General features: G+C 69.7%; 208 protein-coding genes, 4 tRNA genes and 1 other RNA gene (2 of these 213 only partly in view). 80 read left to right on the forward strand and 133 right to left on the reverse strand.

Features of this window, described 5'->3' with window-relative positions:
* Positions 1-226: the final stretch of a DUF4032 domain-containing protein gene (locus DEU35_RS07205; RefSeq protein WP_103206181.1), read on the forward strand. 1097 nt of this gene lie to the left of the window's left edge; only the last 226 of its 1323 coding nucleotides appear in the window; its start codon lies off the left edge, out of view; the stop codon is at positions 224-226.
* Positions 227-305: 79 nt separating this feature from the next.
* Here DEU35_RS07205 and DEU35_RS07210 read toward each other — a convergent pair whose 3' ends face one another.
* Genes DEU35_RS07210 through cysS form a run of 3 tightly spaced genes read right to left on the reverse strand, consistent with a single transcriptional unit; the run spans position 306 to position 3358 of the window.
* A complete protein-coding gene (locus tag DEU35_RS07210) occupies positions 306-947 on the reverse strand; it encodes an NAD(P)-dependent oxidoreductase (RefSeq protein WP_103206180.1) in 642 nt (213 codons plus the stop codon).
* 19 nt (positions 948-966) lie between these two features.
* Positions 967-1965: a 23S rRNA (guanosine(2251)-2'-O)-methyltransferase RlmB gene (rlmB, locus tag DEU35_RS07215; protein WP_103206179.1), complete on the reverse strand. Its 999-nt coding sequence runs from the start codon at positions 1963-1965 to the stop codon at positions 967-969.
* A complete protein-coding gene (gene cysS / locus DEU35_RS07220) occupies positions 1958-3358 on the reverse strand; it encodes a cysteine--tRNA ligase (RefSeq protein WP_116239090.1) in 1401 nt (466 codons plus the stop codon). Before cysS ends, rlmB begins: the two co-directional genes overlap by 8 nt.
* Before the next feature lie 68 nt (positions 3359-3426).
* Here cysS and DEU35_RS07225 point away from each other — a divergent pair, with 68 nt between their 5' ends.
* A complete protein-coding gene (locus DEU35_RS07225; RefSeq protein ID WP_258027840.1) occupies positions 3427-3897 on the forward strand; it encodes a GNAT family N-acetyltransferase in 471 nt (156 codons plus the stop codon).
* Positions 3898-4278: 381 nt separating this feature from the next.
* Positions 4279-7629 (forward strand): thioester reductase domain-containing protein, encoded by a 3351-nt coding sequence (locus tag DEU35_RS07230; RefSeq protein ID WP_116239091.1) that lies wholly within the window; start codon positions 4279-4281, stop codon positions 7627-7629.
* A 144-nt stretch (positions 7630-7773) separates the two neighbouring features.
* Here the strand turns inward: DEU35_RS07230 and ispD are convergent, their stop codons facing one another.
* Positions 7774-8976 carry a 2-C-methyl-D-erythritol 4-phosphate cytidylyltransferase gene (ispD, locus tag DEU35_RS07235; protein ID WP_116239092.1) on the reverse strand — a complete coding sequence of 401 codons (1203 nt, stop codon included), beginning with the start codon at positions 8974-8976 and terminating at the stop codon, positions 7774-7776.
* Between the two features lie 48 nt (positions 8977-9024).
* Entirely contained in the window at positions 9025-9507 is a 483-nt protein-coding gene (locus tag DEU35_RS07240; protein WP_103206175.1) for a CarD family transcriptional regulator, read from the reverse strand.
* Between the two features lie 159 nt (positions 9508-9666).
* On the opposite strand from DEU35_RS07240, the gene DEU35_RS07245 reads away from it, so the two are divergent.
* Positions 9667-10230, forward strand: coding sequence for a DNA modification methylase (locus DEU35_RS07245; RefSeq protein WP_116239093.1), 564 nt, complete (start codon positions 9667-9669; stop codon positions 10228-10230).
* Positions 10231-10288: 58 nt separating this feature from the next.
* On the opposite strand, the gene DEU35_RS07250 is transcribed toward DEU35_RS07245, so the two are convergent.
* Complete coding sequence (locus DEU35_RS07250; protein WP_103206173.1) at positions 10289-10972, reverse strand: response regulator transcription factor; 684 nt, start codon at positions 10970-10972, stop codon at positions 10289-10291.
* Positions 10969-12183, reverse strand: a complete 1215-nt coding sequence (locus DEU35_RS07255) for a cell wall metabolism sensor histidine kinase WalK (protein ID WP_116239094.1) — start codon at positions 12181-12183, stop codon at positions 10969-10971. The genes DEU35_RS07250 and DEU35_RS07255 overlap by 4 nt, the downstream gene beginning before the upstream one ends.
* A 171-nt stretch (positions 12184-12354) precedes the next feature.
* On the opposite strand from DEU35_RS07255, the gene phoU reads away from it, so the two are divergent.
* Positions 12355-13038: a phosphate signaling complex protein PhoU gene (gene phoU / locus DEU35_RS07260; protein WP_103206171.1), complete on the forward strand. Its 684-nt coding sequence runs from the start codon at positions 12355-12357 to the stop codon at positions 13036-13038.
* A 62-nt stretch (positions 13039-13100) separates the two neighbouring features.
* Here the strand turns inward: phoU and DEU35_RS07265 are convergent, their stop codons facing one another.
* A complete protein-coding gene (locus tag DEU35_RS07265; protein WP_103206170.1) occupies positions 13101-13847 on the reverse strand; it encodes a phosphoglyceromutase in 747 nt (248 codons plus the stop codon).
* Between the two features lie 62 nt (positions 13848-13909).
* Between DEU35_RS07265 and DEU35_RS07270 the strand changes: the two genes are divergently transcribed.
* Positions 13910-14698, forward strand: coding sequence for a class I SAM-dependent methyltransferase (locus DEU35_RS07270; protein ID WP_103206169.1), 789 nt, complete (start codon positions 13910-13912; stop codon positions 14696-14698).
* Between the two features lie 3 nt (positions 14699-14701).
* Here the strand turns inward: DEU35_RS07270 and DEU35_RS07275 are convergent, their stop codons facing one another.
* The 4 genes from DEU35_RS07275 to DEU35_RS07290 form a co-directional block, all read right to left on the reverse strand.
* Entirely contained in the window at positions 14702-15811 is a 1110-nt protein-coding gene (locus DEU35_RS07275; protein WP_174799644.1) for an aromatic acid exporter family protein, read from the reverse strand.
* Entirely contained in the window at positions 15808-16896 is a 1089-nt protein-coding gene (locus tag DEU35_RS07280; RefSeq protein ID WP_116239095.1) for a folate-binding protein YgfZ, read from the reverse strand. The genes DEU35_RS07275 and DEU35_RS07280 overlap by 4 nt, the downstream gene beginning before the upstream one ends.
* A 2-nt stretch (positions 16897-16898) precedes the next feature.
* Entirely contained in the window at positions 16899-17498 is a 600-nt protein-coding gene (locus DEU35_RS07285; protein ID WP_103206167.1) for an FABP family protein, read from the reverse strand.
* A 130-nt stretch (positions 17499-17628) separates the two neighbouring features.
* Positions 17629-17919, reverse strand: coding sequence for a hypothetical protein (locus DEU35_RS07290; protein WP_103206166.1), 291 nt, complete (start codon positions 17917-17919; stop codon positions 17629-17631).
* A 116-nt stretch (positions 17920-18035) separates the two neighbouring features.
* Between DEU35_RS07290 and DEU35_RS07295 the strand changes: the two genes are divergently transcribed.
* From DEU35_RS07295 to DEU35_RS07310, 4 genes are read left to right on the forward strand one after another with little or no spacing between them, the layout of a single operon-like run.
* Positions 18036-18728 carry a response regulator transcription factor gene (locus DEU35_RS07295; protein ID WP_103206165.1) on the forward strand — a complete coding sequence of 231 codons (693 nt, stop codon included), beginning with the start codon at positions 18036-18038 and terminating at the stop codon, positions 18726-18728.
* A gap of 56 nt (positions 18729-18784) precedes the next feature.
* Positions 18785-20953, forward strand: coding sequence for an RNA degradosome polyphosphate kinase (locus tag DEU35_RS07300; protein WP_103206164.1), 2169 nt, complete (start codon positions 18785-18787; stop codon positions 20951-20953).
* On the forward strand, positions 20950-21900 hold the full coding sequence (locus tag DEU35_RS07305; protein ID WP_258873387.1) for an NUDIX domain-containing protein: 951 nt from the start codon (positions 20950-20952) through the stop codon (positions 21898-21900). Before DEU35_RS07300 ends, DEU35_RS07305 begins: the two co-directional genes overlap by 4 nt.
* On the forward strand, positions 21897-22502 hold the full coding sequence (locus DEU35_RS07310; RefSeq protein WP_116239097.1) for a 4'-phosphopantetheinyl transferase superfamily protein: 606 nt from the start codon (positions 21897-21899) through the stop codon (positions 22500-22502). Before DEU35_RS07305 ends, DEU35_RS07310 begins: the two co-directional genes overlap by 4 nt.
* Before the next feature lie 9 nt (positions 22503-22511).
* On the opposite strand, the gene DEU35_RS07315 is transcribed toward DEU35_RS07310, so the two are convergent.
* Both DEU35_RS07315 and DEU35_RS07320 read right to left on the reverse strand, forming a co-directional pair.
* Positions 22512-23810 (reverse strand): M1 family metallopeptidase, encoded by a 1299-nt coding sequence (locus DEU35_RS07315; RefSeq protein ID WP_116239098.1) that lies wholly within the window; start codon positions 23808-23810, stop codon positions 22512-22514.
* Positions 23807-27745 (reverse strand): Pls/PosA family non-ribosomal peptide synthetase, encoded by a 3939-nt coding sequence (locus tag DEU35_RS07320; RefSeq protein WP_116239099.1) that lies wholly within the window; start codon positions 27743-27745, stop codon positions 23807-23809. The genes DEU35_RS07315 and DEU35_RS07320 overlap by 4 nt, the downstream gene beginning before the upstream one ends.
* Before the next feature lie 159 nt (positions 27746-27904).
* Between DEU35_RS07320 and DEU35_RS07325 the strand changes: the two genes are divergently transcribed.
* From DEU35_RS07325 to pstB, 4 genes are all read left to right on the forward strand, one after another.
* Complete coding sequence (locus tag DEU35_RS07325) at positions 27905-29032, forward strand: phosphate ABC transporter substrate-binding protein PstS (RefSeq protein WP_116239100.1); 1128 nt, start codon at positions 27905-27907, stop codon at positions 29030-29032.
* A 154-nt stretch (positions 29033-29186) separates the two neighbouring features.
* On the forward strand, positions 29187-30203 hold the full coding sequence (gene pstC, locus DEU35_RS07330) for a phosphate ABC transporter permease subunit PstC (protein WP_103206158.1): 1017 nt from the start codon (positions 29187-29189) through the stop codon (positions 30201-30203).
* A complete protein-coding gene (gene pstA, locus DEU35_RS07335; RefSeq protein WP_103206157.1) occupies positions 30200-31288 on the forward strand; it encodes a phosphate ABC transporter permease PstA in 1089 nt (362 codons plus the stop codon). The genes pstC (DEU35_RS07330) and pstA (DEU35_RS07335) overlap by 4 nt, the downstream gene beginning before the upstream one ends.
* Before the next feature lie 18 nt (positions 31289-31306).
* Complete coding sequence (pstB, locus tag DEU35_RS07340; RefSeq protein WP_103206156.1) at positions 31307-32086, forward strand: phosphate ABC transporter ATP-binding protein PstB; 780 nt, start codon at positions 31307-31309, stop codon at positions 32084-32086.
* Positions 32087-32141: 55 nt separating this feature from the next.
* Here the strand turns inward: pstB and DEU35_RS07345 are convergent, their stop codons facing one another.
* The 4 genes from DEU35_RS07345 to sigK all read right to left on the reverse strand — a co-directional run bounded on the left by DEU35_RS07345 (position 32142) and on the right by sigK (position 35342).
* Positions 32142-33026, reverse strand: a complete 885-nt coding sequence (locus DEU35_RS07345; protein WP_116239101.1) for an aminodeoxychorismate lyase — start codon at positions 33024-33026, stop codon at positions 32142-32144.
* Between the two features lie 188 nt (positions 33027-33214).
* On the reverse strand, positions 33215-33853 hold the full coding sequence (locus tag DEU35_RS07350; protein ID WP_103206154.1) for a DNA-directed RNA polymerase subunit beta: 639 nt from the start codon (positions 33851-33853) through the stop codon (positions 33215-33217).
* Positions 33854-33927: 74 nt separating this feature from the next.
* The gene (locus tag DEU35_RS07355; RefSeq protein ID WP_116239102.1) at positions 33928-34743 is read right to left on the reverse strand and encodes an anti-sigma factor domain-containing protein; all 816 of its coding nucleotides are present in this window, start codon (positions 34741-34743) and stop codon (positions 33928-33930) included.
* On the reverse strand, positions 34740-35342 hold the full coding sequence (gene sigK, locus DEU35_RS07360) for an ECF RNA polymerase sigma factor SigK (RefSeq protein ID WP_174799645.1): 603 nt from the start codon (positions 35340-35342) through the stop codon (positions 34740-34742). Before sigK ends, DEU35_RS07355 begins: the two co-directional genes overlap by 4 nt.
* 318 nt (positions 35343-35660) lie before the next feature.
* Here sigK and DEU35_RS07365 point away from each other — a divergent pair, with 318 nt between their 5' ends.
* Complete coding sequence (locus tag DEU35_RS07365; protein WP_116239103.1) at positions 35661-36332, forward strand: fasciclin domain-containing protein; 672 nt, start codon at positions 35661-35663, stop codon at positions 36330-36332.
* A 147-nt stretch (positions 36333-36479) separates the two neighbouring features.
* Here DEU35_RS07365 and DEU35_RS07370 read toward each other — a convergent pair whose 3' ends face one another.
* Positions 36480-37529 carry an iron-siderophore ABC transporter substrate-binding protein gene (locus DEU35_RS07370; protein ID WP_258873390.1) on the reverse strand — a complete coding sequence of 350 codons (1050 nt, stop codon included), beginning with the start codon at positions 37527-37529 and terminating at the stop codon, positions 36480-36482.
* A 23-nt stretch (positions 37530-37552) separates the two neighbouring features.
* Here DEU35_RS07370 and DEU35_RS07375 point away from each other — a divergent pair, with 23 nt between their 5' ends.
* From DEU35_RS07375 to DEU35_RS07390, 4 genes are all read left to right on the forward strand, one after another.
* On the forward strand, positions 37553-38605 hold the full coding sequence (locus DEU35_RS07375) for an iron ABC transporter permease (protein ID WP_181904605.1): 1053 nt from the start codon (positions 37553-37555) through the stop codon (positions 38603-38605).
* On the forward strand, positions 38602-39618 hold the full coding sequence (locus DEU35_RS07380; protein WP_116239105.1) for an iron chelate uptake ABC transporter family permease subunit: 1017 nt from the start codon (positions 38602-38604) through the stop codon (positions 39616-39618). The genes DEU35_RS07375 and DEU35_RS07380 overlap by 4 nt, the downstream gene beginning before the upstream one ends.
* Before the next feature lie 39 nt (positions 39619-39657).
* A tRNA-Lys gene (locus tag DEU35_RS07385) sits at positions 39658-39733 on the forward strand.
* 108 nt (positions 39734-39841) lie between these two features.
* Complete coding sequence (locus tag DEU35_RS07390) at positions 39842-41242, forward strand: ATP-binding protein (RefSeq protein WP_116239106.1); 1401 nt, start codon at positions 39842-39844, stop codon at positions 41240-41242.
* A 220-nt stretch (positions 41243-41462) separates the two neighbouring features.
* Here the strand turns inward: DEU35_RS07390 and DEU35_RS07395 are convergent, their stop codons facing one another.
* The 3 genes from DEU35_RS07395 to DEU35_RS07405 all read right to left on the reverse strand — a co-directional run bounded on the left by DEU35_RS07395 (position 41463) and on the right by DEU35_RS07405 (position 47813).
* On the reverse strand, positions 41463-41771 hold the full coding sequence (locus DEU35_RS07395) for a hypothetical protein (RefSeq protein WP_116239107.1): 309 nt from the start codon (positions 41769-41771) through the stop codon (positions 41463-41465).
* 1454 nt (positions 41772-43225) lie between these two features.
* Complete coding sequence (locus DEU35_RS07400; protein WP_141376102.1) at positions 43226-43630, reverse strand: DUF5684 domain-containing protein; 405 nt, start codon at positions 43628-43630, stop codon at positions 43226-43228.
* A gap of 109 nt (positions 43631-43739) precedes the next feature.
* The gene (locus DEU35_RS07405; protein WP_116239109.1) at positions 43740-47813 is read right to left on the reverse strand and encodes a LamG-like jellyroll fold domain-containing protein; all 4074 of its coding nucleotides are present in this window, start codon (positions 47811-47813) and stop codon (positions 43740-43742) included.
* A 343-nt stretch (positions 47814-48156) separates the two neighbouring features.
* On the opposite strand from DEU35_RS07405, the gene DEU35_RS07410 reads away from it, so the two are divergent.
* A complete protein-coding gene (locus DEU35_RS07410) occupies positions 48157-51900 on the forward strand; it encodes a family 43 glycosylhydrolase (RefSeq protein WP_116239110.1) in 3744 nt (1247 codons plus the stop codon).
* Between the two features lie 55 nt (positions 51901-51955).
* Here DEU35_RS07410 and DEU35_RS07415 read toward each other — a convergent pair whose 3' ends face one another.
* Together DEU35_RS07415 and DEU35_RS07420 are read right to left on the reverse strand one after the other, a co-directional pair.
* Positions 51956-52555 (reverse strand): hypothetical protein, encoded by a 600-nt coding sequence (locus DEU35_RS07415; protein WP_103206443.1) that lies wholly within the window; start codon positions 52553-52555, stop codon positions 51956-51958.
* 216 nt (positions 52556-52771) lie between these two features.
* Positions 52772-53713, reverse strand: a complete 942-nt coding sequence (locus DEU35_RS07420; protein ID WP_103206142.1) for a LysR family transcriptional regulator — start codon at positions 53711-53713, stop codon at positions 52772-52774.
* A gap of 117 nt (positions 53714-53830) precedes the next feature.
* On the opposite strand from DEU35_RS07420, the gene DEU35_RS07425 reads away from it, so the two are divergent.
* The 4 genes from DEU35_RS07425 to DEU35_RS07440 all read left to right on the forward strand — a co-directional run bounded on the left by DEU35_RS07425 (position 53831) and on the right by DEU35_RS07440 (position 57256).
* A complete protein-coding gene (locus DEU35_RS07425; protein WP_116239111.1) occupies positions 53831-54823 on the forward strand; it encodes a putative oxygenase MesX in 993 nt (330 codons plus the stop codon).
* A gap of 20 nt (positions 54824-54843) precedes the next feature.
* Positions 54844-55881, forward strand: a complete 1038-nt coding sequence (locus tag DEU35_RS07430) for a methionine synthase (protein WP_103206441.1) — start codon at positions 54844-54846, stop codon at positions 55879-55881.
* A 57-nt stretch (positions 55882-55938) separates the two neighbouring features.
* Positions 55939-56979 (forward strand): aldo/keto reductase, encoded by a 1041-nt coding sequence (locus DEU35_RS07435; protein WP_116239112.1) that lies wholly within the window; start codon positions 55939-55941, stop codon positions 56977-56979.
* Between the two features lie 91 nt (positions 56980-57070).
* On the forward strand, positions 57071-57256 hold the full coding sequence (locus tag DEU35_RS07440; protein WP_116239113.1) for a hypothetical protein: 186 nt from the start codon (positions 57071-57073) through the stop codon (positions 57254-57256).
* Positions 57257-57294: 38 nt separating this feature from the next.
* Here DEU35_RS07440 and DEU35_RS07445 read toward each other — a convergent pair whose 3' ends face one another.
* Positions 57295-57777 carry an Lrp/AsnC family transcriptional regulator gene (locus DEU35_RS07445; RefSeq protein WP_116239114.1) on the reverse strand — a complete coding sequence of 161 codons (483 nt, stop codon included), beginning with the start codon at positions 57775-57777 and terminating at the stop codon, positions 57295-57297.
* A gap of 80 nt (positions 57778-57857) precedes the next feature.
* Here DEU35_RS07445 and DEU35_RS07450 point away from each other — a divergent pair, with 80 nt between their 5' ends.
* The 3 genes from DEU35_RS07450 (at position 57858) to DEU35_RS07460 (ending at position 61679) form a co-directional block, all read left to right on the forward strand.
* Positions 57858-58790, forward strand: a complete 933-nt coding sequence (locus DEU35_RS07450; RefSeq protein WP_116239115.1) for a DMT family transporter — start codon at positions 57858-57860, stop codon at positions 58788-58790.
* Positions 58791-58869: 79 nt separating this feature from the next.
* On the forward strand, positions 58870-60459 hold the full coding sequence (locus DEU35_RS07455; RefSeq protein WP_116239116.1) for a molybdopterin-dependent oxidoreductase: 1590 nt from the start codon (positions 58870-58872) through the stop codon (positions 60457-60459).
* Positions 60460-60566: 107 nt separating this feature from the next.
* Positions 60567-61679, forward strand: coding sequence for a PAS domain-containing sensor histidine kinase (locus tag DEU35_RS07460; RefSeq protein ID WP_116239117.1), 1113 nt, complete (start codon positions 60567-60569; stop codon positions 61677-61679).
* 8 nt (positions 61680-61687) lie between these two features.
* On the opposite strand, the gene DEU35_RS07465 is transcribed toward DEU35_RS07460, so the two are convergent.
* The 14 genes from DEU35_RS07465 to DEU35_RS07530 all read right to left on the reverse strand — a co-directional run bounded on the left by DEU35_RS07465 (position 61688) and on the right by DEU35_RS07530 (position 75291).
* A complete protein-coding gene (locus DEU35_RS07465; RefSeq protein ID WP_116239118.1) occupies positions 61688-62266 on the reverse strand; it encodes an isochorismatase family protein in 579 nt (192 codons plus the stop codon).
* A complete protein-coding gene (locus tag DEU35_RS07470) occupies positions 62263-64521 on the reverse strand; it encodes an efflux RND transporter permease subunit (RefSeq protein ID WP_116239119.1) in 2259 nt (752 codons plus the stop codon). The genes DEU35_RS07465 and DEU35_RS07470 overlap by 4 nt, the downstream gene beginning before the upstream one ends.
* Before the next feature lie 41 nt (positions 64522-64562).
* Positions 64563-64958 carry a hypothetical protein gene (locus tag DEU35_RS07475; RefSeq protein ID WP_103206133.1) on the reverse strand — a complete coding sequence of 132 codons (396 nt, stop codon included), beginning with the start codon at positions 64956-64958 and terminating at the stop codon, positions 64563-64565.
* A gap of 267 nt (positions 64959-65225) precedes the next feature.
* Positions 65226-65298, reverse strand: a tRNA-Thr gene (locus DEU35_RS07480).
* A gap of 65 nt (positions 65299-65363) precedes the next feature.
* A complete protein-coding gene (gene deoC / locus DEU35_RS07485; protein WP_116239120.1) occupies positions 65364-66062 on the reverse strand; it encodes a deoxyribose-phosphate aldolase in 699 nt (232 codons plus the stop codon).
* A 34-nt stretch (positions 66063-66096) separates the two neighbouring features.
* Complete coding sequence (locus tag DEU35_RS07490; RefSeq protein WP_258873393.1) at positions 66097-67638, reverse strand: alpha/beta hydrolase; 1542 nt, start codon at positions 67636-67638, stop codon at positions 66097-66099.
* Entirely contained in the window at positions 67635-68813 is a 1179-nt protein-coding gene (locus DEU35_RS07495; RefSeq protein WP_181904606.1) for a DNA polymerase III subunit delta', read from the reverse strand. The genes DEU35_RS07490 and DEU35_RS07495 overlap by 4 nt, the downstream gene beginning before the upstream one ends.
* A 68-nt stretch (positions 68814-68881) precedes the next feature.
* Positions 68882-69556 carry a dTMP kinase gene (gene tmk, locus DEU35_RS07500; RefSeq protein WP_116239122.1) on the reverse strand — a complete coding sequence of 225 codons (675 nt, stop codon included), beginning with the start codon at positions 69554-69556 and terminating at the stop codon, positions 68882-68884.
* Positions 69553-72417 (reverse strand): type I DNA topoisomerase, encoded by a 2865-nt coding sequence (gene topA / locus DEU35_RS07505; protein WP_116239123.1) that lies wholly within the window; start codon positions 72415-72417, stop codon positions 69553-69555. Before topA ends, tmk begins: the two co-directional genes overlap by 4 nt.
* A 60-nt stretch (positions 72418-72477) precedes the next feature.
* Positions 72478-72807: a helicase gene (locus DEU35_RS07510; protein WP_103206129.1), complete on the reverse strand. Its 330-nt coding sequence runs from the start codon at positions 72805-72807 to the stop codon at positions 72478-72480.
* Positions 72807-73130, reverse strand: coding sequence for a TadE family protein (locus DEU35_RS07515; protein WP_103206128.1), 324 nt, complete (start codon positions 73128-73130; stop codon positions 72807-72809). Before DEU35_RS07515 ends, DEU35_RS07510 begins: the two co-directional genes overlap by 1 nt.
* Before the next feature lie 2 nt (positions 73131-73132).
* The gene (locus DEU35_RS07520; RefSeq protein WP_116239124.1) at positions 73133-73369 is read right to left on the reverse strand and encodes a DUF4244 domain-containing protein; all 237 of its coding nucleotides are present in this window, start codon (positions 73367-73369) and stop codon (positions 73133-73135) included.
* Positions 73370-73405: 36 nt separating this feature from the next.
* Complete coding sequence (locus tag DEU35_RS07525; RefSeq protein ID WP_170210616.1) at positions 73406-74266, reverse strand: type II secretion system F family protein; 861 nt, start codon at positions 74264-74266, stop codon at positions 73406-73408.
* A gap of 44 nt (positions 74267-74310) precedes the next feature.
* The gene (locus DEU35_RS07530) at positions 74311-75291 is read right to left on the reverse strand and encodes a TadA family conjugal transfer-associated ATPase (RefSeq protein WP_174799646.1); all 981 of its coding nucleotides are present in this window, start codon (positions 75289-75291) and stop codon (positions 74311-74313) included.
* A 440-nt stretch (positions 75292-75731) separates the two neighbouring features.
* Between DEU35_RS07530 and acs the strand changes: the two genes are divergently transcribed.
* The gene (gene acs / locus DEU35_RS07535) at positions 75732-77708 is read left to right on the forward strand and encodes an acetate--CoA ligase (RefSeq protein WP_103206125.1); all 1977 of its coding nucleotides are present in this window, start codon (positions 75732-75734) and stop codon (positions 77706-77708) included.
* An 84-nt stretch (positions 77709-77792) separates the two neighbouring features.
* On the opposite strand, the gene DEU35_RS07540 is transcribed toward acs, so the two are convergent.
* Positions 77793-78665, reverse strand: a complete 873-nt coding sequence (locus tag DEU35_RS07540) for an oxidoreductase (protein ID WP_103206124.1) — start codon at positions 78663-78665, stop codon at positions 77793-77795.
* Between the two features lie 121 nt (positions 78666-78786).
* Here DEU35_RS07540 and DEU35_RS07545 point away from each other — a divergent pair, with 121 nt between their 5' ends.
* Positions 78787-79281, forward strand: a complete 495-nt coding sequence (locus tag DEU35_RS07545) for a helix-turn-helix domain-containing protein (protein ID WP_103206123.1) — start codon at positions 78787-78789, stop codon at positions 79279-79281.
* A 44-nt stretch (positions 79282-79325) separates the two neighbouring features.
* Here the strand turns inward: DEU35_RS07545 and DEU35_RS07550 are convergent, their stop codons facing one another.
* The 3 genes from DEU35_RS07550 to DEU35_RS07560 form a co-directional block, all read right to left on the reverse strand.
* The gene (locus tag DEU35_RS07550; protein WP_103206122.1) at positions 79326-80099 is read right to left on the reverse strand and encodes a phosphatase PAP2 family protein; all 774 of its coding nucleotides are present in this window, start codon (positions 80097-80099) and stop codon (positions 79326-79328) included.
* Positions 80100-80230: 131 nt separating this feature from the next.
* On the reverse strand, positions 80231-80698 hold the full coding sequence (locus DEU35_RS07555; protein ID WP_103206121.1) for a RidA family protein: 468 nt from the start codon (positions 80696-80698) through the stop codon (positions 80231-80233).
* Entirely contained in the window at positions 80695-80913 is a 219-nt protein-coding gene (locus tag DEU35_RS07560; protein WP_056229468.1) for a hypothetical protein, read from the reverse strand. Before DEU35_RS07560 ends, DEU35_RS07555 begins: the two co-directional genes overlap by 4 nt.
* A gap of 119 nt (positions 80914-81032) precedes the next feature.
* Between DEU35_RS07560 and DEU35_RS07565 the strand changes: the two genes are divergently transcribed.
* The 4 genes from DEU35_RS07565 to DEU35_RS07580 all read left to right on the forward strand — a co-directional run bounded on the left by DEU35_RS07565 (position 81033) and on the right by DEU35_RS07580 (position 86489).
* Positions 81033-83726, forward strand: coding sequence for a transglycosylase domain-containing protein (locus tag DEU35_RS07565; RefSeq protein ID WP_103206120.1), 2694 nt, complete (start codon positions 81033-81035; stop codon positions 83724-83726).
* Positions 83726-84649 carry a metallophosphoesterase gene (locus tag DEU35_RS07570; protein ID WP_116239125.1) on the forward strand — a complete coding sequence of 308 codons (924 nt, stop codon included), beginning with the start codon at positions 83726-83728 and terminating at the stop codon, positions 84647-84649. The genes DEU35_RS07565 and DEU35_RS07570 overlap by 1 nt, the downstream gene beginning before the upstream one ends.
* Positions 84650-84929: 280 nt before the next feature.
* Positions 84930-86282 (forward strand): hypothetical protein, encoded by a 1353-nt coding sequence (locus tag DEU35_RS07575; protein WP_220340842.1) that lies wholly within the window; start codon positions 84930-84932, stop codon positions 86280-86282.
* Positions 86283-86412: 130 nt separating this feature from the next.
* Positions 86413-86489 (forward strand) — tRNA-Pro (locus tag DEU35_RS07580).
* A 608-nt stretch (positions 86490-87097) separates the two neighbouring features.
* On the opposite strand, the gene DEU35_RS16830 is transcribed toward DEU35_RS07580, so the two are convergent.
* The 7 genes from DEU35_RS16830 to DEU35_RS07610 form a co-directional block, all read right to left on the reverse strand.
* Positions 87098-87493 carry a hypothetical protein gene (locus DEU35_RS16830; protein ID WP_146035485.1) on the reverse strand — a complete coding sequence of 132 codons (396 nt, stop codon included), beginning with the start codon at positions 87491-87493 and terminating at the stop codon, positions 87098-87100.
* A 517-nt stretch (positions 87494-88010) separates the two neighbouring features.
* Complete coding sequence (locus DEU35_RS16835) at positions 88011-88586, reverse strand: hypothetical protein (protein WP_146035484.1); 576 nt, start codon at positions 88584-88586, stop codon at positions 88011-88013.
* 503 nt (positions 88587-89089) lie between these two features.
* Positions 89090-89590 (reverse strand): hypothetical protein, encoded by a 501-nt coding sequence (locus DEU35_RS07585; RefSeq protein ID WP_146035483.1) that lies wholly within the window; start codon positions 89588-89590, stop codon positions 89090-89092.
* Positions 89591-89622: 32 nt separating this feature from the next.
* Positions 89623-90159 carry a hypothetical protein gene (locus tag DEU35_RS07590; protein ID WP_116239126.1) on the reverse strand — a complete coding sequence of 179 codons (537 nt, stop codon included), beginning with the start codon at positions 90157-90159 and terminating at the stop codon, positions 89623-89625.
* Complete coding sequence (locus tag DEU35_RS07595; protein WP_147301847.1) at positions 90156-94556, reverse strand: GDSL-type esterase/lipase family protein; 4401 nt, start codon at positions 94554-94556, stop codon at positions 90156-90158. The genes DEU35_RS07590 and DEU35_RS07595 overlap by 4 nt, the downstream gene beginning before the upstream one ends.
* Before the next feature lie 292 nt (positions 94557-94848).
* The gene (locus DEU35_RS07600) at positions 94849-95304 is read right to left on the reverse strand and encodes a peptidoglycan-binding protein (protein WP_103206114.1); all 456 of its coding nucleotides are present in this window, start codon (positions 95302-95304) and stop codon (positions 94849-94851) included.
* Between the two features lie 999 nt (positions 95305-96303).
* Complete coding sequence (locus DEU35_RS07610; RefSeq protein WP_147301848.1) at positions 96304-98328, reverse strand: hypothetical protein; 2025 nt, start codon at positions 98326-98328, stop codon at positions 96304-96306.
* A 169-nt stretch (positions 98329-98497) separates the two neighbouring features.
* Between DEU35_RS07610 and DEU35_RS07615 the strand changes: the two genes are divergently transcribed.
* Both DEU35_RS07615 and DEU35_RS07620 read left to right on the forward strand, forming a co-directional pair.
* Complete coding sequence (locus tag DEU35_RS07615; protein ID WP_181904608.1) at positions 98498-98863, forward strand: META domain-containing protein; 366 nt, start codon at positions 98498-98500, stop codon at positions 98861-98863.
* Between the two features lie 143 nt (positions 98864-99006).
* A complete protein-coding gene (locus DEU35_RS07620) occupies positions 99007-99786 on the forward strand; it encodes an HAD-IIB family hydrolase (protein WP_103206111.1) in 780 nt (259 codons plus the stop codon).
* Between the two features lie 19 nt (positions 99787-99805).
* Here DEU35_RS07620 and DEU35_RS07625 read toward each other — a convergent pair whose 3' ends face one another.
* The 6 genes from DEU35_RS07625 to DEU35_RS07650 form a co-directional block, all read right to left on the reverse strand.
* A complete protein-coding gene (locus DEU35_RS07625; protein WP_116239130.1) occupies positions 99806-100627 on the reverse strand; it encodes a siderophore-interacting protein in 822 nt (273 codons plus the stop codon).
* On the reverse strand, positions 100620-101411 hold the full coding sequence (locus tag DEU35_RS07630) for a FadR/GntR family transcriptional regulator (RefSeq protein WP_116239131.1): 792 nt from the start codon (positions 101409-101411) through the stop codon (positions 100620-100622). The genes DEU35_RS07625 and DEU35_RS07630 overlap by 8 nt, the downstream gene beginning before the upstream one ends.
* 63 nt (positions 101412-101474) lie before the next feature.
* Entirely contained in the window at positions 101475-102503 is a 1029-nt protein-coding gene (gene galE, locus DEU35_RS07635; protein ID WP_103206108.1) for a UDP-glucose 4-epimerase GalE, read from the reverse strand.
* A gap of 49 nt (positions 102504-102552) precedes the next feature.
* Positions 102553-103158, reverse strand: a complete 606-nt coding sequence (locus DEU35_RS07640; RefSeq protein ID WP_103206107.1) for a thymidine kinase — start codon at positions 103156-103158, stop codon at positions 102553-102555.
* A gap of 7 nt (positions 103159-103165) precedes the next feature.
* Positions 103166-104638: a malate:quinone oxidoreductase gene (locus DEU35_RS07645; protein WP_103206106.1), complete on the reverse strand. Its 1473-nt coding sequence runs from the start codon at positions 104636-104638 to the stop codon at positions 103166-103168.
* A 99-nt stretch (positions 104639-104737) separates the two neighbouring features.
* Entirely contained in the window at positions 104738-105808 is a 1071-nt protein-coding gene (locus tag DEU35_RS07650; RefSeq protein ID WP_116239132.1) for an aspartate-semialdehyde dehydrogenase, read from the reverse strand.
* Between the two features lie 233 nt (positions 105809-106041).
* On the opposite strand from DEU35_RS07650, the gene DEU35_RS07655 reads away from it, so the two are divergent.
* Together DEU35_RS07655 and DEU35_RS16840 are read left to right on the forward strand one after the other, a co-directional pair.
* On the forward strand, positions 106042-107292 hold the full coding sequence (locus DEU35_RS07655) for an AAA family ATPase (RefSeq protein WP_116239133.1): 1251 nt from the start codon (positions 106042-106044) through the stop codon (positions 107290-107292).
* The gene (locus tag DEU35_RS16840; RefSeq protein WP_181904609.1) at positions 107289-108563 is read left to right on the forward strand and encodes a tetratricopeptide repeat protein; all 1275 of its coding nucleotides are present in this window, start codon (positions 107289-107291) and stop codon (positions 108561-108563) included. Before DEU35_RS07655 ends, DEU35_RS16840 begins: the two co-directional genes overlap by 4 nt.
* 99 nt (positions 108564-108662) lie before the next feature.
* Here the strand turns inward: DEU35_RS16840 and DEU35_RS07670 are convergent, their stop codons facing one another.
* Positions 108663-109949, reverse strand: a complete 1287-nt coding sequence (locus DEU35_RS07670; RefSeq protein ID WP_116239134.1) for an aspartate kinase — start codon at positions 109947-109949, stop codon at positions 108663-108665.
* Between the two features lie 182 nt (positions 109950-110131).
* Here DEU35_RS07670 and DEU35_RS07675 point away from each other — a divergent pair, with 182 nt between their 5' ends.
* Positions 110132-111529, forward strand: coding sequence for a threonine/serine exporter ThrE family protein (locus DEU35_RS07675; protein WP_103206101.1), 1398 nt, complete (start codon positions 110132-110134; stop codon positions 111527-111529).
* Between the two features lie 69 nt (positions 111530-111598).
* Here DEU35_RS07675 and DEU35_RS07680 read toward each other — a convergent pair whose 3' ends face one another.
* The 21 genes from DEU35_RS07680 to DEU35_RS07780 all read right to left on the reverse strand — a co-directional run bounded on the left by DEU35_RS07680 (position 111599) and on the right by DEU35_RS07780 (position 139795).
* Complete coding sequence (locus DEU35_RS07680; RefSeq protein ID WP_141376166.1) at positions 111599-112420, reverse strand: hypothetical protein; 822 nt, start codon at positions 112418-112420, stop codon at positions 111599-111601.
* Between the two features lie 10 nt (positions 112421-112430).
* Entirely contained in the window at positions 112431-113222 is a 792-nt protein-coding gene (locus DEU35_RS07685; protein WP_220340848.1) for a phosphate ABC transporter ATP-binding protein, read from the reverse strand.
* Between the two features lie 235 nt (positions 113223-113457).
* Positions 113458-114306 carry a sortase domain-bontaining protein gene (locus tag DEU35_RS07690; protein ID WP_170210622.1) on the reverse strand — a complete coding sequence of 283 codons (849 nt, stop codon included), beginning with the start codon at positions 114304-114306 and terminating at the stop codon, positions 113458-113460.
* Between the two features lie 152 nt (positions 114307-114458).
* On the reverse strand, positions 114459-115010 hold the full coding sequence (locus DEU35_RS07695) for a hypothetical protein (protein ID WP_147301850.1): 552 nt from the start codon (positions 115008-115010) through the stop codon (positions 114459-114461).
* A gap of 299 nt (positions 115011-115309) precedes the next feature.
* Positions 115310-116425, reverse strand: a complete 1116-nt coding sequence (locus DEU35_RS07700) for a hypothetical protein (RefSeq protein ID WP_116239137.1) — start codon at positions 116423-116425, stop codon at positions 115310-115312.
* A gap of 120 nt (positions 116426-116545) precedes the next feature.
* Positions 116546-117607, reverse strand: a complete 1062-nt coding sequence (locus DEU35_RS17305; RefSeq protein WP_141376177.1) for a hypothetical protein — start codon at positions 117605-117607, stop codon at positions 116546-116548.
* Positions 117608-117633: 26 nt separating this feature from the next.
* Positions 117634-118755: a substrate-binding domain-containing protein gene (locus DEU35_RS07710; RefSeq protein WP_103206095.1), complete on the reverse strand. Its 1122-nt coding sequence runs from the start codon at positions 118753-118755 to the stop codon at positions 117634-117636.
* A gap of 69 nt (positions 118756-118824) precedes the next feature.
* Positions 118825-121374: a hypothetical protein gene (locus tag DEU35_RS07715; protein ID WP_147301851.1), complete on the reverse strand. Its 2550-nt coding sequence runs from the start codon at positions 121372-121374 to the stop codon at positions 118825-118827.
* 201 nt (positions 121375-121575) lie between these two features.
* Positions 121576-123186: a phosphate ABC transporter substrate-binding protein PstS gene (pstS, locus tag DEU35_RS07720; protein WP_258873408.1), complete on the reverse strand. Its 1611-nt coding sequence runs from the start codon at positions 123184-123186 to the stop codon at positions 121576-121578.
* Positions 123183-124541 (reverse strand): phosphate ABC transporter permease PstA, encoded by a 1359-nt coding sequence (gene pstA / locus DEU35_RS07725; RefSeq protein WP_116239139.1) that lies wholly within the window; start codon positions 124539-124541, stop codon positions 123183-123185. The genes pstS and pstA (DEU35_RS07725) overlap by 4 nt, the downstream gene beginning before the upstream one ends.
* 1 nt (position 124542) lies before the next feature.
* Positions 124543-125592, reverse strand: coding sequence for a phosphate ABC transporter permease subunit PstC (pstC, locus tag DEU35_RS07730; RefSeq protein WP_103206435.1), 1050 nt, complete (start codon positions 125590-125592; stop codon positions 124543-124545).
* Positions 125593-125773: 181 nt separating this feature from the next.
* Positions 125774-127450: a serine/threonine protein kinase gene (locus tag DEU35_RS07735; protein WP_181904610.1), complete on the reverse strand. Its 1677-nt coding sequence runs from the start codon at positions 127448-127450 to the stop codon at positions 125774-125776.
* 45 nt (positions 127451-127495) lie between these two features.
* The gene (locus DEU35_RS07740; RefSeq protein ID WP_116239141.1) at positions 127496-128038 is read right to left on the reverse strand and encodes a hypothetical protein; all 543 of its coding nucleotides are present in this window, start codon (positions 128036-128038) and stop codon (positions 127496-127498) included.
* Positions 128039-128383: 345 nt separating this feature from the next.
* Positions 128384-128977 carry a recombination mediator RecR gene (gene recR, locus DEU35_RS07745; RefSeq protein WP_103206090.1) on the reverse strand — a complete coding sequence of 198 codons (594 nt, stop codon included), beginning with the start codon at positions 128975-128977 and terminating at the stop codon, positions 128384-128386.
* Positions 128977-131886 carry a DNA polymerase III subunit gamma and tau gene (locus DEU35_RS07750; RefSeq protein ID WP_116239142.1) on the reverse strand — a complete coding sequence of 970 codons (2910 nt, stop codon included), beginning with the start codon at positions 131884-131886 and terminating at the stop codon, positions 128977-128979. The genes recR and DEU35_RS07750 overlap by 1 nt, the downstream gene beginning before the upstream one ends.
* Positions 131887-132281: 395 nt before the next feature.
* The gene (locus DEU35_RS07755) at positions 132282-134819 is read right to left on the reverse strand and encodes a glycoside hydrolase family 65 protein (RefSeq protein WP_103206088.1); all 2538 of its coding nucleotides are present in this window, start codon (positions 134817-134819) and stop codon (positions 132282-132284) included.
* A 121-nt stretch (positions 134820-134940) separates the two neighbouring features.
* A complete protein-coding gene (locus DEU35_RS07760) occupies positions 134941-135675 on the reverse strand; it encodes an HAD family phosphatase (RefSeq protein ID WP_116239143.1) in 735 nt (244 codons plus the stop codon).
* An 83-nt stretch (positions 135676-135758) separates the two neighbouring features.
* Complete coding sequence (locus tag DEU35_RS07765) at positions 135759-136916, reverse strand: N-acetylglucosamine-6-phosphate deacetylase (RefSeq protein WP_220340843.1); 1158 nt, start codon at positions 136914-136916, stop codon at positions 135759-135761.
* On the reverse strand, positions 136916-137701 hold the full coding sequence (gene nagB / locus DEU35_RS07770) for a glucosamine-6-phosphate deaminase (RefSeq protein WP_103206086.1): 786 nt from the start codon (positions 137699-137701) through the stop codon (positions 136916-136918). The genes DEU35_RS07765 and nagB overlap by 1 nt, the downstream gene beginning before the upstream one ends.
* 49 nt (positions 137702-137750) lie before the next feature.
* The gene (locus DEU35_RS07775; RefSeq protein ID WP_116239144.1) at positions 137751-139316 is read right to left on the reverse strand and encodes a PTS transporter subunit EIIC; all 1566 of its coding nucleotides are present in this window, start codon (positions 139314-139316) and stop codon (positions 137751-137753) included.
* Positions 139317-139345: 29 nt separating this feature from the next.
* The gene (locus DEU35_RS07780; protein ID WP_103206084.1) at positions 139346-139795 is read right to left on the reverse strand and encodes a PTS glucose transporter subunit IIA; all 450 of its coding nucleotides are present in this window, start codon (positions 139793-139795) and stop codon (positions 139346-139348) included.
* A 168-nt stretch (positions 139796-139963) separates the two neighbouring features.
* Between DEU35_RS07780 and DEU35_RS07785 the strand changes: the two genes are divergently transcribed.
* Positions 139964-140713, forward strand: coding sequence for a GntR family transcriptional regulator (locus DEU35_RS07785; protein WP_103206083.1), 750 nt, complete (start codon positions 139964-139966; stop codon positions 140711-140713).
* 11 nt (positions 140714-140724) lie between these two features.
* Here DEU35_RS07785 and DEU35_RS07790 read toward each other — a convergent pair whose 3' ends face one another.
* Genes DEU35_RS07790 through DEU35_RS07800 form a run of 3 tightly spaced genes read right to left on the reverse strand, consistent with a single transcriptional unit; the run spans position 140725 to position 144915 of the window.
* Complete coding sequence (locus DEU35_RS07790; protein WP_116239145.1) at positions 140725-141957, reverse strand: acetate/propionate family kinase; 1233 nt, start codon at positions 141955-141957, stop codon at positions 140725-140727.
* Positions 141954-144098 (reverse strand): phosphate acetyltransferase, encoded by a 2145-nt coding sequence (pta, locus tag DEU35_RS07795; RefSeq protein ID WP_103206081.1) that lies wholly within the window; start codon positions 144096-144098, stop codon positions 141954-141956. The genes DEU35_RS07790 and pta overlap by 4 nt, the downstream gene beginning before the upstream one ends.
* Before the next feature lie 58 nt (positions 144099-144156).
* Entirely contained in the window at positions 144157-144915 is a 759-nt protein-coding gene (locus DEU35_RS07800) for a DeoR/GlpR family DNA-binding transcription regulator (RefSeq protein ID WP_116239146.1), read from the reverse strand.
* A gap of 41 nt (positions 144916-144956) precedes the next feature.
* Between DEU35_RS07800 and DEU35_RS07805 the strand changes: the two genes are divergently transcribed.
* Positions 144957-145625 (forward strand): NUDIX domain-containing protein, encoded by a 669-nt coding sequence (locus DEU35_RS07805; RefSeq protein ID WP_103206079.1) that lies wholly within the window; start codon positions 144957-144959, stop codon positions 145623-145625.
* Between the two features lie 25 nt (positions 145626-145650).
* Here the strand turns inward: DEU35_RS07805 and ffs are convergent.
* The 3 genes from ffs to DEU35_RS07820 form a co-directional block, all read right to left on the reverse strand.
* An RNA gene (gene ffs, locus DEU35_RS07810) (signal recognition particle sRNA small type) lies at positions 145651-145747 on the reverse strand.
* Between the two features lie 20 nt (positions 145748-145767).
* Positions 145768-146424, reverse strand: coding sequence for a helix-turn-helix domain-containing protein (locus DEU35_RS07815; protein ID WP_218026331.1), 657 nt, complete (start codon positions 146422-146424; stop codon positions 145768-145770).
* Positions 146425-146458: 34 nt separating this feature from the next.
* On the reverse strand, positions 146459-147958 hold the full coding sequence (locus tag DEU35_RS07820) for an APC family permease (protein WP_116239148.1): 1500 nt from the start codon (positions 147956-147958) through the stop codon (positions 146459-146461).
* Between the two features lie 213 nt (positions 147959-148171).
* Here DEU35_RS07820 and DEU35_RS07825 point away from each other — a divergent pair, with 213 nt between their 5' ends.
* From DEU35_RS07825 to DEU35_RS07835, 3 genes are all read left to right on the forward strand, one after another.
* Positions 148172-149647, forward strand: coding sequence for an APC family permease (locus DEU35_RS07825; protein ID WP_103206076.1), 1476 nt, complete (start codon positions 148172-148174; stop codon positions 149645-149647).
* Between the two features lie 80 nt (positions 149648-149727).
* The gene (locus tag DEU35_RS07830; RefSeq protein ID WP_116239149.1) at positions 149728-151734 is read left to right on the forward strand and encodes a primary-amine oxidase; all 2007 of its coding nucleotides are present in this window, start codon (positions 149728-149730) and stop codon (positions 151732-151734) included.
* 4 nt (positions 151735-151738) lie between these two features.
* Positions 151739-152233: a hypothetical protein gene (locus tag DEU35_RS07835; RefSeq protein WP_116239150.1), complete on the forward strand. Its 495-nt coding sequence runs from the start codon at positions 151739-151741 to the stop codon at positions 152231-152233.
* Here the strand turns inward: DEU35_RS07835 and DEU35_RS07840 are convergent.
* From DEU35_RS07840 to DEU35_RS07865, 6 genes are all read right to left on the reverse strand, one after another.
* Positions 152211-152588, reverse strand: coding sequence for a hypothetical protein (locus tag DEU35_RS07840; RefSeq protein WP_116239151.1), 378 nt, complete (start codon positions 152586-152588; stop codon positions 152211-152213). The two genes, DEU35_RS07835 and DEU35_RS07840, sit on opposite strands and share 23 nt — an antisense overlap.
* A gap of 162 nt (positions 152589-152750) precedes the next feature.
* Positions 152751-153818, reverse strand: coding sequence for an ABC transporter ATP-binding protein (locus tag DEU35_RS07845; RefSeq protein ID WP_103206072.1), 1068 nt, complete (start codon positions 153816-153818; stop codon positions 152751-152753).
* Positions 153815-154627 carry an ABC transporter permease gene (locus tag DEU35_RS07850; protein ID WP_103206433.1) on the reverse strand — a complete coding sequence of 271 codons (813 nt, stop codon included), beginning with the start codon at positions 154625-154627 and terminating at the stop codon, positions 153815-153817. Before DEU35_RS07850 ends, DEU35_RS07845 begins: the two co-directional genes overlap by 4 nt.
* Positions 154624-155544, reverse strand: coding sequence for an ABC transporter permease subunit (locus DEU35_RS07855; RefSeq protein WP_116239152.1), 921 nt, complete (start codon positions 155542-155544; stop codon positions 154624-154626). Before DEU35_RS07855 ends, DEU35_RS07850 begins: the two co-directional genes overlap by 4 nt.
* Positions 155545-155551: 7 nt before the next feature.
* Positions 155552-156727, reverse strand: a complete 1176-nt coding sequence (locus DEU35_RS07860; RefSeq protein ID WP_116239358.1) for an ABC transporter substrate-binding protein — start codon at positions 156725-156727, stop codon at positions 155552-155554.
* 45 nt (positions 156728-156772) lie between these two features.
* The gene (locus DEU35_RS07865) at positions 156773-157912 is read right to left on the reverse strand and encodes a TIGR03364 family FAD-dependent oxidoreductase (protein ID WP_116239153.1); all 1140 of its coding nucleotides are present in this window, start codon (positions 157910-157912) and stop codon (positions 156773-156775) included.
* A 171-nt stretch (positions 157913-158083) separates the two neighbouring features.
* Here DEU35_RS07865 and DEU35_RS07870 point away from each other — a divergent pair, with 171 nt between their 5' ends.
* The 3 genes from DEU35_RS07870 to DEU35_RS07880 are packed head-to-tail and all read left to right on the forward strand — an operon-like array spanning position 158084 to position 160355.
* Positions 158084-158842 (forward strand): GntR family transcriptional regulator, encoded by a 759-nt coding sequence (locus DEU35_RS07870; RefSeq protein ID WP_116239154.1) that lies wholly within the window; start codon positions 158084-158086, stop codon positions 158840-158842.
* The gene (locus DEU35_RS07875; RefSeq protein WP_103206068.1) at positions 158839-159528 is read left to right on the forward strand and encodes a phosphonatase-like hydrolase; all 690 of its coding nucleotides are present in this window, start codon (positions 158839-158841) and stop codon (positions 159526-159528) included. Before DEU35_RS07870 ends, DEU35_RS07875 begins: the two co-directional genes overlap by 4 nt.
* Positions 159528-160355 (forward strand): alkaline phosphatase family protein, encoded by an 828-nt coding sequence (locus DEU35_RS07880; RefSeq protein ID WP_116239155.1) that lies wholly within the window; start codon positions 159528-159530, stop codon positions 160353-160355. The genes DEU35_RS07875 and DEU35_RS07880 overlap by 1 nt, the downstream gene beginning before the upstream one ends.
* Before the next feature lie 334 nt (positions 160356-160689).
* Here DEU35_RS07880 and DEU35_RS07885 read toward each other — a convergent pair whose 3' ends face one another.
* The 6 genes from DEU35_RS07885 to DEU35_RS07910 form a co-directional block, all read right to left on the reverse strand.
* The gene (locus DEU35_RS07885; protein WP_116239156.1) at positions 160690-163716 is read right to left on the reverse strand and encodes a glycoside hydrolase family 38 C-terminal domain-containing protein; all 3027 of its coding nucleotides are present in this window, start codon (positions 163714-163716) and stop codon (positions 160690-160692) included.
* 29 nt (positions 163717-163745) lie between these two features.
* Positions 163746-164657: a carbohydrate ABC transporter permease gene (locus DEU35_RS07890; protein ID WP_174799647.1), complete on the reverse strand. Its 912-nt coding sequence runs from the start codon at positions 164655-164657 to the stop codon at positions 163746-163748.
* Positions 164654-165586, reverse strand: coding sequence for a carbohydrate ABC transporter permease (locus DEU35_RS07895; RefSeq protein ID WP_103206065.1), 933 nt, complete (start codon positions 165584-165586; stop codon positions 164654-164656). The genes DEU35_RS07890 and DEU35_RS07895 overlap by 4 nt, the downstream gene beginning before the upstream one ends.
* Before the next feature lie 2 nt (positions 165587-165588).
* Positions 165589-166947, reverse strand: a complete 1359-nt coding sequence (locus DEU35_RS07900) for an extracellular solute-binding protein (RefSeq protein ID WP_116239157.1) — start codon at positions 166945-166947, stop codon at positions 165589-165591.
* A gap of 137 nt (positions 166948-167084) precedes the next feature.
* Positions 167085-168290, reverse strand: a complete 1206-nt coding sequence (locus DEU35_RS07905; RefSeq protein ID WP_116239158.1) for an ROK family transcriptional regulator — start codon at positions 168288-168290, stop codon at positions 167085-167087.
* 88 nt (positions 168291-168378) lie between these two features.
* A complete protein-coding gene (locus tag DEU35_RS07910) occupies positions 168379-169311 on the reverse strand; it encodes an ROK family protein (protein WP_116239159.1) in 933 nt (310 codons plus the stop codon).
* Between the two features lie 167 nt (positions 169312-169478).
* On the opposite strand from DEU35_RS07910, the gene DEU35_RS07915 reads away from it, so the two are divergent.
* From DEU35_RS07915 to DEU35_RS07925, 3 genes are read left to right on the forward strand one after another with little or no spacing between them, the layout of a single operon-like run.
* Positions 169479-170531 (forward strand): MoxR family ATPase, encoded by a 1053-nt coding sequence (locus tag DEU35_RS07915; protein WP_103206061.1) that lies wholly within the window; start codon positions 169479-169481, stop codon positions 170529-170531.
* The gene (locus tag DEU35_RS07920) at positions 170528-171784 is read left to right on the forward strand and encodes a DUF58 domain-containing protein (RefSeq protein WP_258873414.1); all 1257 of its coding nucleotides are present in this window, start codon (positions 170528-170530) and stop codon (positions 171782-171784) included. Before DEU35_RS07915 ends, DEU35_RS07920 begins: the two co-directional genes overlap by 4 nt.
* A complete protein-coding gene (locus tag DEU35_RS07925; protein WP_258027833.1) occupies positions 171771-174092 on the forward strand; it encodes a DUF3488 and transglutaminase-like domain-containing protein in 2322 nt (773 codons plus the stop codon). The genes DEU35_RS07920 and DEU35_RS07925 overlap by 14 nt, the downstream gene beginning before the upstream one ends.
* 51 nt (positions 174093-174143) lie before the next feature.
* Here DEU35_RS07925 and DEU35_RS07930 read toward each other — a convergent pair.
* The 5 genes from DEU35_RS07930 to DEU35_RS07950 all read right to left on the reverse strand — a co-directional run bounded on the left by DEU35_RS07930 (position 174144) and on the right by DEU35_RS07950 (position 178323).
* Positions 174144-174235, reverse strand: a tRNA-Ser gene (locus DEU35_RS07930).
* A 22-nt stretch (positions 174236-174257) separates the two neighbouring features.
* Positions 174258-174998 carry an MgtC/SapB family protein gene (locus tag DEU35_RS07935; RefSeq protein ID WP_116239359.1) on the reverse strand — a complete coding sequence of 247 codons (741 nt, stop codon included), beginning with the start codon at positions 174996-174998 and terminating at the stop codon, positions 174258-174260.
* A gap of 52 nt (positions 174999-175050) precedes the next feature.
* On the reverse strand, positions 175051-175977 hold the full coding sequence (locus tag DEU35_RS07940) for an acetamidase/formamidase family protein (protein WP_116239161.1): 927 nt from the start codon (positions 175975-175977) through the stop codon (positions 175051-175053).
* Positions 175974-177398, reverse strand: a complete 1425-nt coding sequence (locus DEU35_RS07945) for an APC family permease (RefSeq protein WP_103206059.1) — start codon at positions 177396-177398, stop codon at positions 175974-175976. The genes DEU35_RS07940 and DEU35_RS07945 overlap by 4 nt, the downstream gene beginning before the upstream one ends.
* Positions 177399-177432: 34 nt before the next feature.
* Positions 177433-178323, reverse strand: a complete 891-nt coding sequence (locus DEU35_RS07950; protein WP_103206058.1) for a proline iminopeptidase-family hydrolase — start codon at positions 178321-178323, stop codon at positions 177433-177435.
* A 78-nt stretch (positions 178324-178401) separates the two neighbouring features.
* Here DEU35_RS07950 and DEU35_RS07955 point away from each other — a divergent pair, with 78 nt between their 5' ends.
* On the forward strand, positions 178402-179145 hold the full coding sequence (locus DEU35_RS07955; protein ID WP_116239162.1) for a FadR/GntR family transcriptional regulator: 744 nt from the start codon (positions 178402-178404) through the stop codon (positions 179143-179145).
* A 99-nt stretch (positions 179146-179244) separates the two neighbouring features.
* Here the strand turns inward: DEU35_RS07955 and DEU35_RS07960 are convergent, their stop codons facing one another.
* Both DEU35_RS07960 and DEU35_RS07965 read right to left on the reverse strand, forming a co-directional pair.
* The gene (locus DEU35_RS07960; RefSeq protein ID WP_103206056.1) at positions 179245-179820 is read right to left on the reverse strand and encodes a GNAT family N-acetyltransferase; all 576 of its coding nucleotides are present in this window, start codon (positions 179818-179820) and stop codon (positions 179245-179247) included.
* Positions 179817-180188, reverse strand: a complete 372-nt coding sequence (locus DEU35_RS07965) for a MerR family transcriptional regulator (protein ID WP_116239163.1) — start codon at positions 180186-180188, stop codon at positions 179817-179819. The genes DEU35_RS07960 and DEU35_RS07965 overlap by 4 nt, the downstream gene beginning before the upstream one ends.
* Before the next feature lie 117 nt (positions 180189-180305).
* Between DEU35_RS07965 and DEU35_RS07970 the strand changes: the two genes are divergently transcribed.
* Entirely contained in the window at positions 180306-181799 is a 1494-nt protein-coding gene (locus tag DEU35_RS07970; protein WP_103206054.1) for a SulP family inorganic anion transporter, read from the forward strand.
* A gap of 11 nt (positions 181800-181810) precedes the next feature.
* On the opposite strand, the gene DEU35_RS07975 is transcribed toward DEU35_RS07970, so the two are convergent.
* Positions 181811-182746, reverse strand: a complete 936-nt coding sequence (locus tag DEU35_RS07975) for an AraC family transcriptional regulator (protein ID WP_218026325.1) — start codon at positions 182744-182746, stop codon at positions 181811-181813.
* A gap of 418 nt (positions 182747-183164) precedes the next feature.
* Between DEU35_RS07975 and DEU35_RS07980 the strand changes: the two genes are divergently transcribed.
* Positions 183165-183506 (forward strand): hypothetical protein, encoded by a 342-nt coding sequence (locus DEU35_RS07980; RefSeq protein ID WP_103206052.1) that lies wholly within the window; start codon positions 183165-183167, stop codon positions 183504-183506.
* A 33-nt stretch (positions 183507-183539) separates the two neighbouring features.
* Here the strand turns inward: DEU35_RS07980 and DEU35_RS07985 are convergent, their stop codons facing one another.
* Entirely contained in the window at positions 183540-183992 is a 453-nt protein-coding gene (locus DEU35_RS07985; protein ID WP_103206051.1) for a helix-turn-helix domain-containing protein, read from the reverse strand.
* Between the two features lie 215 nt (positions 183993-184207).
* Here DEU35_RS07985 and DEU35_RS07990 point away from each other — a divergent pair, with 215 nt between their 5' ends.
* The 5 genes from DEU35_RS07990 (at position 184208) to DEU35_RS08010 (ending at position 188751) form a co-directional block, all read left to right on the forward strand.
* Entirely contained in the window at positions 184208-184396 is a 189-nt protein-coding gene (locus DEU35_RS07990; RefSeq protein WP_116239164.1) for a hypothetical protein, read from the forward strand.
* 174 nt (positions 184397-184570) lie between these two features.
* A complete protein-coding gene (locus DEU35_RS07995) occupies positions 184571-185767 on the forward strand; it encodes a glycosyltransferase (protein ID WP_103206426.1) in 1197 nt (398 codons plus the stop codon).
* Positions 185768-185844: 77 nt separating this feature from the next.
* On the forward strand, positions 185845-186939 hold the full coding sequence (locus DEU35_RS08000) for a type III polyketide synthase (protein ID WP_103206049.1): 1095 nt from the start codon (positions 185845-185847) through the stop codon (positions 186937-186939).
* A 38-nt stretch (positions 186940-186977) separates the two neighbouring features.
* A complete protein-coding gene (locus tag DEU35_RS08005) occupies positions 186978-187640 on the forward strand; it encodes a methyltransferase domain-containing protein (RefSeq protein WP_116239360.1) in 663 nt (220 codons plus the stop codon).
* Complete coding sequence (locus DEU35_RS08010; RefSeq protein ID WP_116239361.1) at positions 187633-188751, forward strand: NAD(P)/FAD-dependent oxidoreductase; 1119 nt, start codon at positions 187633-187635, stop codon at positions 188749-188751. The genes DEU35_RS08005 and DEU35_RS08010 overlap by 8 nt, the downstream gene beginning before the upstream one ends.
* A gap of 3 nt (positions 188752-188754) precedes the next feature.
* On the opposite strand, the gene DEU35_RS08015 is transcribed toward DEU35_RS08010, so the two are convergent.
* The 3 genes from DEU35_RS08015 to DEU35_RS08025 form a co-directional block, all read right to left on the reverse strand.
* On the reverse strand, positions 188755-189078 hold the full coding sequence (locus tag DEU35_RS08015) for an L-rhamnose mutarotase (protein WP_116239165.1): 324 nt from the start codon (positions 189076-189078) through the stop codon (positions 188755-188757).
* Positions 189079-189178: 100 nt separating this feature from the next.
* Positions 189179-190051 (reverse strand): amidohydrolase, encoded by an 873-nt coding sequence (locus DEU35_RS08020; RefSeq protein ID WP_103206047.1) that lies wholly within the window; start codon positions 190049-190051, stop codon positions 189179-189181.
* 135 nt (positions 190052-190186) lie between these two features.
* Positions 190187-191164, reverse strand: coding sequence for an aldo/keto reductase (locus tag DEU35_RS08025; RefSeq protein ID WP_116239166.1), 978 nt, complete (start codon positions 191162-191164; stop codon positions 190187-190189).
* A 208-nt stretch (positions 191165-191372) separates the two neighbouring features.
* Between DEU35_RS08025 and DEU35_RS08030 the strand changes: the two genes are divergently transcribed.
* Genes DEU35_RS08030 through DEU35_RS08055 form a run of 6 tightly spaced genes read left to right on the forward strand, consistent with a single transcriptional unit; the run spans position 191373 to position 196361 of the window.
* Entirely contained in the window at positions 191373-192395 is a 1023-nt protein-coding gene (locus DEU35_RS08030) for a zinc-binding dehydrogenase (RefSeq protein ID WP_116239167.1), read from the forward strand.
* Complete coding sequence (locus DEU35_RS08035) at positions 192392-193150, forward strand: SDR family oxidoreductase (RefSeq protein ID WP_116239168.1); 759 nt, start codon at positions 192392-192394, stop codon at positions 193148-193150. The genes DEU35_RS08030 and DEU35_RS08035 overlap by 4 nt, the downstream gene beginning before the upstream one ends.
* Entirely contained in the window at positions 193147-193800 is a 654-nt protein-coding gene (locus tag DEU35_RS08040) for a bifunctional 4-hydroxy-2-oxoglutarate aldolase/2-dehydro-3-deoxy-phosphogluconate aldolase (protein WP_116239169.1), read from the forward strand. Before DEU35_RS08035 ends, DEU35_RS08040 begins: the two co-directional genes overlap by 4 nt.
* Positions 193797-194738, forward strand: coding sequence for a sugar kinase (locus DEU35_RS08045; protein ID WP_116239170.1), 942 nt, complete (start codon positions 193797-193799; stop codon positions 194736-194738). The genes DEU35_RS08040 and DEU35_RS08045 overlap by 4 nt, the downstream gene beginning before the upstream one ends.
* Before the next feature lie 19 nt (positions 194739-194757).
* Positions 194758-195609, forward strand: coding sequence for a fumarylacetoacetate hydrolase family protein (locus DEU35_RS08050; RefSeq protein ID WP_116239171.1), 852 nt, complete (start codon positions 194758-194760; stop codon positions 195607-195609).
* Entirely contained in the window at positions 195606-196361 is a 756-nt protein-coding gene (locus DEU35_RS08055) for an SDR family NAD(P)-dependent oxidoreductase (RefSeq protein WP_116239172.1), read from the forward strand. The genes DEU35_RS08050 and DEU35_RS08055 overlap by 4 nt, the downstream gene beginning before the upstream one ends.
* A gap of 6 nt (positions 196362-196367) precedes the next feature.
* Here the strand turns inward: DEU35_RS08055 and DEU35_RS08060 are convergent, their stop codons facing one another.
* Complete coding sequence (locus DEU35_RS08060) at positions 196368-197195, reverse strand: UbiA family prenyltransferase (protein ID WP_116239173.1); 828 nt, start codon at positions 197193-197195, stop codon at positions 196368-196370.
* A 195-nt stretch (positions 197196-197390) separates the two neighbouring features.
* On the opposite strand from DEU35_RS08060, the gene DEU35_RS08065 reads away from it, so the two are divergent.
* On the forward strand, positions 197391-197846 hold the full coding sequence (locus DEU35_RS08065) for an Hsp20/alpha crystallin family protein (RefSeq protein ID WP_103206039.1): 456 nt from the start codon (positions 197391-197393) through the stop codon (positions 197844-197846).
* 125 nt (positions 197847-197971) lie between these two features.
* Here the strand turns inward: DEU35_RS08065 and DEU35_RS08070 are convergent, their stop codons facing one another.
* The gene (locus DEU35_RS08070; RefSeq protein ID WP_103206422.1) at positions 197972-198331 is read right to left on the reverse strand and encodes a sugar ABC transporter ATPase; all 360 of its coding nucleotides are present in this window, start codon (positions 198329-198331) and stop codon (positions 197972-197974) included.
* Positions 198332-198593: 262 nt separating this feature from the next.
* On the opposite strand from DEU35_RS08070, the gene DEU35_RS08075 reads away from it, so the two are divergent.
* Both DEU35_RS08075 and DEU35_RS08080 read left to right on the forward strand, forming a co-directional pair.
* On the forward strand, positions 198594-199787 hold the full coding sequence (locus DEU35_RS08075; protein WP_103206038.1) for an NAD(P)/FAD-dependent oxidoreductase: 1194 nt from the start codon (positions 198594-198596) through the stop codon (positions 199785-199787).
* A gap of 154 nt (positions 199788-199941) precedes the next feature.
* Positions 199942-200394, forward strand: a complete 453-nt coding sequence (locus DEU35_RS08080) for an SRPBCC family protein (RefSeq protein ID WP_116239174.1) — start codon at positions 199942-199944, stop codon at positions 200392-200394.
* A gap of 65 nt (positions 200395-200459) precedes the next feature.
* On the opposite strand, the gene DEU35_RS08085 is transcribed toward DEU35_RS08080, so the two are convergent.
* Positions 200460-201452: an aldo/keto reductase gene (locus DEU35_RS08085; RefSeq protein WP_103206036.1), complete on the reverse strand. Its 993-nt coding sequence runs from the start codon at positions 201450-201452 to the stop codon at positions 200460-200462.
* A 125-nt stretch (positions 201453-201577) separates the two neighbouring features.
* Here DEU35_RS08085 and DEU35_RS08090 point away from each other — a divergent pair, with 125 nt between their 5' ends.
* Entirely contained in the window at positions 201578-202060 is a 483-nt protein-coding gene (locus tag DEU35_RS08090; protein WP_116239175.1) for a hypothetical protein, read from the forward strand.
* A 61-nt stretch (positions 202061-202121) separates the two neighbouring features.
* On the opposite strand, the gene DEU35_RS08095 is transcribed toward DEU35_RS08090, so the two are convergent.
* The 4 genes from DEU35_RS08095 to DEU35_RS17115 all read right to left on the reverse strand — a co-directional run bounded on the left by DEU35_RS08095 (position 202122) and on the right by DEU35_RS17115 (position 205975).
* Positions 202122-203450, reverse strand: coding sequence for a Cpe/LpqF family protein (locus tag DEU35_RS08095; RefSeq protein WP_116239176.1), 1329 nt, complete (start codon positions 203448-203450; stop codon positions 202122-202124).
* Positions 203451-203506: 56 nt separating this feature from the next.
* Positions 203507-204946 carry a PepSY domain-containing protein gene (locus DEU35_RS08100; protein WP_116239177.1) on the reverse strand — a complete coding sequence of 480 codons (1440 nt, stop codon included), beginning with the start codon at positions 204944-204946 and terminating at the stop codon, positions 203507-203509.
* A 271-nt stretch (positions 204947-205217) separates the two neighbouring features.
* Positions 205218-205817 (reverse strand): hypothetical protein, encoded by a 600-nt coding sequence (locus DEU35_RS08105; RefSeq protein ID WP_116239178.1) that lies wholly within the window; start codon positions 205815-205817, stop codon positions 205218-205220.
* A gap of 5 nt (positions 205818-205822) precedes the next feature.
* Entirely contained in the window at positions 205823-205975 is a 153-nt protein-coding gene (locus DEU35_RS17115) for a hypothetical protein (RefSeq protein ID WP_170210624.1), read from the reverse strand.
* 82 nt (positions 205976-206057) lie between these two features.
* On the opposite strand from DEU35_RS17115, the gene DEU35_RS08110 reads away from it, so the two are divergent.
* Positions 206058-207062 (forward strand): epimerase, encoded by a 1005-nt coding sequence (locus DEU35_RS08110; RefSeq protein ID WP_116239179.1) that lies wholly within the window; start codon positions 206058-206060, stop codon positions 207060-207062.
* Between the two features lie 83 nt (positions 207063-207145).
* Here the strand turns inward: DEU35_RS08110 and DEU35_RS17120 are convergent, their stop codons facing one another.
* Positions 207146-207304, reverse strand: coding sequence for a hypothetical protein (locus DEU35_RS17120; RefSeq protein ID WP_180993321.1), 159 nt, complete (start codon positions 207302-207304; stop codon positions 207146-207148).
* Between the two features lie 142 nt (positions 207305-207446).
* On the opposite strand from DEU35_RS17120, the gene DEU35_RS08115 reads away from it, so the two are divergent.
* Positions 207447-207719, forward strand: coding sequence for a hypothetical protein (locus DEU35_RS08115; RefSeq protein ID WP_103206030.1), 273 nt, complete (start codon positions 207447-207449; stop codon positions 207717-207719).
* A gap of 4 nt (positions 207720-207723) precedes the next feature.
* Here the strand turns inward: DEU35_RS08115 and DEU35_RS08120 are convergent, their stop codons facing one another.
* Positions 207724-208653, reverse strand: a complete 930-nt coding sequence (locus tag DEU35_RS08120; protein WP_170210625.1) for a helix-turn-helix domain-containing protein — start codon at positions 208651-208653, stop codon at positions 207724-207726.
* Between the two features lie 87 nt (positions 208654-208740).
* On the opposite strand from DEU35_RS08120, the gene DEU35_RS08125 reads away from it, so the two are divergent.
* Positions 208741-209202, forward strand: coding sequence for a GNAT family N-acetyltransferase (locus DEU35_RS08125; protein WP_116239180.1), 462 nt, complete (start codon positions 208741-208743; stop codon positions 209200-209202).
* 153 nt (positions 209203-209355) lie between these two features.
* On the opposite strand, the gene DEU35_RS08130 is transcribed toward DEU35_RS08125, so the two are convergent.
* Positions 209356-210249, reverse strand: coding sequence for an SDR family oxidoreductase (locus tag DEU35_RS08130; protein WP_116239181.1), 894 nt, complete (start codon positions 210247-210249; stop codon positions 209356-209358).
* 52 nt (positions 210250-210301) lie between these two features.
* Positions 210302-212107 carry a glycoside hydrolase family 15 protein gene (locus tag DEU35_RS08135; RefSeq protein WP_116239182.1) on the reverse strand — a complete coding sequence of 602 codons (1806 nt, stop codon included), beginning with the start codon at positions 212105-212107 and terminating at the stop codon, positions 210302-210304.
* 169 nt (positions 212108-212276) lie between these two features.
* On the opposite strand from DEU35_RS08135, the gene DEU35_RS08140 reads away from it, so the two are divergent.
* Positions 212277-212837, forward strand: coding sequence for a Dps family protein (locus DEU35_RS08140; RefSeq protein ID WP_103206025.1), 561 nt, complete (start codon positions 212277-212279; stop codon positions 212835-212837).
* Between the two features lie 99 nt (positions 212838-212936).
* Here DEU35_RS08140 and DEU35_RS08145 read toward each other — a convergent pair whose 3' ends face one another.
* From DEU35_RS08145 to DEU35_RS08155, 3 genes are all read right to left on the reverse strand, one after another.
* On the reverse strand, positions 212937-213221 hold the full coding sequence (locus DEU35_RS08145) for a hypothetical protein (RefSeq protein ID WP_116239183.1): 285 nt from the start codon (positions 213219-213221) through the stop codon (positions 212937-212939).
* A gap of 113 nt (positions 213222-213334) precedes the next feature.
* Complete coding sequence (locus tag DEU35_RS08150; RefSeq protein ID WP_116239184.1) at positions 213335-215866, reverse strand: RNA helicase; 2532 nt, start codon at positions 215864-215866, stop codon at positions 213335-213337.
* 29 nt (positions 215867-215895) lie between these two features.
* Positions 215896-216660: a hypothetical protein gene (locus tag DEU35_RS08155; RefSeq protein WP_116239185.1), complete on the reverse strand. Its 765-nt coding sequence runs from the start codon at positions 216658-216660 to the stop codon at positions 215896-215898.
* 90 nt (positions 216661-216750) lie between these two features.
* Here DEU35_RS08155 and DEU35_RS08160 point away from each other — a divergent pair, with 90 nt between their 5' ends.
* Both DEU35_RS08160 and DEU35_RS08165 read left to right on the forward strand, forming a co-directional pair.
* The gene (locus DEU35_RS08160; RefSeq protein ID WP_116239186.1) at positions 216751-217785 is read left to right on the forward strand and encodes an LLM class flavin-dependent oxidoreductase; all 1035 of its coding nucleotides are present in this window, start codon (positions 216751-216753) and stop codon (positions 217783-217785) included.
* Between the two features lie 84 nt (positions 217786-217869).
* On the forward strand, positions 217870-218334 hold the full coding sequence (locus DEU35_RS08165; protein WP_116239187.1) for a GNAT family N-acetyltransferase: 465 nt from the start codon (positions 217870-217872) through the stop codon (positions 218332-218334).
* Between the two features lie 15 nt (positions 218335-218349).
* On the opposite strand, the gene DEU35_RS08170 is transcribed toward DEU35_RS08165, so the two are convergent.
* Complete coding sequence (locus DEU35_RS08170) at positions 218350-218874, reverse strand: hypothetical protein (protein ID WP_116239188.1); 525 nt, start codon at positions 218872-218874, stop codon at positions 218350-218352.
* Positions 218871-219155: a hypothetical protein gene (locus DEU35_RS08175; RefSeq protein ID WP_103206019.1), complete on the reverse strand. Its 285-nt coding sequence runs from the start codon at positions 219153-219155 to the stop codon at positions 218871-218873. Before DEU35_RS08175 ends, DEU35_RS08170 begins: the two co-directional genes overlap by 4 nt.
* A 212-nt stretch (positions 219156-219367) precedes the next feature.
* Here DEU35_RS08175 and DEU35_RS17525 point away from each other — a divergent pair, with 212 nt between their 5' ends.
* A complete protein-coding gene (locus tag DEU35_RS17525) occupies positions 219368-220534 on the forward strand; it encodes a GNAT family N-acetyltransferase (RefSeq protein ID WP_181904612.1) in 1167 nt (388 codons plus the stop codon).
* Between the two features lie 4 nt (positions 220535-220538).
* On the opposite strand, the gene yiaA is transcribed toward DEU35_RS17525, so the two are convergent.
* Positions 220539-221006 (reverse strand): inner membrane protein YiaA, encoded by a 468-nt coding sequence (gene yiaA, locus DEU35_RS08190; RefSeq protein WP_116239189.1) that lies wholly within the window; start codon positions 221004-221006, stop codon positions 220539-220541.
* Positions 221007-221195: 189 nt separating this feature from the next.
* On the opposite strand from yiaA, the gene DEU35_RS08195 reads away from it, so the two are divergent.
* Positions 221196-222152, forward strand: a complete 957-nt coding sequence (locus DEU35_RS08195) for an NAD-dependent epimerase/dehydratase family protein (protein ID WP_116239190.1) — start codon at positions 221196-221198, stop codon at positions 222150-222152.
* Here the strand turns inward: DEU35_RS08195 and DEU35_RS08200 are convergent.
* The 5 genes from DEU35_RS08200 to DEU35_RS08220 form a co-directional block, all read right to left on the reverse strand.
* Entirely contained in the window at positions 222149-222715 is a 567-nt protein-coding gene (locus tag DEU35_RS08200; RefSeq protein WP_103206016.1) for a ribonuclease H, read from the reverse strand. The genes DEU35_RS08195 and DEU35_RS08200 overlap by 4 nt on opposite strands.
* An 89-nt stretch (positions 222716-222804) precedes the next feature.
* Positions 222805-223866, reverse strand: a complete 1062-nt coding sequence (gnd, locus tag DEU35_RS08205) for a phosphogluconate dehydrogenase (NAD(+)-dependent, decarboxylating) (protein ID WP_116239191.1) — start codon at positions 223864-223866, stop codon at positions 222805-222807.
* An 85-nt stretch (positions 223867-223951) separates the two neighbouring features.
* Positions 223952-224455, reverse strand: coding sequence for a bifunctional nuclease family protein (locus DEU35_RS08210; RefSeq protein WP_116239192.1), 504 nt, complete (start codon positions 224453-224455; stop codon positions 223952-223954).
* A 37-nt stretch (positions 224456-224492) separates the two neighbouring features.
* The gene (locus DEU35_RS08215; RefSeq protein WP_116239193.1) at positions 224493-225113 is read right to left on the reverse strand and encodes a response regulator transcription factor; all 621 of its coding nucleotides are present in this window, start codon (positions 225111-225113) and stop codon (positions 224493-224495) included.
* Entirely contained in the window at positions 225110-226273 is a 1164-nt protein-coding gene (locus DEU35_RS08220; RefSeq protein ID WP_116239194.1) for a sensor histidine kinase, read from the reverse strand. Before DEU35_RS08220 ends, DEU35_RS08215 begins: the two co-directional genes overlap by 4 nt.
* Positions 226274-226419: 146 nt before the next feature.
* Between DEU35_RS08220 and DEU35_RS08225 the strand changes: the two genes are divergently transcribed.
* Positions 226420-227481, forward strand: a complete 1062-nt coding sequence (locus DEU35_RS08225; protein WP_116239195.1) for an FtsX-like permease family protein — start codon at positions 226420-226422, stop codon at positions 227479-227481.
* On the forward strand, positions 227478-228173 hold the full coding sequence (locus DEU35_RS08230) for an ABC transporter ATP-binding protein (RefSeq protein WP_116239196.1): 696 nt from the start codon (positions 227478-227480) through the stop codon (positions 228171-228173). Before DEU35_RS08225 ends, DEU35_RS08230 begins: the two co-directional genes overlap by 4 nt.
* Here the strand turns inward: DEU35_RS08230 and DEU35_RS08235 are convergent.
* On the reverse strand, positions 228154-228516 hold the full coding sequence (locus DEU35_RS08235; RefSeq protein ID WP_246078013.1) for a hypothetical protein: 363 nt from the start codon (positions 228514-228516) through the stop codon (positions 228154-228156). The genes DEU35_RS08230 and DEU35_RS08235 overlap by 20 nt on opposite strands.
* Before the next feature lie 230 nt (positions 228517-228746).
* Here DEU35_RS08235 and DEU35_RS08240 point away from each other — a divergent pair, with 230 nt between their 5' ends.
* Positions 228747-229028 carry a metal-sensitive transcriptional regulator gene (locus DEU35_RS08240; protein ID WP_103206009.1) on the forward strand — a complete coding sequence of 94 codons (282 nt, stop codon included), beginning with the start codon at positions 228747-228749 and terminating at the stop codon, positions 229026-229028.
* Between the two features lie 10 nt (positions 229029-229038).
* Complete coding sequence (locus tag DEU35_RS08245; protein ID WP_116239197.1) at positions 229039-229371, forward strand: heavy-metal-associated domain-containing protein; 333 nt, start codon at positions 229039-229041, stop codon at positions 229369-229371.
* Positions 229372-229431: 60 nt separating this feature from the next.
* Here the strand turns inward: DEU35_RS08245 and DEU35_RS08250 are convergent, their stop codons facing one another.
* Together DEU35_RS08250 and DEU35_RS08255 are read right to left on the reverse strand one after the other, a co-directional pair.
* Complete coding sequence (locus tag DEU35_RS08250) at positions 229432-229722, reverse strand: hypothetical protein (protein WP_174799648.1); 291 nt, start codon at positions 229720-229722, stop codon at positions 229432-229434.
* 99 nt (positions 229723-229821) lie between these two features.
* Entirely contained in the window at positions 229822-230367 is a 546-nt protein-coding gene (locus DEU35_RS08255) for a PadR family transcriptional regulator (RefSeq protein ID WP_103206006.1), read from the reverse strand.
* Positions 230368-230499: 132 nt separating this feature from the next.
* On the opposite strand from DEU35_RS08255, the gene DEU35_RS08260 reads away from it, so the two are divergent.
* Positions 230500-230686, forward strand: the 5' portion of a protein-coding gene (locus DEU35_RS08260) for a cytochrome ubiquinol oxidase subunit I (protein ID WP_103206005.1). It continues 1253 nt past the right edge of the window; only the first 187 of its 1440 coding nucleotides appear in the window; its start codon is at positions 230500-230502; the stop codon falls past the right edge of the window.

Below are 230686 nucleotides of genomic sequence, written 5' to 3' on the forward strand. Positions count from 1 at the left end.
GCACCGCTGGTACATGTCGCAGGCGCGCGGCCGCTCGGTCCCCCTCGCCGAGGTCGTGAGCTCCTACATCGACGACGTTCTGCGCCACCGCCGCGATGAGGCAACCGTCATGGGCCCTCCCACCGACACCATGTCGCTGCCCACGGTGTCCGACGCCGATGCCCCGGCGACCGGCGAGGTTCCGACGACCGACACCGACTCGGTCGACTGGCGCGATCTGGTCTGAGCCACCGCGCCCCGCGAAACGCCGAGGCCGTGGCATCCGGAGTCGATCCAGGATGCCACGGCCTCGGTACGTCGCGGGCTCAGTACCCCACGGTGAAGCGCTCGCGCGTGTGCGCGGGGTTCTCGATCTCGTCGAGGACGGCGACCGCGAAGTCAGCGCCACCGATGAACGAGTTGCCCTCGCCGTCGACGACGAGCACGTCGCCGCCGTCGCGGTACGAACCGGTGCGCTCGCCCGGTGCCCACGAGCCGAAACCGCCGGCCGGGTGAACGTAGAACCAGTCGCGGCCGGTGTCGTCGGCCTGGAGGTCTTCGAGGATGCCGATCGCTTCGCGCGCCTCGGGCTTGTACTCCTCGGCGAAGCCCTCCGTGTCGATCAGGCGCGGCCCGCCCTCGGCCACGAGCGACCCGCCGGCGCCGCCGACGACGCCCACGCGGACGTTCTCGGGCAGAGCCGTGACGAGCTCGGCGATCGCGGGGCGGAGTTTGCCTTCCATGTCGCCGCGGGGAGCCACGGCCGAGACCACGACGTCGACCCCCTCGAGCTGGGCGACGAGACCGGGGACGTCGAGGACGGTGCCTTCGACGTAGGTCGCACCCTCGACACGCTCGGTGGGTACCGAGCGGGCGATCGAGACGACCGTGTGGCCGCGGCGGACGGCCTCGGTGACGATGTGGCTACCGGCGTAACCGGTGCCTCCGATGACGGCGATACGGGGCATGAGCGTTCCTCTCGGTGGGTCAGACGGTGCCGCGGAGCGTCGACACCTGGTACAGGGCGACGGATGCCGCGATGCCGGCGTTCAGCGACTCGGTCGCGGCGGAGATGGGAATCGAGACGACCTGGTCGCACGTCTCGGTGACCAGGCGGGACAGACCCTTGCCCTCGGAACCCACGACGATCACGACGGGGCGGTCGGCGAGCTCGAGGGCGGGCAGCGAGACATCGCCGTCGCCGTCGAGTCCGAGCACGAACACGCCCTGCTTCTTGAACTCCTTGAGCGTGGCCGTGAGGTTGGCCGCGAGAGCGACGGGGATGCGCGCAGCAGCCCCGGCGCTGGTCTTCCACGCGGCGGAGTTGACACTCGCCGAGCGGCGCTGCGGGATGATCAGCCCCTGACCGCCGAAAGCTCCGGTGGAGCGGATGATCGCCCCGAGGTTGCGGGGGTCGGTGACACCGTCGAGCGCGACGAGCAGGGGCACCTGGCCGCGATCGATGATCTGCTCGAGCAGGTCCTGCGGGTGGGCGTAGGCGTAGGGGGGAACCTTGAGCGCCACCCCCTGGTGCACGCCGTCGAAGCCGGCCATGCGGTCGAGCTCGGGGCGCGTGACCTCGAGCACCGGGATGCCGCGGTTGGTCGCCATCGACAGCATCTCTTTGACGCGGTCGTCCATCTCGATGCGCTGGGCGACGTACATCGCCGTGGCGGGGATCTTCGCCCGCAGCGCCTCGAGCACGGAGTTACGGCCCGTGACCGTCTCGGTGTCGTCGGCCGCCTTCGGGCTCTTGCGGTTCGGATTGCTGCCGACCGCGCGCACGCCGGGCTTCGCCTTGCCACCGGCGGCGGCGTAGCGCTCCTGGGCTGCCTTGCGCTTGCCGGCGGGGTGCCAGGCGCGGTCTTCGGCCTTCGGGGTGGGGCCCCGGCCCTCGAGAGCCTTGCGGACGTGGCCGCCCGTGCCCTTGAGGGGGCCCTTCTTCTTGCCGGGGTTGCGTGCTCCCGGGCGTCCAGGCTTAGCCATCGATACTCCAATGCGTTCCGGCCGGAGTGTCCTCCAGCGTGATTCCTGCGGCGGCGATCGCGTCTCGAATGCGATCCGCGGCCGCCCAATCCTTGTCCGCGCGCGCGTGCGCGCGCTGCGTGATCATCGTCTGGACGAGGGAGTCCAGAGCGGCGGTTTCCGCTCCCCCTCCGGTGCCACCCCACGGAGAAGAGTGAGGGTTGATCCCCAGGACGAGCGTCATCTGCATGACGTCCATGACATCGTGCTTCGCCTCATCGTACTTGCCGGCGTCGAGGAGCGCATTTCCCGACCGGATGCTCGTGTGGATGGCCGCCAGCGCCCGGGGCACCGAGAGGTCGTCGTCCATGGCCTCGACGAACTCCGCCGGAAGGCCTTCCTTCGCCTCGGGCCACCCCGGCTGCACGAGACGCCGGGCGCGGTCGAGGAACGTGCGGATCCGGCCGAGGGCCGTCTCGGCCTCGGCCCACGACGCCTCGCTCAGGTCGAGGTTCGACCGGTAGTGCGCCGCGGCGAGGGCGTAGCGCACCACGAGCGGATCGTGCGCGGCGAGCACGTCGGCCGCCAGGGTGAAGTTGCCGAGCGACTTCGACATCTTCTGCCCGTCGACGGTGACGAGGCCGTTGTGCACCCAGTAACGAGCGAAGGCATCCCCCGCCGCCGTCGACTGCGCGATCTCGTTCTCATGGTGCGGGAAACGCAGGTCGAGACCGCCGCCGTGGATGTCGAACTCGGGACCGAGGTAGCGACGCGACATCGCCGAGCACTCGATGTGCCAGCCGGGCCGTCCCGCACCCCAGGGCGAGCTCCAGGTGGCAGAAGCCGGCTCGCCGGGCTTCGCCCCCTTCCACAGGGCGAAGTCGCGGGGATCGCGCTTGCTCCGGGGATCGGCGTCGGCGGCCGGCTCCATGGCATCCGGGCTCTGACGGGTGAGCTCGCCGTACGCGGGCCACGATCGCACGTCGAAGTAGACGTCGCCGGCGGCCGCATAGGCGTGGCCGCGCTCGATGAGCTCGGTGATGAGCTCCTGCATCTGCGTCACCGACGCCGTCGCACGGGGTTCGTAGGTGGGGGGAAGGATGCCGATGGCCTCGTACGCCCGTGAGAACTCGAGCTCCATGCGGTAGGCGAGAGCCCACCACGGCTCGGCGTCGGTCGCGTTGGCGAGGACCTTGTCGTCGATGTCGGTGACGTTGCGCACGAAGGTGACCCGGCCGAAGCGGTGGGAGAGCCACCGGCGCAGCAGGTCGAAGACGAGCGCGGCGCGCACGTGACCGATGTGCGGGCCCGACTGCACGGTCGGGCCGCAGACGTAGACCGTGACGTTCGAGGGGTCGAGGGGGACGAAGTCGCGGAGTCCCTGCGCCTTCGTGTCGTACAGCCGAACAGTCACGTCTTCAGCCTACCGGCCGCCCCTCCGCGCGACCCGTGCACGAAACATGCGGTCGTTAGGGTTCAGGAGTGCCCCTCGTGATCCGCCCCGATGACCTGTCCGGAGACGCCACGCGTGCTCTCGTCGCCGCCCACCTCGCGGGCATGCTCGAGAACACACCCGTCGAGAGCGTGCACGCCCTCGACGTGGATCGCCTCACCGCTGACGGCGTCACGGTCTGGTCCGCGTGGGTCGACGACGAGCTCGCCGGCATCGGCGCGTGCAAAGACCTCGATCGCGACCGCGCCGAGCTGAAGTCGATGCGGGTCGCCGAGGGCTTCCTCGGCCAGGGCATCGGCCGCGCGATCCTGCGGCACATCATGGACGATGCGCGAGAGCGCGGCATCCGGAGTCTCTGGCTCGAGACGGGGAGCACCGACGACTTCGTGCCCGCTCGTCGTCTCTACGCGAGTGAAGGCTTCGTCGAATGCCCGGCGTTCCCGCCCTACGCGCCCGATCCGCTGTCGACGTTCATGACCCGCACGGTCGAGGCACCCTGATCACACGCGTCGTCCACCCGAGCGCCTGCTGTCGGCTCCACTCGGCCAACACCTAGGGAACAGGCGTCTTATTGACGTGTGCGATGTCGAGTGCGGTCCCCGTGGACAGCGCTCCTCCCTCCTCCGGCGATCCTGGCGACCCCGGATCGAGACCGTGACGGCGCCCTCACCGACGACGAGCGCATAGCTGTTCCCGCCACGCCGCCGCCACGCTGCACACCGTTCCGGACAGGGCGATCCCCGTGGCGCCCGTTCGCGCTGCACGCGGCGTCCACCGCAACGGGCCCGTGAGCGGAGGGCGGCGATGGCGACCGCCCGACTCGGACAGCGAGAGGCCAGGGCGCGGGGGCGCGCCCGGATGAAGGGAAGAGGACGAAGAAAATGGAGCAACAGCACGACGACATGTCGGTCGAGGCGGTGTTCGCACAGCACGCCGATCGTCCGGCACTGCGAGAGCGGTTCGGGGCCGACGTCGAGGACACCAGTTTTCACGAGCTGTGGGACCGAGCGAGTGCGGTTGCGGCCGCACTCGGTGAGACCGTTTCGCCCGGCGACCGGATCGCGATGCTCGGAGCCGCGACCGTCGACTTCGTGACGCTCGATCTCGCGTCGTGGATCCTCGGCGCGGTGAGCGTGCCCCTCCAGGCGAGCGCGTCGTTCGAGGCGCTGCGCGCGATCGTCGACGAGACGGAGCCGGTGTGGCTCGCGGCCTCTGCCGAGCAGTCGGCCATCGCTCAGGCCATCGCCGAGGCATCCGCCGGAGACGTGCGGACGATGCTGCTCGACACGGCGGTCGACACCGACACATCGGGTCCGACGCTCGCCGAGCTCGTCACCCGCGGCGAGCTCCTGCCGCGCCCGACCCCGTGGCATCCCGCGGCGGGCGAAGACCCCCTCGCACTCCTGATCTACACGTCCGGCAGCACCGGAACCCCGAAGGGCGCGATGTACTCGCGCTCCATGGTCGAGAGACTGTGGCACGCGCGCCGGCCCGGCGTCGACGACGGCACCACCGACGACATCGTCGGGTACGCCTACCTGCCGATGAGTCACCTCACCGGCCGCGCGGCGGTCTTCGCCACCCTCGGACGCGGCGGAACTCTCGCGCTCGCGACCTCGACGGATCTGTCGGCCCTGTTCGACGATCTGCGCACGTTCGCCCCGACCGAGTTCGTCTTCGTCCCTCGCGTGGCGGAGATGGTTCGGCAGGAGGGCGATCGCGACGAGCAGCGTCGCCTGGCCGCGGGCGATACGGATCAGGATGCCGTGCGCGCGGCGGTGCACGCCGATCTGCGCGTGCGGGCGTTCGGGGGACGGATCCGCCGGGCGATCTGCGCCAGTGCTCCGCTCACCCCCGAGCTCCGCAGCTACATCGAGGAGTGCCTCGGCACGGCGCTGCACGACGTGTACGGCTCCACCGAAGCGGGCAGCATCCTCCACGACGGAGTCGTGCAGCAACCGCCCGTCACCGCGCACAAGCTCATCGATGTGCCCGAGCTCGGCTACCGCGTCACCGACCGTCCGCACCCGCGGGGTGAGCTGCTGGTGAAGAGCACCTCCACGATCACGGGGTACTTCCGCCGGCCAGACGTCACCGCCGCGGTCTTCGACCAGGACGGCTTCTACCGGACCGGCGACATCATGGCCCAGACCGGACCGGGTTCCTACGAATACCTCGACCGCCGGAACAACGTCATCAAGCTGTCGCAGGGCGAGTTCGTCGCGGTGGCGGCTCTCGAGGCCACGTACGGCGGGACGCCCGAGGTGCGCCAGATCGCGCTGCACGGCGACAGCCGACACGCGTTCCTGGTCGCGGTCGTCGTGCCCGCTGATGCGGGATCGTCGGAGCGCGACGTGCTCGCCGCTCTTCAGCGCACCGCACGCGAGCATGGCCTCGCCCCCTACGAGGTGCCCCGCGGGGTCATCGTCGAACCGGAGCCGTTCACGGTCGAGAACGGCATGCTCTCGGACGCCCGCAAGCTCCTGCGACCGCGGATCACGGCACGGTACGGCGAACGGCTCGCGAGTCTCTATGCCGACCTCGCCGAAGAGCGTAGTGGTGCCCTGGTGGCAGCCCTCCGCGAGCGCGTCGGCCTCGAGCCGACGCTCGACACCGTGGTGCGCGCGGCCTGCGAGTTCCTCGGCGCCGAGGTGTCCTCGGCAACCGCTGCGGCAGCCCGGTACTCCGACCTGGGCGGCGACTCGCTGTCGGCGCTGACCTTCTCCGGGATGCTCGAGGACGTCTTCGGTACCGAGGTGCCCGTCGGGGTCATCACCGACCCGACGAACGATCTCACCGCCATCGCCGCGTTCATCGATCGCTCGGCCGCCGACGACCGGCCCACGGTGGCTCGCGTGCACGGTACCGACCCGTCGACGCTGCGTGCGAGCGACCTGCGCCTCGACCGGGTGCTCGGCGGCATCCCGGAGCCGGTCCTGCGTACCTCGCGCACCCCCGCCGCTTCGGAGCCCGCGGGCACTGCCCGAGGCCGCACGGTCCTGCTCACGGGCGCCAACGGGTACCTCGGACGGTTCCTGGCCCTCGACTGGCTCGAACGCCTCGCTCCGGTGGGCGGAACGCTCGTGTGCATCGTTCGCGGTTCCGACGACGCCGACGCCCGACGTCGCCTCGACACCGCGTTCGCCGCAGATCCTGCCTTCGCTGAGCGCTTCACAGACCTCGGGGCCTCGCTCGAGGTGAGGGCCGGCGATGTCAGCGAGCGCCTCTTCGGTCTCGACGAGCCGCGGTGGCGGGACCTCGCCGCCCGCGTCGACCTCATCGCGCACGCCGCCGCCCTTGTCAATCACGTGCTGCCATACACGGCATTGTTCGGTCCGAACGTCGTCGGCACCTCCGAGATCATCCGCCTCTCCATCGCCGCCGGCAGCGTGCCCGTCACCTTCGTCTCGAGCGTCGCGGTCGCCGGTGGCGCGCGGCCGACCGTCGAAGCCGCGGCCGACCCGGCCGCCCCCGCCGCCCTCGACGAGCGTGCCGACATCCGCGACACGATCCCCGCGTGGAGCATCGGAGACGAGTACGCCAACGGGTATGGGGCGAGCAAATGGGCGAGCGAGGTGCTGCTGCGCGAAGCGCACGAGCAGCACGGCGTACCGGTGGCGGTATTCCGCTCCGACATGGTTCTGGCGCACCCGCGCTGGCGCGGCCAGGTGAACCTGCCCGACGTCTTCACCCGGCTGGTCTGGAGCGTTCTCGCCACGGGGCTGGCACCGGAGTCCTTCGTTCGGCGTGGTGCCGACGGCGAGCGTCTGTCGTCGCACTACGACGGCTTGCCGGCCGACTTCACCTCCGCTGCCATGACCGCGATCGGCGCCTCCACCAACGCGGGATACCGCACCTACAACGTGGTGAACCCGAACGACGACGGCGTCTCCCTCGACACCGTCGTCGACTGGCTCCAGGACGACGGGTACGCCATCGAGCGCATCGCGGACCACGCCGAATGGGTGGACCGGTTCCGCACGGCGCTGGAGGCGCTGCCCGACGAGGATCGTGCGCGATCGGTTCTGCCGCTGATGCACGCGTTCGCGACCCCGGAAGAACCGCACGCCGGCTCGACCATCCCCGCGGACGCGTTCGTGGAAGCCATCCGGACGATCCACCCGCTCGGGTCACCGGACATCCCCTCCATCGACCACGCGCTCATCACGAAGGTGGCCGACGACCTCTCGTTCTTGAAGCTGCTCGAGCCGTCACGGCGCGCCGTGGCCTGACCTCGGACGCGACGGCACCCTGGAGGCCCGGCCCCGGGGCGCCGTCGCGACGGCCCGGCGTGCGGGCACAGCGGACGCCACCGAGGGGGCGAAGAAACGACCGACCCCGCGCCTCCCGGAAGGAAGAAGTCGCAACCAGAACGGCTAGACCGGCACGACGAGGGCGGTTGCGAACGCGGCGACCCCCTCGCCCCGGCCGGTGAACCCGAGGCCGTCGGTGGTGGTAGCGCTGACCGAGACCGGCGCTCCCCCGAGCGCGGCGGACAATGCCTGCTCCGCTTCGATGCGGCGGTCGGCAAAGCGCGGGCGACGGGCCTGCACCTGCACGGCGACGTTGCCGACGCGCCATCCCGCGTCGGACAAGAGCTGCACGGTATGCGAGAGGAAGGCGGCCGCGTGCGCGCCGGCGAACTCCGGTCGGTCGGTGCCGAAGTGCGTACCGATGTCTCCGAGCCCCGCCGCCGCCAGCAGCGCATCGACGATCGAGTGAGCCACGGCATCACCGTCGGAGTGCCCCGACAATGCCACCTCGCCCGGCCATTCCAGGCCCGCGAGCCACAGCGTTCCCTCTCCCCCGAACCCGTGCACGTCGGTGCCGATACCCACGCGAGGGGCCGAGTGCATCGGCGGGCGGGCGACGGATGCCGCGGGCTCGGTCGCGAGGAGGGCGCGGGCACGCTCGAGGTCGGGCCCCGTGGTGATCTTGAACGCCGCCGCGTCTCCCTCGACCGTGACGACCGCGTGCCCCGCTGCCGCGACGGCAGCCGCGTCGTCGGTGTGGTCGGCGTCGACCGCGGCAAGGGCCGCCTCGAGAACCGACCGAAGGAAGCCCTGGGGCGTCTGCGCGGCCGCGAGCTCGCTGCGATCGACGGGGCCGACCACTCGGCCGCTCTCGTCGACGCGTTTGATGGTGTCGACGACGGGAAGGGTGGGGATGACGGCGGCGGCTCCGGCGTCGACGGCGTGAACGACGCGGTCGAAGACAGCGGGGGGCGTCAGCGCACGCGCGGCGTCGTGGACGAGGACGATCTCGACGTCGGCCCACAACGCGGCGAGGCCCGCGGCGACCGACTCCTGCCGGGTCGCCCCGCCCACGACGACCGTGACGAGGTCGGCGCGATCGCCGGCGGCATTCCGAGCATCGGTCAGGGCCTCGCCCTCGTAACCTCGGGGTACGACGACGACGACCTGCGCGGACATCGCCGCGAAGACGCCCCGCAGAGCGTGATGCAGGATCGACCGGTCGTCGATGCCGACGAACGCCTTCGGCGCCCCACCCTGCAAACGGGTGCCGGAACCGGCGGCGACGACGATGACCGCGAGATGCGGGACGGGGGTGAGAGTCACCCGTTCACGCTAGCGCGCCGCCGCGGAAGGGCGACGCGCTGAGCAGGATCAGGAGGCGAGGACCTCGTCGAGCACGACGCTCGCGCGGTCTTCGTCGGTCTTCTCGGCCAGAGCGAGCTCCGACACCAGGATCTGGCGCGCCTTGGCCAGCATCCGCTTCTCACCGGCGGACAGGCCACGGTCCTGATCGCGGCGCCACAGGTCGCGGACGACCTCGCTGACCTTGATCACATCGCCCGAAGCGAGCTTCTCGAGGTTCGCCTTGTAGCGACGCGACCAGTTGGTCGGCTCCTCGGTGAAGGGCGCACGGAGCACCTCGAAGACACGGTCGAGACCGTCCTTGCCGATCACGTCACGAACGCCGACGAGGTCGACGTTGTCCGCCGGAACCTCGATGACGAGGTCTCCCTGGGTGACATTGAGCTTCAGGTATTTCTTCGTCTCGCCCTTGATAACGCGTTCCTTGACCTCGATGATCGTGGCCGCGCCATGGTGCGGGTAAACGACGGTCTCGCCAACCTCAAAAAGCATGGAGTTATGTCCTTTCGGCAACATCCAGGATACCACAGGCCCGCATGCGCTAAGGTTCCGCCCTCCCCACCCGCAGTCCCTCCCGCGCGCGTGCGAGCAGGCCCGGACCGCGGACCCCGTAGGATGATCTGGATGCCGTCTGTCGATCTTGGAGGATCCGTGAAAACGCGCCTGATCGCGTCCATCGCCCTGGGTGCCGCTGTCGTACTCGGTACGACGGGATGCAACATCCTCGCCCCGCAGGCGACCACCATCGATTACTCCGCCTCCGACGGGGTGAACGTCCCGGCCGATTCCGGTCCGCTGCACATCCGCAACGCGATGATCGTCGCCAACGACGACGGCACCACCGGCAACTTCGTCGCGGCCGTCGTCAACGACACCACCGAGCCGCTCACGCTGCGCCTCGAGGTCGGCGAGGGCTCGAGCGCTGTCCGCTCCTCGGTGAATGTGCTGGCCAACAGGACGCTCAGCCTCGGCGACCTGGCCGACGGTGTCCAGCCGCTGCGACTCGACGACATCGACGCCGTTCCCGGGTCGACGGTGCCCGTGTACTTCCAGTCCGGTGACGGACAGGGCGCGCTCATCCAGGTGCCCGTCCTCGACGGCGCCCTCGAGTACCTCGCGCCGCTCGCGCCGAGCCCCGAGCCGTCCTTCAGCGTCACCCCCCTTCCGGCCACGCCCTCCGCGACGCCGACGGCCAGCCCGACCCCCGCATCCTGACCTCACGACGAAGGCGCCGACGGTTCTCCGTCGGCGCCTTCGTCGTTCTCGCGAGCCGTCAGGCCTCGAAGCGGTAGCCCAGTCCCCGCACGGTGACGAGCATGCTCGGCTCGCTCGGGTTCTGCTCGATGCGCGAGCGGATGCGCTTGATGTGCACGTCGAGCGTCTTGGTGTCGCCGAAGTAGTCCGTCCCCCACACACGATCGATGAGCTGTCCCCGCGTGAGCACGCGACCGGCGTTGCGCATCAGCACCTCGAGGAGCTCGAACTCCTTGAGGGGGATGTTGATCTCCCCGCCGTCCACCGCGACGGTGTGGCGGTCGATGTCGAGCACGACGCGTCCCCCCGACAGGATGCGGTCGTCGAGGTCGGCCTCCTCCGGCGCGCGACGGCGCAGCACAGCGCGCATTCGCGCCAGCAGCTCGCGGGTCGAGTAGGGCTTGGTGACGTAATCGTCGGCGCCGAGCTCGAGGCCGACGACGATATCGACCTCGGAATCCTTGGCTGTGAGCATGATGATCGGCACCTGCGAGGCCAGTCGCACCTGACGACACACTTCTGTCCCCGGCATCCCGGGAAGCATGAGATCCAGCAGGATGATGTCGGCGCCGCGCTCTCGGAAGGCGGCCAGGGCGAGGGCACCGTCTTCGGCGATCTCGACCTCGTAGCCCTCTCGGCGCAGCAGGTAGGCCAGGGGGTCGGCCAGGTCGGGTTCGTCCTCGACGATCAGAACGCGGGTCATGCGGTGTCTCCCTTCGCGGGTACGGGGGTCGTCGCGGAGCTCTTGCGGCCCTTGCGACGGGGTTTGGGGCGGACGCCCTCGAGATCGGGAGCCTCCGAAATGGGGAGTCGGATGGTGAAGGTCGAGCCGCGGTCCGGACGCGACCAGAGCCGCACCTCTCCCCCGTGGCGTTGGACGGCGTGCTTCACGATCGACAGGCCGAGGCCGGTTCCGCCGGTCCGGCGGGAGCGAGCCTGATCGGCACGGTAGAACCGCTCGAAGACGCGGTGCTGGTCGCTTTCGGGAATGCCGATCCCGCGGTCGGTCACCGCGATCTCGACGACGGTGTCATCGAGCTTGACGCCGACGCCGACCTTCGACCCCTCCGGCGAGTACGCGATCGCATTCGCCACCAGGTTGCCCACGGCCTCGGTGAGGATCTGCGGCTCGCCGCGCACCCACAGCCCCTTGGTACCGCCGCGGACGACCGTGACCTGAGCGGCATCCGCCTGGATCGCGTAGCCCTCGACCGCGGCGGTGACGACCTCGTCGATCGAGACGTCGCGCACGTCGCGCAGTTCGTCGGAGGCCTGCAGGCGCGACAGGCTCAGGATGCGGTTCACGAGGGCCGCCAACCGCGTGACCTCCGCCTGCAGCCGCGAGGCGAAGTGGCGTACCTGAGCGGGATCGTCCGCGGCGAACTCGATCGCCTCGGAGAGCAGGCTCACGGCACCGACCGGTGTCTTCAACTCGTGGCTCGTGTTGGCGACGAAATCGCGACGCATCTCTTCCACCCGCTCGCGCTCGGTGATGTCACGCAGCACGACGAGGGTGAGACGGCCCGAGATGGGAGTCGCGCGGACAGCGACCAGACGCGGCTCGGCGGGCGCGGCACCGCGACGCAGACGGAGATTCTCGGCGATGCCCGATCCGGTGTCGCGCGCCACGCGGGCCACGCGCTTGAGCTCCTCGCTCGAGATCACCTCTCCGGCATGGGCGCCGAACACCTCGGCGGCAGGCGAGAGCGCGAGCACCGTCGATGAGGTGTCGCACACGAAGGCGGGGTCGTCCATCGCCCCCAGCATGGCCTCCACGCCCTCCGGCACCTCCGCGGAGGTCTGTGCCAGGGAGCGATCGCGGGCACGCAGTGCCGCGACCACCAGGCCGACCACCGCGGCTCCGATCAGGAGTCCTGCGAGGAGCGCGAGCAGCACGAGCTGCGGTTGTTCCATGCCCCCAGCGTAGGGGCGGCCCTCGACCGTCACCGGCCGTTCACCCCCGTGAGAGTCGCAGCAGAGGCTACTATTCACTGTCACAGCACCGCTCGTTAACCTTCGCTGGGAAGAATCCCGAGGGTTGCGGGACACTCCGTGCCGTGCCGCCGACGAGGAAGGTACCCGCCCATGCGCGAAGTATTCCACCAGTCCCTCGAGGACGTTCAGAGCCGACTGGTCGAGATCGCCGACCTCGTGACCATCGCGATCGACCGCGCCACCCGCGCGTTCGGCACGAGCGACGTCTCGCTCGCCGAAGAGGTCATCGAGGCCGACGCCGTCATCGACGAGAAGGCCTTCGAGCTCGACGAGCTCGCGATCGAGATCCTCGCCCGCCAGCAGCCCGTCGCCCGCGACCTGCGCATCGTGGTCACCGCCCTCCGAGTGAGCGCCTCGCTCGAGCGCATGGGCGACATGGCCGAGCACATCGCTCAGCTCGCGCGCTCGCGCTTCCCCGAGCGCGCGATCCCCAAGGGGCTCAAGAGCACCTTCACCCGCATGGGCGAGCTCGACGTCGAGGTCGCGCGCAAACTCGCCGAGCTCCTGCGCACGCAGGACCTTCGGCTCGCCGAGGCCATCCGCGACGCCGACGACGACATCGACGAACTGCATCTCAGTGTCTTCGAGAAGGTGCTCGGCGACTCGTGGAAGGGCGAGGCGACCGCAACGGTCGACGCCACCCTCGCGAGCCGCTACCACGAGCGCTTCGCCGACCACGCGGTGTCCGTCGCCAAGAAGGTCATCTACCTCGCGACCGGCGATTGGGCCGGCGCCGACGACGAGAGCGCGGCCGAGCCGAGCCCGGTCATCTGACCCCAGAGCGCGAGAAGAGGGGGTGGATGCCGATCGGCATCCACCCCCTCTTCTGTCGGACGTCAGTGCTTGTTGCCCTGAGCGGCGACGGCGGCAGCACCGGCGGCCGCGGCCTCGGGGTCGAGGTACTCGCCCGGACCGAGGGGCTTGAGGTCGTCGTCGAGGCGGTAGACCAGCGGAATGCCGGTCGGGATGTTCAGCTCGGCGATGTCGGCGTCGCTGATGCCCTCGAGATGCTTGACCAGTCCGCGCAGAGAGTTGCCGTGCGCCGTGACGAGCACGGTCTTGCCGGCCTGCAGATCGGGGACGATGTCGCTGTGCCAGTACGGCAGCATGCGGTCGATGACGATCTTCAGCGACTCGGTGTCGGGCACCTCGCCGTCGATGCCGACGTACCGGGGGTCACCCACCTGGCTGTACGGGTCGTCGGCCGACAGCGCCGGGGGCGGAACGTCGAAAGAGCGGCGCCAGAGCATGAACTGCTCGTTGCCGAACTCCTCGAGGGTCTGCGCCTTGTCCTTGCCCTGCAGGGCGCCGTAGTGACGCTCGTTGAGGCGCCATGAGCGCTTGACCGGGATCCACAGGCGGTCGGCGGCGTCGAGGGCGATGTTCGCCGTCTGGATCGCACGGCTGAGCACCGAGGTGTGCAGCACGTCGGGAAGGACGCCGGACTCGGCGAGCAGCTCGCCGCCGCGCTTCGCCTCGGCCTTGCCCTGGTCGGTGAGTCGCACGTCGACCCAGCCGGTGAACTGGTTGGTCTTGTTCCACTCGCTCTGCCCGTGGCGGAGGAGGATCAGCGTGTGAGGCATGACTCCATGCTACCGACGTGCGGACCGCGGGCCGGGGCGCGGAGTCCTGGCAAAATAGTGGAGTGACCCCCTCCCCCGTCGGCCGTCCCACCCGCGGCACGACCGGGGCGAACCGCCTGAGACGCATCGACCGGTGGATCGCTCGGCACCCGGTCCTCCGTCGCGCCGACGACCCCCTCGTGGTCGACCTGGGCTTCGGGGCGAGCGCCGTGACACCCCTCGAACTTCTTGCTCGGCTCCGCGGCCAGAGGCCGGATGCAGAGGTCCTCGGCCTCGAGATCGACCCCGAGCGCGTGGCACGCGCCCGTGAGCAGTCGACGGCGGTCGAGGGGGTGTCCTTCGCTCGCGGAGGCTTCGAAGTCCCGGTACCGGGCGGGCGCCGGCCCGCGGTCATCCGGGCCATGAACGTGCTGCGCCAATACGACGAGGCCGACGTCGCCGACGCGTGGGGCCGCATGTGCGCGCGGCTGCAGCCCGACGGCATCCTGGTCGAGGGCACCTGCGATGAGATCGGTCGTATCGCGACCTGGGCGGAGGTGGGGGCGGATGCCGTGCCCCGAAGCCTCACCGTCTCGCTCCGTCTCGCCGAGCTCGACTCCCCCGCGATCGCCGCCGAGCGCCTGCCGAAGGCCCTCATCCATCGCAACGTCGACGGGGAGCGCGTGCAGGAGTTCGTGGCATCCCTCGATCGCGAATGGGCGCGCGCCGCAGTGGTCGCCCCGTTCGGGCCGGTCCACCGGTGGCGCACGGCCATGCGCGCCCTGGCGGACGCCGGGTGGCCCCTGCTGCGCCGCGAGCGCTGGCGGCTCGGCGAGGTGGGCGTCGCATGGGAAGCCGTCGCTCCGCGCTGAGCGTCACACCCGCGGGAGAAGTGCCCGGGCGTCAGCCGAGGGCATTCCGGCCGCGACGAGGAGGTCGACGGCGAGCGGACGCAGGGCCGCGATGAGGTTGAGCTCGCCGACACGCCCCTCGGGCAGCAGGTTCGCGGGATCGAGCCGTCGAGCGACCGCGCCGACGGCTTCTCGGGCGACGGGTTCGAGCGAGATGTCGTCGAGACTGTCGCGGACGAGCCCCGCGCCCCGCGCCAGTTCGGCCAGCAGATCAGCGGGGACGGGGCGGCTCTCGCCGTCGGCGCAGAGATAGGCCGCGCGCCGGGCGACCACGCGGAGGTTTCGCGTGGTGAGGTCGAGTGCCCCGCGGACTCGCTCATGGCGATCGAGCTCGGTGCGCTGTCGGCGCAGGAACGGCGAGATGCGCGCGACCTCGCGTCCCGACTCGAGCGAACCGCTCCACGCGTCGACGTAGGTCTGCAGCGAACGGGCTCGCTCGAGACCGCGCTCGGCGCGAGCACGATCGCCCCTGCGCAGCGCGCGGACGATCGTGTCCATGGCGGCATCCAGCGCGTCGAAGAGCTCGTCGGCGTCGCGCAGCTCGGTGCGGCGGAGGGTGCGCGGGATCAGCGCGGTCACGATGAGCGCGGCGACGCCGCCGATCGCCCCGTCCACGAGGCGCAGGAACGGCACGCCCGACACCAGTACGAGGGCGATGAGCGACTGGACGACCGCCGCGAGCGCGAAGCCCGGCTGGGGCGACAGGAACCGGGCCACGACGAGGGTCACCGTCATCGCGAGGGCGATCTGCCACCATCCGGCCCCGGCGACGAGCAGGACGACCTCGGCGATGAGGATGCCGACGAGCATGCCCATGACCGTCTCGGCGACCCGCCACGGGCGCGCGTCGCGCACCAGCCCCAGGCTCGACACCGTGACCGTCGCCGCGAGCAGAGGGACCGAGTGCCCCAGCACGAAGTGCGCGAAAGCATACGCCGCGGTCGCGGCGACGACGATCTGCGCGATCGCCGGTAGCGACTCGCGCACGCGGTTGACCCGGCGCCCGACGGTGGAGCGCCAACGCGGACCGGCGACGACGACCCCGACGGTCGTCGAGGAGTCGTCGGGGGTCATTCCGCGGCGCGTCGCCGCCCGAGGCGCGGCAGGCGGGGAACGGCGGCGGTGGCGCCCGCGTCGGCGGGAACGACGGTCTCGGCCGCCGCGGCCAGCGGCCCGTCGGCGGTGTCGACGACGAGCGGCTCGCCCTCGGGAGCGGTGCGCTTGACGAGGGCCAGGGCGATCGGCCCCTCCTCGTGGTGGACGGCCACCGAGGTGATGGCGCCGATCACGGTGTCGCCCGCGCGCACGGCATCCCCGCGGGCGGGCAGGACGTTGTCGCTGCCATCGAGCTGGAGGGCGACGACGCGGCGCGGTGGATGCCCCAGGTTGTGGACCTTCGCCACCGTCTCCTGACCGCGGTAGCACCCCTTCGACAGGTGCACGGCGGTGCGGAGCCAGTCCATCTCGTGCGGGAGCAGTCGCTCGTCGGCGTCGATCGCCACGCGAGGACGCCACGCGGCGACGCGCAGGGCTTCGACGGCGTCGAGACCGGCCAACGCCGTCTCGCCGCTCGCGGCCGACGCGATCACTCGCTCGAACTCCGCGGCATCCACGATCGCTTCGGCCCAGTCGCGGTCGGCCCCCGGATGGGGCTCGACGCGGGCGTACGCCCACCCGCCCGGTGAGACATCGGGCCACGGATCGACCCACACCGGCGCGACGGTCGAAACAGACCCCACGGCCGCGCGCGTGCCACCGAACACGAACAGGTCGTCAGAGCGGTCGGTCACCACCACGCGGAGGCGGAAGCGCATCCGCATGAGCCACACGGCGAGGGCCGCGGCATCTGACGCGTCGACAAGAAGCCACGTGGTCTCGCCGTCATCGACCACCGAGGCGGCGTGCTCGACGCGGCCCTGGGGGTCGAGGATGAGGAACTCGGTCGAGACGCCGGGCGCGAGGTGAGTGAGGGCCTGCGACGACAGCGAGTCGAGCCAGCTGCGGCGGTCCTCGCCCGAGACCGTGATGACGCGGCGGTCACCGAGGGGCGCGAGAGCCGTTCCGGATGCCAGGCGGCGCTGCTCCGCGACGGGAGAGCCGACGTGGCGCAGCCCGCGGTCGTCGATCACCGCTCCCGGGACGGCGGAGAGAGAAGTCATGGTCACTCCGCTCGAGCCAGTCGCGCCGAGGCGTGCGAACCCAGCTCCCGACCGAGCGCGGCGATGTCCCACGCCCAGAGGAGGTGGTTGTCGACGAGACCATAGAGACGGGTCGCCGCCGTGTAGGTCTTCGCACCGGCGGTGCGGACGACCGCATCCGTCGCCAGGTCGATGCGCGGACCCTTCACCTGCCCGACATAGAGCTCCAGGATGCCGTCGGCGTGCGCCAGACTCACCTCGATATCGAAGCCGCCGTCGGCGTTTCGCAGGGCCTCGACGTCGTCGGCGGTGCGAGTGACGGGCTCGGCGGTCGCGGGGAGAAGGCCGGGGCCGGCATCGGCGTCGCCGACGGGTCGCGCGAGACGCCAGTAGCCGATCTCGGAGACCAGGGGACGTCGTTCTTCTCCCTGGAGCAGCCACGCGTCGGCGGAGTAGTTGAGGAACGCGCCGCCGTCGTGACTGAAGCTCACGCGGTGGGCGAACTCACCCGAGAAGGATCGTCCGTCGACCTCGTAGTCGATGACTCCGGTACCCTCCCAGACGCCCACCAGCCACGAGAGCGGGACGAGGTCGGCGGGGAGATCGGTCGGGATCTCGATCACGACGCGCTCAGCGCTGGCCGCGGTAGAGGTTCCAGATGACCGTTCCGGAGACGAAGGCGATCGCCAGCGAGGCGAGGCCGAGAAGTCCCACGAAGAACGCTTCGAGCGCGAAAAGGTCCATAGCGCAATCCTAGCCCGACACCAGCGCCGCGAGTCCGAACCCGGCCGTGATGATGCCGAGCACCACCATCGCCCCCAGACTGCTCGCCGCCATGCGCTGGATGAACGCCTGCGAGCGCCCAGACCAGAGCTGCACAGCGAAGGCCACGATGATGCAGCCGCCCAGAGCGACCGTGATCCACTGCGCACGCCAGTGCTCGGGTGCGAACAGGCCGATGAGCACTCCCGCCACCGCGGCCAGCACCCAGACGGCCACGATGCCGCCGAAGGTGCGACGCGGCGCGAGGTCGGGGGTCGACATGAGACCCATCTTCACTCACGACCCCGGTGATGCGCACGCGCAGCGCCGGTGTCGAGCCGCTCCCGCGCGTCACCCTAAGATGATCGGGTGCGCGACACGCCGCACGGGAGGTCCTCTTGGCTCAGCTTCTTGTCCTCAGCTCCGCCCCGGGCGGCGGGGCTGCCCTGCCTGCGCTCGAACTCCTCAGTCACCGGGTGCGACAGATCCCCGCCGAGGCTGCGCAACTGGTGAACGCCCCCAGTGCGGACGTCATCTTCGTCGATGCGCGATTCGACCTGGTCGGGGCGAAGTCGCTCAGCAAGATCCTCACGACCACGGGTGTCGAGGCGCCCCTCGTCCTCATCGTGACCGAGGGCGGCCTCACCGCCGTCTCCACGGATTGGGGGATCGACGATGTCGTGCTCGTCGGCGCCGGTCCCGCCGAGATCGACGCGCGTATCCGCCTCGCGATGGGGCGGCGCGCCGCAGACCAGGTGTCCACGCGCATCCAGACCTCCGGCATCACGATCGACGAGTCTTCCTACTCGGCGAAGGTGCACGGCAAGCCGCTCGACCTCACGTACAAGGAGTTCCAGCTCCTTCACTTCTTCGCCACGCACCCGTCGCGCGTCTTCACGCGCGAGCAGCTGCTCAGCGAGGTCTGGGGCTACGACTACTTCGGCGGTACCCGAACGGTCGACGTGCACGTGCGTCGCCTTCGCGCCAAGCTCGGCGACCTCGAGCAGCTCATCGGCACCGTCCGCAACGTCGGCTACCGCTTCAACGTCTACGAAGACGACGCCCCCGCCGCGGCATCCGCCCCCGCGTAGAGCTGCGCGCACCGCGTGTTCACTCCCGTGTCACCGTCCCCTGCAATGATGTGGGAATGATGGAACACGACTCGCTGGATGCCGGTCTCGGCGATGCCGACGACGACGACTTCGACGAGGCCGTCGAGGCCGAAGACGATCAGCTGCCCGACCACCGATACCTCGACCGCGAGATCAGCTGGTTGTCGTTCAACCAGCGTGTGCTCGAGCTGGCCGAGGACCCCACGGTCCCCGTGCTGGAGCGCGCGAACTTCCTCGCGATCTTCGCCAGCAACCTCGACGAGTTCTTCATGGTGCGTGTCGCCGGCCTCAAGCGCCGCATCGTCACGGGCCTGGCCGTCCCCACGAACGTCGGCCGCGCCCCGCTCGACGTGCTCTCCGACATCTCGGCCGAGGCCCACCGCCTGCAGCTGCGTCACGCCGCCGCGTGGACCGAGAAGGTGCGCCCCGCACTCGCCGACGCCGGCATCGAGGTGGTCTCGTGGGACTCACTCGACGAGGCCACCGCCGCACGGCTGACCGAGTACTTCCAGCGGAACGTCTTCCCGGTACTCATGCCGTTGGCTGTCGACCCGGCCCACCCGTTCCCCTACATCTCGGGGCTCTCGCTGAACCTCGCGATCCGCATCCGCAACGCGCGCACGGGTCGCCAGGAGTTCGCGCGCCTCAAGGTGCCCCCGATGCTCCCCCGATTCGTCGAGATCGACGGCGACCGCCCCGGGGTGCGCTACCTCCCCCTCGAAGAACTCATCTCGAACCACCTCGGCGACCTCTTCCCGGGGATGGAGGTCCTCGACCATCACGCGTTCCGTCTGACGCGCAACGAGGACATGACGATCGAGGAGGACGAGACCGAGAACCTCATCCAGGCGCTCGAGGCCGAGCTCCTGCGTCGTCGTTTCGGTCCCCCCATCCGCCTCGAGATCACCGAGGACATGGACGACGTCACGCGTTCGCTGCTGCTGAGCGAACTCGACATCACCGAGCAGGAGGTCTACCGCCTGCCCGGAGCTCTCGACCTGCGCGGCCTGTTCGACCTGTCACGCATCGACCGCCCCGACCTGCGCTACCCGCCGCACGTGCCCAAGACGGCGCTGGCCTTCCAGCCGCCCGAGCAGAACGGCCGTGCCGACCTGTTCGGCGCGATCCGCAAGGGCGACGTGCTCGTGCACCACCCCTACGAGTCGTTCGCGACGAGCGTGCAGGCCTTCCTCGAACAGGCCGCCCGCGATCCGCACGTGCTGGCCATCAAGCAGACGCTGTACCGCACCTCGGGCGACAGCCCCATCGTGCAGGCGCTCATCGACGCGGCGGAGGCCGGCAAGCAGGTGCTCGCGCTCGTCGAGGTCAAGGCACGTTTCGACGAGGCCAACAACATCGTGTGGGCGCGCAAGCTCGAGAAGGCCGGCGTGCACGTCGTCTACGGCCTCGTGGGACTCAAGACCCACTGCAAGCTCGCCCTCGTCATCCGCGAAGAAGAGGGACGCCTGCGCCACTACAGTCACGTCGGGACGGGTAACTACAACCCCAAGACCAGTCGTATCTACGAAGACTTCGGTCTGTTCACCGTCGACGACCAGGTGGGCCGCGACCTGACGCGCCTGTTCAACGAGCTCAGCGGATACGCGATCGAGAAGAAGTTCAAGCGTCTGCTCGTCGCTCCCCTGCACCTGCGCAAGGGACTCCTCCGCCACATCGACAAGGAGCGGCGCAACGCCCTCGAGGGCAAGCCCTCCGGCGTGCGGATCAAGGTCAACTCGATGGTCGACGAAGAGATCATCGACGCGCTGTATCGCGCGAGCCAGGCGGGCGTTCCCGTCGAGGTGTGGGTGCGCGGCATCTGCTCGATCAAGCCGGGCGTTCCCGGTATGAGCGAGAACATCACGGTGCGCTCGATCCTCGGACGCTACCTGGAGCACTCTCGCATCTTCACGTTCGAGAACGACGGCGATCCGCAGGTCTTCATCGGGAGCGCCGACATGATGCATCGCAACCTCGACCGCCGTGTCGAGGCCCTCGTGCGGGTGGTCGACCCCGCTCAGGTGCAGGAGCTCATCACTCTCTTCACCCTCGCGATGGACGACGGCACGAGTTCGTGGCACCTCGGTTCCGAGGGCGAATGGACGAGGCACAGCGTCGACGAGTCCGGCGCCCCTCTCATCGATCTGCAGGAGCACACCATGGCCCTCGTGCAGCGCAAGCGTCGGGCCCGGACGGCACGGTGACGAAGACCGAGACCGAAACGGCCGTCTACGCGGCCGGCGGAGTCGTCTGGCGACACGTGGAGGGGAAGCTCCGCGTGCTGCTGATCCACCGCACCAAGTACCGGGACCTCACCCTGCCCAAGGGCAAGGTGGACCCCGGCGAAACGCTCGCCGAGACCGCCGTGCGCGAAATCCGCGAGGAGACCGGCATCCGGGTCTCGCTCGGGGTGCCCGTCGGCGTCTCGAGATATCGGATGCCGAGCTCCCGCACCAAGATCGTGCACTACTGGGCGGCCGAGGCGACGGACGCCGCCGTGCGCAGCTCCACCTTCGTGCCGAACAAGGAGGTCGCGGCGATCGAGTGGGTGAGCCTCAAGAAAGCGCGCAAGAACCTCAGCTATCCCGTCGACATCGAGATCCTCGACGAGTTCACGCGGATCGTCGACGAGGGGGCGCTGCCGACCTTTCCGATCGTCGTGCTGCGCCACGGGAAGGCGCGTCCGCGCGAGGAATGGCAGGGATCCGACAGCGCTCGACCGTTGACCCCGCGTGGTCGTCGGCAGGCCGAGGCGATCGTCGGCCCCCTTCTCGCGTTCGGCGTCCGGCGGGTCTACTCCAGCCCGGCGGAGCGATGCGTTCGCACGGCGACCCCCCTCGCGCAGGCTCTCGGCCAGCGAATCAACCTGACAGAGGCCGTCAGTCAGGACGCGTGGGAGCAGGGACGCGCCGACGCTCGCTCACTGATCGGAGAACGCGTTCGCGCCCGAAAGCCGGTGGTCGTGTCGAGCCATCGGCCGGTGCTGCCCGACATCCTGCACGAGCTCGCGCTCGCGACCGGGACCATGGGCGGGTCGTATCTCGGAAGCGCCTCGGCGCTCGAGCCCGCGGCGTTCTCGGTCGTGCACATTCCGGTCGAGCACCCCGGCGCCGGCATCGTGGCCATCGAGACGCACGAACCGAAGGTGTGACGCTCCCCACCGGCATCCGCGTCGCCTGGCGCCAGGTCCCCGCCGGTTCTGCGCGTCGCGACGTCTCACGGGCGTTGTTGGCCGAACTCGTGCCGGGCGCTCGATTCCGCTCACGCTGCCCCGCGTGCGGCGCAGACCACGGCCGCATCCACGTGGACGGGGCGGATGCCGCTGTCTCGGTGTCGTACGTGGAGGGATGGGCCGTCGCGGTGGCGGCGTGGGGCCACGAGCGGGTCGGCGTGGACGCCGTGCCCGTCGACGCGGGCGGTCTGGAGCGAGTGCTGCCCGACGATGCGGGAGAGCGAGCTGTGATGTCGGCTCCGTCGAGCACCGCGCCGGCCCGCGCGTGGGCGCGCGTGGAGGCCGTGCTGAAAGCCGACGGGCGCGGCCTCGCCGTGGATCCTCGTCGCGTGGAGGTGACACCGGTCACCTCGGGATGGTCCGCTCGGGTGAAGTCGTCTCCTTTCGGTGAGTCGCCGACGAGGGGCGGCAGCGCGGCGAACGCGCGAGAACGCCGCTGGCGCGGATGGGATGTCGACGGTCCGAACGGCGTCGTGATCGCGGTGGCCGTGGTCGCTCGCGCCGAAACCGCCCCGGTGTGACGCCGGCCGTCAGGGTCGCGCAGGCAATGCCACGTCGTCGATCCACCGTGACAGCACCGCGGCGGCATCCGCTCCCCCGGCGATTTCGACCGCGGCACGGAAGTCGTCGGTGGTGACGAGAGCATGACGATGGTCCGCCGTCCACGACCGGAGAAGCTCGAAGAACGCGTCGTCGCCGAGAGTTCGCCGTACGGCGTGCAGCGTCAACGCACCGCGCTTGTAGACGCGATCGTCGAACATGTCGTCGGGGCCCGGATCGGTGAGAACGAGATCACGGGGCTTGGCGGCGAGGCGGGCGTGATGATCCGCGACGCACGACTCGACGGAAGCCCCGCCCGACGTTTCCGACCACAGCCATTCGGCGTAGCAGGCGAAACCCTCGTTCAGCCAGATGTCGCTCCACCGCGCGATACCGACGCTGTTGCCGAACCACTGATGAGCCAGCTCGTGCGCCACCAGCCGCTGCGCGGCGGGAACCAAATGGTTCATGCCGAAGACAGCCAGGCCCTGAGCTTCGAGCGGGATCTCCAGCTCGTCGGCGGTGACCACGAGCGTGCAGGCCTCCTGCGGATAGGGTCCGAAGAGGCGATCGAAGGCCCGGAGCATGTCGGGCACCGTCGCGAACGCCCGATCGGCGGCCGCGGTGAGCCCCGGCGGGGCGGTGACCGTGACCGCAGGAACCACGGAATCACCGGTACCTGCGAGCTGGCGCGTGCGGTACCGGCCGATGTGCACCGCCGCGAGATAGGTCGCCGTGGGGACGTCCGAGACGAAGCTCGTCGTCACCCGGCCACCCCGCCGCACGCTGGCGCCTGCGACCCCCGTGGCCGCTGCGACGTATCCCTCGTCGACCGTGACCTCGAGCCGCATACGTGCGCGGTTGTCGGGCCGGTCGTTGCAGGGGAACCAGGTGGGCGCACCGATGGGCTGGCCCGCGACGAGGGCGCCGTCGGCCAGTTCTTCCCATCCGACCGTGCCCCAGCGCGAACGGCGCGGAGCCGGAGCCCCGGCGTAGGTCACTTCGACATCGAACCGGTCGCCCGCGGCGAGCGTGCGGGGCAGCGTGACGCGGACGACCCGGGGACCGGCCGAGAACCGGGCGGTCGCGCCGTCGACACGCACCCGCGAGGTGCGGAGGCCGACGAGATCGAGCGCGATCGACGACACCGTCTCGCGCGCCACGGCGACGATCGTCGCCACACCTTCGAGGCGGTTCGTGCGTACCCGGTAGGCGATCGCGAGATCGTATGACTCGACGTCGTACGACAGGTCGCCGCTCTGCGGGGCGTAGGGGTCGGCCACGCTCACGTCGTCGACTGGTAGGCGCGCACCTTCACCGCACGCCACGGGCCGATGGGATTGCCGCTCCACCTCGAGCCGACCGGCACCGTCTCCCCGCGCATCACGAGCGACGCGGGCCCCACGGTCGCGTGTGCGCCGAGGGTCGAGGCGGGGAGGACGACGCTGTGCGGACCGAGGGTCGACCCCGGCTCCAACTCGACGGTATCCATGCTCATGATTCGATCATGGAACAGATGCGTCTGAACGACGCATCCGCGGTTGACCGTTGACGCATCCCCCAATGTGACCAGGTCGGGTTCCGGCAGCCAGTAGCTGTCGCACCACACCCCGCGCCCGATCGTGGCGCCGAGGCTGCGCAGCCACACGGCGAGCGCGGGCGTTCCGGCCGCCGCGCGAGCGAACCACGGGGCAGCGACCATCTCGGTGAACGTATCCGACACCTCGGTGCGCCACACGAAGCTCGACCACAGCGGCTGCTCCCCGGCGCGGATGACCCCGACGATGGCCCACTTCGCCGCGGTGGACACGCCTGCGGCCACGGCACCCGCCGCGAGCATCACGATGCCCGAGAGCAGCAGCGTCCACACGGGGCCGAGCCCTTCCCACAGGGCCGCGAGCGCGAAGATCACGCCGAGACCGATGGCGCACGTGACGACCACCGGCACGAAGCGACACAGCTCCCAGAGCGTTCGCGCGAAACGCAGCGCCGAGGTGGGCCGGTAGGTGCGCGACTCGTCACCCGCCGCCGAAAGCCTCCGCAGACGCACCGCGGGCGAGCCGAGCCACGAGGAGCCCGCCTTGGCCTTGAGCGGTGCCGCCGACAGCACCGCGACCAGCCCGTCGCGCGGAACGCGGTGCCCGGGAGCGGCCATGCCGGAGTTTCCGAGGAAGGCGCGCTTGCCGATGCGCACCGGACCGAGCCGCATCCATCCGGCACGCAGTTCATAGGAGGCGACCATGGTGTCGTCGGCGAGGAACGCCCCGTCCTCGATCCGCGCCATCGAGGGGATGAGCAGAACGGTGGACGCCTCGACGTCCCGCCCGACGCGCGCGCCCAGCAGACGCAGCCATACGGGCGTGAACAGCGACGAGTACAACGGGAAGAGCACCGTGCGGGCGGCATCCAGCAGTCTCTCGATCGTCCACGCCTGCCACGCGACGCGACTGCGCACGGGATGGGTGCCCTCGGTGAGACCGATCGACATCACGCGCACGAGAAGGACCACGGATGCCGCGAACACCAGGCCCGTGACGGCGACGCCGGGAACGAGCCAGACGAAGGCCCCCGCGGCGGCCCGGCCGAGGTCATTCGCATCGCGCATCCCCTGCGACACGACGAGCCCGCCGACGGTGAAGGCGGCGAGGGGCAGCAGGGCAAGGACGAGCGCCGACGCGGCATACGCCCAGAGCCACCGGGTCGGTGCCGCCGGACGCTCGCTCGGCCAGTCCTTCGCCGTGCCGCCCACCCGCACGGCGGGAGACCCCGCCCACGACTGGTCGGCCTTGACGCGGCCGAACACCGCGGACCCCGGCGCGATCTCGGCGCGACGACCGATGCGCGTTCCGGGAGCGAGGGTCGAGCGGGCTCCGACGGTGGCCTCCGCCCCGATGCGCACCTCGCCGATACGGACCAGGTCGCCGTCGATCCAGTACCCGGTGAGATCGACCTCGGGCTCGATCGAGGCGCCGTCGCCGACGACGAGCATGCCCGTGACCGGCGGCAGCGCGTGCAGGTCGACGTTGCGTCCGATACGCGCGCCGAGAGCACGGGCGTAGTACGACACCCAGGGGGCACCGGCGAGGCCCACGGCATCCACCTGATCGGCGATCTGCTCGGCGAGCCAGAGGCGGATGTGCACCCACCCTCCGCGCGGGTAGTCGCCGGGGCGCACCCCCGCGAGCAGCACGCGAGCGGACGCCACGGCGATCGCCATGCGACCGAACGGCGTCGCGAACACGACGAGGCCGACGACGAGAGCGGGCCACGGCACCGTCGGCAGCACGTCGAACCCGGGGACGAGCCGAAGGATCGCCGAGGCGGTGAGCAGATAGAGCACCCATCTCACGCCCGAGAGGATGAAGAGCGGGACCCCGAGCAGCGTCTGCGCCCACTGGGTCGTGCGCGGCGTGGGCTCGGGGCGGTGGAATTCGGCGGGGGCATCGTCGGCGAGTTGCGGTCCGAGCGCCTTGGCCATCGCGCCCAGACGCGGCACGTCGTAGATGTCGGCGACCGAGAACTCGGGGACGCGCGCTCGAATGCGCGAGACGAGCTGCGCGGCCGCGAGCGAGCCGCCGCCCAGATCGAAGAAATCCGCCTTGCGGTCGGTGACCGGCAGGCCCAGCACGGCCTGCCATTGCTCGGCCAGCCAGACCTCGTTGTCCGAGAAGTCGATGGGGACGGGTGCTTCGACACCGGGTAGCGGCCAAGGAAGGGCGGCGCGGTCGACTTTGCCCGAGGTGCGCACGGGCAGAGCGTCGACCACGCCCAGGAGCGGGATGGTCGCCGCCGGGAGGCGCTCCGCGAGAGCCGCGCGCGCCTCGGGGCGATCGAGCTCCGCCCCCTCCTCCATCACCAGGTAACCGACGAGAACCGGCACGCCGGCCTCGGTGGTGCGCACGGCGACCGTGGCCGCGCTGACGTGGCGCAGGTCCTGCAGTGCCGACTCCACCTCGCCGAGCTCGATGCGCCGACCGCCGACCTTCACCTGGTCGTCGGCCCTCCCCTGGAACACCAGCCCCTCGGGCTCGAAGCGCACGAGGTCGCCGGAGCGATACGCCCGCTCCCACCCGAGGGTCGGCATCGACGCGTACTTCTCGGCGTCCTTCGCCGGGTCGAGATAACGGGCGAGACCGACGCCACCGATGATCAGCTCGCCCGTCTCCCCCTCCGCCACGGGGAGGCCCTCGGCATCCACCACCGCGAGAGCCCACCCGTCGAGGGGCAGACCGATGCGCACGGGCAGCGAGCCGTCGAGCGGGGCGGCGCACGCCACGACCGTCGCCTCGGTCGGTCCGTACGTGTTCCAGACCTCTCGCCCCTCGGCCACGAGACGCGCGGCGAGCTCGGGCGGGCACGCCTCACCGCCGAAGATCAGCAGACGCACGTTCTCGATCGAGTCCGCCGGCCACATCGCCGCGAGCGTCGGAACGGTCGACACGACCGTGATCCCCTGGCGGAGCAGCCAGGGGGCGAGGTCCTCGCCGGATCGCACGAGAGAGCGGGGAGCCGGCACGAGACACGCGCCGTGACCCCAGGCGAGCCACATCTCCTCGCACGAGGCGTCGAAGGCCACCGAAAGCCCCGCGAGCACCCGGTCCCCCGGACCGAGCGGTTCCCCCTGCAGGAAAATACGTCCCTCCGCCTCGACGAACGCCGCCGCCGAGCGGTGCGACACCGCGACCCCCTTCGGAACACCGGTGGAGCCCGAGGTGAAGATGATCCACGCGTCGTCGTCGACGGTGGGCGGGGCGACGATCGGCACGGCACTCGTGCTCGGGTGCGGAGCGTCCCCCTCGTAAAGACGCACGAGATCACCCTCCGTCGCGACGAACTCCCCCACGCCCGCCACGATGCCGCGCACGCCAGCCTCGCCGAACACCAAGCGCGCACGCTCGTCGGGGTCGTCGGCATCCACCGGGACGTAGGCGGCGCCCGCCGCCATCACCGCGAGGATCGAGACGTACAGCTCCTTGGAGCCGGACGGCATGCGTACGCCCACCCGGTCGCCTCGCCGCACCCCGGCGTCGTGCAGGGCGGCGGCCGTGCGCCACACGCGCGCCAGGAGTTCGCGATAGCTGAGGGCACCCGACCCGTCGTCGATCGCAGAAGCCTCGGGATGCCGTGCGGCGACGTCGGTGAGGATGTCGATGAGCGTGCGCGGGGGCGGCGCGGCCCCTGTCCGGTCGAGCGGGGCCTGAGCTTCGGAAGCGAAGGTCGTCACGGAGGTGAACAGTACAACCCCCGGGAAAACGCCCCGGAACGGCCACCCCGGTTCACCTTCCGTTCACCCGTGCAACGCACTCTGTTCTCTGTCGCTGTTTACCGTTCACGACGAACCCTGCACCGGGTTCCTGTTCCCGACATGCGAAGGATTCACACCGTGAAGCTCTCCCGACTCGCCCAGCTGGGCACCGTGGCCGCCGTGGCCTCCCTGACCCTCGCCGGCTGCGCCGGCTCCTCGGGCTCCGGCGACGCCGCGGGCTCGACCCCCTCGTCGACCTCGTCCGACGTCGCCTTCACGATCGACCCGAACCTCTCGGGCACGATCACCGCGGGCGGTTCGAGTGCCCAGGCCAACGCGCAGGCCGCGTGGACCAGCGCATACAACGCTCAGGCCAAGGGCGTCACGATCAACTACGACAAGTCGCAGGGCTCCGGCGGTGGCGTGACCAACTTCCTGAGCGGCGCGTACGACTTCGCCGGCTCCGACTCGCCGCTGAACGCCGACCAGACGGCCCAGTCCAAGGCGCTCTGCACCGAGGGCGGCGTGAACATCCCCGTCTACCTCGACGGTGTCGCGATCATCTTCAACATCCCCGGCGTCACCAGCCTGAAGCTCTCGGGTGAGACGATCGCGAAGATCTTCGCCCTGCAGATCACCGACTGGTCCGACCCGGCCATCACGAAGGACAACGGGACGGCTCTCGCGGCCGGCGCCATCACCACCGTCGCCCGTTCGGACGGCTCCGGCACGACGCAGAACTTCACCAACTACCTCGCCGCGACGCAGTCGTCGGTCTGGACCAAGCCCGCGGGCAAGGACTGGCCGATCGAGGGCAACGTGTCGAAGCAGAAGGGTGGCTCGGGTGTCGTCGAGGCCGTCAAGGCCGGCTCCGGCACCATCGGCTACGCCGACCACTCCGCCATCGGCAGCCTGAACGCCGCGTCGATCATCCAGGACGGCACCGCGATCGCGTACAGCCCCGAGGCCGTCACGGCGACCTTCGCCGCTGCCGCTGTCGACGCCAGCAACGGCGTCGCGGGCGACCTGTCGAAGAAGTTCGACTACTCGAAGCTCACGGCCGAGACCTACCCGATCCCGCTCGTGTCGTACGCGATCACCTGCACCACGTTCAAGGACGCGAAGCAGTCGGAGCTCGTGAAGTCGTACCTCGGCTTCGTCACCAGCACCCTCGGCCAGCAGGTCGCGGCCAAGAACGCCGGCTCCGCGCCGCTGCCCGACTCGGTGCTCTCGGCTGCTGCCGAGACGCTCGCGTCGATCAAGTAAACATCTCTTCGGACTCGGCCCGGTCCGCACCTCGCGTGCGGATCGGGCCGGGCTGATCGGAGCGGTCGACTCGTCGAACGCTCCGCTGAGCCGACATCCTCAGAGATACCCGATCGAGGAGAACCCATGACCCGTGCCGAGCGTGAGATTCCCCGTGACTGACACCGTCGCAGACACCGAGACCGCCCCGTCTTCCCCTCCCCCGCGGACGTCCATCGTCGGCAAGCGCCGCGTGGGAGACTCCGTCTTCCTGGGGCTGTCGACGACGGCCGCCGTGTCGATCATGATCATCCTCGCCGGCGTGGCGATCTTCCTGATCATCCGCGGCATCCCCGCCATCACCGGCAACTGGACCGAGGGCGATCTCGCCGGGTACCAGAACGGGAGCTGGACGAATTTCTGGGAGTACGTCGGTCCGCTGCTCTTCGGCAGCATCTGGGCCGCGCTCATCGCCATGGTGATCGGAACTCCCGTCGCCATCGGCATCGCGCTGTTCATCTCGCACTACGCGCCCCGGCGCATCGCCGGCTTCCTCGGCTACATCGTCGACCTTCTGGCCGCGGTCCCCTCGATCGTGTTCGGCCTGTGGGGCATCATCGTCATGCGCCCGCTGCTCGTGCCGGTCGGCGAGTTCCTCAACCAGTACCTCGGCTGGATCCCGCTCTTCCAGGGTCCCGTCTCGACCACCGGCTCGACCATGTTCACCGGTGGCGTCGTGCTCGCCGTGATGATCCTCCCGATCGTCACCTCGATCACGCGCGAGATCTTCCTGCAGACCCCCCGTCTGCACGAAGAGGCCGCCCTCGCCCTCGGCGCCACGCGCTGGGAGATGATCCGCCTCGCGGTGTTCCCCTACGCCCGCAGCGGAATGGTCTCGGCCACGCTGCTGGGCCTCGGCCGCGCCCTCGGCGAGACGATGGCCATCGCGCTCATCGTGTCGCCCAGCCTCATCTACTCGGTGCTCCTGCTCACCGACGGCTACAACTCGCAGACCATCGCGGCCAACATCGCGCTGAACTTCCCGATCGCCACCGACCTGCAGCGATCCGCGCTCATCGGAACCGGTCTCATGCTGTTCGTGGTGTCGCTCGCGGTGAACATGCTCGCCCGCTACATCATCGGGGCGACCGGCCCCGGTGCGAAGGGTCGCAAGAAGGGCAAGCGCTCATGACCGTCACGGCCCCCTCGTCCTCCGCTCCCCTGGCGCTGACCAGCGGCCAGCTCCCCCGCTTCATCGAACCCGCCCTGCTGCTGGGTATCGCGGTCGTCGTGGCCGGAATCCAGTTCCTCCTCGGGGGCTTCAACCTCGCGGCGTGGCTCGTGCTCTCGGCGGTGCTCTACCTGATCGCCATCGGGGTCGGCTCCTCGATCGTCGAGAACCGCCGCAAGGCCGTGGATCGTGTCGTACGCGGTCTCGTGACGGTGGCGTTCCTGCTCGCTGTCGCCCCGCTCATCTCGACCCTGTGGACCGTGGTGTCGAAGGGCCTCGCGGTGGTCAACTGGAACTTCGTCACGCAGGTGGGCGGCACCGCGTTCAACCCCGACACGCTCGAGGTGGTCGCCACCGCGGGCGCCTGGCAGGCCATCACGGGCACGCTCATCATCACGGGGATCGCGGCTCTCATCTCGGTGCCGATCGGTGTGCTCGCCGCGGTCTACCTCGTCGAGTACGCGCAGCCGAACAACCCGCTGCGCCGCGCGATCACCTTCCTCGTCGACGTGATGACCGGCATCCCCTCGATCGTCGCGGGTCTGTTCGCCTTCTCGCTGTTCAGCCTGGTCGTCGGTCCGAAGGCGTTCAGCGGCTTCTCGGCATCCATCGCCCTGTGCGTGCTGATGATCCCCATCGTCATCCGCTCGACCGAGGAGATGCTGCGTCTGGTCCCGGCCGACCTGCGCGAGGCCTCCCTCGCCCTGGGCGTGCCGCGCTCGGCCACGATCATCAAGGTCGTGCTGCGGACGGCGGCCTCGGGCATCATCACCGGCGTCGTGCTGGCCGTCGCCCGCGTCGTGGGTGAGACCGCACCGATCTTCATCGCCGCGAGCTTCACCGACAACTTCAACGCCAACCCCTTCGAGGGTCCCATGCAGACCCTCCCGGTCATGGCGTACACCGCGTACAGCTTCCCCGGGCAGGACATCGATGCGTCGCAGGCGAACGCCTGGGGTGCCGCCTTCCTTCTCGTCGTCCTCGTCGTCATCTTCAACCTGATCGCCCGTATCGTGGCGGCGGTGTTCGCGCCCAAGGCGCGCTGAGCCCAGAAAGGCACACTCGTGTCCAAGAGCATCGAGGTCCAGGACCTCAACGTCTACTACAGCGACTTCCTCGCGGTCGAGGGCGTCTCGATCGACATCGAGCCGCGCTCGGTCACGGCGTTCATCGGCCCCTCGGGCTGCGGCAAGTCCACGTTCCTGCGCACCCTCAACCGCATGCACGAGGTCATTCCCGGCGGCCGTGTCGAGGGCCGCGTCCTCATCGACGGCGACGACCTCTACGGCCCCGGCGTCGACCCCGTGCTCGTCCGTCGACACGTGGGCATGGTGTTCCAGCGTCCGAACCCGTTCCCGACGATGTCGATCCGCGAGAACGTGCTGGCCGGCGCGAAGCTGAACGACAAGCGGATGGCCAAGAGCGACGCCGACGCCCTCGTCGAGAAGTCGCTGCGCGGCGCGAACCTCTGGAACGAGGTGAAGGACCGCCTCGACAAGCCCGGCGGCGGCCTCTCGGGCGGTCAGCAGCAGCGCCTGTGCATCGCGCGCGCGATCGCGGTCTCGCCGGACGTGCTGCTGATGGACGAGCCCTGCTCGGCCCTCGACCCGATCTCGACCTTCGCGATCGAGGAGCTCATCGGCGAATTGAAGAGCGAGTACACGATCGTGATCGTGACGCACAACATGCAGCAGGCCTCGCGCGTCAGCGACAAGACGGCCTTCTTCAACATCGCGGGCACCGGCAAGCCCGGCAAGCTCATCGAGTACAACGACACCGCTTCGATCTTCACGGCCCCCAGCGTCCAGGCCACCGAGGACTACGTCTCCGGTCGCTTCGGATAAGCAGCCACCGCGCGAAGGCCCCGCTCCGGCGGGGCCTTCGTCGTCTCTCCGAGCCTCAGTCGCGAGGGCTGAGCAGGTACGCGTTCAGCTCGTCGGTGAACGCGCGGTCCACCGGCACGTCGGCGCCGTCGACGGAGCGGATCGGGGCCGCGAGCCGGACGCTCGACAGGAGCCACGCGGCATCCGCTCTCGAAAGATCCCCGGCGGGAACGGTCTCGTACGACGTGGCGAAGCCGCGACCCTCGAGAAAGGCGAACAGGCTGAGCTGCGTCGTCCCGTGCAGGATGCCGGCCTGCGGCTCCGGCGTGACGAAGCGATCACCGAAACGCAGGACGACGGATGCCGTGGGCGCCTCGAGCAGATACCCGTCGCTCGTGACGAAAACGGCGTCGTCGGCCCCGCGGCTCTTGGCCTCGCGGATGGCGGCCATGTTGACCGCGTATGAGAGCGTCTTCGCGCCGAGCAGGAGCCAGGGAGAGCGAGCCGGCACGTCGAGGGCGTAGCCGCGGTCGAGGGTCGCGACGCCGACCCCCTCGGTGCGTCCGCGGCTGTTGTCGGGAGCGTCGGCGAGCGTGATCCACGCGGTCGGTGCGGGCCCGTGCTCGACGCCGCGGCTGAGGAGCAGTTTCATGACGTTCTCGCCCTCGCCCGCGGCACGAGCTGCGCGCTCGATCGCGACGCGCCACTGCCCGAGATTCGGCGCGGGCAGGTCGCAGAGCGCGGCCGAGTGGACCAGACGCGCAAGGTGGGGTTCGATCTCCTGAACGTGCCCGTCGACGACGCCGAGACTCTCGAAGATCCCGTCACCGCGCTGCGCGCTCAGCTCGCCCACCCCCAGGGCGGGGCCGTCGGGATCGATCTCTCGCAGGGTGTCGGCGTAGTCGCTGCGTTCCTCGTCGGATGCCACGGGGTCGATCACGAGAGCGAAGCGCCAAGCCATGAGGCGAGCCTACGCCGCCGGGCCGACACGCCCGGGCCTTGTCAACGGGGCCGCGGAAGGGAATGTCCGCGGGCGGGTCTTGTTACACTTCTTCAGCCGGGCCGCAGTAACCCCGGGCTCCATCTTCTGCCGCTATGAGCGGCCATGCGCCGAGAGGCGTTCTGCGGTCCGGCACTTTTCTTTCCCGCTCAGGTCAGCGCGTCGCGGCGCCAGAGAGCAGCGGATGCCGAGAGATCTTCCGCGTAGGTCGCCAGGCGCAGGGCCCGCGTCGTCAGCGCGGACGCCCGCTCCGATTCGGTGTTCTCGTAATCGTCGGCGAGGTGCGTCGACCCCGCCGCCTGCACACGGCAGAACGCCGCCGCGCGGTCGAGGGCCACGGCGAAGTCCCCCTCGAAGAGGCCGCGCAGAATGGTGTCGATCAACCGCACGAGTTCTTCGGGGCCTGCGGGGGCGGGAGCGCCGGCGACCACGGCATCCACCGTCGCGATCTCCACGCGCCCGCGTTCGTACAGCAGAGCGGCCGTCGCCGCGTCGTCGTGGATCATCAGCTGCAGCAGGTAGAGACGCCAGAGCGCCCCGGGCAGCGATCGGGCAGGCGAGCGCGACCACAGCTCGGCGATGTCGTCGATGCCGTGGTCGTCGGTGAAGGCGACGAGACGCTCGACCACGTCGACGCTCGGGTCGGCCCGCACTCGCGACAAGAGCGCCTGCGCCGTGCTGTGCGCGACCCGCGACACCTCAGCCGGGTCCTCCGCGGCGAAGAGGCGGTCGAACAGCTCGGCGGGACGCCGGACCGGCTTGTGGAACTCGCGGGGGGAATCGCTCATTCATCCAGGCTAGAGCGTCGGTCTGCTCGCTGCGGCCGCCCGCACCGACGCGCGCGGCCGCAGGAAGCGAACGATCACGCCGTGGCGACGGCGACGACGGGGGCGGTGCTCGGAGTACCGTCAGGCGATCCGCCGGCGGGTTCGATCGTCACGGCGATGACATCGCCCGCGTGCATCTCGCCCTTCAACACGGCGGTGGCCCTGCCCGCCTCATCGGGCTCGAACGTGCCGGCCGCGATCGGGGTGTCACCGCGGACGAACCACAGCTCGTACGTCTTGTCGGCGGCGAGGGCCGGCATCCCGTCGGTGACGAGGACGCTCTGCCCCGTCGAGGGCGACCAGTGCGCGGTCGCCACCGTGCCGTCGGGCAGAGTGGTCGACGCCGACTGCGCGTCGGGGGCGTCTTCGATCTGACGGAGCGCGACGACCGACGACGGCGGCGAGACGAGCTGGCTCACCGTGACGGCGCCGAAGCCCAGGATCAACACCGCCGCGAGCGATGCGGCCAGGGTGAACCACCGACGGGGGCCCCAGCCGGACGCCGAGGACGGACCGACGGAGACGGTCTCCCGCTCGGGCTCGACGGGCGCAGCACCCGCAGCGGCGAAGTCCTCGTCGTCGCCGGGCGGGAAGGACTCAGAAGTGGACGCGACGGCTGACTCCTGCGGCAGCTCGGAGATGCGCGCGAACAGCGAGGCCCGGACGGACGGCGGGGGCTCGACAGGCTCGACAGAAGCGCTGATCGCGGCGACAGCATCAGCGGCACCGCGTACATGGTGGCCCCAGTGCGGGTTGCCCGCCAAAGCCTCCTGGTACGCGCGTTCATCTGCCTCGGAGAGCGCATTGAGCGCGTGTCCGACGGCGAGGTCGGCGAAATCCCTCTCGTTCACTTGTCCACCCCCATCTCCGTTCTCAAGCGCGACAGTCCGTCGCGCATTCGTGTCTTGATCGTGCCGAGCGGTGCCCCGACCAGGGTCGCGATCTCACTTTGGCTGTATCCGCCGAAATAGGCGAGCGTGAGTGCTTCCTTCTGGGCGTCGGGGAGCGCCGCCAGTGCATCGACGACGCGCCGCCCTTCCATCTTCAGTTCGACTTTCTCGGACACGGCGTCGTAGGCGACATCCATATCCCGGAAGCCCGCACGCACGTCTCGATCGACACTCGACTGCGATGACCGCACGCGATCCACCGCTCGACGATGAGCGATCGTGAGAACCCACGATCTTCCCTGTCCTCTGTTCGGAGTGAAGCGCCCAGCGGATTGCCAGATCTCGAGAAAGACTTCCTGGAGCACTTCCTCGCTCTGCGAGCGGTCGACGAGCACACGCAGGATCAGGCCGAAGGCGCGAGCGGACAGCGCGTCGTACAGCTCTGCGAAAGCCGTCCGGTCGCCATCGGCCACGCGCAGCAGGAGTCCGCCCACATAGTCGGCGTTCTCCACCCCGTCGTCGGGAAGGTCGAAGCCGTCGATCACCATGGCATCCATCATTGCTTACCTCTCACGCGCCCCCACGCGTGTGCGCGCGCGTGGCGGCGTAGATAGGGCAAACCGTTATCTGGCAGACCCGAGCCCCGACCCCGACAGCGGTGCAGGTCGAAAAACATTCTGGAGAATATTTACACGCCTCTCATCTGGTATTTTTCGACTCATGGATGCCGCCAGACCCCCGGATCCGCAACATTTCGCAATCCGATCCCGAGGGGGTCTCGAAGACCCTGTGTAAGCCGCTCCACGGCGAACCGCCCCTCGCACCGGGGTGTCCCAAACGGGTCGCAGACGCGATCCGGATGATTTCGGAGGAATGTCATGCTCACCAACAAGAAGCCCGTTATCGCTGGTCTCGCCCTCGTTCTGGGCTCGGCTTTCGCCCTCACCGCATGTTCGGGTGGCACCACCTCGGGCGGCTCGACCACCGACGAGAGCTCGATGCCCTCGATGTCGGCATCGCCGTCGATGTCGTCCAGCGCGATGGACCCCGCCGCCAACCTCGTGGGCCCCGGCTGCGCCGACTACGCCGCCGCCGTTCCCTCGGGCTCGGGTTCGGTCGCCGGCATGGCCGCCGACCCGGTGGCCACCGCCGCCTCGAACAACCCGCTGCTGAAGACGCTCACCGCGGCCGTCAGCGGCCAGCTGAACCCCGACGTGAACCTCGTCGACACGCTGAACGGCTCCGAGTTCACCGTCTTCGCCCCGGTCGACGACGCGTTCGCCAAGATCCCGGCCGCGACCATCGACGGACTCAAGACCGACTCCGCCACGCTGACCAAGATCCTCACGTACCACGTGATCCCCGGCCAGCTCACCCCCAGCGAGATCGATGGCACGCACGCCACGGTCGAGGGCCAGGACGTCACCGTCGCCGGCTCGGGTGACGCGATCACCGTCAACGGCTCGACCAACGTCATCTGCGGTGGCGTCCAGACGGCCAACGCCACCGTGTACCTCATCGACTCGGTGCTGATGCCCCCCACCATGTAATTCCCGGACGCGCGGTCACCCGCGTTGTAATTCCCGGACGCGCGGTCACCCGCGTTTCTGAACGGTCGATGATCGACCGATCCTGACGGCGAGCGCCGGACCCCAGGCGAGGGGGTCCGGCGCTCGCTTTCGTGTCTGCGGGGTTCCTCAGTCCCCGACGGTCCGGATGATCTCCTCCTGGACGAGACGCGCCGCGATCGGCCCGGCGTTCATGAACCACGGGTCGAAGTCGACGGTGACCGTTCGCTTGTCCGCCACCGCGCCGAGGGTCGGCCACAGCGGGGCACTCTCGATGAAGCTCCGCCCCTGCCCGGTTCCGCCGTAGTAGACGCGGTCCGCGTCGGCCAGGTCGATCTGCTCGGCACTGATCTCTTGCGACGTCTCGTCGAACTGCTGCGACGCCGGGCACCCCAGGCCGAGATCCTCGGCGATACCTCCCGCGAACGACGGCAGTCCCATGATGCGGGTGCGGTCACCGGTCGATTGCAGGAACGAGACCGTAGGCTTCCCGGCCGGGTGCGTCTGGGCGAAGGCAGCGCTCTCATCCTGCAGGCCGTCCAGCACTCCGCGCGCGGCACCCTCCTCCCCGAGAGCGTCGGCGATGAGGAGGAAGTCGCTCTTCCAATTGACGCCGTTGCCTTTGGTCACCACGGTCGGTGCGATGGCGGAGAGAGCGTCGTAGAGCTGCGCGCCCCTGGTCGAATTGATCAGGATGAGGTCGGGGGCGGCCTGCGCGATCGCCTCGAGGTCGGGCTCGGTGCGTTCGCCGATATCGGCCATGGCATCGAGCGCCGCCGCCTTGTCGGGCAGCGCGTCGCGCAGATACTGCGGCACCAGACCGCTGTTCTCGGCGCGGGTTGCGGCGACGGGTACCTGGTCGAGCGAGAGAAGAGCGTCAAGCTGCCCCGTGGAGACGACGGCGATGCGCTGGGGCTTGGCCGCGATCTTCGTCGTTCCCGCGTAGTGGGCCACCTCTCGGGGGAAGACGCCGTCGGCCTCGGGCGAGCCCATCCCCGGGTCGAGGTCGCGCGAGACGATCCACTGACCGGTCGCGCCCGCCTCGGCGTCGACGGTCGAGGGCGCGGCCGCGTTACCGGAGCATCCGGTCAGGACCAGCGCGGTGACGACGAACCCGGCGGCGAGCAGGCGTCGAGGACGGAAAGGGGCACGGGAGGACGCGAAACGAAGAACAGTCACCAAGTGAGGTTATCCTTACCTTTGTGCTCGACGTCCACCCGCCCGCCACCCCGGGCGTGGCTCACCTCGCGCGGCGCCGACGTTCTTCGCCTGCGCGGGCCCTCGTGTTCACCCTGGCCGTGGGCGGCATCCTGGCCCTTCTGATCCTCGCGAGCCTCGCCGTGGGTTCTCGCGCTCTCGCGCCCGGTGACGTGTTGGCCGCCCTCTTCACAGATCGACGGGATGCCACGGGCGTCATCGTCCACGAACTTCGTCTGCCCCGAACGCTCACGGCGATCTTCACCGGCGCCTGTCTCGGCATCGCGGGCGTGCTCATGCGGGCCGCGACGCGAAACCCCCTGGCCGACCCGGGCCTGCTCGGCGTGAATGCGGGCGCGGCGCTGGGCGTGGTCGTCGCCATCGGATTCTTCGGCGTCGCCACCGCGAGCGGTTACGTCTGGTTCGCGTTCGTCGGGGCTGCCGGAGCGTCGCTGCTCGTCCACGCGGCCGCCCGCGGGGACCGCCGCGACGACGCAATCGGCCTCGTCCTGGCGGGCGTCGCACTGAGCGCCTGTCTCGGGGCGGTCGTCCGGGTCATCACTCTGGTCGACGACGACACCTTCGAGTCGTTCCGCTTCTGGGCGGTCGGGTCGTTCGAGCGTCGTGACCCCACGGTGGCCGTTCAGCTGCTGCCGTTCGCGGCGGTGGGGATCGTACTGGCCGTCGTCGTCTCGCGCGGCCTCGATCAGCTGCAGCTCGGAAGCGACCTGGCCCGCTCGCTCGGCGTCTCCCCGCCGCTCATCATGCTCGGCTCAGGCGCTGCGATCACCCTGCTCTGCGCCGCCGCGACCTCGGCCGCGGGTCCCCTCGCCTTCATCGGGCTGCTCGTGGCGCACGCGGTGCGCGGGGCGGTCGGTACTTCGGTGCGCGTCTCGCTGCCGCTCGCGGCCGTGACGGGTTCCGCCCTCACCCTCGCGAGCGACGTGCTCGGCCGTGTCATCGCTCTTCCCGGCGAGGTTGAGGCGGGAATCGTCGCCGCCTTCCTGGGCGCCCCGCTGCTGTTGTGGCTCATCCTGCGGAAGACGGAGACGTCATGAGCCCCGAGGCCCTCCTCCGCACGCCCGCTCGATCACGGAGGCGTCGCCGGTACGCCCTGGTCCTCGTCGCGACGCTGGTCGTGGCCGCGGTCGCCGCCGTCGTCGGACTGACGACGGGGTCCTTCCACGCAACGCTGGGGCAGGTGGCATCCGCTCTCACGGGAGACGGCGACGACCGCTCCACGGTCGTGGTGGTGGGGCTGCGGGTACCGCGGGTGCTCGCGGCGCTCGCGATCGGCGCGGCGCTGGGACTTGCGGGGGCGGTGTTCCAGACCCTCGCCCGAAACCCGCTCGCGAGCCCCGACATCATCGGATTCAGCGCCGGCTCCGCCACGGGAGCCCTCGTGGGCCTCACGCTCCTCGCCCCGGCAGCCTCTCCCGCGGCGGGTGCGTGGATGGGCGGGCTGCTCACCGTCGTGGTGGTCATGGCCATCGCCCGCAGCGTCGGCATCTCGCGAGAGCGGACCGTCCTCGCGGGAATCGCCCTGTCGACCCTGCTCTCGGCGGTCAACGACTATCTGCTCACCCGCGCTCCCCTCGAAATCGCGCGCAATGCGACGCAATGGCTGCACGGGAGCCTGGCCGCGACGTCGTTCGAAGACGTCGCGCTGTTGTTCGCGTCGATCGGCATCCTGTCGCTCGTTCTCGTGGCCGTGTACCGCGATTTTCGCGCTCTCGAGTTGGGCGACGATACCGCGGTGGCCCTCGGGGTGCGCACCGGCCGCATACGCGTGCTGCTGATCGTCGTCGCCGCCCTTCTGACGGGGGCGGCGACGGCCGTCGCCGGGCCCATCGGCTTCATCGCCCTCGCGGCACCCCAGCTCGCCCGACGGACCATGGGCGCGACGGGGATTCCCCTGGTCGGCTCGGCCATCACGGGTGCGGCGGTGCTGCTAGTCGCCGATGTGATCGCCCAGCGAGCCCTGGCTCCGCTGCAGATCCCCGTGGGCCTCGTGACCGCCGTCGTGGGTGGCGCGTATCTCTTCTGGATCGTGTCGCGCCGGCGGCGGTGAGCACGAACGCCCCCGCGAGGCCGGTAGGCTTGTCGGCGAGGGCCTCTAGCTCAGTCGGTAGAGCATCGGACTTTTAATCCGCGGGTCGTGGGTTCGAGCCCCACGGGGCCCACCACGTCAGGCGCTGGGATCGCGCAGTCGCGAGGCAGCGCCGAAATCAAAAATCCTGTCGGACACGCGTCCGCCGCCTCGAAACGTCGAAGCCCTCTGCCAGAATGAGCGCATGCCGATCGAGACAATCGCTATCGATGACGACCAGGTAGCCCGCATCTTGTCTGTGCGCGAAGGCCACTTCTCCGATATGAAAGCGAAGGCAGTGTCGCCTGCGAAGCTGACCAAGGCGTTAAGCGCATTCGCGAATGCGGATGGCGGAGAACTCTATGTCGGCATCGACGAGCACGACGGCACCTTCACCTGGAACGGATTCATCGACGAAGAGGCCGCGAACGGCCATCTTCAGATTTTTGAGCAGCTCTTCCCGCTCGGGGACGGGTTTCGGTATGAGTTTCTGCTTAACGAAACTCAGCCTGGGCTGGTGATGCACGTCATAGTTCTGCGGTCAGGTGCCATACGTAAGGCAAGCGATGGAATCGTCTACCTGCGCCGCGGAGCAGCATCGCAGCCTTTGACCACGGACGCTCGGCTCCGTCAGCTAGAGAGAGACAAGGGCTTAACATCTTTCGAGACTGAGACTGTCAACACACCGGTCGAGGCGATAACGAATTCGGAGCTCACCATCTCATTCATGTTGGGCGCCTTTCCTCTCGCGGAACCCGACCGTTGGCTGCGCATGCAGCGCGTGATTGTTGCGGACAAGCCAACTGTGGCTGGGCTGCTGCTGTACTCAGACCTGCCGCAGGCCGATCTGCCGAAGCGATCGTCGGTCAAGTTGTATAGATATAAGACGTCCGATACTGAGGGTAAGCGCGAGACGCTCGACGGTCAGCCTGTGACGATCGAGGGTCCGCTCTACAACCAGATCCGCGACGCGGTGCGGCTGACAACTGAACTTGTTGAGTCGATCAGCAAACTAGGCGATGCGGGCCTTGCCGCAGTGTCTTACCCACCTGAGACACTGCATGAGATCATCACCAACGCGCTGATTCACCGAGATTACGGTGTCGCAGACGACGTACATATTCGAGTGTTCGACAACCGCGTTGAAGTCGAGAGCCCTGGCAGACTGGCCGGACATGTATCTCCGGCCAACATTCTCGACGAACGTTTCGCTCGCAACGGAAACGTCGTACGACTCATCAATAAGTTCCCCGATGCACCGAATAAGGACGTCGGCGAGGGCCTCAACACCGCCTTCGACGCAATGAAGAAGCTCCAGCTGAAGGATCCGGTCATCACAGAACTCGACCACTCGGTGCTGGTGAATATACGGCATGAGAAGTTGGCGTCCCCTGAGCAAATGATCATGGAGCACCTTCAGTCCCATCCCGAGATCACCAACAGAATCGTGCGTGAGCTTTCCGGCATCGGGTCGGAGAACAAGGTGAAGACAATCTTCCAAGGGCTGATGAAGCGCGGCCAAATTGAACGGGTGCCGAACAAGAGGGGGAATCTGGCGGCCTACCGACTTGTCGCGACTCAGCCCGAGGATCCTTCGGCCACGTAGGCCTCGAACCGCTCCACTCGGAGCGTGTAGTCCGGTGGGTCGCTGCGCGCGGACCAGCGCGGGTTTGACGTAGTTGCGCGAGACCCTCGCGACGTCTCAGACGCGGCCGTAGCCCTCACGGTGAGGCCCTGGCGTCCATCCCGGCCCGCACAGCGAGTCGCCGTCGTCGGAGCGTGGGTGCTGCATCTTCAGCGCCTTCAGATCAGCCAGCAGCTTCCTGTCAGGGATTGGCAGGTCGAAAGACGAGCGGTTGGACCTGCGCGTTCGAAGACCCACTCCCCCACCTCCTGGTCGTGGCGCTCGTCCACTGCACCGTCTCGCGCATGGACACATGTCCCTCAGCCAGGTCCACGTCGCGGACGAGGAGGCCCAACACCTCTCCGGCGCGGAGACCGGTGTATCCCGTGAGCCGCACCATCACGTCACACGGCTTGAAGTTCGCGAGCTCAGCCGCAGCATATTCGACCTGCGCCACGGTCAGGATTGAGAGCCCGCCGTAGTCCAGGGCCTGCGACTTCGTCAGGTCCATCCCGTCGCACCGATCGGACGCAGTTCGTCGGTCCCACATCGTGTGCTTCATAGCCTTGCGGAGCGCGACGTAGCAGTCGTGAACGGTCGCCCGGGGCGAGAACCTCGCCCGCTAGCTCGTCAATTCGCGCCTGTATGTCTGCGCAGGTGACGGTGGAGATGCGGCGCGAACCGAACTTGGAGTGCACACGGCCCGCGTACAGCTGTTCATTGCCGTGGAAAATGCGCGACTCAGGCGCGAACGGATGCCTCCAAGGAGGCCGTCACCATTCCCACGACGGCCATGGTGTTCTTAGCCGGAGAGCGGGTCGTGTCGCCCGAGCCCCGGGCAGCCTCCACCTTCAAGGCGAACTGCCCAACCTCGGGCCAGGTGCATTGTCGGCAATGCAGTTCTCTTCGGACAGTTGATTATGGTCGTGGTCATGGTCGGGGTGAGTGCAGATTTATCCCGCCCTCGCTTCATCCAGGGCTAACGGCTTCACGCCTCATCCGTCGCGCTATCGCCGCCCCACGACATTCACCACCTAGAGCCTCCGGCTATGACAGACCATGTTGTCGTTGCTAACGCCCCCACCTCGAGGGGGTGACTGTCCAGATGGATCTCCTAGTCACCCCTCCTAAGATGGGGACTCCTAAATTCAGCATGCCGAGGGTCAGCCCGCACAGCACGATCCCGATCAACGAGGCCGCGCGAAACCGGAACTCGGGCGGCACCGTCGACAGGCGCACACGAGCAACGTCGGTGACGCCCCCTCCGTTTTCCGACGCGCTGACCATGAGTCCCCCCAGCCCCCACTCCTGTGTGGAGCGTAACCCAGCCCCCACTCCTGTGTGGAGCGTAACCCAGCCACCCGCGCGATCGTGGGCCCCGCCGGGATGACGGGGCCCACGATCAAGGAGTCAGGTCACCCGCGACCAACGCCGCAGCACCACCAGCCCCGCACCGACCGTTACGGCATGTGCAGCGTTCTTGTGCCTTGATCATCCGCCAACCCGGATCGGGCCTGCGTGACGTAAGCGTCTTGAACGGGTACGGCGATACCCCAGCGTGTCCATTCGCGAACGCTGGTCGTCGTGTCGTCGAAGGCGTTCCACGTGGCATCCCCCACTCGTCCGGGTAAGGGGTACGTGAATGCGGAAGACGCCCGGAACAGGCGTTGAGCTGGAGAACATGATCTCTACGCCGCGCTCGAGCGGGCGCGGGTATCGCAGGGTCAGCTCCTTCAGGTGCCTGCATTCGAACTCGTCGCGAAGCGGACCGAGGAAATCGAGTCGGCTCATCCGGCTACCCGGCGAACCAATGCGGGCGCGCGGGAGGGCCGACGCAGTATGCGGTGATGATGCCGCGGGGTGTCATGTGCGACCGTGTCCGGCCCTCGCCTCCCCTCGTCGACGTCGTCCAGGGGGCCGCCGTGCGGACGCGCCCGAGGGCGACGACGAGCTTGTGGGGCGATCTCAGATGCGGGCGGAGTTATGGGTGTCGCGAGAGTAGCTGAGGATGAAGTATCCGATCAGCGGGAACAGCCAGAGCAGAAAAATCGAGAAGAGAGCGCCGTGGCCGAATGCTCGCCCCAGTCGTAGGGCGACGATGACGGCGAAGACGATGTTGACGATGGGGATGAGGTAGAGCAGCGTCCACCACGCGGACAGACCTGCGGCGCGGACGATGAAGAACGCGGCGACGACGGGAATCAGCGCCACCCATGCGGGTTGCCCGGCTTTTCTCAAGAGTGGCCATACGGCAGCGACGAACAGGATGTACCCGATAACACCGCCGATTGCACCGCCGACGGTCGATCCGGAGTTATCCGTGGTTTGCATGTTCGCAAGAAGAGGCGCGGCCTCGAGAAAAGTAAGCATGGCGTGAGTCTAGGGACGAAGCTCCCCCCGCGGTGGCGGAGGCACACGCACCGATTCAGCCTCAGTGGTCGTGGGCCCCGCCCGAATGACGGGGCCCACGACCAAGCGATCAGCTCACCCGCGACCGACGCCGCAGCACCACCAGCCCCGCACCCGCCGCGATCAGCGCGAACGCGCCCAGGCCGAGGCCCCAGGGCAGCTCAGCGCCGGTACGGGCGAGGGTTCCCGCTGCGACCACCTGCACGCCTAGGCGCGAGAGAGTGGAGCCGTCGGCCCGCGAGATTACGAGCGTGTGCGCGCCCATCGCGAAGTCGGCCGGAACCGTGACGCGGAACGTGACCGCGCCGCGAGCGTCCGCGGCCCGGATGCCGGTGATCGTCAGCGGCTGGCTGTTGAGCACTGCGCTGATCTGCTCGCCCGCCGCGAGCCCCGTCACCGAGACCGTGAACGACCCACCCTGCTCGACGCGCGTCGAGCTCGCCGTTGCTGTCGGGCCCGCGGACGGACTCTGCGACGCCGAGGGCTGGCCGGTCGCGGAGGCGCTCGGCGAGGGAGAGACCGACGGGTCCGGCGAGGTCGACGGGTCGGGAGACGGCTCCGGCGAAGGAGTCACCTCGGTCACTAGGGTTCCCTTCGTGAACAGGGTGCCGACCTCGGTGGCATCCAGCGCCCGTCCGTAGACCCGCACCTCGTCGAGGTCGCCTCCGTACAGGCTGTCCTGCCCGTACTGCGACTTGGCCAGTAGGCCACCGATCCCGCCGGATGCCTCGAGGTCGGAGGCGTCGAAGATCGTGGCGATCTCGGCGACCTTCGCGCCGTTGACGTACGTGGCGAGGGTCTTCTTGCCCGTGAGCACCAAGGTCACCTGCGCCCACGTACCGGTGGGCAGGGCCGCCGCGCCCGACTTGTTCTCGGTGAAGCCCGACTTGATCGCGGCGGCCACGCCCCCGCAGTCCGCACTGGTGAAAAGGTAGTTGGTCGTGCTCGAGCCGAGCGACAATGGCCACTCGCAGGGGGCGCCGCCATCCCACTTCATCCACGTCGACACCGTGAGATCACGCGTGCCGTCGGGCACCACCCCTCCCGCGATCGTCGCGTAGGCCGCGCTCGAGCCCGATCGACCGCCCGGGAACGACAGGGCGGAATCCCCGGCCACATCCCGTGCGCCTGCCGCGGTCGTGGCACCCGCGCCGCGGATCGTCGCGTCGTGCCCGCGCCCCGAGACGTCGGTCACGCGGGAGCCGTCGGTCGTGGCATCCAGTCCGTCGAAGCTGTAGCGCAGCAGCAGGTCGGCCTCGGCCGTCACCACGGTCAGTGTCAGCGTCGCCGTGCGACCGTCGGTCGTCGTGGCCGTGATGGTCGAGATGCCGGCAGACACCGCGGTCACCCGACCTGATCCGTCGACCGTTGCGACCGCCGGGGCGCTCGAAGTCCAGATCACCCTCTGATCGGCGTTCGCGGGCGCGACCGCAGCGGTGAGCGAGGTGCTCGCTCCGACGGCGAGGGCGCGCGAGTCGTAGCCGATCGAGAGAGAGGTGGATGCCACCGAGCCACCCCCCGCGGTCACGGTGGCGATCGCGGGGGTCACGGAGCCGTCGTTCAGCGCTCCACGGATCTGCACGCTGTCACCGGGGGCTTTCAGGGCAGAGAGGTCCTGCTGCTCCCAGGTGACGCCGACGTCGATCGCACCGGCGGACCGGTCGGCCTTCACCGTCGCGGGCAACGCCACCGAGCTGGTGCCCGGGGCCACCTCGTACGACAGCGGTTCGACCGAGGTCACGAGCTGCTCGGGGTTGTACCTCGCGATGAGGCGGTCGCGCTCCTCGCGGGTGATGCCGAAAGCGACGCCGTGACGGGGGGAGGGCGGCAGCGAGTACTTCGCGGGAACCTTCCAATCGACCTTCCCCTCTTCGAGCGAGTCCGTGTAGAGCGGGATGTAACCGCCGCCGCCGTACCAGTCGACGAAGACGTAGTTGCGGTCGCCGTTGATGTCGCCGGGGTTGGATCGGAAGGCCGAGGGCCCTTCGGTCTCGGGAAGTCCCGCGTTGGCCGAGAGGCACGTGTCGAACTTGGTCCACTCCCCCGAGGTCGAGGGCGCCCGAAGGTCGGTGCCCTTCTCGGCCACGATGTCGGGGCGGCAGGCGGTCTGCTCGGTGCCCTTCGTGAAGCGGTAGTAGGTGCCGTCACGCTCCATGATCGTCGTGTCGATCAGGCCCGCGTTGGTCTTGCGCAGCCCCTCGATGTCACCCGACTTGATGTACGGGACGGCGGGAGTGAAGGTCACGAAGTCGCGCGTCGTGGCCATGAGAATTTGCGGACCGTTGCCGTCTTCCTGCGTGTGCGCGTCGTCGAGGAAGAGGCGCGACGACCAGTACACGACGTAGGCGTCGATGGTGGGGTCGTAGTGCGCTTCGGGCGCCCACGTCATGCCCGCGCTGGGAGGTGAGACCTCGATGTGACGCTGTTCGCCCCAATTGACGAGGTCGGTCGACTCCCAGATCTCGAGGTAGCGGCTGCCGTTGTCGGTCGGGAAGCCTTTGCGCGCGGCCGACAGGTCGGTGGCGATGAGGAAGAACCGGTCGCCCTCTTTCGAGCGCAGCACGAACGGATCGCGCAGGCCCATGTCGCCCTGGGTGGATTCGAGGACGGGATTGGCGTTGTTCAGCGTGCGCCAGTTGAGCGCGTCGTTTCCCTCGGAGACGGCGAAGCGGATCTTCTCACCGTCGATCGTGTTGTCGCGGAAGTACACGAACATGTACGCCTCGTCGTCTTCGCGTGTGTGCTCGGACGCGGCGAGAACGGTGACGGGGAGCTCGACGGTGCGGGTTGCCGCCCCGAGGCGGAGGCTCGCGGTGAGCGTCACCGCCGTGTCGGCGGCGCCGCGCGTGACGCGGCCCTTCGCCACGACGTCGGGCGAGACGCCCGAGTCGCTGTCGGTGATGACCGCGGTGTCGGACGACGACCACGAGATCTCGACGTCGCCGGCCTGCGACGACGAGAACGAGCGCTTCAGATCTGCGCCCGTGTCGGGAAGGGTGATCGAACCGCGCACGTCGCCGGAGAGCCCGGCCTGCGAGGGCAGGGCGTCGGCGACCTGGCGGACGGCCTCGTCCTGTTCCGTCGCGGAGAGAGCGCGCACCGTCACCGCGATGGCCGGGGCGACGCGCGTCTGGCCGCCGAGGGTGAAGGTCGGCGTCAGCTGGACCGTCGCGTCTCCAACGCTGGCGGAGGGACGCGTGACGGTGCCGTCGGCGGCCACCACGTCGGCGTCGCTCGTCGCCCACGAGATCGAGGAGCCGGCCGCCGTGGTGGCCGGAAGCTGCAGATCCCGGTCGACGCTCGAGGTGTCGCCGAGCGACACGGAGTCGGATGTCAGGACGGCGCGGTATCCGTCCGCTCCGACGCTGCGGATGTCGTCGGCCGACAGCGCGCTGTTCCAGATGCGGACGTCGTCGATCGCTCCGACGTAGAAGGGGTCGTCCCAGAAGGAGCGCCCGAGGTAGCCGCCGACGCCGTTCTGACCGAGTGCGGCGTCGATGGTCTGCGTGATGCCGGTGAGGTCGGCATCCGCCCCGTCGAGCTGACCGTTGACGTAGTAGCTCAGGCGCTGACCCGGCTGGAAGACGAGGGTGACGTTGGCCCACTGCCCCACCGGGAGGGCGGCTCCGCCGTTCCCGACGCGACGCTCCCCCGAGCCGTCCGACACCGCCCCGTAGGTGCCGTTGCAGCTCGTCGAAGCCAGGACGTTCCTCGTCGTCGAGCGGCCGAGCCCGAACGCGAGCTGACACGCGCCGTCGGCGGCACCCTCCCACTTCGTCCAGAGGCTGACGGTCAGCGCGGCGTCGGTGGAGGCGACGATGTCGTTCGGCAGCGACACGTACGACGCGACCGCGTCGGCGTCGTTGCGGCCGCCCGACAGGCGAATGGCCTTGTCGCTCGAGGCTCCCGTGACCCCGGGGACGATCGTGATGCCGCCGTTCACGACGGATCCGTCGGTCCGAGGCGAGCGGGTGCCGGTGTCGGGAATCGCGGCGCCGGCGCCGAGAGTTCCGCTGAGAGTGTCGAAGGTGTAGTGCAGGCCGGGTTCGGGCACGTTCGCGGCGAGAGCCGCGGGGGTCGTGACGAACGTCGACGCGGCGACCGCGGCGACGGCGCCGGCGGCGAGAAGACGATGGACGCGCATGGGGGCAGGACGCTCCGTTCGGTGCGGGGACGGGCAGGCGATGCGGCGCCCGTCGCCGAGAACGAAAGACCGGCAACCCTGCTGCTCTTCCGAGTCGGCGCGTGTTAGCGCTCACACTCACGAGCAAGCTACAAGTGCCACCTGAAGAGGTCAAGAAACAATGCGGTCACGAGTGAAGGTTCACATTCTGCTTGCGCCTTCCGCTCCGCATTGTTTAGTGTCGGTCGCGACCCAGGCCGGAAACCGCAACCCCGGCCAGGACCGCCACGACGACGTGCGGTCTCGGTCGCCGGACCGGCGACCCGGACGCGACGCCTCGCCGTTCGCCCGAAAGGCTCCCCGCATGCGTTCACGTCGCCCTGCCGCTCTCGCCGTCGCCGCTGCCCTGGTCGGCGCAGGGCTCGTCACCGGCATCGCTCCGGCCCAGGCCGCCGTTCCCGCGGCCGCCCTCCTCTACGACTTCGACGGCCTCGACACCGGCTCTCTCGCCGCCGGGGCTCAGATCCCGGATGCCGCCGGAGCCCATGCCGGAACTCTGCGCGGCGCCGGCGCGAGTATCGTCGAGGGCACCCGCGGCGGCTCCGACCGCGCACTCTCGCTGCCCGGCGGGGCGGCGACGTCGGGAGCGGCCTTCGTCGAGATCGCGCCCGGCCTGACCGACGCCTCGACGGGCGACGTCACGATCTCGGCGTGGGTCCGCTGGTCGGGCGGGCAGGAGTGCTCGTGGGCGTACAGCCTCGGCAGCTCGAACGACCGGTACCTCTTCGCCACACCGCGCTGCGGCGGCAACCTCATCGGCGCCGTCAAATCCGGCACCGAGCAGCGGGCGACCGGCAACGGGCCCGCGTCGTCGACTCGGTGGAGTCACCTCGCCGTCGCCCTCACGTCGGGGCAGCGTGTCACCACCTACGTCGACGGCGAGGCCGTGGCATCCACCGCGACGACCGCCACGGGTGCCGCCACCGTCGGGTCTTCGGTGTTCTCGGGACTCATCGGCAAGTCGCTTTACCCGGGCGACCCGTTCTTCGCGGGCGCTGTCGACGACGTCCGCGTGGACCGCGCGGCACTCGACGCGGAGCAGGTCCGTGCGATCGCCGCTCCCGCGGCAGACGCGATCGCGCGAGCCGACGCGGCCGCCGTCGACCTCGGCGACACCTCCGCCGTCACCACCGACCTGGCGCTCCCCCGCGCGGGGACCGGCGGCTCGTCGATCTCGTGGGCGTCGAGCGCGCCCGCCGTCGTCTCCACCGACGGTCGGGTGACCCGCCCCGCCCCCGGCTCGCCCGACGCCACCGTCACGCTGACATCGACCACGACCTTCGCCGGCGCCACCGCAACCGGAGCGCCCGTACAGGTCACCGTGAAGGCGGACTCCGCTGCCGACCTCTCGGCTCGGTTGAGCGCATCTCTCGTCGTGCCGCCGGTCGTGGCATCCGGAACCTCCCTCCCGACCGTCGCGGGCGTCGACCTGCGCTGGAGCGGCGACACCGTCGCGAACGGGGCGCTCGTGAACCCGGGCTCGGGTGACCGCACCTCTCAGGTCACCGCCTCCGCGACCTGGGGAGCCACCACGTTCTCGAAGACGTTCACCGTCACGGTGCTCGATCCCGCCACGGCGCAGAGCCTCGTCGCCTACACCCGCACGCCGACGAACGACCACGACGCGAACCAGGACACCGTCGCGCGGAGCATCCACCTCGCGGTGGGTTCGTCCGCCGACACCGCGCAGCCCCTTCAGGACAACTACGGCGTGGTCTTCGCACGCGGCGAGCACGTGGGCGTCGACAACGTGGAGCAGCGCGGGATCGGCTCGCCCTCACCGTTCTTCTTCGCCGACGGCCGGCTCGGCTTCGTCGCCACGCGCGTCGAAATGTCGGGAACACCGGATGCCACGGCCTCGAGCGGGGCGCTCGTGTTCCGCGCCGAAGATGACCGCGGTTCACAGTTCGCAGAGCTCGGGACGATCGACCTGGGGACCACCGACGGGGTCGTCTCTCCGCGCGCCGTGTGGGACTCGGGGCAACAGCGCTACCTCGTGTCGTGGGCTGACCGCTCCGGCCAGGCCCGCTACACGACCGTGACCGACCTCGCCCGCACGGAGCAGGTCGCCGACCCCTTCAATACCGAAAACGACGGCACCCGCAGCCGCGTCGTATCGACAGGCAACCGCGGAGACGTCATCGCCGGCTCCCCGCTCGGTGTCGCGGATCCGTCCTGGGGCTCGTTCGCGGGTCGCGTCGCAAATGCCGAACCCGGCGGCATACTGCCGGTCAGCGCCGCGATCGCTACGGCTCTGGCCGAGAGATACGACCGCGTCGTGAACACCGCCGTCTCGGTCGCACCCGTGACCGTCACGGCCGGCGCCGGCGACGCCCTCGACCGCACGCGCGCCGACCTCTCGTACAGCGACGGCTCGACCGCGACCCTCCCCGTGGACTGGAACGCCGACGACCTGGCGGCGGCGCGCGCCGCCACTCAGGGCATCGTCACGGTGACGGGCACCGTCCGCCAGAAGGACTACAGCGTCCCCTTCGCCGCCAACCGCGCCGACCCGACCATCTACCGCTACGAGCGCGAGGGCCGCACGCAGTACCTCTTCATCGCGACCGACGACACGAACAACAACAACATCGCCTCGCCCCACCTGCCCATCCGCGTCTCGGACACGTTCGACGGACTGTCGGATGCCGCGGGCGGAGCGCAACGCGAGGTCGACCTGCTGAACCGCAGTACGCGCCGCGACACCACCACCGACGGTCGGACCATCGCCGGCTGCTACTGGGCGCCCGAGATCCACGAGATCGGCGGCACGCTGTCGATCCTGTTCTCGCCGTGCTTCAACTCGGGCGACTCGCAGGCCAACGACGGCGCCGACTGGCGCACCGTGCAGTCGTACATCATGCAGCTCCGCGACGGCGGGGATCCCGCGAACCCGGCGGACTGGTCGAAGCCCGCGCCGGTCCTGCAGGCCGACGGGACAGCGCTCGGTCGCGAGGGCTACAGCAACATCAGCCTCGACATGACGTACTTCGAGGCGAACGGGCAGGCCTACTACACGTGGTCGCAGCGCTACACCTCCCCCGGGTTCGGCGACCCGCTCACGTGGATCGCGAAGGTCGACCCCGCCGACCCCACCCGGATCGTGGGCGAGGCGAAACCCGTGATCTCGCCGTCGCTCTCGTGGGAGCTGCGCCTGGCCGAGGGCTCGTTCGCGATGGAGCGCGACGGCAAGATCTTCCTGATCTACTCGAGCGACGGCGTGAGCCCGCGATACGTCGTCGGCGGCGTCTGGGCCGACCTCGACAGCGACCTCATGGACATCGACAGCTGGCACAAGTACAACACCCCGTTGATGAAGAGCGTGCCGATGCCGGCCGGGGTCTGGGACTATCTCACCTATCCGCAGGGCCCGGGTCACGGCGCGGTCACCACCGACGAGGACGGCAACGAGCTCTACGTGTTCCACACCTGGGGCGACGGCGTCGAAGGCAACGGCCGTGACACCCGCATCGGCCGCGTCCACTGGGCAGCCGGCGACCGACCCGTGCTCGACATGAGCAAGGACGAGCAGGTGCTCCCCGCCCTGCGCACCGTGACGATGACCGTCACGATCGTGCCCGCCGGGGGATCGTCACCCTCCCCCGAACCCACCACGCAGCCCTCTCCCGCCCCCGGCGACTCCGCGTCGGAGGCGACGGCCACGGCGAGCGCCACACGCGTCGCCCCGGGAGAGTCCTTCACGGTCACCGCGACCGGGCTGAACGCCGGCGAGCAGATCTCGGCCGTCCTGCACAGCACGCCGCTGCCGATCGCCGGCATTCCCGCCGCCGATGACTCGGGCCGCGTCGTCTTCCGTGTCACCGTCCCCGCCGGCTTCGACCAGGGCGCGCACACGCTCGAGGTCGCGCGGGGCGATGGCCGCGTCTTCGGCCGGCTCGCCATCGAGGTCGTGGCGCCGGGGTCGCTGGCGAAGACGGGCGTCGGTGCGACGTGGGTTGCAGCTCTCCTGGGCTCGGCAGCTCTCCTCGCTGGAGCGACGGCTCTGGCGCTGCGCCGCAGACGTGTCATCGTTTGTCTTCGCGGCTAAACGACCACAGAGCGCCGCGCGAGCCGTATCGGCCGCGCGGCGCCCGCGTGCGCTGTCACATACCGTCGGCGATCATCGCCCAGATGATCTGCACGTGACGGTCGGCGTTGAGGTCGGACATCTCGTTGTCGTAGTTGAGGCCGTAGGGCCAGATGTGCGACCCCCCGCAGTTGAGCACCGCACCGGCCCCGTCGAACTCGGCGAGCTTCGCGTTGGCGTTCGCGCCCGTCCACTGTCCGTTCTGGCACATCGCGTACCAGGCGTTGGCCGTGCCGTTGCCGACGGTGTGCGAGATCTCGTGCAGGGCCGTGCGCTCCTGCATGAAGCCGCGGTTCTCGCCGAAGCGGATGGTGCCGTCGATGCTCGCCTCGGCGGTGGGCACCCCGGGGACGTAGTAGACGTTCAGGTGGCGGTCGAAGTCGCTGAACTCGTTGTAGCGCGAGACCGCGGCATCCATCGCCGCTCGAATGCGGTCGTACGCGTCGGCTTGATCGGCCGTGGGGTTGGCCTCGGTGTACAGAGTGTAGGTCATTCGACCCGCGGCCTCTGCCGGGGTCGAGGTCACCGTCAGCGGGGCGACGACGGCGGCGAGCGCCGCGGCCGCGACGACGACGCGCTGGAAGAGGGGGCGGGATCGGGGGGATGCGTGCTGCATGGTCATTCTCCTTCGAATGGTCCGCGGCATCGGTGCCGCGTCTTGAGACAGTAAGCGCAACACGCCGCCGTAGAGAAGGAGCGCGTGAGGGTTCTCATCGAGTTCTCATCGTGCGGCGGCGTGACAGGCGGAGATCGCCGTCGTGGCGGGATGTTTCCGGCAGAGATTACGTCGGAGGCTACGCGTGTGAAGCTTCACATCATGCGTGAAACGCTCTCAGTCCAGCAGCTCCACGCCGAACCCCGCGACCACATCCCGCACCTCGGCGAGATACCGCTGCGCCTGCTCGGTCAGGGGGATGGACGTGCGACCGATCCAGCCGATCTCGATCCGCTCGTCGACGTCGAGGGGGACCGCGACGATCTCGGGGTCGAGGTCGTCGCTGATGATGCCGGTGGAGATCGTGTACCCGTCGAGACCGATCATGAGGTTGAAGATCGTCGCGCGATCGGAGACCCGGATCTCCTGCCTGCTCGAGAGGGTCGAGAGAATCTCTTCGGCGAAGTAGAAGGAGTTGTTCGCGCCCTGGTCGAAGGTGAGACGCGGGAGGTCCGCGAGGTCGTCCAGCGTCGCGCGCTCGCGACCGGCGAGCGGATTGCGTCGAGAGACGAAGATGTGCGGCTCGGCGCGGAAGAGCGGGTGGAAGGCGAGCCCCGAGTCCCGCAGCAGCTTGTCGAGGACGTTCCGATTGAAGTCGTTGCGGAACAGGATGCCGAGTTCGCTGCGCAGCGTCCGGACGTCTTCGATGATGTCCCACGTTCGCGTCTCGCGCAGCGAGAACTCGTACTCCGCGGCATCCGTCGCCTTCACCATCCGCACGAACGCGTCGACGACGAACGAGTAATGCTGGGCCGAGACGCCGAGCAGGCGTCGTGAGGGCGGTCGCCCCAGGTAGCGCTGCTCGAGCAGTTCGGCCTGCTCCACCACCTGCCGGGCGTAGCCCAGGAACTCGACCCCGTCGACGGTGAGGGTGACGCCACGCGCCGATCGGGTGAGCAGGTCTCGCCCCACCCGCGTCTCGAGATCGCGCATCGCCGCCGACATCGTGGGCTGCGCGACGTAGAGCAGGTCGGCGGCGGCGCTGATCGATCCTTCGGCCGCCACCTCGATGAAGTACTGCAACTGCTGCAGAGTGATGCCGCTCGCCCTCTTTGCCATAGCCCAAAGCTATACCTCTGCATAGCCGGACGGAATTACCCGATGACACCTCGCCGGCGGGACGATGAGGACACGCTCACCGCACGGCCGACCCCGGCCCCTCCCGATTGGCTCGACATGGCGAACGACATCACGTTCCGCATCTCCACCACACGCTTCGACGAGGACTACGCACCCTCGTCCAGCTCGCGGATCACCACGAACTTCGCCAACCTCGCCCGGGGCGAGCACCGCCGACAGAACCTGCGCAACGCGCTGGCCATGATCGACCGCCGCTTCAACGAGCTCGCCGACGCCGACAACCCTTCGGGCGACCGCTACCGCGTCGAGCTCGACATCGTCTCGGCCGAGCTGCAGTTCGACGACGCCGGCGACGACCGCGCGTTCCCCCTGCTCGAGGTCCTCGACATCCACGTCGTCGACACCGTCACGGGTGAGCGCCATCAGGGCATCGTCGGGAACAACTTCTCGTCGTACCTGCGCGACTACGACTTCAGCGTGCTGCTGCCCGCGGCCAACGGCGAGGGCAAGAGCTTCACGCTGCCCGAGGACTTCGGCATCCTGCACGGCAAGCTCTTCCAGCACTTCCTCGACTCCGAGGCCTACCGCGAGCGCTACACGCAGTCGCCCGTGGTGTGCATCAGCGTGTCGACGAGTCGCACCTATCACCGCACCGGCGTCGTACACCCCGTCCTGGGGCACGAGTACGAGCAGGACTCGTTCTCGCTGACCGACGAGTACTTCGCAAAAATGGGCCTGCAGGTGCGGTACTTCATGCCGCGCGGCAGCGTCGCCCCGCTGGCGTTCTACTTCCGCGGCGATCTGCTCGCCGACTACACCGACCTGCAGCTGGCGGGCACGGTGGCCACGATGGAGACGTTCCAGAAGATCTACCGCCCCGAGATCTACAACGCGCACGAGCCCGCGGGCGAGGTCTACCGCCCCACGCTGGCCCACGAGGACTTCACCCGCACGAACATCGCGTACGACCGCGAGGAGCGCAGCCGCCTGGGCATCACGCAGGGCCGCTATACCGAGGAGCACTTCGTGAAGCCCCACCGTGCCGTGCTCGACGCGTGGCTCGTCTCCGACGCCCTCCCGACCCGATGACGACCCCGAAGGCGACCACTGTGAACACCGTGCTGCCCACTTCCATCGTCGGAAGCCTCCCCAAACCCGCGTGGCTCGCCAAGCCCGAGGTGCTGTGGTCGCCATGGGAGCTCGACGGCGACACGCTGGTCGAGGGTAAGCACGATGCCCTGCGCAGCGCCGCCAAGGAGCAGGAGCGCCGGGGCCTCGACATCGTCAGCGACGGCGAGCAAACCCGTCAGCACTTCGTGACGACCTTCATCGAGCACCTCGAGGGCGTCGACTTCGAGAACCGCGAGACCGTGCGCATCCGGGACCGCTACGACGCGAGCGTGCCGACGGTGGTGGGCGCGGTGAGCCGCCGCCAGCCGGTCTTCGTCCAGGATGCCGCCTTCCTGCGCCAGCAGACGGACCGACCGATCAAGTGGGCCCTTCCCGGCCCCATGACGATGATCGACACCCTCGCCGACCATCACTACCGCAGCCGCGAGAGGCTCGCGTGGGAATTCGCGACCATCCTCAACCAGGAAGCGCGCGAGCTCGAGGCCGCGGGAGTCGACATCATCCAGTTCGACGAGCCCGCCTTCAACGTCTTCTTCGACGAGATGAAGGACTGGGGCGTGGCCACTCTCGAGCGGGCGGCCGAGGGACTGCGCGCCGAGACCGTGGTGCACATCTGCTACGGCTACGGCATCAAGGCCAACACGGACTGGAAGGCGACGCTCGGGGACGAGTGGCGCCAGTACGAGGAGTCGTTCCCACTGCTGCAGCGCTCGAGCATCGACACCGTCTCGCTCGAGAGCCACAACTCGCACGTGCCGATCGATCTCATCGAACTCATCCGTGGCAAGAAGGTCATGCTCGGTGCGATCGACGTCGCCAGTCACGAGGTGGAATCCCCCGAAGAGGTCGCCGATACCCTCCGGCGAGCCCTGCAGTTCGTGGATGCCGACAAGCTCGTCGCCAGTTCGAACTGCGGCATGGCGCCCCTCCCCCGGCAGGTGGCGTTCGAGAAGCTCAGCGCCCTGTCGGCGGGTGCCGGCATTCTCCGCGACGAGCTCGCGCGCGTTCCCGCCTGAGAGACGCGCGATCCGTGGCAGAGTCGACGGTGTCCCCCTTCACCGCCGAGGAGAACCATGCCCATCGCCGCCGATGATCCCCGCCTGACGTCCGCCTTCACCGCGTCCTCCACCCGCTACGACGACGTGCCGTTCCTGCGCGCCGGGGCGAGCGGCATCCCCCTCCCCCGCATCTCGCTCGGCCTGTGGCAGAACTTCGGCAGCGGACGCACGCTCGATTCGCAGCGCGAGATCCTTCGTCATGCCGTCGACCGGGGCGTCGTGCACATCGACCTCGCGAACAACTACGGTCCGCACTACGGTGCGGCCGAGGCGACCTTCGGGACGGTCCTCGACAGCGACTTGCGCCCCTACCGCGACGAGCTGTTCCTCTCGACCAAGGCCGGATACGACATGTGGCCCGGTCCATACGGCGACGGCGGCTCGCGCAAGTATCTCGTGCGCTCGCTCGAGCAGAGTCTCACGCGCATGCGCACCGACTACGTCGACGTGTTCTACTCGCATCGCGTCGACACCGAGACGCCGATCGAAGAGACGGTCACGGCCCTCGCCGACATCGTGCGCAGCGGCAAAGCCCTGTACGTGGGCATCTCGAACTACCCGGCCGAACTCACCCGTCGCGCGCACGAGCTGCTCGCGGCCGAGGGTGTACGCCTGTTCATCCACCAACCGCGGTACTCACTGTTCGACCGCACGCCCGAGGCGGAGCTGTTCCCGACACTGCGCGAGCTGTTCGTCGGCAGCGCGGTCTTCTCGCCCCTCGCGCAAGGTCTGCTGACCGCGAAGTACCTCGACGGCACCGTGCCCGCCGACTCGCGAGCGGCCGACAGCCGCTTCCTCGACGAGTCCGCCCTCACCGACGATTACCTCGAACGCATCCGCGGCATCGACGGGGTCGCCCGCGAGGCGGGGCTGTCCATCCCGCAGCTGGCCGTGGCGTGGGTGCTGCGCGACCCGGTGGTCACGACCGCGATCATCGGGGCTTCGCGCCCGGGCCAGATCGACGACGCCGTCGAGGCGAGCAAGGTCGCACTGAGCGACGACGTGATCGCCGCCCTCGAGCCCTTCGCCGCCCCCTCCGGCGGGTCGCTGCGCTGAGCGACGCACAACCACGGCGTCGGCGCAAGCGGCGCGGCATCCGGCGCTGGATCGTGTGAGGTGAGAACCCACACACAATCGAGGAGGCGTTATGGGTGTCGCACGTTGGATCGGAACCGGAGCGGTCGCTCTGGCGGGTGCCGTCCTCGCCAGGACGGCGATCGGCCGCGCTGCCGCCGCCGGCACCGTCGCCTACCGGGTCTGGAAAGACCCGAAGGTGCAGAAGATCCGCCGCAAGGTGCAGGCGAAGGTTCTCAGGCAGCGCTCGCAGCGCTGAACTGCCCCGGGCCCGGGTCGCGATCGTCGACCCGGGCCTTACGCGTGCCCGGGGGCCGGTTCCAGTGGCAAGGGCGAAACGGGCTTGGTGACCCCGAACGCGAAGGTCGTGTCGATCGACGACAGCGACGGGATTGCACGCAGGTGCTCTCGGAGGAGCCGCTCGTACTCCTCGAAGCTCGGCGTGACGATGCGCACGAGGTAGTCCCAGTCGCCGGCGAGCAGGTGCGCTTCGACGATGTGCGGGATCGCACGCAAGCGCTCCTCGACGGCATCCACCGTCGCCCCCTCGTGCGAGGCGAGACGCAGGCGCACGAAAGCCGTGATGGTGAGGTCGACCGCCTTCGGAGAGACGACCGCGCGGTAGCCCTCGATGACGCCCGCCTGTTCGAGCTGACGCACGCGTCGCAGACACGGCGACGGGGAGAGGCCGACGCGATCGGCGAGTTCTTGATTGGAGAGCCGTCCGTCGTTCTGCAACTCGCGCAGGATGAGTCGGTCGATGCGGTCGAGGGGGTTCATAAGGCAGATTCTGCCAATTTCGACCCCGCGAGAGCAAGAATCGCAATCGCCTGCGTCGGTGGTCTTTCTACGCTCGCAGGGTGACGACGTTCGCCCTTCCGCTCCCCCTCGCCCTGCCCCGCCGCACCGTCGTCGGCGTCACCGCTCTCGCCGCCGTCGTTGCTCTGTGGGCGTCGTTCGCGCTGTCCACTCGCGCTCTCGAGAGCGCCGGACTCACCATGGCGGATGCCGCGATCGTGCGCTTCGCCGTGCCCGCCGCCGTGCTCAGTCCTTGGATTCCTCGGACGCTCCGCGCTCTGCGCGCCGAGCGACCGTCGGTGCTGGCCCTCGTGCTGCTGGCCGGGCTTCCGCACTTCCTGCTGTTCGCGTGGGGTGCGCACCTCACCTCCGCGGCGCTCACCGGACTGCTCGTGCCGGGGACCGTCCCCCTTTTCGTCGCGCTGCTTCTCTTCCTCCGCTACCGCCGCCGGATGTCGGCACGACGCCTGCTCGCCCTCGCCGCGATCGTCGCCGGCGTGATGGCCAGTGCGCTGTTCACCGGCGGACCGGCCGGGCCCGGCGGGATCGCGGTTCTGCTCGCCGCCGGCCTCGTGTGGGCCGTCTACACGCTCGGGGTCGCCCGCACACGCCTCGATCCGGTCGCGGTGATCGTGGTCGTGTCCGTCGTCTCGGTGGCATCGGCTCTGCTGCTGGCCGCGACCGGAGTGCTCCCCTCGACGCTGTTCTCCGGCACCGCCGACCTGGGCAGCGTGGCGACCTACGCCCTCGTGCAGGGCGTCGGCACGGGGCTTCTCTCGACCGCCTGCTACGTCGTAGCGGTCAAGAACCTCGGCAGCAGTCTGCCCGCCGCCGCCGGCGCCCTCAGCCCCGTACTCACCGCCATCGTCGCCGTGCCGCTGCTCGGAGAGCATCTCGGACCGGGCCTCGGCCTCGCTCTGGCACTCATCGTGACCGGTGTCGCGGTCTTCGCCCTCACCCCCGCGACGACGAACGCGCCCGAACCCGCGCACTGACGGCATCCATTCCCCCGTCCGCTCCGAAGAAGGGTGGAGGCTCGTCGCGTCTGCGCGAAGGGCGGAGACGAGGAATGCCATGACGACCGACACCGCGGCCCGGACCGGGAACAACACCACGGTCCGCCGCCCGCACGCCTGGATCTGGGCAGCACTGGCCGGCATCGTGTCGGCGGCTGCCCTTCTCGCCGTCGCCGAAGCGCTCGCGGCTCTCGTCGCGCGGTCGGCGAGCCCGATCCTCGCGGTGGGCTCGTTCATCGTCGACATCGTCCCGCGCCCCCTCAAAGAGCTCGCCATCACGCTGTTCGGCGAGAGCGACAAGATCGCCCTGCTCGCGGGCGTGGGTCTCGGCGCCGCCGTGGCCGCCGCGGTCGCCGGTGCTCTCGAGTATCGCTTCCGCTTCGTGGGTGCGATCCTGCTGGGAATCGGCGGCATCCTCGCGACCGCAGCCATCGTCACCCGCACCGGAGCCGGCGCCCTGGCCTGGCTCCCTCCGGTCATCGGCACGGTCGCGGGCATCCTCGTGCTCCTTCTGGCCATCGTTCGCTTGCGGCGCTGGGTCTCCGCGGCCACGGCGGACAGGGCGGATGCCGTGGGCACCGACCGTCGCCAGTTCCTGCTGTTCACCGGCATCAGCGCGGTCGGCGCGGTGATCGTGGGCGTCGGCGCTCGCGTGCTCAACACCGCCACCTCGTCGGTCGCCGCGGCCCGCGACGCACTGCGGATCCCCGCAGCCCGCACGACCGTCACCGTGCCCGAGGGGGCGAACTGGGACATCGCCAACCTGAGCCCGATCATCACGCCGAACGGCGACTTCTACCGCGTCGATACGGCGCTGACGGTTCCGAACGTCGATCCCACGACCTGGCGCCTCTCGATCGAGGGCATGGTCGACAACCCGATCGAGCTGAGCTTCGACGACCTCGTCAACATGGGTCTCGACGAGTACGGCGTGACTCTGACGTGCGTCTCCAATGAAGTCGGCGGCGGTCTCGTCGGAAACGCCATCTGGACCGGCATCCCCATCCGCGATGTGCTGCGCATGGCGGGCGTCCAGGGAGATGCCGACATGGTGTTGTCCGAGAGCGTCGACGGGTACACGGCATCCACTCCGCTCTCCTCGCTCACCGACGACAACCTCGACGCGATCTTCGCCGTGAAGATGAACGGCGAACCCCTCCCGTTCGAGCACGGCTTCCCCGTGCGTATGGTCGTGCCGGGCCTGTACGGCTACGTGTCGGCGACGAAGTGGGTCACCAAGCTCACGGTGACACGGTTCGATAAGGACGAGGCGTACTGGACGCCGCGTGGTTACTCCGCCGAGGCGCCGATCAAGATGTCGTCGCGCGTCGACACCCCGAAGATCGGATCTCCCGTCCCGGCGGGCGCCGTCGTCGTCGCCGGCATGGCCTGGGCGCAGCCCGTGGGCGTGCAGAAGGTCGAGGTGAGCATCGACAACGGCGAATGGCAGGAGACGCAGCTGTCGACGCCGATCAACGACCAATCGTGGGTGCAGTGGAAGCTGGACTGGACCGCCGAGGCCGGCACGCACTACATCGCGGTTCGCGCCACCGACAAACAGGGCAACCTTCAGATCCAGGATCAGGCGCCGATCGCTCCCGACGGATCGAGCGGGTGGCAGCGGACGCTCGTCACCGTCTCGTCGTGAGGGGCCGCCCGGGAATGTCAATCTCTATTCCCGGGCGTGCACCCGGGGCATGATCGGCATATGCCTTCAGCAAGCACCCCGGCCCGCACGGGCGCTCTCCTATGACCATGGTTCCGGATGATCCGCCCCTGTCCTCCGCCCCTCCCGGTGTCGACCCCACCCACCCCCTGACGAGTATCCGACGCTCGATCCCCCAGGACTGGGACGAGCAGGTCGATCTCTTCGCGATCGTCAAGCTCGACAGCGGCGGTTTCGTGCGCGGCTGGAACCTCGGCGCCGAACGGATCAAGGGGTACCACGAGCACGAGATCCTCGGTTCTCATTTCTCGCGCTTCTATCGCGAAGAAGACCGGCACCGAGGCAGGCCCGACCAGCTGCTCGCCGCCGCCCAGCGCGACGGACACGTCGAAGACACCGGCTGGCGCGTGCGCAACGACGGCAGCGAGTTCTGGGCACGCGTGACGATCTCCGCGATCCGCAACGACCAAGGCCAGGTGCGGGGATTCGTCAAGATCGTGCGCGACCTGACGACCGAGAAGCAGGCGGCCGACGAGCGTCTGGCTCTGCAGCGAACCTTCGCGCACGACCTGCTCTCTCCCGTCACCGCGCTGCGCGGCTACCTCGACCTCATCGGCGAGGAGCTTCCCCCCGACCACCGCCTTCTGCATCTCGCCGCCCAGGCGAGCGACCACATCATCGCGATGGCCCAGGCGCTCATGGCCGACGTCACCACCGCGTCAGAGCGAGGACGCCGCCGCGCGAGCCTCGATCTGATCGCGCGCGGGGCGGTCTCGCTGGTGCTCCCCGGAGATGCGCCCGGACGAGTCGTCTTCGGACAGATGGATGCCGTCCCCGTCTGGGGCGACGTCCTGGGGCTGCGACGCGCCATCGCCAACGTGCTCGAGAACGCCGCGAAATACTCCGACGACCTCATCGAGATCGACGCCTTCGAAACCGACGAGGGCGCCGCGGTCCGCGTGCGCGACCGGGGGCGTGGCATTCATCCCGACGATCTCGCCTCGATCGCGCAGGAAGGCAACCGCGGTCGGCTCGCCGACGCCGGCGACGGCGGACGCGGCATCGGACTGGCGAGTGTCCAACGGATCATCAGCGAGCACGGCGGAACACTGCGCATCACCAGTGCTCCCGGCACGGGGACGAGCGTGACGATCACGATTCCGCGCGCCGACGACGAGACGGGCCCCGCACCGCGCGCGTGAGGGTCGGCTCAGGCCCGCGAGGTCGTCACGTCCGCACCCGCGGCCGCGATCTCCGTCAGGGCGGCGGCGCTCGAGTCGGGGTGCACCCCGGCGACCAGGTCGGTCAGCACGCGCACCCGTCGCCCCGCGCCGAGCGCATCGAGGGCCGAGGCCCGTACGCAGTAGTCCGTCGCGATCCCCACGACGTCGATGTCCCGGATGCCGTGAGACTCGAGCAGGTGCGCCGCGGTCTCGCCATCGTCGGTGATGCCCTCGAACAGCGAATAGGCGGGTTCGCCCTGCCCCTTCTTGAGGTGATGGGTGACGCGAGAGGTATCGAAGACCTCGTCGTAATCGGCGCCGAAGGTCCCGCCGACGCAGTGGACGGGCCACGTGTCGACGAAGTCGGGGGCGTCGGAGAAGTGTCCACCGTTGTCATCGTCGCCGTGGTGCCAGTCGCGCGAAGCCACGATCAGCGCGTAGTCGTCGGCGTGCTCTGCGAGGTAGTGCGAGATGCGCGCCGCCACCGCGTCGCCCCCTTCGACGCCCAGCGCCCCGCGCTCGGTGAAGTCGTTCTGGACGTCGACGATGAACAGGGCGCGCGTCATGCGTCGAGCCTACGCGTCTCGGCATCCGCGCGCCCCAGCTTCGACGGCCACCAGATACGGCGGCCGAGGTCGTAGGCGAGGGCGGGCACGAGGAGGGAGCGGACCACGAAGGTGTCGAGCAGGACTCCGAACGCCACGATGAAGGCGAGCTGGGCGAGGAAGAGGATCGGGATGACCCCGAGAGCGGCGAACGTCGCCGCCAGTACGAGACCGGCCGAGGTGATCACGCCACCCGTTGCGACGAGTCCGCGCAGGATCCCCGCACGCGTGCCGTGCGCGAGCGATTCCTCCCGCACCCTCGACATCAAGAAGATGTTGTAGTCCACGCCCAGCGCCACCAGGAAGACGAAGCCGTAGAGCGGCACGGCCGGGTCCGCTCCCGGGAAGCCCAGGATGCCGTCGAACACCAGAGCGCTGACGCCGAGAGCGGCCCCGAACGACACGATGACCGTACCGATGAGGATGACGGGCGCGACGATCGAGCGCAGCAGCGCCATGAGGATCAGCAGGATCACCGCGAGCACGATCGGAATGATCAGTGTGCGGTCACGGATCGACGTGTCGATCGAATCGATGTCGGTCGCGGTCACCCCGCCCACCAGCGCCGTCCCCTCCCCCAACTCGACGGCCACAGCGGTGCGGAGCTGACGGACGGTGTCGTCCGCCGCAGACGAATCGGCCGTGTCGGCGAGGGTGGCGGCCAGCAGCACATCGCCGTCGGAAACCGTCGGGGACGGGGCGGGTGCGCCGGGGGCACCGAGCGCCGTCGTCTGCAGGACGCCGTCGACCACGGTCACCGACGCCTGCCCGCCGGGGGCGTCGGCGCTGAACACCGAGACCGCCTCGATCCCCGAGGCGTTCTGCAGCACGGACACGGTCCGAGCGGCCTCCCTCTCGGGGACCAGCACGTAGGCAGGACTGCCGGAGCCGCCCGGAAAGTGCTCGGCGAGCGCGATCTGCCCATCGCGCGCCTCCGAGGCGCCGAGGACGAGGTCGCTCGCGGGCACGCCGTCGGCGCGCAGCTGCGTGATGCCGACGCACGCCGCGAGAAGCACGAGCGTGCAGATGACCCATATGGGACGAGCGCGACGGGCCACGAGACGCGCCTGCCGCGGCCACAGGCCCTTCACCGGCTGCGTGAGGTCGGCGGGGAGTGCCGACCGGCCCGGCTTGGGCAGGAACGGCCAGAAGGCGGCCCGACCGACCAACGCCAGCAGCGCGGGCAGGAACGTCAGCGCCGAGAGCACCGCGAAGGCGATGCCGATCGAGGCGATCGGCCCCAGAGCACGGTTGGTAGACAGATCGGACAGCAACAGGCAGAGAAGGCCCGCGATCACGGTGCCACCCGATGCCAGGATGGGCTCGAAGGCGCCCCTCCACGCTCGGGTCGTGGCATCCCATCTCCTCAGACCTTCGCCGACGGCCTCACGGAACCTCGCGACGTAGAGGAGGGCGTAATCGGTGGCCGCACCGATGACGAGGATGAAGAGGATCCCCTGCACCTGGCCGTTCAGCACGACGATCCCGGCATAGGCGAGCCACCACACGGTGAGAAGAGCGACGCAGAGCGCGAACACCGAGGTGAGCAGGACCAGGATCGGCAACAGAGGAGATCGGTACACGATCACGAGGATGACGAACACCGCCGCGAGCGCGACGACCAGCAACAGACCGTCGATGCCGAGGAAGCCCTTCACGAGGTCGGAGGTGAACCCGGCGGGACCGGTGACCCACGCCTCGACCCCGGCGGGAACCTGCGCCGACACCCTCTCGCGCACCTGTTCGACGACCTCCCGCACCTCGCCGGAGCTGTCGATCGGAACGAAGATCTGCGCCGCCTGACCGTCGTCCGAGACCACGGGGGGCGAGGCGTCGCCCGTCACTCCCTCGACGGCGGCGATGTCGGTGGCAAGGCTCTGCAGGGCGGCGACCTGCGCATCGCTCAGGGCGCTGCCGTCGGGCGTCGTGGCGACCACGATTGCGGGAATCGTGTCGCTGCCGGTGAAGTCCGTCAACCGTTCGCTGACGCGCGTCGCATCGGCCGACTGCGGCAGGAACGAGGACTGATCGTTCGTCGCGACCTGGTCGACTCTGCCGAAGAACGGCCCGCCGATCGATCCGCCGACCACCCACAGCAGCACGAGCAAACTCGGGATGCCGACACGCAGCCACCGCGAGACACGCGGGGGCCGCACGGAGCGCCGGGTTGTTCCCCCTCGGGGGGAGCGACGAGTGGGTGCAGAGGACGAAGCCATATAGCTAGCTTATCTAGCGATATGTCCTGTGCGCCAGTCGGTCACCCCCGAGCGAACAGCACCACGATCGAGACGACGAACGCCAGGACGCCCAGGCCGAGCACTCCCGCGGCGAGCAGAGAGACGAAACGGACGAGGGGCGAGGAGCGCGCGAGCCGCATGCGGTTCACCGCACCACGGCGATAGAAGATGTCGGCCATATCGGCGGCGCCGATCTTCGCCTCGTCATGTGCCGAGAGGGGCGCCTCGTTCACTCCCCCGTCGGCGTCGAACCAGCGGACCACGCGGCCGCCCTCGACATCCTCGACGACGGCGCGGGCGGGAAGCCAGGTGCCGTCGGCCAGCAAGAGGAACACTGCCGCGAAAGCCAACAGCAAGCCACCACCCAGACCCACCCACGTGAAGATCTCGATGACGGCATCGAGGGCGTTCGACACGGGAGCTCCAGCGAGGTCAGCGGGCGGAGGACGGCCGTCACGCGAGCGCGGAACGAGGCGGGATCAGCCTATCGGGCCGCCACCGGGCTCACCGGGGACGGACCGGCTGCAGCGCCTCGAGACGCCGCGTCGCGATCAGAGCGAGAGTGAGCGGCAGAGCCGCGACCCTCGGGGCCGACCATAGACGGAACAGTGCGGAAGAGGCGGTCGGGTATCTCGTCGATGAAGAAAGGCCCCCACCCGGTGGAAGCGGGTGAGGGCCTTCGGAGCCGCCTAAGGGAATCGAACCCTTGACCTATTCATTACGAGTGAATCGCTCTGCCGTCTGAGCTAAGGCGGCATGTGCGCGCTGTCGCGTGCACGATCATCGATCTTACATGCTCCAGCGGGTGTCGAGGTACGCGGTCAGTAGTCGCCGGCCGCGGTACGGTCGGCGAGGATGTCACGGCTCGACGACAGCCCCAGGCGTGTGGCGCCCGCGGCGATCATCTCTTCGGCGGCGGCGCGGGTGCGCACGCCCCCGGAGGCCTTGACCTCGGCGCGGTCACCGACGGTGCGCTTCATCAGCTCGACGGCGTGGGCGCTCGCGCCGCCGGCGGGATGGAAACCCGTCGACGTCTTCACGAAATCGGCACCCGCGTTCACCGCGGCCTCGCAGACGGCGATGATCGCCTCGTCGGAGAGCGCCGCCGACTCGATGATGACCTTCAGCACGGTGGGGGCGGGAGCCGCGGCGCGGACGGCGCGGATCTCGGACTCGACGATGTCGTAACGCCCCTCGACGGCCGCGCCCACGTCGATGACCATGTCGATCTCATCGGCGCCCTGGGCGACCGACAGGGCGGCTTCCGCCGCCTTGACCTCGGCGTGGTGCTTACCGCTCGGGAAGCCGCACACGACCGCGAGCTTGAGTCCCTCCGGCAGCTGCACCGGCAGGAAAGAGGGCGAGATGCACACGCTGTAGGTGCCGAGCTCGGCGCCCTCGGCGATGAGGCGCTCGACGTCGGCGCGGGTGGCCTCGGGCTTGAGCAGCGTGTGGTCGATGTAGGTCGCCAGGTCGGCGATGGGCGCGGTCATGGGGGTCTCCTCGGGGTGTGACGTCATCAGCCTAGGCGGGCAGGCGGCCGGGCGCGCGGCGTTACTCGCAGCGCAGCCCCTGGGCGGGCACGGTGCCGTCGACCAGATAATCGTCGACGGCCGAGTTCACGCAGTCGTTGCCCTTGTTGTAGGCGAGGTGTCCCTCACCCACGTAGGTCACGAGCACGCCCTGCGAGAGCTGACCGGCGAGCGCTTGCGCCTCCGTGTACGGCGTGGCGGGGTCGCCGGTCGTACCGAGGACGACGATCGGCGGGGAGCCCGGGGCGGTGATCGCCTCGCGCTTCCCGGTCGACGGTGCCGGCCACGCGGCGCACGCGTCGGGCCCGAGCCAGTACGGTGCGACGACCGGCGCCTTCTGCTGAAGCTCCTGCTCGATCTGCGGGTCGTTCTCGTCACCCTCGTCGGGATAATCGACGCAGTTGTAGGCGCGCAGCGCCTGCATCGTGTTGTCCTGGTACTTCCCATCGACGCGACCGTTGTAGAAATCTGCGAGCTGGAAGGCGACGGAGGCATCACCGTTCTGCACGCCGGTCAGAGCGATTCGGAGGTACGGCCAGTTCTGGTCGCTGTAGAGCGCCGCCACGATCGACGTCACGAGGGTGTCCGCGCCGAGCTGTCGGCCATCGGGGCCGGTCAGGGGACGAGCGTCGACCCGCTCGAGCAGCGAGGAGAGGTCGTTCATCGCGTCGTCGACGGAACCGGTGAACGGGCAGTCCGAGCTCTTCAGGCAGTCCGCCATGAAGGCGCGCAGGGCGTTCTCGAATCCGACCGCCTGGGCGATTCCGCTCGCGCTGCTGGGCAGGCTGGGGTCGATGCCGCCGTCGAGCACCATCCGGCCCACGCGATCGGGGAAGAGCCCGGCGTACGTGGTGCCGAGGAACGAGCCGTACGAGAAACCGAGGTAGTTGAGCTTCTTATCGCCCAGGACCGCCCGAAGCAGGTCCATATCGCGCGCCGCGTTCTCTGTGGAGACGTACGGCAGAATACCGTCGCTGTTCTGCTGGCACGCCTGCGCGAAGTCGGCCTGACGCTTTTCGAGGGCGGAGTTGCGCTCGTCGCTGCCGCGCGCTCCCGGCGGGATGTCGTAGAGGAACGCATCCATGCCCGCCGCGTCATAGCAGGTGACCGGGGCAGACTGGCCGACACCGCGCGGGTCGAAGCCGATGACGTCGTACTCCCTCGTGAGCGTCTCGTCCGCCACGAGCGAGAGGGAGTCGCGCACGGTGGAGACACCGCTCACGCCGGGCCCGCCAGGGTTGGTCAGGAGCGACCCCAGGGGCTGTCCCGATGTCGCTCGGTGGCGGATGACGGCCAACGACAGCTCGCCCTTCGACGGGTCGGAGTAGTCGCGCGGAGCCGTGACCGTCGTACAGTCGAAGCCCGCCGAACCGCAGTCGGTCCAGCTGAGCTCCTGCCCGTAGTACGGCAGGAGCGAGGCGTCGATGCCCTCGGTCTGCGGAGTCAACGACGGGCCTACGGCGGGAGCCATGGGCGGGATCTGCGCGTAGAGGCAGGCCGACAGAGCGAGAACCAGACCCGCGACGCCCGCGACGACGGCCGCGAGACGGCGGCGCACGCTCACGGGGCGGATCCGTTGGCGACGGTGATCATGAGACTCTCCAGCGCCAGCAGCGGGGCGGCGTTCTGTTCGAGGTTGCGGCGGGTGACCGATATGCGGTCGAGGACTCCGAGTGTGCGCGAGGGCGACCATTCCGAGGCCAAGGCGCGCAGGGCATCGAGGCGCTCGCTGTTCACGAGATCACCTTCGCGACCGTATTGGATCATCACGACGTCGCGGAACAGCGACTGCAGGTCGGTGAGCACGCGGTCGATACCGTCGCGCAGGCTGCGGGTCGCACGGCGCTTCTGATCGTCTTCGAGGGCGTTGACCTGACCGCGCACGGACGGGGGCACCGCGGCCCCCTCGGCCACGCCGAGCATGCGCAGGAGCGAGCGGCGCTCCTCTTCGTCACGGGCGGCCGTGAGCGCCTTGGCGTCGTCGGTCGCCAGGCGCACGATTCGCCCGGCGACCTCGACGGCGTCGCCGATGCCGCGCACGGCGAGAACGGCGGCGAGGGTCTCGGCTCGACGTCCGCGCGCGTCGTCGTCGGTGGCGAGGCGTTGCGCCATCCCGATGTGGCGCTGTGCGTGCCGGGCAGACTCTTCGGCGATGTCGGGGCTCACTCCCGTGCGCTCCACGATGAGAGCGGCGACGTCGGAGACGGACGGCTCGCGCAGGCGCAGCACGCGCACGCGCGAGCGGATGGTGGGCAGAAGGTCGGCGTCGCTGGGCGCGCAGAGGACCCACACCGTCTTCTCGGGTGGCTCCTCGAGGGCCTTCAACAACACGTTCGAGGTGCGCTCCGCCATGCGATCGGCGTCTTCGACCACGATCACGCGGTGACGACCGAGCGAGGGGGCGAAAGACGCGCGTTCGACCAGGCGGCGCGCCTCGTCGATGCGGATGACGACCTGCTCGGTGCGCAGCGCGGTGAGATCGGGGTGCGTGCGGGCGAGCACCTGACGCTGCGCCTGTTCGTCACCCGGATCGGCGATGAGTGCCGCGGCGAACGCGTACGCCAACGTGGAGCGACCGGAGCCCGGAGGTCCGGTGATGAGCCACGCGTGGGCGAGGGCGGAAGGGTCGGACGCCGCGTTCTGCAGCGTCTGCACCGCCTCGTCCTGCCCCCACACGGCATCCCAAGGAAATGCCGCCGCCCCCGCAGCGGGAACGGATGGATCGAGGGCGATGGACATGGGCTCCAGCCTAACCGCGGGGTCGGACACGGCCGCTGGCGTTCGGCTGTGGATCGCCCGGCGCTGCGTCAGCTGAGGCGTGCGAAGACCGCGGCGCGCACGTGGCGCGCGAGCTCGTCCGCCGGAAGTGTGGCGTCGAGCACGAGGAACCGCCGCGGTTCAGCGACGGCGAGGGCCAGGAAACCGGCCCGCACACGCGCGTGGAACTCGCTCTTCTCCGCCTCGAGCCGGTCGAACGGCTTGTCGTCGGCATCCAGTCGACGACGCGCTGCAGCAGGATCGAGGTCGAGCAGCACCGTGAGGTCGGGGAGGAGACCGCCCGTCGCCCAGAGCGACAGGGTGCGGACGTCGTCGGCATCCAGGACCCTGCCCGCGCCCTGATAGGCGACCGAGGAGTCGAGGTAGCGGTCCTGGATCACGACGTCGCCGCGGGCGATGGCCGGCTGAACGACGGTCTCGATGTGATGAGCCCGATCCGCCGCGTACAACAGGGCCTCGGCTCGCGCCGCGATATGACCGCGATGATGCAGGACGATGTCGCGGATGCGCACTCCCACCTCGGTACCACCGGGCTCGCGCGTGCGGACGACCGTATGGCCACGCGAGCCCAACCAGTCCTCGAGCATCGATGCCTGGGTCGTCTTGCCCGCGCCGTCGCCGCCCTCGAAGGTGACGAACAGGCCGGGACCCCCGGCCGAGGCCGCCCGGGGGACGGTCAGCGGCCGGGTGGGGTCCTCGGTCACGACTTCTTCGCCGGCGCCTTGCGCGTGGATGCCGCCTTGGGCGCCGCCGCTGTGGTGGCGGCGGTCTTGGCCGCCGCGCTCTTGGTCCCGGTCGTCTTCGCCACCGTGGTCTTTGCCGCGGCGGTTCTGGTCGCCGTGGTCTTCGCCGCGGTCGTCTTCGTCGTGGCCTTCGTCGCCGACTTCGCCGGGGCCTTGCGGGCGGCCGTCTTCTTGGGCGCCGGGCCCTTGGCGCGTTTGTCGGCGATCAGCTCGACCGCACGCTCGAAGGTGATGGCCATCGCGTCCTCGCCGCGCGGAACGGTCGCGTTGGTTTCACCGTCGGTGACGTAGGGGCCGAAGCGGCCGTCCTTGAGCTTGATGGGCTTGCCGCTCACGGGGTCGGCGTCGAATTCCTTCAGCGCGCTGGACGCGCGGCGGGCGCCGTACTTCGGCTCGGCGTACTTGGCGAGGGCCTGTTCCAGCGTCATGTCGAAGATCTGCTTCTCGTCGTCGAGCGACCGCGAGTCCGTGCCCTTCTTGAGGTAGGGACCGAAGCGACCGTTCTGCGCGGTGATCTCGTCGCCCGATTCGGGATCGGTTCCGACGACGCGCGGGAGCGAGAGGAGCTGCAATGCCGTGTCGAGGTCGACGGTGTCGACCGACATCGACCGGAACAGCGACGCCGTCCGGGGCTTGGGGGCCGCTTCTTTCTTCGCCCCTCGCTTTTTCGGAGCCTCCACGACCTCGCCCGTGGCCTGGTCGACCTCTTCGGGTTCCTCGGCGTCGACTTCTTGCACGTAGGGACCGAAGCGGCCGTCCTTGACGACGACGAGCTTGCCGTTGTCGGGATTCTCCCCCAGCACACGGTCGCCGGCGACGGGGGCGTCGATGAGCTCCTGGGCTTTCGCGGGCGTGAGCTCGTCGGGAGCCAGGTCTTCGGGGATGTTGACGATACGGGGCTTCGCGTCGGGGCCGGCTGAGGGGTCGGTGACCTCGAGGTAGGGGCCGTACTTGCCGAAGCGCAGCGTCGCCGTGTCGGTGATCCGCGTGGAGTTGAGTTCGCGAGCGTCGATTTCGCCGAGGTTGTCGACGATGTGACGCAGGCCCACCTGCTTCTCGGATCCGAAGTAGAACGACTTCAGCCACTCCGTACGACGCTGCTCACCGCGCGCGATCGCGTCGAGATCGTCCTCGAGGGCGGCGGTGAAGTCGTAGTCGACCAGATCGGCGAAGTGCTCCTCGAGCAGGCGCACGACGCTGAAGGCGAGCCAGCTCGGCACGAGGGCCTGGCCGCGCTTGCTGACGTAGCCGCGATCGAGGATCACGCCGATGATGCTGGCGAACGTCGACGGGCGACCGATCCCCTTCTCTTCCAGCGCCTTGACCAGGCTGGCCTCGGTGTAACGCGGCTTCGGAGAGGTGCTGTGACCCTTGGGCTCGACGTCGCTGACCGACAGCGTGTCGCCGACGACGACGGCGGGGAGGGACTGATCGGCGTCGTCATCGTTGCGCTTCTCGTCGGCTCCTTCCTCGTACGCCTCGAGGAAGCCCTTGAACGTGTAGACGGTCCCGGATGCCGTGAACTCGGCGACCTGTGCACCGGCTTTCACCGTGAGGGTGACGGTCGTCGTCTCGTACTTGGCGTCCGCCATCTGGCTGGCGACGGTGCGCTTCCAGATGAGGTCGTAGAGCTTCTGCTCGTCGCGATCGAGCGAGGAAGCGAGCGACGCGGGCGTGCGGAAGGTCTCGCCCGAGGGACGGATCGCCTCGTGCGCTTCCTGCGCGTTCTTCGACTTGCTCTTATAGACGCGCGGGTTCGCAGGGACCGCCTTGTCGCCGTAGAGAGCGACGGCCTGAGCACGCGCTGCCGAGATGGCCTGCCCCGAGAGGGCGACCGAGTCGGTACGCATATAGGTGATGAAGCCCTTTTCGTAGAGTCGCTGCGCGACGCCCATGGCGTGCTTGGCGCTCATGGAGAGCTTGCGACCCGCCTCCTGCTGGAGTGTGGAGGTGGTGAAAGGCGCGCGAGGACTACGCGTGCCGGGCTTGGCCTCGACCTTGGCGACGGTCGCGGTGCCGGCGGCGGTGATGGCGTCAGCGAGAGCGCGGGCCTGTTTCTCGTCGAGCACGACGACGGCCTTCTTGAGCTGACCGTTGTCGTCGTAGTCGCCGCCGCGGGCGATGGGCGCGCCGTCGAGACGGTTCAGGCGGGTGGTGAAGGAGGAGCCGGACTGAGACGCGAGAGCCTCGACGTCCCAGTACGAGGCGGAGACGAACGCCATGCGCTCGCGCTCACGCTCGACGACCATGCGGGTTGCGGCGGACTGCACACGACCGGCGCTGAGGGCGGTGCCCTCACGACCCGAGCCGACCTTGCGCCAGAGCACCGGCGACACATCCCAGCCGTAGAGGCGGTCGAGAACGCGACGCGTTTCTTGCGCGTCGACGAGGGAGACGTCGAGCTCACGGGTGTGCTCGGCCGCTTCCTTGATGGCGTCCTTGGTGATCTCGTGGAAGATCATGCGGCGGACGGGGACCTTGGGCTTGAGAACCTCGAGCAGGTGCCACGCGATGGCCTCGCCCTCGCGGTCACCATCAGTGGCGAGCAGGACTTCGTCGGCGCCCTTCAGCGCCCGCTTGAGCTCGGCGACCGTCTTGGTCTTGCGGTCGTTGACGACGTAGAAGGGATCGAAGTCGTTCTCGACGTCGATGGAGTACTTGCCGTACGCCGCCTTCTTGTCAGCCGGGATCTCTTTCTTCGACGCGAGGTCGCGAATGTGACCGACCGAGCTGAGCACCTCGTAGTCGTCGCCGAGGTATCCCTGGATCGACTTCATCTTCGTCGGGGACTCGACGATGACGAGCTTCTTTCCGTTTGCCACTGGGGTCCTTTCGTCGATGCACACCATACACACGCCTCCCTGTTCGGGTTCCGGGAGGTCTCACGGGATCGCGGCCTCAGGGGGTCCGGCCCGCGAGCGCGCATCGAATGAAATCCCACCGTACGCCCCGGCGACGGTGATGGTGGCGATCAGGCCCTCGACATCGCACTCCCGAAGGCTCGCGTTCCCGGCCTCAGCGATGCGCGCAGCCTCGTCGCAGGGCACACCCGTCACCGCTCCACTCGCGGCGTCCGCGGCCGCGAGGGCGGCGGCATCGGCTGTCCCCGCGAGGCGTTCGGCGGCGAGCGCCGCGCCGCCGACCACGCCCAGAGCGGCGATGAGGCCCGCGATCACCGCGGCCACGCCGACGCTGGACACGGCGCCCGCCATCAGCGACCCCCGTCGAGGGCGCAGGCCCGAGCGGATGCGGGCGGGAGCGGAAGCGCGAACGGCACCGGCAGCGATGCGCGGACGCACACCACTCCCCCGCCGCGGTTCACCGACGCGTCAGCACCGATCTCTGCGAGGCGCGCCAGCGCCCCGCCGTCACCGCGTCCGAGGAGACGCGCGGCCTCCGCCGTCATCTGCTGCGCACGGACAGTGGTTGCCACCGAACCGAGCACACCGGCGCCCAGCGCAAGGACGAGAAGGACAGCAGGCAGCGCCACGGCGAACTCGGCGGTGACCGCCCCACGCTCCCCGAGCTGCGGCATCCTCACTGGACCGTCAGTGCCCGACGCACGAGATCCGTCAGAATTCTGCGCACCTCGTCGCTGCGCATGATCATGACCAGCAACCCCGCGAACGCCACGGCCGCCATGGTCGCGATGGCGTACTCGGCGGTCGCCGCACCCCGTTCGTCGAGGAAGAGGGCTCCGGCACGTGCGCTCGTCAGTGGGGGCAGGTCTGCCCCCCGTCGAGGACGCGGGGCAGTGGGAACGAAACGGAACACGGGAACTCCTTCTTTTCAGGGGTGGATGGACGGAGATCACGGCAGCGCCGTGGATCGTAGGACGGCGAGCGCCGTGGGGACGACCGCGATCACAAGGAACGCCGGGAGGGTGCACAACCCGAGGGGCACGAGCAGGCGTGTCGAGAGCCGTGCCGCGGACACGCGGCCCGCGCTCCGAGCCCGGTAGCGCGCGATCCATGCGTCGCCGCGCAGCAACTCGGCAGCCGGAACTCCGGCGCGAGTGGCCAGCTCGAGGGTGTCGATGACATCGGTGCGCCCGGTGGGGTCGAAGCCGAGATGGCCGATCAGCCCCCGCGCCCGGTCGACGGAGACGCCCGCAGAGAGCGCCACCGCCCACAGCTCGGCCTCGAGCCCGGGGATCGCAGACGGCGGCTGGGCCCTGCGGGAGAGACGCCGCATCCACAGGTACGCCGTCGCCATGAGAGTGAGCCCGAGCGCCAGACAGCACTGCCCGAGGGGATCTCCGAGCAGCGTGCCGACCGGGTCGAAGCCCAGGAGACCGCCGAGCGGGACGCCGACAAGAGGTAGCCAGCCGAGAAGGCGTGCGGTCGCGGCCGGCTCGGCAAGAGCGACGCGCACGTCGGAGGACACCTCGGCCGTCTCGCGCAGCGCGCCCACGACCGAGCGGAGAGCATCGGACAACGGGGCCCCTGCGGCCACGGCCACGCTCCAGATCGCCGCGAGACCGCTCCACGAATCCCCGGCCTGCCGAAGGACCGTGCCGACGTCCGCTCCCCGCTCGGCGGCGTCCGCAGCGGCGGTGAGCGTCGGATCACCGCTCTCGGCGAGATATCTCCAGGCGAGAGTCGGGGCTGTTCCGCCGGACAGCAGGACGGCGAGACGCAGAACCGTCTCGATCGGATCGGCGGCCCTCACCTCGCGAAGTCGATGTCGCTCGGGTCGGAGCGCTGTCCGCGCCTTCACGTCCACTTCTCCGGCTCGATGAAGAGGCGCCCGTCCCTGACCACGGGCCGGCCCAGGCCGGTGATGCATCGACGCCCGTCGACCCGGTCCACGTGGATCACCGCGTCGATGGCCCCGGCGCTCTGACGCGCACACGTTCTGGCATCCATCCCCGCGAGCGCACACAGGGCTTCGAGACGCGTCGCGACCTCGGCCAGGCTGCTGGCATGAAGGGTCCCCGCTCCACCATCGTGGCCGGTGTTGAGCGCCATGAGGAGGTCTCGGATCTCTTCCCCTCGGCACTCGCCGAGGATCAACCGGTCGGGGCGCATGCGCAGCGCCTCCCGCACGAGGCGGGAGAGGGAGATGCCGCCGGCACCTTCGATGTTGGGTTGCCGAGCCTCGAGCGCGACGTGGTGGGGGTGGTCGGGGTGGAGCTCCGCGACCTCTTCGATCGTGATGATGCGTTCCGTCGCGGGGACCCGCGACAGCAGAGCTGCGAGGAGAGTCGTCTTTCCCGCCCCGGTCGGTCCGGCGATGAGGACGTTCTCGCAACCGTCGACCAGAGCCTGCAATCGCTCCTGTTGATACGCGGAGAACATGCCCGCGCGCTGCAGGTCGGACAGGTCGGGGCCGTCGAACGCGGGGACCCGGACGGAGATGCTCGTTCCGCTCGCGGCCACGGGAGCGAGAACGGCGTGCACCCGCACGCCCCTCTCGAGCCGGACGTCCACGCACGGCGATGCATCGTCGAGGTGTCGTCCTCCGAGTGCGATCAGATGCACCGCCAGACGGCGCACCTCTGCTTCGGTGGCCTGCCACGATGTCACGCGCTCGACCCCCTCCCCCCGGTCGACGAAGAGTCCTCGGTCGCCGTTGACGAAGAGGTCGGTCACGCCCGGGTCGTCGAGGAAGGGGCGGAGGAAGGCCACTGCCGGATCGAGCGTGTCGACGGCCGCGGCGTCGAAGCCGCTTCCGAGCGGGGCGAGGGAGGTCACGACGACGACGGTAGAGCTGCGATGCCCTGGGCTGCGGGCCGGCAGAGGCGAACGGTGGATGCGGCGCGAACACCCGTTCCTGGGGAGGAACAAGTTCGGGGAGGCGCGGCCACCTCTCGTCAGCGAGAGCCGCCGGCGCAAAAAAAAGGGGGCGGCATCCCTACAGTGGGGGGCGAGGGATGCCGCCACGCGCCGGGGAAAAATTGGGGGGCTCCCCCCGACGCGAGTGCCGGAAGCGATGTTCGGGCGCTAGCTAGCGTACGCGTGCAAATCAGTCAGGCCAACTCGACCGACCTATTCATGGCGATATATCACCTGTTTCCCATCCACCCCGATCCCATCTATCGGAGGTGGCCGGTGTCGGAGGCGGTCGATAGCGTGACCGAGGTGAGGACACCGCGCGCAGGTGCGCGGGTCCGTGAACGCGAAGGAGCGCCGCGATGAGCAGCCAGATCGATCACCTCCTCAACGAGACCCGCCGGTTCGCGCCGTCGGCCGACTTCGCCGCGCAGGCCGTCGCCGACCGCACCCTCTACGAGCGCGCCGCAGCGGACCGCGAGGGCTTCTGGGCCGATCAGGCGCGTGAACTGCACTGGCACACTCCCTTCACCCAGGTGCTCGACTGGTCGAACCCCCCGTTCGCGGAATGGTTCGCCGACGGAGAGCTGAACGTCGCATACAACTGCCTCGACCGGCACGTCGAAGCGGGCAACGGCGATCGCATCGCTCTGCGCTGGGAGGGCGAGCCCGGCGATCAGCGCAACGTCACCTATGCCCAACTGACCGACGAGGTGAAGCGCCTGGCGAACGTCCTCACCGAGCTCGGCGTCGAGCGCGGCGATCGCGTCGCGCTGTATCTGCCGATGATCCCCGAGGCCATCGCCTCGATGCTCGCCGTCGCGCGCATCGGCGCCGTGCACTCCGTCGTCTTCGGCGGATTCTCGGCCGACAGCCTGCGCGCGCGTATCGACGATGCCGGCGCCAAGCTCGTCATCACCGCCGACGGAGGATGGCGAAAGGGGAAGGTTTCCCCCCTCAAGCCCGCTGTCGACCTGGCGCTCGCCGACCGCAACGGCTCCGGTGAGCAAGAGACCGTCGAGCACGTGCTCGTGGTCAAGCGGGGCGGCAACGAGGTCGACTGGTCCGAGGGCCGCGACCTCTGGTGGCACGACGTGGTTCCGAAAGCCTCCGCCGACCACGAGGCCGAGGCGTTCCCCGCCGAGACCCCCCTCTTCATCCTCTACACCTCGGGAACCACCGGGAAGCCGAAGGGCATCCTTCACACGTCGGGCGGGTACCTCACCCAAGCCGCATTCACCAACCGCGTCGTCCACGACGTCCACCCCGAAACGGACGTGTACTGGTGCACCGCCGACATCGGATGGATCACAGGACACACCTACGTCACGTACGGTCCCCTAGCCAACGGCGCGACGCAGCTGCTCTACGAAGGCACCCCCGACACGCCGCACCCGGGACGCTGGTGGGAGCTCATCGAGAAGCACGGCGTGACGATCTTCTACACGGCGCCGACCGCGATCCGTTCGTTCATGAAGATCGGGCGCGACGTGCCGCAGAAGTTCGATCTGTCGTCGCTCCGTCTGCTCGGTTCGGTGGGTGAGCCCATCAACCCCGAAGCCTGGATCTGGTACCGCGAGATCATCGGCGCCGACAAGACCCCCATCGTCGACACGTGGTGGCAGACCGAGACCGGTGCCATCATGATCTCCGCGCTCCCCGGAGTGACCGAGACCAAGCCCGGCTCTGCCCAAGTGCCGATCCCCGGCGTCTCGATCGCCGTGGTCGACGAGCAGGGCGAGCCGGTCGGCAACGGCAGTGGGGGCCTCCTCGTCATCACCGAGCCCTGGCCGAGCATGCTCCGCGGCATCTGGGGAGACCCCGACCGGTACCGCGAGACCTACTGGGAGAAGTTCGCTGACAAGGGCTACTACTTCGCCGGTGACGGCGCCCGTCTCGACGACGACGGCGACGTGTGGCTGCTCGGCCGGGTCGACGACGTCATGAACGTGTCCGGCCACCGGCTCTCGACGGCCGAGATCGAGTCCGCCCTCGTCGGACACGAGGGCGTCGCCGAGGCCGCCGTGGTCGGCGCGAGCGACGAGACCACCGGTCAGGCGGTGGTCGCTTTCGTATGTATCAAGCAGAGTTACTCGACGAAGCACGAGGAGTTGACGGGTCTCGTCGACGAGTTGCGGGCGTGGGTGTCCCAGCAGATCGGTGCGATCGCTCGCCCTCGAGATGTGTACCTCGTCACGGAATTGCCGAAGACACGATCCGGCAAGATCATGCGTCGCCTCCTCCGAGACGTGGCGGAAGGTCGCGAGGTCGGTGACACCACGACGCTCGCCGACACGATGGTGATGTCCACGATCAGGGGGCAGGTCACAAGCAAATAGCCGTGGGGCGGTCGTTGGTGCTCGAAGACGCCTGTAGCGTCGGCGGCTCGGCAGTCGGAACTCGCCGCCGACGCCCTTCGGGTGTCAGCGGCCGAGGTTCTCGAGTTCAGCAACGTCGTCATCGGTGAGCTGCAGAGCAGCCCCCGTGATGTTCTCGCTGAGGTGCTCCTTGTTGGACGTGCCGGGGATGAGCATGATGTTCGCCGAACGCTGCAGCAGCCACGCAAGGGCGACGCTCATCGGGGCGCTTCTCAGGCGGTTCGCCACCGACGTGAGCGCACCGGACTGCAGCGGGCTGAAGCCGCCGAGGGGAAAGAACGGGATGTAAGCGATGCCATCCACGGCCAGGTCGTCGACGAGGTCGTCGTCCCCACGGTTGGCGAGGTTGTACATGTTCTGCACAGAGACGATCGGGGCGATCGAACGGGCCTGCGCGACCTGCTCCCCCGTGGCGTTGCTGACGCCGAGGTGACGGATGACCCCCTGCTCCTGCAGTTCAACAAGAGTGGTGAACGCCTCCTCGACGTCCCCGGGGACCGGCCCGTTCGCATCGCCGAGGCGGAGATGCACCAGGTCGAGAGCATCGAGACCGAGAGTCTCGAGGTTGTCCTCGATCTGCCGCCGGAGCTCGTCAGGCTGACGGGCCACCGGCCACCCGCCCTCGGCGTCCCGCCGCCCTCCCACCTTCGTGGCGATGAAGAGGTCTTTCGCGTCGGGCTGTAGAGCTTCCCGAATCACCTCGTTGACGGTGCGGGGGCCGTACGCCTCGGACGTATCGATGTGGACGATGCCCGCGTCTCTCGCGCTGCGGAGCACCTCGAGGGCAGCGTCGCGGTTCTTCGGAGGACCCATCACCCAAGGGCCGGCGAGTTGCATCGCGCCGTAACCGAATCGGGGAATGGTTCGCTCTCCGATCACGAAAGAACCGCCGGGGAGGGTGGGAGAAGAGTCGTTCATAGCCTCGTCTTTCGGAACTGTTGCGCACCGGTTGGCGCCTCGCTCTACATTGGGGTGATAACTCTCCAAGAGGAAGTAGGCACTTCAAGGTGCCTAACCCTCCCTGCGAACGGACACCGGCATGGCGACGACCACCTCCGCGGCGAAGCGGTCCGATCAGAAGAATGAGTACAACGCCTTCCTGTCCGAGTGCCCGAGTCGTCAACTCCTCGCGCGGATTTCTGACAAGTGGGTCGCGCTCGTACTGTGCAGCCTGGGTGGTGTTCCCGAGCCGACACAGTGCTCCCCCGCCGGGGTCGACCCGCAGGTCGGAAGAGAGGCGCGACCACTTCGCTACTCGAAGCTGTCTCGGCAACTCGCCGGTGTGAGCCAGAAGATGCTCACGCAGACGCTTCGCGCCCTTGAACGAGACGGACTCATCACCAGAACGGTGATCGCTACGGTCCCCGTGACGGTGAGCTACGAACTCACGCCGCTCGGGCATTCGCTGCACCTCATCGTGCGCGAGCTCAAGGGATGGGCGCAGGACAACATGGACGACGTAGCCGCCAATCGCGCGAACTACGACACGCCCGAGCGCCCAGCGGACGAAGTAAATCCCGCCGCGGGGCGCTAAACCTCCGCCGACTCCTGCGCGGTGCCGCGGACGTTCGCGAAGTCCTAGACACCACCCTTGCCGACACCGCCGCCATGAGCGTCATCAGCGCCCACGTCAGGAGAAATCGCGCCGACCGGCCGTCGGAATAGCAGAGCGCCAACGCGGGGAATGAGCAGCGCGCCGACGGCCCGCACCGCCGGATACACCCCCGCCACCCAGACGATGGATGCCAGGGCGTCCCCGGCGTAGTGCACGCCGATGATCACGACCGACACCGACATCCCCACGACCAGCACCACCCCGACGACGATCCCCAGGGCGCGCCATCGCGTCGCCCAGAGCGCGCAGATCAACACGGCGGCGAACGATGCCGTGAAAGCGACGTGACCGCTCGGGAACGACGGGTCGGCCGTCGCGCCGACGGCGTGCGTCATCGCCTCGGACATCCCCGGCCGCGGCCGGTCGACGACGAGCTTCGCCGCTTCCGCGAGACCCCACGTCACGGCCACTCCCCCGAAGAAGGCGAGGGCGACCTGCCATCGGCGGGAGAGGAGGCCGACGGCGACCGTGGCGACGACCATGATGCCCGCCGCCGGCAGGGGTTTCAGCGAGCGGTAGAACCCCTCCGCCACCTGGGTGAGGACGCTGACATGCAGATGATGCACCGCGTTCGAGAACGCCACGTCGATCGGCACGAAGCGGAGGACGAATCCGGCGGCGAGGAGCACGACGATGGTCGAGATCGCCACCACGATGTCGCGCCGGAGGTGAGCCGAAGGAATGAGAAGAGCGCTCTCGGCCGTCGACGGCCCACTCGGCGCGGAAGAAGAGGTCACGGGGGCATCCTGCCCCCGCACACTTCTGAATCAGCCGAGACACCGACGCGCCGACGACGAGAGGGACGCCCCGTGGCTACCAGGGCGTCCCTCTCGGACGGAGGCCGGGGTGCCGGCATCCGGGATCATCGTCAGGCGACGGTGAAGATCACCTCGACCTCGACGGGGCTGTCGAGGGGAAGGACGGGCACACCGACCGCGGAGCGCGCGTGGGCGCCGGTCTCGCCGAAGACCTCGCCGAGGAACTCGCTCGCGCCGTTGATGACGCCGGGCTGCCCCGTGAAATCGGGGACGGATGCCACGAAGCCGGTGAGCTTGAGCACGCCGGTGAGGTTGTCGACGCCGCCGACGACGGCCGCAGCAGCGGCGATCGCGTTGAGCGCGCACTGACGGGCGTAGGTCTTCGCGTCGGCGGGGGCGACAAGACCCTCGGACTCGCCGACCTTGCCGGTCGCGGGCAGGGCTCCCTGGACCATGGGGAGCTGACCCGAGGTGTAGACGAGATCGCCGTGGCGCTTGGCCGGGATGTAGGACGCGACCGGGGGAACGACCGCAGGCACGTCGACGCCGAGGGCGGCGAGGCGCTCCGAGACGCTCACTGCTGGCCCTCGAACTGCCGCGCGGCCGTCTCGGCGGCACCGAGGCCGGCGTTGGCCGCGCCGCCACCGGTGGGGCGCTTGAAGTAGGCGACGAGTCCACCCTCGGGACCGGTGACCACCTGCACGAGCTCCCACCCCTGCTTGCCCCAGTTGTTGAGGATCGCCGCGGTGTTGTGGATGAGCAGGGGGGTGGTGAGGTACTCCCACGTGGTCATGACGGGCTCCCGGAGGTGGCTCGGAGCGCGCAACGGTGATGCGCGCGAGGATGGACGCGTCCGCGCGCGAGCGCACGCCTTCAAGGCATCGCCCAGCAACGTCGCTTAGCATCAAGCCTATGCCCGAGAACAAACGAACGGCTAGCGGTGCCCTCGGCGGCATCGTCGGCCTGGTCGGCCTGAGCGCGGTCGCCGGACTCCTTGTCACCGCTGCCGTGACGCCGGCCATCGCCGTCTCCGGTGCCGCTGCCTCCAGCGCGATCACCGTCTTCGACAACATGCCCAGCTACCTGAAGCCCGACGAGCTCATGCAGCCGACGACGCTCATGGCCGGCGACCGGGTGCTGGCGAAGTTCTACGACCAGAACCGCTCCCCCGTCACCTTCGACCAGGTCAACCCGGTCATGTATGACGCGATCCTCTCGTCGGAAGACCCGCGCTACTACCAGCACGGCGGCGTCGACCTCATCGGAACGACCCGCGCCCTGCTCAGCAACGCCTCGGGCGGCGAGACGCAGGGTGGATCGTCGATCAGCCAGCAGTACGTCAAGAACGTGCTCGTGCAACGCTGCGAGCGCGACGCCAAGGCCGTCAAGGCGACCGACACCACTCCCGCGATGACGCGCGACGAAGCGCTGCAGAAGTGCGCCCTCGAGGCCGTGCAGTCAGACGGCGCCGCCGGCTACCAGCGCAAGCTGCAGGAGATGCGGTACGCGATCCAGCTCGAGAAGGAGTACACGAAGGACCAGATCCTTCTCGGCTACCTGAATATCGCCAACTTCGGTGGCACCACCTACGGCATTGACGCCGCGGCGCGCTACTACTTCAACACCCCCGCCGCCAACTTGAGCGTCGGCCAGGCGGCGGTTCTCGCGGGCATGGTGCAGAACCCCAACCGATTCCGGATCGACCGCCCCGAAGGCTCGATCAGCGACGGCGAGACCGCGTGGAACAAAGCACCCGACGGCTCGATCGACGATGTGGACCAGAGCACGATCCAGGCCCTCTATACGTTGCGCGACAACGGCGAGATCACACAGGAGCAACTCGTCAACGCCGCCGACGGCTACAGCGAGACCAAGGGTCGTCAGCTCTACGTGCTCAGCCGCATGGAGATCGACGGCAAGATCACGCACGAGCAGTACGTCGCCGCGGCGATCGAGCCGATCACCCCCAAGATCACGCCGACCGACCAGGGCTGCGCGTCGTCCGCAGCGCCGTACTTCTGCCAGTACGTCGTTTCGACCATCCTCAACGACCCCGCATTCGGCGCCGAAACCGACGACCGCGTGCGCGCGCTGCGTCAGGACGGTCTCACGATCCAGACGACACTCGACTGGCGGATGCAGGACGCCGCCCAGAACACGATGAACAAGAACGCGCCGCAGAGTTACGACGGCATGAAGTTCGGTTCCAGCGCGGTGAGCCTCGAAGCCAAGACCGGTCGCGTGCTCGCGATCGCTCAGAACACGAAGTTCACGCAGGACACCGAACTCTCGAAGTCAGACCCCTCTTACAACCAGATCGTCTTCGCCGGCGACTCCACCAACGGCGGCTCGATCGGCTTCAGCGTCGGGTCCACTTTCAAGCTCTTCACCCTCATCGACTGGCTCGAGAAGGGCCATTCGCTGAACGAAACACTCAACGGTCGACTGCAGCCCGTGCCGAACATGACCAATTCCTGCTACGGCAACTGGGTCAACCCCGGCGGCGTGCGCATCAACAACTTCGCCAACGACCCGGGCTATGTCGGCACACCGATGATGTTCACGAGAGATTCGCTCAACACCGGATACCTCGCCATGGCCGCCGAGCTCGATCTCTGCGACATCTCAAAGGTCGTCAAGAAGCTCGGCGTGCAAACGGGTGACGGCCGTGAGATCAAAATGGAGAACGCGAACGAGGTCATCGGTAGCGACAACATCTCGCCGCTCGCCATGGCGGGCGCGTTCGCGACCGTCGCCAACGGCGGCAGCCAGTGCGCACCAAAAGTCATCGATAAGGTGACCACCGCCAGCGGCGAAGAGCGTCCGATCCCCGAGCGAACCTGCACGACCGCCCTCACTCCCGAGGTCGCTGCGACGGCTGCCTACGCCCTCCAGGGAGTCATGCAGGGCCGCGGAACGGGCGCGTCCGCCAATCCTGGCGACGGCACACCCGTCATGGGCAAGACCGGCACCCACGAGGGTCACGAGACGTGGATGATCGAGTCATCCACGAACGCCACCACCGCCGTGTGGGTCGGCAACTGGGAGGGCGACGTAGACCTGTTCCGCAAGTACTACAACCGCACCGAGCTGAGCAGCATTCGCTATGTCCTCGCCCGCGACATCCAGAGCGCCGCGAACGAGTTCTACGGCGGCGACCGCTTCCCCGACCCGGTGGCTAACCTGCTCCGCACGCAGCAGCGCGATCTGCCGAACGTCGTGGGCCAGAGCCTCGACAACGCGACCTCCACGCTGCAGGCGGCGGGCTTCCGAGTGACAGTAGGCGACCCGGTCGACTCGCCGTCGGGTTCCGACACCGTCGCCGCCCAGAACCCCGGCGCGGGTTCGGCTCCCGCGGGCTCGCAGATCACGCTGAGCCCCGGCAACGGTCAGGGTGCCACGGTGCCGAACGTGGGCGGGCAGACCGTTCCCGCCGCCCAGGCGGCGTTGAACGCGGCCGGATTCACGAACGTGTCGATCGGCGGCTGTCAGGCCGATGGCAATGCCCCGAATGAAGGCCGGGTGACGGCGACCAACCCCGCCGCCGACACGGCAACGAACAAGAGCACCGCGATCGCCCTGTCCATCGTCGCGAAGAAGTGCTGATGACGCATCCTCTCAAGACGGCCGCCCTCGCACCCCTCGGGGTCGCGGGGGCGGCCGCTGTCGGGGCCGCCGTGTGGGGCGTGGGCATCGAGCGCTACCTGTTCACGGTGCGCTACCACGCGCTGCGTGTCCTCCCCAAAGGGGCCGAGCCGATCCGCGTCCTTCACGTCTCCGACGCGCACATGGCTCCCTGGCAGCACCGCAAGCAGGAATGGATGGCGCGTCTCTCCGAGCTATCGCCCGACCTCGTCGTCAATACGGGCGACAATCTCGGTCACCGCGATGGACTCACCGGCATCCGGACGGCCTTCGCACCCCTACGGGGTGTGCCCGGACTGGTCGTGCACGGGTCGAACGACTTCCAAGAGCCGGCACCCCGCAACCCCTTGCGGTACTTTCTGGGGCCGTCCGGTCATCAGCCCGCGCATAAGCACCTCGATGTCGACGCCCTCGACCGGTATTTCACCGATGACCTGGGGTGGAGCATCCTCGACGACACCGCTGTGTCGCTCGAGGTGAAGGGCCTACGCGTCACCGCCTTCGGCGTCAACGACGCCCACCGCAAGTGGGACCACCCCGAGCTCATCCCGCCGGTAGTGGAACGCCTGGATGCCGCCGACCTCACGCTCGGCGTGATGCACGCGCCCTATCGGCGCACTCTGGACACGTTCACCGCCTTCGGTGCCGACGTGCTGCTCGCCGGTCACACGCACGGTGGACAGGTGCGGGTGCCGTTCCGTCGAGACGCGTTGGTGGCCAATTGCGACATCCCGTTGGATCAGGCGCGCGGGCTAAGCGACTGGACCCACGAAGGCCGCACCGTGCCGTTGAACGTCAGCGCGGGGCTCGGTCATTCGATCTACGCGCCCGTGCGTTTCGCGTGCCGCCCGGAGGCATCGCTGCTCACGCTGCTTCCGCGCTGACGGATTCTCCACAGCCGTCTCGGGGGCCGATCCGTACACGGATCGGCCCCTTCGCGCGTCGAGAGGACGTGTCGTTCCCCGAAGATCGAGTTCCTCGACCGAAGGGACTCCCCCGATGCGCCACCGTCCACCCTCTCTCCGACGTCTCCCCGTCGTCCTGACTCTCGTCGCCGTCTTGTTGGGCGTCGCCGTGGCCCCGGCTGCGAACGCCGCTGACCAAGGCACGGGCTTCGGTACGTGGGCCCCGCTCTCCCGCACCGGTTGGCACGGCTCGATGCGGGTGGGGGATGTTCACACCTATTGCATACATCCCGGCCTTCCCGTCGCCACCGGAACCACGACGGACCACGGCATCACCACCGACATCAACGGACTGACCCCGCAGCAACTGATCTCCATCAACTACCTCGTCAGCACGTACGGGCAGACCGGCGACGCGGTGCAGGCGGCAAGCGTCGGGTGGGCGGTGAAAGCCATCGTCGACCGGGATACGACGCTGCACTCCTGGGGGTACGGCGGGAACGAGCTGACCGAGGCGATCGACTACATCATGCGGAGAGCTAGCCCCGAGAACAGCACCGCGATTCAGCAGCGCACCGTGCGGTATCTGGCCGAAGCCGAGGGCATGCCCGTTCCACGAGTGGGCGGCTCGCTGACGCTGTCGATGGACGAAGACGATCCCACGCGGGGAGCCGTGACAGTCGATGTCGACCCGACCGCCTCGGGAACACTCCGGCTCGAGAACGCGGTCTTCGCCGACACGGGAAGCTCCGAGCGCGTCGGAATCCAGTGGGCGGCCACGTACCCGATCATCGCCCCGGCGACCGCGTCCGACGACGGACGGCCGTACGTCGCCCGCGCGGCGGGGACATTCACCGTGCGTTCGGCGGCCATCCGGTACTACTCGACCCCGGGGCAGCAGGAGTCCGCCGGGCCGGCCGAACCGACCACCTTCACCCTGACGGCCCAAGACGCCTCACCGCGTCCCGTGCGCTTCTCCCCCCGAATCGAGACGGCGGCCACCATCGACTCCCGTGGCCGGTTCGTCGATGACGTCATGGTGTCTGCCGGTGACGGTGTCTGGCCGCGACAGAGCGACGGGTCTTTCGTCATCGTGAGCGCAACCGCCGACGTCTACCGGACGAATGCGTTCCCCGCCGAGGCCGCGGAAATTCCGGCGCACCTCAGCCCGGTAGCCCACCTCGAACTCCGCACCGACCCGAAGATCGGCCCCTCCGTCTATCGGACGGTGTCCGCCGGCCTGCCCGGTCCGGGCGTCTACACGGCGGTGTGGCGCATCGAACGCACCTCGCAGGACCCTGATTCGGTCGCCAACTTCCCTCCGCGCTACTTCTGGATGGAGCGATTCGCCACTCCCGCACAGACGGAGCAACTGGCCTTCTCTCCGCCGCCGGCTGACCGCGAGCCCTCCCCGACGGCGACCCCCGCGACCCTCGCTACGGTCATTCCACCGGCGGCGCCGACACCCCCACTGGTTCCCACCGCCCTCGCGCTCACAGGATTATCCGGGCCGTCGCTGGCGGTGACGGGCGGCGTCTCCGCCGTCACCGTTGCCGTAGGAATGTATGCCTGGCGGCTCGGTCGCCGACGCACACAGCCGCTGACCGGGTGATGTTCTGCCGGCGTGGCGTGCGTCGATTCGAGGCCCGCACGCCGCTCCGGCAGAACCTGACTGATCGAACGCAAACCCCCGGAGTGGTCCGAAGCACTCCTTGGTCCAGGGTAGACTTGTCTCGTTGCAACGGGGTGTGGCGCAGCTTGGTAGCGCGCGTCGTTCGGGACGACGAGGCCGCAGGTTCAAATCCTGTCACCCCGACCAATTGACTGTTACTCGAACCTTTGAAGTTAACTCCTTCGGTTGGTCAACGAGGAAGAGCCTCCCGCGGAAACGCGGGAGGCTCTTCTTTCTTGCGGTGTGGGCGTTCGCATGCCGCGCTTAGAGCGCCCCGTTGACGTCGGCGAGGACCGGGCAAATGCGTGTGCCGTCGTCTCGAACGAAGCTGCGACTCCAGTGGGATGCATCCAGATCTGAGGGCCGTGTCGGACGTGCCACGTACCGTCCGCCTTCGTCGTCACTGGGCTGTCGTTAACAAAGACCGTATAGAGGTGCCGAGATACTGCCTCAAACTCAGGGCCATTTGCCACGCACTCACCTTGCAGGGGCCGTGCGTTGGAGCTGCTCCTCGACGACCCCCGCAAGGTGCCCGAGCCGTACTCCGCCTCGGTCGTCCGGACCAACGCTCGTTCGCCACGGCTGATCCCGTGCTCGCGAGTTGAACGCATCTCTGTGACGATGGTTTCGAAAGATGCCGTGCCGATCTCGCCCCCAAAACCGTTCACGGGCGAACTCAACGAAAAGCAATCACGACACCGCTCAAGCGGGCCATCTCACCCCCCCCAACCGCCGTCCCGCTTGTACGGTCAATCTCACACCGCCTGCGAGTTGTTCCATCGCATCTCAGATGTCCAATCGACGGTTTCATACAAGGCCTGGGTGTAGTTGGTGCCCAGACCAATCGAAGTGCCGAGCTGCACCGACTGCGAACCAGACACAAAACCTATATTTACAAAGTTGGTGTCCGCACCATAGTTCTTGTATATGTAAGTCGATCCGAGAAGCTGACCCGCGCTATTACGAAGCATCACACGCATTCGGCACTGCCGCCAGTTCCAGTTGCCACTTGTCACGTCGGTGAGCCGCATCTGCACATCCCCGCGCATCGGGCGAAAATTGTTCCACCACGTGAAATGAGTGCTCGTCCCACCATTCCACCATCCTTCGGGGTACTGCCTTGCGCCGGGATAAGCTGGTGTCCATGCCATTTTCGGTCCTCCTGTGATCCCGTCCGCGTCGGACGAATTTGATCTTATAAATAACCTGCGACCTATTGCCCCGACAGTCAGGATAGGCAAAAAGTAATCGTGCTACGAATATATTCTAATTTCGGAGTGATGATTCATTTGAAGGCACGGCCTAGCCTGCTCCTCTAGGATGGGGTAGCTTGCGAACCAGAGCTCACTTCTCATCTATTCTGACCTCGCAGAACACTCCGGCCGGCTAAACCACATCGCGTTCACGCCACCCGAACAGAATCCGCTCAGCCCTCGCCGGGTCAAGCCGAGGCCACCGCCGTCCCTATATGGACCAGTCCGCCCTCTCGGCGACCACCTTGATCCGTGCTCGCAAATCAGAGCCATCGCTCTTTTCTACAACGGTGGACACAATTCCTTGATTCATTCTGACCAGGAACATGTCCCAGACTTACGGTGCCGGAAACAAAACTGGCCGAGGACGCTGTCGGCAGCCGGAGTGCACCACCAGCGATATGCCTGAGCGAGGTTAGGGCGCAACGGCGTTCATCAGCGGGCCGAAGTCGGCGCCGCTAGCCGCCCCACGGGCGGCCGCGCTGACACCGCGGGCTGGTCTGATCACTTCGGCGATAAAGACACCTTCCGGATCTTCTACAACGCTGCGGCGAAGAGGGGTCTCGTAACCAGATTCGAGAACGTCGAGGAAGCGAGTCGCTTCGACTTCCTCGCCGCGCAAATGGGCTTCGTGGGCTGCGCTGGCCACGGCGAACTGCCAGAAAAAGTAGGCCTCCGCCGCGCCATTCCCCTTCTCCCAAGTAACTCCGGATCCTTCATCTTGTTTTCGCGATTCCGGCGGAAACGACCATCCATCAGGAAGATTCAATGGGAAGGCTGCAATGGCCTGCCGGTACTCTGCACGCACACCATGGATGTCCAAAACAGCATCCGCTCCTGGAATCGTTCGACCACCTTGAGATACCGCCGAGGTGGAGGCCGCCGTGGCGCCACTGACCGATGCGAGACCTCCGAGAAGGGCGCCAGACCCCGCGGCCGCAGCGTAGAGGAGGGTACGACGCGAAACTGCTTTTCCGTTGAAGTTGTTCATCACGGTCCTCCATATGGGCCAATCGTTTAAACTCATCCGCATGGGCGGCGGTCGATCTCGATGTCAGTGGATATAGGGATTTTCTGTCCAGAAGTGCCCGACTCACATCAAACTATAAGAACCTTCACCAAACCGCTGTCCCCACTTTGGGGGACATTAGCGCCTGGCGTTTTCGCGTAGATGCGCGCGAATCACCGAGCGCACGTACGCACCGAGTCCCGGTGCGCGGCTCAGCTGCGGCCCTCTGGTGCCATGAGATAAGGCGGCGCAGGCGACGCTTGCGCTAGCTCGTTTCGACTTCGTTAGTCTCAATTGCGTCTGTTCTCAGGTAGCCGACTACCCATTTTCCTCCGCCGAGGCGTGGCAGGCATTTGTTTCCATCAGAAGGAGCACACTCCTGCATGACCCCTCAAAAGCGCGCAATCACGAGCCCGGTTCGCCCTACGGTCATGACTCTGGTCCCCTAGAAAGGGCGGCGCGGCGATGTGTTCTCGCACGCGCAATCACCCGCCTGAGCAGTCACTCTCAATGAGGCGGAGGCTCGAATCCTCGCCCGACTCTGCCGGGCCGACGACCCTCTCCATCCATTTCGTACGAGCATCCTCATCCGAGTGTGCAACGACATCGGGCATGGTCGCCCACGCGCCTAGCTTGTCCAGGGCGCGAGCCGCACCGACCGTATCACCCCCCTCGGTCGCGTCGACGTACGCGGTCGCCCACGCGCATCGCCAGAACAGCACGGCTGTCACCCGGCCCGTGCCGACCTCGTAACTTCCGGTCTCGTCCCAAGTGCCGGGCGGCTCTTCGGTAAAGACCCGCCCGGGGGGCAGAGTGTCGGAGAGCGTGTCGGCTGCCTGTAAGTACTCACTGCGGAAAGAGTCGAAACCGGAGAACGACTCCGTCGGCGAAGGCGTCGACAACTGGGCCGTCGGTAATGGCGGATCAATTGAGCGGTCGACACTGCATCCGGTCGCCACCGCAGCGCACACGAGTCCGACGGCCACCTTCGCCATTCGAGCAACAGGACGAGGGGTGGTCACTTTGGCGAACCCCCAACACCCGCGTCGGCCGCAACGGTTTCCAGCGGCACAAATACCGACTCGTGTGCCGCTGACGCCGCGATCTCAGGAGGGCACTCCCGGTTCGTCACGATCACATCCGGGCCGGCAGCGCCCGCGGTCAAGGTGCCGCAGGTGTGGGCGTATGCATTCGTGCTCGTGAGGCCCGCTGCCCTGAACGCGGTTGAAACAAAGAGCACGGAGAAGGCGACATCGCCGTTCGCGTGCGGTGTGATCTCGAAGACGCCGCGTCCGTCCACAGGTCCGCTCGACGCCGGCGACACCGAACGGAGGTCAGCTCCGAACACACGAGCGATCTCTGCTTCGCCAACCGCCCCCGGCGCCGTCTGTTCTCGCATCAGCGAAGTCACCAGAGCGATCGTGTTGCGCAGATGCACTGCCAGACCGGCCTCGGCGGCCGCCGCCGCTTCCCGGTAGAGACCCCCAGAGGGGGAGCAGCCAGCCATCAGTGCAAGCGACAAGATGCCGCTGACTACCGCTAACCGCGCGATCATCGATAGAGGTCTCCGGCCCACGTCTGAGTCCCACCCCCGGAGCAGCTCGTCGTCATCCGCGCGTTCAACGCATACGTGTTGCCGGGGACGTCCGGAGTGGCCAACGAATCGGGCGCGTGGAGGAAGTTCTGCATGTTGTGCGGCGTCCTCCACGACAGCGAGTTGCTCGACTGAGAGCCCTGTGCCCCCGACCGTAGCCCGAGACGCAACTCGCCGCCGCAACTCGAAAACGCACTCACGCTCATGGAAGTGGGCCCCTCCAACCACCGCATGGTCGCGTAGTAGGTGGTGGACGCACCCGCCACCAAGGAGCCCGAGAGAGCAAGGCGCTCAGCAGTGAGAGCGTTGTTCGCCGCCTTTGCGTACAAGTCGCTGCCGAATTTGTTCGGGTGAACGGATTGCGCCGAGATGCCGAAGCTCGGGCCGTTCGGCGGAGAGATTATTGTCTGCTTGTCTCCGGGGGTCGTCTGCAGCACTAGACGTTGCAGAGCGTTATCGTCTGCGCAGACATTGTGCCCCTTGAACCGATACTGCGGGCTCTCATAGGTGACATACGTCCCCGCGTCGAAAGCCGCCTTGGTCAGTACCGCGTTGAGCCGGCTGGTGACGTCATCCAGCCATGGCCTGTTGTGAGCGCTGAGGAACACGCAGTTCACGCCGTCGTCGAAGATGGACGGGTATCCCATCATCACTATCCGGGCGTACGGCGCCCGCTGCCGCACTTCCTGCAGCACGGCCGTGACCTTTGCCGCCAGACCCTCCAACCGCGAATCCACCATCTGCCCGAGGGTGCCGGAGAACTCGTTCGCAGGTGCAGGATCGTTCTTGCACTCCGTGGGCGGCGAAGCGAGAGCACCCAACGACTTGATACAGGTCTCGATGATCGGGCCGAAGCCAATGTCGTTTCCACCGATCGTCAGCGTCACGACAGTCGTGTTGGAGTCGAGGAAACCTCGATCGAGCTGTGTGCGTTCGCCATACTGCTGAGCTTCGGCGTAGTCGGTCGTATCATCGCGGGGTAGGAGGTTTTCGGTCTCTGCGCCGGCGCAGGCCAGCATTTGAAAGTCAAGTCGCGTATCGTCCGCGTTCACCAGGTCCCCCACCGTCGACGCTCCTGGAATGTTGGGCGGGTCGACCTTGAAGGGCCAGGCGTAGGGAGAGCGGTGGCACGCGTTCCCGAAGAACTCGGAAGACCCATTGTGGTCGCTCCCCCGGAAGAATTCCTCGCCGCTGTGAAGGCTCGTGCCTTCCCCCGAGGAGTAGGAATCACCCAAAGCAACGACAAAATCGGCGGGCTTCTGCTCCAAGGGCACGAAGGCTACTGCGTCCCACGCGATGTCATCTTCCCCGTGGAGCGCAGCAGCGCGCGCCTGGTCGGTGTAAACCCCGGAGTTGTTCTTCAGCGTCACGGACGGTGAACCGGTCATCAGGAAGGTCCCCAGCGAGATCCACTTGTCCGCGTAGTTGCGTTGGTTGACGGATCGTGTGACGACTGCCGAGCCCGTATTCACTTCGTAGAGGGCCTGCTGACTCCAGGCCCCATGGCTGGGCATATGCACCATCACCCTCGTCCATCGGCCGGCGAGGGACTGATTCAAGCTCCACTTCCCTGAGACGGCCAGATGTTGAGCTTCCTCCGCGCTGACCGAGGCGATGCGGGCCCGTGTAAAGGTGAAATGGCCGTTGAAGCCGGCCCCGAGTTGATGGGTGTCGATTTTGGACGGGAACCTGCCGTCAGGCCCCGGCGCGAACGTGAACTCGAACTTCCCGACCGTACTCGTTGGAGTACAACGCTGGCTCGAGACGCTTGAGGGCACGTCATCCACCACCAACGCCGACGACGGTAGACCATTCTTCGTGCAGTTGGGCATGTAGCTGCTGGACGAGATGGGTTTCGCGTCGGTCAGCTTGTATGTCATCGACTCGTAGCCGCACGCAGATGCACAGTCATTCTTCCAGGTGGCCGCTTTGTTGTACCAGCATCTGAGGTCATAGGGCCCGCCCGCGTACGCCTTGTGGTAGCACGGTGCCGTGTAGCCCTCACCGGGGATGGGGATGGACATGTTTTTGTCGCAGTAGTTGCTCTCGTCACAGAACAAGTCGACGGGAGGTTTTACCGTGCGTCGGAAGTGTTCGCCGTTCTCTTTGTCGGCGGAGGTCCACCATGCCGGCGCGAAAGCGGTGGCGTAATGGAAGTAGTCTCCCAGCGTCGCCTGCGTCACGGAGTTTAAGAAGTAAGCCGAGTGTGCCGCAAAACCGAGCACCTTCTCTGGATAGGGCCACCTTTGCGGGTTGGCAGCGTCACCCGGGGAACCGTCGAGGAACGGTCCACGGTTCGGTTCGTAGATCGGGTTGATGGGATTATTGAGCCACCCAACTCCCCAGGGTTCGCCGTCATTCTTGTTCGGGTAAAACCCCGTGTTATACGCCCAGAGAGCGTAGAACCAGTTCTCGAGATACTTCGGATGCCCGTTGTTGATTGTCAATCCGGCGGCCCGGGTCTCGTTCCACTTGCTGATCAGCAGCTGCAGCCCGCGAGAGATGTTGGCTCGGTAGTCGGTGGCAATCATCACCTGCTGGTTGTAGGGCATCTCACCAGCTCGCATACCCGTCGTCACCTGCGCGATTCCGTAGCCGCAGTCCGCGTGGTTGTAGTCGATCGTCCACCACGGCTCGTCCGATTCTGCCGAACGCACACCGTAGTAGTCCCCCATGAGGGGGTTTCCCGTCACGCCCGGGACGGTGAACTTAGACGCTTGCCAGAAGTTCGATTCCTGGGCAAGAATTCCGAGAACGATCTGCGGCGGGACGTGAGTACCTCCGGACGCCGACGAACCGTCGAGGGCGGGACGCCCGAAGGTGGTCGCCTGAACTGGCAGATTCCCCTGTACCGCCTGATCGACCGCCCACTCGACCTCCGCCAGATTGGGTTGAAAAGCCTGGATGGCCGGGTCGTTCCTCGGGATGGCGCACGGGCTTCCCGCACTTACGGGGCTGGTGGGGCTCTCGCCAGCGGCCGCGGTCGCGGAGGCGGCGCTGAGCGTGGATGTCTCCCGGAGCGCCCCACTGTTCGCCTCCAAGACGTCATCGTCGCCCCTCACCCTAAACTCGATGCGCTTGCCCGACGGAAGGCTCTGCGTTGTGAGGACGATGGGATCGGTCGCGTCGTCTGACCACTCCGGCTCATTCCCCTCCATCTCTCCGCGAACGGGCGCCTCCACCGCCAGGACACCGGCCGACGACAGGGTCGCGGTGGCACGGGTACCTGAGTGGACCGCGACGTCCTGCTGGTCGACCGTCGACAGCTCGGGCGTTCCAAGGAGATGCAGGCGATCCTCGGCCGTGCGAACCAGCCCGAGCTGCTCCAGGGGCGCAGATGCCAGTGGAACGGCCTCTTCACCGGGAACGCCCGTAACTCGGTACGCCGTAGCTGTGGTGCCGTCGTGGGTCAGGTACGCGATCTCGCCGTCGTCGCCGATCGAGAGGTCGTATGGCGTCCCCGTCGCGGGCAGCACCGTGTCGATCTCGCTTGCTTCGTCGATCCGCACGACAGCGCCGGGCGCCGCGGCGACGAGACCGTCGTAATCGGGCACAGCAGAGGTGAAATGGCCGTCTACTTCCACGGACGAGCTTTCTTGGGGCGCTTGCGCGTTCACGGTGACGACGCGAGTTCGAGAGTCGTCCAGCTGCGTCAGAGCGACTTTCGACTCCACACCGCATCCCGGGTTGAAATAAGCAAGTGTGTAGCCGGCTCCGAGCTGATGAACGTGCCCGGTGTCCAGCTCGATGAGGGCCGCGAAGGCACCATGGCTGAACAACTCACCGTTGTTGACGAAACCACGGGGCGCGTAAACGACGGCGAGCGTGTCACTGTCCCCCGTGAGGCAGGCGTTCCCGATCCACCGGTCCGTATCGAAGCCCGGTACGGACAGGGTGGCTACGCGCTGCCAGTCGTAACCGTCGGCCCCCTCGGCGACAAGGATGTCCAGTCCGTCCGCGTCCCCCGAGAGAGACCAAGCGACATCCGGCGAGGATGCCCACTCCTCGCCGATAACGGATGCCCTATCCTCCTCGGTGATCGCGGAAGTCCCGTCTGGCGCTGTGGCATCGATGACGAGATCCGGCGGCGGAGCAGTCGCCGGCCCCATCCGATTGGTCGAGTCGGCGGTGCCGCCGTCGTCCCCGGCGGGAGGGGCATCGGTTGCAGAGGGCCCGGGCGGCGTCGGAGGCAGCTCCTCCGGGGCAAGCGGGGGGTCGGCAAGCGCCTCATCCGTCAAGGGCTCGGTCGAGGGTGATGCCCCTAGCGAGGACGCGCTCGCACCGGGAGGAAGGGCGAACGTAAGGACGGTGACCAGCCCCAGAACGAATGCGAGCGCACCACGAAATCGCTTCTTCATCTGCACAAATTCCCCCACAAACGGCACGATGATGCGCCCCTCAGAACCAGCAAACAATGTCCGCCGGGTAATTTCACGCTCACGAGTACGGCGTCACCTGACGCACGGAGCAAAACTCTGTGAGATTAGTTCGACACGCAGCTTTGCGACGTAGGGGGCCACCACTTAGGCGGACCCCCTCACCACACAGATCGTTGGTCCCTTAGAAAATCCCATCCTTGGCGCCGAACGGCGTCTGGGCGGTTCCGACAAGCTCACCGAGACGGATGGGATAAGTATTTTCCGCAAGAAGCTATCCGTTGTGACCTGAATAAGAATAGCTCCCGGCAGAATAGCAGCCGTTGCCATTGAACCACCGCATGGCATTCATAGTCTGAGGTCCGTATACGCCGTCGACCGAGATGCCGGCGCGGGACTGCACGGCGCGCACCGCGTTCTGCGTCGCAGGGCCGTACGCCCCGTCTTCCGCGAGGCCGGCGTTATGGCACCGGTTCAGGTTGAACTGCAGGATGCGAGTTGCTCCGTCGGCGCCCCCAGGCCAGAGATTGCACGAACGCTGATATGGGTAGGTGTTCACGCTCGGAAATGGCGCTGATGGCCCGAGCGGACGCTCCAATGCATAAATTGCGCTCGTATTACACGTAGGTACCGCAGCTTGCGCGGCAGTGGGGACGGCGACTGCACCCGCACCCACCAGCAACGCAACCATCGCAAGCCGGATAATTCGCTTCCTCTTCGTCAAGGCCATTGCTCCTCAAATCGGTTTGTGCAATGAGCGTATCGGCACGCCTCGATATTATGTATAGGCCGTTTGGGGGACATGAGTGGAATAGTTGCCTTTGGTGTCGGCCTCCCGCGTATCGATGTCTGAGCGAGGGGGCTTCCGCGACGATGCCCCCCTGTTGCCGGGACGTCGCGAACGCGCCGTCGCCGGGAGGAGTCTCGTGGTCGTCAGGCACATCGCGGATGAACGCGACATCGGCGAGGCACATCCACGTCGACATGCGAAATCGCGGGAGCTGCAGCAAGGGCGGACATCATGGACGGCGGACCCCTGCCCCCCCTAGGTGGCCCCGAGGCGCTCCGGTGGCTCCGCCCGCGGCGCTTCCGAGGGTCCGTTTTCCGCCCGACAAGAGCACCGTGTCCGACGCCTCGCCCCGCCTCGTCGCCTCCGACCTCGACCTCGACCTCGACCTCGACCTCGACCTCGACGACACCCTCGCCCCCTCGAAGTCGGCGACCGACCCGCGCATCGGCGACCTGCTGCTCGCCCTCGCCGAGAAGGTCGAGGTCGCGATCATCTCCGGCGGCCAGCTCCAGCAGTTCCGCAGCCAGGTCGTCGAGCGCCGACCCGAGGCCTCTCCCGAACAGCTCTCGCACTTCCACCACATGCCCACCTGCCGCACCCAGTACCCCGCGGTCGTGCGCGAAGAGGCTGAGCGCCTCAGCCTCTGGGAGTCGGAACCGTGGGGAGACATCCTCCAAGACCGCGCTCCCAGATCACGTTCTCGACACCCGGGCAATCCGCCCCGCGTCGTTCGGGACGACGAGGCCGCAGGTTCAAATCCTGGCACCCCGACCACTGCACATGCAGACCGCTCCGACGGACCGCAAACGAGACGCTCCCCCACCCGCGCTCGAAGGCACGTGCTGCTGGCGATCATCTCCTGCGCGTTCCCGGGCATAACGAAGCGCCCCCGGCCCCTCCCGAAACGGGGAGACACCGGGGGCGCTTGCTCAGTCGTGCTTAGCTCTTCGCCCGACGCAGCGAGCGGAAGCCGAGGGCGCCGATCCCACCGAGCAGGAGCGCCAGGGCGCCCCATGTGAGCGGAGCGATGTCACCCATACCGGTCACGGCCAGGCCACCGCCGTTACCGCCCGGCGCGGGCGTGCCGCCCAGGCCCGGAGCCGCCACCGCGGCGACGGTGAAGTTCAGGTACGTGCCGTTCGACACGCCCTGGACCGTCTGGACAGCACCGAGCTCGTACGCGCCCTCACCGAGAACGGTGGGGAGCAGGACCGACCACGTGCCGTTCTGCACCGTGGTGCGAGCGACCTCGTTCTGGTTGACCACGACAACGATCTCCGCGCCGTTGACTCCCGTACCAGAGACAGACGTCGGGACAGCCGCACCGCTGTAGGTCGCACCGTCCTGGATGCCGTCGATCGTCGGTGCCGGCGGGGCGATCGTGAAGTAGATCACAGCCGCAGCAGAGACCTGACCGTCGCGAGCCTGGGTCGCCGAGACGTTGTACGCACCGATGCCGAGGTCGACCGGGATCGACCAGGTGCCGTCCGCACGGACGACGGCGCTGCCATCAGCCGCGACGGCGGCCGGTGCCAGCTTGGCCTGGGCGTCGTCACCGGCAGCGGTGTCGTCCGAGGTCTCGACGGTCAGGTTCACGGTCGCGCCGGGAAGACCGGTTCCCGTGAACTCGTTGAGCTGGTCGATGATGATCGAGCCGTTTCCGGGCGAGGTGATGACCGGCGGTGCCGCCTTGACCTCGACGGTCGCATTGACCGACGGCGACCGGCTGAAACCGCTCTTCGCCGTCACCGAGAACGCGTACGTACCGAGCTTGTCGGGGGCCGCGAAGCTCCAGTTGCCCGCGGCATCGGTCAGGGCGTCGAAAGCCGCGCCGGAGGCGGGCTTGATCTCCACGGTCGTGCCGGCCGGCGCGGTGCCGGAGATGGTTCCGCCGACACCGATCTCGCCGCCGTTCGCGGGAGTAACAAGAGCGGGGGCGGCGATCTCGACGGCGACGGTGTAGCCACCGGTCCGCTCGAGACCTGCCTGCAGGTCGGCCGCCCAGAGCAGCGTTCCTGCGTCGTCGCCGCCCGAGACGACACCGACAGCGGTGTTGCCCTGGAAGACGGCACCACCCGAGTCGCCCTCCAGGACCATGACCTCGGTGCTCTCGACGGGGAAGCCGTAGACCTCGCGGTCGCCGACCTTGGCCCAGCCTTCGAGCTCGAGCACGGTACCCGTGGTGTAACCGGTCGTGCGGCCCGACTTCGAGACCTGACCCGCCTGCACCTTGCCCACAGAGGTCACGGCAATGGTCGAGAGCGAAAGGTCACCCGACGCGGCGGTCGACCAATTCGTGATCTCCGGCTTGAGGTTCAGCGCGGTGTTGGTCACGTCGATGGCGGCGATGTCGACGGAGGCCTTGTCGCCCACGGTGCCGGCGGAGTTGCCGGGTCCGCCGTACTGCGAGAAGCCGAGCGTACCGAGAGGAGCGCGGAACGAGACGTCGTCGTTGTTGGCGGCGCCGCCACCCGCGGGATCCCCCGTGGGAACAGTCAGCACGCTTGCGGTGAACGCGCCGTCGTCGTTGCAGTGACCGGCCGTGATGACGGCGGGGTCACCGGTGGGCGTGAATCCCGTGAAACCGATCGAGCACAGACCACCGGCAGCCGTCGGCGCGGACGGGTCTGCGCTGAAGTACCCGGCACCCGCCACCACGTCGGTCTCGGCCTTCGGGCTGAACGGGCTGTCGATGTGCTTCACCACGACGTTTGACTTGGAGTCGGCGAAGGTCTTCGCCTCACCCTCGGCTTCGGTCGTGTAGACGACGACGCGGCCCTGGGTGTCCTTCGTCACAGCCTGAACGTCGTCGTTGGCCAGGAGCTGCTGTGCGGTCGCATCGAATGCCGGACCGGAGGTCGGCGCGAGCGACTGGTCTTCCCCGGCGAAGGCCGCGGGGGCCAGCAGACCGGAAGCGGTGAGCGCGACGGCGGTGGACGCTGCGGCCCACCCCATACGCTTCATGTTTCGTGTCATCGTCTCATCTCATGTGTTGGTGAAAACGCGCGATGAGGCAGGACGGGAATCTCGATAGGGCCCCCACCCATCTCTCAGCGTCGAGGATTACCTTAGGGGAACCTGAGCGTTGTATATGAAGTCGATTTCGTTTTTCGATGTGGATGAGGAGATTCTCATGTCCCGCCGTTTCGCTGCCCTCTCCGCGCTTGCCGTCGGCGGCATGATTGCCGCGGCGTGCGCCGCCCCCGCGAGCGGTGCCGCCCCGGCATCCGAGAACGGCCGTTGGGCCGGGCAGGGACCGGAGTTCCTCACACTGGAAGACGAGGTCCTCACCGGCAGCGACGGCTGCAATGGGCTCAACGGCTCGTACTCCCGGGAGGGCGACACGCTCACCGTCCGTCTCGGGCTGTCGACGCTGAAGGCCTGCATGGGCGTCGACACCTGGCTGCGCAGGGTGGCCAGCGCGACAATCGCCGGAGACACGCTCACGGTGTTCGACCGCGCTGGTTCTCGGATCGGCATCCTCACCCGAGCCGTCTGAACCCGCGCCCCCACCCACTGCACGACGCAAGGGGCGACGGGAGCCCGCCGGTAGAATCTCTTCGTACGCGGGCCCCTCGGCGGCCCGCCCGCCGCGCGCACGCGACACCTCCGTGCGACGACCTCTCACCTTTCAGGAGCACCGTGTCCGACGCCTCGCCCCGCCTCGTCGCCTTCGACCTCGACGACACCCTCGCCCCCTCGAAGTCGGCGATCGACCCGCGCATCGGTGACCTGCTGCTCGCTCTGGCCGAGAAGGTGGAGGTGGCCATCATCTCCGGCGGGCAGCTCCAGCAGTTCCGCAGCCAGGTCGTCGAGCGCCTCCCCGAGGCCTCTCCCGAGCTGCTCTCTCACTTTCACCTCATGCCCACGTGCGGCACCCAGTACTACCTCCTCACGCCCGCCGGCGTCGAGACCGTCTACGCCCACTCGCTCACCGACGACGAGAAGCAGCGCGCTCTCGCCGCCGTGCGCGAAGAGGCCGAACGCCTCGGCCTCTGGGAGTCGGAACCGTGGGGAGACATCCTCGAAGACCGCGGCTCGCAGATCACGTTCTCGGCACTCGGGCAGTCCGCCCCTCTCGAGGCGAAGATGGCCTGGGACCCCACCGGCGAGAAGAAGAACAGCCTGCGCGAGGCCGTGGCGAACCGCATCCCCGACCTCGAGGTCCGCTCCGGCGGATCGACCTCCGTCGACATCACCCACCGCGGCATCGACAAGGCCTACGGCATGAACAAACTCGTCGAGGCCACCGGCATCCCTCTCGACGACATGCTCTTCGTCGGTGACCGCCTCGACCCCGACGGAAACGACTACCCCGTGCTGGCGATGGGCGTCGAGTGCCAGGCCGTGCACGGGTGGGAAGACACCGCCGCGTTCCTCGAGCAGCTCATTCCGACGCTTCCCGCACGAACCGGGCACTGAGCCCGCGGGGCGCGAGCCGTCAGAGGATCTGCCCGATCGGCTCGCGCTTCTCGGCCTGGAATCGATCTTCGGTGCGCCCGTACGCCCAATAGCCCGACAGAGATACCTGCTCGCGACCCAAGCCCCACCGCGTGAAGACGAGGTCGCGGATCCGCTTCATCGCCTCGCGCTCTCCGTGCGCGAAGACATGTCCTCGCCCGTCGTGCGGATGCCAGGAGGTCACGGCATCCGCCAGGACGTTCGTCGCACCCGCCACGGCGGACCCGCGGTGAACCCAGACGATCTCGACTCCAGCCGGAGCGTCGAGCGAGAGCTGCTCGTCGGCGGCCTGGACTTCGAGGAACGCCGCGCCGACGGCATCCGGGGCCAGGGCCTCGAGAGCCGCGGAGATCGCGGGGATCGCGGACTCGTCGCCGATGAACAGGTGCCAGTCCGCCGTGGAGTCGGGCGCGTAGCCGCCGCCGGGCGACGACACCACGAGGCGCTCCCCCGGCTGCGCGCGCGCCGCCCACGGGCCCGCGAGCCCCTCGTCGCCGTGCACCACGAAATCGATGGTCACCTCGTCGCCGTCGACCGCGCGCACCGTGTACGTGCGGGTGACGGGGAGGTCCTCCGGCGCGAGCGTCTCGCGCAAGGCAGCCAGGTCGTACGGCGGCTCGAGGCCCAGCTCCGGCTTCGCGAAGGTGATCTTGACGTACTTGTCGGTGTGCGGGCTGTCTCGGAACGCCTCCAGGTTCTCACCCCGAGCGCGCACGCGGACGAGGTGCGGGGTCAGACGCTCGGTTTCGACGACGTGGAGCACGTGCTGCGGGCGCGGCGGGCGCGCGGGTCGATCACTCATGGAGATCCTCTCGAGCGGACGGTGAAGAGCGCACGGCGACCCGCGCCGCGTCACCGACGGCGGCCTCGGCCGCGTCGGACGGGCTCAGCGCCTGCGCCACCTCGGTGTAGTAGTCGGTGATGTGCGCGCGCACGGCCTCGCGCGCACCGTCGGCGTCGCCCACCGAGACCGCCGCGACGATGTGCCGATGCTCCGATCGCAGCCGCTCGGCTACGGTGGGCCACGCGTCGAGACGGGCCGCACCCGCGCGCGTGTACGCCTCGATGGAGCTGCGCAGTCCCGCCATCATCGCCGAGATGACCGCATTGCCCGACACCTCGGACAAGGCCTGGTGGAAGCGCGCGTCGAGGGCCAGGAACTCGTCGGGCGCGAGGCCCTCGGCATCCATCGCGTCCAAGATGGCCATCACCTCGGTGAGGTCGACGTCGTCGCGGGCCACGCGCTCGGCCACATCGCACTCGAGCACGATGCGCGTGCGCACCACGTCGGTCAGGGGGAAGCCGTTCGCGGCGACCTGCAGCCGCAGGAAGGCGGCCAGGCCGCCCCTCGGCGTCGTGACGATCATCGCCCCGGCGGTCGGCCCGGACCCGGTCGCCGTGCGGACGACCCCGAGCACCTCGAGCACACGCATCGCCTCGCGGACGCTCGAGCGACCGACGCCGAGCTGCGTCGCAAGCTCGCGTTCCGGGGTGAGCCGGTCGCCGGGAGCCAGACGCCCCTCGCGGAGGTCGCCTTCGATTCGCTCGAGGACCACCTGCCAGGCACGGGGTGCGGTGTTCGGCATGGCATCCCCCGTCCTCTCGGACACGGTGGTGTGACCCGACCACACCACCCTACGCGCGGATGGTCAGACGTCGGCGGTCGTGCGGTACCCGGCCGGGTTGGTGGTCTGCCAGTTCCAATAGTCACGGCAGGCGTCGTCGATGCCGAGACGCGTGCGCCAACCGAGCACCTCGCCGGCCTTGGACGGGTCGCAGTAGGTGGCGGCGACGTCTCCGGGACGACGGTCGAGGATCTTCTTGGGCAGTTCGCGCCCCACGGCCTTCTCGAACGAGGCGACGAGTTCGAGCACGCTCACCGGGCGACCGGTGCCCAGGTTGAACACCTGGTGTCCGGGCTGGGCCTGCTCGAGCGCGGCGACGTGGCCCTCGGCCAGGTCGACGACGTGGATGTAGTCACGCAGGCCGGTGCCGTCGGGGGTGTCGTAGTCGGCGCCGAAGACCCCGATCTCGTCCAGCGTGCCGATGGCCACGCGCGAGACGAAGGGCATGAGGTTGTTCGGGATGCCGGCGGGGTCTTCGCCGATCAGACCGGAGGGGTGCGCGCCCACCGGGTTGAAGTAGCGCAGCACGGTGACGTTCAGCTCGGGGTTCACCCGCGCCACATCGGCGAGCACGACCTCGTTCATGCGCTTGGACTTGCTGTACGCGTTCGACAGATCGATGCTCGTCGTCGATTCCTCGGTGAAGGGGAGATCGGCCGGGTCGGAGTACACCGTCCCGGTGCTCGAGAAGACGAAGCTCCGGATGCCGCGGGCGATGCCCACGCGCAGCAGGGCGAAGGTGGTGTCGAGGTTGTTGGAGTAGTACTCGAGCGGCTTCTGCGTCGACTCCCCCACCGCCTTGAACGCGGCGAGGTGGATGATCGCGTCGATCGGACCGTGCTCGTCGAACGCCTTCGCCACGACCGTCTCGTCGGCGGCGTCGCCCACGATCAGGGGCGCGGGCTTGCCGGTGATCGTCTCGACCCGCTCGGCGGCGACGGCGTGCGTGCCCGACAGATCGTCGAGGAGGACGACGTCGTGACCCGCTTCGAGGAGGGCGACGGCCGTGTGGGTTCCGATGTAACCGGCTCCGCCGGCCAGGAGTACGCGCATGCCTCCAGGCTATCGCTCGGCGACACCGCGCCGATCGCGCGAGAGGGGCTCAGCGCCCGTCGAGCCGCCCGCCGGACTCGCGCAGGTAGCACGCGGCGCACATCGACTCGTACGTCACTTCGCCCTCGATCTGCCCCTCGTCGATGGCGACCTGATCGCCGTCGAAGACGAACCGGCCACCCACGAGCCGTGCGTTGAAGATCGCCTTGCGCCCGCACCGGCAGATCGTCTTCAGCTCTTCGAGGCTGTGGGCGATCTCCATCAGACGCGCCGACCCCGGAAACGCCTCGGTACGGAAGTCCGTGCGGATCCCGTAGGCGAGGACCGGGATGCCGTCGAGGACGGCGATGCGCAAGAGGTCGTCGACCTGCGCGGCGGTGAAGAACTGCGCCTCGTCGACCAGAAGACAAGCGACGGGCGCGTGACCGGCCGCGGCGTGGAAGACCTCGCGCAGGTCGTCGTCGGGCGCCACCAGGAAGTCCACCGGGCGCTTCACACCCAGGCGGCTGTCGATCTGGTCAGCGCCCTTCGTGTCGATCTCCGGCTTGGCCAGCAGCACGCGCTGACCGCGCTCCTCGTAGTTGTACGCCGCCTGCAGCAGGGCCGTGGACTTGCCCGAGTTCATCGCCCCGTAGCGGAAGTACAGCTTCGCCACGCGCGACTCAGGGGTTGATCGCGAGAGCGTGGGCCGTGGCATCCAGCTCTTTTCGCGCCGCGGCCGGGTTGGTGTTCAGCGTCTCGCCGTAGCTGGGGATCAGGTCGCGCAGGCGCGGCTCCCAGTCGGCCATGCGCTCGGGGAAGCAGGTCTTGATGAGCCCCAGCATGATCGACACGGCGGTCGAGGCACCCGGCGAGGCACCGAGGAGCCCCGCGATCGAGTGGTCGGCCGAGGTGACGACCTCGGTGCCGAACTGCAGCACACCGCCCTTGTCTTTGTCGCGCTTCATGACCTGGGCGCGCTGGCCGGCGTCGAGCAGCTCCCAGTCCTCGTCCTTCGCGGTGGGCATGAAGTCGCGGAGGCTGTCGACCTTCTTCGAGTGGGTCTTGAGCAGCTCGCTGACGAGGTACTTGATGAGACTCGGGTTGTCGACGGCGACCTTCAGCATCGGGCCGATGTTGTGCGGGCGCACCTGCGTGACGATGTCGAGCATCGATCCGTTCTTGAGGAACTTCGGGCTGAAGGTCGCGAACGGACCGAACAGCAACGACGACTCCCCGTCGATCACGCGGGTGTCGAGATGCGGCACCGACATGGGAGGCGCACCCACGGAGGCCTGCGAGTAGACCTTCGCGCGGTGCTTCGCCACGATGTCGGGGTGGGAGGTCTTCAACCACTGCCCGCCGATCGGGAAGACACCGTAGCCCTTGATCTCGGGGATTCCCGAGCGCTGCAGGAGTTTGAGGGCCCAGCCGCCCGCGCCGACGAAGACGAACTTCGCGTTGATGGAGCCGGGGGTCCCGCCGATCACGTGGCGGTACGAGACCTCCCACGTGCCGTCCTTCTTCTTCTTCAGCTTCTTGACGTCGTGGTTGGTGGCGACCTCGACGCCCTTCTCGCGCAGGTTCGCGAACAGCTGGCGCGTGAGCGAGCCGAAGTCGACGTCGGTGCCGGCGGGCACGCGCGTGGCGGCGAAGGGTTCGCCCTTGCGACGCTTCTGCATGAGCAGCGGAGCCCACTGGTTGATGACGCGCGAGTCCTCGCTGTACTCGATGCCCGCGAACAGCGGCTGCTGCTTGAGAACCTCGTAGCGCTTGCGGAGGAAGGCGACGTCTTTCTCGCCGCGCACGAACGTCATGTGGGGCGTGGCGTTGATGAACGTCGACGGCTCGTCGAGAACACCCTCGGCGACGAGCGAGGCCCACAGCTGACGGCTCTGCTGGAACTGCTCGTTGATCGCGACCGCCTTGGCGGGATCGATCGTGCCGTCCTTGGACTCGGGCGTGTAGTTCAGCTCGCACAGCGCCGCGTGACCGGTACCCGCGTTGTTCCAGGCGTTCGAGCTCTCTTGAGCGACGTCGCTCAGACGCTCGAGCACCGCGATCTTGAGATCGGGCTGGAGGTCCTTCAGCAGCGTGCCGAGAGTGGCGGACATGATGCCGCCACCGATGAGAAGAACATCGACGTTTTCAGTCACCCGTCGATTCTAGGCGCGAGCCGAGAGGTGTCTCGACATCGAGAGAACCGTCGGTTCGATGTCGAGACACCTCGCACCCGGCATCCGGATGCCGTGTCCTCAGGCGGTCGTGAGACGCTTCTGCGCGACGAGCTCGGCGATCTGGACGGCGTTGAGCGCCGCACCCTTGCGGAGGTTGTCGTTGCTGATGAAGAGCACGAGGCCCTTGCCCTCGGGGGCGGACTGGTCGGCACGGATGCGCCCGACGTAGCTCGGATCGGTGCCCGCGGCCTGAAGCGGAGTCGGAACCTCTTCGAGCGCCACGCCGGGAGCCTCGGAGAGGAGCTCGCGCGCACGCTCGGGCGAGAGGTCGCGGGCGAACTCGGCGTTGATGCTGAGCGAGTGGCCGGTGAACACGGGGACGCGGACGCACGTCCCCGCGACGCGCAGGTCGGGGAGCTCCAGGATCTTGCGGCTCTCGTTGCGGAGCTTCTTCTCTTCGTCGGTCTCGTTCTGGCCGTCGTCGACGAGGTTGCCGGCGAAGGGGATGACGTCGAAGGCGATCGGGGCGACGTACTTCTCGGGCTCGGGGAAGTCGAGGGCCGAGCCGTCGCGCACGAGACGCTCCACCTCGCCCTGGGCGAGGACGCCCTCGACCTGGCCGAGGAGCTCCCGGGCGCCCGCGAGGCCGGAGCCGGAGACGGCCTGGTAGGTGCTGACGATGAGGCGTTCGAGGCCGGCCTCGGTGTCGAGGACCTTCAGGACCGGCATGGCGGCCATGGTGGTGCAGTTGGGGTTGGCGACGATGCCTTTGACGGCCTGATCGATGGCGTGGGGATTGACCTCGCTGACGACCAGCGGCACCTCGGGGTCCATGCGCCAGGCGCTGGAGTTGTCGATGACCAGGGCACCGGCCTCGGCGAAGCGGGGGGCGTGGGCGCGGCTCCCCGTGGCGCCGGCGGAGAACAGAGCGACCTCGACGCCGGCGGGGTCGGCGGTGGCGACGTCTTCGACGACGACGGAGTGACCGGCGAATTCGATCGACGAGCCGGCGGAACGCGCCGTCGCGAACAGACGCAGCTCGCGGATCGGGAACGCGCGTTCGGCGAGGATCTCGAGCATGACGGTGCCGACCTGGCCGGTGGCGCCGACGACTGCGAGGGAGATTCCGGAATCGGAGATGCGGGTCATGACTGTTCCTCGGGTACGCGGAGGCGCGCGCGAACGGATGCGCGCGACATTCGTGCCAGAGTAGCGTGCGCCCGCGAGCTCTCCGATCGGTGCCGATCTCTCTGGCGGTCGAGAGCGCGAGGATGGCAGGACCGCTGCCCCGCCGGCCGGTGCATCCACAGGTGGCATGACCACCTGGCACGTGTCGGTGGTCTCGCCCACAATGGCAGGGCACCCCCGCTGCGAGGAGACCGATGAACGACCCGCTGATCGAAGCCCTGCGTCGCGCCGTCGAGGCCGCACCGCTCGACGACGAGTTGCGCCTGCATCTCGCGACGCAGCTGTGGGAACGCGGTCTCTCCGAACAGGCGGTCGCGGAAGCGAGCACGGTTCTGTCGCACTCCCCGACCGACTCACGGGCCCGCGATCTCCTCGCGCGGGCGCTGGGCGCTCCCGCGCCCGATGCCGCGTCGTTCCCCTCCCCCGATTCGGCGAGTCGCCAGCTGCCCGATCCGCCCGCCCCGCCGCGCCCGGAAGGCGGTTTCGACTGGTCGGCCGCCGAGACCGAGGTGGGGCACATCGCGCAGCCCGCGTTCGTCGACGGCGAGGGCGCCCCGGCCTTCGACGCGCACGACCTGCAGCGCCCCACGACCACCCTCGCCGACGTCGGGGGCATGACCCAGGTCAAAGAGCGCCTGAATGCCGCGTTCCTCGCCCCGCTGAAGAACCCCGAGCTGCGCGCGCTCTACGGCAAGAGCCTGCGCGGCGGACTGCTCATGTACGGACCGCCGGGGTGCGGCAAGACGTTCATCGCCCGCGCGATCGCCGGCGAACTCGGTGCATCTTTCATCTCCGTCGGCATCAGCGACATCCTCGACCGGTACCTGGGCGAGAGCGAGCACAACGTCCGCGACCTCTTCCAGCTGGCACGCCGCGACGCGCCGACGGTGATCTTCCTGGACGAGTTGGATGCCATCGGGCAGCGCCGTTCGCAGGCCCGCCACAGCGGGATGCGCGGGGTCGTCGTCGCCCTGCTCGAGGAGCTCGACGGCGTCGCGAGCGACAATGAGGGCGTCTTCGTGCTCGCGGCGACGAATCAGCCGTGGGACGTCGATCCGGCGCTGAGGCGGCCGGGCCGTCTCGACCGCACGGTTCTGGTCCTCCCTCCCGACGAAGAGGCGCGACGTGCGATCTTCCGGCACCACTTGGCACGCCGCCCCGTCGAGGGCGTCGACCTCGCAGAGCTCGCGCGATCGACCGACGGCTACAGCGGCGCCGACATCGCGTACGTCTGCGAGGTCGCGAGCGAGAACGCGCTGCTCGAGAGCGCGCGCACGGGCACCGCGCGTCTCATCGGCATGGACGACCTGCGACACGGCGTCGCCCAGACCACCTCGTCCACGGGCCCCTGGCTCGAGGCGGCGCGCAACGTCGTCCGTTTCGGCGACGACGACGGCACCTTCACCCAGTTGCGCGACTACCTCAAGAGCGTGCGCCGGCTGTGAGCGACAACGCCCGGGCACTCCGGAACGCCGAGACGCTGCTCGACCTCGGACGGCACGAGCAGGCGCTGCGCGATGCGGGAGCGGTGCTCGCTCGCGAACCCGGCAACGCCGACGCCCAGCGGATCGTCGGGGAGGCCCTGGTCGAACTGGAGCGCTGGAACGAGCTGACCTCGCTGGCCCGAGACGCGGTGTCGTCGTTCCCTGACGACGCGTGGGCGTGGCGTCTGCTGGCCCTCGCCCACATGGAGACCGGTCACGAGGCGGATGCGCTTCACGCCGCCCACCGGCTCTACGCGCTCGCGCCCGAGGTCACCTTCGCGGTGTACACCTACGCGCGCGTCCTGCACGCCTTCGGCCGCGCCGCGGACGCCCTCCCCGCCCTCGAGCGTGCGCTCGAGACACAGCCCGATGACGTCGATCTGCATCTCGCGAGGGCGACGTGCCTGTGGAAGGTGGGCCGCACACGCGAGGCGCGCGAGACGGCGGCCTCCGCGCTGCGCATCGACCCGACGAACGACGACGCCCAACGCATTCTGGCGGTCTTCGGAGGGCCGGGGCAGCGCGGATCGGACGCGCTTCTCGAAACGGCTCGCCGCGCGGCGAGGGATCCCGGCGATGACGACAACGAGGTGTTCTTCGAACTCGCCACCAGCCGGGCGCTGGTCTTGCCCGTGTCGGTCGTGTTCGGCCTGTGCGTCGCCCTCCTCGCAGTGTGCGTGCCGACCGGGGGCCTCTGGGGGTGGCGCATCGACACCGGCCTCGGCCATCTCGTCGGCGCGGGTCTCCAGGCGATCCTCTTCTCCGCCGCCATCGCCATCCTGGGTCTGTGGCTCCGTCGCATGCGGCGCCACCTCGGTGAACTGTTCCGTCCCATCGTCGCGTCTCGAATGGACGACGGTCCCCTGTCGAAGTTCAGCTCGTGGGCGATCGCCGGAGCGCTCGTCCTCGATTTCATCGGCATCGTGCTCTACGCCGCCGCAGGCGACCCTCTCGGCCCTCTGGCGCTGGCCCTGGGCCTATCGAGTGCCTACGCCGGCGGTGTGCTCGTGGTCATGTTCCACCTCATGACCCGTGGCTTCGTCCCGGGCGCGATGACGCGACCGGCCGGGCTGCTCCTGCTCCTGTGGCCGGGGGCGATCGCCGGAGTGGTCTTGCTCGGGCTCTTCTTCGTCGGCTCGGTGCTCTACATCGTCGTCTGGGCTTTCTCGGGCGAACGACTGCCCGAGCCCTTCCCGAAGACCGGGCAAGAGCGACGGGAGACGACGAGCTAGCCGCCGTCACCGATCACGCCGCACCGAAACGAGCCGCGACGCTCCTCGTGCGCCTCGCCCCGGGGCGCGGCGACGTCACCCGTCCAGGCGAAGAGCCGGTCAGCGACCGGTGCCCGCGTGCACCGTCGCCTCGGCCTCGCCGTCGAGACCGTACGCCGTGTGCACGAGTCGTGCGGCCTCGGCGAGGTCGACACCGCGGACGACGACCGAGATGCGGATCTCCGACGTCGAGATCATCTCGATGTTCACCCCGGCGAGGCTCAGCGCCTCGAAGAGGGTCGCCGAGACGCCCGAGTGCGTGCGCATGCCCGCGCCGACGACCGACAGCTTGCCGATCTGGTCGTCGTGCACGAGGCTCTCGAACCCGACCTCGGCCTGCTCCGCGGCGAGCGCCTTGAGCGCCGTCGGGGCGTCGGTCTTGGGCAGCGTGAACGAGATGTCGGTGCGGCTGGTCGCGGCGGCGGAGACGTTCTGCACGATCATGTCGACGTTCGCGCCGGACTTGGCGACGATCTTGAAGATGTCGGCGGCCTTGCCGGGAACGTCGGGCACGCCGATGACGGTGATCTTCGCCTGGCTGAGGTCGGTGGCGACGCCGGCGACGATGGGCTCTTCCATGGTGGCTCCCTCGGGGACGAGCGGTGAGGACTTCGAGGCATCGAGCACCCAGGTGCCCTCGCCCGAGCTGAACGTGGACCGGGCGTGGATGATCACGCCGTGACGGCGGGCGTACTCCACCGCGCGGATGTAGAGGACCTTGGCGCCGTTGGCGGCGAGCTCGAGCATCTCTTCGCTGCCGACACGGTCGAGCTTTCGGGCCAGCGGCACGACGCGGGGGTCGGCGGTGAAGATGCCGTCGACGTCGCTGTAGATCTCGCACACATCCGCCTTGAGAGCGGCGGCGAGCGCGACGGCGGTCGTGTCGGATCCGCCGCGACCGAGCGTCGTGATGTCGCGGGTGTCGCGGTTGAAGCCCTGGAAGCCGGCGACGATCACGATCGCCCCCTCGTCGAGCGCCTCGCGCAGCCGCACGGGGGTGACATCGACGATGCGGGCGGCGCCGTGCGTGGCGTCCGTGATCATTCCGGCCTGGCTGCCGGTGAAGGAACGCGCCTCGAAGCCCATCGAGTGGATCGCCATGGCCAGCAGGGCCATCGAGATGCGCTCTCCGCTCGAGAGCAGCATGTCGAGCTCGCGGGGCGCCGGGATGGGCGCGACCTGGTTCGCCAGATCCAGCAGCTCGTCGGTGGTGTCGCCCATGGCACTGACCGCGACGACGACCTCGTGTCCCGCGCGGCGCGTGTCGACGATGCGCTTGGCGACCCGCTTGATGCTCTCGGCGTCGGCGACGGAAGAACCGCCGTACTTCTGGACGATCAGAGCCATGAGGAGAACTCCCGGAGAGGTCGTGCGTCGGGATGCCACGACGGGGCGCTCGTGCCGCGCCCGAGGATCATCCTAGAGGCGGTCGCATACCGCCCCCGTCATGGGCCGACGCCCGGCGAAACCGCAGGCCCCGTCGGTAGGATCGAACGCTCCCTCTCCCCCGCCTTTCTGGAGGCCCGCGGTTGTCCCCCACCCCGCGCCGACTGCTGTCGTCCCTGCGTCGTCTCGTCCAGGTCGACGATGTCTCGTCGCCCGATACGACGCTGCTCCCCGTCATCGACGAAGCCTTGTCGACGCGCATCCTCGACCTCGCGATCCGCATCGGCGAGACCATGCTCGTCGTCGGAGCCCCGGCCAACGAGGTGACCCTCACGATCGTGCGGGTGTGCGGGGCGTACGGACTCGACCCCGTACACGTCGACGTGACCTACAACTCCATCACGATCGCGCACAGCCGCCCGGGAGCCAGCCATCCCACCACTCTCCTCCGCGTGGTGCGCGGCTCGGTCCCCGACCATGCGAAGCTGCAGCGCCTTCAGGCTCTCGTGCAGGAGATCGCCGGCGGTCTGGGTCTCGACGACGCGATCTCGCGGTGCCGTGCCATCCGTCGCCTCCCCTTCCGCTATCGCCCCGCGATCGTCATCGCCTCTCAGGCATCGCTCGCCGCGGGTGTGGCGATCATGTTCGGGGCGAACTGGCTGGCCCTCGTGCTGTCGTTCATCGCCGCGGCCCTGGCCGCCACGACGCAGTACATCCTGGCGCGGGCCCGCGTGCCGTACTTCTTCGCGCAGATCGCCGGCGGTTTCGTCCTCACCGTCTTCGCGGCGCTGTCGCCGCTGCTGCGCTACACCGGCCTCGATGCGGCAGCGGCGATCCGACCGTCGGTGATCGTGGCATCCGGAATCGTCCTGATGCTCGCGGGTCTCACCGTGGTGGGCGCGGCACAGGATGCCATCGACGGCTTCGCGCTGACGGCGACGGGACGCATCCTCGAACTCACCACGCAGACCCTCGGTGTGGTGCTGGGGATCCTCGCGGGGCTCGAGACGGTGCGCGTTCTCGGGATGGGCATGTCAGCGCCGTCGAACGCTCTGCCGCTCGGACCGGTGAGCGTACAGTTCGTCGGAGCCGCCGTCATCGCCATCGCCGTCGCCGTCTTCAACGGTGCCGGCGCGCGCATCGTCCTCGTCAGCGCCGCCCTCAGCCTCGTTGCCTGGGCGGGGTACGTCGCGGCCTCGGGCCTGGGCTTCGAGGTCGCCGCCGCGAGCGGCGTGGGCGCCTTCGTCGGCAGCTTCGCGGGCATCGTCGTCGCCTACCGGCTGCACGTGCCCTCGGTCGCGATCACGACGGCGGCGATCCTCCCCCTCGTTCCGGGTGCCGCGGTGTTCCGAGGCCTGCTCGGGATCGTCGAGTCGGGCGAAGACCCGGCGGTGCTCATGACCGGGGTCACCACCCTCGCCGGGGCGGCGACGATCGGCATCGCCCTGGCGGTGGGCGCCTCACTCGGCATCTACCTGGGTCAGCCCGTGCGGGCGACCCTGTCGAGCGTCACCCGGGTACGAGCGCGCGTGCGACGGTAGTCAACGAAAGGCGCCGGGATGCCACGGCCCCCGCGTCGCGCGGGCACCGGGCCGTGGCATCCCGGGTTCTCAAGGACAGGAGCCGGGTTCGCTTCCTGCCGCGGTGTCGAACGTGGCGAGGTCGACACCGAGCTCCACCCGGAAACGCTGTTCGCTGACGGCGACGTCGCTCACGTGAAGGGCACGCGGAAGAAGCTCTGCGAAGCAGAGCGGCTCGACCTGGAGCGCGGCGAGATCGCCACCGGTCAGCGCTGTCACCTCCTCGACGGACAGGACCTTTCCCCCGGCCGTGACGCTCGAGACCCCGGCACTCACGCGCCCTTTCTCGAAGCGCGGAGTCATCGCGACGCTCCCTGTCTGCGTGCCCATCCCGCCCGGCAGCGAAACGTCGAAGACCACGTCATCGCCCGAGAAGCCGACGCGCACCGCGCCGCGGGCTTCGGCGGGCACGAACAGCGCCGTGGCCTGCGCGGCGGTGAGAGTGAGTGCTCCGGAGAGGCCGTCCAGCGTCCAGTCGCCGTCGCCGCCTCGAAGTCCCTCCATGTCGAAGGTCAGATCGGAAGTGGCCGGGCCGGTCGGGAAGCTACGAACCGTGGCGTGGGCGCCGTCGAATCGGCCGAAGGGCTGTTGGAGGAGCGCGAAGCCCTCGATGTCGACGTCGATCCGCTGACTATCGGGGAGCTCCAGCGCGGCCCTGACCATCGAGGCGATCGTCCTCTGGCTCTCGGCTCGGGAAATCGCCTCCGCCGTTGCGAGAGCGGTCACCGCGAGGGCGACGAGGACAACGGCGAGTACCGCGAACAGCACCCCCGGTCGAGGTTGTCCCGGGTCGGGAGGTCCCGGCTGGAGTCGAGGCGGTAGCAGGGCGGTCTGCTGGTCGGAGAGGGCCATGCGCCGCGGCCTATCCGAACCGGCCGTTGACGTAGTCGTAGGTGCGGGGGTCGATCGGCGCGTCGAACATCTCCGCCGTGTCGCCGTGCTCGACGATGTGTCCGGGCTGCCCCTGGGACGCGAGGAAGAAGGCGCATTGCTGCGAAACGCGCTGCGCCTGCTGCATGTTGTGCGTGACGATCACGATCGTCACCTCTTTCTGCAGTTCGCCTATCGTCTCTTCGATCACGCGGGTCGACGTCGGATCCAGCGCCGAACACGGCTCGTCCATGAGCAGGACCTTGGGTTTGACCGCCAGCGAGCGCGCGATGCACAGACGCTGCTGTTGACCACCGGACAGGCCGCCACCGGGCTGGCGCAGGCGGTCCTTGACCTCTTTCCACAGGCCCGCCGAGGTCAGGGAGCGCTCGACGAGCTGGTCCTTCTCGTCGCGGGAGGCCCGGATGCCGGTGAGCTTGAGCCCCGCGACGACGTTGTCGTAGATCGACATGGCCGGGAACGGGTTCGGCTTCTGAAAGACCATGCCGATGTCGCGTCGAGCCTCGGTCAAGCGTCGCCCGGTGTCGTAGATGTCGACGCCGTCCAGGAGGACCTCTCCCGCCAGTGATGCGGAGGGGACGAGCTCGTGCATGCGATTGAGGATGCGCAGGAATGTCGATTTGCCGCATCCGGAGGGACCGATGAGAGCGGTGACCTCGCCCGCGGGCATCGTCAGCGAGACGCGGTCGAGCACCTGGTGGTCGCCGAACCAGGCGGTGATCCCCCGTGCGTCGAGCGTCGCGAGCGGCGAAGGGAGGTCCACAGCGAGGTCGGGGATGGGGGTGACCGGCAGGTGCACGTCGGCCGCGCCTCCGGCTCGGGGCGGGGCGAACGCCGGGAGGCTCACCGAGAGCGCGGGCGCGGCGCCGGCGGGCGCGGACACGAGTTCCGCCGGCGAGGGGTCTCGGCGCGATCGGCGACCGTTCGGGCCGTGGGGGTCGCCGGCGGGAGTAAGAACGGCGGTGATGTCATCGGACATGTCGGGTGGTCCTCGGTGATCAGAGCAGGTTGGGAAGCAGCCGCGTGAGCTGGTCGGCGACGAAGAAGCCGGCGAGGGCGGCGACGGGGACGAAGACGATCCAGGTCTTCTGCGCACCGAAGCGACGGAACGACCACACGGCCGCGACCTCGACCGCCAGGAGGAACTGCAGGGCGAAGATGAGAGCCCAGACCGTGCGCGCGTCGGTCGCCATCGCCTTCTCCGCAGGACCGAGAGTGCCCGTCGTCGTCAGGCGCGCACCCGCGGGTTGGGTCTCGGAGACCAATCGGGCATCGACGTAGACGATGCCGGTGGGCACGTAGGGCACGCCGCGCGCCGTCTGCAGGATCAGGCGGCTCTCTCCCCGGGTGAGGTTCGGCGGCGTCGGGTCTCCCGCGTACCTCAGGCCGATGACCTCGAAGCGCTGGAGTCCCTGACCGGTGCGCACGGTGATCTCATCGCCCGGATCGAGCGAGGAGATCGCCGAGAACGGCCCGCCGAACGCTGCGGCGCGCGCCATCAGCACGCTGACGCCGACCTGGCCCGGCAACACCGTGTCGCGACGGTGTCCCACTCCCTGCGCGGTCTGAGCGGATGCCGTGCCCTCGACGACCACCTCGTGGAACTTCAACCGCGGGATGTCCATGATCGCGACCGGGGCACCGTCTGCGAGCAGGACGTCTTCGAACGTCCCCTCGCTGACCGGGGCCGTCCCCGCCGCGAGCTGCGCGCGCAGATCGTCCTCGAGCCGTTGCTGGGATGCGAGGTGCTGCAGATGACTGAACACGGTCACGTTCAGCACGAACATCAGCAGGAGCAGCAGCAGCGTCGCGACGATGCTGCGCGCCAAAGCCTCGGCCCCTGTCATCTCGCTCGTCGCACGCGGGGGCGCAGGCGGCCGACGAGGAGGTCGGGGAGGACGCGGAGGACGGGTGAGCAATCGCTGCCGCGGTTCCCGAGGCGGCTCGGCGACCGCCCCGTTCCCGAGTCCGGTTGCTGCGGCGGGGTCGTCGATCACGCTCATGCGGGGGCACCGGCACCGAGCTCGACCTCTGTCGCGGAGCGGCGAAGGCGGAGGCGGAGGACGATCTGCACCACGATCACCGCTCCGGCCGCAGCGAGCAACAACAGGGCCACCAGCCACGGGAAGACGAGAACGGTCGTGTCGCGGGTGAGCGGGCTGAGCGTCGTTCCGCCGACCTCGGCGGGCGGGCGGAACGTGGCGTGCGCGGTCACGAGTCCCCATTGCCCGGCACCCGAGAGGTCGGCCGAGACCACGCGGGACTCCCCCGCCTTCAGCTGCGGGAGCTGCACGGCGTCCGTCTGCGCGAGGCGGTTGCCGAAGGGGCCCTCCATCCAGAAGTCCGCCGTCGCGTCGAACGTGGTCGTCGAGACGTTGCGCACGGTGAACGACAGCAGGGTCGATCCCTCGAACGGGTTGGGCGTCAGGCGGACCTCGCTGACGAGACCGCCGACGTGGACGACGCCACCGAGATCCACGGCACCGGCAGCCGGCGAGGGCGAGGGGGTCACCGCCTGCACGGTGGACACGCTGGACGGTGCGGTGGACACGCCGGAACTCGCCGACCGTGACCCCGAGCCCTGCGTCGACGAGGTCGCCCCGCTCCGCGAGGATCCGGTCGCTCCGGGCAGACACGGCGAGGACTCAGAGCTCGGCGGGCCGATCACCGTCGCCGACATGTCGAGGGCACCGGTCGGGGCGGGAGAGGGTGCCGCGGTCGGGCACGTGACCGCTCCGCTGCTCGCCGACGCGGGTGCGGAGGCGTGGGCGGCGACGGGCGCCGACACGGCAGCAGCGCAGAGCAGTACCGCGGCGAGCAGGCGTGGCATCCGGTCGCGCCGAGACCACGTCACCGTGTCGCTCCCGAGGTTCCGGCCCCGACGACCTCGCGCTCGAGCTCGGCCTTTCGACGGGCCTCGGCCTCGGTGTACTCCACCCAGGCCCGGGCGCGACGATCGTCGATACGGCGACGCAGGCGCAGCCTGCCCCACACGAGCAGACCGATGATCAGCACGGCGAGAAGGGCCCACGGCACGACGAAGAGCACCGCGTCGCGAGAGACGCTGCGCAGGGGCCCGGGGTTGAGCGCCTGCTGATCGACGGACGGATACAACGTCACCGTGGGCGAAAGGTAGATCCACTGGCCGACCCCCGAAACGGTGGTCGTGACGGTGCGGGTGCTGCCCGGCAGCATCTCGTCGACCTCCGCGCCGACCTCGCCCGAGACGCCGATGCCGAAAAGTCCACGGACCTCGGCCTTCAGGCGGCCCGCCAGAGCCACGTTGCCGGCGTTTCGCACGGTGAAGGTGACGGTCGTCTCGCCATCGAGCGGGTTCAGGCTCGGCGTGTACGAGGCGGACATGCCATCGATGGACAGGAGGGGCTGCAGATCACCGGGGACGCGCACGTAGAGACGGGTGCCGACGCGACGGTCCACGAGAACCTGGCCATCGTTCGACAGCGCGGAGACCGCCAATCCCGCGGCGTGGTCGCCGGGGCGGGCGTCGGCGGGCACGGCGACACGGAACGGGACCTCGGTCGATGCTCCCGGCTCGAGCTGAACGGCGACGGACGGCTGCCCGGAGAAGGCGACCCATGCACCCGCATCGGTCGGGGCGACACCGGTTTCGAGCAGGCCGTAGCCGCCCTCGTCCGTGTTGAACGCGTCGGTCGCGAACACCGTGAACGACTGCGGCGTCGATCCCACGTTCGTCACGACGTAGACGTCGTCGAGCTCCTGGCCGGGGCCCATCTGGTAGCTGAACCGCGAGCGGGGCGAGGCGGCGTCCGCCGATTGGGGCGCCGCAGAGATGCCGATGGTGTCGTTCGGCGCCGACGCGTCGTCGGCGCGCGCGGAGCCCGCAGACGACAGGCCCAGCGAGACCGCGGCGGCGGCGATCAGGGCCAGAGCGGCCGATCGGATCCCCCACGCGTTCGGGCGGGCGGGAGCGAGGTTGGAAAGCACGATACATCTCCGCAGAAGGGGCTGGCCGCGGTCGATCCGCGACCTGAACGACGTCTGAACGCCGCACGGGTTCTCGGGGGACGGACGAGAGGCGGCGCCACGGCGCCGCCCCTCGCGTGGTCACTTCGAGACGAGCGTGAGCGTCATCTTCGAGGTGTAGGTGCCGGCCGGAGCGTCGGACGGCGCAACCAGCGTCAGGTCGGCACTGAGCTTGGTCACACCCGTACCCGAGCCGGCGGCCGCACCGGCGAACGTCGCCGGGTAGACGGCCGAGCCCGCGGTCTGCGCGGCCGCGGCGGTCACCCCGGTCGCCGTGGTCCCCGCCGCGTTCACCTTGGGTGCGACGCCGAGGTTGGCGGCGGTAAAGGTGGCCGAGTCGCTCGTGAAGGCGCCGACGGTCTGCGTCAGTGTCCAACCCTTCTTGCTGACGACGCGCTCGTCGGTCACGGTGACCTCGGGAAGCGTCGCCGTCGAGGTCGACTTGTTGTTGATCAACTGCGCCTGACCGAAGGTGGCTGTGGCACCCGCGGGAACCGACAGCGACAGAGCGCCGTCCTGAGGCGCGACGGTGGTCGCCTCGAGACCGATGTCACCCGTCGTGGCCGCCGAACCGCCGCCGGTGTTTCCGCCGGTGGCGGGTACCGTCGCGGTGTAGCTCCACGAGCCGCCCGGCTTGACCGTGATGTAGACGAACGAGGCGTCCTCGACGGTCACGCCGTTGCTGGAGGTGAAGGCGAGGCCGGCGGAGAAGTCCCCACCGTTGGCCTTGACCGAGGCGTAATTGGCGCCGGCGAGATTGTTGAGCAAAAGCGCCGGGGTGAGGACCGTCTTCTTCGTGGTGTCGTTGAAGGCGTTCATCTGGCTGCCGAGCCACTTTGAGGTGTCGCGCTCGCCGCCGCGGGGCGAGACGAACACCGAGACACCGGTTGCCGCGGCCGGGCCGGTGAACATCTTGTCGTAGTTCGAGAAGCCCTCGCCGACGGGGTAGCCCGCGACGAGCTGGTCGAAAGCGATGGCCTCGCCGTTCTTGACCAGGTTCTCGGTGGTGGCGTCGAAGATGTAGAACGGCTCGGTGGAACCGGCCGGGGTGTTGGCGGCCTGCGCCGCCGAGACGCCTGTGCCGACCAGCAGGAGGGCGAGAGCCGCGGCAGCCGCGGCCTTCAGGGTCGTAGAGCGGAACATCTCTGTGTACCTTTCCGTGGTCTCGATCAGCCCTGGGCGTACGCCGAGAGGGGGGTGGTCGAGGAGGGGGCGAGGAAGCCGAACTTGCGCTTCACCGAGCCGGGAGCCAGCGGCGAGTTGCCGAAGTTGGTCAGGCTGGTCAGCGAGGAGGAGTTGACGAGGTTCGCCAGGACCGCGTCGTACGCGGGCGAGCCGGTGTAGGTGAACGTCGACTGCACGCGAGCGCGCTCGACGATCAGGTAGGTGTCACGTCCGAAGGTGGTGTTGGAGTAGTAGCTCGCGTTGGGGACGAGGGAGGGAGCCGTGCCCGTGAAAGCGCTGGCACCGGCGACGGGCGAGCCCAGCTGCACGGTCGAGGCGACGGCGACGGTGTTGACCCCCGCCACGTTGTTGGCCTGGGCGATCCAGCTGGCAGCCGAGAACGGGATGATCTCGCCGTCACCGAGCACGGTGGCGTCGTTCTCGGGCACCGTGGTGTTCGAGGCGTCTGCCACACCCGAGGGGGTGGTCACACCGAGGGCGTTGAGGAAGAAGCCGCGCGTGCCCGAGGACGTCTGGGGAAGGCGGGGCTTGATCGTGACGCCGTCGATGGAGGTGATGGTCCCCTCGTAGATGCCCTTCAGCTGCGCGGGGGTCAGCGTGGCCCATGCCGCGGTGCCGCCCTTGTATGCGTAGGCGACCGCATCGCGAGCGAAGGGGACGTACAGCAGACGGCCGTCGGCGTTGGCGTTGGTGCCGGGCCCGCCCGAGCTGCGGGCGATGTCGACCTGACCGGCGATGCTGCGCGCCGGGGTGATGTTGCCGTTGATCGACCAGTTCGCGCCGTCGATCGAGCGACGCAGGGCGTCGCGGCCGGCGCCCGAGCCGTTCGGACGGGCGAAGAAGGGGCCGTTCGACTTGGCCTGGATGGCCGCCGAGCCGAAGGCGTCGAAGTTGCCGATCGACTTGCCGTCGGCGAGCACACGGACGTAGGAGCCGGAGGCACTGGTGCCGTTGGTGAGCGCGTTCATCGCGTCCTGGAGGGTGTCGGAGCCGACAGCGACGTAGCTGTTCGACACCGGCTCGGCCGAAGCGGTCGAGGCGAAGCCCGCTCCCGCCAGCAGAAGGCCGACTGCCGCGCCGATGGCGGCGATCTTCTTGATCTTCACGAGATACCAATCTGGAAAAGGTGGATGGTGTGATTTCTGGTGATGCGCGGAAGGGAAGAGCGGCTCGCGTCAGCCGAGGCGACGCGGAAGACGAGGGATGAGGAACACGACGCCGGCGGCGAGCACGCCCGCGAGCAGGCTGGCCGGCAAGACCGCCGGCAGCCCGCCCACACCCGGATCCACGGGGGTCTGAGCCCCGGCGAGGGCACCGGCGACGGCTCCGGATGCCACGGGGTCGCCCGACGCCGCGGAACCCGCTGCCGCGGCAGCCGGCGCTGCAGCGACGCTCCCCGAGGCGCCGGGCATGGTCCCCGAGGCGAGGGGGGCAGCGGCCGCGGGGGCCTTCGTCGGCGACGGAGCGGTGGAACGGATGAGACCGGACTGGATCACGTTCGCGGCGACGACGGCCTGCTGGTGCCACGCATCGGAGATCGGCGCGTACCCCACCGGGAGCTGACCGAGATCGACGCCGGGCTGCTGACCGTAACCGGCCGCGTAGCGGATGAATGCGGCGTAGCTGGTGCGAGCCTTGGCATCCGTCATGTACGGGTTGGTCGCGGCATAGATGGGCAGGGTGAGCGGGTAGGCGGCGGTGGCGGAGCGGGCCGCGTCGGAGGTGAAGTCGAAGCCGACGGTCTGCGTCTGCGCCGTCGTAGAGGTCATCGCCGCGGCGGCGGCGCTCATCGCGTCGTTGGAGAGCCCCACGAAGGCCCCTGCCGGGTTCTTCAGCTCGGCCGAGACGATCTGATACTTCTCGGAGGCCGCGCTGTCCGTGAGGCCGATGACAGCTTGAGTGCCCTGGAGACTGCGGGGCGTCTTGACGTAGCGAGGCGGGTTGGCCAGCGGATCCCATGACCCGGCGACCTGCGCGTCGCCGCGAAGCGTGAGGTAACCGGATGTATCGAGGTCGTTCGTGAAAGGTCGCCATCCGATCACGTTGAGTTCGCCCGCGCCGCCCTTGACGGCCTCGCGCTTCGTCGGGTCGGCCTTGGGGAACGTGTCCGTGGGCAATGAGAGAGCACCGTTGGGGTTCACCTGGGGGTTGGTGGAGCTGTACTTGTTGACGCGCGTCCCCCAGGGGTCGGCCTCGCCGTCGAGGAAGGCCCGGGCCTCGGGGTCCGCCAGCACGTAGCTCCACAGGGTGTGCGCGACATCGGATCGCCCCTGCGTCACCAGCATGTCGGAGACGCCGACGCCGGCGATGGCCTGCTCCTTCCACTCCGCATCGTTGATGGCGAGGAAATCCGGATCGAACAGCAGATTGCGAGGGTTGCTCCCCAGGTGCCGACGATCGGTCTCGGTGGGAAGGGCGTCGATGTACGAGGAGGTCAGGAGCTTCGCGATCAACCGCGGAGTGAGCTTCATCGAGGTGAACGGGAGGCCGGCCCTGCTCCGTGCGACCTCGTCGGTGCTCCCGGGGTTCGGGAACCGGTCGATGGCGAAGGCGATCGTGATGGCGGAGAGGCCCACCGGCGCGTAGATGAGGTCGTCGGCGGATTCGCCGGCGTAGGGGCGCGAGGTCAGGGCGAGGGGTGCGGAGGTCGTGGCGGCGTTGGCCGCTGCCACGGCATCGGCCTCGTTACTGGTGATCATGTTGTAGATGTCGCCGCCGTTCGCGCACAGCGACGGCTGCCACGACGAGATGGCCGAGGCGAGCAGCTCGCTGCCGACGACCTGTCGTTCGGCGGCACCGATGGCGCAACTGCTGCCGAGCGGGCGGAAATCGAGGCGCACGGCGACATGGTGCTTCCAGCTGTCCCAGAACAGTCCGGGCTGCGTGATGGACGGCGAGCCGTTGTCGTGCGTGCCCCGCGGGATGATCACGAGCCAGCACGACTGTCCGCGCGCGGTTCCGCCGGTCGCTTCGATCCGACGCCCGCAGCCGAGACCGCGGGACTGCACGGCCGTCTGCACCTCGAACTTCGCGCTGCCGGTGCCGTTGGACCCGGAGCCAGCCCAGGAGACCTCGTTCGAGGTGTACTGCGAGAAGAAGGGGTTCTGGTTCACGTCGACGCGGTCACCGTCGACGTATTTTCCGTCGGCGATGCGCTGGACCATCTCGTGCTCGCCGTTGCGCAGAGTGGATGAGCGGAAGGGAATCGCCGTCTCGCTGGGCTCGCTGACGCCCTTGCCCAGGACGGTGTAGGGCAGGTCCTGCTTCGGGATCGAATACTCCCAGTCCGGCGAGCCCACTCTCCCGCCGCCGAAGGTGCCGCTCGCGCCGTACTGGCACGTCGTGCGATCGGGGCGACCGGGGTCGTCGGGGTCGTCGCCCCAGCACTGCATGATCTGCAGGAAGTTCTCGCCACCGGTCTGCTGACTCGGCGGGGTCGAGCGCGCGGCGTTCTTCCACGACACCTCGATGCCCTGGGCGCCGAGCCCGCGCGTCTGAGACACCGACACTTCGAGGTCGGGGAACGGCGCATTCGCGGCATCCGGGTCGTAGGACGCGGCCGAGACCGTCGCCGCGCCGAGGTCGGCGCCGTCGGCGGCCGAGGCGGAAGGAGCCGCGAGAGCTCCGCCGGACATCGCGGCGAAGACCACTCCGGACACGACCACGCCGGCGACGACCGAGGCGAGAACTCGGCGGAGGCGGTGGTGGGGTGCTGACAAGCGCACGGGATTCCCCTGATTCTTCATCGACAGGGCCTGTCGACGGGTCGAAGTTATGGGCGGGTTATGACGGACGGATGAACAAGCTCACAACGAGGGCTCGCGCTCGCGTTGCGGAGAGACGTTTCTGCGAAAGACCCGGTCGAAGCGGAATTCGGGCACGCCGAAGCCGCGTCCGACCGCGTCGGACGCGAGGCGAGTGGCGCGTCAGCGGCCGTTGGGGCGACGGGAGCGACGCAGCAGCAGAGGCGGCACACCGATGGCGGCGACCAGCAGCACGGCCGCGGCAGCCATCATCACCGCGGGGGCTCCCGGCACCGGATCGGGGATCGAGAAGGGAGCGGATGCCGCTGCCCGCCCACCCCCGGCGGCACCGGACAGGAGGTTGCCGTTGGCGTCGTAGACCGCCTCCGCGGCCGTGGATGCGGCGGCCGGGTCGGTCGCGGCGGTCGCCCCCGCGGCTGCGGTGCCCGTGGTCGCGGCGCCGGCAGCGGCTCCCCCGTCACCGGACCCGGTGACGTCGGTGCTCGTGCCGGCGGCACCCGCCGTCCCGGTCACGCACTGGCTGGGCCCCTGCTTGTCGCAGTCGGCCGGTTGCGGGGCGGTCTGCGCCAGGCGGTTGTTGTCCAGGGAGTCCCCCGGCTGGAAGGTCGGGTTGTTGCACGCGTTGATGTCGACGGTCGAGCCTTGGGCGCCGGGAATCCGCTTGATCTGCTCGGCACCCGCTTGAACGAGGTTCATCGGGAGCGGCGAATAGCCCAGCTGCTCCGCCTGCTGCTGCCCCTCGCAGAGGACGTATTTGGCGAAGGCACCCAGCGTGCGCCCCTTGTCGGCGTTGAACGTCCCGCCCTCCTGGGTCGGCACGATCATGTACGAGTAGCTCGAGAGCGGGTACGTGCGAGGGTCGCCGTTGTTGTAGACCCCATCGAGGATCTGGGTCAGGTAGTCGGCTGACGAGGCGTTGGTGTTGATCTGCGCCTTGAGCATCGCGACCGCCACCGAAGAGGCGGTCGGTTCGATGTAATAGCCGGCGGCATTGAGCACCTTCGCCACCGGGAACCCGGACTTCAGTGCGTACGAGTACTCGACGTAGGTGATGGCACCCTCGCCGTAGTTCTGTCCCACATAGGCGGAGACGCCGAGCGAACCGTTCTGCAGGGTGGCCCCCACGTCGTCGGGGAACTGCGACGTCATCCCCGTCGTCCAGATATCGGGGTGCTGCTTCGACATCCACATCGTGAACTGCGCGGTCGAACCCGATCCGTCGGAACGCGCGATGCGCTGGATGGGGCGGTCGGGCATCGCGAGCCCCGGGTTGTCGGCCTGGATGGCGGGATCGTTCCAGTTGGTGATCTTGCCCGCGAAGATCTTCGTCACGGTGGCCCCCGCGAGGCGCAGGTTCGTCACCTGCTTGCCGCCGATCTTCAGGTTGTACATGAACGAGGTGCCGCCGGCGACGATGGGCATGTACGCGTAGCCCCCGACGGGAGGCTTCTCGGGCTGCGCCCCCTTCTCGGTCGGCTGCAGCTGGAACGGGATCTCGCTGATGGCGAAATCGACGCTGCGGTTGATGAAGTCGGTGCGACCGGCCGTGGAGCCGAGGCCCCGGTAGTTGACGGTCATCGTGTAGTTGGACTGCACGTTTCGCCGCCACTGGTCGAGGGCGTTCTGCGACCAGGTCGACCCGGAGCCGGAGATGTCGGCGTAGGCAGCGTCCGCGGCGGTGGCCGCGGGGGTGACGCCACCGGCGCCGACCACCCCCGCGACGAGGGCGGCGACGAGGGCGGTCGCGGCGAGTCGGAAGCGGCGGGGGATCACGGAGTCTCCTCGGAGGGGTGGGAAGTGTCGGCGGCGACCCGCTCGGCGGCGAGCGCTTCGCTGGCCGTCAAGGTCGCGGGAACGAGGACAGCACTCGCGGCGGCCGCCGACAGAGCGGCGCGACGCTCGATACGTGCGAGATCGCCCCGTGACGCCGCGGCGCGGGCGCGGCGTCGGCGCGGGCTCAACTGACCCGCGCCTTTTCCGCCGATGGCGCGAGCGACGATGAACAGGACGAGCACGAGCGCGATGAGGGTCGCGGCCGCCCCGAATCCTCGGGCGATCATCGACGGCTCGGGAGATTTGACCATGTCGAACACCTGGAGCGGCAGCGAGATCATCGGCCCGTGGAAGGGGTTCGTGTTCATGACGGCCGTCACACCCGAGGTCAGAAGGACCGGCGAGGTCTCGCCGACACCGCGTGCCGTGCCCAGGATCACCGCGGTCGCGAGCCCCGAACGGGACGTCGGCAGCACGACCGTCCACACCGTCCGCCATCGCGATGCGCCGAGCGCATAGGACGCCTCGCGCAGGTTCCCCGGCACGAGCCGGAGGACGACGTCGGAGGCGCGGATGATGATCGGCAGCATCATCACGGTAATCGCGAGCGACGCCGCGAACCCCGAGCGCTCCTGGGTCACCAGGGTGATGACGGCGGCGTAGATGAAGAGGCCGGCGACGATCGAGGGCAGCGCGGTCATGGCATCCGAGATGGTCCGGACGAAGCGGGCGAACCGCCCGCCGATCTCGTTCATGAAGACCGCGGTCGCAATGCCCAGCGGTACGGCGATGGCCAGGGCGATCGAGATCTGGATCAGGGTGCCGACGATGGCATGGGCGATGCCGCCCGTGTCGAGCGGGTCGAGCGGACCCGCGAATTTCATCGTCTCGATGAAGAAGGTGAGGTGGGTGACCGCGTCGAAACCACGCAGCAGCGTGAAGACGACCACGAACACCAAAGCGGCCAGCAACAGGCCACCGGCACTGTAGAGCAGGGCGGTCATGACGCGGTCGACCACATCGAGCCGGTCGGAGCGCAGAACGATGAGCAACGCGTAGATCGCCAAGAACGACGCGTAGGCCACCACAGCCCACCCGATCACCCCGGTCATCGGCGTGAGCCAGCCGAACAGCAGGGTCGCCACCGCGAGGGAGGCGCAGACCGCGCCGATCAGGTCGAAACGCTGCTCGGCCGGGATGCCGCGCACGCGCCGGCGCGGCCCCGGAGCCTCGGCGCCCGGGTCGGGCAGCTCGGTCCGTCCGCGACGGGGGGCGGGGAGCGTTCCGGGTACCTCGACGAGGCGCGTGACGTCGTCTCCGACCGGTGGCGGAGCCAGGGTGGCATCCGGGGTCATGTCATCCCTCGCTCTGGGCGCCGGAGCGCGATCGGGCCACGACGGAGGACGCGGTGAAGTTGATGACGAGGGTGATGACGAACAGCGTCAGCCCGGCCGCCATCAGGGCCGACAGACCGAACTGACTCGATTCGCCGTAGCGGAGGGCGATGAGCGCGGAGATGGAGTTCGACCCCTTGCTGAGGACCTCGACGTTGATCGTGAAGATCGGCGAGATGATCATGTAGACGGCGATCGTCTCCCCCAGCGCCCTGCCCAACCCGAGCATCGTCCCGCCGATGATTCCACCCCGACCGAACGGCAGAACGACGGTGCGGATCATGCCCCATCGGGTCGATCCGAGGGCCAGCGCCCCCTCGCGTTCTCCGATCGGCGCCTGCGAGAAGGCCTCGCGCATCACCGAGGTCTGGGTCGGTGCCACCATCAGCGCCACGACGATGCCGGCGATGAAGGCCGAGGAGGTGAACGCCCCCGCCGAGGTGATGCGTGCACCATCGGGATCGGTCACGGCGAGGACGGGAACCCACGCGAAGTAGTAGGAAATCCACTGGGCGACGGGGATGACCGCCGCCTGGAGGAAGAACACCCCCCAGAGCCCGTAGACCACGCTCGGCACCGCGGCCATGAGATCGACCAGTGTGACCAGGGCCGACCGGAGGCGGGGAGGAGCGACCTCCGAGATGAGCAGCGCCGTCCCCACGGCGAGGGGAACAGAGAACGCCATCGCCACCAGTGCGATCGAGACGGTGCCGAACAGCACGGCGACGATGCCGAAATCCCCGGCCTCCGGGTTCCACTCCTGCGTCCAGAAGAACGACGGGCCCGCGACGCTCAGCGCTTCGCCGCTGCGGAGGGTGAGGAACAATCCGACCGCCAGCATGATCGCGACGGTGATTCCGCCCGCGGCGTAGGACGTGGCGCGGAAGACGGCATCTCCGCGTGAGGGCCGCGCGCGCAGCTCGCGGGGCGCGACCGGCTGCTTCTCCTCGGCAGACGGTGCTTCAGCGGGGCGCAGGAGCTCGGTGAGCGCGTCCGGGCCGACGGCGGTCATCGCGTCACGCTCCGGGGCGCGCACACGACGGCGCGCAGAGATGGTCTCATCGGGCTTCCTGAGAACACGGACCGGCGGCGGGTTCCAGCCGGATCCTCGACAGCGTGGGGGCCGAACATGAACAACCGACCACGTTCCGGGGAAGGAGCCTTGGCCGAGACGTGAGCGGGCCACGAGCGCTTCATGACGACGGCTCCGGAGTCGGTGTCGAGGTCGGGGCGCGCGTCGTCCCGGTCGGCGACGGCAGCGGTGTCGGGGTGGCGGCTCCCGTCGACAGTGTCAGGGTCACCGGCGTCCCGAGCGGCGATCGGGAGCCGGCCGCGGGGTCGACATCGATGACGCCACCCGCGGGCACGATGCTCGAGGTCGCGTGCCGCAGGACGATCGCGAAGCCCGCGGACGCCACCGAGTACTGAGCGCGATCCGCCGTCGCGCCTCGCACGTCGGGCACCGTGTTGAAGCCGCTCGCCACGACCAGTGTGATCGGATCACCGGATGCCGAGACCTCGCCCGGCGCGGGATCCGTCGCCGTCACCGTGCCCACGGCATCCGTTCCATCCGACGAACCCGTCTTCTCTGCGACGCGGAGACCGGCGGCCGCGAGGAGGGCGCGGGCGTCTTCCTCCTGCCGGCCCACCACCGTGGGAACGGTGACACTCCGCGGGCCCGGAGTCTCGGCAGCTCGAGCGGCAGGGGGTGAGGGCGACGCCGATGAGACGGAGGGCGAGGCGGCGGCGGTAGAGGAGGCGTGCGGCCGCTCCTGCGCTTCGACCGGGGCCGCGCGAGGGACGAGGGCGAAGACCAGGATGCCCACGAGCACGGCGGCGGTCGAGAGCAGGATCCACATCAGGGACGACGCCCCGGAGCGCGGGCCGACAGTCTCGGCCGCAGACCGGGCCACCGGGGACGGGAGAAGTCGGGTGGCCGGCGCCGGCACCCCGGACGGTGCGACGGCCATCGAAGCCGCGACGCCGCGCGGGGAGGAGAGGGCCGCGGCGGAGAGGGCCGATCGCATCGCCGGCGCCGAGGCGAAGCGATCGCCGGGCTCCTTCATCAGCGCTCGGACGACGAATCGATCGAGCTCGACGGGAACGCCGCGTGCGCGGACGGAAACGGTGGGGGGAAGGGCCATCAGGTGTGCCCGGACCGTCTCGTCGATGCTCGCTCGCACGAACGGCGGTTCCCCGACGAGGGCCAGGTACAGAAGAGCCCCGACCTGGTAGATGTCGCCCGCGACTCCCACCGCGTCTCCGCGGAGGTGCTCCGGAGAGGCGTACGCGGGGTTACCGACGATCCCCTCGGCCGCGGCTGTCACGCCGCTCAGCAGGACGTCTCCGGCCCGTGCGGATCGGCCCGGCCTGTCCGCCACACCGAGATCGATGAGAGTGACGGCGGTGACGTCGCCGCCGGCCTCGCGTTGGACGAGCACATTGGATGCCGACACGTCACGGTGGACGTAGCCCGCCGCGTGGACCGCCTCGAGGGCACCCAGAACGCGGTCGACGACGGCGAGAGCCGCCGCCGGAGGCAGCGGCCCCCGCGTGCGGACGAGCTCGGCGAGGGTGACGCCCGGGGCGAACATCCAGGCCGTCCACACTCGGAGACCGCCGTCGTCGCCCATCGCGACGACCCGGGCCACGGACGGGTGCGAGATCGACCGGGCGATCGACGCCTCGCGGAAGAAGGCGGCTCGCACCGTGGGCGTCACGTCGAGATGGGGGTGCAGGACCTTCACGGCGACCACTCCGCCCTCGACCGTATCGAGAGCCTCGTACACCGAGGCGGTGGCGCCCGAGCCCAGCAGAGATCGGATCCGGAATCGCCCGCCGATCAGATCAGGAAGCTGCGGATCGGTCACGGGCACGCCGTCCCGGCCGCCGACGCGGGTGTCGCCATCGGTCGCTCAGCCAAGGAGGGGGACTTCTTCGCGCACCTGACGGTAACGGCGCCCGGAACGCGTGCCGATGTTCACGACACGAGCGATATGGGCGCGACCCAGGTGATCACGCGCCGCGCGCGCCGCTGCGGCGGCCTCACCCGGCGACTCGTACCAGCGGGAGCTGATGAGCACGGGCAGACCGCCGAGTCGGAGGGCCCAGGCGTGCCGGGTGGGCACGTCGCCGCGCACGGTGGTCGGCGACAGCTCGCCCGCCCGGGCGCTCAACACCTCGGCATCGGCCCAGGCGTCGTCCGGGGCGGGGTACAGCCACGTCCCCCGACCGAGCTCGCGGTTGTTCGTGGCGAGCAGTCTCCACACGCCGTACATGCCGCCGCGTGCGACCGGCCCGCTCGCGCGGGGGGCGACGACGCCCTGACCGGTTTCCGCGGGCAGGATGCGGGCCCGGAAAGAGAGCCACGACGCCAGCATCGGGTCGTCGGTGGATCGGAACGTGTCGAAGACGACGCGCGCCTGCGCGCTTGATCGCGCGGAGAGCTGTTCGCTCACGAGGGGTCCCCTGTCTCGCGGATTCGCACCGGCCCTTCGGGTCGACCGGTGATTCTCCGCCGAGAAGAACGTCCTCCCCCGGCATGGCCGCGGCACGATCAACGGGTGAACGAGCGGTTCACCAGCCCTCAACGATTCGTCACGAACTCATAAGGTGCGTTCACCCGCCGGTTCATACGACCTGCTGGTCGGGAAGGCGGGGGCCGTCAGGGTGACGAGGTCGTCCGCGCCGACGCGGCGAGCCGGTTCAGCTCGCTGAGTACGCCGGGTCGCAGCATGAGTCGGGGCAGGTCGAAGGACTGCGAGCAGCGCGATGGATCGGATCACCACGTGCGGCGAGTCGGGTCAGAGCGTGCGACGACCCTCGAAGGCGCGGCCCAGGGTCACTTCGTCGGCGTATTCCAAGTCGCCGCCGACAGGCAGACCGGATGCCAAACGCGTCACACGGATCTCGAGGGTGTGCATGAGCCGGCTGAGGTAGGTCGCGGTCGCCTCGCCCTCGAGGTTCGGATTCGTCGCGAGGATGACCTCTTGCACGGTGCCGTCGGCGAGGCGCTGCATGAGTTGGGTCACGCGAAGGTCGTCGGGACCGATGCCCGCGATGGGGCTGATGGCTCCGCCGAGCACGTGATACAGGCCGCGGAACTCGCGCGTGCGCTCGATCGCCGAGACGTCCTTGGCGTCCTCGACCACGCAGATGAGGGTGGCGTTACGACGCGGATCACGGCAGATCGAGCAGCGGTCCTGCTCGGAGACGTTGCCGCAGATCTCGCAGAACTTCACCTTGTCGCGGATCTCGCCGAGCAGCGTCGACAGACGCGACACGTCGAACGATGGCGACTGCAGGATGTGGAACGCGATGCGCTGAGCGGATTTCGGACCGATGCCCGGAAGGCGCCCGAATTCGTCGATCAGGTCTTGGACGATGCCGTCGTACATCAGGTGAACCTCGTCGGGGGTTCGTAGGGTTCATCGCGCACGTAGTTCGCGCCGAGCATCTGGCGCACCACGGCTTCGCCGTAGCGCTGAACTCCCCCGCTGAGCGGCGCCATACGCGGAACGACGACCGGCGGCAGCGGGACCTCGGACTCGTCGACCGGCGGGATCACGTCATCGTCGTCGGCCTCGTCGGGCGCGGGCACCGAGGGGGTGACCTCGCGCGGCGGGAGGACGACACCCTCGTGCACCCCGGAGGGGGCGACCGCGATCGCTTCGTCGGGTTCGTCGTCGACCGCGAGCGCCGTCGACGGAGCCGCTGCGGCGCGCGTCGTGGCCGGAGCAGAACCATCGGATGCCGGAATGGGAGCGACGGCCCACTCGGTCACCGAAGACGAGTATGGAGCCGAACTCTGCGGAGAGCGCGGCGCGGGGGCGGGAGGGCCGGACGCCGGACCGCTCGCGGGGCCGGAAGGACCACGCGACGCGCCCCCGGGACCGGAACCTCCGGGGCCGTCCCCCTCCAGGCGGGCGAGGTACTTGACCCGGACGCCGAGGACCGCCTGGATGGCGTGGCGCAGGTCTTCGCTCGGGCCGCCCTCGGGGGTGCGTGTCTTGAAGGCGGTGAGATCGCTGCCCGTGCGGAACGCCAGGGTGAGGACGTCGCCCTCGAAGGCGGCGACGGCCGCCGTCGAGACGACGAGCCACGACGAGCGACTCGCGACCTCGAGCTGGCCGAGAACCTCGGGCCACGCGTCGCGGACGTGCCCGAGCTCGATCGGACCGACCGGAGTGGCCGGCGGTGTGGGCGCAATCGGGTCGAGCGGTGACGCGTCTTCGGTGTCGTCGGACGGCGCGTTCGAGATCGGCGCCGGGACGGGTCGCTGTTCGATCGGCTCCGACGCGGACGACACGGCAGCATCGCGGGGCGGGGTCGATTCCCGGGGCGGGGTCGCTTCGCGGGGCGGGGTCGCTTCGCGGGGCGGGGTCGCTTCGCGGGGCGGGGTCGCCGCCGCCCGGTCGGTCGGCGCCGGGTCGCTCTCGGGCTCGGGAGACGCGGTCTGCGGGGTGGGAGCCGTATCGAACGGATGGGCATCGTCCGTCGTTTCTGCACGGCCCGCACCTGCCGACGCGGCGGGGAGGGAAGGTGCTTCCGCTGTCGCGCGAGTGTCGCCCTGCGAGCGTGGGTCGGCGAGCGCCGTCGCCTCAGCCGCGCCGCGGTCGGTGCGCGCAGGCGACACGGGCGGAGAGGGCTCGTCGTCGTCGTCGAAGGGCGGCGGAGCGTCGTCGTCGGTGAACGGCGGCGGGACGTCGTCGTCGCTCGGCGCGGAAGAGGTCGACTCGGTGTCGGTGGGCCGCGCCGGAGCGGCCTCGGAGCCGTGCGGCGAGGTTGCGGCGGACGATGCGGAACCGGGTGAGGCGACACCGGACGACGCCACCGCCGGAGAACTCGTGGGAGAAGAGCCCGGCCCGGGCGAGGCGATCGCGCCGGGAGATGCCACGGTCGGCGCGGCGACGCCGGGCGCAGCGACCGTCGGCGCAGCCACGGGCGAAGCCCCGGAAGGAGACCCGGAGGGTGAGGGACCCGCGGGAGCGACGCCCGCCGGAGACACGGTTGTGGGGGCGGCAACCCGCGACCTGCCCGGGCTCGCGACCGCCGGCGTCGTTTCAGGGGCGGCGATGTCCGCCGCGGGAGATGCCGGGCGTCCCGTCGCCGGAACCGGTGCAGGAGCGCCTGGGCCGCCGCGCGCCGCATCGAGATCGTGCGCCATCGCGGGTGACGTGCCCTGGGCGATACCGGCGTGGGTGAGCACGCGGGCGACGAGGAGTTCGAGCTGCAGGCGCGGGGACGTGGCCCCGGTCATCTCGTCGAGAGCCGCGACCACCAGGTCGGCCGTGCGCGACAGCCGCGCAGCGCCGAATGCCGTCGCCTGACGCGACATTCGATCGAACTCGTCGTCGGGGATGCCCCGCAGGATCGCTGAAGCACCGGCACCGGTCGCCGCCACGACGATGAGGTCGCGAAGCCGCTCGAGCAGGTCATCGACGAAGCGGCGCGGGTCTTGACCGGTCTGCACGACGCGATCGACGGCGGCGAAGGCTCCCCCGCCGTCGTTCGCGGCGAAGGCGTCGACGACCTCGTCGAGCAGCTCGGAGTGGGTGTACCCGAGCAGCGCGACCGCGCGCTCGTACCGCACGAGGACGTGACCCTCGGCATCGGCGTCGGAGCCGGCGATGAGCTGGTCGAGCAGCGAGAGCGTGTCGCGGGGCGAGCCGCCCCCGGCGCGAACGACGAGCGGTAGGACGCCTGCCTCGACACCCACGCCCTCGCTCTCGCAGAGCTCTTGAACGTACTCGAGCATCGCCGCGGGCGGAACGAGTCGGAAGGGGTAGTGGTGCGTGCGCGAGCGGATCGTGCCGAGCACCTTCTCGGGCTCGGTGGTCGCGAAGATGAACTTCACGTGCGCGGGAGGCTCTTCGACGAGCTTGAGCAGGGCGTTGAAGCCCTGCTGGGTCACCATGTGCGCCTCGTCGAGGATGAAGATCTTGAAGCGGTCACGGGCAGGGGCGAAGATCGCGCGCTCGCGCAGGTCACGGGCGTCGTCGACACCGTTGTGGCTCGCCGCGTCGATCTCGACCACGTCGAGCGATCCGCCGCCGCCGCGACCGAGTTCGACACAGCTGTCGCACGTGCCGCACGGGGTGTCGGTGGGGCCGGCCGCGCAGTTGAGGCAGCGCGCGAGAATACGGGCTGACGTGGTCTTTCCGCAGCCGCGCGGACCCGAGAACAGATACGCGTGACCGACGCGGTCGCTGCGCAGGGCGGTCATGAGCGGCTCGGTCACCTGCGACTGCCCGATCATCTCGCCGAACGCCTCAGGGCGGTATCGGCGGTACAGGGCTGTCGTCACCCCACCAGCCTACGGCGTCCCTCCGACATCGCCTCCGCCGTCCTCGTCATCGACACCTCGCGCGCGCGGATCGACCCCCGCGACCCCGACGATGGACCGCCGAGCCACGGGGAGCGGAGGAGAATGCGGCTACGGAGGACTCGACCGGCTCGCGGCATCCTCCCCTCCCCGTTTCTCCTCCCGTGCGCCGAGAAGAGCGGTACGGGAAGACGGACCTCCCGTCGCCCGCCGGGCGAGGACACCGCGCCACGAGCCCCGGCACCCTCACCGACCCCGGTATCCCCCGGCACGCCCCGGGCATCCGCCCGACGCGCGGTATCCACCCGACGCGCGATATCCACCCGGAAACGCCGAACGCGACGACATCCCGGAGGATGCCGCCGCGTTCGAAAGGATCAGAAACCGCCGTCGAGCCCGACCGCGATCGGCCCGTCGTCGTCGCTCACGATCGGGATCGCCGTCGTGACGATCGGCACCGACGCCGACAGCAGCGTTCCGTCCTCGCGTACCGACCCCTCGAGCTGGCGGATCGACGGCCGCCCCGGTCGCACCGGGCCCTGCCCGTGCAGCGCGACGCGCACGATCTCGCCGGGAGCCACGGTGTAATCCACCCCGCGCACGGCGAAGGTGACGGGCGCGCCCTCTCCTCCGGCGCGCAGCGTCAGCGCGGTCTCGGTGAGCGTGACGTCGAGGCGCGTGCCGTGCCAGTGCAGCACATACGACAGTTCGGGCCAGTCCGCGGGCAGGCGCGGGTCGAAGGTGAGCAGACCGAAGTGATCGCGCATGCCTCCGAAGCCGCTGACGAGCGCGGTCCACACCCCGCCGGCCGACGCCACGTGCACACCGTCCGAGGCGTTGTGGTGCAGGTCGCCGAGATCCACGAACGCGGCCTGACGGAAGTACTCGAGCGCGAGGTCCTGGTAGCCCACCTCGGCCGCCAGGATCGACTGCACGACCGCCGACAGCGTCGAGTCGCCCGTGGTCAGCGGGTCGTAGTACTCGAAGTCCGCGAGCTTCTCGGCATCCGTGAAGTGATTCCCCTGCAGGAACAGGGCGAGCACCACATCGGCCTGCTTGAGCACCTGGTAGCGGTAGATCACCAGCGGGTGGAAGTGCAGCAGCAGTGGACGCTGGTCGGGCGGGGTGTTCTCGAGGTCCCAGATCTCGCGCTCGAGGAAGACGGCGTCCTGGGGATGGATGCCGAGGGCCTCGCTGAACGGGATGTGCATGGCCTCGGCCGCCTTGTCCCAGCGCTCGGGCTCGGAGGGATCGAGGTTCATGCGGTCGGCCATCTGGGCGTAGGCCTCGGGGTTGTTCTCGGCGAGATCCCGGACGGTGCGCGCCGCGAAGCGCAGGTTGAAGCGCGCCATGACGTTGGTGAAGAGGTTGTCGTTGACGACGGTGGTGTACTCGTCGGGTCCGGTCACGCCGTGGATGTGGAAGGAGTCGTGCTCGCCCTCATCGACCGCGTCGCTCGAGCGCCAGAACCCCAGCGTCGACCACAGGCGGGCGGTGTCGACGGCGATGTCGACGCCCTCGCGGGCGAGGAACTCCTCGTCCCCGGTCGCGCGGACGTATTTGGCCAGCGCGAAGGCGACGTCGGCATTGATGTGGTACTGAGCGGTGCCGGCGGCGTAGTACGCCGATGCCTCTTCGCCGTTGATCGTGCGCCAGGGGAACAGGGCTCCCGCCTCGTTGAGCTGGTGCGCGCGCTTTCGGGCCGCGGGGAGCATGAGGTAGCGCATGCGCAGGGCGTTCCGGGCCCAGAGCGGCGAGGTGTACGCGAGGAACGGGAGGACGTAGACCTCAGTGTCCCAGAAGTAATGGCCGCTGTATCCGGAACCCGTGACGCCCTTGGCGGGAACCCCCTGCCCATCGGCCCGGGCCGCGGCCTGCGCCAGCTGGAACAGACACCAGCGCGTGGCCTGCTGCAGGTCGCCGTGGCCCCCGATACGCACGTCGGAGCGGTCCCAGAAGTCGGCGTACCAGGCGATCTGCTTCTCGACGAGCCCGTCGATCCCCGTCTCGACGGCACGGTCGATCGTGCGGCGGCAGCGGTCGAGGAGCTCGCCCGTGGGGACACCTCGCGAGGTGTGATAGCTCACGAGCTTGGTGATGGTCGTGGGCACGCCGGCCTTCGCGTGCACGCGATAGACGTTCTTGGCGATGTCGGGCTCGATGAGCTGACGCGAGGTGTACTCGTTCTCGGTCTCGACGAGGTGATCGGCGATGACGGCGAGCGTCATGTTCGATTCGCTGACCTCGTAGCTCAGCGCCGAGCGGTTGCCGTCCTGCCAGTACTCGCGCGGCTGCAGCACCCGGTCGCTGAGTCTCTCGGTCTTGCGCGGGTCGAAACCGGACTGCTTGGATGCCATGGGCGAGCCGCCGTAGATCCCCTCGCCGTCCTGGCGGTTCAGCAGCTGGTTGCTCACGGTGACCGGGGCGTCGGCATCGAGCACCGTCACGGTGAGACGGAGGACGGCGAGGTGCTTCTCGTCGAACGAGACGAAGCGCTCGTCCTCGATGCGGACGCGTTTGCCCGAGGGCGTGACCCACAGGAGATGGCGACGGAGGATCCCCTGGCGCATGTCGAGCACGCGCTCGTACTCGCGTACGTCGGCGACGTCGAGCGAAAGGGGCTCGTCGTCGACGTAGACGCGCATGACCTTGGCATCCGGGGCGTTGATGATCGTCTGGCCGACCTCGGCGAAGCCGTAGGCCTGCTCGGCGTGCCGGATGGGGAACGTCTCGTGGAAGCCGTTGATGAACGTGCCCTGCTCGAGCGCGAAGCGGCCCTCGATGGAGTTGCCGCGCAGGCCCAGGTAGCCGTTGCCGACGGCGAACAGGGTCTCGGTGACCCCCACGTCGTCGAGCGAGAACTCGGTCTCGACGAGGCGCCATTCGTCGACGGGGAAGCGATCGCGATCGATCATCGGGGCGTGCCTTCCGGTGGCAGGTTCGGGTCGGCGCGGGGCGGCCTCGGGCCGTTCGCGCGGGTGGTGCTCGGTCTCGCCCGTGGGGCGGGCGACGACGGGTGTCGCGGGTGGCGACGGCTCAGTCTACGAACGCGGCGAGGTCGTCGACGACCACGGTGGCCCCGGCGGCGCGGAGCTGGTCGGCGCCGACCCCGCGGTCGACGCCCACGACGACGCCATAGCCTGCGGCGACGGCGGAGCGCACGCCGCTCAGCGCGTCTTCGACGGCCACGGATCGCGCGGGGTCGACGCCCAGCAGACGTGCGGCCTCGGCGAACACGTCGGGAGCGGGCTTGGACGAGAGGTGGTCGCGCTCGGCGATCACGCCGTCCATCACGACGGGGAAGCGCTCGCGGATGCCGGCGGCGTCGAGGACCTCGACGGCGTTCTTCGAACTGGAGACCACCGCGATGGGGGTCCCCGCGGCCTGCAACACGTCGAGGAGGGCGACAGAACCGGGGTAGGGCGCGATGCCCTCGCTGCGGAGGATCCGCGAGAACACCTCGTTCTTGCGGTTGCCGACGCCGCAGACGGTGTCTTCGGACGGATCGTCGGAGGGTTCCCCCCACGGGACCTCGACGTCGCGGCTGCGCAGCAGGCTCGCCACCCCGTCGTAGCGCTTCTTGCCGTCGACGTACTCGAAGTAATCGCGATCGGTGTAGGCGGGCTCGATCTTCCATGCCGCGAACAGCTCGTCGAACATCGTCTTCCACGCCCGCATGTGCACCTCGGCGGTGGGGGTGAGCACCCCGTCGAGGTCGAAGAGGACCCCCTGGAAACCGGTGAGGTCGGGCAGGTCGGGGCTGTCGGTCACGGCTGGCTCCAGATCGGGGTGCGGTGGCGCGAACGCCCGGAGCGCCGCCCTTCCAGCGTAGTGGCGAGGGCGGGCGGAAGGCCTCAGCGGACTGTCGCCGACAGGGCGCGTCCGCCGATCCATACGGAGGACGGATGCCAGTCGGCATCCCACTGCACGAGATCCGCGAGCGATCCCTCGGCGAGGTGGCCGATGTCGGTGCGTCCGAGGGAGCGCGCGGCGTTCTCGGTGCAGGCCGACAGCACGGCGGCGGGGTCCAGTCCCGCGGCGATCATGCGACGGACGCCCTCGTCGAGGACGATGCCCGCACCGGCGATCGTGCCATCGCGGCGGCGGCCGAGTCCCCTCGCGTCGTTGGCCACGGGTTGTCCGCCGAAGTCGCACCACCGGTCGGCGCCGAGTCCCGCCGTGACGATGGCATCGGTGACCGCCACCGTGCGACGACCGGCCGAGGCGAGCACGAGCGAGACGACGCTCGGATCGAGGTGCTGGCCGTCGACGATGGTGCCGACGAAGAACCGATCGTCGGACAGCACCGCGCCGGGAACGCCCGGCTCGCGCGGCTTGAGGGGTCGCTGGGCGTTGAAGACGTGCGTGGTCATGGTCGCGCCCGCGTCTGCGGCGGCGTGCACCTGCGCGGCGGTGGCGTCGCTGTGGCCGACCGCCACGACATAGCCCTCTCCGCTCAAGCGGCGGACCGCGTCGAGCGCGCCGGGGAGCTCGGGCGCGAGCGTGATCGTGCGCAGGGCGTCTCGGGCGGCGGGGCGCGCCAGCAGGGTGTCGAGATGCGCGGGCTCGGGTGCGAGCATGCACGCGGCGCGATGGGCACCCTTGCGGGCGGGAGAGAGGAAGGGCCCCTCGAGATGGGCCCCGAGGATGCGCGCGACCGGCTCACCGGCGAACTCCGTGCGCGCGCGACCGACGCGTTCGAGAGCGCCGATCATGTCGGGCAGGGGCGCCGTGATGACGGTCGGCTCGACACCTGTGACGCCGCGGGCCGCGAGACCGGCGAGAAGACTCCGCCAGCCCGCGTCGTCGGCCGCTGCCACATCGACGCCGAACGAGCCGTTGACCTGGAGATCCAGCATCCCCGCCGTGAGGACGCCGTCGACGATGTCGTGATCGACGTCCTCGCCCCCCGTCGCCGGACGGATGCGGGCGATCCGCCCCGCGGCGACATCGACGACGATCGGCCCCACGAACGATCCGCCCACGAGGGCGCGGGCGGCACGCAGGCGCATCACAGCCCCTGCCCCGCCGGCTTGCCGGCGTAGGTCGTGCGGTAGTACTCGGCGAAGGCGAGCTGGCTCGCGGCGTCGTCGTCCACCACCACCGTGGCGTGCGGATGCAGCTGCAGCACCGAGGCGGGCCACCGCGACGACAGCGGCCCCTCCACGGCTTCGCGCACGGCCTGCGCCTTGCCCCGCCCGAAGCCCAGCATGATCGCGTGACGGCTGTCGAGGATGGTCGCGAGACCCTGCGTCAGGCAGTGGGTGGGCACCTGATCGATGTCGCCGTCGAAGAAGCGGGCGTTGTCCTGACGTGTGCGGGGCGTCAGAGTCTTCAGACGCGTCCGACTGGCCAGGCTCGACATGGGCATGTTGAAGGCGAGGTGCCCGTCGGAGCCGATGCCGAGGATCTGCAGATCGATTCCGCCCGCCGCGCGGATCCGCTGCTCGTACGCGGGACCGGCGTCGAGCGGCGCGACGTCGAGATCGCCCGGGCCGACGATCGCGTCGGCGGCGAAGTCGACGTGCTGCTCCAGCTCGCCGCGGATGAACTCGCGGTAGCGCTCCGGATGTCCGGCCGCAAGACCGACGTACTCGTCGAGCAGGAACGCCCGCGCTCGAGCGAAGCTCAGCCCCTCCTCGCGATGGCGGCGGATGAGCTCGCGGTACAGGGGCAGGGGCGTCGATCCCGTGGCGAGACCGAGCACCGCCGAAGGGGTGTCGCGCAGGAGCACCGAGTAGGCATCGGCGGCCACGCGAGCGGCCTCCTCGGGGGTGGAGACGACGACGACCTCCATCACAGCCCCTCTCTCGCTCGGGCGCCGAGGAATCGGCATCCGCTCTGCATCACAGCACCTCGAGGATGTCGTTCTTGAGCATCTCGGCGCGAGGGCCGAAGACGGCCTGCACATTGTCGCCGACCTCGAGCACGCCCGCGGCGCCGAGCTGTTTCAAGCGTGCGTGGTCGACCAGCCCGCGATCGGCCACCTCCATGCGCAAGCGGGTGATGCAGGCGTCGACGTGCACGAGGTTCTCGCGCCCGCCGAAGGCCGCGATGAGCTGCTCGGCCGTGGAGCCTTCGGCGACGGCGGTCGTCGTGGTCGCGGCGGTGGCCTGTGCGCTCGGCGACGTCCCCTCCGCGGGGGCGGCCGTCTCGGCGACCACCGCGGGAGCGTCATCGGTCGGCGCGGAGAGATCCTCGCGGCCCGGGGTCCGCAGGTTCCATCTCTTGATCACCAGGCGGAACAGCAGGTAGTACACGCCGAAGTAGACGACGCCCATGATCACGAGCAGCCAGACGTTGTTCGCCGCGGGGGCGGTTCCGTACAGGAGCAGATCGAACAGGCCGGCCGAGAACGAGAAGCCGAGGTGGATGTCGAGGAGATAGGCGACGGCGAGTGAGATGCCCGTGAGCACGGCGTGCACGACGTACAGCGGGAACGCGGCGAACATGAACGCGAACTCGAGCGGTTCGGTAACCCCGGTCAGGAAGGCGGTGAGCCCCGCGGCACCGAGGATGCCGATCGCGGCCTTGCGCTGAGCGGGGTTGGCGAGGTGGATCATCGCCAGCGCCGCGGCCGGCAGGCCGAACATCAGCACCGGGTAGAACCCCGAAGTCAGGGCGCCGGCGGTGGGGTCGCCGGCGGCGAACCGGGTGAGCTCGCCCGTCACGACGCTGCCGTCTCCCTTCGTGTACGAGCCCTGCAGGAACCACACGTACGAGTTGAGGATGTGGTGCAGGCCCAGAGGGATCAGCATGCGGTTGGTGAAGCCGTACACGAAAGCGCCGATCGCCCCGGTGCCGCCGATGAAGGCGCCGAGGCCCGTGAGGCCCGTGTCGAAGATCGGGTAGAAGTAGCTGAGCCCGAAGCCGACGACGAGGCTGACGAGCGAGACGACGATCGGCACGAAGCGACGTCCCCCGAAGAAGCCCAGGTAGGACGGCAGTTGGATCGTGTGGTAGCGGTCGAACAGCCAGGCGGTGAGCAGTCCGATCACGATGCCGCCGAACACGCTGTAGTTGATCTGTACCTGCTCGCCCGCCGCGGTCGTCTGCCCGGCGAGCACGACCGGCGACATGGCCTTGAAGACGTTGGCGAGAACGAGGTAGCCGACGACCGCCGAGAGTGCGGTCGAGCCGTCGGCCTTCTTCGCGAAGCCGATCGCCACGCCGACGGCGAACAGCAGCGCGAGGTTGTCGAAGAGCGCGCCGCCGGCGGCGCTCATCGCCTGGAAGAAGGGTCCGATGACCGGCAGGTCGATCTGGCCCAGAAGGTCGGGCTGACCGAGACGGAGCAGGATGCCGGCCGCCGGCAGAACGGCGATGGGCAGCATCAGGCTCTTGCCGAGCCGCTGCATGTGGGCGAAGCCCGGGATGCCGCGACGGCGAGTGGCGGGGGTGGGAGCGCTCATGGGGTCTCTCTCGACGGTGACGGAGCGGATCAGATGGACAGGAGCGGGGCGCCGGGAAGGATCGCGGCCCCCTCGGAGGGAAGGACGGCGATCTCGTCGGCGGAGCGTTCGAGGACCACGACGGGGACGATGCTCGACAGGCCCGCGGCCCGGATCGCGGGCACGTCGAAGGCGATGACGGGGGCGCCGGCCTCGACACGGTCCCCCTTCGCCGCGAAGGCGGTGAACCCCTCCCCCTTCAGCTGGACGGTGTCGAGTCCGAGGTGTACGAGCACGGCGAGACCGTCGTCGGCGACGACGACGAAGGCGTGCGGGAAGACCTGCAGGAGGGTGCCGGCGAGGGGGGCGACCGCGTCGACGACCTCGGCGGGCGGGTCGATCGCCACGCCGGGGCCCATGGCTCCCTGCGCGAACAGCCGATCGGGGACCGCCGACAGGGGCAGAACGGTCCCCACGAGCGGGGACAGGATGTCGGGCACGGGCACTCCTCGGTGAGACGGCGGGTCAGCGGTACGCACCACCCGAGACGCCTAGGCTGGTAGGGAACGACCTTCCGCCGCACGATCCGCCCACTGGCTCGGACTGGTACGTACCAGTGAAGCTAATGGCCTGGGGCGACCGTGTCAACATCGAAAGCCGACGCCGCCATGCCCCGTCTCCGCGATGCCGACAGCCCGCCCGCCGCAATCACCCCCGGGCCGGTCCCCAAGCACGCGCAGGTGCGCGCGATCCTCCTCGCCGACATCGGCAGCACCTGGCCCGCTCACGCGGCGATCCCCTCGGAACGAGAACTCTCGACGCGACTGGCGGTGAGCCGTGCGACCGTACGTGAGGCACTGCGCCAGCTGATCGAGGAGCAGAAGCTCTACACCGTCCAGGGAAAGGGCACCTTCGTCGCGGGTGGGCGCGTGCAGTCGCAGTTGCACCTCGCCTCGTTCACAGAGGACATGCGCCGCCGGGGGATGGTCGCCACCACCCTGGTGCGCCGCGCCGAGCGCGCGACGCCGCCCCTCGACGTTCGCGCCGCCCTCGGCCTCGACGAGGGCGAGCAGGCCTGGTCGATCGAGCGGCTCCGCCTGGCCAACGGCATCCCGATGGCCCTCGAGCTCGGCTGGTACTCGCCGCGCGTGGCCGCGGACCTCGGCGAGCGTGACCTCAGCACCTCGCTCTACGGGGTGCTGGCCGAGCGGTACGGGGTGCGCATCGACGCCGCCGAGCAGACGGTGTGGGCCGAGACCGTCGACGACGGTGTGGCGACGGCCCTCGACGTCTCAGCCGGGTCGCCCGTGCTCGTGTTCCGCCGCACCTCGCGTGCCAGCGGCACCCCGGTCGAGCACGTCACGTCGTGGTACCGCGGCGACCGCTACCAGGTGCACATGGCCCTGGCCGGCACCTGATCACGGCGGCGTCAGGCCGTGACCGACAGCGTCTGCCGAGCGATCTCGAGCTCTTCGTCGGTGGGGACGACCAGCACCTCGACACGCGACGAGTCGGTGGAGATGCGCCGGATGCCGCGCTCTCGCGAGGCGTTGCGATCGGGATCGATCTCGACGCCCGCGAAGCCGAGGGTCGCCATGGCCTCCTCGCGGACGCGGATCGAATTCTCCCCCACCCCCGCGGTGAACGAGATGACGTCGACACCGTCGAGCTGCGCCAGATAGGCACCCGCGTAGGCGCGCAGACGGTGGATGTAGACGTCGAAGGCCAGCTGAGCGGCCGGGTCGCCGGCATCCCTCCGCTCCCCGATGTCGCGCATGTCGGACACCCCGGCCAGGCCCAGCAGACCCGAGCGCTTGTTGAGCAGCGTGTCGAGGTCGGCGATGGACAGGTCGGCACGGCGGGCGAGCTGCAGCAGCACCGCGGGGTCGAGGTCACCCGAGCGCGTGCCCATGACCAGCCCCTCGAGAGGCGTGAGTCCCATCGACGTGTCGATCGAGCGCCCCCCTTCGATCGCGGCGGCCGAGGCGCCGTTGCCGAGGTGGAAGACGATCTGCTTGAGCTCGCCGAGCGGGCGACCGACGAAGGCGGCCGCGGCCTCGCTGACGAACTTGTGGCTCGTGCCGTGGAAGCCGTAACGACGGATGCGGTGGGCCTCGGCGATCTCGCGGTCGATCGCGTAGGTGTACGCCTCGGGAGCGAGGGACTGATGGAACGCGGTATCGAAGACGGCGACGTGCGGGACGCCGGGGAAGGCCTTCTTGGCCGCGACGATACCGGCGAGGTTCGCCGGGTTGTGCAGGGGAGCCAGCACCGAGAGCTCGTCGATGTTGATCTCGACGAGAGGCGTCACGACGGTGGGGGCGAAGAAGCGCGCTCCGCCGTGCACGACGCGATGGCCGACGGCCACGGGCGGGTACTCGTCGAGAGAGGGTCCGTGCGCGGCGAAGGCGTCGAGCATGACGGCGAACCCGGCCGTGTGGTCGGGGATCTCCCGCTCGATGGTGGTGGTGACGTCGGTCACCGTGGGGGCGGGCTCGCCCTCGACGCCGAACGACGCTGCCCTCACCGTGTGTTTCGCGACGCCAACGCCGTCACCGATGCGCTCGACCAGGCCCGAGGCGAGGACCTCTTCGCGGCCCATGTCGAGCAACTGGTACTTGAACGACGACGAACCGCTGTTGACGACGAGGACGACGCTCACGAGGTGCCCCCCTGGGCCTGGATCGCGGTGATGGCGATGGTGTTGACGATGTCGTCGACGAGAGCGCCGCGCGACAGGTCGTTGATCGGTTTGTTGAGCCCCTGCAGCACGGGGCCGATCGCGACGGCACCGGCCGAGCGCTGCACGGCCTTGTACGTGTTGTTGCCGGTGTTCAGGTCGGGGAAGACGAACACCGTCGCGCGTCCCGCGACCTCGGAGTCGGGCATCTTGGCCCGCGCCACGGCCGCGTCGGCGGCGGCGTCGTACTGGATGGGTCCCTCCACCAGCAGCTCAGGCGCCCGCTCGCGCACGAGGGCGGTCGCGGTGCGCACCTTCTCGACGTCGGCGCCCGTACCGGACTCCCCCGTCGAATACGACAGCATCGCCACACGCGGCGCGATGCCGAACTGCTCGGCGGTCGCGGCCGACGACACAGCGATGTCGGCGAGCTGCTCGCTGGTGGGGTCGGGGATGACGGCGCAGTCGCCGTAGACGAGGACGCGGTCGGCGAGAGCCATGAGGAACACGCTCGAGACGACCGAGACGCCGGGGGCGGTCTTGATGATCTCGAACGCGGGACGGATGGTGTGGGCCGTGGTGTGCGCGGCACCCGAGACCATCCCGTCGGCCAGCCCCAGGTGCACCATGAGCGTGCCGAAGTACGACACGTCGGTCACGGTGTCGGCGGCCTGCGCGTAGGTGACGCCCTTGTGGGCACGGAGCCGGGCGTACTCGGTGGCGAACTTGTCGACGTGCACGGCGTCGAAGGGGCTCAGCACCTCGGCGTCGCGGATGTCGATGCCGAGCTCGATCGCACGCCCGCGCACCTCGATCGGCTCGCCGAGGATCGTGAGATCGGCGATGCCGCGCGAGAGCACGGTGGCGGCGGCGCGCAGCACGCGGTCGTCGCTGCCCTCGGGCAGCACGATACGGCGACGGTCACTGCGGGCGCGGTCGACGAGGCCGTACTCGAACATGAGCGGGGTGACCACGCTCGGGCGCGCGACACCCAGCTCGCGCGTGAGCAGCTCGGTGTCGATGTGGCGCTCGAACATCGCCAGCGCCGTGTCGTAGCGGTGCTGCGAGTCGGCGGCGAGGCGGCCCCGGGTGTTCATGATGCGCACGGCCGTGTCATAGGTGCCGAGGTCGGTCGCGATGATCGGCAGGGGCGAGCCGAGCCCGTCGATCAGGCGCACGATCGCATCGGGCAGTTCGAACCCGCCGTTGAGCACGATGCCCGCGAGCGAGGGGAAGGTTCCCGAGGCGTTGGCGAGGAGGGCGGCGAGAAGCACCTCGCTGCGGTCGGCCGGGATGACCACGACCGCCGACTCCTTCAGACGCGGAAGCACGTTGACCATCGACATACCGGCCACGACGACGTCGAGGACCTCGCGCGTGAGCAGCGCCGGGTCGCCCTTGATCAGCTCTCCCTCGACCGAACGGAGCACGCCGCGCACCGAGGGCGCGATGAGGAAACGGTCTTCGGGCAGGGCCCAGACGGGAACGCTCCGGTGCTCGGCGGGGGCACCCACGGGAACGGTGTCGACCACCTGGCGGACGGATGCCACGATCTCGTCGAGGTGGTCGGGATCGGCGCGGTTCGCGATCACCGCGAAGAGCGCTGCGCGCTCGTGCTGGAGCTCGGCCACCGCGAGCGAGGCGATCTGGCCGACCTCTTGCGGGGTGCGGGCGACCGACATGCCGAGCGTCTCACTGTGGCCCTGCTGGGCGCGGCCTCCGAGCACGAGGAGCACGGGGGCACCGAGGTTGGCGGCGATCCGGGCGTTGTACGCCAGCTCGGCGGGGCTTCCGACGTCGGTGTAGTCGCTGCCGATGATGACGACGGCGTCGCACTGCGCCTCGACGGCCTTGTAGCGCTCGACGATCCGCGCCAGGGCGGCATCGGCGTCGTCGCGGACGTCGTCGTAGGTGACGCCGACGCAGTCGTCGTAGTCGAGGTCGACGCTGTCGTGGTCGAGCAGCATCTCGAGCACATAGTCGCGTTCCGCGGTGGAGCGCGCGATGGGGCGGAACACGCCGACGCGCGGAGTGACGCGGCTGAGCGCGTCGAGGACGCCGAGGGCCACCGAGGACTTGCCCGAATGACCTTCGGCCGACGTGATGTAGATGCTCTGCGTCACGCGTCCAGCCTATTGCGGGCCTCCGACACCGTTCCGGGGTTGCTTCGGTGTCGAGTGATCAGGTCGACGAGGAGATCAGGCGTGCTCCCGCCGCCCCCAGTTCCCGTGCGAGCACGGTCTCGGGCCCGAGGTCGGCGATGATCCCGGTCACCCCGTCGAGCGGCAGGATGCCGAAGCGCGAGGCCGCGCCGAGCTTCTCCTCGCTCGCGAGGGCGAACGTCTCGGCCGCGCGGGCGGCGAGCGCTCTCTTCATCGCCGCCTCCTCGGCATCCCCCGTCGAAAGGCCCGTTTCGGGATGCACGCCCGTCACCCCCAGGAAGAAGAGGTCGGCGCGAAGGTTCTGCGCCGCCTCCATCGCCGCGGCCCCGCATGCCACGGCGGAGTGCTTGAAGATGCGCCCGCCCAGGACGATGACCTCCGCGTCGTGGTGCAGCAGCGCGGCGGCGATCGTCGGAGAGTGCGTGATGACGGTCCCGGAGAACGACCGCGGGAGCGCGTCGACCATCGCGAGAGTCGTGGTGCCGCCGTCCAGCAGCACGGTGGCGCCCGGCTCGATCAGGCCCACCGCCATCGCGGCGACCCGCGCCTTGCTCGAGCGAGCGACCTCGACGCGCGCGGAGTAATCGACGACGGCCGGCGATGCCGGAAGGGCGCCGCCGTAGACGCGGACCGCGAGGCCCGCGGCATCCAGTTCTCGAAGATCTCGGCGGATGCTGTCCTCGGAGAGTCCCAGCTCGACGGCGATGTCTTTCACGACGAGACGCCCGTCGCGGCGCAGCCGGTCGAGTAGGGCGTCTTTACGGGCGGCGGCGAGCATGGTTCACATTGTTGCATGTTTCTGCACTATCGTTCCGAATCATGAACGATGCACGCCCCGGCACCACCGTGCCCGATCACCGCGGCCGCACCGGCCTGCACCTCACCGGTCGCGACCTCGACCGCAACCCGCGAGTAGAGGTCACCGATGTCGATCTCCTCGCGGCCGGCTGGCACGTGCTGCGGGCGACGACGTTCCGCTACCGCGGCGACGACGGCGAGTGGACGACGCTCACGCGCGAGACCTACGACCGCGGCAACGGCGCGACGATCCTGCTCTACGACGCTGCACGGCGGACCGTGCTGCTGACCCGGCAGTTCCGCTACCCGGTCTACGTCAACGACCACCCCGACGGCATGCTGATCGAGACCGCCGCGGGACTGCTCGACGACGACGATCCCGTCACCGCGATCCGACGCGAGGCCGAAGAAGAGACCGGCGTGCGGGTCGCCGAGGTGGAGCACGTCTTCGACGCGTTCATGAGCCCGGGCTCTGTGACCGAGAGGCTGCACTTCTTCGCCGCGGCGTACGACGGGGCCGAGCGGGAGGGCGACCGCGGTGGTCTCGCCGAAGAGGATGAAGAGATCGAGATCCTCGAGTACGACATCGACGTCGCCCTCTCGAAGATCCGCGACGGATCGATCCAGGATGCCAAGACCATCATGCTGCTGCAGTGGGCGGTGCTCGACGGGCCCTTCGCCCGCCGGTGACCTGCCGGCGGCCTCGTCAGGGCAAAGAAAAGACCCTCCGCGCACCCGATAGAGCCTGGTTACCCTTGCTACGTTTCCGTCCTGGGGGAGTTGGCCGGGATACCGCCACGCGGAGAGCCGTGTACAGCCTACCCGATGCGCGTCACACCATCAGCGGGGCGAGGGCGTCGGCCGCCGGGCGGAGGACCGACAGGACATCGTCGGGATCGTCCACCCGGTGCCTCGGCCCGGAGAACGCCACGGCACCCGCCGCGAGACCGCTCGCGTCGACGATCGGCACCGCGAGACAGCCGGACGCCGCGATCACCTCTCCGCTCTGGCGTGTCGCACCCCACCGCGCGAAGTCGTCCCGAGCCCGATCGAGTTCCGGCGTCCCCCGCTCGCCCTGAGACACCAGCATGAGCCGGCCGAGCGCGGAGCGGGCGGGTTCGCGCGCGAGACGCGCCTCGTCGGACAGGGGGAAGTCGGGATCGGCATCGACCACGGCGATCCGCCCGTCGACGAAGAGCGCCACGTGCACTCCCCCGCGCACGCTCCGACGCGCCTCGGCGAGCACCGCTCGGGCAGCCGACGACAGGCGTGCCGGCGGAGCGATCACCGCGGCCAGCTGCGCGACCTTCGCGCCCAGGGCGAACCCCGCCAGGTCCGGCGTACGGACGAGGTATTCGTCCTCGACGAGGAGGTTGACGAGACGGTACGTCGTCGCGCGCGGCAGGCCGAGCTCGGCCGACAGACGCTGGGCGCTCACCCCGGCACCGAGCTGAGCCACGGCCTCGAGGACCGCGAGTGCGGAGTGCACGGCGCCGGGCTGTCGCGCTCCGAGCGCCGGCTGCTCACGCATCGCCCGGATGCCGCGTCGACACCACTCCCCCGAGCACCTGCGCCGCGACCGGCTCGTCGTACACCCCCAGCGCCCTCGGCCCGTGGCGCCGGCGGAGGACGGCGATGACCGCGGTGGACACGACGGCGAGCACCCCGACGACCGCGACGACCGCTCCTCCCTCGACCGCGTCGTCAACGAAGAACAACACGAGGGCCGCAGCGAGGGCCAGCGCCGAGACCCCGGCGACCACCGTGACGCCGATCGTGGATTCCCCGATGCGGCGGAGGAAGACGGGCGCGGCCACGCAGACGAGGATGTAGGCGACGATGTATCCCGCAGCGCCCACCCCGATGGTGACGTGCATCGCGTCGCGGGTGTCGATCCCCGCGACGATGACGAGCACCGGCACGGCCATGATGATCGGCAGCGCCCATCCGACGGCCGCGGCGGGGGTGCCGAAGCGCCGATGCGCCCGACCGACCGCGGTCGGAAGCACCCCGTCACGGCTCAGCGCGAACAGCACCCGGACGAGCGCGGTGGTCGTGCCGATCGTGCAGGCGAGGAACGACGCCGCGATGCCGAGATCGGCGACGACCCCCCACCCGCCGAGGCCGTATGCCTCGGCGAGCTCGTTGACCGGCGAAGCGCTCGTCGAGAGGTCGGACCCGAGGGCGTCGAACCCGGCCACCTGGGTCACCGCCGCCAGGGCGTAGAGCAGACCGGACAGCACAACGGTGCCGGTGATCGCGCGCGGGACGTTGCGCAGCGGCGACACCGACTCGACGCCGAGGGTGGCGGCGGACTCGAACCCGACGAACGCCGTCAGGGCGATCACCGCCCCCGCCGCGAACGCGGTCGGATCGAGGTGCGCCACACCGACTCCCGCGACGGCGGCGAGGTCGATCGGCCCGATCTTCACCAGGAGCACGATCAGGAGGACCACGATCAGCGCGACCGACAGTGTCTCGACGACGAGTGCCGCGCGAGCGGAGATGCGGATGCCGCGGACGAGCACGAACGCGACGAGGACGCCCTGCCCCACGACGAACAGGGCGGTGACCAGCGCCCGATCGATCGACGGCCAGAGCCCCGCCGTGAGATAGGTGGCGTAGTACGCACCGCCGAGCAGCGCGAACATCGCGACAGCGCCGTACCCCGTGAGGATCGCGACGCCCGCCGCGAGACCCGCCCGCGTGCCGAGACCGCGAGCGGTGTAGGTGTACACGGCGCCTGTGGCGGCGAAGCGGCGGGCGAACTGCGAGACCGTCCGGGCCACCCCGAGGCTCAGGATCGCCGCGACCACGATGGCGGCGACCGTCGCGTGAGGGGCGACCCCCGCCACCAGCAGGACGACCGTCGTCGCCGCCGCTGCCGGGGCGACCGCCGCGATGGACTGGGCGGCGAGGTCGATGATGCCGATCCGACGTCGCTCGAGCCCGTGCAGCGGCGAACGGTCGCCGAAACCGGCGACGGGGTCGGGGCGCTCGATGGCGCGGGCAAGTGCGTTCACAGGGTCTCCGATGGGTGCTGTCGACCGTACGCGCCGGGCGTTGCACCCCCGCGAACCGCGTGTTTCGTGCGCGTGACCCCGAGTGAGACACCCCTCGAGCGCCGTCTCACTCGGCGAGGCCACACCTTCACGACGAGAACACGGCCCGGCAACGGCGCCGGAGGAACCTCGACTCACGACCGCGTACCCCACCCGAATCCCGGAGGAATCGAAATGACCCAACTCGAATCGAAGGGAGCGGCGACGTCGGCGAAGCGGACGTTGCGGGGCTCCCTCGGTGTGACGGCCATCGTCTTCATGGTGGTCGCCGCTGCGTCGCCGCTGACCGTCGTCGGCGGCGCGGGGCCTCTCGGCATCCTGATCGGCAACGGTGTCGGCTACCCGGCGCTGTACGCCGTCAGCGCGGTGATCCTGCTCCTTTTCGCCGTGGGTCTCTCGGCCATGACGCGGCACGTCCCCCGCCCGGGCGCCTTCTTCACCTACATCGGCTACGGGCTGGGACGCCCCTCCGGACTGGCGGCGGCGTGGACCGCGATCCTGACCTACACGACCATCCAGGTCGCGGTGTACGGCTACGTCGGGTACCTCCTCGAGATCACCGTCGTCTCGCTGGGCGGGCCGGATCTTCCGTGGTGGCTGTACGCACTGGCCACCGTCGCGCTGGTCGGTGTGCTGGGCTACCGCCACATCGACCTCTCCAGCAAGGTGCTGGGCGTCCTGCTCATCGCGGAGGTGGCGATCGTGCTCGTCCTCGTCGGCGCGGTGGTCCTCGACGGGGGTCCCGAGGGACTGAGCCTCGCCCCCTTCGAGCCGGCGAACATCGCCAGCGGCTCGCCCGGGGTGGGCCTCATGTTCGCGATCGCCGCGTTCATCGGGTTCGAGGCCACCGCGATCTTCCGGGACGAGGCGCGCGACCCCGACCGCACGATCCCGCGGGCGACGTACGGTGCCGTCATCGGCATCGGCGTCTTCTACACGCTGTCGACGTGGGGGCTCGTGATGGCCTGGGGTCCGAGCGGCGTGCTCGCCGCCGCCGCCGAGAACCCCGCGACGCTGATGCTCCGTACCGTCGCGATCTACCTCGGCGCGGTCGGCGAGGTCATCGTCAACGTCCTCCTGCTGACGTCGATGTTCGCGTGCGTGCTGTCGTTCCACAACGTGCTGACGCGCTACCAGCACGCGATGTCGAGCGCCGGCGTGCTCCCCGAGTCGGTGTCAGGCGTGCACGCGCGGCACCTCTCCCCGCACGTGTCGTCGATCGTGCAGACCGCGACCGCCGGTGTCCTCCTCGCGGCCTTCGCCCTGCTCGGACTCGATCCGCTCCTGCAGGTCTTCACCTGGCTCTCGGGCGTCGCCACCGTCGCCATCGTCGTCTTGATGGCGGTGACCTCCGTCGCGGTGATCGTGTACTTCACCCGGAACCGCCAGGACCGGCGCCCGTGGAACACGGTGATCGCGCCGGCACTGGGTTTCGTCGGTCTCGCGGTCTCGGCCGTGGTGATCGTCGCCTACTTCCCCGTGATGGTCGGAGACGTCGACGCCGACGGGGCGCCCACGTTCGGTGTGGTGACGTGGGCCTTGCTCGCGCTCGTGATCATCGTGCCCGCTTTCGGTTACCTGCAGGCGGCCTGGATCCGCCGCCGCCGCCCCGCCGCCTACGCCAAGCTCACCGACGCCATCGCCGGTTGACCCCGGGTGCCGCGGCCTCACCGCCGCGGCATCCGTTCCCGCCCGTCCGTTCCACCCCCGTTGCACCCGAGAGAGACATCATGACGCTCACCGACCCGACCTCGACCGCCTTCGTCGCCCCCGCGACGCCGGCCCATCCCCTGGCATCCCTCTCCCCCGCCGAGATCACCGCCGTGCACGCCATCGTCGCCGGCTTCGACGGCATCGATGAGGCCAGCCGCTTCGCCTACGTCGGCCTGGAAGAGGCACCGAAAGGCGACGTGCTCGCGTGGGAGCGGGGCGAGGGCGGCTTTCCCGAGCGCCGCGCCCGCGTGCAACTGCTGAACCTGCGCACGGCGCACTCGCTCGACGTGGTCGTATCGCTCGCCACGGGCACGGTGCTGCGCCAGACCGAGCTCGACGGCTCAGATGGACAGCTGCCGATCCTCGACGCCGAGTTCGAAGAGGTCGGGATCATCGCGAACGAGAGCGCCGAGTGGATCGCCGCCCTCGCCGCGCGGGGTCTCACGACCGCCGACGTCGTGCTCGTGCCCCTGTCGGCCGGGCACTACGGGTATGAGAACGAGGTGGGGCGGCGGGTGCTCCGCACCTTCGCGTTCCGTCAGGACCACCCCGCCGACCACCCGTGGGCGCACCCCGTCGACGGCCTGACCGCCTACATCGACGTCGCCGCACGACGCATCATCGACATCGTCGACACCCCCGGGTTCACGGTTCCCGAGGAGCACGGCAACTTTGACGACCCCGAGCTGCAGGGCCCGCCGCTGGAGGGTCTCAAGCCCATCGTCATCACCCAGCCCGAGGGGTCGAGCTTCAGCGTCGACGGCGAGCGCGTCACGTGGGGCGAGTGGGACCTGCGCATCGGCTTCGACACGCGCGAGGGCCTGATCCTGCGCCAGCTGTCGTTCGCGGGGCGCCCCGTGATGTACCGCGGCTCGATCAGCGAGATGGTCGTGCCCTATGCCGATCCCGCGCCCAACCGCTTCTGGCAGAACTACTTCGACACGGGCGAGTACCTCTTCGGCCGCTACACGAACGAGCTCGAGCTCGGCTGCGACTGCGTGGGCGACATCACCTACGTCGACGCGGTGCTGGCGGACGAGAACGGGATGCCGCGCACCGTCCGCAACGCGGTGTGCATGCACGAGGAGGACTTCGGCACCCTGTGGAAGCACACCGACATCTTCACCGGGTCCAGCGAGGTGCGCCGTTCCCGGCGTCTCGTCATCTCGTTCTTCACCACCGTCGGCAACTACGACTACGGCTTCTACTGGTACCTCTATCTCGACGGCACCATCGAGTGCGAGGCCAAGCTCACCGGCATCCTCTTCACCTCCGCCTACCCGGGTGAGGGGTACCCCTACGCTTCCGAAGTCGCCCCCGGCCTCGGGGCGCCGTACCACCAGCACCTGTTCTCGGCGCGGCTGGACATGACGGTCGACGGCGTCGCCAACGTCGTCAACGAGATCGATGCCGTGCGCGTGCCCATCTCGATCGCGAACCCCGCCGGCAACGCCTTCATGAAGAGGGTCACGCCCATCACGAGCGAGAAGGTGTCGGGCCGCGTCGCCGACGGCGCGGTGAACCGGGTCTGGCAGATCGCCTCGACCGAGAAGACCACCGGGCGCGGACAGGCGACCTCGTACGTGCTCTTCCCCACCGAGACCCCGGTGCTGCTGGCCGACGACGACTCGTCGATCGCCGCGCGCGCGGCGTTCGCCACGAAGAACCTGTTCGTCACGAAGTACGACCCCGACGAGCGCTACGCCGCCGGCGACTTCGTGAACCAGCACCCGGGCGGGGCCGGCATCCCGGCCTTCATCGCGGGCGACGAGCCGCTCGTGGGCGAAGACGTCGTGCTGTGGCACACCTTCGGTCTCACGCACTTCCCGCGCAACGAGGACTGGCCCGTCATGCCCATGGACTACGCGAAGTTCACGCTCAAGCCGTACAACTTCTTCGAGCGGAACCCCGTCCTGAACGTCCCCGCCCCCGCGAACTCCCACTGCGCGCCCGCCGCGCACGGGGGTGCGCACGGGCATGGCCCGCACGGGGACGAGTCACCTGCGTCCGAATGCCATTGCTGAGGCGATGAGCGAGATCCTCCATGCTGCCGCGGTCGCTCCCGCCGCAATCGGCGCCTGCTGTCTGGCCGCCGATCGCGCGCGGGTGCGGCCGCCCGAGGTCATGGCATCCGTGCTCATGCTCCTGGCGATGCTGGATGCCGCCGTGTTCGGCGTGATCGCTCCGGTGGGGTGGACGGCGCTGTTACTGACGGCGGCCCTGGTGCTCGCGGTATGGCGTCGTCCGCGCCAGCGACGCTCCCGGCGGATCCCCGCGTTGATGACGCTGCACACGACGCTCGGCATGGTGGTGATGGCCGCTCTCTCACTCGGGATGGGCGGACACGGCCCCTCCCCCGCTCATGCTCACGGTGTCGCCCTGGCCCCGTTCCTGCTGGCCGTCGCGGTCGGGTACGCGGGACTGTCCGTCGCGGCAATCGGGCGGATGCCGGCACCGCTCGACCGTGCCCAGATCGGCACCATGGCGGCATCCGTCGTTCTCATGGCTGTGGCGGCGGTGTGACCCCGGGCATGGGGTCCGCGGTCACCGGAGGCGTCGACCGGAGTCCGCGAGGCAGAAGGAGCAGCACCCCAGGCAGGGCCGCCGCCACGATGATACCCGCACCGATCGCGAGGGACACGGCGTTCCCACCCGTGACCGGCTCGATCACCTCGCCGATCAGGCCCGCGAGCACGACGATCCCGGCGACGACGACGGCACCGGTGCCCCGGGCACCGCGCAGCACGAGGAACGCGTCGGCCACGAAGATCCCACCCACCATCAGGGAGAAGACGATCGTCGTCGTGACCCCGCGGAACACGAGGTACTCGTGGGTGTCGGCCCCCAGTCCCTGACCGGTCGCGAGGGCGACCGTCAAACCCTACGCCCAGCGCCGTAACCGCACCCCCGTAGAGGAACGAGAGCACCGCGGCGACGCGGACGGCCGGGGTGGTGCGCAGCGGCGCGGGGCGGCCGCGCCGTCGGGCGAGAGACGACATAGCCGGACGCTAGAGCGAGCGGCTAGGGATCCGCTGAACCCTCAGCGCGGTCGCACCACCACCGGGTGACCCGCGAACCGCAGCCGCACGGCGTCGTCGGGCTCACGCCGGTCGGAGGCGTCGTGCTGCACCGCGATGAGCGTGCCGTCGGCCGCGCGCACGACGGTACGCCGCAACGACCCGAGGAAACTCGATGCCACCACGATGGCATCCACTCCCTCGTCCCCACTCGTGAAGACGACATCCTCCGGACGGACGAACGCCTGCACGGGCCCCTCGACCGTCGTCCCGAGGACGGGCAGCACGTGACCATGCACCTCGACCTCGCCGCCGCGCGCCACACCGTCCAGCATGTTGCTCAGCCCGACGAAGTCGGCGACGAACGGAGAGACCGGCCGGCGGTACAGATCCTCCGGAGTGCCGATCTGCTCGATGACTCCGTCGTTCATCACGGCGACACGGTCGGCGACGGCGAGCGCCTCCTCTTGATCGTGCGTGACGAACACGGTGGTGATACCCAGATCGCGCTGCAGGCGGCGGATCTGCTCGCGCAACTGCACGCGCACCTTCGCGTCGAGCGCCGACAGCGGCTCGTCGAGCAGCAGCACCCGCGGACGGGTGACGAGCGCGCGAGCGAGGGCGACGCGCTGCTGCTGACCGCCCGACAGCTGGTGCGCGTAGCGGCCGCCGCGGTCGCCGAGACCGACCATCTCGAGCACCTCGCGCGCGCGTGCGGCGCGGCGGGCCGCGTCGACGCGCCGCATCCGCAGCCCGAACTCGACGTTCTGCTGAACCGTCATGTGCGGGAACAGCGAGTATGACTGGAACACCATGCCGATGTCGCGGCGGTTCACGGGTACGCCCGACACGTCCTGCTCATCGATGAGGATGCGTCCGGCGTCGATGCGGTCGAGCCCCGACAGGGCCCGCAGCAGCGTCGTCTTGCCGCAGCCCGAGGGCCCCAGCAGCGCGACGAACTCGCCCGGGCGGATGTCGAGACTCACCCCGCGCAGCGCGGTGTGGGATCCGAACGACTTCTCGATGCCGACGAGCGAGACGGCGGTGCCGGCGAAGGTCAACGGGCCGGTCACGGGGGCGGGAACGGTCATGAGGCACTCCTGGAGGGACGGAACGAACCGAGCCGGCCGATCAGCAGCAGCAGCACGAACACCATCGCCAGGGCCGCGAGCGAGAAGATCGCCGAGACGTAGGGGTCGGTCTGCTGCAGCAGGAACAGCGCGGTCTGAAAAGTGGTGCGGCTGAGGAATGCCGCGATCGTGTACTCGCCGAGCACGACGGCCACGGTGAGCAGACAGGCCGACAGGATGCCGCGACGCAGGTTCGGCAGCACGACGCGCCACACCACCTGCACGCCGTTGGCGCCCAACGACCGCGCCGCCTCGCTGAGCACGACGATGTCGAGGGCGGCGATGTTCGCCTGGATCGGACGGTACGCGTACGGCAGCACGATGACGCCGACGGCGAAGGCGAGAGTCCACGGCGCGCTGCCGAGGGCGCCCGAGACCACCTTGTAGACGGGCACGAACCCGACGACCAGTACCACCGTCGGGACGGTGAGCGGCAGCAGGCAGACGACCTCGATCGCGCGTCGCACGCGGGGGTAGCGCAGCTCGACGAGCACGAGGGTCGGCACGAGCAGCAGCAACACGATTGCGACCGTGACCACGGCGATGCCGAGCGAGTTGACGAGACCCATGAACAGGCCGTCGTAGGTGAGCTCCTGCGTCGGGTCGACGATCGCGAGGTAGTGATCGAGCGTCAGACCGCCCGAGCGTCCCGGCATCCGGAATGTGAACAGCAGCAGCGCGAGCAGGGGCAGGGCGAAGGCGATGGCGGCGATCGCGAGGATGACTCCCCCGGCGACCTTCCCGAGGCCGGCGGTGACGGGCCGGCTCATCGTCGCCACCGCCGGGCGCGACGCTCGAGCAGCGAGTACACGGCCATCACGGCGGCCATCACGACCACCATGCCGAGGGCGAGCACACCCGCGGTGTTGGCGACGCCGACGATCGTCTCGCTCGTCAGCTGCTGCTTGATCGCGAGGGCGACGAGACCGCCCTGGTCGATCAGGGCCGCGGCCGTCGCGAACGACGAGAAGGCGCCGGCGAACACGAGGATCGTCGATCCCCAGAACGCGGGGGCGAGGAGGGGCATCGCGATGCGGGTCCAGTACACCCACCGCGACGCGCCGAGCGTCGCCGCCGCCTCGGCCCACTGCTGCTGCAGACCTTCGAGCGCGGGAAGGAAGGTGAGCACCATCAGTGGCACCGAGAAGTAGACGTAGGGGAAGACGAGGCCGCCCACCTGATAGAGCAGCGGGCCGTCCGACGACAGGGTGTTGATGTCGAGACCGAAAGTCTGCTGCAGCCAGAGCGTCGCGGCGCCCTGCACGCCCATGAGCGCGATAAAGGCGAAGGCCAACATGATGCCGCCGAACTGCGCGAGCGTGCTGGCCGCGGAGTCGACGATCGAGCGCACCCAGCCGTCTGGAGGCATGCTCGACAGTGCGAGACAGAGGATCGCCCCGAGCACCGCCGAGACGACGGCCACGACGGCCGACAGCCAGAGGGAGTTCACGAAGGCCGTCATGATGGCGGGGCTGGCCAGCGCGGCGAAGTTGCCGAGAGTGAACGCGCCCTTCGCCGTGAAGAACCCGCTCGCGATGGCGACGACCGTCGGAACGGCCAGGAAGAGAGCGACGTAGACCGCGAACGGCGCGAACCCCCACCAGCCCGCACTCCGGCGCCGGAGGGGGCCGGCGCCGGAGGCGGTGGGGGCGGCCGTCGCGATCCGAGAGGAGGAGGCGACGGTCATGCGGGGATCAGCCGATCGCCGACGACCATGAGGCGGCGAGCACCTTCGCCGCAGCCGCGGCCTGGTCGCTCGTGAACTGCACGAAGTTCTTCGGGGGCTCGCCCACCGACTGCAGCACCGACTGGTCGACGGTGTTGTTCGCGATCATCGCCTGCAGCGTGGACGGGTAGGCACCCGAGGCGAGGAACAGGTTCTGCACTTCCGGGCTGTAGAGGTACTCCTCCCACAGTCGCGCAGCCGCGGGGTGCGGGGCGTCGACGTTGATGGCCTGGTTGTAGTAGCTGCCCAGGGCGACACCGGGAAGCACGAGGGTCTTCCAGTTGGGGTTTCCGGTCGAGCCGCCATCGGGTCCCCACGCGAGGTTGTTGTAGCTCCACTGGATGACCACGGGGGTCTCGCCCGACGACACCGTCGCCTGGGTCGGCAGCACCGAGAGGAAGTTGCCGGCCTGTTTGAGCTTCGAGAAGAACTGCACACCGGGCGTGATGTCGTCGGCGGTACCGCCGCTCTGCAGGGTCGCCCAGTAGACGGCGCTCGCGGCCTCGTTGGCCTGGGTCGGGTCGCCCTTGATGGCGACCTTGCCCTGGTACTGCGAGCCGAGCAGGTCGTTGATCGACGTGGGCGGGGTGGTGATGACCGACGAGTCGTACCCGATCGACATCAGGCCCGTGTAGTCGTAGAACCACGTGCCGTTGGGGTCCTTGAAATCGTCGGGGATGTCGGCCCAGTTCGACACCTTGTAGGGCGCGAGCAGGTCGAGGTTCTGGCGCAGCACCGCGGTGCCCAGGTCGAACACGTCGGGCGCGGTGTCCTGACCCTTCTGCGCCTTCGCCGCGGCGACCTCGTCGGCGCTGGAGCCGTTGGGGTTCTGCGAGTCGATGGTGATGCCGGGGTACTTCTTCTGGAAGCCCGCGATGATCTTTCCGTAGTTCGCCCACGACGGGGGCAGCGTGATGACGTTGAGCTTGCCCTCGGCGTTGGCGGCGGCGACGAGCGCGTCCATGCCGCCGAAGTCGGCGGCGCTGGTCGCCTTCTGCTTCTGCTCGAGGGTCATGCTCGAGGCGGCCGCGTCCGACGACGTGCCGGCGCAAGCGGTGAGTGAGCCCGCGAACGCCACGGCGATCGCGGCGAGAGCGGTCACGCGGACGATACGACGGGATCGCGAGCGGTGAGTGGAACGCATCATAGGGGTGGTCCTTTCGGGTCAGGCGGATCGGAAGGGAGGGGGTCAGGGGATCAGGCCGCGCTGCGCGAGCACGTCGCGCGCGAACCCGAAGGCGGTGGTCATGCCGATGCCGCTCGTGACCGAGGCGACGACCACGTCGGCCCGCGGGGAGGCGTGCAGATAAGGGCCCTGGGCGCTGGCCGCGTACACGCCGCGCCAGCGTCGCCGCACGACGAGGTCGTCGACGCCGAACAGGCCGCAGAAGCGGTCGAGCAGCAACGCGTCGAGCGCCTCGTCGTCGAACGGGTCGAGCGTGCGCTCGTAATGGTGGGTGTCGCCGATCACGACGCGGCCGTCGGGGCGCTGGGTGCACATGAGGTTCACCGTGTGCGTCAGCATGTCGGGATCGAGGGATGCCAGCTCGGCCCGCACCGTGTCGGCGGCGGCGGTCTCGGCGAAACCGCCGTAGCGCAGCAGCGAGCTGCCCGTGAAGACGCCCGGGTCGATTCGCACGCCCCGCGGCGGGTCGATCTCCATCATGCGTAGGCGGCAGCGACGCACCTCGCCGTCGCTGGCGAGCACGGGGAAGAGCCGGTCGACGTCGTGCCCCACGCAGACGATGACGGTGTCGGCGACGTACGATCCGTGGGTCGTGCGCACCCCGTCGACGACGTCGACGACGTTCTCACCGAAACGGAACACCACACCCAGCCGCGCGAGATGCGCCGTCAATGCGGGAACGGCCGCGGGCGAGTCGACGCGCAGATCCCGCGGCATGAGGGCACCGCCGACGAGTCCCGGCACCGCCCAGCCGAGCCGGTCGGCGGTCTCGTCGGCGCCGAGGACGCGCACCTCGTCGCGGTCGCGTCCTGAGGCGAACTCGTCGAGCACGGCCATCTCGGCGACGCTGCGCGCGGCGACGACGGTGCCGTGGGCGGACACCGCGAGCCCCGCTTCCGCACCGGCACGCACCCAGGTCTCTCGCGCCACGACGGCGTACTCGCGCGCGCGGCCCGATTGCGCGGTGGTGCAGATGTGCCCGAAGTTGCGCACGCTCGCGCCGACGGCGCGGTCGTCGCGGTCCACGACGACGACCGAGAGCCCCGCGCGCACGGCGTGCCAGGCGTGGGCCAGACCGACGATGCCCGCGCCGACGACGACGACGTCGGCGCGCAGCGGAGCCGGACTCGAGTGGGAGTGCATGGGGTCGAGTCTCGGCTCTCATCGCACCGGAGTTCGACCGGTATCGCGACTTGTCATGCAATGTTCACCGCCGCCCCTCCTCTTATATATGCGCGCCAGGATCGGTGAACGGCGAGCGAACACAACCTATGTCGCCGCTTCCCCGTCCGCTTGTCATGACAAGATCGCTTCATGTCGTTGCATGAGACCGTCCGCACGACGCTGCGCGATCGCATCCTCTCGGGTGCGCTCCCCGTCGGCGCGGCGCTGCCGACCACAGCCGAGCTGAGCGTCGAGTTCGGGGCGTCACGTGGTCCCGTGCGGCAGGCGCTTGCCGCTCTCGCCACCGAGGGGCTGATCAGCACCGGGCAGGGGCGTGTGCCGACGGTCATGCGTGCGCCCTTCGCTCACGCCATCGACGACTTCTTCTCGTTCTCGGCCTGGGTCACGGCGATGGGCCGGGTGCCGGGCCAGCGCACGATCGAGCTGGCGCTGCGCCGACCGCCGGCCTCGGTGGCAGCCGCCCTCGGCGTCGGCGGCGACACCCGTGCGGTCGACCTGGTGCGCGTGCGATCGATCGACGACGAACCGGTGATGATCGAGCGCTCGACGTTCGTCGAGCACGTGGGGCGTCTGATCTTCGACTTCGACCCCGACGCCGGATCGGTCTTCACCGCGCTGCTCGACCGAGGCGTCTCACTCGAGCACGGCGAGCACACGATCGACGCGGTCGCCGCGAACGACCAGGATGCCGCCGCGCTCGACGTCGCCGTCGGCACGCCGCTGCTGCGCGTCCACCGTCTCACCCGCAGCGCCGCGGGCGAGGTGATCGAGGTGGCCGACGACCGCTACCGCCCCGATCGTGCGTCCCTGATCGTCCACAACTCCCGCACTCGCACCGCCCCGGCCCCGTCGGCGGTGCGCCGAACGACCACGGAAGGCTCCCGATGACCGTCTCCCTCCTCTCCCTCGACATGGCCGGCACCACGATCGACGAGGGCGGGGTCGTCTACGACCTGCTCGCACGCTGCGTCGGTGACGAGCTCGGCGCTCCGGTTCCGGCCGAGGTTCTGGCTCCCTGGACGGGCACCGACAAGACCGAGGCCATCCGCGGCCTCCTCACCGAGCTCGGCGGCGACCCTGCCCGCACCGACGCGGTGTATGCCGGTTTCGCCGCTCAGCTCGACGCGGCGTACGCCGCGGCGACCCCGACGCTGTTTCCCGGGGTGCGCGAGGCGATGGTGTCGCTGCGCGCGGCCGGGGTGAAGGTCGCTCTGCAGACCGGTTACACCCGCCCGGTGGCCGAGGGGCTCCTGGCGAAGGTCGGATGGGAGGTCGGCACCGACATCGACGCTCTCGCCACGTCGGAGCTCGTGACCGCGTCGCGGCCCGCTCCGTACCTCGTGTTCCGCACGATGGAGCTCACCGGCATCCGGTCGGTCGACGAGGTGCTGGTCGCCGGAGACACCCCCAATGATCTGGCCGCCGGCACCGCCGCCGGGGCGCGGTTCGTCGTCGGGGTTCTCACCGGTGCGGGATCCGCCGCCGATCTGGGACGGTCGCGCCACACGCACCTCGTGGGCGGAGTCGCCGACATCCCGGCTCTGCTGCACTCCGCGAGCGAGCTTCCCCACTGATGACCGCGGCGCGCAAGCTGCTGCTGATCGGCATCGACGGCCTGCGCGTCGACGATGCGCTGCGCTCTCCCGCCCCGGCTGCTCGACTCGCGGCTTTCGGGCGCGCGGGAGTCGTGCTGCCGATGACCATGGAGGTCCCGACCATCTCGGGCCCCGGCTGGTCATCGCTGCTCACGGGCGTGCGGCTCGCCGAGCACGGCGTCGTCGACAACCACTTCCAGGGTCATCGTCTGCGCCGTTGTCGAGACCTCCTCGCCCGGGCCGTCGACGCGCGCCCGAGCTGCTCGACCTTCGCGGCCGCCGACTGGCCCCCGCTGATCGACCCCGACGGCCCGGGACCGATCATCGCGCCCGCGCCCGACAGGGAACGCGCAGGCCTGCACCACGTCGTCCTGCGCGATGGGGAGTCGAGAGGATATGACCCGATGGATGCCGAGATCGCGGCCGCCGCACGTGCGCATCTGCGCGAGACGGGTCCCGACGTGTCGTTCGTCTACCTCGGCGAGGTCGATGAGGCCGGCCACCGGCACGGCGGGACCGCGCCCGAGTACACGGCCGCGATCGTGCGCGTCGATGCGCTGCTCGGCGGCATCCTGGACGTCGTCGAAGACCGCGCCGAGACGCACGGCGAGGACTGGCTCGTCGCCGTCACCACCGATCACGGGCACGTCGATGCGGGCGGCCACGGCGGCGGGTCGGCGCTCGAGCGGCGCTCGTTCCTGGCGCTCGGCCGGTTCGGCGGCCGCGACTCGCTGCCCGCGGGTCCGGTTGCGACTCACGAGGTCCGCGACCTCTTGCTCACCGACCTCGGGCTTCTCCCGGCGTAAGGTCGTCCCGGCGTCTGATCCCACGGGCTCGGCGGCCCACCGCGCGAGCCCGCCGCCCAGCCCCGCCGCACGGCGGAGGAAAACCCGGGACGGGAGGACCAATCCCTCGGCATCCATCCTCCGCCCCCGGAATCTCCTCCCGCGGGCTCGACAACCTCGCGCCCGGCCCCGCACCAACCCGCGCCCGGACCCCCGCGCCCCACCGCGCAGCCCCACCGCATGGCCGCACCGCGCCGCGGAGGAAAACCCGGGACAGGAGGACAAACCCCTCGCATCCGTCCTCCGCCCCCGGGATCTCCTCCCGGAGGCCCGCAGCGACGACGCGCAGCGGGCCTCAGCGCTTCAGACGCAGCGTCACCAGCTGGAACGGGCGCAGATCGAGCTCGACCGCACCACCGGCAGCACTCGACACCGCCGCGGCGTCGACCTCGCGCTCGAGCAGATCGGTCTCGACGACGCCCACGACCTCAAAGCCGGCGTCGAGACGCGCGTGCATGCGCTCGCCCAGCGCCTCGTACAGGCGCACGATCACATCGCCCGATCCGTCCTGCGCGAGCTTGACCGCCTCGACGACGACACCGGGCTGGTCGATCACGACGAGAGGCGCGATCGAGGTCTCGGCGGCATCCGTCACCGTCCGCTCCGGCAGGTTGGTGCGGTATCCCTCGGTGACCGCGTCGACGACCTCGGCGCCCACGACGATCCCCACCTCGAGGTGGTGCGCGCCCTGATCCTGGCCGGGGTCGGGGAACTTCGCCGACCGGATGATCGACAGCCGCACGAGTGAGAACGTGCCGCCCGCCTCGCGCTCGTGACGCGTGATGTCGTGACCGTAGGTGGAGTCGTTGGTCACCGCCACGCCGAAGCGCGGCTCGGCGACCCGCACCCAGCGGTGCGCGGCGGTCTCGAAGCGAGCCGCGTCCCACGACGTGTTCGTGTGAGTGGGTCGGACGATGTGCCCGAACTGGATCTCGGACGCCGCGCGGTCGGTGTGGACGTCGACCGGGACGCCGAGCTTCAACAGCTTCTGCTGCTCGTGCCAGTCCACGTCGAGGGAGAGACGCACGGTGCGCGAGCCGTTCGCGAGAGCGATGCGCGTGACGATCGTGGACGCCCCCGTGCGGCGCTCGACGACGATCGCGCGTCCGTCGAGGCGGACGGCCTCGGCGGAGTCGAGGGGCGTGACGTGGCGCCGGTAGGTCTCGTCGATGTCCCACGCGTCCCACTGGGTGGGCGTGTCGCGGAACACCTCGAACAGGCCCGCGGTGCGACCGGCCGGAACCACCTCGCGGCCGCTGTCCACCTCCACCAGTGAGGTGATCAGACCGCGTCCGTCGACGACCGCGCGCACGACGCCGTTGTCGAGCACGAAGCCGTCGCCCTCGGCGCTCGGGGTCACGTCGCCGGCGGGGCTCGCCGGGGCGATCGCGAGAGCGGGAGCACCGGAACGGCGGTGCGGGGCGGCATTCGCCACGACCGCGCGGTCGCCCGTGCCCACGAGCGCCCGGAGGCTGTCGGCGATGATCTGCTCGAGCTCCGCCGCGATCGCGGCGTAATTGCGCTCGGCATCCCGGTGCACCCAGGCGATCGACGTGCCGGGCAGGATGTCGTGGAACTGCTGCAACAGGACCAGGCGCCACAGGCGCTGGAACGTCTCAGCCGGGTAGGCGGCGCCCGTGCGGACGGTCGCGGTGGCCGCCCACAGCTCGGCCTCGCGCAGCAGGTGCTCGCTGCGGCGGTTGCCCTGCTTCGTGCGCAGCTGGCTGGTGTACGTGCCGCGGTGGAACTCGAGGTACAGCTCCCCCGCCCACACGGCCGGGTCGGCGTACTCGGCCTCGGCGGTCTCGAAGAACTCCCGCGGGGTGGAGTGCTTCACCACCGGCGCGCCCTCGAGCGAGTGCGTGCGGGCGATCGTCGCGGTCATCTCGCGCGTGGGTCCGCCGCCGCCGTCGCCGAAGCCGTACGGCAGCAGCGAGGTGCGCGCGCGACCCTTGTCGGCGAAGTTGCGCTCGGCGTGGGCCAGGTCGGCCGCGGTGACCTCGGAGTTGTACTTGTCGACCGGCGGGAAGTGCGTGAAGATGCGCGACCCGTCGATGCCCTCCCAGCGGAAAGTGTGGTGCGGGATGCGGTTGGTCTCGTTCCACGAGATCTTCTGCGTGAGGAACCAGCGCGCGCCCGCGGCTCTCATGATCTGCGGAAGGGCACCGCTGTAGCCGAACGAGTCGGGCAGCCACACCTCTTCGGTGTCGATGCCGAACTCCTCGAGGAAGAACGTCTTGCCCTCGACGAACTGCCGGGCCATCGCCTCGCCGCCGACCATGTTTGTGTCGGATTCGACCCACATACCGCCCACCGGCACGAAGCGTCCCTCGGCGACACGCGCCTTCAGCCGGTCCCAGAGCGCCGGGTAGTGCTCCTTCATCCACGCGAACTGCTGCGCCGACGACGACGCGAACACGAACTCCGGATCTTCGTCCATCAGCGAGAGGACGTTGCTGAACGTGCGCGACACCTTGCGCGCCGTCTCGCGTACGGGCCACAGCCACGCCGAGTCGATGTGCGCGTGCCCGACGGCGTGCAGGACGTGGGCACTGGATGCCGCGGGCGCCGCCATCAGCGGAGCCAGCACGTCGCGACCGGCCTGCGCCGTGCCCGCGACGTCCTCGGGATCGACCGCGTCGATCGCGGCATCCATCGCCTCGACGAGTGTTGCTCGGCGCGCGGAGGTGGCGTCGAGCTCGGCGATGAGGCCGTGGAGCAGGCGGAAGTCCTGCAGGAGCTCCCACACCGCGAGATCGCGGAGGCCGATCGACATGTCGCGGAGCGTATAGAGAGGAGCGTCGCCCGCGGTGGCGAGGTCACCCAGGTGCGTCGGCTCGAAGGTGAAGAGGCTGCCCACGTCGGGGTTCGAGGCGGCCTCGACGAGCACGTCGACGCGACCGTCGGCGTCGACCGCGGCCGGGCTGGCGTTGTTGAACGGCGAGACGCCCTTGATGGGGGCGCCCTCGCGGTTCCAGACGAGCGCTTCGCACTGGAAGCCGCTCTGCCCGGCGGTGAATCCGAGATCGATCACGAGCTCGGCGACGGTGCCCTCCGGCAGGGAACCGTCGGCGTCGCGCCACGCAGCGGGGATCTCGCCGGAGACGGCGAACCAGGTCGTCCCCCACGCTCGACCCCACGGCGTTCCGATCGCGAAGGGGCGGTACTCGGCATCCCGAGCCTCGGCGAAGGTCACGGGCTCGCCCGGCGCCTCCCATGCCTGGATGTCGAGGGCCTGACGGGCGCGGTAGACGGCGGGGGCGAGACGCTCGCGGACGAAGCGTTCGATGCGCATCTCGATGAGCGCGGTGCGGTCGTGCATGACGTGGGTTCCTTGTCTGGGGGGACGGGTCAGCCCTTGACCGCGCCGGCGAGGGCCGACGGGCCGCCGAGTCCGCGCTGCACGAGGACGTACAGGCCGAGGACCGGGAGGGAGTAGACGATCGAGTAGGCCGCGAGCTGGCCGTAGGCCACCGCTCCGAACGACCCGAAGAAGTTGAAGATGCTGACGGCGGCCGGCTGGTAGTCGGGGCTGAGCAGCAGCACGAAGGGGACGAAGAAATTGCCCCACGCCTGGATGAAGGTGAAGATGAACACGACCGCGATGCCGGGGCGCATGAGCGGGAGCACGATCTGCACGAGCGTGCGCATCGACCCCGCGCCGTCCATCCAGGCCGCGTGCTCGAGCTCGACGGGCACGCCGTCCATGAAGTTCTTCATCATCCAGATCGCAATCGGCAGAGCGCTCGCGGTGAGGAAGAGGATCGTGCCCCCGATCGAGTCGATGAGGTTCAGCTGCACGAACAGGCTGTAGACCGGCACCATGATCGCCGTGATCGGCAGGCATGTGCCGAACAGCACCGCGTAGAGGAAGGGCTTGCCGACGCGCATCTTGTACCGCGAGAGCGGATAGGCGGCGAGCGAGGCGAGCACGACCGTTGCGATCGAGGTGCCTCCCGCCAGCAGCACGCTGTTCCACAGGGGCTGGAACAGCAGATCCGGCTTCATCACGGCCGCGAAGTTGTCGAGGGTGACGACCTCGGGCATCTTGATGGCCAGCGTCGGCTGCGCGTCGAGCGAGGCCGTGACGAGCCACACGAGCGGCACCACGAACAGCACGCCGACCACGATGAGCAGCGTGTTGGCGACGACGCGCAGGGCGCGGGTGCGCGGCGACGACAGCGACGCCTTCTTGCGCCCGGGAGCGCGGCGTGCGGAGCGCGAGCGGGCGCCGGTCACCTCGGGCAGGGTGGCGGTGGTCATGACGAGACCTCCTCGCGCAGCGCGCGGACGTAGAAGAACGAGAAGATCGCACCGATGAGCAGCATGATCGTGGCGATCGCGGTGCCGTAGCCGAGCTCGCCGAACTTCAGGCCCTGCTGGTAGGCGAGGATCGGCAGCGTCGTGCTCTTGTTGCCGGGGCCACCGCCGGTCATGACGAAGATCAGTGTGAAGACCGACAGGGTCTGCAGCGTCACGATCATCGAGTTGGTTCCGATGGTCGAACGGATCATGGGGATCGTGATGAGGAAGAGGCGCTTGATGCCGCTCGCTCCGTCGACCTCGGCCGCCTCGGTGATCTCGGGCGGCACGTCGGCGAGGGCCGCCGAATAGACCATCATCGAGAACGCCGTCCCGCGCCAGATGTTGGCGAAGACGACCATGAGCACCGGCATCGTGAAGAGCCAGCTGACGGGGTCGAGACCGAAGATCCCGAGGATCACGTTCAGGGTCCCGTTGTCGCGGAAGAACGCGTACGCGGCGAATGCCGCGACGATCTCGGGCAGGACCCACGCGGTGACGACGATCGTGCCGACCACCGCGGTGACGACGCGATTGCCCGAGCGCATCATGAGAGCGAGAGCCAGGCCCAGGATGTTCTGACCGATCACGGCGGAGAAGAACACGAACACGATCGTGTTGACGACCGCCACGGGAAAGTCGGGGGCCTTGAAGAGCTGGGTGTAGTTGTCGAAGCCGATGAACTGGCTCGCGACGGCGGTCGAGCCCGACAGGGTCGCGTTGGTGAGCGAGCCCCACAGCGACACCAGGATCGGTCCGAGCAGGAACACCGCGAGCAGCAGCGCTGCGGGAAGGAGCGGGAGCGCCCGGGCCGAGGACCGGAGGCCGCGCGTGGTGGCGCGCGACCTCCGGTCGGTTCCGGTCGCCCCGGTCTGAGCCAGGGCGGTCACGATCAGCCCTGCTGGGTGTTGTCTTCGCCGACGATGCCGATGACGGCCTGGTCGTAGGCTGCGGCGGCGTCGTCGACGCTGGACTGCCCGGTCATGACCGCTTCCATGGCGACCTGGATCTGGTTCGAGATCTTGTCGTAGTCCTCGGTGGCCGGTCGGAAGTGCGTCGTTGCGACGAAGCTCGAGAAGGTCTTGAAGCTCGGGTTGGCGTCGAGGTATTCGGTGGACTGCGCCACATCGGCACGGACGGCGATCTGGCTGTTGTTGATGTCGTAGGACGTGGCGTTGTCCTTGTTCACCGCGGTGGAGAGGAAGTCCCAGGCCGCGTCGGCGTTCTTGGTGTTCTTGCCGATGGCGAGCGTCCACCCGCCCGACATGCTCGTGGTGCCGGGTGCCTGGCCGTTCTGGGTGGGCATCGCGGCGATACCGAGCGTGTCGCTCCACGCGGGCCACGGGGCGGTTCCGCCGTCGACCCACGCGGCCGACTGCCACGAGCCATCGAGGGCGATCGCGAGCTTGCCCTTCGGCAGCCAGTCGGCGGTCACGCTGGTGAAGATGTTGGGGTCGAGCGCCTGCTGGAGCGAGGGTCCGAGGCCGCCCTGGTAGACGTCGGAGACGAAGGTCAGCGAGTCCTTGAAGCCCTGGCTGCCGACGACCCACTTCTTCGAGGAGGTGTCGTAAAGGGTGTCCTCGGTGCCGTAGAGGAGCATTTCGAGCCCCTGCATGGATGCCGCTTCACCGGCCGTCTTGCCCGAGTACACGTTCATCGGGATGACGTCGGGGTCGGCCGCCTTGACCTTCTTGGCCGCCGAGAGGACGTCGGCCCAGGTCTTGGGCTGCCACGGGACGGAGATGGCCGCCTTGGCGAAGATCTCCTTGTTGTACCAGAGGCCGCGGGTGTCGGTTCCGAGCGAGACGCCGTAGGTCTTGCCGTCGGGGCCGAGGCCGGCCTGCTTGGCGCCGTCGGCGAACTGCGACCAGTCGCTCCACTTCGCGAGGTAGTCGTCGAGGGGCAACAGGTACCCCGCCGCGGCGTCGGACTGGATCTTGAAGGTGTCTTCGTACTGGACGTCGGGGGCGGTGCTGGCCGACTTGTTCATCAGCGCGAGCTTCGTGTAGTAGTCGGCGCCCTCGGCCTGGATCGGCACGAGCTCGACGGTCATGCCGGGGTGTGCGGCCTCGTACTGCGACTTCGCCGTCTCCATCAGCGTCTGCATCTGGTTGAAGGTCGCCGTGGTCTGGTACGCGACGCGGATGGTCTTCGCGTCACCGGCGTCGCCGCTGCCCGCGGAACAACCGGCCAGGGCCGCGGTCAGGGCGGTGGCGGTCAGAAGACCGGTCACCATCGTCAGTTTCTTCATGAAAGCTCCCTTGCTCGGGTGGAGACACCACGTCGCCAGAACCTTTTATAAATCAAATGGACTAACTCGGCAAGTCCCAGAGTCGCCACGCTCGTAACGATCGGGAAACGCCCGGCGTCGGCGGAAGGGGGACGGGCTCAGAGGGCGATCATCATGCGCGCCGGCCGCGCCGCGAAGGCGCCGTCGAGCATGAGGCAGGCGGCCCCCACGGCCGCGACGTCGGCTCCGACCCGTGAGCGACGCACGACGATCTCGCGCGTCGCGGTCGAGGCCGCGTCGACGGCGACGCGCTCGGCGACGACGTCGCCCAGCACCTCCGCGAGGCGCTCCCACACGGGGCCGCCGAGGACGACCTCGTCGACGTCGATCAGGTTGTTGGTCACGACCAGCGCGCGCGCGATCCGCTCCCCCGCCCGCCGCAGCACCGCGGCCGGACCCTCCTCGCCCTCGCGCGCGTCGCGCACGAGCCGGTCCAGGTCGGGGCGCGTGTCACCGGCCGCCGCCGGGGCGTACCCGGCCTCGGCCAGCAGCACGCGCGGCTCGATCGACACCCCGAGGCACCCGCGAGCGCCGCACGCGCAGGGCGGACCATCGGGATCGACGATCACGTGCGCGATGCCGCCGGCGTTGCCGGTGCGTCCGCGCACCGGAGCACCCGCGATCGCGAGCCCCACGCCGACACCCGCGCCGTAGTACAGGAACATCGCGTCGCCGAGAGCGTCGGAACGGTCGAACCACATCTCGCCCACCATGGCGGCCGTCACGTCCTTCTCGACGATCACGGGCAGGCCCGTGACGGCGCCGAGGTCTTCTCGCACGTTGACGTTGTGCCACTCCGGCAGCAGGGGCGGATCGAGAAGGCGCCCGCCGCGCGCGTCGAAGGGCCCCGGAGCGGCCACACCGACCCCGAGGACGAGCTCGCGGGGGATGCCGGCGCGCTCGACGATCGTGTCGACCGCGGCGCCCACGGCATCCACCAGCCCTGCGGGCGTCGACAGGGCCGGGCGGCCGATCTCGTCATGCGCGATGACCTCGCCGGCCATGTCGACCACCACGATCGTGTCGACCACCGGGTCGAGGTGCACTCCGACCGCGAACCGCGAGCGCGGCGCGAGTTTGAGCAGCGTGCGGGGCTTCCCGGGTCCCGAGATGACCTTGCCCGCCTCCACGATCAGCCCCTCGTCGGCGAGCCGCCGGGTGACGTTGCTGAGCGTTTGGGCGCTGAGGCCCGTGCGCGCCGACAGCTCGACGCGGCTCAGCCCCTCGGGCGAACGGCGGATGTGGTCGAGCACGAGGGTCTGGTTGTACTCCCCGACGGCGGGCAGGTTGGATCCGGTACGCATGATCCCCGCCCTCGTTCGCCGGTCCGCGGCGCGGGCCCTCTCGTCCAGATTATGCCCGCCCATCGGCGCGCTCCTCTCGCGCGGTCGGTCAGGACTGCAACGCGAGCGCCGCCGCCCCGAGCAGGGGACCGTCTCCGTCGAGTCCCGAGCCGACGATGCGGCAGCGCCGGGCGTAGGCGTGCAGCGAGGCGGCCTGGGCGGCCGCGCGCACCTGGTCGACGTAGTCGGGGGCGACCTGCGAGAAGCCGCCGGCGATGGCCACCGCCTCGAGATCGCACAGGGTGGCTGCCGCGGCGATGGCCTGGCCCACCGCGGTCGCCGAACGGCTCACGGCGGCGATGGCCACGGCATCCCCCGACGCGTGCGAGGCCGCGAGATCGAGACCGGTCTCGCCCTCCCACCCCTGCTTCTTCGCCCAGGCGACCGTGCCGGGCCCCGCGGCCACGGCTTCGAGGGTGGCCGCGACGACGTCGTCGCCTTCGAGGGTGCGCACGAAGGTCTGTCCCAGATGACCCGCGTTGCCGCTGGCGCCGCTGACGGGGCGACCTCCGAGCACGAGGCCCCCGCCCACACCGGTCGACACGACAATCGCCATCGCGTCGTCGCAGCCGACCAGGGCTCCCCGCCAGTGTTCGGCGAGGGCGATGCAGGTGCCGTCGAGCGCGAGATGGATGGGGCCGTCGACGAGCCCGCCCAGCACCTCGTCGATGCGCAGTCCCGCCGCCAGCGGAAGGTTCAGGGGAGACACCGAGCGCGAGGGCAGGTCCACCGGACCCGCACTGCCCACGCCGATCGCGGTGACCCTCGCCCCCGGAACGGCGGCGAGCGCGGTTTCGGCGGCCTGACGGACGTTCCGGGCGATCGTGTCGCGGTCGTTCCCGCGACCGGTGGGGCGTCGGGTCACGCTCGAACGGATCACCTCGCCGGAGGTCGAGACCAGGGCCGCGTCGACCTTGGTCCCGCCGATGTCGACAGCGAGCACGTGGGCGGCGGCGGGCAGGGACGGGGTGGTGTGCGACATGCGCGGGCTCCTCGGGTGGACCAACGCTCCCCGATCCTAGGGGCGACCCCCCTCTCCCCGAGTGACGCCTGTGCACCCGCGGCTTTCCGACCCCCGCCACCGTGGCGCGGGTTACGATCGGGTCACGTTGGCGAGGACGCTCCCGCCTCCGCGACACGAGGGATGCCATGGACGAGACGGTCACGCCCGAGGCGACCACGCGGCTGCGCCGCGCCGACACCGCCACCGGCCCCGCCCGGCCCGGGGTCGACGCCCCTCTCGATGCGGCGTCTTTCGCCCGTCTGACCGGGGAGATCCTGTCGTCGGTGTCGCGGGTCATCGACGGCAAACCCGACGCGGTGCGCAGCGCCCTGATCGCCCTTCTCGCCGAAGGTCACCTGCTCATCGAAGACGTCCCGGGCGTCGGCAAGACGATGCTCGCGCGGGCTTTGGCCGCCACGGTCGACGCCGATGTGCGTCGCATCCAGTTCACCCCCGATCTGCTGCCGGGCGACATCACCGGCGTGTCGGTGTTCAACCCCGTGCAGCGGCAGTTCGAGTTCACCCCCGGCGCGGTGTTCGCCCACATCGTCATCGCCGACGAGATCAACCGCTCCTCCCCCAAGACGCAGTCGTCGTTGCTCGAGGCCATGGAGGAGCGCCAGGTGACGGTCGACGGCCGCACGCACGTGCTCCCCTCCCCGTTCCTCGTCGTCGCGACGCAGAACCCGTTCGAGATGGAGGGCACGTACGTGCTCCCCGAGGCGCAGCGCGACCGCTTCCTGCTGCGGATCTCGATGGGGTATCCGGATGCCGCGGCCGAGGCGCTCATGCTGCGCCAGCGCGACGCGGTGAACCCTCTCGACGCCCTGACGCCGGTCGTGACCGCGCGTCAGGTGACCGCGCTGATCGCCTGGGCACGCGGTGTGCACGTGGCCCCCGCTCTCGAGGAGTACGTCGTCGCCCTCGCGCAGGCCACCCGCAGCCACCCCGACATCCGTCTGGGGGCGAGCCCGCGCGCGACCCTGCAGCTCGTGCGCGCCGCCAAGGTGCGCGCCGCCCTCGACGGGCGGGCGTACGTCATCCCCGACGACATCACCGCCCTGCTGTCGCCGGTCTTCGCCCACCGGCTCATCGCGAACCGTTCGGCCGCGGGCGGTCGGGCCGGGGCCGCGGTGGTCGCCGACGCGCTCGAGCGCATCGCGTCCAGCGTGCGCGTTCCCCTCGCTCCCCGGCCGTGAGCACCGGCGTGACGCGCCTGTGGCCCTTCACCCTGCGGGGCACGGGGGCCGTGCTCCTCGCCGTGGCGGGGTTCGCGATCGCGCAACGCGCCGGCATCCCGGAACTGCTGTACTTCGCCACCCTTCTCGTGGGCCTGCTGGCGGTTTCGGCGATCGCGCTGCTGCTGACGCGCGGCAGGGGCGCGGTCTCGCGCGTCGTGACGCCCGAAACGCCCGAGGTCGGGGGCTCGGCGACCGTCGTGGTGCGCGCCGGACTCTCGAGCGCCCTCCCCACCGGCCCCGCGCGATGGAACGACACGCTGCCGACGGGACTGACCGGACGCGCCCACGGGACGTCGGCGTCCCTCGCCTCGACGATTTCGGGGAGCACGGGGACGATCGAGGTGCGGTACGACGTGATCGGCGCGGCGCGCGGCATCCATTCGATCGGTCCGCTCGAGGTGACGACCACCGATCCTTTCGGCCTGGTGCGCCGCCGCATCGCCCTGGGCCGGACGACACCGGTGACGGTTGCCCCGGCGATCGTCGACCTCGCGCCGCTGCCCTCCTCCTCCGGCGAAGCGGGCGGCACGCGCCAGACCGCGGCCCTGCAGCTCGGTCAGGGGGCCGACAACCTCGTCGCGCGACCGTACGCGCCCGGCGACTCGATGCGGCGCATCCATTGGCGCGCCACCGCCCACCGCGACACCCTCATGGTGCGTCAAGAGGAGCAGGAGTCCTCGCCGGCCGCCACCGTCGTGATCGACCGCGCGCTCTCGCGGTGGTCGCCTCTGGCCGCTCACGCCCCCGGCGGCGACCCGGCTTTCGAGACGGCGGTGACCGCGTGCGTCTCGGCCGTCGCCCACCTCGTGCACGAGGGCTACACGGTCGACGTCGTCGACAGCGACGGAACTCTTCTCGCCGACCCGGTCGAAGGCGGCGACGACGTCGAAGCCCGAGCGGCCGCCGCGGGTTTCGCGAGCCTGCGAGCCCGCGTCGACGACGCTTCCCACCGCGTCGTTCCGGCGACCGCCTCCGCTCTGCTGGGTCCCGTCGTCGTGATCACAGGAGACCTGCAGCCCGAAGACCGCGCGACCCTCGGCGAGATGGGCACCCATTCGGCCCTTCCCGTCCTGATCGTGGTGGCCGAGCACGCGGAGCTCGACGCCGTTCGTGTCGCCGGCTGGCGCGCGGCTCACCTGCGTCCGGGGGCGGACGTCGCCCTCGCCTGGGACGACGCGATGGAACAGGGGTACGCCCGTGTCGGCCGCTGATCTCACCGTGCTGCGCACGCCCCGCCGCCGCCGCGACGCGACCCTGCTGACGATCGGTCTGTTCGCCGCGATCGCCGCCGCGATGCTGCCGGTGTTCTCGGTGATCGCCCCGGGGGCGTGGGTCGCGGGAGCCGTTCTCGTGGGAGGAGGTGCGCTCGGCGCGGGACTGATCGTCCGCCTGTCGCGGCTGCCCGCCCTGGTGGCGAGCCTCGCCGAGGTGACCGTGTGGATCGTGCTGCTCACGGCGATCTTCGGCCGCTCCACGGCCCTGCTCGGCATCATCCCCACCCCCTCGACTTTCGCCTCGGTCCCCGGCCTCGTCGCCCAGGCCTCGGCGGAGATCCGCGACGGCGTCGCCCCCGTCCCGCCGGATGAGGGCTTGGCGTTCCTCCTGGTCGCCGCGATCGGTGCGCTCGCCATCGTGCTGGATCACGTGGTCCTGACGGCGCGGATGCCGTTGCTCGCCGGAGTGGGCCTGGTCGCCGTCTCGCTCATCCCCACGATCGCGATCCCCTCCGACGTCGACGTCGCGAGCTTCGTGCTGCTGGCGGCTGCTCTGCTCTTCCTGCTGCGGGTCGACACACGGGCACGTGCCGCGGCGTCCGCACGCCGAGACGATCGCGCTCGCCCCGCGCAGGGCCGCCGTCTCTTCGGGGCATCGGCCACCGCCCTGGGGGTCGCGGCCGTGGCTGTGATCGTCGCCGTGGTCGCCACTCCTCTGCTCCCCCAGCCGGGCCTGAGGTTCGCCAGCGGCGGCACCGGCGGGCTGGGGACGACCATCAACCCCAACCTCGAGCTCGGCAACGACCTTCGTCAGCCGCGCGACGTCGAGGTGCTCAAGGTGCGCACCACGAGCCCGACGGCCCCCTACCTGCGCGCGGTCACTCTGTCCCGCTTCGACGGCGCCGTCTGGCAGCCCGATACCTTCGACACGGTCCCCCTCCCCTCCGACGGCACGGTGTTCGACCGCGTCAGCGTCGACGGCGATATCACCCTCGCCGACTGGACGACCACGATCACCGTCGATCAGCTCGACAGCCCGTGGCTGCCGGTGCCCTACCCCGCCTCGACGGTCACGGGTCTGGACGGCGACTGGTTGGGCATGCCGCAGAACCGCACGGTGGTCACCCGCGCCGGGTCCACCCGCGAGCAGGTCTACGAGGTGCAGGCGAGCGTCCCCCGCCCGACCCTCGAGCAGATCCGCTCGAAGACCGTGGGCGGGACGGACCTCGACCCCGCACTGACCGCGCTCCCCGCCGAGGTGCCCGCCGTCATCGGCGACACCGCCCGCGAGGTGACCGCGAACGCGCAGACGCCCTATGACAAGCTCGTCGCCCTGCAGAACTGGTTCCGCAGCAGTCAATTCCGTTACTCGCTCGACGCTCCCGTCGATTCCGGCTTCGACGGAGCCGGTCTCGACGCGGTGGCGCAGTTCCTGCAGGTGCGCGCCGGATACTGCGTGCACTATGCCTCGGCCTTCGCCGTCATGGCACGCACTCTCGGCATCCCCGCGCGCATCGTCATCGGGTACCTTCCCGGCACGGCCTCGAGCATCCCCCAGCAGGGCGGCACCGAGTACTCGGTCAGCTCGAGTCAGTTGCATTCGTGGCCCGAGGTGTACTTCGAGGGCATCGGATGGGTGCCCTTCGAGCCGACGAACAGCCTCGGCGTCCCCACGAACTTCGCTTCGGGCTCCTCCGGGAACAACACGACCACCCCGAACACCCCGAGCCAGGATGCCGAGGCCCCGGCCGATCAGCCCTCGTCGGCGCCGTCGGAGGCCGCCGAGAACGACCCCGGGGCGCAGACCACCGGCGGTGGTTCAGTCGCCGCGCGGCAGAGCACCGCGTGGGTCGCCCCGGTCCTCGGGATCCTCGTGCTGCTGGTGCTCGCCGGGGTCCCGGCCGTCGCCCGGATCGTGCGGCGTCGCCGACGCCTCGCCGCCGCGCGCGCGGGCGACCCGGTGGCCGCGTGGACCGCGATGCTCGAGGACGCGGTGGATCTCGGCATCCCGGTCTCTTCCGCGCTGTCTCCGCGCGCCTTCGCGGTGCTGCTCGTCGAGGAGCATGGCGCACCGTCCGACGACGTCGGTCTTCTCCGCGAGGCCGTCGAACGGGTGAGCTACGCGGGCGACAGCTTCGACCCCGCTCGGGGACCCGGTCTCGTCGCCGCCGTCACGGGCGTGCGTGCGGCTCTCGATGAGAGAACTGCACCGCTGCGCCGGTTCCTCGCGCGGGCGTACCCTCGCTCGCTCGTCACGCGACCCGGCACCGTCGGCGCGGTCGAGCGCGAGAGCGTGTCGCGGTAGTCACGGCCGGAGAAGCGAAGAGCGCCACCCTTCCGGGTGACGCTCTTCGTGTGGCGGAAGTGACAGGATTTGAACCTGCGAGGCGAGTTACCCCGCCTACATGGATTCCAGCCATGCTCCTTAGGCCGCTCGGACACACTTCCAAGGGACGATCTTACACGGCGCTCAGCCCCGCCCGAATCGCCGCCGGGTCTGCACGGTGATCGGACTGTCCTCCGCCCTCCACGACATCGCGCGCACGCCGGTGTCGCGGGAGAGCCGCGTGGTCGCGGCATCCAGGAACTCGGGCGCGTCTCCCTCGATGAGCAGCTCGGCCTCGAGGACGACGCCCGCCGGCTCGTCCTCGGAGCCGTCGTCGTCGTGGCTCGACATCGCGAGCACCAGGACATCGGGTGACTCCAGGGTGTCGGAGAGCAGCTCGCGTACTTCTTGCTCGCGCTCCTCGAGCGCGCGCACCGTGAGCACGAACGCCCCGATGGTCTCGGCGTTCGCGTCGGGGGCGCGGTCGACGAGGCGCCCGAGCGGGCGCAGAAGCAGGTGTACCAGGAGCACCAGCGCCGTCATCGCGAGCGCCGGCACGACCAGCCCTCCCGCGGCCAGGCACCCGACGGCCGCCGAGCACCACAGGGTCGCGGCGGTGTTGAGCCCCTGCACGGACAGGCCCTGCCGGAGGATCACCCCACCGCCGAGGAAACCGACGCCGGAGACGACGTAGGCCGCGATCTGCAGCGAGCCCTGACCCACCCCCAGCTCGCTGCCGAAGAGGACGAAGGCGGCGGCTCCCATCGCCACGAGCGCCTGCGTGCGAAGGCCCGCCGTGCGGGAGCGATACTGCCGCTCCAAACCGATGAGCACGCCGCAGCCGGCGGCCAACAGCAGCCGCAGCACGAAGTCCAGGTCAGCCACGGGCGGCACCCCTCCCGACGCGGTCGAAAGCACGAGTCACCGGCGCAGTATGTCAGAGCACGCTTTTCGGCAACCTGTGCACGGTCACCGCCCCCACGGCCCGGAACGGATGCAGAGGGTCAGGTGCCTCCGAGCCCGTCGGGCCGCCCAGTTCGCTGTGCACGAGCGCGCTCATGACCGCATACGCGTCCATCCGGTCCCACCCGCGTGCGTCGACGAGCTCGTCGAACACGTCTTCGTAGCCGCGCCGGATGCTCTCCTGCACCGGGTCGCCCAGGCCGACGAAGATCCACTCCTCGTCGGTCTCGATGCGGGGCGCCCGCAGAGCGGCATCCGGCAGCAGATCGATCGAGACCACGGCGACGCCCGCCGCCTCGATCGCGACGAACGACGATTCGCCTCTCGCCATGACGGCGTGGATGTCCCCGATCGACAGCAGCGCCCCCTCGACCTCGACCGGCAGGTACACCGTGGCGCCGGGAGCGACGTCGGTGAGATCCATGTTGCCGCCGAGCGCCGTCGTGGGCATGACGGTGGAGTTCCGCCCCCTGGCGGGCGCCGTGCCGATGCACCCGATCATCGGGCGCGGGGGCACCACGTGCCTCTCGGTGAGGTGCACGCCCTCCGCGTCGATGGGGATGCGCCGGCTGACGACCCGATCGGGCATGCGGTGCTGCAGCGCCCCGGCGCCGGGGAGGCTCTGCGACCACCCGTACTCCCCGAGACGGATCTCGTGCACGTGGACGACGAGGGCATCGCCCGGCTTCGCACCCTCGACGTACACGGGGCCGGTGACCGGATTGATCGGGGCCGTGAGGGCGCCGAGATCGCCGTGATCGTGGAGCTCGGCGTAGACCGCGTCGTCGGTTTCGAACGCGATGGTCTCGCCGGTCCCGGGCCGCACGCGCAGCGCCGGGGCCACCGCCGCGTCGTATCCGGGACGACCCTGCTCCCGGCCGAGCCAGTGCTCGGTGCTCATCGCGGAGCCACTTCGCCGCCGCCTTCTCCGGCGGTGGCCGTGGCGTGCTCGGGCAGGGGACCTGCGGCTCCGCCGTTCTTGCGGGCGAAGATCAGGTAGACGATCCCGCCGACGACCAGCCACAGGATGCCGCCGATCTTGGCGGTCATGTCGGCGTTGAGCAGCACGTATCCGATGATGAGGAACCCGACGAGCGGCACGACGAGGTGCAGCAGGTAGTTCTTCGACTTCTTCTTGCCGAGGTAGTACGCCGCGACCGACACGTGCAGCAGCATGAATCCGAGCAGGGCGCCGAAGTTCACGAGCGACGAGATCACCGCGATCTGGCCGACGAAGAACAGCACCAGCACGAGCGAGATCGCACTCACCAGAAGGATCGCCGCCATCGGTACCTGGCGCGAGGTGACCTTCGACAGGAAGGCGGGCAGGCGCCGGTCGCGGCTCATCGAGTAGAGCAGACGCGAGGTCGCCGCTTGAGCCGCGACCGCATTGGCGATCCCCACCGCGATGACGTTGACCGCGAGGAACGCGGTCGCCCACCCGCTGCCCGCGGCCTTGGCCACGAGCAGGAAGAAGGCGTTGTTGACCTCGTCGTCGCCGAAGGCGATGGTGCCGGCGGCCAGGGCGCTGGCGAACCACGTCTGCGCGATGAAGAGCACCGCGACGACGAGCAGAGCGATGATCATGGCGCGGCCGCCCGACTTACGATCCCCCGTGGACTCCTCGGCCATGGTCGAGATGCCGTCGAAGCCGAGGAAGCTCAGCACCGCGATCGAGAGGGCGGTGGCGATCAGCGCGGGATTGACCTTCTCGGCGTCCCAGAGCGGAGCCATCGTGAATTGCGCACCCGGAATCGTGCCGGACGACAGGGCGACCATCGCGATCACGACGAAGATCACCACGAAGGCGAGCTGGATGGTGAGCATGACGCGGTTGGCGATCTTGATCGAACCGATGCCGAGCACGTTGATGACGGTGTTGATGATGACGAAGGCCACGGCCCAGATCCACTGCGGGACGTCGGGGAAGATGCCCGCCATCGACGACGCGGCGAAGACGTACAGCAGGGTCGGCACGAGCAGGTAGTCGAGCAGGATCGCCCAGCCGGCGAAGAAGCCCACGGTGGGGTGCAGACCGCGCCCGACGTACGAGAACACGGAGCCCGCGATCGGGAACGCCTTCGACATCTGCGCGTACGCGAGGGCGGTGAAGATCATGGCGATCACGCCGGTGAGGTAGACCAGCGGCACCATGCCGCTCGCGGCGTTGAACACGACGCCGAAGATCGCCCACGGGGCGATGGGCACCATGAAGACGAGACCGTAGACCACGAGGTCGAGGGTGGACATGGAGCGCTTGAGCTCCTGCGTGTAGCCGAACGACTCCAGCGACTGCTGGGCCTCGGGGGCGGGGTGCGACATCGGGTCTCCTGGTTCGGGTGGGGCGGGGCGGGTGTCAGGGAAGGGGTGCGAGGAAGTCGGCGATGACCGCGCGGAAGGCCTCGGGCATCTCGAGGTGGGTGCAGTGGCTCGCCCCGGCGAAGACGTGCGAACGGGCGCCGGGGATGTGCTCGACGAAGGGCTCCCACGTCTCGGGAGTGGCCTCGTCGAACTCGCCGGCGACCACGAGGGTGGGTACCGCGATCAGGGGAAGGCGGTCGATGATCGACCAGTCGCGACCGGTGCCGACGACGTGGAACTCGTTCGGGCCGTTCATGGTGAAGTAGACGGTCGGGTCTGCGAGCATCTGCTGCTCGCTGTCGACGAAGTCCTGCGGCATGGGCGTCACGCGACAGACGTGCCGCTCGTAGAACACGCGGGTGGCCTCCGCGTACTCGGGGTCGTCGAGGGTGCCGGCGGCTTCGTGGCGGTCGAGCGCCTCGCGGGCTTCCGCGGGCAGCTCGGAACGGAGCCGGGCCGCGCCGGCGAGCCAGAGCGCCATGGATGCCGGGGAGTTGCAGATTTCGAGGCTCCGCAGCCCCGCGGGCTGGCGGACGGCGATCTCGGCGCCGAGCATGCCGCCCCAGGACTGCCCGAGCACGTGGTACTCGTCGAAGCCCAGCGCGCGCTGCAGGTTGTGGAACTCGTCGACGAAGAGCTGCGGCACCCATTGCGATGCCGGGGCGTCGGGATGGTGCGAGCTTTTGCCGCAGCCGATCTGGTCGTAGTGCACGACGGTGCGCCCGGTCAGGTCGGCGAGGGCATCGAGATTCGACACGTAGTCGTGGGCCATTCCGGGTCCGCCGTGGAGGACGAACAGGGGGGCCCGACCGGTGGGCTCGGCGGGTTCGGTGAGGCGCGCCCAGGTGAAGCCGTCGCGGAAGGGAACGGTGGTCTCGTGTTGCATGGAGTCATCGTGGACCCCTTAAAGGTGCGTTGGCAAACCTTTCCTGCGGAATTAACATGGAAGAAACGACGGGAGCCCATGGCCGACACCGACGACGCGTCCCTGGTGGAACGCGTGACCGAGCGACTCATCACCGCCGTGGCGGTGGGCGAGTTCCTCCCGGGTACCCGGCTCCCCGCCGAGCGCGAGCTCTCGCCCCTGCTGGGCGTCGGTCGGACGACGGTGCGCGCGGCCCTGGACGACCTGTCCACGAAGGGTCTGATCGAGCGCCGTCGCGGGCGCGGGGGCGGCACGTTCGTGGCCGAGGAATGGCCCGCGTCGATCGTCGTCGGCGTGGACCGCTGGTTCGAGGAGCGTTGGAGCGACCTGGTCGACGCGTGCACCGCGAGCTCGATGCTGCACTCTTCGCTCGCACGCCTGGCGGCGGAGCGGCGCACCGACGCCGACATCACCGCCCTGCGCGGCCGCCTCGACGACTTCCATTCCGCCGAGTCGGGCGACCACAAGCAGCGCGCCGACAGTCTGTTGCATCTCGCCATCATCGAGGCGGCCCACAACACCGCGCTGCGCGACATCCTGCTCGCGCACGAACGCCGCCTGTCCCTCTCGGCCCCCGCGCACCCGTGGGGCGACCGAGAGAGCCATCGCCGCATGGAGACGCGTGCCGCGCGAGAGCACGACGCGATCGTCCACGCGATCGTCCACGCCGCCCCCGACGAAGCCGCCGAGCTCGCGCGGCGGCACGTGCAGATCGACCTGGAGCTGTTCAGCGAGTCGCGCGCGTTCGCGCGCCGCCGAGCAGCCGAGGCGGCCGCCGGCTGATCCCGCCGCTCGTCCCGCGAGCGGAGGAGAATGCGCCTCGGGAGCAAGCCCGCGCGCGCCGACGTCCTCCGCCGCGCGAACCTCCTCCCGAGGGCGCCGTCAGTCGCGCAAACGCCCCTCGAGACCCGTCCGCACGGCCGGCCACTCTTCCCGGAGGATCGAGAAGTACAGCGTGTCCGCCACGCTGCCGTCGGGCGCGATGCGGTGCTGCCGCAGCCGTCCTTCGCGCGTCGCGCCGAGGCGCTCGATCGCTCGCGCGCTGCGCTCGTTCCGCGCGTCGCAGCGCAGCGCGACCCGGTTCACGCGCCATTCGTCGAACGCGTGCGTCAGCAGCAACAGCTTTGCGGCGGGATTGGTCCGCCCGCCCTGGAAGGCGCGGCCGTACCAGGTCGTCCCGATCTCGACCCGCCCCTGCGCGGGAACGTATTCGTAGAACGTCGTCGCCCCGCGAATCTCCCCCGTCTCGACCTCCCGCACGGTGAAGGCGTACAGGCCCGGCGTGGCACGCTGCTGCTCGACACGAGCGGCGTAGGCCTCGACCGAGTCCGCCCACGGTGTCGTCATCCGGCTCCAGAGCTCCGCATCGGTCAGCGCCCAGGCCTCCGTCGCGTCGCGCGGCTCCGCCGGGGTCAGACGGATGCCGTAGCCCTCGAGCGTGGTGTCGTGCGCGGTCATCGGGCCTCCAACTGGCGGACGAACTCGTCGGCGGCGTCGAGCTGGCGACGCAGGTCTTCGCGGCGGCGGTGCGCCTCGTCGCGGATATCGGCGAGACGGGCCGCGAGAGCGGAGTCGCCCGGCGCCTCGGCGAGCCCGTCGACCACCTCGAGCAGCTCTCCCATCTGCTCGAGGGAGTAACCGAGCGGTTTCATGCGGCGAATGAGGAGCAGGCGCGACTCGTCGTCGGCCGTGTACAGCCGGAACCCTCCCTCGCTCCGCGCGGAGGGCCGGAGGAGCCCGATCTCGTCGTAATGGCGAAGCGTGCGGATGGACAGCCCGGTCCGCTCGGCGAGCTCACCGATCTGCATCGGTCGCGCGTCGGTCATGTATCCCCCATCCCGCAACCCTCTCGTTACGGTAGAGTCTTCGATGTCGCGATCGCGACCCCCCTATTCTCCCCCGCGTCGACGCGGGTCCCTCCTCCCCCACCCCGGAGCCTGCCCATGACAACTTCCGTTGCGCGCCCGCACACCGATCCCACCGTCCTGCAGACGCTACGATCCCCCCGCCTCCTGACCCGCGAGGTCTTGGCCGGACTCGTGGTCGCTATCGCCCTCATCCCCGAAGCGATCGCCTTCTCGATCATCGCGGGGGTCGACCCGCGCCTCGGATTGTTCTCGTCGTTCGTGATGGCCGTGGCCATCGCGTTCCTCGGCGGCCGCCCGGCCATGATCACGGCGGCGACCGGAGCGATCGCGCTCGTGATCGCCCCGGTCGCCCGCGAGCACGGGGCCGAATACCTGCTCGCGACCGTGGTCCTGGGCGGCATCCTGCAGGTGATCCTCGGCCTCCTCGGAGTCGCGAAGCTCATGCGCTTCATCCCGCGCAGCGTCATGGTGGGGTTCGTCAACGCCCTCGCGATCCTCATCTTCATCGCCCAGGTGCCGCAGCTCATCGGCGTGCCCTGGGCGGTCTACCCGATCGCCGCGGCGGGACTGGCCATCATGTATCTGCTCCCGCGTCTCACCAGGATCGTGCCCGCCCCGCTGGTCGCGATCGTGCTGCTCACCGGTGCCGCGGTCGTCTTCGGCATCTCGGTACCCACCGTCGGCGACCAGGGCGCCCTGCCCGAGAGCCTGCCCGCCCTGCTGATCCCGAACGTGCCGCTCACCGGTGAGACGCTCGCCATCATCCTGCCGTTCGCCGTCGCCATGGCCGTCGTCGGCCTGCTCGAATCGCTCATGACCGCGACCCTCGTCGACGACATCACCGACACCCCGTCGTCGAAGACGCGCGAATCGCTCGGCCAGGGCGTTGCGAACGTCCTCTCGGGGCTGTTCGGCGGGATGGGCGGCTGCGCGATGATCGGTCAGACGATGATCAACGTCAAGGCGTCGGGTGCGCGCACGCGGATCTCCACCTTCCTCGCGGGCGTCTTCCTCCTCGTGCTCGTGCTCGTCTTCGGCGAGGTGGTGGCGGTCATCCCCATGGCGGTGCTCGTGGCCGTGATGATCGTGGTCTCGATCGCCACGTTCGACTGGCACAGCATCCGCCCGTCCACTCTGCGGCGGATGCCGCTGAGCGAGACGATCGTGATGGTCCTCACGGTCGCGATCACGGTCTGGACGCACAACCTCGCGATCGGCGTGGGCGTGGGCGTGGTGGCCGCGGCGGTGCTCTTCGCCCGACGGGTCGCGAGCGTCACGGCCGTGACGCGGTCCGTGGAGGGCGAGACCGCGCGCTACACCGTGGAGGGCGAGCTGTTCTTCGCCTCGAGCAACGATCTGACCACCAGGTTCGCGTACCACGATGACCCCCGGCGGGTCGTCATCGACCTGTCGCGTTCACACGTCTGGGACGCGTCCACCGTGGCGGCGCTCGACGCGGTGGAGACGAAATACGCCCACCTCGGCACGACGGTCGAGATCGAGGGCATGAACGACACCGCGGCCCGACTGCACGCGCGCCTGAGCGGAGGGCTCGGCGCGGGGCACTGACCGCGCGGGGGTCACGACCGCAGCGTCGCCGACGGCGTCTCGCCGAACTCTCCGCGGTACATCGCCGCGAAGCGACCGAGGTTCGAAAAGCCCCACCGAGCGGCGATCGCGGCCACCGTCTCCACGGACGGATCGGCGCTGCGCAGCTCGCCGCGCGCGGCGTCCAGCCGCACACGGCGGAGGTACTGCATCGGGGTGCGCCCGGTGGCCGCACGGAACGCGTACTGCAGCCCGCGCGGCGACAGCCGAGCGGCCTGAGCGATGTCGGACAGCACCACGGGCTCCGCCGCGTGGGCCTCGACGTACGCCTTGGCCCGGCGCACCGGGGCGGGGAGGGGCCGTGACGGACGACCGGCGGCGAGGGCCTCGGTGAAGGTCGTCGGGAAGGCCAGGAGCGAAGCCTCGAGCAGGAGCGTCCGCGCCTGCTGCTCGATGAGGGGGGTCCGTTCAGGCGACCGCAGGAGCACGTCGCGGGCGTACTCCCAGGTGCGCGACCAGTAGCGCAGGCGCTGCTCGCTCACCGGGGCGTAACCGGTCGGTCGGACGCGCAGAGTGTCGTCGCCCGACAGACGCCGCGCGGCCTCGTCGAAGTCGGAGCGCGCGAACGAGACGGCGGTGCCGGCGATGCGGCCGGTGAAGGCGATCTCGAGAGGGCGGTCGACGACCATGAACGGCACGGCGGTGTCGATGCGCTCGCGACGGTACGTTCCCGAGACCCGCGGGCCCGCGATACGCCCGACCACGACCTGGTCGAGAGGATCGGATTCGACGAGCATCGTCGAACCGATCGTGTAGTCGCAGAAACCGAAGCCGGGCTCGGATGCCGCGTGCCAGGCGAGAGCCGGCTGAATCACATCAGCGCGCGAGATGCGCGCTCCGGGAACGACGGTCTGCCACAGGTGCTCCACCGTCTCGGCGTCGCGGGTTTCGATGTTCGTGTGCTCCACGCCTTTTTCCTAAAGAGTCCGAGAGTATGCGGCAAGACCATTGCGCTTCGTGGCGGGTGCCACTATGGGAACGCTCTCACGCACTCAGTTCAGGAGACTGCGGCGTCGTGGATGCCCCCCATCCGGCATCCACGCTATCGCTCATAGGAATCACAATGCGCATTTCGGCGCATTCGGCCTACAGGCGCGAGGAGACATCCGCAATGCGAAAAGTGGACGTGGTCCACATTGACCGGATGCATCTCAGCGCGCCACCATTCCCGAGCAACCCCGTGTTGCAAGCCGGCCGCTCCCCGTTCCCCGGCGCGGTGGTCGTCAGGTGCCTCGGCGCGGAGCTCGTGACCCCGCTCCGGGGCGCCGACAGCGGACCATAATGGGAGAGGCTGCCGCCCGGCACCCACCCGGGGAGGGGAGCTTCATGCCGTTTCGGACCACGACCACACTTCAGGCCTGGGTCGACGATTTCCGAGCCCTGGGCTACGACAATGCCGACATGCTGCGCGTGATCCCCCAGGACAACGACGACGGTGACGACGCGGGTCTCATCGCCGCCCGGCTCAAGAGCGTCTCGACGACATTCTTCATCGCACCCGGCCCCGAGCTGCATTCCACGGAGTGGGCCGTGACGTTCGAGCCCCGCGAAGACGCCGCCCCCCTGGCTGCCGGTCGCGTCATGGCCCTGTCCGGCGAACTCGCGACACTGTCCGCCTTGTGCTCGTTCCTGCAGGCGCGTTCCGAGGCGTTCCTCGCGAACGTCTGACCCCGAATACGGCGGCCGTCCGGTACCGCGAGCTCAGCGGACGGCGCGAGCGGTGATGCGATCGAGGAGTCGGGCCAGCCGATGAGCTTCGGCGGGATCCACGTCCGACACCGCCTCTTCCACGGCGGCGTCGAAGGCGCGGAGCTGAGACCAGGGCGGACTGTCGAGGTCGATGATCGCCGTGATGTGGTTCACGCGACGGTCCTCGTCGTCGAGGTCGCGGCGCACGGCCCCACGCTGCACCAGGCGGTCGATCAGGGTGGTGACGCCGGCCGAGGTGATGCCGAGGTGGTCGCGGACGTGCGAGGGCCGGGCCCCGGGATTGTCCGCGACGAAGAGCAGGGCGCGGGCATCGAGCTCGTTCAGCGACAGCTCTCGGCGCGCCTCCGCGGCGGCCACCCGGCGCGCTTCGCCGTAGGCGAGGAGGGCACGACCGAGCTCCGACCCCGGTGACGGGGAAGACGACGTTTCGCTGGACGGGTGCACGACCCATGATCGTACCCACTTCGGCCATGCGCCGTGGAGCGCGCATCGATCGTCCCGACGTGTCCGACCGCCCACGCGGCCGGGCGCAACGGGCGACAGGCACGTCGAGACCCCTGTCAAGCCGGTCTCCGGCCCCGCTTCCGAGGTCTATGACGGAAGCACACGCCGTCGGGAGACGGCCGACCCCGTCGGGAGACGGGAATGAGGAGAAGGCCATGATCTACGGACAGCAGAGCGCACGACAGACGGGCTCGGTGTGGAGCATCGCCATGACCGCCGCCATGGGCAACGGCATCGGGCCGCGTTCCGTCGAGGAGTCCCCCGCGCCACGGATGGCGAAACGGTGGCCGTGGTCGCGCCCGGACTCGGCAGGTGAAGAGATCACGGTCGCGCCCCGCGCCTGATCCCACCGCCCCGTTCCCCGGCGCGTCGGCTTCTCCCCCGGAAGTCGGCGCGTCGGCTCGTGTCCGGGCGTTCACACGATGGTCTCTGCGGTGTAACCCACCGCGCAGGGTCGAGGCCTCAGCATGGGACGACCGCACCCGCGGTGGTGGATCCCGGCCTGGAAAGCGACCTCGATGACCCGACCCGTGCGCGTGCTCTCGCTCTATGAAGGCTTCTTCGCCGGAGGGGCGCGAATCCTTCATTCCGACGTCGTCACGGGGCTCGTGGCCGATGGAACGCAGGAGCACCGCGTGCTGTCGCTGACGTCAGCCGCGCGGCGGGACGCCTCCCTGCAGTTCGCGCACGACGACACCCGATTCCGTCGCTTGAAAGACCGCGGGGTGCGCATCGACACGTTCGAGCGCATCGCGGGCGACCGTCCCCTCGCTCCCGAGGACTTCACGAGGAGCGAGCTCGAACACGCCGCGCGGCTCTTCGACGAGGCCGACGTCATCCTCTCGCTCAAGGAGCAGCCCCTGAGCCTCGTCGTCGCTCTGGAGCGCGCGGGCCTGCTGCCCGACCGGGCGATCGCCGCCTGCCTGCACCGCTCCGACCCCGGCCACTCCGGACCCGCCCTCGGCTGGCTGGTCGAGGCGGCCGCGACAGGGGCGGTCACGGCGACGATCTCCTGCGCGGAATCGACCTCCCGTGCCTACGCGCGCGCCGGTGTCTCGGCCGGTGAGGCATGGGTCATCGACAACGGCATCGACACCCGTCGCTTCCGGCCCGGCACGCGCGCCGAGCGGCGACGGATCCGCGCGGGTCTCGGCATCCCCGATTCCGCTCCCGTGGTGCTGCTGGCCGCACGTTTCGACGCCATGAAAGACCCGGGGCTGTTCCTCCGCGCCGTCTCGGCGCACGCGCGCTCGGCGCCGGGGACGCACTACGTCGTGTGCGGATCGGGCATGACCCGCACGAACCCGGCCTTCGTCTCATTGCTCGCCGACAGCGGCGTCGACGAGGGCGTGGCCCTGCACGCCCTCGGTCTTCGGGAAGACATGCCCGAGCTGTACCGCATCGCCGACGTCATCGCCCTGACCAGCGCCTTCGGCGAAGCCTCTCCCCTCTGCCTCGTCGAGGGAGCGGCATCCGGAGCCGTTCCGGTGACGACCGACGTCGGAGACGCCGCGCGCCTCGTCGAGGGCTTCGGCCTGGTGACGGCACGCGAAGTCGGCGCGATCGTCGAAGCCTGGGGAGACGCCCTCGCCCTCGGCCCGGCATTGCGCGCAGCCGCCCTGTCCGCCCGAACGCGGATGGACCGCGGTCGCATGATCGCCGACTACCGCGCAGCGGTCGAGGGCCTGCTCGTGTCGCGCGCGCTCGCGGCCTGAGCCCGCCCCACCATAGACGGCGTGCCGACACGGCGCTATCCCCGACGAGGGAGACGCGAGCGTGCCTACAGTGAGGCATGACCGCCCGCATCCTCTCGATCGGCACGGCCCTGCCCGACACTCGTGTCGCCCAGTCGACCCTCCGTGACCTGTTCGCCGCTCAGCCCGGATTCGACCGCAAGGCCCAGCGCCTCGTGGGGGCGGCCTTCGACGCCGCGGCCATCGACACCCGGCACGTCGTCCTTCCCCAACTCGCCGGCGGAACCGGAGACGAGCTCGAGGTTCGCGACGGCGACACTCTTCTCATGCCCCCGACCGGTGCGCGCAACGACGAGTACCGCCGCACCGCTCCGCCGCTGTTCGCCGAAGCCTCTCGCGCCGCCATCGCCGGTTCGGGACGGAGCCCGGATGCCCTCACGCACGTCGTGACCGTCTCGTGCACCGGTATGTTCGCACCCGGACCCGACTACCACCTGGTGCGCGACCTCGGTCTCTCTGCGACGGTCGAGCGGTATCACCTCGGCTTCATCGGGTGCGCGGCGGCGATCCCGGCGCTGCGCCTGGCGGCCCGCATCGTGAGCGACGACCCGGATGCGGTCGTGCTCGTCGCGTGCACCGAACTGTGCTCGCTGCACTGGCAGACCTCTTCCCACCCCGACCAGATCGTCGCCGCCTCGGTGTTCGCCGACGGGGCGGGGGCGGCCGTCGTGGCATCCGGAGATTCCGCACACGAGGGTCTCGACCTCGAGGGCTTCGCCACGCGCCTGATCGACGAGGGCGAAGAGGACATGGCCTGGACGGTGGGCGACTCCGGTTTCCAGATGACCCTCACCCCCGAGGTTCCGCGCATCATCGGCCGCGAGATATCCGCGATAGCCGCCGACGTGATCGGTGACATCGACGAGATCGACGCGTGGGCGGTCCACCCCGGAGGGCGCAGCATCCTCGACCGGGTCGAGAGCGCCCTCTCCCTGGATGCCGCAGCTCTCGCACCCTCGAGAGAGGTGTTGCGCCAGCACGGCAACATGTCGAGTGCCACGCTGCTGTTCATCCTGCGCGACCTGCTCGCCGACACCTCTCGCGGCGACGGCCACCGCGTGGCCGCCCTCGCCTTCGGCCCGGGCCTCACGGTGGAGGCGGCGCGTCTGACGCTGCGCCGCCCGACGGCGTGACCGGGTTGGCGCAGCGCGACACCGCGCTGACCGAGCTCATGGACGATCCCGACTGCGACCCCCGTACGCTGGCCGCGACCTACCGTCGCTTCGATCTCGTGAACCGGCTGGTCTCCGCCTGGGGGCACGTGTACCGCTCGCGCGTGCGGCCCGAGCTGCGCGCCCTCGGCCGGCCCGCGCGCGTGCTCGATCTGGGGTGCGGCGGAGGGGACGTGCTCGTGAGACTGGCGGATCTGGCCGCGCGCGACGGCTTCGAGCTCGACTGCGTCGGGGCCGACCCCGACCCGCGCGCGATCGCCGCCGCCCGCGAGCGCGCCCGGCCGGGGGTGCGGTTCGTCGCACAGGACTCACGGGCCCTGATCGCGGCCGGGGACAGCTTCGACATCGTCGTGTCGAACCACGTTCTGCACCACCTGGACGCTGCGGCACTCCGAGGCTTCACCGCCGACTCCCTCGCCCTGTCGACGGGCAGCGTCCTGCACGCCGACATCGCGCGCGGCCGCCTGGCCTTCGGACTGTACGCCGTCGGCATCTCGCCGCTCTCGGCGGGCACGTTCCTCCGCGTCGACGGCCTCCGCTCGATCCGTCGCAGCTACCGCGCTCCCGAGCTCGCCGCAGCCCTCGGGTCCCCCTGGCGTGTGGAGACGCCCGCACCCTTCCGCGTTCTGGCCGTCGCCCGTGGGGAGGCCGGCCGTGCGTGAGGTCCTCGTCGTCGGAGCGGGTCCCGTCGGTCTCGCCCTCGCAGCAGACCTCCGCGCCCGCGGCGTCGACGTCGACGTCGTCGAGAAGCGCACCGCGATCGGCGGTGGAACCCGGGCCATCGGCATCCACTCCCCCGCTCTGGCCCTCCTCGAGGCCTCCGGCGCGACCGACGAGCTTCTGTCGCGGGCCGTCCGCATCGAGCGCGGCGAGGCCCGCGCCGACGGGAAGGTCCTGGCGCAGATCCGTTTCGACCGGCTCCGCGCGCGCCACCCGTACGTCGCCGCCCTCCCGCAGGCAGACACGGCCGAGATCCTCATCCGGCTCGCCCCTCCCGTCCGACGCGGCGTCGTCGTCACCTCCCTCACCGACGACGGGACCGCGGTGCGAGCGCGGACGATCGGCGAAGACGGCGAGCACGAGGTGAGCGCACGGCTCGTCGTGGTCGCCTCGGGGTGGGCGGGGCGCGATCTCGTCTACCGCCCCGGGGCCGTCCGCGCGCACGAGTATCCCGACCGGTACGCGATGGCGGACGTCGTCGCCCCGGGCGGACCGGTCGCCCGCGTGCATCTCGAGCGAGCGGGCGTGCTCGAGTCGTTCCCCCTTCCGAACGGTCGGCGCCGCCTCGTGGCCTGGGCGGGAATCGAGCAGGCTCCGGATGCCACGTCCTTTCTCCGCCGCGCCGTCGTCGAGCGCGCCGGGCTCGAGGTCGACATCCCCGAGGCGACGACGTTCCGTGTGCGCCGCGCCGTCGCGCCCGCCCTGCGGCGCGGGCGCGTGATCGTCGTCGGCGACGCCGCCCACGAGGTCAGCCCCATCGGCGGGCAGGGGATGAACCTCGGGTTGCTCGACGCATTGACCCTCTCACCGCTGCTGTCGCGATGGCTGCGGACCGAGGAACCGGAGGGGGTGTGGCGGTGGGAACGCGACCGTCTCGCCTCGGCGCGGCACGCCGCGCGATTGGCCACGCTCAACACCTTCCTGGGGCGGGCACTCGGCCCCGCGGCACACGCGGCGAAGACCGCGACGCTGCGCGCGGTCCTGCGGGGACCGGGCGGTGCCGCTTTCACTCGCGCCTACGCGATGCAGGGGGACCGGGCCGCCCGCTCGTGAACCTCAGTCGAGGTGGAAGATCTCGGGCAGCTCGTGCCACCACTCGCCCTCGCGCCGATCGGGCACGGGACTCTGGAGCGGCTCCTGCACCGACCACCAGCGCTGAGTCTCGGGGTCGGCCGCCATGGCGGCCATGTCGGCTTCGTAGTCGTCGCCGACGTACTCGTAATACGCGAACAGCAGTTCACCGTAGCGGTAGATCGAGTAATTGCGGATGTTGCTCCGCGTGATCTGTTGGAGCACCCCGGGCCAGACGGCCGCGTGGTAGCGCTCGTATTCCGCGCGGTTCTCGGGTGAGACGCCGATGACGGACGCGAACCTTCTCATTCGTTCTCCTGGGGTTTTCGTGGTCGATCCGCAGACCCGGGAGTCCACGGATACATCGTGTGATTCGTTCGTACGGCCGGGTCCGCGCATCGCGCGGGAGTCAGCGCGTGAGGCCGAGCCGCCGGGTGTCGAGCCGGTAGAACTCCGCGGCCGTGCGACCGAGGACGTGTTCGCGCGCCTCGGCGTCGAGCTCGTCGAACAGGGGGCGAAGGCCCTGCCACACCCGGGAGTATCCCCCGGCGAGCACGGAGATCGGCCAGTCTCCCCCGTACATCAGGCGCTGCGCACCGAACATCTCGAGCGCACGGTCGACGAACGGTCGGATCTGATCGGTCGTCCAGGCCGAACTGTCACCGGTCGCGGAGTACAGACCGCTCACCTTGGCGTAGACGTTCTCGCAGTCGGCGGCGGCGGCCATCAGGCGGCCCCACTCCGCGCCGTCGCCGACACCGATCGGCGGCTTGGCGAGATGGTCGATCACCATCCGCAGGCGTGGATGGCGTGCCGCGACGAGCGGAACGATCTCGACATGCCGCGGGAGCACCGCGACGACATCGAAGGGAAGACCGCGCTCTTCCAACATCCCCAGCGACGCGTCGACATCGGGCCGCAACAGCCAGTCCGGGTCGTCCTGGGCGTGGATGAGCGTGCGCACGCCGACCATGAGCGGGTCGCCCTCCCACGACGCCAGCGTGCGGGCGGTCCGCCCCGGATCGTCGAGCGGGGCGTATCCGACGATGCCGGCCACCTCGGGATGGTGGGCCGCCGACTCCTTCATCAGCTCGGTGTCTTCGGCGTTGTCCGCCGACTGCACCTGGACGGTGAAGTCGACACCGGCCGCGCGCAACTCGGGAGCGACGTCGGCGAAGGTCATGACGGTGTCGATGGGGGCGGCATCCGACGTCAGCCAGTCGTACTCGGCACGCGACGGGTCCCACACGTGCTGGTGGGCGTCGATCACGGGAAAGGTCATGCGGGCCTCCTCAGGCACGGGGTCGCCTCGGTGATGCGCCCTTCGACGCGAAGTGGTCGCCGTGCTCGTCCACGGCATCCGGACCGTCCACGGCGAGCGAGGTCGGACAGCGCGGCTCGCGCGTCGTGACCGTGGTCATGCGTGACGAGAGGCGACGAGTCCGGTCGCGGCGAGTTCATCCCAGAGGTCGTCGGGGATGGGGGTCGCGGCTCGGTCGAGATTCTGGGCGACCTGTCGGCGTCCGCGCGCGCCGAGCACGACCGATACGACGGCGGGATGCCGCAGGGCGAAGGCCACCGCCAGGTCGGGGAGGGTCACTCCGTAGCGCTCGGCGACGTCGGCGATCGCGTTCGCCCGCGCGAGGATCTCGGGCGGCGCGGGCCGGTAGTCGTACGTCGCGTCCGCGGGCGGACGCGGGGCACCCAGAAGGCCGGAATTGAACACACCGGCGGCGACGACCCCCACGCCGCGTTCCCGAGCGAGCGGAAGCAGGTCGGCGGCGGCGGAGTCGTCGAGCAACGTGTACCGCCCCGCGCACATGACCACGTCGACGTCGGCGCGACGGATGAGCTCGGCGAGAGGCGCGTCGGCGTTCATTCCCGCACCCACCGCCGAAACCACACCCTGATCGCGGAGTTCGATGAGGGCACCGATGCCCTCGGTGGACGCCTGCTCGAAGTGATCGTCAGGGTCGTGGAGGTACAGGATGTCGAAGCGATCGAGGCCCGTGCGCCGCAGCGAGTCCTCGACGGAGCGCAGAACGCCGTCACGGCTGAAATCCCACCGCCGCACGACTTCGCGCGGTACGTCGAACCCGTCGTCGTCGCGCAGATGCGCGGTAGCCGGACTCGCCTCGAGCACCCGTCCGACCTTCGTGGAGATGACGTACTCGCCGCGAGGCCGATCGGCGAGGCGCTCGCCCAGACGTCGCTCCGACAGCCCCAGGCCGTAGTGCGGGGCGGTGTCGAAATAGCGGATGCCGCCCTCCCAGGCGGTCTCGACCGATTCATCCGCCTCGACCTCCGTGGTCTCGCGGAAGAGATTGCCGAGTTGAGCCGTTCCCAGGCCGATCTCGGTGAGCGGTAGTCCGTGCCGCAGTGCACGAGTGCGCATGGCGCCTCCTTCATCGTGGACAGGTCGCCGGGCATCCCCCTGACGATCGAAGAACGCATCGACAGGGGGAGCCTGCAGCATCCCATCAGTCTCAGCGTTCGGAGGGTGCTTCTGCATGGATCGCAACGACGCGATTCCTCCTCTTGTACGACATATTACCTATCGTCGGGCATGATGGAGGGAACAGCCATCCAATCGAGGAGAGTCAATGCTGACAGCGGCCTACGTGGGCGATCGCACAATCGATGTCCGAGAGGCGGATGCCACCCCTCCCGGCCCCGGCCAGGTCCAGATTCGCGTGGCGTATACAGGCCTGTGCGGAACGGACCTGCACATCCTGCACGGCTCGATGGACGCGCGGGTCGAGACCCCGCTCGTGTTCGGCCACGAGATGAGCGGCACGATCGCCTCTCTGGGAGACGGCGTCGGCGGGTGGGAAATCGGTGACGGCGTCACGGTGATGCCGCTCGCCTGGGACAGCACGTGCCCCGCCTGCCGCGCGGGCAACGAGCACATCTGTCAGAACCTCGACTTCATCGGGATCGACTCCCCCGGATCGCTCCAGGGCCTGTGGAACGTGCCGGTCGAGACGCTCGTGCGCCTGCCCGCGGGCATCGCTCTCGATCACGCCGCGCTCGTCGAGCCGGTCGCCGTCGCCGTGCACGACGTGCGACGCGCCGAGCTCGCCGCCGGAGACAAGGCCGTGGTCATCGGAGGGGGCCCGATCGGCGTTCTCATCGCCTGCGTCGCGCGCCATGTCGGCGCCGAGGTCCTCGTGATCGAACTCGACGAGAAGCGCCGCGCCCAGATCGAGCAACTCGGCTTCTCGACCCTCGACCCTCGAGAGCGGGATCAGGTCACTGTCGTCGAGGAGTGGACCGACGGCGCCGGAGCCGACGTCGTCTTCGAGGTCTCGGGAGCGGCCGCCGCCGTGCGCGGAGCCACCGGCCTGGCCAAGGTGCGGGGCACCATCGTGGTGGTCGCCATCCACCCCACCCCACGCGAGATCGACCTGCAGCGGATGTTCTGGCGCGAACTGCGTCTGCTCGGCGCCCGCGTCTACCAGCGGACCGACTTCGAGACCGCCGTCGAGCTCGTCGCCGACGGGGTCATCCCCACCGATCTGCTGATCACCCGCATCGTGCCCCTCAGCGCCACGGCCGAAGCCTTCGCCGACCTCGAGGCCGGCCGCGCGATGAAGATCCTCGTCGACGTGGAAGGCCAGGCATGAGCGGCCTCTTCTCGCTCGAGGGCACCACGGCCGTCGTCACCGGAGCACGACGCGGCATCGGCTTCGCGATGGCCCTCGGTCTCGCCGAGGCCGGTGCCGACATCATCGGCGTCAGCGCCTCGCAGACGGCGTCGGGCAGCGAGATCGAACGGGCCGTCACGGCGGTCGGACGCTCGTTCACCGGGATCGCCTGCGACTTCGGCGATCCGTCCGCGGTCGACGACCTCGCCGCAGACCTGTCGGAGCGCCACATCGACGTCCTCGTCAACAACGCCGGCACCATCGAGCGTGCTCCCGCTGCCGTCCACGAGCTCGACGCGTGGGACCGGGTGCTGCAGATCAACCTGAGCAGCCCGTTCCGGCTCACCCAGGCGGTCGCCCGGCAGATGCTCGCGCGCGGCCGCGGGAAGATCATCTTCACCGCCTCGCTCCTCAGTTTCCAAGGCGGCATCAACGTGCCGGGATACACCGCGGCCAAGTCCGGTATCGCCGGGCTGACGAAAGCGCTCGCCAACGAGTGGGCGTCGAAGGGCGTCAACGTCAACGCGATCGCGCCGGGGTACATCGCCACCGACAACACCGAGGCCCTGCGCGCCGACGCGGCGCGCTCGACGGCCATCCTCGAGCGCATCCCCGCGGGACGGTGGGGCGACGCATCCGACCTCGCCGGGGCGACCGTGTTCCTCGCCTCCCGCGCGTCGGACTACGTGTCGGGCATCACCCTGCCGGTCGACGGAGGATGGCTCGGGCGATGACGCGATCTCGGTCTGCGCTTACCGAACGCATCAGCGCCGTCGGTATCGTTCCCGTCGTGGTGCTCGACGACGCCGATCGTGCGCGCGATGTGGCCCTCGCCCTGCGCGACGGGGGCATCGGCTGCGCGGAGTTCACGTTGCGTACCCCCGCCGGTCTCGCCGCGATCGCCGCGACCGCGGATATCGACGGATTTCTGGCGGGCGCGGGCACCGTCCTCACCGTCGAGCAGGCGGATGCCGCCATCGACGCGGGCGCGAGCTTCGCCGTCACGCCGGGCTACGACCCCGCGATCGCCGACCGTCTGCGTGCCGGCGGGGTCGAGGTCGTCCCGGGTGTCGCGACGCCCACCGAGGTCCAGCGGGCCTTGGCCGATGGCTTCCGTGACGTGAAGATCTTCCCTGCCGGGCATCTCGGCGGTGCCGGCTACCTCGACGCGTTGCACGGGCCGTTCCCCGACATGAGGTTCGTGCCCAGCGGCGGCGTCGATCCGGGCAGCCTCGGCGACTACCTCCGACGTTCGTGGGTGCTCGCGGCGAGCGGCAGTTGGATGGTGCCGCGCGACGTGATCGCGCGCGGCGACTTCGACACGATCCGTACCGCGGCCGCCGACTGCGCCCGCATCCGCGACGACGTCCGGGCCGCCCGATGAACCGCGTGGTCACGCTCGGCGAGAGCATGGGACTGATCCTCGGTGACGGTGTGGGCGGCTGGGAGCATCAATCGCAGGCGCGCGTCGCGACCGGCGGAGCCGAAGGGAACACCGCGATCGGGCTGGCGCGGCTCGGCGTACCCGTCACCTGGCTCGGTCGCGTGGGCGATGACGCGCTGGGCCGCCGGGTCGTCGGAGACCTCCGCTCCGAGGGTGTCGACGTTCTCGCCCGCATCGACGGCGGAGCGCCCACCGGACTCATGCTCAAGTCGACGCCGCGAGCCGGTGCCACCACCGTCGATTACTACCGGCGCGGGAGCGCGGGCAGCCGCCTCGCCGCAGCCGACCTCGACGAGCTGCCGCTGGGCGCCGGCGATATCCTGCACGTCACCGGCGTCACCCTCGCCCTGTCGGAGTCGGCGCGCGAAGCAGTGATCGTCGCGGTGGATCGCGCGCGATCCGTCGGCGCCCTCGTCTCGTTCGCGGTCAATCACCGCAGCCGCCTCTGGGGGCACGCCGAGGCCGTCGAAGCGTACGCGTACGTCGTCGCCCGCGCCGACATCGTCTTCGCCAGCGACGACGAAGCGCGGATGCTGCATCCCCACCCCGCCCCGGAGGACCTCGCCCGCGCGCTGGCGGACGCGGGGCCGGCCGAGGCCATCGTGACTCTGGGGAGCGAGGGTGCCGTGGCAGTCATCGACGGGGAACGGCGCCGTGTGGCCGCTCTGCCCATCACCGCCGTCGACACGGTCGGCGCCGGAGATGCGTTCGCCGCCGGCTACCTGTCCGAACGCTTCGCCGGCAGCGACGCCACCACCCGCCTGAACACGGCGGCGAGAGCCGGCGCCTACGCCTGTCTGCACCCCGGCGACTGGCAGGGCGGCATCCGCCGATCCGAACTCCACGGCGCCGAGTCCGCCGACCCCGTCGCCCGATGATCCGCTCGAGGAGAACCGCATGACCTTCGCCCGACTCGGTGCCCCCGGCGCCGAGATCCCTGCCCTGCGCCACGACGGCGTCGTCTACGACCTGCGGTCCCTGACTGCCGACATCGACGGGGCGTTCCTCTCCGCCGACGGACTCGTCCGCGCTCGCGCGGCCGTCGAGCGCGGCGAGCTGGCACATCTCCCGGGCGCCGAGGGGCTCCGCGTGGGCGCACCGATCGCTCCCCCGGGGAAGATCGTCTGCGTGGGGCTGAACTACCACGACCACGCCGCCGAGACGGGGGCGAGCGTCCCCGCCGAGCCGGTCGTGTTCATGAAGGACCCCTCGACGATCGTCGGTCCCTTCGACGACGTGCTCATCCCGCGCACGTCGACGAAGACGGACTGGGAGATCGAGCTCGGTGTCGTGATCGGCACCACCGCGCGCTATCTCTCCTCCCCCGACGACGCTCTCGCGTACGTGGCCGGGTACGTCGTCTCGCACGATGTATCGGAGCGGGAGTTCCAGCTCGAGCGCGGCGGGCAGTGGGACAAGGGCAAGAGCTGCGAGACGTTCAACCCGCTCGGGCCCGACCTGGTGCCGGCGACCGACGTCGCCGACCCGCAAGCACTGGGCCTCCGGCTGTGGGTGAACGGCGTCGAGCGGCAGAACGGCTCGACGGCGTCGCAGATCTTCTCCGTCGCGCACGTCGTCTGGTACCTCTCGCAGTTCATGGTGCTGCGTCCCGGCGACCTGGTGAACACGGGAACGCCCGCGGGGGTCGCCCTCGGGATGCCCGACACGCCGTACCTTCGCGCCGGCGACGTCGTGGAGCTCGAGATCGACGGCCTCGGCCGCGCTCGTCAGACGATGGTGCAGGCATGAGCACCGAGGAGTTCCGCGGGCTGGCCGTGGTCGTCACCGGCGGAGCATCGGGCATCGGGCTCGCGACCGCGACGGCCTTCGCCGCCCGCGGGGCGCACGTCGCCGTTCTCGATCTCGTCACCGACGGTCTCGACGACGATCTGGCCGGCTTCCACGCCGACGTGACCGACCGGCAGTCGGTGGATGCCGCGATGGCGGCCGTCGCAGAAAGATTCGGCGGGGTCGACGTCTTGGTGAACAGCGCCGGGGTGAGCTGCGTCGGAACCGTCGAGGAGGCGACCGAGGCCGACTGGGACCGCGTGCTCGACATCAACGTGCGCGGCACGGCCCGTGCCTGCGCCGCAGCGCTGCCGTACCTCACGCACTCGGAGCACGCGTCGATCGTCAACGTGTGCTCGATCGGGGCCATGAACGGTCTGCCCCGGCGCGCCGTCTACAACGCCTCGAAGGGTGCGATCCTCTCGCTCACCTACGCGATGGCCACCGACCATGTGCGCGAGGGCGTGCGGGTGAATTGCGTGAGCCCCGGCACCGTCTCGACGCCCTTCGTCGAGCGGATGCTGCAAGACTTCCCCGACCCCGTGGCCGAGCGCGCCGCTCTCGACGCCCGCCAGGCGACGGGGCGGATGGTCACGCCCGCCGAAGTCGCCGGCGCGATCATGTATCTCGCGAGTCCGAGCGCGGGCTCGACGACCGGCACCGCGCTCGAGGTCGACGGGGGCGTGACGCATCTGCGGGTGCGGCCGCAGTAGGCGAGCTCAGGCGACGACCAGCTGCGCGGCGAGGAGCAGCGCCGCCAACATGGTCAATCGGAACACCGCCCGCCCGGGCGGCCGCACGAACACCAGCGCCACGGCGCCGACCGCGACCGCTGCGACCGCGGCGAGGAAGACGACGCCGGCGATCGTGGCATCCGTGCCGGCGAACACGGCGACCGCTCCGACGACGATCCCGCACGCGGCGATCACCGTAGACGCCCGCGCTCCCAGACGGTGCGGAAGTCCGCGCACCCCGGTGCGCCGGTCGTCGTCGAGGTCGCGCACGACATTCGTCAGGTGGACGGCGGCTCCGAGGGCCGCCCCCGCGAGAGATGCCCACCACGCGGCGAGCGCGGGCGGCGAGAGACTCAGGGTCGCGAACGAGGGGAAGAACCCGAAGCTCACGACGAAGGGCACGATCGACAGCGGCGTCGATTTGAGACCCGCGTTGTACGCCCAGGCGGATGCGAGCGCGACGGCGTGGGCGGCCACGAGAGCCGGTCCGAGGGGCAGCGACAGGGCGATGGCGAGGATCGCGGATGCCACGGCCACCCCGAGCGCGCGCTCCGGCGTCACCGCTCCCCCGGCGATCGGCTTGTCGGTACGACCGACCGCCGCGTCGCGCGCGCCGTCGATCGCGTCGTTCGAGAGCCCGACGGAGACCTGACCGGCGAAGACGGCGACGACGAGCACCGCCAAGCGCCACGGCTCGACGCCCGCCGCGATGCCGAGGGCCAGCGCGAGGACGGTGACCACGAGGGTCGGGCCCGGGTGGGTGGCACCCCAGAGCGAGCGCACGAGGGGCGGCTCGACCGCGGCATCCGTCACCCCCCGACGCTACCGCGCCGAGGGCGGGATCGGCCGCGCGCCCGAGGTCGGACCGACCGCTGTCGAGATCGCACGCGCGTTCGCCTCTTGGCACTCTGTCCACCCGAGTGCTAATCTCGTCGCAGTTGAGTCGCCTCGGCTCAACTTCAGAACCTCGGGATGCCAGATCCCGGACGATCGAAAAGGAGAACGACCATGGCCACCTACGACCCCTTCCGCGACCTCGACCGCCTCGCGTCGACGCTCCTCGACGCCCGCCGCGGCGGTGGTCCGCGACGGATGCCGATGGACCTCTATCGCGACGGCGACCACTACGTCCTGGCCGCCGACCTGCCCGGCGTCGACCCCGGCTCGGTCGACATCGACGTCGACGGTCAGCTGCTGACGATCCGCGCCGAGCGCACCCTGGGCTCGGGCGAGGGGGTGAAGTGGATCACCCGCGAGCGCGAGACGGCCTCGTTCGTCCGCCAGCTCAATCTCGGCCAGGGCATCGACACCGACGGCATCAGCGCGTCGTACCGCAACGGCGTGCTCTCCGTGACGATTCCGGTCAGCGAGAAGGCGAAGCCGCGCCGCATCGCCGTCTCGACCGACGACGGCGACGGCGTCATCGAGGCGCACGAGAGCACCCCTCAGCCCATCGAGCAGTAGGGCACGAGCCGCGAGCGCGGCCCGGCCGCGCCGCCGCGCTCTGCCTCCGCTTCGGGACCATCGGCGCGGCGCCCGCGGCACCATGCCCCGGGCGCCGCGATCGGGCCCGGGGCATGGCGGAGGGGTCAGAGGTCTTCGGGGGCGAGGTCGCCCTGGCCCTCTTCGCCGAGTTCGACCACGCCCGGGTCCTCTCCCTGCGAGTCGGTCCCGGTGGATTCGGGATGGATGTCCTCGAGCGGGATGTCGCTGTCGTCCGCGGGAATCTCGGCCGGATCGGCACCCGTGGCGGTCGCCGGGTTGATATCGGCCGGGTCCGCCCCCTCGTCGAGGGCGTTCGTGGCGTCCCACTCCGCCTGGGCGGGGTCGAGCGCGGGGTCGGGCTCGATGGACGTGTCGCCGTCGCGAAGGGGCTGCACGGCGGCGATGCCCGCGTCGGCGGCCGGGTTCGTCGCGTCGGGGGTCGGGTCGATCGAAGCGTCGCTCATGAGGGGTCCTTTCGTGGCACGCGCGTCACCGCCGGGAACGGCGGTCTTCTCATCCAACGGGGCGCTCCGCCTCGAGCCCCGGGCCTTGACACGTGCATCCCCGCTTTCGTACGAGCACCGCGAGCGAAGCCGTCTCGGACGCCCCCGGTCGACGAGGGGCCCCCGGTCGTCCACGTGAGGCGTCGTCCGCGGGACCGGTGGTGTCAAGGCACTGGTCGGGCAACGCGCGAGGCCGCACCGTGAGGAAAACGAGAGGATTCCCATGACCGACTCCCCGCGCATCGTCGTGATCGGCGGCGGAAACGCCGGCCTGTCCGTCGCCGGGCGCCTGCACCGGCTGCGCCTCGGCGACATCACCGTCATCGAACCGCGCACGATCCACGTCTTCGCCCCCCTCCAGTCGCACATCGCCGGCGGCACCGCGCGCGCCTCGGAGGCCGCACGGAATCAGGCCGACGTCATCCCTGCGGGAGTGCGATGGCTGCGCGACGAAGTGTTCACCGTGGATGCCGAGGCCCGCCGCGTCCACCTCGTCTCAGGCGGACACCTCGACTACGACCAGCTCGTGGTCAGCGCGGGCATGCGCATGGCGTGGGAGCAGATCCCGGGTCTGCCCGAAGCGATGGCCGCCCCCAGCGGCATTTCGAACTACGACTACGAGCTCGCCGCGAAAGCGTCGCCGGTGCTCCGTAACCTCCGCTCGGGCACGGTCGTCTTCACCCAACCGCCCGAGCCTGCCTCGTGCGGAGCGGCCGCCCAGAAACCGATGTACCTCGCGTGCGACTGGTGGCGGGCGATCGGGGTGCGCGACGACCTCCGCGTGGTGTTCGTGTGCCCGGATCCCGTGCCCTTCGGCATCCCGGCCGTCGACGACGAACTCCGCCGCACACTCGACGCATACGACATCGAGGTGCGTTACAGCCGGGACGTTCGACGAGTGGATGCCGACTCCCGCACGCTCGTGATCGGTCGCGGCGATGCGGAAGAGACGTTGGCGTACGACGTGCTGCACGCTGTGCCTCCGCAGCGAGCACCGGAATGGATCGCGGGCAGCGGCCTTGCGGCATCCGATGATCCGCACGGCTTCGTCGATGTCGATCCCGAGACCCTGCAGCACACCCGCCACCCGGAGGTCTGGGCCATCGGCGATGCCGCCACCGTCGCGACGCGGCGCTCGGGCGGGGCGATCCGCCCGCAGGCCAAAGTGCTCGTCAGGAACATGAGGGCCGCGCTCGCGGGGCGTGCACCCTCGGCGACGTACGACGGCTACAGCGTCGTGCCGTTCACCGTCTCGCGCGGCACGGTCGTCTTCGCCGAGTTCGACCGGAAGGGTCGGCTGAAGCCGACCGTGCCGTTCTGGCGCTCGCTGTATCGCGAGCGCCGCCTGTCGTGGATCGCCGATCGTCGCGTCCTCCCGTGGGTGTACTGGCACCTCATCCTGCGCGGGCGGGCATGACGCGGGCGCTGCCCCGCCCCCCTCACGCCAGGGGTCCAGACCACACGCCTGCGCGTATAGGGCACGAACGCGGATCCCTCAACCCCGGGGTCGGGTCGGCGGCATCGGTCGAAGACTGACATCAGCCCCGGAAATCACACGAGAAGAGGACACCATGGCACAGGTCATCGAAACCATCGACGTCAACGTTCCCGTCCGCGTCGCGTACAACCAGTGGACGCAGTTCGAGGAGTTCCCGCACTTCATGAGCTTCGTGGAGTCCATCACGCAGAAGAGCGACACCCTGACGCACTGGAAGGTGAAGATCGCCGGTGCCGAGCGCGAGTTCGACGCCGAGATCACCGAACAGCACCCCGACGAGCGCGTCGCGTGGAACAGCGTGGGCGGCGACGAGAACCACGCCGGAGTCGTGACCTTCCACCGTCTCTCGGACGATGAGACGCGCGTCACGGTCCAGATCGACTGGGCCCCCACCGGCGTCCTCGAGAAGCTCGGCGCGGCGTTCGGCGCGGACGACCACTCGGTCAAGAAGGACCTCGAGAACTTCAAGAAGTACATCGAGTCGCGCGGTGCCGAGTCCGGCGCCTGGCGCGGCGACGTCAGCTGACGTCGAGCGATGAGAGAAGCCGGGTCCGTCCGTGAGGGACGGGCCCGGCTTTCGTCATGTGCGGGTCACCACTGCGGGTGGATCTCCGCCCGGAGGCGACGGTCGTAGACCTCGCGCACCAGGGCGTCGAAGGCCCCGAGGTCGAAACCTCCGTCGAGCAGTTCCGCCGCCTGGGCGTTGGCCGCCGCCTGGTCGATCGAGCGCGCACCCGGGATCACCGAGGTGACGCCCTCTCGCGAGGCGATCCACGCGAGAGTCGCGGCCGGCAACGTCACGCCCTCGGGAAGCGCCGCCTTCAGCTCGTCGGCCGCGGCCACGCCCTCGTCGAAGGGCACACCCGAGAACGTCTCGCCCTTGTCGAAGGCCTCGCCGTTGCGGTTGTAGGTGCGGTGGTCGTTCGCGTCGAAGGTCGTCGAGCGCGTGTACTTCCCCGAGAGCAGACCGCTGGCGAGCGGCACCCGTGCGAACACCGCGACGTTCTTCTCGGCCGCGAGGGGCAGCACCTCGTCGAGCGGCTTGAGGCGGAACGGGTTGAAGATGATCTGCAGGTTGGTGAGGTTCGGCCGGGTCAGGGCCGACAAGGCCTGATCCATGGTCTCGACCGAGGCACCGTAGGCGGCGATCACGCCCTCCGACACGAGCTGGTCGAGAGCGTCCCACGTCGCGTCGTCGTCGATGACCGCCGACGGCGGGCAGTGCAGCTGCACCAGGTCGAGCGTCTCGGTGTCGAGCAGGCGCCGCGAACGGTCGAGCCAGCCGCGGAAGTTCTCGATGACGTAGTTCTCGGGAACCTGGTCTTCGCGGCGACCCATCTTGGTCGCCACGGTGATGTCGTCGGCACCCCGCTCCTTCAGGAACGACCCGACGATCTGCTCCGACCGGCCGTCTCCGTAGACGTCGGCGGTGTCGAAGAGGGTGACACCGGCGTCTGCCGAGGCCGCCAGGACGGCGCGCGCGTCGTCTTCGCTGACGTCGCCCCAGTCGGCGCCGAGCTGCCAGGTGCCGAGACCGACGGCCGAGACCCGACGGCCGGTTCGGGAGAGAGGGCGCTGCTGCATTGCGGTTTCCTTTCGAAGCGTGAGTCGAGCCTAACCAGACCGTCCGACATCGCGGGCCGCGTCAACCCCGTCCGATCGCGGGCGCGGCGCGCCTAGCGTGGCGGCACACCCACGGAAGGAACACCATGGACTCCCCCGCCGACCGGCTCCCCGGAGCCGACGAAGAGAACCTCGTCCCCGAATCCGACGGCCTCGCCGCCGACGTGCCCGCCGGCGCCGCCGGTGCGGACTCCGGTGCCGTGGGCACCGCCCGTATCGACCCCGACGACGAGGCACGCCTCCAGGGGATCTCGAGCCAGAACGACCTCGCCGGCGTCGGCACACGCGCCGCCGACGGCGCGGGCGAGCGCGGCACCGACGACGCTCGCGGGGAGGTCGGATCGACCTCGCGCCACGCCGAGGACACGAGCCGTCCCGACCACGAGCCCCGCGACGACGCGCAGGACGAGGCGATCCGCACCCCCGCGTCGCCGTCGCGCTCCGATGACGGCGGCGAGCCGCACGTCGACCGCGACGACCCCATCGCGAGATTCCAGCCGGGCGTCGGCCGCGACTCGGCCGCCTCGAGCAGGATCGCGCAGAGCCTGCCCGACCCCGACGACGCCTGACGCGCGCCGCGACGATCCGCGCATGCCCGGGGCTCTCGCCCGGGATGCGCGGATCGTCGTCTCAGTGGGCGAGGCGCAGGGCGTCCTGAGCCAGGTGGAAGAAGTCGCTCATCGCGCCGGTGACCGCCTGTGCGTCGTCGTCCGCCATGAGCCACACGACCGTCGCCTCGCTCGCGTCGTCGCGCGCGAACCAGCTGCCCGTCAGCACTCCCAGGCTCGACCCGCCCTTGAACGCGGCGTACGGCCACGTCCCCAGGTCGAGCCCCTGCCCGGGGTTCTCGCTCAGGATGCCGAGCACCTCGGCATCCTGCGTCTGCTGCAGCGCGCGGTGGACGGCGGCGATGTCGTTCGCACTGGCGAACCAGTCGAATCCGTCCTGCCACACGGGGGTCGCGACGTCGGCCACCTCGACGGCGAGGGGCGCCGCGTCGATCCGGTCGAGCAGCGCGCGCTTGCCCGCGTCGTCTGCGGAGTTCCACTCGGCGCGCAGCGAGGCATCGCCCCACCCGAGGGTGAACAGCTCCTTGGTCGAGAAGAAGGGCGAGAGCACGGCCGGGTCGCTGTGACCCGACCGCGCCACCGCCGCCTCCACGCGCTCGCGCCCGAGCCTCGTGATCAGCAGGTCGGTCGCGGTGTTGTCGCTGATGCGGATCATCGCGGAGGCGGCGTCTCGCACCGAGACCTCGGTCCCGGTGGGCGCGGTCTGCAGCTCACCCGATGGCAGGCTCCGGTCGATGTCACGGAGGACGAGCTTCTCGTCCCACGACAGGTCGCCGGAGGCCACGGCATCCGCCACCGCCAGAAGCACGTACAGCTTGAAGGCCGAGGCGAGAGGGGCCAGCCGGTTCGCATCGACGGCGAGCGCCTCCTCGTCACCGCGGAGCACGAGGGCGCTGACCTCCCCCGGGAGGTCGGCGAGGCGCTGCTCGACCTCGTCGAGAGAGGCCGAGGGAGACCACGGTTCCGCCACGGGTCCGAACACCATCCCGGTGATGCGGCTCGCACCGTCGATCGTGAGAGAGAGGTCGAACGGGTCGCCCAGGGCTCCCGCCAGGGTCGCCACGGCCTGGGTCTCGGTGCCCTGGTACGCCGTGACCGTGAAGGGAGCGGCCGGACGCAGCTGGCGATTGACGAGCTCGGCGACCTGCTCCGCGGGCACCTGCGCGAGGAAGCTCTCGTGCAGGACGCGCGCCCACTCCCCCGGTGTGGTGTCGGCATCGGCCTCCAGCCGGTCGATGATCCACGACACGCGTTCCCCGACGGGGGTGTCCGGTATGTCGACGGATGCCGCCGCGCTCGCGGGCGTACCCGGCGCGGCGCTCGCGCAGGCGGTGAGCGCCGCGACGGCGACGAAGGAGAGGGCGGCGGCGAGGCGACGGGCGAGAGTCACGAGAATCCTTCCGGGGGGGGGAGAGAGATTCCCACGCTACGCACGCCGCCTCGTCGTCACCTCCCTCTCGAGAGGGATCTCCGGGCGCGGCGGGCACGCCACCCGAGCACCACGTCGACCAGCACGAACACCGCGAGTGTGTACCCGACCAGCGGCAGCACCAGTCCGATCGCGACGGCCGCGACGAGTACCGCCCCGGTTCCCCACCACGGCGCGTGTCGCAGCACGCCGTGCGCGGGCGCCGCGGCGACTCTTCCGGCCGGTCGCCGCTTCCACCACATCGCATACCCCAGCACGACGAGGCCGGCGATGCCGATCGCGAGAGCGAACAGCACGAGCTGATTCGCGAGGCCGAACATCGTGCCCATGTGCAGATCGACGCCCCAGCGCGAGAGCTTGGCCAGCAGCGGGTAGTCGGCGAAGTCAACCCGGTCGGTCACCCGCAGGGTGGATCCGTCGATGGCCACGGCATCCACCTCCGTCGGGAAACTCCGGTGGATCTCCTGCACGACCCAGGCCGTGCCCGCCGAGGCGGGAGGACGAATCTCGAGGTCGCCGGAGTTCACGTTCACGTCTCGGGCCACGGCCCACACCGCGTCGAAGGTCGCCGGATCCGCGGACGGCGCACCCGACGAATGCGCGCCGCCGTGGTGCGCGTGCTCGCCTCCGGCCGCGGACGCCCCGTCGAGGGTGGTCGTGAGGGCGGGAGTCCCCTCGCCCACGAGGGTGCGAAGCTCGGCCACGTTCGCGCCCGCGAAGGTCGACCACGTGATGCCCGTGGCCGACAGGAACAGCGCCCCGACCACGACCCAGATGCCCACGGCCGAGTGCCAGCCCGACAGACGCCGGTAACCCGTGTGCCGCCGGTTGGGTCGCAGCAGATCGCGGCGACCCCGGCGGCTGCGCACGAACCGTCCGATCCAGAGTCCCAGTCCAGCCAGAGCCACGATCCCCAGCCACGACGCCGCGAGCTCGCTGTACCAGCGGCCGACGTCTCCGAGGTGCAGCGAGCGGTGCAGGTCGCTGATCCAGTGCCGCAACGGCAGCGCACCGCTCGTGCCGTAGGCCGGGAGGTCGCCGCGGATCTCGGTGGTGGCGGGATCGACGAAGATCGCCCTCGTCGTGCTCTCGGGCAAGGTGTCGTCGGCGAACATCACGCGCGTGGTCGCCCCGGCCTGAGGTGCTGGACGCACGGCGACGGGAGTCGCCCCGCCGCCGACGTACTGCTCCGCGGCCGACACCTGTTCGGCCAGCGGTACCGCCGGCGCCGTCGAGGACGCGGTGAGCTCGTGCGCGTACAGGGTGCTCTCGAGGGTCGGGGTGATCGCATACAGCGCGCCGCTCAGCGCGGCGACGAGGATGAACGGCCCCACCAACAGCCCCGCGAAGAAGTGCAGGCGCCGCAGCAGCGCGGTGAACCACCCGCGAGAGGACGCCCTGTCCGCGGCAGCGGGAGCGGACGGGGTGGCCTTCGGGTCAGCGCCCACGGCGGTCATGCGCGGGCTCCGATCGACGGCGGGGCCGGAATCGGCGTGAGGGGAGCAGCAGGGAACATCGAGGTCTCTTTCCGAACGCAGGATGCGCTCGTGACAGGACGCCGCGCAGGGCGGACGCCGTCGCCCACGGCGGCCCCTCCTCAGGGGCGACGGCGTGGGCCGGAAGGGTGGGGACGCGCCCGAAGACACGTCGACGATCGCGCTGATCCGGCGAGGTGCACGGCACAGCGGTCGATCGCTCCGCCGCCGCGAGAGGCGGGCGGAGCGAGACTCAGGATGCCGCGAGAGGAGGCCCGCGCCGGTGCGCGGACGACACCATGAAGGCCGAGTGCGGACGCACCGCGACGACGACGACGGGCACGGTTCGCCGCACGGACGGCGCCGCGGGAAGGGTCAGCACGACGCGCACCCGCGCGCGGAGCCACACGACGCTGCGCTCCGCGAGGATGCGCAGGGCGGCGAGCGTCCGCTCGCCCCGGTGCAGGGCCAGGGTGGTGGCGACAGCGGCGACGGCGTGGCCGAGCCACATCGCGGCATGCGGGCTCACCGGCGCAAGCGCGGTGCCCGTGAGCACCGGGAGGGCGGAGCCGTGAACGTGCGCCGCGGCGGCCAGGTCGTAGCTGCCGAGCACGAACAGTGTGTGGAACAGCACTTGGCTCACCGCAACGGCCACCGCGAGGCGCCAGGTCGACAGGCGGCGCCCGGCCAACACCGTGCACACGACGAACGACAGAGCGAGCGGCACGGCGACACCGAACAGGCCGGGAACCTCTCCTCCCCCGCTGACGTGCGAGAGCAGAGCGACGAAGGTGGCGACGGATGCCGCGGCGGTACCGCGCGCTACGCGTGTCGCCCGAGCCTGTCGTCGCATGGGACTCATTGTGCCAGGCGACGACGCTCGGACCGGACGGGTGTCAGCGGCCGAGAAGTGGGCGTTCCGCGCGAGACGCGGACCTGATCCGGCTGGTCGACGAGAGCGTCGCGCGCCACCGCGGTCGGCAGCGGGATCCAGCGGGCGTCGGCGGTCACCATCTCGTCCTGCCGGTCGGACGGCGACGCCGCGGCGAAAGCCCGCCCCTAGGCTGAAACCCACCCAGGCCAGGAGGATGCCGTGACCCCACCCCGTGTCGTGATCGCCGGCGCGAGCGGCTTCATCGGCCGCGCGCTGACGGACGCCTTCCGTGCGGACGGTTACGAGGTGGCGACGGTCGGGCGCGCCGGGGACGCGGTGTGGACAGACCCTGGCGCAATCGCTCGGCTCGTCGACGGAGCCGACGTGCTCATCAATCTGGCGGGGAAGATCGTGTCGTGTCGGTACAACGATGCGCATCGCGACGAGATTCTGCGCTCGCGCGTCGCCACCACCCGGGCGCTACACGAGGCCGTCGCGAACGCGGAGCGCCCTCCGCGCGTCTGGATGAACGCGTCGACCGCGACCATCTACCGGCACGAGACCGAGCACGGTAACGACGAGCGGGACGGCATCACGGGCGAAGGCTTTTCGGTCGACGTCGCGACCAACTGGGAACGCGCCCTGTTCGCCGGAGACCTCCCCGCCACGCGCCGCGTGGCCCTGCGGATGGCGATCGTCTTCGGCGACGGACCGGCGACCCGCATCCTGCTCGCCCTCGCGCGACTCGGTCTCGGCGGACCCCAGATCGACAGCTGGTGGTTCCCGCACCGCCGGTACCGCGGGATCGGACCCCGTCCGACGGGTCCCGTGTGGTCGAGCTGGCGCCAGACATCGGGAAGGCAGCGCTTCAGCTGGATCCACATCGACGATGTCGTGGCATCCGTCCGCTTCGTCCGCGATCACGACGAGATCGCCGGGCCAGTCAACCTCTCGGCTCCCGGCGTCACCGATAACCGCACGCTCATGCGCGAACTGCGCCGCGTTGCGCGCGCCCCCTTCGGCCTGCCCGCCTACCGGTGGATGCTCGACCCGGCCATGGCGGTGCTGCGCAACGAGCCCGAACTCGTGCTGAAGAGCCGGTGGGCCGTTCCGCGCGTGCTGACGGAGGCGGGATTCTCGTTCCGCTATCCCGAGATCGGCCCAGCCCTCGACGCCGTCGTCGCGGTGCGTCCCGCTCGCGCGCGCGACCTCATCTCGCGCTGAGTGTCGGAACGCACGCCGCCCCGCACCGTCGCAAGCGTCGGGCGGGGGCGGCATGGAACGATCCCGCACGGCGGGATCGGGGGTCAGACCTGACGGCGGATGAATCGCAGGAGCGCGGCGATGATCCCGATGATGAGGATGATCACGCCGATCCACAGCAGGAACTTCACGGCCTCGACGAAGATGCCGAGGAACAGGAGCACGAGGCCCACGATGACGAGGATGATGGCGAGAGCGGGCATCCCTCCACGGTGCGCCTGCACCGCCGCTCGGCGCTCGGCCTTGACACCGCGAGCGGCCCGCGGCAGTGCGCGTGTCAAGACCGCCGCGGGCTCGGCATCCGGGGTCTAACGTCGGTGACACCATCGAACTCAGGAGGCGCACATGGCCGAGCGCGACGTCAACGGACATGACTCAGGACACGGCACCGGACCAGGTGAAGGCGAGTACACCGACGTGCAGCTGCCGGACGGTACCGCCGACCGCGGGAGCTCCGACCTTCCCGGCGAATACGTCGACACCGAGCACGCCGACGGCAGCGAATCGCGCCCCCGCGCCGATGAGGCGGGCGCCTACACCGACGTGGAGCAGCCCGGCGGACACGAGTCGCGCGAGAACCTCGACGACCCCGGCGAGTACACCGACCGCGATCGCTGAGCCGTCAGCGTTCGAGCGTGCGACGGGGATCCACGCGATAGGCCGCGCGGTAGGCCTCGACGAAAGCCGCGGTGTCGGTGAACCCCCACCGAGCCGCGACGTCGCGGAGGGTGACGGAGGTGGGGTCGGCGCCGACGAGGTCGGCATGGGCGGCGCTCACCCGCGCCGTCGACAGATACTCCTCGGGCGTCGCGCTGAGCTGACCGTTCGCGGCGAACGACCGGCGGAGGCCGGCGACAGAGCTGCCGACGGCGCGCGCGACGTCGTCGACGGTGACCGGCAGCGAGGCGTGGTCGTCCATCCACGACGTCGCCGAGGTGTAGATCGACGCCTGCTCGATGGCCGAGGCTCGACGCTCGCGCGGGTCTCCCGCGAGAGGGAAGGCTTCGAGCGTGGCGATCGCGAGGGTGCGACGCACGTGGGCGCGCACGAGGGGCTCGGTCATCAGGGGCGCCTGCGTGAGCGACCAGCGCACCGTCGCGAGCCAATAGTCGCGAAGCCGACGCGAGACGGGGCCCGTTCCAGCGAAGCGCACGGAGAGGTCGTCGTCGCCGTAGATCGCTCGCGCCGTCTCGATCAACCAGTCGGTGTCGAAAGCGATCAGGTGCAGGTCGGTGTCGTCCGGACGGCCGATCAGCTCGTGCCCCGGCTGCACGAGACCCGGCTCGACGCTGTACTCCCCGGTCTCGGACCCGATGGTCCACGCGTATCCCGGTGTCGAGGTGGCGAAAAAGAACCGATCCGCCTCATAGATCACCTCGGCCCGGCATCGCCAGGTCAGCCGCCGCATCGAGAAGGAGGCGTCGCCGACGGCGTGCTCCGCGAAGGTGCCTCGATCCGCTTGCACCACGACGTGCCCATACTGCGCTTGCAGCCAGGCCTGCGTCTCGGCGGCGTCGCTCGTGCGCACGCTGGTGTCGAAGAAATCGTTCATAGAGAGGGGGGTCGACCGCCGGAAAGGCGGGACGCCTCCGCCCATGATAGGTAACCGAACGCTTCATCAGCCCCCGAGAGGATCCCGATGACCGACTCGCCCACCATCCGCCCCATCGACACCGACGACGCGGGCGAAGTGCTCACGATCCAACGCGCCGCGTTCGCGAGCGAAGCGCTCATCTACGGAGACCCCGATATGCCCCCGCTCACGCAGACCCTCGAGGAGCTGCGCGCGGAGCTCGTCGAGAACCTGGGCTGCGTCGCCGTCGCAGGGCACCGCCTGGTCGGCGCGGTGCGCGCCCGCCTCGACGGCGAACTCCTGCTCATCGGTCGTCTCGCCATCGCGCCCGACCAGCAGGGCGAAGGCCTGGGCACACTGCTGCTGGCCGCGGTCGAAGAGCGTGGCCGAGAAGCCGGAGCCACCGAGGCGGAACTGTTCACCGGCGCCCTGAGCGTAGCCAACCAACGCCTGTACGAGCGCGAGGGCTACCACCGTTCCGAAGAGACCGAAGACGGCGAGATCTTCTACCGCAAGCCGCTCATCTGATCCCTGGCCCGCGGCACGAGAACGGGGGATGCGCCCGGAACAGGCCGGCTCACGGGAAACCGCGCTGTTCTCGTGTTCCTTCCCGTCCTCATGACGATGAACCACGAGGGGCCGCCGTCCGAATCCGGACGACGGCCCCTCTGCGGCGCGCGCTTACGGCGTCGGCATCCCGCCGTTGACGTTGAGCGTCTCGCCGATGACGTAGCTCGACTCCGCCGACGCGAGATAGACGTACGCCGGTGCGAGTTCGGCGGGCTGACCCATGCGTCCCAGCGGGGTCTCCTCCCCGAACTCGTCGACCTTCTCGTTCGGCTGTCCGTCGGTGACCTGCAGGGGCGTCCAGATCGGGCCCGGGGCGACCGCGTTCACGCGGATACCCTTCGGCGCGAGCTGCTGGCCGAGCGCCTTGGTGAAGGTGTTGATCGTCGACTTCGTCGAGGCGTAGTCGACGAGGATGGGAGCCGGCGAGTACGCCTGGATCGACGTGGTGTTGATGATCGTCGACCCGGGCTGAAGGTGCGGCACGGCCTCTTTGCAGATCCAGAACATCGCGTAGACGTTGGTCTTGAAGGTGTCGTCGAACTGCTCGTCCGACAGCGTGGTGATGTCTTCGTTGAAGATCTGCTTGCCGCCGTTGTTGACGACGATGTCGAGCCCGCCGAGCCCCTCGACCGCCTCCTTGACGAGGGTCGTGGCGTACTCGCGCTCGCGCAGGTCGCCCGGGATCTGCACAACGGTCGCGCCCGCCTCGCGGAGGATGCCGGCGATGCGGTCGGCATCCACCTTCTCCTCGGGGAGGTACGACATGGCGACCGAGGCACCCTCACGGGCGAAGGCGATCGCGGTGGCCGCCCCGATACCCGAGTCGGCGCCGGTGATGAGCGCCTTGCGTCCCTTCAACCGGTCGCTGCCGACGTAGGTGTCCTCGCCGAGGGCGGCCTTCGGGGTCATCTTGGCGTCGAGGCCGGGTTCGGGCTGATCCTGCGCCTGCGGTTCGATGTCGGCGTAGAGCGTGGTCGGGTCGGTGAACGTGTACTGCGTGCTCATGGCGCGTCCTTTCAGGAGGGATGGATGCCGAGGCGGGGTGCCCCGACGGGGTTCAGCGGTCGCCGAGCTCGGCGTCGTCGACGAGTTCGCGGATGACGAGGGCGGCGTTGATGAGGGCGAGGTGGCTCAGCGCCTGCGGCAGGTTGCCCCAGAACGCCCCGTCGGCCTCGGCGATCATCTCGGAGTAGATGCCCACGTCGTTGCCTTGGGCGACGAGCGCGTCCATCGCCTCGATGGCCTCGTCATGACGGCCGACGCACGCGAGAGCGGTCGCCCGCCAGAAGGCGCAGGCGACGAAGGTCTGTTCCTCCTGGTCCATGCCGGTGTACCGGTAGACGAGGTGGTTCTCGGTCGTGAGTCGTTCGGTGATGGCATCCAGGGTCTTCGACATGCGCTCTCCGCGGTCGAAGCCGGTAGGGGCGTGCAAGAGGACGGACGCGTCGAGGTCATCGCTGCCCGGGGCGATCGTGTACGCCTGAAGCTTCTCCGACCAGCAGTGCTCGTCGACCCACGCGTGGATGCGATCGCGCTCGGCGCGCCAGCGGTCGCCGTTGTCGGGGATGTGCCCGCCGCCGGCCAACCACTGCGCGTCGTCGAGGGCTTTCCAGCACCCCATCTTCGAGGAGGTGTAATGGCGCAATTCGGGCAGTTCCCACATCCCCGAGTCCTCGCGGCGCCAGAGATCGCAGGTACGATCGGCGACGTCTGCGAGCAGGCGCCCGGTCTGGATGTCGAGACGGTTCCCCGCCTCGACATACGTGCGGCACAGGGCGATGAGATCGCCGTACACGCCGAGCTGCAGCTGCCCCTGCGCGGGGTTGCCCGTGACGACCGGTTGGTTGCCGTTCCAGCCCGGCACCTCGTGCTTCTCGAGTCCGATCTCGGCGTCGCCGTCGAGCGTGTACATCACCTGCACCTCGGGCCCGTTCTTGCGGATCGTGCGCAAGAGCCATGAGATCGCCGCGTGCGTCTCTTCGCGAAGGCCGAAGCCGACCCACGCGTGGGCGGTGTAGGCGAGGTCGCGCACCCAGGCGAAGCGGTAGTCCCAGTTCTTTCCGCCCCGCGGGTTCTCGGGCAGCGACGTCGTCGCCGCGGCCGCGATCGCCCCGGTGGGGCTGAACAGCAGGAGTTTGAGGGCCAGGGCGCTGCGCTGGACATCGTCGGCCCACGGGCCGTCGTACGAGAATTCGTCCGACCACATCTGCCAGCCGCCGATGGTGCGGTCGATGCCGCGATCGACGTTCAGGGCGTCGGGGATGCGCAGCGGTTCCCCCTCGGTCGCGGCGATCACGAGCAGGTGCCGCGACCCCTTGGTGGCGGTGAACCGTCCGTCGATGCTCTCGTTCCCGGCATCCGGATCGCCGTGCAGTCCGTGCTCGTGGCCCGTGACGGCGAGCGAGACGTGGCCGATGCGCATGATCGAGAAGCCGTCGATGCGCTCGGTCCAGGGGGCCGCCGAGCGCAGCATCGTGCCGGGCTGCACGCACCAGGCGAACTCGACCTCTCCCTTCACCCCATCCACGCGGCGAGCGAGCTCCGCCCACGGCAGGCGTCCGGCGATACCGGTCACCATGGCATCGGTCATCGTGGCGACACCCGTCTTCGTGGTGAAGGTCGTCTCGAGCACATTGGTGCGCGGGATGTAGCGTCGCGTCACTTCGTACTCGCCCACCGGTGCCAGCTCGATGCATCCACCGGCGGTCTCGTCGACGAGTCGCGCGAAGACGGGACGCGAGTGGATGTTCGGCAGCGGCAACCAGTCGACCGAGCCGTCGAGACCGACGAGGGCGACGGTGCGCCCGTCTCCTATCGCAGCGTAATCGCGCAGCGGACGAGACGGGGCGGGAGGCGTGGGCACTCCCTCACGCTAGAAACGAGGCCCTCCGCTCAGACCGGGGTTGTCGGATCGAGCGGGAGCGGCTACGGACGGGGTCTGATTACCCCTCCTCCGCCGCAGTCGCAACCCCCGTCGAGCGCTCGAGCGTCCCGCCTAACGTCGCTATCGACCGTGAGTGAAAGGAACGCGCATGTCCACCACCACCAAGGACGCCCCCACCAAGAACCGTCGTCGCCCGGCCCGCGGCGGCAGCGGTCCCGAGACCACCGACGAGCAGAACGCCGAGAAGGGCTTCCAGGCCTCGGAGAAGCTGACCGACAGCCTGCAGGCCGTCCTCGTCGACCTGATCGAGCTGTCGATCCAGGGCAAGCAGGCCCACTGGAACGTCGTGGGCAAGAACTTCCGCGACACGCACCTGCAGCTCGACGAGATCATCGACGCCGCCCGTGAGTTCAGCGACGAGATCGCCGAGCGTATGCGTGCCCTGCACGCGCTGCCCGACGGACGCAGCGACACCATCGCCGAGACCACCACCCTGCCGGAGTTCCCCCAGGGCGAGGTCGACACGGCCGAGGTGATCGACCTCATCACCGAGCGTCTCGACGCGACCGTCGGCACCGTCCGCGACGTGCACGATGACGTCGATGACGAAGACCCGACCAGCGCCGACATCCTGCACGGCGTGCTCGAGCGCCTCGAGCAGCTGTCGTGGATGGTCAGCGCCGAGAACCGCGTCGCCCGCAAGTCGTAATCACCGCAGAACACATCGGATGCCGGGGCCTCAGGGCCTCGGCATCCGTCGTTCGTGCGGTGGTTCCGTCCGCGCCACGGCTCACGTCCGCGCGACGGCTCAGCCGCGCGCGATGAGGAACGGCGGGTGCGGGCCTTCGAGGCGGGCGAGACCGAGCTTGACCTCCATGAGAGACGCTCCGACCTCCGCGAAGCGCTCATCGGTGCGGGTTTCCATCCGGTCGAACCGCGCGTCCATCCGCTCGAAGCGCGCGTCCATTTCCGCGAAGCGGGCATCGGTCCGGTGCTCGACACGGCCGAGCATCCACTTCATCCCGCTCAGGATGGTGACGGAGAGCGTCACGACCAGACCGACCGCCGTCGAGAGCAGAGGAAGAGTCTCCATCGGGCAATCCTTTCGGGGTGGGATGCAATGACTGTAGAGCACCGTGCTCCCGCCCCGCGGGGATGATGTCGGACAGTGGAGAACTTCGCCCGGGCCGCCCTCAGGAGGAGCGATCAGAGCCGCAGCACCTCGGTCACGCGCACGATCGCGGTGCCCTCCTCCTCGGAGGCGGCGAGGTCGACCTCTGCGCGGATTCGCCAGTCGTGGTCGCCGGCGGGGTCGTCGAGGATCTGCTCGACCCGCCAGACGCCCTCGGCGGCCGAGGACTCGTCGATGACGACGAGGGAAGACGAACGCGCCGCGCCGCCGGTGCCGATCGTGTCGTGCTCCTCGAAGTAGTCGTCGAGCACCCCCGGCCAGTCGACGTCGGGGTCGAGCTCGACCAGCTCGTCGTCGCGCTGCAGCGCCGCCAGCTGCACACGCCGGAACATCTCATTGCGCACGAGCACGACGAAGGCACGACGATTGGTGAGGATCGACGGCGGCGCGGGCGGCACCACCGGGGCATCCGGGTCGTCCGCGGGGTTGATGAGCTGCTCCCACTCGTCGACCAGGCTCGAGTCGACTTGACGCACCACCTCGCCGAGCCAGGCGATGAGGTCGAGCAGATCGGGTGTCTGCGCATCGACCGGCACCGTCTGGCGGATCGCGCGATACGCGTCGCTGAGGTAGCGCAGCACCAGACCTTCGCTGCGGGCGAGCTGGTACAGCGACACGTACTCGCCGAACGAGCACGCCCGCTCGAACATGTCGCGCACGACGGACTTGGGCGACAGCTCGAAGTCGCGGATCCACGGCTGGCTCGACGCGAACACCTCGTAGGCCTGCGCGAGCAGCTCGTCCAGCGGCTTGGGCCAGGTGATCTGCTCGAGCAGCTCCATGCGCTCGTCGTACTCGATGCCCTCGCGCTTCATCGCCGCGACCGCTTCGCCGCGAGCGCGGAACTGCTGCTGCGACAGGATCGGGCGCGGGTCGTCGAGCGTCGCCTCGATGACGCTGACGACGTCGAGCGCGTAGTGGCCCGTGCCGACCGATGACGCCGGGGGCGCGGCATCCGGTGCCCTTCCGAGTTCGACCTCGGGGTCGAGCATCTCGATCGCGGCGAGCGCGAAGGGAGACAGCGGCTGGTTGAGGGCGAAGTTCGGCTGCAGATCGACCGTGAGACGGATGCCGTCGGCCCCGGCCTCGACGACCCCCGCCTGAACGAGGGTGCGGAAGATCGCGAGGGCCCGGCGGGCGAGCTCGTACTGGCGGGAGCGAGGCTCGTGGTTGTCGAAGACGAGGGAGCGGACGTTCGAGAAGACGTCTCCGCCGCGCGCGATGACATTGATGAGCATGGCGGCCGAGAGCTTCATCTGCGGGACGAGGGGCTCGGGTTCGGCCGCGACCAGGCGGTCGTAGCTCTGCTCGGTCCAGTTGACGAAGCCCTGCGGCGCCTTCTTGCGCACGATCTTCTTCTGCTTCTTGAGGTCGTCGCCGGCCTTGAGGATCTGAGCGGCGTTCTCGATCTCGTGGTCGGGGGCCATGACGACGACCGTTCCCGCGGTGTCATAGCCTGCGCGGCCGGCGCGACCGGCGATCTGGTGGAACTCGCGCGCCGAGAGCTGGCGCATGCGCGTGCCGTCGTACTTCGTCAGCGCCGTCATCAGCACGGTGCGAATCGGTACGTTGATGCCGACGCCGAGGGTGTCGGTGCCGCAGATCACCCGCAGCAGCCCGCGCTGCGCGAGAGTCTCGACGAGCCGCCGGTACCGCGGCAGCATGCCGGCGTGGTGCACGCCGATCCCCGCGCGCACGTAGCGCGAGAGGGTCTTGCCGAAGCCGGTCGTGAAGCGGAAGCCGCCGATCGCCTCGGCGATCTCGTCGCGCTGCTCGCGCCCGATGATGCGGATCGACGACAGCGCCTGCGCCCGTTCCATCGCGGCGGCCTGAGAGAAGTGCACGACGTAGATCGGCGCTTGCCGGGTGTCGAGCAGTTCCTGCACCGTCTCGTGCACGGGCGTCCGGGCGTACTCGAAGTGAAGGGGTACCGGTCGTTCGACGCCCGTCACCCGTGCGGTGTTGCGGCCGGTGCGGCGCGTCAGGTCGTCGGCGATGTTCTCGACGTCGCCGAGAGTGGCCGACATGAGGATGAACTGCGCGCGCGTGAGCAACAGCAGTGGCACCTGCCATGCCCAGCCGCGGTCGGCCTCGCCGTAGTAGTGGAACTCGTCCATCACGACCTGGTCGACGTCGGCGTCGGCACCCTGGCGGAGGGCCAGGTTCGCCAGGATCTCGGCGGTGCAGCAGATGATCGGGGCATCGGAATTCACCGAGGAGTCCCCCGTGACCATGCCGACGTTCTCGGCGCCGAAGATGTCGACCAGGGCGAAGAACTTCTCGCTCACCAGGGCCTTGATCGGCGCCGTGTAATAGGTGCGGCCGCCCCGGGCGAGGGATGCCGCATGCGCGGCCACCGCGACGAGCGACTTGCCCGTGCCGGTCGGGGTGGACAGGATCACGTTCGCGCCCGACACGATCTCGATCACTGCTTCGTCTTGCGCGGGGTACAGCGTGAGCCCTCGCGAGGCCGCCCACTCGACGAAGCCCAGGTACACGGCATCCGGATCGGCGCCGACGGGGACGTTCTCGAGAAGGGGGGTCACTCCCCCACCCTCTCATTCACCGGGCGGGCTCAGCCCCTGTCGCTGAAGACGCCCACGTTCTCGCCGTCGAAGACGAACTGCACGCTCGTGCCGACCGGGAAGCGCTGGACGAAGGCGGCGGGCATGCCGTCGGCGACGACGAACTGCACGGTGGCGGGGAACACCCCGGCTCCGCAGCCGCCGTAGACGAAGTTGCCGCGGAAGCCGCGCGTTTCGTCGGCGTCCACCTCGTCGGCGTCGAGCAGGTAGAGACAGGGGTTGCGGTTGTCGGTCGCGTCGGTGGCAGCCCGCCCCGTGAACGCCGCAACCCCGTAGTAGTTCTCGTAGCCGCGTTCCGCGCCCGTGCGCTCACCGAACACGGCGGGAGCCGAGGAGTCCGGGTCGGGCACGAGTGTGTCGACCTGGGGTGCTCCCGCCGTCGCGGTCACGGGCACGAACGACACGCTCATCGCGGTTGCCGCGCTGGCGAGGGCGGCGACCACGGCCAGCGAGACCGCCCATGCCCAGAGGCGGCGCTTCGAGTGCACGAGGGGAGGGCGCTCGCGGCGGATCTCCTCCTCGTCCTCCTCGTCCTCCTCGTCCTCCTCGTCGTGCTGCGCGGACGCGACCGCGGCGCTCGAACCCGCCGGCGGGGCGGGCGGCGTTCGCGGAGCCGTGGGGAGCCGGTCCTCGCGCTCGAGCTCTTCGAGGTCTCGAAGACGCGAGACGGCGACCGGGTCGTCGGCGATGTCGGCCTCGGGGCCGTAGGCCCGCGCGCGCAACAGACGCAACTCCTCACGCACATCGTCGTCCATATCCAGAATGGTTCCACACCTCCCGGGGGCCGGGGCCGACTCCCGGTATATGCGTGGGAATAGATCACCGACCGCGGCGTTACACACGTCATGCGCTCCTTCGGCACACTCTCCTTCGGCCATTACGGCCCCCTCGGCGGCGGTCGCCAGCTCAGCGCCGGCGACTCGATGCTCCAGGCGATCGACCTCGCCCAGGGCATGGACGACCTCGGGGTCAACGGCGTCTCGTTCCGCGTGCACCACTTCGCACGCCAGCAGGCGGCCCCCATGCCCCTGCTCGCCGCCATCGCCGCGCGCACCTCGCGCATCGAGGTCGGCACCGGCGTCATCGACATGCGATACGAGAACCCCCTCATGCTCGCCGAGGAGGCGGCATCCGTCGACCTCATCAGCGCCAACCGCCTCGCCCTGGGCGTGAGCCGCGGGTCACCCGAGACGGTCGTCCGCGGCTACGAGGCCTTCGGCTACACCGGGTCCGAGGATCCGCGCGGCGGCGACATCGCCCGCGAGCACTTCGACCTGTTCCTCCGCGCGATCGACGGCGAGGGTCTCGCCGAGCGCGATCCGATGAGCCCCTTCGGCGGCGGCACCGGCCTGCAGCGCATCGAGCCGCACTCCCCCGGCCTGCGCAAGCGCATCTGGTGGGGCGCCGGCACCACGGCCACCGCGGAGTGGGCCGGGCGGATCGGCGTTAACCTCATGTCATCGACGCTGCTCACCGAGGCCGACGGCACGCCCTTCGACCTCCTGCAGGCGCAGCAGCTCGATGCGTTCCGCGCCGCGTGGCGCGAGGCCGGCCACGAGGGCGAACCGCGCACCTCGGTCAGCCGCAGCATCTTCCCCATCGTCACCGCGGAAGACGAGATGTACTTCGGCGGCTCGGCCGGCAGCGACCAGATCGGCGTGATCGACGGCATGCGCTCGACCTTCGGCAAGACCTACGCCGCGACCCCCGACAAGCTCGTCGAGCAGCTGCAGAACGACGCCGCCGTGATGAGCGCCGACACGCTCATGCTCACGATCCCGTCTCAGATGGGGGTGGAGTTCAACCTCCGCCTGGTCGAGAACTTCGCGAAGCACGTCGCCCCCGCCCTCGGATGGCAGTCGACCCTCGCGACGGTCTGAACGACTCCCCGGACGGATCCGGATGCCGACTCGATCGGCATCCGGGTCCGTTCGGCGTTTCGCGCCGAGTCGTACGGTGAGAGGGTGAGCGTCACCATCCGCGAAGCCGTCTTCCCGCGAGACGGCGCGGCCGTCAGCGCCCTCGTCGGGGCGTACCTGCGGCAGACGGAGGCGGAGAAGGACGAACGCGGGCTCGCCGCCGACATCTTTCCCGAGCGCTACGCGCGGGAGATCGACGACCCGGCGGCGGCATTCGCGGGCCGGCACGCCCTCATCGCCACCGTCGACGGCGCAGATGTCGGTCTCGTCGTCTCATCGACCGTGCCCGAAGGCACGGAACTCTCGCGGGTGTGGACCGATCCGCGCGCCCGGGGGCGAGGCGTCGGAACCGCGTTGCTCACGGCTGCGCTCAACGGAGCCGTGCGACCGGTGCGTCTGTCGGTCTGGGATTGGCGTGAGCCCGCGGTGCGGATGTACCGCGCCGCGGGTTTCGAGGTCGTCCCGTCGTGGGACGATCGGCCGGGGCTCATGTGCCTCGAGCTGCGGTGACGCGAACCGCGCTGCTCAGCGCGACGGCGGCACCCGCATCGTGCCGTCGAGCGTCAACCCGTTCTGATCGACGGCGCCCGTGGCATCCGCCTGCTCCGCCTGAGCGTCGGCATACCAGAGGCAGACGAGCCCCCGCTCACGCCACAGGGCTTGGCGGCTCATCGCGTCCTCGACCATCCAGAACGCTCCGCCTGCGGTTCGACGGCGCAGCTCGGCGAGCCAGGTCGCGTACCCCGGATCCGGTTCGGATGCCGCGGCGTGGGGCCGCGCGAGCTCGATGAAGCGGTCGGCCAGGGTCTCGGCCGTCCAGTCGGTGCGCCCGTCCTGGAAGACGTCCTCTCCGCCCGCGCTGGAGTACCTCAGCACGACGTTACTCTCCCGCTCGAGAGGACTGTCGTGCGTCTCGCCCGGTTCGGGAACGAACACGCGGCACCGCCAGTGCCCCGTCGCGTAGAGGTTCGTGTTGATGCGGATCCCCTGCCAGCCGCGCTCGTGGGCGCGCGCCACGGCCGCGACGAGACGGAACGCGACGGGAATCACCGGTACTCCGTCAGCCCCCGCGAGCGGGCGATGGTCTGCGACACGAGGTACTCGCCCCACGCCACCGCGTAGGCGCCGAGAGCGGCCCACACCCACGCGGAGGGCAGGATGCCGATGACCCCGAGCAACGCCGCGATCGTCAGCACGACGACGACAGCGAGCACCGGCACGATCGCCCGCGCGCCGATGGCACCCGCGCTGGTGCGCCAGATCACCAGCAGCGCTCCCGCCGTCGCGACGAGGAGGATGACGGGGGTGAACCATGGCCCCAGGGCACCCATGGTGATCGCGGCACCGATACCGGCGGTGGCGAGGGACGCGGTGCGGAGGGCGCGGATCCGTGTCGGAGAGGGCGAGACGGCGATGGGATGCTCCTGGGAGGGGGGCTGAACGCGGGGAACCGAACCCGCCCATGACGACGGGCAGGGACGGCTTTCCAGGGTACCCGCGCCTCGATCCGCCGCCGCGGGGCGTTCGTGTCTACGGTGGACACGTGGGCATCTCTCTGACGCGTGTCGATCTCTCGGGTGCAGACGATCGCGCCGCGCTGACGGCGTTCCTCACCTCGAACACCTTCCCTTTCCACGTGCGCGTGCGTCCGACGGTCGCGCAGGTCGAGGACGACATCCGCGCGGGCTCCTGGGACGGCGACGACGTCGAGACCTTCTGGATCGACGACGAGAGGGACGGCCGCGTCGGTGTGATCCGGCTGGAGGACCTGCAAGACGCCACCGCGACGGTCGATCTGCGGCTCGCCGACGGCGCCCGCGGTCGAGGCTTCGGCTCGGCGGCGTTGTCGGCCGCGACCCACCTCGTCTTCTCTCACCACCCCGGCGTCATCCGATTCGAGGGGCAGACCCGCGACGACAACGTCGCCATGCGGCGGGTCTTCGAACGATGCGGCTGGGTGCTCGAGGCGCACTACCGCGACGGCTGGCCCGTCGAGGGCGGCGACCCCCTGGCATCCGTCGCCTACAGCGTTCTGCGCCGCGACTGGGCGAGTGGCTCCACGACGCCCGTGCCGCGTGGACCCGAGGTGACGCTCCGCGGCGAGTTGCGCTGCGCCGACGCCACCGAGGCGCAGCGCGTGCGCGCACATCTCGCCGAGCACATCGCTCTGACACGTGCGGAACCGGGATGCCTCTCTTTCGACGTCGACCCCACCGACACCGACGGCGTCTGGAGCGTGTCGGAGCGCTTCGTCGATGAAGCGGCTTTCGACGCGCACCAGCGCCGCGTCGCCGCGAGCACGTGGGGACGCGAGACCGCCGGGATCCAGCGCTTCTACGTCATCCACGGAAGGGCCTTGGATGCCGACGCCCTCATCGTCACGGCCTGGGCGGCCGAAGAGACGCTTCTGCATCCGGCGGTGCGCTCGAACCCTCGCGAGCTGAACCGGTTGCTCGACCCCGAGTTCGTCGAGGTCGGCCAGTCCGGCCGTCGGTGGACGCGAGACGGGATCGTCGCCGCCCTGGGGGATGAACCGGGAACCGACTCCTCGTCCCTCGTCGAAGAACGAGAGAGTCGGCTCGTCGGACCTGACACGGTCCTCTTGACCTATCTGCTGCGCTTCGAGAACCGCGTCAGCCGCCGGTCGTCCCTCTGGCGCTGCGACCCCGCACCGCGGTGCCTGTTCCACCAGGGGACGCCGGTCGGCTGAGGCGTCACCCGTTCGCCGGGAAGGCGGTGTACTCCGCCGGCGCACTGTCGGGGTGGAGGTTCCGGAACGCCGCGAGGTCACGCACGTTCTTCTGCACCGCGACAACGGCGAAGAGGCTCATCGCGAAGCCGATGCCGTAGAAGCCCTTCTCGGACAGCAGCAGCTCGGCGTTCCAGAGGCCGACCGCCATGAGGGCGAGCGCGACGAGAAGCATGCCCCAGGCGACGCCGAGGTAAGCGCCGGTCACGGGGATGTCTTCCGCACGGTCGCGGACGGCCTTCTGCACCGAGATGGCGGCGAAGAGACCGAGCAGGAAGACCGCGAGGTAGAACCCCTTCTCGGCGAGCGTCATCTGTGCGTTGTACAGGCCGATGAAGTACACCGAGGCCCCCAGCCCGAGCGCCACCCACGAGGCCCCCACGAACGCTCCGGTCGGGCGACCGAGCATGTGTTGAGCGTGTCCATCCGTCATCTTTCCCACCCCTTCGTCGGGTCCCCTGGCGGGGACGTATGCCGTGGCGGAGAAACTAGCGGAAAGTTCATGCCGAAAATGCCATGATCCCTTCACCTGTGGACAACGACGGGGAGCGACCACGGGTCCTCGTCCGCCGTCCGCGAACCCCGTCGACCTGGCGCCGCCGAAGATGGTTTGCTGGCCCGCATGCGACAGCTCCTCATCCTCGGTGGAACCGGATGGCTCGGCCGCGCCGTCGCGGCGCAGGCCCTCGCGCAGGGGGCCGAGGTCACCTGCCTCGCCCGCGGCGAATCCGGCGAGACGGCACCAGGTGCACGACTGATCCGCGCCGACCGCAACGACCCCGACTCCTACGCGCGCGTGCAGCGCGACTGGGACGAGGTGGTCGAGCTCTCGTGGGACCCGGGATTCGTGGCATCCGCCCTCGACGCCCTCGCCGACCGCGCAGCGCACTGGAGCCTGATCTCGAGCGTCTCGGTGTATGCCCGCTCGGACATCCCCTTCGCCGACGAGTCGGCGGAGCTCGTCGAGCCGAGCGACCTCGAGCAGTACGCGGATGCCAAGGTGCACGCCGAACGGCTCACCTCGGCGCGACTGGGTGACCGGGTGCTCCTCGCGCGGGCGGGGCTGATCGCGGGGCCGGGCGATCCCACCGACCGCTTCGGCTACTGGCCCGCGCGCTATGCCCGCGGCGGGCGGGTCGTCGCGCCCGTGGCGGCCGACCGTCACGTCCAGGCGATCGACGTGGACGATCTCGCCGCGTGGATCGCGCACGCCGGACGCACGGGTGTCACGGGCCCGATCAACGCGGTCGGCGAAGAACTGCCGCTCGCCGCGGTGCTCGCGGCGGCCCGCGATGCGGCCGGAACGGCGAGCGAGACCGTCACCCTCGACGATGACACCCTCATCGCGCGCGGCGTCGCCTACTGGGCCGGGCCGCGCTCACTCCCCCTGTGGCTGCCCGAGAGCGCGGGCGGATTCGCACGGCGCAGCGACGCCGCCTTCGTGGCATCCGGAGGGCGACGCCGCTCCCTCGCCGAGACGATACGCCGCACGCTCGACGATGAGCGCGAGCGCGGACTGGACCGCCCCCGCCGCGCCGGACTCACACCCGCCGAAGAGGCGGAAGTCATCGGCGCCTAACGCCCGTTGCGGTCAGCCGCAGAACGCGGAGGCGCCGACGACACCTCAAGCGTGTCGAGACCGCGAAGCGAGGTCCAGATCAGCTCCTCACCCTTCGCGGCGTGCTGCGACGCGCGCACGGCGCGCTCGTCGGCCCACGAGTTGAGCACGTGCCCCGAGTGCCCGCGCACGTGTTCGAGTTCGACGTCGGGCAGGCCCGCGGCCCGTCGGGCGTCACGGGCGGCGATGAGGGCTTCGAGGATGCCCTGGTTGGCGACCGGCTTCTTCGCGCTCGTGACCCAGCCGCGGCGGCGATGGCCGTCCATCCACTTCGAGTAGGTGTCGATGGCGTACTTCGAATCGGCCTGCACCACGAGCTCGCGCACGTCGGCATGGTCGGTGATGGCGTGCAGGAGCCCGAGCAGCTCGCCGATGTTGTTCGTGCCCTCGGGGATCGATCCGGCCGCCCAGTGTCCGTCTTCGCCGACCCAGGCCCACCCGGCAGGCCCGGGGTTGCCCTTGCAGGCGCCGTCGGTGGCGACGACGTAGCGGTCAGCGGGCGACGGGGAATCGGTACTGCTCATCCCTCTAGTCTCCCCCGGGGCGCCGCGGACGAACGACGACGCCCCCGCCGCCGGCCCGATGACCGGCGGCGGGGGCGTCGTCGTAGGGGTCAGTCGCGGCCGCTCTCGGCCTTCTTCTGACCTGCCTCGAGCACATCGCCCGCCGGCAGTTCCTGGTGCCCGCCGAACTGCAGACGCATCGCCGAGAGCACCTGGTTGGCGAAGTGGTCCTCGCCGCGCGAGGCGAACCGCTCGAACAGCGACGCGGCCAGCACGGGCACCGGCACGCCCGTGTCGACGGCGGCCTTGACGGTCCAGCGCCCCTCGCCCGAGTCGGACACGCGACCAGCCAGACCATCGAGCGTCGGGTTCTGGGCGAGAGCCGCCGCGGTGAGGTCGAGCAGCCACGACGAGATGACCGAGCCGCGGCGCCAGAGCTCGGTGACGCGGGCCGTGTCGATGTCGAACTGGTAGAACTCGGGCTCCTCGAGGGGAGCGACCTCGGCGGAGTGCTCCCCCTGGTGCAGTCCCGCGTCGGCGTTGTTGAGCACGTTCAGCCCCTCGGCGAGAGCCGCCATGATGCCGTACTCGATGCCGTTGTGGACCATCTTCACGAAGTGACCCGAGCCGGAGGGGCCGCAGTGCAGATAGCCGCGCTCCTCGGTGGTGTAGTCGCCGGTGCGACCGGGCGTGCGCTCGACCTCTCCCGGCCCGGGGGCGACGGTGCGCAGGACCGGCTCGAGGTGCGCGACGGCCTCGTCGTGGCCGCCCACCATGAGGCAGTAGCCGCGCTCGAGACCGAAGACTCCGCCGCTCGTGCCCACGTCGACGTAGTGGATGCCGCTCTCGTCGAGCTTCTTCGCCCGGCGCACGTCGTCGCGGTAGTTCGAGTTGCCGCCGTCGATGATGATGTCGCCCGGCTCGAGGACGGCGGCGACCTCGTCGACGACCGTGCCGGTGAGACCGGCGGGGATCATGAGCCATACGGCGCGGGGCTTCTGCAGTTTCGAGGCGAGATCGGCGATGCTCGTCGCCCCGGTGGCCCCCTCCGCGACCAGGGATGCCACGGCATCCTGGTTCACGTCGAACACGACGCAGCCGTGACCGTCCCTCATGAGCCTGCGGACGATGTTGGCGCCCATTCGTCCGAGTCCGACCATGGCGAGTTGCATTGGTTCCCCGTTCGTCGTGGATCACGGCCGCCGCACGCGGCCCCTCCGCGAGTCTAGGAGCGTACGAGGGCACGAAGGATCGGTGCTAGCCCTGGAAATCCGCGGGATCGACGTCGTCAAGGAACCGTCGGAATTCCTCGACACGGTCCTCGTCGGCGCCCCCACCGTCGAGCTCCACGGTCTCGTCGGGCACCGCGGCCTCGTCGAACACGGCGTCCGCCACGAGGATCGGAGCATCGGCGCGTGCCGCGAGGGCGATGGCATCCGAGGGACGGGAGTCGAAGGTCCGCGGCCCCGCCGGGGTGTTCACCACCACCCGCGCGTGGAAGGTCCCCTCGTCGAGGTGGGTGATCTCGACGCGATCCACGGAGGCCGACAGTTCACCGAGCATCGCGGTCATGAGGTCGTGCGCGAGAGGACGCGGCGAGCCGGTGCGTTCGATCGCGACGAGGATCGACATGGCCTCCTGCGGCCCGATCCAGACGGGAAGCACCCGGTCGCCGTCCGTCGTGGTGTCGACGGGCTTCAGCAGGATGACGTGCTGCTGCGCCGGATCCAGTGCGACCCCGACGACGTGCACCCGGATCATGCAGCCATCGTACGGGGCGCGCCCGTGGCCCGCGCGTTCAGCGCAGGATGCCGAGACTCCGCGCGGCCGAGACGGCGGCGGTGCGCGACGAGACGCCGAGCTTGGAGAACACGTGCGCGAGGTGGGATTTCACCGTCGCGTCGGTGATGTGCAGGCGCGCGGCGACCTCGGCGTTCGAGGCGCCTCGCGCGACGAGACGAACCACCTCGATCTCGCGCGCCGAGAGCGTCACCCGGGGCTCGCGCAGGCGGGCCAGCAGGCGCCCCGCGATGGCCGGAGCCAGGGCGCTCTGCCCCGCGGCGGCGGCGCGGACGCCCGCGAGCAGCTCGTGGGGCGGGGCGTCCTTCAGCAGATAACCGCTGGCGCCCGCCTCGACGGCACCGAGGATGTCGCCGTCGGTGTCGTAGTTCGTCAGCACGAGCACGTACGGCGGCGCGGCCAGGGCGCGCACCCGCCGGGTGGCCTCGGCGCCGGCGGCCCGCTCGCCGAACTGCAGGTCCATCAGGACGAGCTCCGGAGCGAGCGATTCGGCGAGCGTGACGGCTTCGTCTGCGGTGGCGGCCTCGCCGATGACCGCGATGTCGTGCTCGGCGTCGAGCAGGGCGCGGACGCCGGCACGTACGACCGGGTGGTCGTCGGCGATGAGCACGCGGATCACGACGTCGCTCCCGGCAGCACCACGGTGATGGTCGAACCGACGCCGGGCGCGCTGTCGACCTCGAGCACGCCGTCGAGCTGGTCGACGCGCTCGCGCATGGCCCGCAGCCCGAAGGAGTCGGTTCCGGCTGCCGCGGCCTCGGCGCCGCTCGCATCGAACCCGGCGCCGTCGTCGGAGATCGTCAGACGCGCACCGCTCGACTGCGGCACGAGCCGCATACTCACGCGCCGCGCCCCGGCGTGCTGGGCGACGTTCGCGAGGGCGCCCTGGGCGATGCGCAGCAGGGCGGTCTGCGCGTCCATGGGCAGCGAGACCGCGGCATCCACCTCGACCTCGACGTCGATGCCCTCGCGGGTCCCCCACCCGGCGGCCAGACGCTCGAGGGCGGACCCCAGGCCACGATCGAGGCTCGGCGGCGAGAGTTCGCGGATGAACCGGCGAGTCTCGGCGAGACCGTCGGCCGCGGTCTGACGAGCGAGTCGAACGTGGTCGATACCGGGGCCGTCGGCGTCCGCCCGCTCCGCGGCGTGGAGGAGCATCTGGATGCTGGAGAGCCCCTGCGCCACGGTGTCGTGCAGCTCCCGCGCCAGTCGCGCCCGCTCGGCGAGGGTGCCCTGCTCGCGCTCGGCGGCCGCGAGCCGATCGCGCGTGGCGAGGAGCTCGGCCATGAGGGCTTCACGCTCCGCCGCCCGTCGCTCGAGGGCTCCGTAGCCCAGGCCGATGAGCAGCGCCACACCCGCACCGACGACAGGCCCGACGACGCCGCCGACGGTGAGGCCCCCGTGGACGGCGAACGCGGCGATCGTGAGAGCGGTCGCGCCGACGACCGCCACGGGACCGGCGACCCCGGGCAGCACGTGCAGATACAGGAAGAACAGCGGGAAGACGAGGTACGCCGCCTCGGGGACGAGCCACACCAGTGCCGCCCACACCACCGTGAGCGCCGCCACCCACACCACGCCGCGCCGCGATCGCCCCGCGCGGGCGATCCAGAGGCCCGCGAGGTACACCGCGCCCAGCGCTCCCGCGAGCACGAGGGCGAGCACCGACCCGTCCGTCAGCAGCACGCGCGCGACGACGAGAGCGAGCAGGCCGCCGAAGAGGGCGTGCAAGCCCGCGCGCAGCCCCGCGAAGACGGGGGCGAGGGGACGATGGGTCATTTCCCGATCCAGGCTACGGATGCCGGGACCTCGGCGGATCATCCGAAAGGTGGAGGAGAGGTTCGCCCACCCCGCCGATGACGGCCAGGGCGGTCCGGGCGAGGGTGGAACGGTGCCGGCGAGAGTCGTCGGCGAAAGGAGGCGACGTGTACGTCGCATGGCGCGATCTGCGGTTCGCCCGCGGGCGATTCGCCCTCATCGGGGCGGTCGTCGCCCTCGTCACCCTGCTCGTCGGGTTCCTGTCGGGTCTCACGGGCGGTCTGGCCGTGCAGAACGTCTCGGCCGTGATCGCCCTGCCCGCAGACCGGCTCGTGCTGCACCCGATCGAGGGCGCGAGTGCGACCTTCGCGGATTCCGCCATCGCGGCCGACACCGTCGCCGCGTGGCGCGCGGCCCCGGGCGTCGAGACGGTCACCCCCGTCGGCATCTTGCAGACACGGGTCGAGGGACCGGGCGCCGCGACGGCCGTCGCCCTCTTCGGCCTCGACGCGGGAACGGCCTTCGCCGCCCCGCGCCGCGACGACGAGGTCGACCTGTCGGCGGGGGCCGCGAAGGCCCTGGACGCGGTGGTGGGCGACGACGTATCCGTCGCGGGCTCGTCGTACCGTGTGGCCGCGATCGGTGGCGACGACTGGTACAGCCATACGCCCGTCGTCACGCTCAGCACGGCCGCCTGGACGGCCCTCGACCAGCGTCTGGGTGGGACGGGGCAGCCGACGGTGCTCGCCGTCACCGGCTCCCCCGCGTGGGACTCCGTCGCCGCCGACACCGGCACCACGGCATCCACTCCCCTGGCGAGTCTCACCGCGCTGTCGACGTTCCGCTCCGAGATCGGCTCGCTCGCGTTGATGATCGCGATGCTGTTCGGCGTCTCGGCGCTCGTGGTCGGCGCGTTCTTCACCGTGTGGAGCATGCAGCGCTCGGCCGACATCGCCGTGCTCAAGGCCCTCGGGGCGAGCACCCCCGCTCTCGTGCGCGACGCTCTCGGCCAGGCCCTCGTGCTTCTCGTGGGAGGGGTAGGGGTCGGCATCGGCCTGACCGCCCTGCTCGGCGTCCTCGCGGGTGGCGCGCTGCCCTTCGTTCTGAGCCCGCTGACAACTCTCGCTCCCGCAGCGGGTTTGATCGCGCTCGGCCTTCTCGGTGCGGCCGTCTCTCTCCGCACCGTCATCTCGTCCGACCCCCTCACCGCCCTCGGGAGCACCCGATGATCCTTCTCGACGACGTCACCCTGACCTACCCCGACGGAGACGCCCGCGTCACCGCCGTCGACCATGTCACGCTGGAGGGACGACCGGGCCTCGTGACCGGCATCACCGGCCCCTCGGGTTCGGGCAAATCGAGCCTCCTGGCCCTGGCCGCCACCCTCGTGCGATCCGACTCCGGGCGGGTGATCGTCGCGGGGACGGATGCCACCCGGCTCGGCGCCGCGGCGGCGACGGCGCTGCGGCGTCAGAGCATCGGCATCGTGTTCCAGCAGCCGCAATTGCTTCCGGCCCTCACCGCTCGCGAGCAGCTGCGGGTCATGGCCGAGCTCGGCGGCCCCGGCCGGCGCGAACGGCGCGTGCTCGTTCGTTCGCGGGTCGACGAGCTGCTCGAGGCCGTCGGTCTCGGCGCCCTGGCGGATCGTCGGCCCGCCCAGCTCTCCGGCGGTCAACGTCAGCGGGTGGCGATCGCCCGTGCTCTCGTGCACGAGCCGCGGGTACTGCTGGTCGACGAGCCGACGAGCGCTCTCGACAGCACCCGGGGCGGGGAGATCATGGCTCTGCTGTCACGACTCACGCGGGAACGCGAAACGGCGACGCTGCTCGTGACGCACGACCTCGTGCACGCAGACGCACTCGACGAGACCGTCGAGGTCGTCGACGGTCGAGCGGCGCTCGTCACCACCCGTACGCGTTGAACCACTCGCGACGGCGGTCGGCCTCGGCGCGCGAGTCGTCACCTCGCCACGAATCGTGGGGCTCGAGCAGGCCGCCGTCGTCGCGGTTCACGAACGCCCAGCAGATCGGGCAGAGTGCGCGGCCGCCGGGGAATCCGTCGCCGAGGGTGGGGGCGGGTTCGGCGGGGGTCCCACCCGCGACGCACTCGGGCGGGTCGGCTTGCAGGTCGCTCCAGAGCAGCCGTCCGCCGGTGCGGTGGTGAAGGCCGCGGTGGCCGTCCTCACGGGTGCAGATCTCGCCGTTTCTTCGGCTGAGACACAGCCTCCGGGCGGCGCCCGGAAGCGCTGCCAGTGTTCGCGTCATCCTTCGATTGTCGCCGCTGCGAGCGCAACGGGGGCAGGTGCGGGATGCGCACGGGGCGGTGGGGGCCGGTGGGGAAGGGATCGGCGGTCATCGCTGACCACCACCGGTGCGACGAGAGAACATGTCGACCTCCTGGTTTGCCCACCATCCGCTCGTCAGCCGAAGATTTCGAGGGGGTTGACAGGACGAAGGACGGTGCTACGTATACCCCATGGGGGTATCGTGGAGCCATGCACGGATACGAGGGCCACAAAGACGACCTCCTCAAGCGCCTGCGCCGCGCCGAGGGGCAGGTGCGCGGCATCGCGCGCATGGTCGACGACGACCAGTACTGCATCGACATCCTCACCCAGGTCTCCGCGGTAACCAAGGCTCTCGAGAACGTCGCCCTCTCACTGCTCGACGACCACCTCTCGCACTGCGTCGCCGAGGCGGCCGCACAGGGCGGCCCCGTCGCCGAAGAGAAGCTCAGAGAAGCCAACCAGGCGATCGCTCGCCTGGTCCGCTCGTAAGGAGACACGTATGACCGAACAGCGCATCGACCTCGGCCTCACCTCGACCTCGCCCGCCGGCGGCGGGTGCGGCGACGGGTGCGGGTGCGGCCACGGAGCCGCGGCATCCGCCCCTGCCGTCCGCGCGGACGCGGCGACGACCGACGTGATCCGCGTCGAGGGGATGACCTGTGCGCACTGCGTGCGCGCGGTCACCGAAGAGCTCAACGCGCTCGACGGCGTGGAGGTCGTCGACGTCGAACTCCGTGTCGGCGACGCTTCGCTCGTGCGCATCGCGGGCACGGCCGACGACGACGCGCTCACCGCAGCCATCGACGAGGCCGGGTATACGCGCGTGCGCTGACCCCGCACGTCCGATCATCCCGCGGGCGAGCCTCACCCGACGCCGATCACCGAGTCGGGTTCAGAAGGCGCGGCGCACCAGGACGTCGACGGCGGCGTGGAAAGTGAGGTGCTGAGACACCTCGACCGCGCGGTCGTAGCGCGCACCGCCGAGGGCCACGAAGACGGCGCCGACGACCTCGACGTACCCGACGATGTACCCGTCGCGGGCGACCTCGTACAGGTCGAGATCGACGCGTGTCCACGGGATCTCGGTGAGGACGGGCGGAGCGGAGGACGGGGCCGCTTTCGCCGCGGCGCGGGCCGCAGCCTTCGATGATCCCGGGCGGCTGAGGGGTGCTTCCATGACCATGCGAGACTCCTTGGCTCCTCCGGGGTGCTCTCAGCCTGCGCCGTTCACCCGTGAATCTCGCGGCCCTTGACGAGACGTCGCATCGAAGCTACGGCGAGGTCAGACGGCACTGCGCGCGGGGCGACCGCGGCGCGGACGCTCGTCCGACAGGTCGAACGGCTCCACCCCCGCCGTGAGCGTCTCGACCTCGTCGAGCCACCGCAGGTCGGCCTCGAGTCGCACCCGGCGAGCGGTGAGCACGATGGCCGCGGGAACGGCATCCGTCCGCTCCGCCTGCACCTCGGCGAGCGCCGCACGGACCGCTTCGCGCTGGACCGACAGGATGCCGGGCACATCCGCTCCCGGCAGCGTCACGGCGAGCGCGATCTTGAGGGCCACGTCGTCGCGCCCCTCGACCAGGGATGCCCCCGAGAGCCACGCACGCAGCTCGGCGCGACCGTCGGCGGTCACCTCCCACAGCACGCGCGCTTCGTCGTCGAGGCCGGCGCCCTGTACCAGCCCGTCGCGCTCGAGGCGCTCGAGGGTCGTGTACACCTGGCCGACGTTCACCCGCGCGCCCGTGCGGCGCTCGTACTCGGCCCGCAGCTGGGAGCCGTAGCAGGTGCCGCGATCGAGGATCGCGAGCAGGCTCAGACGGACGGACACGGGCGCCTCCTGGCGACGGAGAAATGACTTGCCGAGTATATCGTTCGACGCCGAGGGATCGCCCGACGCGCCGGAAGGCCCCGGCGTAGCATGTGGTCTGACCACACAGTCCGGTTCGATCGGAGGCTCCTGATGGAGTGGCTCGACCCTCTCGCCCTCGCCCGCTGGCAGTTCGGGTTGACGACGCTGTACCACTTCCTCTTCGTGCCCCTGACGCTCGGGATGTCGCTCATCGTGGCGATCTTCCAGACCGTCTGGTACCGCACCGGAGACGTGCGATGGCTTCACATCACCCGGTTCTTCGGGAAGATCTTCCTCA

Source organism: Microbacterium sp. AG157 (assembly GCF_003385695.1).
Classification (GTDB): Bacteria; Actinomycetota; Actinomycetes; order Actinomycetales; family Microbacteriaceae; genus Microbacterium; species Microbacterium testaceum.

What these genes read in the sequence shown, in the direction of transcription:
- DEU35_RS07210 (WP_103206180.1), bottom strand. Translation starts at nt 947, where the DNA reads ATGCCCCGTATCGCCGTCATCGGAGGCACCGGTTACGCCGGTAGCCAC.
- rlmB (WP_103206179.1), bottom strand. Translation starts at nt 1,965, where the DNA reads ATGGCTAAGCCTGGACGCCCGGGAGCACGCAACCCCGGCAAGAAGAAG.
- DEU35_RS07230 (WP_116239091.1), top strand. Translation starts at nt 4,279, where the DNA reads ATGGAGCAACAGCACGACGACATGTCGGTCGAGGCGGTGTTCGCACAG.
- DEU35_RS07240 (WP_103206175.1), bottom strand. Translation starts at nt 9,507, where the DNA reads ATGCTTTTTGAGGTTGGCGAGACCGTCGTTTACCCGCACCATGGCGCG.
- DEU35_RS07250 (WP_103206173.1), bottom strand. Translation starts at nt 10,972, where the DNA reads ATGACCCGCGTTCTGATCGTCGAGGACGAACCCGACCTGGCCGACCCC.
- DEU35_RS07255 (WP_116239094.1), bottom strand. Translation starts at nt 12,183, where the DNA reads ATGGAACAACCGCAGCTCGTGCTGCTCGCGCTCCTCGCAGGACTCCTG.
- phoU (WP_103206171.1), top strand. Translation starts at nt 12,355, where the DNA reads ATGCGCGAAGTATTCCACCAGTCCCTCGAGGACGTTCAGAGCCGACTG.
- DEU35_RS07265 (WP_103206170.1), bottom strand. Translation starts at nt 13,847, where the DNA reads ATGCCTCACACGCTGATCCTCCTCCGCCACGGGCAGAGCGAGTGGAAC.
- DEU35_RS07275 (WP_174799644.1), bottom strand. Translation starts at nt 15,811, where the DNA reads ATGACCCCCGACGACTCCTCGACGACCGTCGGGGTCGTCGTCGCCGGT.
- DEU35_RS07280 (WP_116239095.1), bottom strand. Translation starts at nt 16,896, where the DNA reads ATGACTTCTCTCTCCGCCGTCCCGGGAGCGGTGATCGACGACCGCGGG.
- DEU35_RS07290 (WP_103206166.1), bottom strand. Translation starts at nt 17,919, where the DNA reads ATGTCGACCCCCGACCTCGCGCCGCGTCGCACCTTCGGCGGCATCGTG.
- DEU35_RS07300 (WP_103206164.1), top strand. Translation starts at nt 18,785, where the DNA reads ATGATGGAACACGACTCGCTGGATGCCGGTCTCGGCGATGCCGACGAC.
- pstA (WP_103206157.1), top strand. Translation starts at nt 30,200, where the DNA reads ATGACCGTCACGGCCCCCTCGTCCTCCGCTCCCCTGGCGCTGACCAGC.
- DEU35_RS07345 (WP_116239101.1), bottom strand. Translation starts at nt 33,026, where the DNA reads ATGGCTTGGCGCTTCGCTCTCGTGATCGACCCCGTGGCATCCGACGAG.
- DEU35_RS07350 (WP_103206154.1), bottom strand. Translation starts at nt 33,853, where the DNA reads ATGAGCGATTCCCCCCGCGAGTTCCACAAGCCGGTCCGGCGTCCCGCC.
- sigK (WP_174799645.1), bottom strand. Translation starts at nt 35,342, where the DNA reads ATGATGGATGCCATGGTGATCGACGGCTTCGACCTTCCCGACGACGGG.
- DEU35_RS07365 (WP_116239103.1), top strand. Translation starts at nt 35,661, where the DNA reads ATGCTCACCAACAAGAAGCCCGTTATCGCTGGTCTCGCCCTCGTTCTG.
- DEU35_RS07380 (WP_116239105.1), top strand. Translation starts at nt 38,602, where the DNA reads ATGAGCCCCGAGGCCCTCCTCCGCACGCCCGCTCGATCACGGAGGCGT.
- DEU35_RS07390 (WP_116239106.1), top strand. Translation starts at nt 39,842, where the DNA reads ATGCCGATCGAGACAATCGCTATCGATGACGACCAGGTAGCCCGCATC.
- DEU35_RS07395 (WP_116239107.1), bottom strand. Translation starts at nt 41,771, where the DNA reads ATGGACCTGACGAAGTCGCAGGCCCTGGACTACGGCGGGCTCTCAATC.
- DEU35_RS07400 (WP_141376102.1), bottom strand. Translation starts at nt 43,630, where the DNA reads ATGCTTACTTTTCTCGAGGCCGCGCCTCTTCTTGCGAACATGCAAACC.
- DEU35_RS07405 (WP_116239109.1), bottom strand. Translation starts at nt 47,813, where the DNA reads ATGCGCGTCCATCGTCTTCTCGCCGCCGGCGCCGTCGCCGCGGTCGCC.
- DEU35_RS07410 (WP_116239110.1), top strand. Translation starts at nt 48,157, where the DNA reads ATGCGTTCACGTCGCCCTGCCGCTCTCGCCGTCGCCGCTGCCCTGGTC.
- DEU35_RS07415 (WP_103206443.1), bottom strand. Translation starts at nt 52,555, where the DNA reads ATGCAGCACGCATCCCCCCGATCCCGCCCCCTCTTCCAGCGCGTCGTC.
- DEU35_RS07420 (WP_103206142.1), bottom strand. Translation starts at nt 53,713, where the DNA reads ATGGCAAAGAGGGCGAGCGGCATCACTCTGCAGCAGTTGCAGTACTTC.
- DEU35_RS07425 (WP_116239111.1), top strand. Translation starts at nt 53,831, where the DNA reads ATGGCGAACGACATCACGTTCCGCATCTCCACCACACGCTTCGACGAG.
- DEU35_RS07435 (WP_116239112.1), top strand. Translation starts at nt 55,939, where the DNA reads ATGCCCATCGCCGCCGATGATCCCCGCCTGACGTCCGCCTTCACCGCG.
- DEU35_RS07440 (WP_116239113.1), top strand. Translation starts at nt 57,071, where the DNA reads ATGGGTGTCGCACGTTGGATCGGAACCGGAGCGGTCGCTCTGGCGGGT.
- DEU35_RS07445 (WP_116239114.1), bottom strand. Translation starts at nt 57,777, where the DNA reads ATGAACCCCCTCGACCGCATCGACCGACTCATCCTGCGCGAGTTGCAG.
- DEU35_RS07455 (WP_116239116.1), top strand. Translation starts at nt 58,870, where the DNA reads ATGACGACCGACACCGCGGCCCGGACCGGGAACAACACCACGGTCCGC.
- DEU35_RS07460 (WP_116239117.1), top strand. Translation starts at nt 60,567, where the DNA reads ATGGTTCCGGATGATCCGCCCCTGTCCTCCGCCCCTCCCGGTGTCGAC.
- DEU35_RS07465 (WP_116239118.1), bottom strand. Translation starts at nt 62,266, where the DNA reads ATGACGCGCGCCCTGTTCATCGTCGACGTCCAGAACGACTTCACCGAG.
- DEU35_RS07470 (WP_116239119.1), bottom strand. Translation starts at nt 64,521, where the DNA reads ATGGCTTCGTCCTCTGCACCCACTCGTCGCTCCCCCCGAGGGGGAACA.
- deoC (WP_116239120.1), bottom strand. Translation starts at nt 66,062, where the DNA reads ATGACGTCACACCCCGAGGAGACCCCCATGACCGCGCCCATCGCCGAC.
- DEU35_RS07495 (WP_181904606.1), bottom strand. Translation starts at nt 68,813, where the DNA reads ATGTCCATCGCCCTCGATCCATCCGTTCCCGCTGCGGGGGCGGCGGCA.
- DEU35_RS07510 (WP_103206129.1), bottom strand. Translation starts at nt 72,807, where the DNA reads ATGGCGGGCGCCGTGTCCAGCGTCGGCGTGGCCGCGGTGATCGCGGGC.
- DEU35_RS07515 (WP_103206128.1), bottom strand. Translation starts at nt 73,130, where the DNA reads ATGCCGCAGCTCGGGGAGCGTGGGGCGGTCACCGCCGAGTTCGCCGTG.
- acs (WP_103206125.1), top strand. Translation starts at nt 75,732, where the DNA reads ATGAGCAGCCAGATCGATCACCTCCTCAACGAGACCCGCCGGTTCGCG.
- DEU35_RS07540 (WP_103206124.1), bottom strand. Translation starts at nt 78,665, where the DNA reads ATGAACGACTCTTCTCCCACCCTCCCCGGCGGTTCTTTCGTGATCGGA.
- DEU35_RS07545 (WP_103206123.1), top strand. Translation starts at nt 78,787, where the DNA reads ATGGCGACGACCACCTCCGCGGCGAAGCGGTCCGATCAGAAGAATGAG.
- DEU35_RS07560 (WP_056229468.1), bottom strand. Translation starts at nt 80,913, where the DNA reads ATGACCACGTGGGAGTACCTCACCACCCCCCTGCTCATCCACAACACC.
- DEU35_RS07565 (WP_103206120.1), top strand. Translation starts at nt 81,033, where the DNA reads ATGCCCGAGAACAAACGAACGGCTAGCGGTGCCCTCGGCGGCATCGTC.
- DEU35_RS07570 (WP_116239125.1), top strand. Translation starts at nt 83,726, where the DNA reads ATGACGCATCCTCTCAAGACGGCCGCCCTCGCACCCCTCGGGGTCGCG.
- DEU35_RS16830 (WP_146035485.1), bottom strand. Translation starts at nt 87,493, where the DNA reads ATGGCATGGACACCAGCTTATCCCGGCGCAAGGCAGTACCCCGAAGGA.
- DEU35_RS16835 (WP_146035484.1), bottom strand. Translation starts at nt 88,586, where the DNA reads ATGAACAACTTCAACGGAAAAGCAGTTTCGCGTCGTACCCTCCTCTAC.
- DEU35_RS07590 (WP_116239126.1), bottom strand. Translation starts at nt 90,159, where the DNA reads ATGATCGCGCGGTTAGCGGTAGTCAGCGGCATCTTGTCGCTTGCACTG.
- DEU35_RS07595 (WP_147301847.1), bottom strand. Translation starts at nt 94,556, where the DNA reads ATGAAGAAGCGATTTCGTGGTGCGCTCGCATTCGTTCTGGGGCTGGTC.
- DEU35_RS07600 (WP_103206114.1), bottom strand. Translation starts at nt 95,304, where the DNA reads ATGGCCTTGACGAAGAGGAAGCGAATTATCCGGCTTGCGATGGTTGCG.
- DEU35_RS07610 (WP_147301848.1), bottom strand. Translation starts at nt 98,328, where the DNA reads ATGAAGCGTATGGGGTGGGCCGCAGCGTCCACCGCCGTCGCGCTCACC.
- DEU35_RS07615 (WP_181904608.1), top strand. Translation starts at nt 98,498, where the DNA reads ATGTCCCGCCGTTTCGCTGCCCTCTCCGCGCTTGCCGTCGGCGGCATG.
- DEU35_RS07625 (WP_116239130.1), bottom strand. Translation starts at nt 100,627, where the DNA reads ATGAGTGATCGACCCGCGCGCCCGCCGCGCCCGCAGCACGTGCTCCAC.
- DEU35_RS07630 (WP_116239131.1), bottom strand. Translation starts at nt 101,411, where the DNA reads ATGCCGAACACCGCACCCCGTGCCTGGCAGGTGGTCCTCGAGCGAATC.
- galE (WP_103206108.1), bottom strand. Translation starts at nt 102,503, where the DNA reads ATGCGCGTACTCCTGGCCGGCGGAGCCGGTTACATCGGAACCCACACG.
- DEU35_RS07650 (WP_116239132.1), bottom strand. Translation starts at nt 105,808, where the DNA reads ATGACCCGCATCTCCGATTCCGGAATCTCCCTCGCAGTCGTCGGCGCC.
- DEU35_RS07655 (WP_116239133.1), top strand. Translation starts at nt 106,042, where the DNA reads ATGAACGACCCGCTGATCGAAGCCCTGCGTCGCGCCGTCGAGGCCGCA.
- DEU35_RS07670 (WP_116239134.1), bottom strand. Translation starts at nt 109,949, where the DNA reads ATGGCTCTGATCGTCCAGAAGTACGGCGGTTCTTCCGTCGCCGACGCC.
- DEU35_RS07680 (WP_141376166.1), bottom strand. Translation starts at nt 112,420, where the DNA reads ATGGCCCTCTCCGACCAGCAGACCGCCCTGCTACCGCCTCGACTCCAG.
- DEU35_RS07690 (WP_170210622.1), bottom strand. Translation starts at nt 114,306, where the DNA reads ATGACAGGGGCCGAGGCTTTGGCGCGCAGCATCGTCGCGACGCTGCTG.
- DEU35_RS17305 (WP_141376177.1), bottom strand. Translation starts at nt 117,607, where the DNA reads ATGTTCCGCTCTACGACCCTGAAGGCCGCGGCTGCCGCGGCTCTCGCC.
- pstA (WP_116239139.1), bottom strand. Translation starts at nt 124,541, where the DNA reads ATGACCCCGGATGCCACCCTGGCTCCGCCACCGGTCGGAGACGACGTC.
- pstC (WP_103206435.1), bottom strand. Translation starts at nt 125,592, where the DNA reads ATGACCGCCGTCGGCCCGGACGCGCTCACCGAGCTCCTGCGCCCCGCT.
- recR (WP_103206090.1), bottom strand. Translation starts at nt 128,977, where the DNA reads ATGTACGACGGCATCGTCCAAGACCTGATCGACGAATTCGGGCGCCTT.
- DEU35_RS07755 (WP_103206088.1), bottom strand. Translation starts at nt 134,819, where the DNA reads ATGATCGATCGCGATCGCTTCCCCGTCGACGAATGGCGCCTCGTCGAG.
- DEU35_RS07765 (WP_220340843.1), bottom strand. Translation starts at nt 136,916, where the DNA reads ATGCGCCTGCGTGCCGCCCGCGCCCTCGTGGGCGGATCGTTCGTGGGG.
- nagB (WP_103206086.1), bottom strand. Translation starts at nt 137,701, where the DNA reads ATGGAGGTCGTCGTCGTCTCCACCCCCGAGGAGGCCGCTCGCGTGGCC.
- DEU35_RS07775 (WP_116239144.1), bottom strand. Translation starts at nt 139,316, where the DNA reads ATGAGCGCTCCCACCCCCGCCACTCGCCGTCGCGGCATCCCGGGCTTC.
- DEU35_RS07785 (WP_103206083.1), top strand. Translation starts at nt 139,964, where the DNA reads ATGCCCCGTCTCCGCGATGCCGACAGCCCGCCCGCCGCAATCACCCCC.
- DEU35_RS07800 (WP_116239146.1), bottom strand. Translation starts at nt 144,915, where the DNA reads ATGCTCGCCGCCGCCCGTAAAGACGCCCTACTCGACCGGCTGCGCCGC.
- DEU35_RS07805 (WP_103206079.1), top strand. Translation starts at nt 144,957, where the DNA reads ATGAACGATGCACGCCCCGGCACCACCGTGCCCGATCACCGCGGCCGC.
- DEU35_RS07825 (WP_103206076.1), top strand. Translation starts at nt 148,172, where the DNA reads ATGACCCAACTCGAATCGAAGGGAGCGGCGACGTCGGCGAAGCGGACG.
- DEU35_RS07830 (WP_116239149.1), top strand. Translation starts at nt 149,728, where the DNA reads ATGACGCTCACCGACCCGACCTCGACCGCCTTCGTCGCCCCCGCGACG.
- DEU35_RS07835 (WP_116239150.1), top strand. Translation starts at nt 151,739, where the DNA reads ATGAGCGAGATCCTCCATGCTGCCGCGGTCGCTCCCGCCGCAATCGGC.
- DEU35_RS07845 (WP_103206072.1), bottom strand. Translation starts at nt 153,818, where the DNA reads ATGACCGTTCCCGCCCCCGTGACCGGCCCGTTGACCTTCGCCGGCACC.
- DEU35_RS07850 (WP_103206433.1), bottom strand. Translation starts at nt 154,627, where the DNA reads ATGAGCCGGCCCGTCACCGCCGGCCTCGGGAAGGTCGCCGGGGGAGTC.
- DEU35_RS07855 (WP_116239152.1), bottom strand. Translation starts at nt 155,544, where the DNA reads ATGACCGTCGCCTCCTCCTCTCGGATCGCGACGGCCGCCCCCACCGCC.
- DEU35_RS07860 (WP_116239358.1), bottom strand. Translation starts at nt 156,727, where the DNA reads ATGCGTTCCACTCACCGCTCGCGATCCCGTCGTATCGTCCGCGTGACC.
- DEU35_RS07865 (WP_116239153.1), bottom strand. Translation starts at nt 157,912, where the DNA reads ATGCACTCCCACTCGAGTCCGGCTCCGCTGCGCGCCGACGTCGTCGTC.
- DEU35_RS07870 (WP_116239154.1), top strand. Translation starts at nt 158,084, where the DNA reads ATGTCGTTGCATGAGACCGTCCGCACGACGCTGCGCGATCGCATCCTC.
- DEU35_RS07875 (WP_103206068.1), top strand. Translation starts at nt 158,839, where the DNA reads ATGACCGTCTCCCTCCTCTCCCTCGACATGGCCGGCACCACGATCGAC.
- DEU35_RS07880 (WP_116239155.1), top strand. Translation starts at nt 159,528, where the DNA reads ATGACCGCGGCGCGCAAGCTGCTGCTGATCGGCATCGACGGCCTGCGC.
- DEU35_RS07885 (WP_116239156.1), bottom strand. Translation starts at nt 163,716, where the DNA reads ATGCACGACCGCACCGCGCTCATCGAGATGCGCATCGAACGCTTCGTC.
- DEU35_RS07890 (WP_174799647.1), bottom strand. Translation starts at nt 164,657, where the DNA reads ATGACCACCGCCACCCTGCCCGAGGTGACCGGCGCCCGCTCGCGCTCC.
- DEU35_RS07900 (WP_116239157.1), bottom strand. Translation starts at nt 166,947, where the DNA reads ATGAAGAAACTGACGATGGTGACCGGTCTTCTGACCGCCACCGCCCTG.
- DEU35_RS07905 (WP_116239158.1), bottom strand. Translation starts at nt 168,290, where the DNA reads ATGCGTACCGGATCCAACCTGCCCGCCGTCGGGGAGTACAACCAGACC.
- DEU35_RS07910 (WP_116239159.1), bottom strand. Translation starts at nt 169,311, where the DNA reads ATGTCGCACACCACCCCGTCCCTGCCCGCCGCCGCCCACGTGCTCGCT.
- DEU35_RS07915 (WP_103206061.1), top strand. Translation starts at nt 169,479, where the DNA reads ATGGACGAGACGGTCACGCCCGAGGCGACCACGCGGCTGCGCCGCGCC.
- DEU35_RS07940 (WP_116239161.1), bottom strand. Translation starts at nt 175,977, where the DNA reads ATGAGCACCGAGCACTGGCTCGGCCGGGAGCAGGGTCGTCCCGGATAC.
- DEU35_RS07945 (WP_103206059.1), bottom strand. Translation starts at nt 177,398, where the DNA reads ATGTCGCACCCCGCCCCCGAGGCCCAGCAGTCGCTGGAGTCGTTCGGC.
- DEU35_RS07950 (WP_103206058.1), bottom strand. Translation starts at nt 178,323, where the DNA reads ATGCAACACGAGACCACCGTTCCCTTCCGCGACGGCTTCACCTGGGCG.
- DEU35_RS07955 (WP_116239162.1), top strand. Translation starts at nt 178,402, where the DNA reads ATGGCCGACACCGACGACGCGTCCCTGGTGGAACGCGTGACCGAGCGA.
- DEU35_RS07960 (WP_103206056.1), bottom strand. Translation starts at nt 179,820, where the DNA reads ATGACCGCGCACGACACCACGCTCGAGGGCTACGGCATCCGTCTGACC.
- DEU35_RS07965 (WP_116239163.1), bottom strand. Translation starts at nt 180,188, where the DNA reads ATGACCGACGCGCGACCGATGCAGATCGGTGAGCTCGCCGAGCGGACC.
- DEU35_RS07970 (WP_103206054.1), top strand. Translation starts at nt 180,306, where the DNA reads ATGACAACTTCCGTTGCGCGCCCGCACACCGATCCCACCGTCCTGCAG.
- DEU35_RS07980 (WP_103206052.1), top strand. Translation starts at nt 183,165, where the DNA reads ATGCCGTTTCGGACCACGACCACACTTCAGGCCTGGGTCGACGATTTC.
- DEU35_RS07990 (WP_116239164.1), top strand. Translation starts at nt 184,208, where the DNA reads ATGATCTACGGACAGCAGAGCGCACGACAGACGGGCTCGGTGTGGAGC.
- DEU35_RS07995 (WP_103206426.1), top strand. Translation starts at nt 184,571, where the DNA reads ATGACCCGACCCGTGCGCGTGCTCTCGCTCTATGAAGGCTTCTTCGCC.
- DEU35_RS08000 (WP_103206049.1), top strand. Translation starts at nt 185,845, where the DNA reads ATGACCGCCCGCATCCTCTCGATCGGCACGGCCCTGCCCGACACTCGT.
- DEU35_RS08005 (WP_116239360.1), top strand. Translation starts at nt 186,978, where the DNA reads ATGGACGATCCCGACTGCGACCCCCGTACGCTGGCCGCGACCTACCGT.
- DEU35_RS08015 (WP_116239165.1), bottom strand. Translation starts at nt 189,078, where the DNA reads ATGAGAAGGTTCGCGTCCGTCATCGGCGTCTCACCCGAGAACCGCGCG.
- DEU35_RS08020 (WP_103206047.1), bottom strand. Translation starts at nt 190,051, where the DNA reads ATGACCTTTCCCGTGATCGACGCCCACCAGCACGTGTGGGACCCGTCG.
- DEU35_RS08025 (WP_116239166.1), bottom strand. Translation starts at nt 191,164, where the DNA reads ATGCGCACTCGTGCACTGCGGCACGGACTACCGCTCACCGAGATCGGC.
- DEU35_RS08030 (WP_116239167.1), top strand. Translation starts at nt 191,373, where the DNA reads ATGCTGACAGCGGCCTACGTGGGCGATCGCACAATCGATGTCCGAGAG.
- DEU35_RS08035 (WP_116239168.1), top strand. Translation starts at nt 192,392, where the DNA reads ATGAGCGGCCTCTTCTCGCTCGAGGGCACCACGGCCGTCGTCACCGGA.
- DEU35_RS08040 (WP_116239169.1), top strand. Translation starts at nt 193,147, where the DNA reads ATGACGCGATCTCGGTCTGCGCTTACCGAACGCATCAGCGCCGTCGGT.
- DEU35_RS08045 (WP_116239170.1), top strand. Translation starts at nt 193,797, where the DNA reads ATGAACCGCGTGGTCACGCTCGGCGAGAGCATGGGACTGATCCTCGGT.
- DEU35_RS08050 (WP_116239171.1), top strand. Translation starts at nt 194,758, where the DNA reads ATGACCTTCGCCCGACTCGGTGCCCCCGGCGCCGAGATCCCTGCCCTG.
- DEU35_RS08055 (WP_116239172.1), top strand. Translation starts at nt 195,606, where the DNA reads ATGAGCACCGAGGAGTTCCGCGGGCTGGCCGTGGTCGTCACCGGCGGA.
- DEU35_RS08065 (WP_103206039.1), top strand. Translation starts at nt 197,391, where the DNA reads ATGGCCACCTACGACCCCTTCCGCGACCTCGACCGCCTCGCGTCGACG.
- DEU35_RS08070 (WP_103206422.1), bottom strand. Translation starts at nt 198,331, where the DNA reads ATGAGCGACGCTTCGATCGACCCGACCCCCGACGCGACGAACCCGGCC.
- DEU35_RS08075 (WP_103206038.1), top strand. Translation starts at nt 198,594, where the DNA reads ATGACCGACTCCCCGCGCATCGTCGTGATCGGCGGCGGAAACGCCGGC.
- DEU35_RS08080 (WP_116239174.1), top strand. Translation starts at nt 199,942, where the DNA reads ATGGCACAGGTCATCGAAACCATCGACGTCAACGTTCCCGTCCGCGTC.
- DEU35_RS08085 (WP_103206036.1), bottom strand. Translation starts at nt 201,452, where the DNA reads ATGCAGCAGCGCCCTCTCTCCCGAACCGGCCGTCGGGTCTCGGCCGTC.
- DEU35_RS08090 (WP_116239175.1), top strand. Translation starts at nt 201,578, where the DNA reads ATGGACTCCCCCGCCGACCGGCTCCCCGGAGCCGACGAAGAGAACCTC.
- DEU35_RS08100 (WP_116239177.1), bottom strand. Translation starts at nt 204,946, where the DNA reads ATGACCGCCGTGGGCGCTGACCCGAAGGCCACCCCGTCCGCTCCCGCT.
- DEU35_RS08105 (WP_116239178.1), bottom strand. Translation starts at nt 205,817, where the DNA reads ATGCGACGACAGGCTCGGGCGACACGCGTAGCGCGCGGTACCGCCGCG.
- DEU35_RS17120 (WP_180993321.1), bottom strand. Translation starts at nt 207,304, where the DNA reads ATGCCCGCTCTCGCCATCATCCTCGTCATCGTGGGCCTCGTGCTCCTG.
- DEU35_RS08115 (WP_103206030.1), top strand. Translation starts at nt 207,447, where the DNA reads ATGGCCGAGCGCGACGTCAACGGACATGACTCAGGACACGGCACCGGA.
- DEU35_RS08120 (WP_170210625.1), bottom strand. Translation starts at nt 208,653, where the DNA reads ATGAACGATTTCTTCGACACCAGCGTGCGCACGAGCGACGCCGCCGAG.
- DEU35_RS08125 (WP_116239180.1), top strand. Translation starts at nt 208,741, where the DNA reads ATGACCGACTCGCCCACCATCCGCCCCATCGACACCGACGACGCGGGC.
- DEU35_RS08130 (WP_116239181.1), bottom strand. Translation starts at nt 210,249, where the DNA reads ATGAGCACGCAGTACACGTTCACCGACCCGACCACGCTCTACGCCGAC.
- DEU35_RS08140 (WP_103206025.1), top strand. Translation starts at nt 212,277, where the DNA reads ATGTCCACCACCACCAAGGACGCCCCCACCAAGAACCGTCGTCGCCCG.
- DEU35_RS08145 (WP_116239183.1), bottom strand. Translation starts at nt 213,221, where the DNA reads ATGGAGACTCTTCCTCTGCTCTCGACGGCGGTCGGTCTGGTCGTGACG.
- DEU35_RS08155 (WP_116239185.1), bottom strand. Translation starts at nt 216,660, where the DNA reads ATGGACGACGATGTGCGTGAGGAGTTGCGTCTGTTGCGCGCGCGGGCC.
- DEU35_RS08160 (WP_116239186.1), top strand. Translation starts at nt 216,751, where the DNA reads ATGCGCTCCTTCGGCACACTCTCCTTCGGCCATTACGGCCCCCTCGGC.
- DEU35_RS08175 (WP_103206019.1), bottom strand. Translation starts at nt 219,155, where the DNA reads ATGGGTGCCCTGGGGCCATGGTTCACCCCCGTCATCCTCCTCGTCGCG.
- yiaA (WP_116239189.1), bottom strand. Translation starts at nt 221,006, where the DNA reads ATGACGGATGGACACGCTCAACACATGCTCGGTCGCCCGACCGGAGCG.
- DEU35_RS08195 (WP_116239190.1), top strand. Translation starts at nt 221,196, where the DNA reads ATGCGACAGCTCCTCATCCTCGGTGGAACCGGATGGCTCGGCCGCGCC.
- DEU35_RS08200 (WP_103206016.1), bottom strand. Translation starts at nt 222,715, where the DNA reads ATGAGCAGTACCGATTCCCCGTCGCCCGCTGACCGCTACGTCGTCGCC.
- gnd (WP_116239191.1), bottom strand. Translation starts at nt 223,866, where the DNA reads ATGCAACTCGCCATGGTCGGACTCGGACGAATGGGCGCCAACATCGTC.
- DEU35_RS08210 (WP_116239192.1), bottom strand. Translation starts at nt 224,455, where the DNA reads ATGATCCGGGTGCACGTCGTCGGGGTCGCACTGGATCCGGCGCAGCAG.
- DEU35_RS08220 (WP_116239194.1), bottom strand. Translation starts at nt 226,273, where the DNA reads ATGACCCATCGTCCCCTCGCCCCCGTCTTCGCGGGGCTGCGCGCGGGC.
- DEU35_RS08230 (WP_116239196.1), top strand. Translation starts at nt 227,478, where the DNA reads ATGATCCTTCTCGACGACGTCACCCTGACCTACCCCGACGGAGACGCC.
- DEU35_RS08235 (WP_246078013.1), bottom strand. Translation starts at nt 228,516, where the DNA reads ATGACGCGAACACTGGCAGCGCTTCCGGGCGCCGCCCGGAGGCTGTGT.
- DEU35_RS08240 (WP_103206009.1), top strand. Translation starts at nt 228,747, where the DNA reads ATGCACGGATACGAGGGCCACAAAGACGACCTCCTCAAGCGCCTGCGC.
- DEU35_RS08245 (WP_116239197.1), top strand. Translation starts at nt 229,039, where the DNA reads ATGACCGAACAGCGCATCGACCTCGGCCTCACCTCGACCTCGCCCGCC.
- DEU35_RS08250 (WP_174799648.1), bottom strand. Translation starts at nt 229,722, where the DNA reads ATGGTCATGGAAGCACCCCTCAGCCGCCCGGGATCATCGAAGGCTGCG.